The sequence below is a fragment of the Klenkia terrae genome, assembly GCF_900491935.1.
GTDB classification, from domain to species: domain Bacteria; phylum Actinomycetota; class Actinomycetes; order Mycobacteriales; family Geodermatophilaceae; genus Klenkia; species Klenkia terrae.
This window is the reverse complement of the sequence record NZ_UEXK01000004.1, coordinates 454,534-617,378: the sequence shown is the minus strand read 5'-3', so window position 1 is coordinate 617,378 and position 162,845 is coordinate 454,534. Positions and strand designations below refer to the sequence as shown.

Sequence of the window (162,845 nt, the reverse complement as noted above, 5' to 3'; positions counted from 1 at the left end):
GGCGGTCGCCCTGCTCGCCGGGGTGGCCGTGGCCGCGGCGGCGGGGGCCGTGCGGACGGGGGAGCGGGAGACGTCGCCGCTGGTGGACCTGGCCGACCGCGGCGCGGTGGTGACGGTGAGGCTCGCCGTCGAGGACGACCCGCGGGCGCTGACCGGCGGAGCAGGCCCGGCCCGCGTGCTCGTGGCCGGCACGGTCACCGCGGTCACCGGGGCGCCGCCGCTGCGCCCGGCCCGCGTGCTGGTGTTCGGCACCGCCGAGGACTGGACCGGGGTCTTGCCCGGCACGGAGGTGCTCGTGCGGGTGGAGGTGGGCCCGGCCGAGGGCGGCGACGACGTCGTCGCCGTCCTCTCCGCGCGGGCGCCCCCGGAGCCGGCGGCCTCGGCCGGGACGGCGCAGCAGGTGGCCGGCGAGCTGCGTGGCGGGTTGGCCGCCGCGGCCGCCCGGGTGCTGCCCGCGGACGAGGCAGGCCTGCTGCCCGGCCTGGTGGTCGGGGACACCACGGGGATGCAGCCCGGGGTGACCAGCGACTTCCGCCGGGCCGGCCTCGGCCACCTCACCGCGGTGTCCGGGGCGAACGTGGCGATCGTGCTGGCACTGCTGCTGTGGCCGCTGCGGCGGCGGGCGGTCGACCGGCGCTGGCAGGCTGCGGTCGGGGTGCTCGGGCTGGTCGGGTTCGTGCTGCTGGCCCGGCCGAGCCCCAGCGTGCTGCGGGCCGCCGCGATGGGGGCGGTCACCCTGCTGGCCCTGGCCTCGGGGCGGTCCCGGGTCGCGGTGCCCGCGTTGGCGGCGGCGGTGTGCGTGCTGGTGCTCGTCGACCCCGGCCTGGCCCGCGACGGCGGGTTCGCCCTGTCGGTCGCGGCCACGGCCGGCATCGTGCTGCTGGCACCGGGGTGGTCCCGGGCCTGGCGGCGCCGGGGGATCCCGGCGCTGCTGGCCGACGCCCTCGCGGTCAGCGCGGCCGCCGGACTGGTCACCGCACCCCTGGTGGCCGGGATGTCCGGTCTGGTCAGCGCGGTGTCGTTGCCGGCCAACCTGCTGGCGGCCCCCGCCGTCGCCCCGGCCACCGTGCTCGGGCTGCTCGCCGTGCTGGCCGGTCCGGTCAGCCCCGCCGTCGCCGACCTGCTCGTGTGGCTGGCCGGGTGGCCCACCCGGTGGCTGGTCCTGGTCGCCGACCGGGCGGCCGCCGTGCCCGACGGGGCGACCGGGTGGCCGGCCGGTCCCCTCGGGGCCCTGCTGCTGCTCGGCCTGCTGGTCGCCGGCGGCGCCGTGCTGGTCCGCTGGCCGCGCACCCGGCCGCTGGCGCTGGCCGTCGTGGTCGGGGTCGTCGCCCTGGGTTGGCCCGCCCGCCAGCTGACCACCGGGTGGCCGGTGCCCGGCAGCGTGCTGGTGGCCTGCGACGTCGGCCAGGGCGACGCGCTGGTGCTGCCGACGGCGCCGGGGGAGGCCGTGCTGGTGGACGCCGGGCCGGACCCGGAGCTGGTCGACGACTGCCTGACCCGGCTGGGCGTCGACCGGTTGCCGTTGGTGCTGCTGTCCCACCTGGACGCCGACCACGTCGCCGGGCTGGCCGGCGCCCTGGCCGGGCGGGAGGTGGGGGAGGTCGCCACCGGGCTGCTGGCACCCACCGAGGACCGGATCGGCCCGGTCGCCCGGGAGGTCGCCGCCGCCGGGGCCGCGCTCACCCAGTTGGACGCCGGCACGGTGCGGACCGTGGGGACGGCGAGGATCGAGGTGCTCGCGCCGACGGGCGCCGACGCCCGCCCCGGCGCGGACGCCAACGCGCTGTCCATGGTGGCTCGGGTGGTCCAGCACGGGATCGCCGTGCTGCTGACCGGCGACCTCGGCGCGGACACCGAGGCCCGGCTGCTGGCGCGCGGGCTGGACCTGCGGGTCGACGTGCTCAAGGTGCCCCACCACGGCAGCGGGGACGCCGACCCGGACTTCCTGGCCGCGACCGGCGCCCGCGTCGCGGTGATCTCGGTGGGCGCCGACAACGACTACGGCCACCCGACCGGCCGGTTGCTCGACTGGCTGCCGGACGCCGGGATGGAGGTCCACCGCACCGACCTGGAGGGCGACCTGGCCGTGGTGGAGCAGGCCGGCGACTGGGGGACGGCCGCCCGCGGGGTGGACACCGTGCAGCGGGCCGTGGCCGGTCCCGCGGTGGTGCCCGGGTCCCTGCCCGGGCCCCCGCGCAGCCGACGGCGGTGTCGGACCTGCGTGACACGATGGGCCGGTGCCGCCGACCGCCGCTCCACCGCCTCCGCTGTCCCGGTTGCGCCTGGTCGTCGGCGAGGAGGAGCTGCTGCGGGCCCGCGCGGCGTCGGAGGTGCGGGCCGCGGTCCGCCGGATGGACCCCGACTCCGAGGAGCACGAGCTGGCGGCCCTCGGCCTGCCGGTCGGTCAGCTGGCCGACGTGCTCGCCCCCTCGCTGTTCGGCGGTCACCGGCTCGTCGTCGTGACCGGCGTGCACGAGGCGGCCGGCGCGCTGGTCGACTCCCTGCTCAGCTACGCGAAGGACCCTGACCCCGAGCTGACCCTGGTGCTGGTGCACAGCGGCGGCAAGCGCAACGAGGCGCTGCTCAAGGCGTTCCGGCAGGCCGGGGCGGCGGAGGACGAGTGCCCCAAGCTGGTCTCGGCCGGGGACCGGATGACCTTCGTGCGCAACGAGGTCCGGCGGGTCGGGGGCAAGATCACCCCCGATGCCGCCACCGCGCTGCTCGAGGCGGTCGGCAACGACCTGCGCTCCCTGTCGGCGGCGGCCAGCCAGCTGGTCTCGGACTTCGGCGGCTCGATCGACGCCGACGCGGTCGCGCGGTTCCACCGCGGCCAGGCCGAGGTCACCGGCTTCACCGTCGCCGAGCGGGTGCTCGTCGGGGACAACGCGGGCTCCATCGAGATGCTGCGGTGGGCACTGGACCGGGGCGTGCCGCACGTCCTGCTGGCCGACGCCATCGCCGACGGGGTGCGCACCGCCGCGCGGGTGGCCTCGCTGGGCACGACCAACATCGGTGACCTGGCCCGCCAGCTGAAGATGCCGCCGTGGAAGGTGAAGAAGGCCCAGGCGCAGTCCCGGGGCTGGACCATCCCGGCGCTGCAGCAGGCCATCGGGGTGGCCGCCGAGCTGAACGCCGACGTCAAGGGTGTCGCGGCCAGTGCGGACTACGCGCTGGAGCGGGCGGTGCGCCGGATCGTCGAGCTGCGGACCGCGGCCGGCGGTGGCCGGGGCGGCCGGTCGACGTCCCGCTACTGACCTGCGCCCTGCTGGTCCGTGCGGCCGGCCCGACCCCCGGGACGCGACGAACCCCCGTCCCCGGTGCGGGGAGGGGGGCTCGTCGAGCGGGCGCGGTGCCTCAGAGCGAGGCGGCCTGCTTGGCCAGCGAGGACTTGCGGTTCGCGGCCTGGTTCTTGTGGATGACGCCCTTGCTGGCGGCCTTGTCCAGCAGCTTGCTGGCGGCGCGGAGGGTGGTGTCGGCGGCGTCCTTGTCCCCGGCCGCGGCGGCGGCGTGGAAACGCCGGACCGAGGTCTTCAGGGCGGACTTGACAGCGACGTTGCGCTGACGCGCCTTCTCGTTGGTCTTGATCCGCTTGATCTGGGACTTGATGTTCGCCACGCGTGAGCCTCGGGTCTTCTCGGGGAAAGTCTGCTGTCACGTCCACGGCGCACAGGCGCAGCGTGGACCGGTTCGCCAGGTTACCAGCCCGTCCGACCGCTGCCCAGCGTGGCCGAGGCCACCCCACCGCGGGCCACCCGGCGGGGTCACCAGTGTCCGCCCGCCGCCCGCTGCTGCACCCAGGTCAGCGCCGCGTCGTGGAACCGGCGCTGGAAGCTTCGCAGGGTCGGCATGTGCGGCGGGGGCGGCCGGCGCATGGACACCCCCCACATGCCGGTGAGCCCGGCCAGCACGTCGGTGACGTCCCGGGGGTCGGCCGCCCGGACCGCGGGGAGGTCCCCGACGAGGGCCTGCGGGCGCCCTCCCGGCCCCGCTGCAGGGGCCCGGGGCGAGCTTGCGAGTCCTGGGGGGCAGCGGGGTCCTTCTGCCAGGCCCAGTCGAGCAGGACGGCGCCGCCGTATGGGGTGACCAGCAGGTTGTCCGCGCGCAGGTCGGTGTGCACGAGGGAGTCCCCGACGCAGCCGCCCCGGTCGAGCAGGCGGTCCGGCACGCCGACCAGCCGGTCCAGGTGCTCCCGCTCCCACCCGGTGAGGTCGGCCGGCGGTTCGTCGACCAGCAGGGCCCAGCGGGCCAGGTCGTCGCCGACCACGGCGGCGAAGGGCGGCAGGCCCGGGACCGGGCAGGGCGTGGCGGCAGCGGTGCAGGCCGCCACGTCGTCCAGCACCGCCCGGGCCGCCTCGACGGTCCACGGGGTGGCCGGCGCGGCCCCGGCGACCTCCTCGAGCAGCAGCGCCGTCCAGGCCGACCCGTCCGGGGCGACGTGGTCCACCTGGGCCACCAGCGCCGGGACCGGCAGCGACGCGGGCAGCAGGGCCGCCGTCCGGCCCTCCCGGCGGACCAGCTCGAGGGTGCCGGGGTCGATCGACGTCCCCACGGCCTTGACGAACACCCGGCGCCCGGAGGCGCAGGTGAGCACGGCGGCCGGGCCGGCCGAGAAGCCACCGGTGCGGGGCGACACCGACACGACCGGCGAACCGAGGGCGTCGTCCACGGCGGCCCGCAGACCGGCCGGGAGGTCGGCGTAGGGCAGACGGGGCGAACCGGGGGAGGACACCGGCAGAGCATCGCCGGACACGTCTCGGCAGGCGATCGCATTCTCCGTCGTCCCCGCGTGGGACGATGGGGGCACTGTGACTGCACCCGCCCGCACCGACCCGGCCCGCATCCGGAACTTCTGCATCATCGCCCACATCGACCACGGCAAGTCGACGTTGGCCGATCGGATGCTCGAGGTGACCGGCATCGTCGAGGGGCGCAACATGCGCGCCCAGTACCTCGACCGGATGGACATCGAGCGCGAGCGCGGGATCACCATCAAGAGCCAGAACGTCCGGCTGCCCTGGACGCCGCGCAGCGGTGAGCACGTGGGCACCGAGTACGTGCTGGACATGATCGACACCCCGGGCCACGTGGACTTCACCTACGAGGTGTCCCGCTCGCTGGCCGCCTGCGAGGGTGCGGTGCTGCTGGTCGACGCCGCGCAGGGCATCGAGGCGCAGACGCTGGCCAACCTGTACCTGGCCATCGAGAACGACCTGACGATCATCCCGGTGCTGAACAAGATCGACCTGCCGGCGGCGCAGCCGGAGAAGTTCGCCGCGGAGATCGCGCACATCATCGGCTGCGAGCCCGACGACGTGCTGCGGGTCAGCGGCAAGACCGGCGAGGGCGTGCCCGAGCTGCTGGACATGATCGTGGAGAAGATCCCGGCCCCGACCGGTGACGCCGACGGCCCGGCCCGGGCGCTGATCTTCGACTCGGTCTACGACATCTACCGCGGGGTCATCACCTACGTCCGCGTCGTCGACGGCCGGATCTCCGGCCGCGAGCGGATCAAGATGATGAGCAACAACGTCACCCACGAGCTGCTGGAGATCGGGGTCATCAGCCCCGAGCCCAAGCCGGTGGAGAGCCTCGGCGTCGGCGAGGTCGGCTACTTCATCACCGGGGTGAAGGACGTCCGGCAGTCCCGGGTCGGGGACACCGTCACCCTGCAGCACCACCCGGCCGCGGAGTCCCTCGGCGGCTACCGCGACCCCAACCCGATGGTCTACTCCGGCCTGTACCCGATCGACGGCAGCGAGTACCAGCTGCTGCGCGAGTCGCTGGACAAGCTGCTGCTCAACGACGCGGCGTTGGTCTACGAGCCCGAGACGTCGGCGGCGCTGGGCTTCGGCTTCCGGGTCGGCTTCCTGGGCCTGCTGCACCTGGAGATCGTCCGGGAGCGGCTCGAGCGCGAGAGCGGCCTGAGCCTGATCTCGACCGCGCCGAACGTGGTCTACCGCGTGGTGATGGAGGACGGCAGCGAGCACGTCGTCACCAACCCCAGCGACTGGCCGCACGGCAAGATGGACAAGATCTTCGAGCCGATCGTCAACGCCACGGTCATCGCCCCCAGCGACTACACCGGCACGATCATGGAGCTCTGCCAGGGCCGGCGCGGGTCGCTGTCGGGGATGGACTACCTCTCGGAGTCCCGGGTCGAGCTGCGCTACACGCTGCCGCTGGGCGAGATCATCTTCGACTTCTTCGACGCGCTGAAGTCCCGCACCCGCGGCTACGCGAGCCTGGACTACGCCGAGGCCGGCGAGCAGGAGGCCGACCTGGTGAAGGTGGACATCCTGCTGCAGGGCGAGGCCGTCGACGCGTTCTCCTCGATCGTGCACCGGGACAAGGCCTACGGCTACGGCGTGATGATGGCCGGCAAGCTGCGCGAGCTCATCCCGCGCCAGCAGTTCGAGGTGCCGATCCAGGCCGCCGTCGGCGCCCGGGTGATCGCCCGCGAGACCGTCCGCGCGATCCGCAAGGACGTGCTGGCCAAGTGCTACGGCGGTGACATCTCGCGCAAGCGCAAGCTGCTGGAGAAGCAGAAGGAGGGCAAGAAGCGGATGAAGATGGTCGGCCGCGTCGAGGTCCCCCAGGAGGCCTTCGTGGCCGCGCTCTCCAACGCCGAGCCCACCAAGAAGTGACCGGCCGGGTCGAGGCGGTCTGCGTCTCCGGCGACGACCTGCTGCCGCTGCCGGGCAAGCGGCCCGCGACGTCGGGGATCCGCAAGCGCCCGGTGCCGGGCCGGGTCGCCGTCCTCGCCGAGACGCTGGACGGCGACCGGCAGGTCAACCGCAAGCACCACGGCGGCGAGGGCCAGGCCGTCTACGCCTACGCGCAGGACGACGCCGACTGGTGGGCCGCCGAGCTCGACCGCGAGCTGCCGCCCGGGTCGTTCGGGGAGAACCTGCGGACGACGGGGCTCGACCTCACCGGCGCCGTGCTCGGCGAGCGGTGGGCGGTCGGCACCGCGCTGCTCGAGGTCACCGGCCCGCGCATCCCGTGCGCCAACTTCGCCCGATACTGGGACGTCCCCGACCTGGTCAAGCGGTTCACCGCGCACGGCGCGAGCGGGGCCTACCTGCGCGTGCTGCAGGCCGGCGAGCTCGGTGCCGGGGACGCCGTCGAGGTCGTGCACCGGCCCGACCACGGGGTCACGGCGGGCCTGTTCTTCCGCGCGCTGACCACCCAGCGGTCCAAGCTGGTCGAGATCGAGCCGGCGCTGGACGTCGTCCCGCACAAGGACCGCGAGAAGCTCGCCCGGCGCATCGCCGCGCTCGTCGGCTGAACCGTCGGGCCCCCGCGCTACTGTCCGCGCGGGCCTCACGGGGAGTCCCCGGGGAGGCGACATGAGACTGCGGACGACGGCGGCGCTGCTGCTGACCGCCCTGGTGCTGGCCGGCTGCGGCGGCGGGAGCTCCGACGAGTCCGCCGGCGACCTGCTCGCCCGGGCCAAGACCACCCTCGACGACGCCGCCAGCGTGCACTTCGTGCTGACCAGCGACGGCGCCCCGGCCGGGGGCAACGCCCTGCTCGGCGGCGAGGGCGACATCGCCCGGCCGGCGTCCTTCAGCGGCACGCTGCAGGTGCAGGCCTTCGGCAGCTCCATCGACGCGGAGGTCATCTCGGTCGACGGCACGGTGTACGCCCAGCTGCCGCTGACCACCGGCTACAGCGTGGTCGACCCGGCCACCCTCGGCGTCGGCGACCCCGGCGCGCTGATCGACCCGGACACCGGCATCAGCCAGCTGCTCACCGCCGCGCAGTCGCCCGAGCTCGGCGACGAGTCCCGGGTGGACGGCGAGGTCGTCCGGGAGGTCACCGGCACGCTGCCCGGGGACCTGGTCGCCGACCTGCTCACCAGCGAGGACCCGGCCCAGGACGTCACCGCGGTCTTCTCCGTCGCCACCGACTCCGGCGAGCTGCGCCAGGTGGAGCTGACCGGGCCGTTCTTCAGCGCCGACGACACCGGCAGCTACACGATCGTCCTGTCCGACTTCGGGGCCGATGTCTCCATCACCGCACCGCCCACCAGCTGAGGTCACCGCGCCGGGGCGGCTGACCGTCGTCCTGGCGACGCTGGCCGTCCTGGTCTCGGCGGCCGACACCTATGTCGTCGTCCTGGCGCTGCCCGACATCCTCGCCGGGGTCGGTGTGGGCCTGGACCAGCTGCAGGAGGCCACGCCGATCATCGGCGGGGTCCTGCTCGGCTACACCGCCACGCTGCCCCTGCTGGGCCGGTTGGCCGACCTCCGCGGGCGGCTGCCGGTCCTGGTCGGCTGCCTGCTGCTGTTCGCGCTGGGCTCGCTGCTGACCGCGACCGCGGTGGACCTGGGCCCGGCGGTGCTCGGTCGCGGGCTGCAGGGCATCGGCGCCGGCGGCCTCGTCCCGGCCACCCTGGCGCTGGTCGCCGACCGGTGGCCGCCCGAGCGGCGCGCCGTCCCGCTCGGGGTGGTGGGTGCGGTGCAGGAGGCCGGCGCGGTGCTCGGACCGCTGGCCGGTGCCGCGGTCCTGGCGGTCTCGGACTGGCGGGCCATCTTCTGGCTGAACCTGGCGCTGGGGGTGGGGCTGGCGGTCGCGCTGCGGGTCAGCGGCCCGCGGCGGGCCGGCCGGGACCTCGTCGGCGTGGGCTGCGCCGTGGTCGCGGCCGCGGCGCTGGGGCTGCAGCTGGCCGAGCCCGACGTCCTGGCCACCGACGTCACCTTCGGGCTGGCCTGGGTCCCGGTGGCCGGGCCGGCCTGGACGACGCCGCTGGTGCTGGTGGCGGTGCTGGCGACCGTCGGCGTGCTGATGCGGTCGGCGACCGCGGCGCACCCGCTGCTCCCGCTGCGCGGCCTGCCCGCGCTGGCCCGGGAGGTGGACCTGCTCGGCGCGGTGCTGGTGGTGGTCGCGCTGGGCAGCCTGGTGTGGGCCTTCGCCGCCGCCGACCCGGCCACCCAGGTGGTCGCGCACGGGCCGGTGCTGCTGCCGCTGGCCGCCGTCGCGGCCGCGGTCTTCGTCGTGCACGAGCGCCGGACCGCCGAGCCCCTGCTGCCGCTGCCCGAGCTGCGACCGGTCGGCGCGTGGGGTGCGCTGCTGGTCAACGTGCTGGTCGGGGTGGCGCTGGTCGCCGCCCTGGTCGACGTGCCGCTGTTCGCCCGGGCGACCACGGAGACCGACCAGCTGGGTGCTGCCCTGGTCCTGGTGGAGCTGCTGGTCGCGGTCCCGGTGGGCGCGGTCGCCGGTGGGTGGCTGTGCCGGCGGGTGGCGCCGCGGTGGGTCGCCGGGGTCGGCATGGCGCTGGCCGCGCTGGCCTTCGTCGCGATGACCCGCTGGGACGCCACCGCGCTGGACAGCTGGACGTCGACCGTCGCGCTGGTGGCGGCCGGTCTGGGGTTCGGTCTCGCGGTGGCGCCGGTGAACGTGGTGCTGCTGGCCGTGACGCCGTCCCGGGTGCACGGCAGCGCGAGCTCGCTGGTCGTGGTCGCCCGCACGATCGGCATGCTGGTCGGGCTCTCGCTGCTGACCGCGATCGCGCTGCGCCGGTTCACCGAGGTGGTGCGGGGCATCCCGAGCCCGTTGGTCAGCTGCCCGACCGCACCGGGCGACTGCGCCGTCTACGACCGGGCGGTCGACGCCGCGGTGCTCACCCAGCTGCACACCGTGTTCGCCGGTGCTGCGGGGGCCGCGGGGCTGGCCGCCGTGGCCGCCGTCCTCCTGCTCCGCGACCGGGTCCCCGCTTCCTCCGGACGTTGATCAGGGGGGTGCCGGGAAGTCCGTCCTCCTGCACCAGATCTGCGGCAGGAGGACGAACTCCCGCGCACCCCCCTGATCAACGCTGGGGGAGGGGACGGGTCAGACGGTGAAGACGATCTTTCCGTTGGTGCGGCCCTCGAGCATGCGCTCGAAGCCGTCGCGGGCGTCGGCCAGCGGCAGCTCCACGTCGATCTGCGGACGCAGTCCGGTGGTGGCGCACAGCTGCACCAGCTGCTGCAGCTCGGTGCGGGTGCCCATGGTCGAGCCCTCGACCCGCAGCTGGGTGAAGAACACCCGGTTGAGCTCGGCGGACGGGTCGAAGCCGGTGGTCGCGCCCGAGGTCACGATGACCCCGCCGGGCTTGAGCGACTTGACGCTGTGCGACCAGGTCGCCTTGCCGACGGTCTCCATGACGGCGTCCACCCGCTCGGGCAGTCGCGCGCCGGTCTCGAACGCCTGGTCGGCGCCCAGGGCGAGCGCGGCGGCCCGCTTCTCCTCGGACCGGCCGGTCACCCACATCCGGTAACCCGCGGCCCGGCCCAGGGCGGTGAGCGCGGTGGCGACGCCGCCGGAGGCGCCCTGCACCAGCACGGTCTGCCCCGGCTGGAGCCCGGCCTTGGTGAACAGCATCCGGTAGGCGGTCAGCCACGCGGTGGGCAGGCAGGCGGCCTCGGCGAAGGACAGCTCGGCCGGCTTGGGCAGCACGTTGGCCGCCGGCACCAGCACCTGCTCGGCCAGCGTGCCCTGGTGCAGCTCGGACAGCAGCGAGCGCTTGGGGTCCAGCGTCTCGTCGCCCGACCAGCCCGGCGTCCCGGTGATGACCGCGTGCACCAGGACCTCGTTGCCGTCGGGGTCGGTGCCGGCGGCGTCGCAGCCCAGGGTCATCGGCATCCGCTCGGCCGGCAGCCCGACGCCGCGCAGGCTGAACAGGTCGTGGTGGTTGAGCGAGGCCGCCTTGACGTCGACGACCACCCACCCGTCCCGGGCCTCCGGGGCGGGCCGTTCCCCGACCTCCAGCACGGACAGCGGGTCGTCGGTGGACGGGGAGGAGACGAAGGCAGCCAGCATGCCGGGGACGTTAACGCCGGCTCACCGCGAGCACTACCGGACGACGACGGCGAACTCCCCGGCGGCCACGAACTCGCCGACCACCGGGGCGCCGGGCACCTCGCCGGCCAGCAGCAGCCCGCCCGAGGTCTGCGCGTCGGCCAGCAGCAGCGCGTCGTCCTCGCTGGCCGCGGACAGGTCGGTGTGCGGCCGCACCCAGTCCAGGTTGCGCCGGGTGCCGCCGGAGACGTAGCCGTCGGCGACCGCCTGCCGCGCGCCCGCCAGGTACGGGACGTCGGCCGCGCTGACCACCGCGGTGACGCCGCTGGCCCGGGCCATCTTGTAGAGGTGGCCCAGCAGCCCGAAGCCGGTGACGTCGGTGCCGGCCCGGATGCCCGCGGCGACCGCGGCCACCGACGCCTCCGCGTTCAGCCGGGTCATCGAGTCGATGGCCTCGGGCGAGGGCTCGCCGGTGGCCTTCATCCGGTTGTTCAGCGTGCCCACGCCCAGCGGCTTGGTCAGCGAGATCGCGTCCCCGGCCACGGCGGCGTCGTTGCGGATCAGCCGATCCAGGTCGACCAGCCCGGTCACCGCCATGCCGTAGGTGGGCTCGGGGGAGTCGATGGAGTGCCCGCCGCCGACGTGGCAGCCGGCCGCGTGCGCGACCTCCAGCCCGCCGCGCAGCACCTCGGCCGCGAGCTCGGCGGGCAGCACGTCCCGCGGCCAGCCCAGCAGGTTCACCGCGACCACCGGGGTGCCGCCCATGGCGTAGACGTCGGACAGCGCGTTGGCCGCGGCGATCCGCCCGAAGTCGTAGGCGTCGTCCACGACCGGGGTGAAGAAGTCCGTCGTCAGCACCAGGCCCTGGCCACCGGGCAGGCGGACGACCGCGGCGTCGTCGCCGTCGTCCAGACCGACGACCAGCTCGGTGGCCGGGTCGCGCGGGCCGGTGTGCGTGAGCCCGGCGACGACGGCCTCCAGCTCACCCGGCGGGATCTTGCAGGCGCACCCGCCGCCGTGGGCGTAGGTGGTCAGGCGGACGGCGTCGGACCGGGCAGCAGTCACCGGTCCAGTCAACCGGAACCGGCCGGGTCCGGCAGGATCGGGAGGGCAGCGGACGGCGAGCGGGACGGGCGGCGAGGACGGCATGGCGAGCACCACCGGGCAGGCACCGACGACCACGGAGGTGCCCGGACCGGGCCGCCGGCGGCTGGTGCTGCTGGGCGGGTTGGCCGTCGTCCTGCTGGTCGGCGGGCTCTGGTGGGCCAAGTACGGCCCGTACAGCGGCAAGGTGCCCGCGGTGCTGGGCAGCCACGACCTCGGCGACTCCATCGTCACCGGCGGCGGCGAGGCGGCACCGGCGGTGTCCCTGGCGGCCGGCTGGGACTTCACGGTCGCCTACACGGCGGCGATCTGGAAGGCCCTGGTCGTCGGCCTGGTGCTGGCCGCCGCCGTCCAGGTGCTGCTGCCGGCGACCTGGCTGCGCCGGGTGCTGGGATCGTCGGACGCCGGCACGGCCCGCGGCGGCCTGCGCGGGGACTGGCCTCGGTGCCCACGCTGATGTGCTCGTGCTGCGCGGCCCCGCTGGCCGTCGGCCTGCGCCGGGCGAAGGCCAGCACCAGCGCCGTGCTCGCGTTCTGGCTGGGCAACCCGGCGCTGAACCCGGTGGTGCTGGTCTTCTGCCTGGCCGTGCTGCCCTGGCCGTGGGCGGTGCTGCGGTTCGGCGCCGGCCTGCTGGTCGTGGTGGCCGCGGTCGGCCTCGCCGGGTGGCTGGGCCGCCGCCGTGCGGTCGCGGAGACCGTGCCGGCCGACGTGCCCGAGCCCGAGCCGGACACCCGGCCGGTCCTGGTGCGGTTCGGCGCCGTGCTCGCTGGCCTCGCCGTGCGGTTGCTGCCGGAGTACCTGGCCGTGGTGTTCGTGCTCGGCACCTTCCGCGGGGTGCTCTTCCCGGCCGACGGCGGCAGCGGGTGGGCCGCCGTCGCGGTGCTGCTGCTCCTGCTGGTCGCCGGGCTGGCCCTGCCGGTGCCCACCGGCGGCGAGGTCGCCGTGGTCGCCGCCGCGCTGGCCGCGGGGCTGGGCGCACCGGCCGCGGCCGTGCTGCTGGTGACCCTGCCGGTGCTCAGCCTGCCCTCGCTGCTGATGGTCCGGCACGTCTTCCCCGCGCGGCTGCTGGCCGGCACGACCGGGGTGGTCGCCGTGGTGGCGCTGGCCGGTGCCGGGGCCGCCGCCGTGCTGACCGGGTGAGCCGCCCGTAGGCTCTGCGACGGAGGCGTCAGGGTGTCTGGTGACCCCCGCGGCCTCTAAAGCCGACGTGGCCCGGCAACCGGGTCAGGCGGGTTCGATTCCCGTCCGCCTCCGCCATCCCCCGCCGATGAGTTCCTGCTCGGCGCCGGGTCTCCCCGGGCGTGGACGAACCCCGGGGCAAGGTCGTGGTCAACAGGTCGATGTCGCTGGACGGCTTCGTCGCCGGACCCGGCGACGACATGAGCTGGGTCCACGGGTACTTCCGCGACGACCCGTTCCCCGAGGTGGCCGCCGCGACCGGGGCGATGCTGGTCGGCCGGCGCACGCACGACGTCGCCCGCGCGATGTCCCCCGAGGACACCGCCTACGACGGCGGGCCCGTGTTCGTGCTGACCCACCGCGTGCCCGACGACCCGCAGGCCGGGGTCACCTACCTCACCGACGACCTGCCCGACGCCCTGCAGACCGTGCGCGCCGCCGCCGGCGGGAAGGACGTCGAGGTGCTCGGCGCCGACCTCGCGGCCCAGTGCCTGCGGCAGGGACTGGTCGACGAGGTGCTGGTCTACCTGCTCCCGGTGCTGCTCGGGGACGGCGTGCGCTTCTCGCCCCCGGGTGCCGCCCGCGTCGAGCTGGAGCCCTTCCACGTCTCGCAGGAGGGCCCGGTCACCCTGCTCCGGTTCCGCGTGCGCAGGTAGGTCGCCACCGGCCCTCCTACGCTCGGGGGCGATGACGACCGACCCCCGACGCCTCGTGCCGCGCACCGACGTCCTCCTGGCCGACCCGCGGGTCGCCGCCGGCGCGCAGCGGCTGGGCCGCGACCTGGTGAAGACCGTGGTGCAGGACGTCCAGCGGTCGGTGCGGTCCGGTGACGTGCCGCCCGAGGACGCCGCCGACGCCGTGGTGGCCGCGCTGCCGGTGAGCGCCTCCTCGCTGCGCCGGGTGCTGAACGCGACCGGGGTGCTGGTGCACACCAACCTCGGCCGGGCGCCCTGGTCGCCGGCCGCGGTCGACGCCGTGGTCGCGGCCAGCGGCACCACCGACGTCGAGCTGGACCTGGCCACCGGTCGGCGCGGCCCCCGCGGGGAGGGCGCGATCGAGGCGCTGCTGGCCGCCGTCCCGGCCGCCGAGGCGGCGATCGTGGTGAACAACTGCGCGGCGGCGCTCGCGCTGGTCGCCACCTGCCTGGGCGGCGAGCTGGTGGTCGCCCGCGGTGAGCTCGTCGAGATCGGGGACGGCTTCCGGATCCCGGACCTGCTGGTGTCCACCGGCGCCCGCCTGCGCGAGGTGGGGACGACGAACCGGGTCGCCCTGGCCGACTACACCGACGCGATCGGCCCGGACACCGGGGCCGTGCTGAAGATCCACCCGTCGAACTTCGTGGTGCGCGGGTTCACCCGGTCCGTCGAGGTCGCCGAGCTGGCCGCCGCGGTCGACGTCCCGGTGGTGGCCGACATCGGCTCCGGCCTGCTCGCCCCGCACCCTGCGCTGCCGGACGAGCCCGACCTGCAGTCCACCCTCGCCGCCGGGGCCGACCTGGTGCTGTGCAGCGGGGACAAGCTGCTCGGCGGCCCGCAGGCCGGCCTCGTGCTGGGATCCGCCGCTCTCGTCCAGCGGCTGCGCCGGCACCCGCTCTACCGCGCGCTCCGGGTCGACAAGACGACCCTGGCCGCGCTGGAGGCCACCCTGCGGGGTCCGCAGCCGCCGGTGCAGCGCATGCTCGCCGCGTCGGTCGAGGAGCTGCGGTCCCGCGCGGGCGCCGTCGTCGCCGCGCTCGGCGGCGATGCGCACGTGGTGGACTCCGGGGCCCGGGTCGGCGGCGGGGGAGCGCCGGAGTTCGAGCTGCCCAGCGCCGCGGTGTCCCTGCCGGCACGGCTGGCCGAGCCGCTGCGGCACGGCACGCCCCCGGTGGTCGGGTACGTCGCCGACGGCCGCACGCTGCTGGACCTGCGCAGCCTGGACCCGGCCGACGACGACGCGCTGGTCCAGGCGGTCCGCGCGTGCAGGTGATCGCCACCGCGGGGCACGTCGACCACGGCAAGTCCTCGCTGGTGACCGCCCTGACCGGGATGCAGCCCGACCGGCTGGAGGAGGAGCGCCGCCGCGGGCTCACGATCGACCTGGGGTTCGCCTGGACGACGCTGCCCGGCGGCCGGGTGGTGGCCGTGGTCGACGTCCCCGGGCACGAGAAGTTCGTCGGCACCATGCTCGCCGGCGTCGGCTCGGTGCCCGCCGCGCTGGTCGTGGTCGCAGCCGACGACGGCTGGTCCGCGCAGACCGCCGAGCACGTCGCGGTGCTGGACGCCCTCGGCGTCCGGGACGCGCTGCTGGTGGTCACCAAGTCCGACCTGGCCGACCCCGGGCCGGTGCTCGCCGACGTCACCGAGCGGCTGGCCGAGACCTCGATGGGCGTCGTCCCGGGCGTGGCCGCCAGCTCCCGGACCGGGGACGGCGTGCCCGCGGTCGCCGCAGCGCTCGAGGAGCTGCTGGCCGGGCTGCCCGCCCCGGACACCGCGGCGCCGGTCCGGCTGTGGGTGGACCGGGCCTTCACCATCCGCGGTGCCGGCACCGTGGTCACCGGGACGCTGGCCGCGGGCATCGTGCGCACCGGCGACCGGTTCACCCTGGCCGGCCGGGAGGTCGTCGTCCGCGGCCTGCACTCCCTGGGCGAGCCGGTGGAGCAGGCGGCCGCGACGGCCCGGGTGGCGCTCAACCTGCGCGGCACGGCGGTGGAGGACCTGTCCCGGGGGGACGCGCTGCTCACCCCGGGCGCCTTCCGCAGCACCGCCGAGCTCGACGTCGTCCTGGTGCACCCGGTCGAGGGCAGGCTGCCGGCCGAGCTGGTCGTGCACGTCGGCTCGGCCACGGTGGCCGCCCGGGTCCGGCCGTTGGACGACGCCGCGCTGCGCCTGCGGCTGGCGCACCCGTTGCCGGTGCGGGTCGGCGACCGGCTCATCCTGCGCGACCCGGGGGCCCGGCGGGTGCACGGCGCCGACGTCCGCGACGTCGATCCCCCGCAGCTGCGTCGCCGGGGTGCGGCCCGGGCGCGCGCCGCCGACCTGGACGCCGGGTGGGACGCCGCCGCCGACCTCGCCCGGCGCCGCTTGGTGCTGCTCGAGGAGTTCGCGGCCATGGGGTGGCCGGTCCCGACCGGCGCGACGACGGTCGGCCGCTGGCTGCTGGCACCGGGTCTCGCCGACGAGCTGTCGGCGCGCGTGCCCGCCGTCGTCGCCCGGTACCGGCAGCTGCGGCCGCTGGAGTCGGGCCCGCCGGTCGCCGTGCTGCGCAGCGCGCTGGAGCTGCCCGACGCCGAGCTGGTCGCCGGGCTGGTGCGCGCCCCGCTGACGCTGCGCGACGGCCGGGTGGTGGCCGCCGACAGCGGTCTGCCCGAGCCGGTGCAGCGGGCGGTCACCGGGGTGCTGGCCGCGCTGGCCGCGGACCCGTTCGCCGCGCCGGACACCGAGGCGCTGGCCGCCGCCGGCCTGGGTCCGCGCGAGCTCGCCGCCGCCGTCCGGGACGGTCAGCTGGTCAAGATCGCCGAGGGCGTGGTGCTGGCCCCCGGCGTCGAGGACCGGGCCCGGCGGGCGCTGGCCGGGCTGCCGCAGCCGTTCACGCTGAGCCAGGCGCGGCAGGCCTGGCGCACCTCGCGGCGGGTCGCCGTCCCGCTGGCCGAGTGGCTGGACGCCCGCGGGGTCACCGTCGCGCTGCCCGACCGGACCCGGCGGATGCGGTGAGGGCCGTCGTCCGGACGGCGGTGGACGGCGAGGCGGCCGCGCTGGACGACGCCCTCGGCGCACCGCCCGGGGTCTACGCCGGGCTGCTGGGGATGCAGGCCGAGGGAGCGTGCGTGCTGCTGGTCGCCGAGGTCGGTGGCCGGCCGGTGGGCGCCGGGGTGCTGCGCTGGGCACCCCGGGACGCGGCCGTCCGGGAGCGGTTCGGCGCGCTGCCCGAGATCAGCAACCTGCAGGTGCACCCCGACGAGCAGGGCCGGGGCCACGGCACCGCGCTGGTGGCCGCCGCCTGCGCCCGGGCCGCGGCCGCCGGGCAGGCGAGCGTCGGCATCGGCGTGGACGAGGACAACCCGGACGCCGCCCGGCTGTACCTGCGGCTCGGGTTCGCCGACACCGGGCTGCGCTACGTGGACTCCTACACCTGGGTGGACCACGACGGCGTCCAGCACGACGAGCAGGAGGCCGTGCGGTACCTGGTGCGCACGCCGGGCTGAGTCAGCCGCCCGGGCCGACGACCGTGGTGCGCCAGGCCTCGGCCGCCTCGCCCTCGCGGGCGGGCGGGCCGGAGGCGTCGGCGGTCTCCACCGCGTCCTCCGGCCGCACCGGGTCGGGCAGCTCGCGGAACCGGGCGTGCGGGTCCTCGGTCATGCCGCGATCGTCCCGCGGGGATCAGTCCTGCGGAACCCACGAGGCCGGGCGCTTCTCGCGGAACGCGGCGATGCCCTCCTGGCCCTCCGCGGAGGCGAAGAACCAGGCCGACAGCCCGAGCAGCTCGCCGAACTGGTCGGCCAGCGAACCGGTCGGCGTGGAGCGCAGCAGCCGCTTGGTCTCGGCCAGCGCAGCCGGGGCACCGGCGGCCAGCGCCCGCACCTGGGCGGCCACGGCGGCGTCCACCTCGTCGTCGGCCACGGCGAGGTCGACCAGCCCGGTCTGCGCGGCGGTCGCCGCGTCGAAGACCTCGCCGGTGAGCATCAGCCGGTGCACCGCGTGCGGCAGCATCCGCGGTCGGCAGACCGCCGAGATGATCGCCGGCACGACCCCGATCCGGACCTCGGCGAAGCCGAAGGTGGCCGAGGCGCCCGCGACCACGACGTCGCAGGCCGCCAGCAGCCCGACCCCGCCGGCCCGGGCAGGTCCGCGGACGGCGGCCAGCACCGGCTTGGGGGAGTGCCAGATCGTCTCCAGCAGCTCGGGGAACTCGTTGACGCCCTGGTCCTCGGCGGCGCCCCCGGCGGCCTCGGAGAGATCCATGCCGGAGCAGAACACCCGGCCGGTGTGGTCCAGCACGACCACCCGGACGGCGTCGTCGGCCAGCGCGTCGGCCAGCGCCTGCTTCAGCTGGGACCGCATCGCCCGGGAGAGCGCGTTGCGGTTGGCGGGGGAGTCCAGGGTCAGGGTGGCGACGCCGCGGGACGCCTCGACGTGCAGCACTGTGTCGGTCACGCGACCCATCCTGCCGGGCCGGGGGACACTGGGTGCAGCGATGACCACCACCCTGCCGATCCTCGGCCAGACACCCGCCCTCCCGGCCGACCCGTCGATGCTCGACGACGCAGCACGGGCCACGGTGCCGGGCACCCCGTTCGGGCTCTACGTGCACGTGCCGTTCTGCGCGACCCGCTGCGGCTACTGCGACTTCAACACCTACACCTCCGACGAGCTGGGCCCCGGGGCGAACCGCAGCGAGTACGCCGGGACCGCGATCGCCGAGCTGGAGCTGGCCGCCCGGGTGCTGGGGCCGGAGCTGCCGACCATCAGCACGGTCTTCGTCGGCGGCGGGACGCCGACCCTGCTGCCGGCGGACGACCTGGTCGCCGTCCTCGACCGGGCCCGGCAGCTCTTCCCGGTCGCCGACGACGTCGAGGTGACCACCGAGGCCAACCCGGAGTCGGTGACGCCGGCGTCGCTGGCCACGCTGCGCGCCGGCGGGTTCACCCGGATCAGCCTGGGCATGCAGTCCGCCGCCCCGCACGTGCTCGCCGTCCTGGACCGCCGGCACACGCCTGGCCGGGCCGCCGAGGCCGCCCGGGAGGCGCGGGCGGCCGGCTTCGACCACGTCAACCTGGACCTGATCTACGGCGCGCCGGGGGAGTCCGACGCGGACTGGGACCTGTCGCTGCAGGCCGTGCTGGACGCCCCCGTCGACCACGTCAGCGCCTACGCGCTGATCGTCGAGCAGGGCACGAAGCTCGCCCGCCGGGTGGCCCGCGGCGAGCTGCCGATGCCCGACGACGACGTCCTCGCTGACCGCTACGAGCAGGCCGACCGGGTGCTGCGCGGGGCCGGCCTGGAGTGGTACGAGGTGTCCAACTGGGCCGCCGACCGGGCTGCCCGGTGCCGGCACAACGAGCTGTACTGGGCCAACGCGCACTGGTGGGGGATCGGCCCCGGCGCGCACAGCCACGTCGGCGGGCTGCGCTGGTGGAACGTCAAGCACCCGGCCGCCTACGCCACCCGGCTGGCCGCCGGCGAGCACCCGGCCGCCGACAGCGAGCGGCTCACCCCGGCCGACGTCGCGCTGGAGACGGTGATGCTCGGCCTGCGGCTGCGGGACGGGCTGCCCCTGACCGCGCTGTCCGACGCCGGCCGGGCCCGTGCCGCCGGCGCCGTCGTCCGCGGTCTGCTGGAGCCCGGTCCGCACGACGAGGGACGCGCGGTCCTGGCCGACCGCGGGCGCCTGCTCGCCGACGGCCTGGTCCGCGAGCTCACCGACTGAGGAGCCGCACCAGGGGGACGGCACCTGGACGCGGTGTGGTCCGCAGGACCACGATGCACATCGTGCGCCACCGCTACGACGTGCTCACCCGGATCACCGCCATGGACCCGGTCCGCGACCACCTGGAGATCCACCGGCTGACCGCGACGGTCGAGTTCCCGTGGGACATGAACCAGGCGCTGAGCTTCGCCCTGTTCCGCACCTACGCCGTCCCGAGCATCGGCGGGCTGCTGGCCCGGACCGGGGAGTTCACCGAGCGGGTGCAGAAGCGCTACGACGACACCGCGCTGATCCTGGACGCCGTCCTGGAGCACGGTCCGGACTCGACGCCGGGCAAGGCCGCCATCCGCCGGATGAACGCCATGCACCGCGCCTACGACATCAGCGACGACGACATGCGGTACGTGCTGTGCACCTTCGTCGTCACCCCGATCCGCTGGATGGCCGCCTACGCCTGGCGGCCGATGAGCGGGGTCGAGCAGATCGCGTCTGCCGAGTACTACAAGGCGCTGGGCCGGCGGATGGGCATCCGCGACATCCCGGACACCTGGCAGGAGTTCGCCCGGGTGCACGACGCCTACGAGGCCGAGCACTTCGCCCACAGCGAGGGCGGCCGGGCCGTCGCCGACGCCACCCTCGCGCTGCTGGGCACCTTCCCGCCGCACGACCGGCTGCCGGCGCCGGTCGTCCGGCAGACGTCGTTCGCCCTGATGGACGACGCCCTGCTGGCCGCCTTCCGCTACCCACAGCCGAACCCGGTGCTGGCCGCTGCCACCCGGGCCGGCCTGCGGGCGCGGGGGATCGCGCTGCGGTTCGCCCGCCCGCGCCGCGACCCGTTCCACGCCCGCCAGCTGCCGACCATCCGCAGCTACCCCGACGGCTACGACCTCGGCGCGCTGGGCACCTTCCCGACCGGCTGCCCGGTGCCGCACGCCGGGCGGGTGACCGGCGGCTGAGGCGGCTCGTCGCACGCAGGGGGTCACCGGACAGTCATCGGGTTACCGCACGACGCGACCCGATGACTGCGGGGTGACCCGCTGCGGGACGGGTCAGCCGCGCAGGGCCTCGAGGATCCCCTCGCCGTAGCGCTCCAGCTTGGCCGCGCCCACGCCGCTGATCGTGCCCAGCGCGGCGACGTCGGCCGGGGACTCGGTGGCGATCTGGCGCAGCGTCGCGTCGTGGAACACCACGTAGGCCGGCACGCCCTGCTCCTTGGCCGTCGCCGCCCGCCACGCCCGCAGCCGCTCGAACGCCGGTGCCGCCTCCGGCGCCAGGTCGACGGCGGCCTTGGTGCTGCGGCTGGACCGGGACCGGGCCGAGCGCTCGGCCTCCCGGCGCATGGGCACCGACTGCTCGCGGCGCAGCACCGGACCGCTGGCCTCGTTGAGCGCCAGCGTCCCGTACTCGCCCTGCACCGCCAGCAGGCCCTGCGCCAGCAGCTGCCGGACGACGCCGCGCCACTGCTGCTCGCTGAGGTCGGTGCCGATGCCGAAGGTGCTGAGCTGGTCGTGGCCGTGCTGGGTGACCTTCTCGGTGCGCTTGCCGAGCAGGATGTCGATGGACTGGCCGGCCCCGAAGGACTGGCCGCGCTCGCGCTGCAGCCGGAGCACGGTGGACAGCAGCATCTGCGCCGGGATGGTGCCGTCCCAGGTCTCCGGCGGGGTCAGGCAGGTGTCGCAGTTGCCGCAGGCCTCGCTCTCCTGGCCGAAGTGCGCCAGCAGCCGCACCCGCCGGCAGTCGACGGTCTCGCAGAGGGCGAGCATCGCGTCGAGCTGGCCGGTGAGCACCCGGCGGTGCGCGGCGTCGCCGTCGGAGCCGTCGATCATCTTGCGCTGCTGCACCACGTCAGCCAGGCCGTAGGCCAGCCAGGCGGTGGAGGGGAGTCCGTCGCGGCCGGCCCGGCCGGTCTCCTGGTAGTAGCCCTCGACGGACTTGGGCAGGTCGAGGTGGGCGACGAACCGGACGTCGGGCTTGTCGATGCCCATGCCGAACGCGATCGTCGCCACCATCACCAGGCCGTCCTCGCGGAGGAACCGGGACTGGTTGGCTGCGCGGGTCCGCTGGTCCATCCCCGCGTGGTACGGCAGCGCCGGGATGCCGTTCTTCACCAGGAACGCCGCGGTGGTGTCCACCGAGGCGCGGGACAGGCAGTAGACGATGCCGGCGTCGCCGGGGTGCTCGGTGCGCAGCAGGTCCAGCAGCTGCTTGCGCGGCTCGTCCTTGGGCGCGATCCGGTACTGGATGTTGGGCCGGTCGAAGCCGGCGACGACGTGCAGGGCGTCGTCCAGCTGCAGCCGGGTGCTGATCTCGGCGTGCGTGCGCGGGGTGGCAGTCGCGGTCAGCGCGATCCGGGGGACGTCGGGCCACTTCTCGTGCAGCATCGACAGCGCGAGGTAGTCGGGCCGGAAGTCGTGGCCCCACTGGGCGACGCAGTGCGCCTCGTCGATGGCGAACAGCGCGATGGTGCCGCGCTCCAGCAGCCGGGCGGTGGGGGAGTTGCCGCCGCCCAGGGACTCCGGCGCGACGTAGACCAGGTCCAGCTCGCCGGCGAGGTAGGCCTGCTCGACCAGCCGGCGCTCGTCGCGGTCCTGGCTGGAGTTCAGGAAGCCAGCCCGGACGCCGAGGGCGGTCAGCGCGTCGACCTGGTCCTGCAGGAGCGCGATCAGCGGGGAGACGACGACGCCCACGCCTTCGCGCAGCAGAGCCGGCACCTGGTAGCACAGCGACTTGCCGCCGCCGGTGGGCATGAGCACCAGGGCGTCGCCACCGGCGACGACGTGGTCGACCACCTGCTTCTGCGGGCCGCGGAAGGCGTCGTAGCCGAAGACCCGGCCGAGCACCTCGAGCGCGGGGTCGGTCAGCTCGTCGGTCGGTGCCAGGGTCACGCCCCGAGGGTAGGGCGACCGGTCTGACATCCGTCAGCTGCTCCTGCCGACGTCTCGCACTCCCGCCGGGACCCCCTCGCCGACCAGGGTGGACGCATGCCCGAGACCCCCGCCCTCGACGTCCGCGGACTGACCGTCCGCTACGGCGGCACGACCGCCGTCCACGACCTGACGCTCACCATCGCCCGCGGCGAGACGGTGGCGCTGCTGGGTCCCAACGGCGCCGGCAAGTCCTCCACCGTCAACGCCGCGCTGGGCCTCTTCCGGCCCACCGCCGGGACCGTGGAGCTGCTGGGCCGCGAGCCGCTGGCCGCCGTCCGGTCCGGCGGGGTCGGCGCGATGCTGCAGCACGGCGGGCTGCCCAGCGAGTCCCGGGTGGGCGAGGTGCTGCGGCTGGTCGCCGGCCGCTACGCCGACCCGTGGCCGATGGCCGACCTGGTCACCACCACGGGGATCGAGGGGCTGCTGGACCGGCGCACCGAGCAGCTGTCCGGCGGTCAGCGCCAGCGGGTGCTGCTGGCGCTGGCGCTGGCCGGCGCGCCGCCGCTGCTGGTCCTGGACGAGCCGACGAGCGCGATGGACGTCGAGGGCCGGCACGCCTTCTGGGCGACGATGCGCAGCCTCGCCGACCGGGGCCACACCGTCGTCTTCGCCACGCACCACCTGGCCGAGGCCGACGCGGTCGCCGACCGGGTCGTGGTCGTCGACGGCGGCCGGGTGGTCGCCGACGGCACCGCGGCCCAGGTGAAGTCCGGCATCGCCGGGCGCACCGTCCGCTTCACCTGCACCGACCGCACCGGGCTGGCCGACCTGCCCGGGGTCACCGCCGTCGGCGGCAGCGGGGAGCTCGTGGAGCTCGCCACCACCGACGCCGAGGCCACCCTGCGCGCCCTGCTCGCCGGCCGCGACCGGCTGCCCGACCTGGAAGTCCGCGGCGCGAGCTTGGAGCAGGCCTTCCTCACCCTCACCGGAGGCACCCGATGACCGCCCTGTTCGTCTTCCAGCTCCGCCGGGTGCTGCGCTCCTGGCAGTACCTGTTCTTCACCGTCCTGCTGCCCGCGCTGTTCACCGTCTTCTTCACCAAGATCTTCGGCGGGCAGGCGGCCAGCCCGGGGGAGTACCAGGAGTACGCGCAGGACTACATGGTCTCGATGATGTGCTACGGCGGGCTGGGGGCGGCGCTGGGCGCCACCATCCGGCTGTCGTTCGACCGGGCGTCGGGCTGGTTGCGCCAGCTGCGGGTGCTCCCGCTCCCCGGGCGCACGGTGGTCGCCGTGGACGTCGCGGTCGGCATGGTGCTCGTGCTGCCCAGCCTGGTCGTCGTCGCGTTGGTCGGCCGCTTCGTCAACGACGTCCAGCTGGGCATCGGCACCTGGGCGACGCTGCTCGGCGTCCTGTGGCTGGGGTCGGCGGCGTTCGTGGCGCTGGGCATGCTGCTGGGCCTGGCGCTGGAGGAGAAGGCCGCCGGCGCCGCCATCGGCATCCTCTCGGTGGTGCTCGCGGCCCTGGGCGGGCTGTGGATCCCGGTCTGGATCTTCCCCGACGGGCTGCAGGTGGTGGCCCGGGCGATGCCGTCCTACTGGTACGGCGAGCTCGGCCGCGACGTGGTCACCGGCGGGAGCCCGGCGATGGCCGCGGTCGTGCTGGTCGGCTTCGCCGCGCTGTTCGCGGTGGCCGCGGTCGGGGTGGGCGCGCGGCGCCCGCTGCACGCGGTCGCCGGCTGAGCGGGACACTGACCCCCGTGGAGCCCGTCCCCGTCACGCGACCGCCCCTGTGGCGACGGCTGGCCTGGTCCGCGCCGTGGCTGGTGTTCCAGGTCTTCCCGGTGCTGGACCTGGTGCTCACGCCCCGCCCGCTCGCGGCCCGGCTGGTCATCGCGGCCGCGCTCGTCGTGTTCACGGTGGCCTACCTCGGCGTGCTGGGCCGGTTCGCCGAGGCCCGCGGCGTGCGGCCGGACTTCGTGGTGGTCGTCGTCCTGGCCCTGGTGCTCTCGGCGGCGCTGGGCACCAGCTACGCCGGGTTGTGGATCTACGTGTCGGCCGCGGCGGCCGCCACCCTGTCCGAGAAGCTGGTCTGGCCGGTGGCCGGTGCGGCCACGCTGGCCTGCCTGGTCGTCGTCCTCTCCTGGCAGGACTGGACGTCGCTGTTCCTGCCCGTGCTGTGCCCGCTGACCGCGGCGACGCTGTGGGGCACCCGGCACCTGATCACCGTCAACGCCGAGCTGCGGGAGGCCCGCGAGGAGCTGGCCCGCAACGCCGTCGCCGAGGAGCGGCTGCGCTTCGCCCGGGACCTGCACGACCTGCTGGGCCACTCGCTGTCGCTCATCGCGCTCAAGAGCGAGCTGGCCCGCCGGCTCGCCCCGGTCGACGTGGAGCGGGCGGGGGCGGAGATGGCCGACGTCGAGGCCGCTGCCCGCCGCGCCCTGGCCGAGGTCCGGGAGGCGGTCAGCGGGTACCGGCAGGTCAGCTGCGGCCAGGCGGTGGCCGAGGCCCGGGCCGCGCTGTCCGGCGCCGGCATCGCCTTCCGCGGCCCCGACCGGCTGCCCGTCCTCCCCGGTCCGGTGGACGCCGCGCTGGGCTGGGTGGTCCGCGAGGCGACCACGAACGTGCTGCGGCACAGCCACGCCCGCACGGTGACGGTCACGCTCACCGAGGACGGCGTCTGCGCCGCGCTCACCGTCGTGGACGACGGCCGCGGACCGGCCGAGGACACCGCGCCCGGCTCCGGGCTGACCGGGCTGCGCGAGCGGGTGACCGCCGTCGACGGGTCCCTCACCGGGGGTGCGGCCCCCGGCGGCGGCTACCGGCTGCACGCCGAGGTCCCGCTGGTGCCGGCCGCGGCGGTGGTCGCGTGATCCGGGTGCTGCTCGCCGAGGACCAGCAGCTGGTCCGGGGCGCGCTGCGGGCGCTGCTCGAGCTGGAGGAGGACATCACCGTCGTGGCCGAGGTGGGCCGCGGCGACGAGGTGCTGGCCGCCGCCCGGGAGCACGTGCCGGACGTCGCGCTGATGGACATCGAGATGCCGGGCCAGGACGGGATCGAGGCCGCCCGCGACCTGGCGGCCGAGCTGCCGACCGTGAAGGCCGTCATCCTCACCACGTTCGGCCGGCCGGGGTTCCTGCGCCGGGCGATGGAGGTCGGCGCGGCCGGGTTCCTGGTCAAGGACTCACCGGTCGCCGAGCTGGCCGCCGCGATCCGGTCGGTGATGGCGGGGGAGCGGGTCATCGACCGGGACCTCGCCGCCGCTGCCCTCGCCCTGGGCGCGACCCCGCTCTCGGCCCGGGAGGCCGACGTGCTGCGGGCCGCTGCCGACGGCGCCACCGTGGCCGACATCGCCGGGCGGCTGTTCCTCTCCGAGGGCACGGTGCGCAACTACCTGTCCAACGCCATCGGCAAGACCGGCGCCCGCACCCGCGTCGAGGCCGCCCGGGTCGCCGCCGACAAGGGCTGGCTCTAGCTGTACTCACCCGCGGCGTGGATCAGCTCCGACGAGCACCGTGCATCCTCAGCCGCCGACGTCGGTGGCTGAGGACGCACACGCGTCGTCCCACCTGATCCACGCCGGAGGTGAGCCCCGGCTCAGGTGGTGGGCATCAGAGAGTCGAGGTCCAGGACTCGGACGTGGATGACGTTGCGCTGCTGCAGGGCCGCGCGCAGGGCCCGGTGCAGGCCGTCCTCCAGGAAGAGCTCGTTCTTCCACTGCACGGCGTGCGGGAACAGGTCGCCGTAGAAGGTCGAGTCGTCGGCCAGCAGCGCGTCCAGCTCGAGCTGGCGCTTGGTGGTCACCAGGGTGTCCAGCCGGATCTGGCGGGGCGGGATCATCGCCCAGTCCCGGGTGGAGAAACCGTGGTCGGGGTAGGGACGCCCGTCGCGCACCGCCTTGAAGATCAGTGCCCGACTCCCCTCAGACCGGCCCCGTGACCCGGGACACCCACCGAGTGCCCCACCCTAGTGGGGCCCGGACCGGGGGGCCCGGCGCCTCCCCGACGCGCGGGACGACGTCCCGGTCCGGTCGTATGCTGGGCTGGCACTCGGGAACCCCGAGTGCCAGCGGATCGGCGACGGGAGGTGGCACGTGGCGCACGAGGACCGCCGCCTGCAGGTCCTGCGGGCGATCGTGCAGGACTACGTCTCGACCAACGACCCGGTGGGCTCCAAGGCGCTGGCCGCCCGCTACGACCTCGGCGTCTCCCCGGCCACCATCCGCAACGACATGGCGGTGCTGGAGGAGGAGGGGTACATCACCCAGCCGCACACCAGCGCCGGGCGGGTCCCCACCGACAAGGGCTACCGGTTCTTCGTCGACCGGCTCTCGCAGGTCAAGCCTCTGTCGGCGGCCGAGCGCCGGGCGATCGAGCGGTTCCTGGACGGCGCCCTGGACCTGGACGACGTGCTCACCCGCACCGTCCGGCTGCTGGCCCAGCTGACCCGCAACGTGGCGGTGATCCAGTACCCGACGCTGTCCCGCTCCGCCGTCCGGCACCTGGAGGTCGTGCAGCTGGCCACCAACCGGCTGCTGCTGGTGCTGATCACCGACACCGGGCGCGTCGAGCAGCGGGTGGTGGAGATCCCTGCGGTCACCGACGCCCCGGCCGGCACCGACCCGGTCGCCGAGCTGCGCACGCTGCTCAACGCGGCGTTCGTCGGCGCCAAGCTCGCCGAGGCGGGCGTCAAGGTGGCCGACCTGCTGGACACCGCCCCGGCCCACCTGCGCGGCCTGGTCGCCGCGGTCAGCGCCACGCTGATCGAGACCCTCGCCGAGCCCGGCGAGGACCGCCTGCTGGTCGGCGGCACGGCCAACCTCACCCGCGGTGGGGCCCTGGACTTCCCGGGCACCCTGCGCCCGTTGCTGGAGGCGCTGGAGGAACAGGTCGTCGTCCTCCGGCTCATGGGCGAGGTGGCCCCCAGCACGGTGCTGGTGAGCATCGGCGAGGAGAACGCGCACGAGGGGTTCACCGGCGCGTCGGTGGTCTCCGTGGGCTACGGGTCGGCCGGCGGGACCGCCGACCTCGCGCTCGGGGGACTCGGCGTCGTAGGACCCACCCGGATGGACTACCCCGGGACCATGGCCGCGGTACGAGCCGTGGCCCGCTACGTCGGCCAGTTGCTGGCCGAGAGCTGAGGACTGAGAACACCAGATGGCTACGGACTACTACGGCGTGCTCGGGCTCTCCCAGGGGGCGACCGACAAGGACATCAAGAGCGCGTACCGCCGCAAGGCCCGCGACCTGCACCCCGACGTCAACCCCGACCCCGGGGCCAAGGAGGAGTTCCAGCAGGTCAGCCGGGCCTACGAGGCGCTGACCGACCCGGACAAGCGGCGCATCGTCGACCTGGGCGGTGACCCCTTCGAGACCGGGGGCGGCGGGGGCGGCAACCCCTTCGGCGGGGGCGCCGGCTTCGGCGGCCTGGGCGACATCATGGACGCCTTCTTCGGCGGCGGCGGTGCCACCCGCGGCCCGCGCAGCCGCACCCGGGCCGGCGGCGACGCCCTCATCCGGGTCGACCTGGACCTGGACGAGACGGTCTTCGGGACGACGACCGAGATCACCGTGGACACCGCCGTCCTGTGCACCACCTGCACCGGGGCCGGCACCGCGCCGGGCACCCACCCGACCGGCTGCACGACGTGCGGCGGCCGCGGCGAGGTGCAGAGCGTGCAGCGCTCGTTCCTGGGCCAGGTCGTGGCCTCCCGCCCCTGCCCGACCTGCGGCGGCACCGGCCAGGTCATCCCTGAGCCGTGCCCGCAGTGCGCCGGCGACGGCCGGGTGCGGGCCCGCCGGACCATCCCGGTGAAGATCCCGGCCGGCGTCGAGGACGGCATGCGCATCCGGCTGTCCGGGCACGGCGAGGTCGGCCCCGGCGGCGGCCCGGCCGGCGACCTCTACGTCGAGGTGCGCGAGCGGCCGCACGACGTGTTCACCCGCGACGGCGAGGACCTGCACTGCCGGGTCACCGTGCCGATGGCCGCGGCCGCGCTGGGCACCACGCTCACGCTGCGCACCCTGGACGGCGACGAGCCCCTGGACATCAAGCCCGGCACCCAGTCCGGCTCGGTGCTCACCCTGCGCGCGCACGGTGCTCCCCGGCTGCGGGCGACCGGGCGCGGCAACCTGATGGTGCACGTCGACGTGCAGACGCCCACCCGGCTGGACGCCGAGCAGGAGGAGCTGCTGCGCAAGCTGGCCGCCCTGCGCGGCGAGGACCACCCGGAGGCCAGCCGGGCCCAGCACAACGGGCTCTTCGGGCGGGTCCGCGACGCGTTCAACGGCCGATGAGCCAGCCCGACACCCTGGCCCCGGACGGCGCTCCGCTGTTCCTGGTCGACGAGCTGCCGGAGGGGCCCACGGTGCTGGTCACCGGGCACGAGGCGCGGCACGCCGTCGACGTGCTGCGGCTGACCGCCGGTGAGCGGGTCCGGGTGGCCGACGGCGAGGGCACGGTCGTCGAGGGCGTCGTGGCCGCGGCCGGTCCCGAGGGCCTGCAGGTCGAGGTGCTGGCCCGGCACCTGGTGCCGCCGCCGGCCCCGGAGCTGGTGCTGGTCCAGGCGCTGCCCAAGGGCGACCGCGGCCCGCTGGCCGTGGAGCTGGCCACCGAGCTGGGCGTGGACCGGATCGTGCCGTGGACGGCGGCGCGCTGCGTCACCCGCTGGCGCGAGGACCGGGTGGACAAGGGCCTGGCCAAGTGGCGCGCGGCCGCCCGCGCGGCCAGCAAGCAGGCCCGCCGCCCCCGGGTCCCCGAGATCACCGACCCGATGAGCACCCGCCAGGTCTGCGGCCTGCTCGGCGACACCGACCTGGCCCTGGTGCTGCACGAGCAGGCCCGACGGCCGTTCTCGGCCGTCGAGGTGCCCAGCGAGGGCATCGTGGTGGTCGTCGTCGGACCCGAGGGCGGCATCACCGACGGCGAGGCCGTGGCCTTCCGCGCGGCCGGCGCGGTCGTCGTCCGGCTGGGCGACGAGGTGCTGCGCACCTCGACCGCCGGTCCCGCGGCCCTGGCCGCGATCGCCGCCCGCACCCGCTGGCGGTAGACCGGCGGGCCGGGGGGCGGCGTGGTTGGGTGCCGGGTGTGACCGACTGCCTGTTCTGCCGCATGGTCGCCGGGGAGATCCCGGCCGACGTCGTGCACGAGACCGAGCGCACCCTGGCCTTCCGGGACATCAACCCGCAGGCGCCGACCCACGTGCTGGTGATCCCCAAGGACCACCACGCCACCGCCGGCCTGCTGGTCGGCGCCGACCCGGAGCTGCTGGCCGAGGTCGTCGCCGCCGCGCACGCCGTCGCCGTCGCCGAGGGCCTGGCCACCGACGAGGCGCCGGAGCCGGGCTACCGGCTGGTGTTCAACTCCGGGCCGCAGGCCGGCCAGACGGTGCACCACGTGCACGGCCACGTGCTCGGCGGCCGCGACCTGACCTGGCCGCCCGGGTGACCGCCCCGGTGCGCATCGAGCGGGACGGCGACGTCGCCGTCCTGGTGCTGGACAACCCGCCGCTGAACCTCTTCGACGCCGCGACGTTCGACGCGCTGGAGGCAGCGGTCGCCGAGCTCGGCCGACTGACCGACCCGGCCCTGGCGGACCGGGCCCGGGCGGTGCTGCTGCGGGCCGAGGGCAAGGTCGTCTCCGGCGGCGTCGACGTGCAGCTGTTCGCCGACGCCGCGGCCCGCGACGACGCCACCGACGTCGGCGCCCAGCTGTGGACGCGGCTGCTGCGGGTGGAGCAGGCCCTGGAGGACCTGCCGGTGCCCACGGTCTTCGCCGCCCACGCGCTCACCCTCACCGCGGCGTTCGAGCTGGCGCTGGCCTGTGACCTGCTGCTGGCCTCGGAGAAGGCCTCCTTCGGGCTGGTCGAGATCGTCGTCGGGCTGACGCCGTCCATGGGCGGTCCGCAGCGGCTGGCCGAGCGGGCCGGGTCCGCGCGGGCCAAGGAGCTGGTGTTCACCGGCCAGCGGTACGACGCCGCCACCCTGCAGACCTGGGGCGTGGTCAACCGCGTGCTGCCCGTCGAGGGCTTCGCCGAGGCCGCGCTGGCCCTCGCCCGGCAGCTGGCCACCGGCCCGACCGTCGCGCACGCGGCCACCAAGACCATCGTGGCCACCGCGGTCCGCGACGGGGTCCGGGCCGCCGACGACGTCGTCCCCGCGGTGTCCGGAGCGCTGTTCGGCACCGACGACCTGCGCGGCGCCGTGACCTCGTTCCTGGCCGACGGGCCCGGCAAGGCCACCCACCGGGGGCGCTGACCGGGGAACGCGGGCGCCGGGGAGCGAGCCCCGGCGTAAGCTCGGCCGGGTCCCACTCCCGTCGCAGGAAGGCAGGGTCGAGCGTTCTTGCCCGACACCTCTCCGAGCTCCACCCCGACCGAGGGCACCGCCCCGGTCCGGACGTCGATCACCGTGCCCCAGTCCGTCTCCATGGTCGCCCTGCTGGGCTCCGGCGACGAGCTGCTGCGGCTGGTCGAGACCGAGCTCGCCGCCGACGTCCACGTACGCGGGAACGAGATCTCGCTGACCGGGCTGCCGGGTGACACCGCCTTCGCCGTCCGCGTCTTCGACGAGCTCATCGCGCTGGTCCGCCGGGGCCAGACCCTGCGCCCGGACGAGGTGCAGCGGGTGGTCGGCATGCTGCGCTCCGGCGGCAGCGAGCGCCCCGCCGAGGTGCTCAGCCTGGACATCATCAGCCGCCGGGGCCGCACCATCCGGCCCAAGACGCTGAACCAGAAGCACTACGTCGACGCGATCGACGCCAACACGATCGTGTTCGGCATCGGCCCGGCCGGCACCGGCAAGACCTACCTGGCGATGGCCAAGGCCGTGCAGGCGCTGCAGACCAAGCAGGTCGACCGGATCATCCTGACCCGCCCGGCCGTCGAGGCGGGGGAGCGGCTGGGGTTCCTGCCCGGCACGCTCAGCGAGAAGATCGACCCCTACTTGCGGCCGCTGTACGACGCGCTGCACGACATGGTCGACCCCGAGTCGATCCCGCGGCTCATGCAGAGCGGCACCATCGAGGTGGCCCCGCTGGCCTACATGCGCGGGCGCTCGCTGAACAGCTCCTTCGTGATCCTCGACGAGGCGCAGAACACCACCGCCGAGCAGATGAAGATGTTCCTGACCCGGCTCGGGTTCGGCTCGAAGATGGTCGTCACCGGCGACGTCACCCAGGTCGACCTCCCCGGTGGGGCGCCCTCGGGCCTGCGGGTGGTGCGCAACATCCTCGGCGACGTCGACGACATCCACTTCTCCGAGCTGACCAGCTCCGACGTCGTCCGGCACCGCCTGGTCGGGGACATCGTCGAGGCCTACGAGCGCTACGACGTCGCCACCGCCCCCCGCACCACCGACCCCGTGCGCGGCTCCGGCCCGCGGCGGCAGAAGGGCAGCTGACCCGTGGCCGTCGAGGTCGCCAACGAGTCCGAGATCGCCGTCGACGAGACCTCGCTGACCGGCATCTGCCGGTACGTGCTCGGCGAGATGGGCGTGAGCCCGCTGGCCGAGCTGTCGGTGCTGTGCGTGGACGTCGAGTACATGGCCAGCCTGCACGAGCGGTGGATGGGCGAGAAGGGCCCGACCGACGTGCTGGCCTTCCCGATGGACGAGCTGGACACCAAGCGGCCCGACGACCCCGACCCGGGTCCCGAGCTGCTCGGCGACGTCGTGCTGTGCCCGGCGGTCGCCATCCGCCAGGCCCGCGCCGCCGGCCACACCATGGACGACGAGCTGCTGCTGCTGGTCACCCACGGCGTGCTCCACCTGCTGGGCTACGACCACATGGAGCCCGACGAGGAGAAGGAGATGTTCGGGCTGCAGTCCGACCTCCTGCAGAAGTTCGCCGCCGTCCCGCGGGACCAGGTGACCGGCGAGGAGGCCGCGCCGCGATGAGCTCCACCGCGATCACGCTCCTGGTGATCGCCGTCCTGCTGGTCCCGCTCGCCGGGGTGTTCGCCGCCGTCGACGCCGCGCTGCAGGGCATCTCCCGCGCGCGGGTCGAGGCCCTGCGCCGCGACGACGTCCGCCGGGCCGGCGCGCTGCTGGAGGTCGTCGAGGACCGCGCCCGGCACGTCTCGCTGCTGCTCCTGCTGCGGATCGCCTGCGAGATGACCGCCGCGGTGCTGATCGGCGTGATCCTCTACGCCCAGTTCGACGGCGTCGGGGCCGGCGTGGTCACGGCTGCGGCGGTGACCACGGTGATCAGCTACGTGCTGGTCGGCGTCGGACCGCGGACCCTGGGCCGGCAGCACGCCTACGCGATCGCGCTGGCCGCGGCCGGTCCGACCCGGTTGCTCGGCCGGTTGCTGGGCCCGGTGTCGACGCTGCTGATCCTGCTGGGCAACGCCATCACCCCCGGCCGGGGGTTCCGCGAGGGGCCGTTCTCCACCGAGGTCGAGCTGCGCGAGCTGGTCGACATGGCCGAGGAGCGCGGCGTCGTCGAGTCCGACGAGCGCGACATGATCCAGTCGGTGTTCTCCCTGGGCGACACGATCGCCCGCGAGGTCATGGTGCCCCGGCCCGACGTGGTGTTCGTCGAGTCGACCAAGAGCCTGCGGCAGGCGCTGGCGCTGGCCCTGCGCAGCGGGTTCAGCCGGATCCCGGTGATCGGGGAGAACGCCGACGACATCGTCGGCGTCGTCTACCTCAAGGACCTGGTCCGGCGGACCCAGGGCGACCAGGACGTCAGCCGGATCCGGGTCGAGGACCTCATGCGGCCCGCGGCCTTCGTGCCCGAGTCCAAGCCGGTCGACGCCCTGCTGCGGGACATGCAGGCCCGCCGCATCCACATGGCCGTCGTGGTCGACGAGTACGGCGGCTTCGCCGGCCTGCTGACCATCGAGGACATCCTCGAGGAGATCGTCGGCGAGATCGACGACGAGCACGACGCCGTGCAGCGCCCCCCGGTTGAGGAGCTGCCCGACGGGTCCTACCGGATCACCGCGCGGTTGCCGGTCGAGGACCTGGCCGACCTGTTCCGGGTCGAGCTGCCGCAGGACGACGACGTGGAGACCGTCGGCGGGCTGCTGGCGCGGGCGATCGGCCGGGTGCCGATCGAGGGCTCGGAGACCGTGGTCGGCGAGCTGCACCTGCTGGCCGAGCGGACCGGCGGACGGCGCAACCAGATCGACACCATGCTGGTCCGCCGGGTGGAGGAGCCCGCCGACGCCGAGGAGGCCGAGGTCGAGGAGCCCGCCCCGGCGACCGAGCCCGAGGACGAGGAGCGCGCCGAGCGGCGGGCCCGGCGCAAGCGGGAGAAGAAGGAGGCCGCGGCGGCCGCCGCGGAGCCCGAGGACGTCGACGCCGACGCGGCTGGGAGGCTGTCGTCGTGACCGACCTGCAGCCCGAGGACCAGAAGCTCGTCACCCTCGCCCGCTCGGCCCGCGGCCGCACCGGGGCGCCGGAGGGGGCCGCCGTCCGCGACACCGACGGGCGGACCTACCTGGCCGCCACCGTCGCGCTGCCCTCGCTGCAGCTCTCGGCCCTGCAGGCGGCCGTCGCCGCCGCGGTGTCCTCGGGCGTCGAGGGCCTGGAGGCGGCCGCGGTGGTCAGCGGTGCCGGTGCGGTGGAGCCCGCCGGCCTGGCCGCCGTCCACGACCTCACCGCGGGCGCACCGGTCCACCTGGCCGGCCCCGACGGCACCCTGGTCACCACCGTCTGACCCGCCGGCCGAGGATGGTCCGCCCAGCTGGGGGATGGTCCGCGGCCGGCGCCGGACCTCCCCCCACCCCGGCGGAGCTGCCCCGGGTCAGCGGGCGAGGTCTTTGGTGAGGTGCACGAGCTCGACCGCCGGCGACAGCTGCTCGCGGTGGGTCTCGACGTAGCCGCGCCGCCGGTAGAGCCGGAGGTTGGCCTCGCTGAGGTGCCCGGTGAACAACGTCGCCGTCGCACACCCGGAGGTTCCCTCGGCCGCGGCCAGGAGCCGGCTGCCGATGCCGTGCCCCTGCAGGTCCGGGGCGACGACCAGCCTCCCGATGTGCAGGACGCCGTCGACCTCCCGGCTGCGCACGGCGCCGACCAGGCGCGGGCCGTGCCAGGCGGCCAGGCACGCGGACCCGGCCAGCTCGGCCAACAGCTCCGGCAGCGTCTCAGTCAGCGCCGGCAGCCGCGCGTCGCCGTAGAGCTGCGCCTCGGTGACGTAGGCCGCGCGCTGCAGCGTGAGCAGCTCCCCGGCGCGTTCCCGCGGGAACGCGCCGAGCTCGACCGGGGGGAGGGTCACGCGGTCAGGCCAGCGGTCGGTCCAGGGCGTCGGCGACGGCCTCGGGGTCCCGGACCCAGATGGCGAAGGCCCGGTCGGCCACGCCGTCGGCGGCCAGGTGCCGCACGACGACGCGCGTGCGCCCGGGCCACCAGCCACCGCGCCGCTTGGCCCGCGGCCAGTCCGCCGGGGCACGGCCGACGACGACGTCCTCGACGAGCACCAGCGGGACGACGCCGAACGACGATGTCTGGCGCAGCCCGGCGATGTCGTTGGACACCGCGAAGTCCGAGATGGTGAACCGGCTGGTGGCCAGGACCAGCACGGCGGCGCCCAGGCCGACGGCCAGCGGGACCTCGTCCTGCGCGGCCGGCCAGCCGCTGATCAGCCCCAGCGCCAGCAGCCAGACGACGACGGCGGCCACGGTGGCCAGCGCGATGCCGGGGCTCACCGCCACGTACTGCCAGTACCGCAGCGGCGCCGGGACGACGGTGACCGACCGCTTGGGGCCGCGGCGGGCGAAGAACCCGTAGCTGGTGACCTGGCTGATGTGCCGCTCCCGGTCGCGGGCGGCGCGGACCGCGGGCGGCTCGTCGTTCGGGCGTCGGGTTCGGCGGGCCATGGCGCCATCGTCCCAGCCGTCGTCCCCGCGGTGTCGGTGGGCGGTGGGAGGATGGTCGGCGTGAGCACCCCTGATGCCCCGTACCGCAGCGGCTTCGTCGCGCTGGTCGGGCGCCCCAACGCGGGCAAGACCACGCTCACCAACCGCCTGGTGGGCGACAAGGTCGGCATCGTCAGCAACCGGCCGCAGACCACGCGGCACGCGATCCGCGGCGTCGTGCACCGGCCCGACGGCCAGCTGGTGCTGGTCGACACCCCCGGCCTGCACAAGCCCAAGAGCCTGCTGGGCCAGCGGCTCAACGACGTCGTCCGCGACACCCTGGCCGACGTCGACGTCATCGTGTTCTGCATCCCGGCCGACCAGCCCGTCGGCGCCGGCGACGCGTTCATCGCCCGGCAGCTGAAGAACGTGAGCACCCCGGTGGTGCTGGTGGTCACCAAGACCGACGTGGCGTCGAAGAAGGCGATCACCGCGCAGCTGATCGCGGCCTCCCAGCTGGTCGAGGCCCGCGAGGTGGTGCCGGTGAGCGCCGTGGCCGACGAGCAGGTCGACCTGCTCGCGGAGTTGCTGGTCGGCATGCTGCCCGAGGGCCCGCCGATGTACCCGGAGGACCAGCTCACCGACGACGACCTCGAGCGGCAGATCGCCGAGCTGGTCCGCGAGGCCGCGCTGGAGAAGGTGCGCCAGGAGGTGCCGCACTCGCTGGCCGTCAGCGTCGAGGAGATCATCCGCAAGCCCGACCCCCGCGACCCCGAGGCCGTCTTCACCGAGCTGCACGTCCTGCTGCACTGCGAGCGGGCCAGCCAGAAGCCGATGCTGCTGGGCAAGGGCGGCGCCACCATCAAGGCGATCGGCAGCGAGGCCCGGGTCGGCCTGGAGCACCTGCTCGGCGGCCGGGTGCACCTGTCGCTGCACGTCACGGTGCTGGGGGAGTGGCAGGACGACCCCAAGAAGCTGCAGCGGCTGGGCTACTAGGTGTCGGCGCACACCCCGAAGGCCCTCTACCGCGACGAGGGCGTCGTCCTGCGGGTGCAGAAGCTCGGCGAGGCCGACCGGATCGTCACCGTGCTCACCCGGCGCACCGGCAAGGTGCGCGCGGTGGCCAAGGGCGTGCGCCGGACCAAGAGCAAGTTCGGCGCCCGGCTCGAGCCGTTCAGCCACGTCGACCTGCAGCTCTACACCGGCCGCAACCTCGACATCGTCAGCCAGGCCGAGTCCCTGCACTCCTACGGCCCGGCCATCGTCACCGACTACCGGTGCTACACCGCCGGCACCGCGGTGCTCGAGACCGCCGACCGGCTCACCGCCGAGGAGAAGGAACCGTCGCTGCGGATGTTCCTGCTGGTCATCGGGGCGTTGCGGTCCCTGGCCGAGCAGACCCACCCGCCCGGCCTGGTGCTCGACGCCTTCCTGCTGCGGGCCATGTCGGTGGCCGGCTGGGAGCCCGCGCTCACCGACTGCGCCCGCTGCGCCGAGCCCGGACCGCACCGGCACTTCTCGGTGCCCGGCGGCGGCATGGTCTGCCCGGCCTGCCGGCCCACCGGTTCCACGCTGCCCAGCCCGGTCACCGTGGAGCTGCTGGAGGCCCTGCTCACCGGCGACTGGGCCACCGCCGAGGCCAGCCAGGGCACCAACCGACGCGAGGGGAGCGGGCTCGTGGCCGCACTGCTGCAGTGGCACCTGGAGCGCGGGCTGCGCTCGCTGTCCCTGGTGGACCGCTCGTGAGGCGCGCCGTCCGGCCGCCCACCCCGCACGCCTCCGGCGCCCGGCCCCCGGCCATCCCGGCGGACAAGGTGCCGCACCACGTCGCCGTGGTCATGGACGGCAACGGGCGGTGGGCCAAGCAGCGCGGGCTGCCCCGCACCAAGGGCCACGAGGCCGGCGAGGCCTCGCTGTTCGACTGCGTCGAGGGCGCCATCGAGCTGGGCATCGGCGCGATCAGCGCCTACGCGTTCTCCACCGAGAACTGGAAGCGCAGCCCGGAGGAGGTCCGCTTCCTCATGGGCTTCAACCGCGACGTGATCCGCCGCCGCCGCGACGAGATGCACGAGCTGGGCGTGCGGGTGCGCTGGGCCGGGCGCCGTCCGCGACTGTGGGGCTCGGTGATCAAGGAGCTCGAGGTCGCCGAGGAGCTGACGCAGGACAACGACGTCCTCACCCTGACCATGTGCGTGAACTACGGCGGGCGGGCCGAGATCGCCCACGCCGCCGCGGCGATCGGTCGCGAGGGCGCCGCCGGCCGGCTGAACCCCGGCAAGATCACCGAGAAGACCGTGGCCCGGGTCCTCGACGAGCCCGACATGCCCGACGTCGACCTGTTCCTGCGCAGCTCGGGGGAGAACCGGACCTCGAACTTCCTGCTCTGGCAGTCCGCCTACGCCGAGCTGGTGTTCCAGGACGTGCTGGGGCCGGACTTCGACCGCCGCAACCTCTGGGCCGCCTGCGAGGAGTACGCCTCCCGCCAACGCCGCTTCGGCAGCGCCTGAGCGCTGCCCGTCAGCCGGCGAAGGTGGTCGTGCTGCGGTCCCCCGACCACCAGGTGACCAGGTCGGCGAGCCCCTGGGTGCCGGCGCCGGCCGCCGTGGCGGTGACCAGCACCTGGCCGGCGCTCTCGGTCCAGAACAGGACGGCGTCCCCGCGGGTGGTGGTCAGGCAGCCGACCCGGCCGGCGGTCTGCCGGTCGTCGTCGAGCCAGTAGTAGTAGCCCTGCGTCGACGGGCAGGTCTCCCGCGACGGCAGCGGAGTCAGGCCGTCGGCGTCCACCCGGGCCAGGAACGCGGCGTCGGCCGCCCCGGAGTCGGTGAACCGCGAGACCTGCACCGCGGACGGTCCGGGCTGCACCGGGCTGGCGCCGCAGTCCACCGCGGCGACCTCGCCGAGGGCCGAGGTGGTCGCCGGCGAGCAGCCGTCGATCGCGCTGGGCAGCGCCGCCAGCAGCTCGGCGTCCTCGGCCGACGTGGTGGGGGCCGCACTGGTCGTGGGGGTCGTCGTCGTGTCGGGGTCGTCGTCCTGGCTGACCACCACGCCGACCACCGCGGCGACGGCCACGGCCACCACGCCGGCGGCGGCCCAGGGCAGCCACCGGCGGCGGGCCGGTCGACCGGGGTCGGTCACCGCGCCCGGCGGACCGGACCAGCTCGGCGGGGGGGCGGGGGGCATCGTCCAGCCGGGGCCCGCCATGCCGACGGCCCGCGGCCGCGGCGGGCTCTTATGCACATCTCCCAGCCCCCGCGACCACAGAGGCCCTCGGATGGCGGNAACGAGCCCCCCGCCGAGCCGGTCTGGGTGAGCGAGGGGCCCTCGGAGTCCGCGGCCGACCACGCGATGCCGAAGTCGACCAGGTAGACGAACTCGTCGCCGGGCTCACCGGTGACCAGCACGTTGGAGGGCTTCACATCCCGGTGCACCAGGCCCTCGGCGTGCGCGGCGTCCAGCGCCCGGGCGACCTGGCCGACGACCGCCACGGCCCGGGCCGGCTCCAGCGCGCCGTGCGCGTGCAGCAGGTCCCCGAGGTCGACGCCCTTCACCAGGCGCATGTCCAGGAAGAGCTTGCCGTCGATCTCGCCGTACCGGTGGATCGGGACGACGTGCGGCTCGGACAACCGGGCGGCCGCGTGCGCCTCGCGCCGGAACCGCTCGCGGTAGCCGTCGTCCCCGGCGAGGCCCGAGGACAGCACCTTGAGGGCCACCGTACGCCGGTGCTCGGTGTCGTAGGCCCGGTAGACCTCGCCCATCCCGCCCCGCCCGATGAGCTCCTCGATGCGGTAGGGCCCGAACCGACCTGACTCCACGGGCCTCCTCCGACGCGTGCGGGACCCCAGGCGACCCCCGGCGTCGCGACGATCGTAGAGGGCGCGACGACACGGTCCGGTCTCGTTCCGGCCCAGGTCGCGCCGCAGGGCGTTGACACGGGCACCCGGGGGCAAGACAGTTCCCCGGACGACGTCCGCCCCGACGTACCCGAGGTGCCCTCCGTGAGCCATCCCCTCGCCCCGCCGCCCCCCGCCGCGGGCGACCTCAGCGACCGCCTGGTCGGGACCGACGTGTGGACCGACGGGATGCTCGCCGAGCACGGGATCCCCGTCGTCGACGTGCCGTTCGTGACCTTCGGCGGCGGCATCGGCTCGTTCGTGACCACCGACTACCTGCGGATCTGCGGCGTCCCCACCTCGGCGATCCGGGTGCTCACCCCGCTGGACACGCCGTGGCAGAGCTACGAGTACCTGACGACGGTGTCCCAGGTCCCGCGCGGGGAGCGGCTGCGCTCGGACTCGGCGTCCTGCCCGGACAACATCTGGGGGTTCCCGAGCTACGCCCTGCGCGAGGGGCTCAAGGGCGACCTCAAGCAGCTGTGGAACGTGCTGGTCGAGCCGATCTGGGCCAACTACTACACGCCCAGGGCCGGGCACGCCTTCGTCTCCATGGAGGCGGAGATGCACCGCATCCGGTACCCGGAGATGGTGGTGCGGGGCCAGGTCCGGATGGTGCGCCGACGGGCCGGCGGCGGGTACTTCACCGTCCTCACCCCGCCGCAGGGCGCGACCTCCACCCGGCGGATCGCCTACCGCAGCCAGTGGGTGCACGTGGCCGTCGGCTACCCGGGGCTGAAGTTCCTGGACGACCTGCAGGACTACCGGACCCTCACCAACGACTACGCCAGCGTCGTCAACGCCTACGAGCCGCACGAGCAGGTCTACGAGAAGCTGCGCGCCAAGCCGGGCGTGGTGCTCATCCGCGGCGGCGGCATCGTCGCCTCCCGCGTGCTGCAGCGGCTGATCGACGACCGGGACCGGCTGCGGCTGGACACCCAGATCGTGCACCTGTTCCGCACCTACACCGACAAGCCGCACGGCACCGGGATCCTCAAGCGCCGCAAGGGCGCCGACGGCTGGGCCTACCAGGGCTTCAACTACCCGAAGTCGGTGTGGGGCGGCCAGCTCAAGCAGCAGGTGCGCAAGAGCGAGGGACCCGAGCGGGCCCGGCTCTACAAGGAGATGGGCGGCACCAACACCCCGATCCGGCACAACTGGCAGGAGCAGCTGTCCCGCGGCCGCGCCCAGGGCTGGTACCGGGTGATGGTCGGCCAGATCGACCGGATGACCAAGACCGGCGAGCTGGTCGAGGTGGCCGTGAACAGCGACCAGGGGCCGCAGCTGGGCTCCTTCGACGCGGTCATCGACTGCACCGGGCTGGAGGCCGACATCCGCGAGCACCGGGTGCTGGCCGACCTGCTGGACCACTCCGGTGCCGGCCGCAACCCGGTCGGGCGGCTGGACGTCGAGCGCAGCTTCGAGGTCCGCGGCACCCGCAGCGGCAACGGCCGCATCTACGCCTCGGGCAGCGCCACGCTCGGCGGGTACTTCCCCGGCGTCGACACCTTCCTCGGTCTGCAGATCGCCGCCCAGGAGATCGCCGACGACCTGCACGCGCAGGGCTTCGGCAGCAAGCTCGGCCCCGGCCGCTCCACCAGCCAGTGGTGGAAGTGGGCCCGGGGCAAGCAGATCTGACCCACCGAGAACCCCCTCGAGACCCGGAGAGCCCCTCGTGCTGCCCACCCTCAACGGCCGGATCCAGACCCGGGTCGTCCTGCTGGTCGTCGTCGGGTCCCTGTGGACCCTGCTGGTCACCCCGGTGCTGCCCACCGGGGTCGGGATCGGCGCCTCGTACGCGGCGACGTTCTCGGTGCTGCTGGTGGTCACCGTGCTCGGCGTGCTGTGGGAGCTCGTCTACCACGGCATCCAGCAGTTCCGGTGGGAGAAGGACTGGCCGACCCTGTTCGGCCTGGTCACCATGGTCCCCGAGGGCCTGCTCGTGTGGTTCCTGTTCGCCGGCGGGGCCATCCCGTGGGTGGGTTCGCTGCCCGGCTGGGCGTTCGTGATCCACTTCGTCACGACCTGGATGTGGGTGTTCCTCATCGCCAACGGACCGATGCGGGTGCCGTTCGTGCACTGGCGCTTCAACGGCGGGCGGCTGGTCTGATGCCGTCGTCCCCGCTGCCCCCCATCCCCGGCCGGCCCCCGGCCCCGGACCGGCCGGTGCCCCCGCGGCCGGCGCCGGCGTCCTCCGGCGCGGCCACGGTGCCCGCCTTCGACCAGGTCTCGGTCGCCGTCGTCCCCGGTGCCGACCTGGTCGTCCGGATGCCGGGCCTGCTGCTGGTCGTCGTGCCCGAGACCACGCCGCCGGCGCCCCGGGCGTCGGCCGGGCTGGACGGCTGGGGCCGCAGCCCGGGCGCCCGGCACTCCGGACCGCCGACCGCGCTGGGGACCGGCGGTCCCGACCGCCTGGCCGAGCTCGTCGCGCTGTGCCGCAAGGTCTCGGCCGAGGGCAGCCGCGCGCCGGGCCGCCGCCTGCAGGAGACCCTGGGTGGCTGGCTGGACGGGCAGAGCGCCATGACGTCGCTGGCGGTGGCCGCGGCCACCGAGGACGGCCTGGCCATCACCCTGGTCGGCAGCGCGCTGGCCCAGGTGCCCGAGCTGGGCCTGCGGCTCAGCGCCGACGAGGGCGAGCCGCTCGCCGACGGCACCCCCCGCCTCGAGCGCACCGTGGACTGGCCGCCGGCCGCGCTGCGCCTGTCGGCCGGCACCGACCCCGGCGGCTCGCCGCACCCGCTCGCCGACCTGGAGAGCGGCGCGGTGCCCGGCGGCGCCGCCGTGCTGTCCCCGGTGGCCTCCCCGGGTGGCACCGGGGCGTTCGGACCGGCGTCCACCACCGCCGTCCGGCTGCCGCCCCCGGGTGCTGTCTCGGCGCCGACGGACGCGCCGACGCCACCGGTGGTCTCCAGCGCACCGCCGCCGCGGCCCACCGAGCCCTCGGAGCCCCCGGCCCCGCTGCCGGCCCCGGCGCGCTCGTTCGACCTGCTCGCCCCGGCCGACCCCCTACCGGTCGCGCAGCCGTTGCCGGTGGTCAGCTCCGCCCAGCCGGTCACCCCGCTGGCCGCCGAGGAGACCGACGACCGCGCCAAGGTGCACGGCTTCCTCTGCTCGCGAGGCCACCTCAACGACCCGCGGGTGCACTTCTGCGCGCTGTGCGGCATCCGGATGGCCGAGCGCACCGGCGTGTTCCTCGAGGGCGTGCGGCCCCCGCTGGGCCTGCTGGTGTTCGACAACGGCGCGACGGTCAACCTGGACGCCGACTACCTCCTCGGCCGCGAGCCCGACAGCGACGAGCGGGTGCTGGCCGGGGAGCTGCGTCCGCTGCTCGTGGTCGACACGACCGGTGGGGTCAGCCGGCACCACCTCGAGGTCCGGCTGCACGAGTGGGACGTGCTGGTCATCGACGCCGGGTCGGCCAACGGCACGCTGGTCGCCGCCGCCGGTGCACCCGGGTGGTCCTCGCTGGTGCCGGGTCAGGCCGTCCGGCTCACCCCGGGGACGGCGGTCCGCCTCGGCGGTCGGCAGTTCGCCTTCCAGTCGCCCCACGGCGGCTTCTGACGAAGGACCCCCTCGCCCCCCACGACGCGCTCCGCACGCCGCGGGCCCCTGCGAGGGGGCCGTTCCGGTGCGTCGCAGTCAGGGGGTCTCGAGGTCGGCGACGGTCTCGGACAGGTCGCGGTCGCGGTCGTCGGTGCCGGCGAGCACGGCCAGCACCACGCCGTCCTCGACCGGCTCGGCCGCCCCGACCGGGCCCGGGTGCAGCCCGGTCGGGGCCGCGGTCGGCTCGCGGTGCACGGTCAGCCCGGCCCGCTCCAGCAGCTCGACCCCCCCGTCGGCCTGCCGGCGGGCCCGCCCGCCGCCCGCGCCGACCAGGCGCAGCGGGGCGTCGCGGGCCGCGGCGAGCTGAGCGGCCAGCCGGACCGCCGCGCGGGCGGCGGGGGAGCCGCCGACGTGCAGCCAGACGTCGTCGTCCTCGGTGCCCGTGCCGTGGACCTGGACGACGGAGGCCGCGAGCTCGTCGGCCTCGGTGGGCGCCGCGCCGGCCGGGCCCCACCCGGCCCGCACCAGGACGACGTCGGCCGCGGTCGACCGTGCCTGGTCCCGCACCACCTGCCACGGGTCGTCGCTGAACCGGGCGCTCACCGACGTGGTCAGCCCGCGCGCCTCGGCTGGCCGGCCCAGCCGGCGCAGCTGGTCCCCGGAGGCGGCGATCAGCCCGAGCTCCTGGCCCAGGCCGCTGGCGACCTCCAGGCCGGGGCGGGCGGGCAGCACCCGGCTGAGGACCAGGTGGGCCGGGCGCTCCAGCCCGGCGAGGTCCGCGGCCAGCTGCACCAGCTGGGCGTCGGCCTCCGGGTCGCCGACCACCACGAGCACGGTGAACGCGTCGGGCAGTCCGAGGGCGGCGCGCTCGGCGGCCTCGATGTCGCGCTGGACGGCCCGCGGCGGGTAGGTGATCCGCAGCAGCGGGGCGGTCATCACGGTGGTGACCACGGCCATGACCACCAGCAGCGTGAACATCGTGCCGTCCAGCACGCCCAGGCCGACCCCGATGTTGAGGATCACCAGCTCGGTCAAGCCGCGGGTGTTCATCAGCACGCCCAGCGAGGTGGCCTGGCGGCGCGGCACCCCCTGGGACCGCGCGGCCACCGAGGCGCCGATCCACTTGCCGGCGACGGCGACCAGCAGCACCAGGAGCAGCTCGACCAGGTTGCGCGCCGACAGCCCGCCGATGTCCACGCCCAGCCCGGTGACCACGAAGAACACCGGCAGCAGCAGCAGCACGCTGACCTGCTCGATCCGGTCCAGCACCTCCCGGTTCAGCGCCGCCGCACCGGTGCGGGGCATGGCGACCCCGAACAGGAAGGCGCCGAAGATGAAGTGGATCCCGATCTCCTCGGTGATGAACGCGCTGCCCAGCACGCCGACGAGGACCAGCGCCAGCATGTCCGGGGTCAGCCGGCCGTGGTGCTCGTAGCGCTCCACCAGCCGGCGCAGCAGCGGGCGCAGCACCAGGAAGACCACCAGCGCGAAGCCGACGGTGAGCAGCAGGATCTGGGCGACGCCGGTGAACGTGCCGCCCACGGTGACCGCGACGACGACGGCCAGCAGCGCCCAGGCGAAGACGTCGTCCACCGCGGCGCAGGCCAGCGCCAGCACGCCGGTGGGGGTGCGGTGCATGCCGCGCTCGCTGAGGATCCGGGCCAGCACCGGGAACGCCGTGATGGACATGGCCACGCCCAGGAACAGCGCGAAGGCGACGAAGCCGACGGCGTCCCCGCCGACGACGTCGTGCCGGGGGTGCAGCACGAACGCCAGGCCGATGCCGAGCCCGAAGGGCAGCAGGATCGAGGCGGCGGAGACGGTGAAGGCGACCCGCTCCCGGCCGCGGATGAACGACAGGTCGACCTCGAGGCCGACGATGAACATGAAGAGCACCAGCCCGAGCTGGGCCAGGACGTTCAGGTACGGCCGGACGTCGGTGGGGAACAGCAGCTGGTCCAGGTCGCCGGGCAGCGCCCCCAGCAGGCTCGGGCCCAGGGCGATGCCGGCGATGATCTCGCCGACCACCGCCGGCTGGCCCAGCCGGACGGCCAGCCGGCCGACCAGGCGGGCCACCACGACGATGACGGCCAGGCCCACGAAGACGTAGGCGACGATCTCGGCCGGAGTGTGCTCCACGGACGGCTCCCGGGCTGGTCGCTGGTCGGGCGGAACGGCTCGGTCCGCCACCGCGTTCGCCGGAGCCTAGCGACGGCGGGACGGACGTGGGAGCCTTTCGCCCGCCGCCCGTGGGGGACGGCGGAGGACCTCGTCGCGAGGAGTCGGCAGTGGACGTCTCGACCCGGACCAGCACGCCCAGCCACGTGGCCGACTACCCGGTGGTGCGACTGCTGGGCGAGGGCAACAACGGTCGCTACTACCTGGCCCGGCCCCCGGCGCGGCTGGGGCTGCCCGACGAGTACGTCACGGTGAAGGTGTTCACCGGCACGCACAGCGAGCAGGCCTACGAGCGCGGGGTGCGGGAGCTGCGGGCCTTCGCCCAGGTCTCCTCGCCCTACCTGGTGCGGGTGTACGACGCGGTGCTCGAGGACAGCTTCCTTTACGCGATGGAGTGGTGCCCGCTGGGCTCGCTGGCCACCCCGGCACGACCGCTGGCCCGCCCCGAGGTGCTGCGCGCGGTGGCCGACGCCGGCCTGGCGCTGCACGCGCTGCACGAGGCCGGGCTGACCCACGGCGACGTCACGCCGGCCAACGTCCTGGTCACCGAGACCGGCGGCAAGCTGTCCGACCTCGGGCTGTCCCGGGTGCTCGCGCCGGGGGTGACCATGACCGGCATGGCCGGCGCGGCGTCGGTGGAGTACGTCGACCCGGCGATCCTGCAGGGCCAGCGGCCCTCGCGGGGCAGCGAGGTGTTCGCCCTGGGCGCCACCCTGCACCGGGCGCTGACCGGCGTGGGCCTGTACGGCGAGCTCCCGGCCAACGAGCCGCTGCTGGCGATCCGGCGGGTGCTGGCGGCCGAACCGGTGCTCGGTCCGGGCATGAGCGCCGAGGAGGCGGCCGTGGTGCAGGCCTGCCTGGCGCCGCTGGGCCAGCGGCCGGGCACCACCGCCGAGGTCAGCGAGCTGGTGCGCCGGATGGTCGGCTGACGGGCCCCGGACTCACGGTGCCTCGAAGGTGCTCTTCGGGGTGAGCCACCAGTCCCACAGCTCGTCGAGGTCGTCGGCGCCGGACACGTAGGCCGCGCCCTCGGCGAGGGCGTCGTCCTGGGTCCAGAGGATGACGCCGGTGCCGTCCTCCAGCAGGAACGCAGCCACGGCGCCGGCTCGCTCGCCACCGATCGTGTAGTAGGTCCACCCGTACGTCCCCGGCAGGTCGTCGAAGGACACCTGCGTCAGGCCCTGGCCGGCGACGTCGTTGGCGAAGATGTCCTGCAGGGTCGACACGTCGGGGTAGCCGTAGAACCCGGAGGCCTCCGGGCCACCGTCGGACTGCGCCGACCCGCACTCCAGGAAGGAGTCCGCACCGTCCCCGGGGAGCTCCTCCTCGGTGCACCCGGACGCGTCGAAGTCGGGCGGGACGCGTTCGCGGAGGGAGTCGTAGGGCGTGGTCTCCTCGGCCGGCTCCGAGGTCGGCGGTGTCTGGGTCACGGTGGTCGTGGACGGCGGCGGGTCGGTGACCGTGACGTCCTCGCCGTCCGAACCGCGGGTGACGACGACGGCGACCACCACCATCACCGCGATGACGACGGTGGTGACCAGGGCGATCCAGAGCACGGCGGAGGACTTCTTCGGCGGCGGCGGGGGGACCTGCTGCCCGCCCCACGTGCCGCCGTTGGTCGGCGGCCCGAAGCCGCCGGCGGTGCCCTGCCGCGGCGGGTAGGTGGCCACCGGTGTCGCCGTCCAGGCGCCCGGCCCCGGCCCGAACCCGCCGCCGGTGCCCGGTCCCACCGGGGGCGCGAACCCGCCGCCGGTGCCCTGCCGCACCGGGGCGAACCCGCCGCCGGTGCCCGGACCGCTCGGGGCGAACCCGCCACCGGTGCCCGGACCGACCGGGCCGAAGCCGCCACCGGTCCCGGGGCCGGTCGGGCCGAACCCGCCACCGGTGCCGCCACCGCCGGAGGGGTCGGTGAAGCCGACGGTCTGCGGCACGCTGCGCAGGTCCTGGATCGTGGTGGGCGGCGCCTGCGGCACGACCACCTCGGGGCGGGGGCGGCCGCCCAGCGCGGTGCGGGCCGCGGCGGCGAGCTCGCCGGCGCTGGCGTACCGGGCGTCGGGGTCCTTGGCCAGGCCGCGGGCGACGACGGCGTCCAGCGCGGTCGGGATCCCGGGCGCCAGCGAGGACGGCGGGTCCACCTCGGTGTTGACGTGGGCGAACATCTGGGCGCCCAGCCCGTCCCGCGGGAAGGGCCGGCGACCGGTCAGGCACTCGAAGAGCACGCAGGCCAGCGCGTACACGTCGACCCGCAGGTCGATCTCGCGCTCCAGGAACCGCTCGGGCGCCATGTAGTCGAACGAGCCCAGCGCCGCGCCGGTCTGGGTCAGCGAGGGGCCCTGGGAGTCGGTGGTGGACCGGGCGATGCCGAAGTCGACGAGGTAGGCGAACTCCGCGTCGCCGCTGCCGGTGAGCAGCACGTTGGAGGGCTTGACGTCGCGATGCACCAGGCCGTCGGCGTGCGCGGCGTCCAGCGCCTGGGCGACCTGGCTGACCACCGACACTGTCCGCTCGGGGCTGAAGCGGCCGTCGCGGGCGAGCACCTGGGCCACGTCGTCGCCGCGGACCAGGCGCATGTCCAGGAACAGCCGGCCGTCGATCTCGCCGTACCGGTGGATCGGGACGACGTGCGGCTCGTTGAGCCGGGCGGCCAGGTGGGCCTCCCGGCGGAAGCGCTCGCGGTAGCCGCGGTCGGCGGCGAGGTGCTCGGAGAGGACCTTGAGGGCGACGGTGCGCTCGTGCTCGGTGTCGTAGGCCCGGTAGACCTCGCCCATGCCGCCGCGCCCGATCAGCGCCTCGATGCGGTAGCTCCCGAACTGCTCGGACTCCACCGCGCGCCCCCCTCAGCCATCCGACCCAGCACCCGGCGGGGGCCCTTGCCCACCGCGCTCGGAGTCTAGGGACCGGGGAGCGTGCGGCCAACGGCTGTGACCACGCCGTGATCAGCCGTCGGCGGCGGCCGTGCGGCAGGAGGCGCAGGTGCCGAAGATCTCCAGGGTGTGGCTGACGTCGGCGAACCCGTGCTCGGCGGCGACCCGGTCGGTCCAGCTCTCCACGACCGGCCCGGCGACCTCCACGGTCCGCCCGCAGCCCCGGCAGACCAGGTGGTGGTGGTGCTGGGTGCTGCAGCGGCGGTACAGCGCCTCGCCGGAGTCGGTCCGGATGGAGTCCAGCTCGCCGTCCTCGGCCAGGGCCTGGACGGCGCGGGACACCGTGGACAGCCCCACGGAGTCGCCGTCGGCGCGCAGCCGGGCGTGCACCTCCTGGGCGCTGTGGAACCCCTCGAGGTCGTCGAAGACCGCGGCGACGGCGGTGCGCTGGCGCGTGGTGCGGGCCATCAGGCGATCGAGACCGGGGCAGCGGCGGAGGTCTGGGTGTGCGCAGCGTGCCCGAGGGCGTCGTGGCCGACGTGGTCGTCCGCCAGGCGGTGGTGCACCTCGCGGTGCCGGCGGTCGCCGGCCACGAGGCGGGTACCGCGCAGCACCCGCAGGTGCTGGGAGGCCAGCGGCTGGGTGACGCCGAGGGCCTCGACCAGCTGGTGCACGCACGACGTGCCGTGCTCGTCCAGCAGGGCCACGATCGACAGGCGCAGCGGCGCGGCCAGCGCGGACAGCAGCTCGCTGGCCGCGGCGACGTCCTCGGGGAGCCGGCGGGTGAGCTCGAGCGGGGCGGCCGGCATGGCACCATCATCCGTGCATGTGAGAACCATTGTCAAACATGGAGGGGTGCCCGTGTTCGCGGTGACCAGGTTCCGGACCGAGGACCCCGCAGCGCTGCTGGCCGACGGTGCAGCGCTGCTGGCTGCCCTCCGGGCTAGGCCGGGCTTCGTCGCCGGGGAGTTCGGCACCGCGGCCGACGACCCCGGGCTGTGCGCGCTGCTGACCACCTGGGACGGCGTGGGCGCCTACCGCCGGGCACTGTCCGCGGCCGAGGTGAAGATCACCGGCGCCCCGGTCTGGGTGCACGCGGTCGACGAGCCCGGGGTGTACCTGTCGGAGTGAGCTGGTTGTCGCCGTCTAGCGTTGGAGGGCAACCGCCGACCGCCAGCCGGATGGAGATCCTCCGTGAGCACCGCCCCGCACGACCCCGCCCGCCTGGACAAGGTGGTCAACCTCTGCAAGCGCCGGGGGTTCGTCTTCCCCGCCGGGGAGATCTACGGCGGTACCCGCTCCGCCTGGGACTACGGGCCGCTGGGCACCGAGCTCAAGGAGAACATCAAGAAGCAGTGGTGGCGCACGGTCGTGCAGAGCCGGGACGACATCGTCGGCCTGGACTCCTCGGTCATCCTGCCCCGCCAGACCTGGGTCGCCTCCGGCCACGTCGGGGTCTTCACCGACCCGCTGACGGAGTGCCAGAACTGCCACAAGCGGTTCCGCGCCGACCACCTCGAGGAGGCATTCGAGGCCAAGAAGGGCCGCGCGCCCGAGGGCCTGTCGGAGATCACCTGCCCCAACTGCGGGGTCACCGGCTCGTGGACCGAGCCGCGCGACTTCAACATGATGCTCACGACCTACCTCGGCCCGGTCGAGGACGAGTCCGGGCTGCACTACCTGCGCCCGGAGACCGCGCAGGGCATCTTCGTGAACTTCGCCAACGTGATGGGTGCCGCCCGCAAGAAGCCGCCGTTCGGCATCGGCCAGATCGGCAAGAGCTTCCGCAACGAGATCACGCCGGGCAACTTCATCTTCCGCACGCGGGAGTTCGAGCAGATGGAGATGGAGTTCTTCGTCAAGCCCGGCGAGGACGAGCAGTGGCACGAGTACTGGATCGCCCAGCGCAAGGACTGGTACACCGACCTGGGGATCGACCCGGACAACCTGCGGCTGTTCGAGCACCCGGCCGAGAAGCTGTCGCACTACTCCAAGCGCACCGTCGACATCGAGTACCGGTTCGGCTTCCAGGGCTCGGAGTGGGGCGAGCTCGAGGGCATCGCCAACCGCACCGACTTCGACCTGAAGACGCACTCCGAGCACTCGGGCACCGACCTGTCCTACTTCGACCAGACGACGAACGAGCGCTGGACGCCCTACGTCATCGAGCCCGCAGCCGGCCTGACCCGCTCGCTGATGGCCTTCCTGGTCGAGGCCTACCGCGAGGACGAGGCCCCCAACGCCAAGGGCGGCGTCGACACCCGCACGCTGCTGGCCCTGGACCCGCGGCTGGCGCCGGTCAAGGCCGCCGTCCTGCCGCTGTCGCGCAACGCCGACCTCTCGCCCAAGGCGCGCGACCTGGCCGCGGCGCTGCGGAAGAACTGGAACGTCGAGTTCGACGACGCCGGCGCCATCGGCCGCCGGTACCGCCGCCAGGACGAGATCGGGACGCCGTTCTGCCTCACCGTCGACTTCGACACCCTCGAGGACGACGCGGTGACCGTGCGGGAGCGCGACACCATGACCCAGGAGCGCGTCGGACTGGACCAGGTCGTCGGCTACCTCGCCCAGCGCCTCCCCGGCTGCTGACCGAGGGGCGGTGACCATCCCCGGCCGACCCCCACGCGGGTGCGGATGACAGGTGTCACGGTGGGGTCGTGATGGTCGGCCGATGTCCAGCGGCAGCCCGCTGACCAGGCAGTGGGCGTGACGCAGACCAGCGCGGTGCCGGGTGCACCGACCACCTCCGCGGGGGCGCCCCCGGCCGTCCGGCTCGCCGGGCTGACCAAGCGGTCCGGCAGCGTGACCGCCGTCGACGGGCTGGACCTCACCGTCCGGGCCGGCGAGGTCATGGCCTTCCTCGGCCCGAACGGGGCCGGCGAGACCACCACCATCGACGTGCTGCTGGGCCTGTCCCGCCCCGACTCCGGTCAGGTCCAGGTCTACGGCCTACCCCCGCGGACCGCCGTCGCGCACGGCCTGGTCGCCGCGGTCATGCAGACCGGCGGCCCCGGCCCGGCAGCTCGCCGACGCGGTCCGCCGGGTGCACGGCGGGCTGCGGGTGGTCGACCCGGTGCTGGCCGCCGAGACCCTCACCGCCGGGACCACGCCGCTGTCGGCGAGGGAGACCGAGGCGCTGCGTGCTGCTCGGGACGGCGGCACGGTGGCCGACCTGGCCGGCGACCTGCACCTGGCCCCCGGCGCGGTGCGCAACCACCTGTCCGCGGCGATCGGCGAGACCGGCGCGCGCACCCGGGCCGAGGCGGTCCGGCTGGCGGAGGACAACGGCTGGCTGCCCTCCTGAGCGGCCCGCCTACCCTGGAGGGGTGACCGCCGTCCTCGACGCCCGCCCCGCCGGCGCGCCCGCGCCGCTGCGGCTGGGCCCGCTGACCGTGGACCCCGCCGTCGTCCTCGCCCCGATGGCCGGCATCACCGGCCCGGCCTTCCGCACCCTGTGCCGGGAGTTCGGCGCCGGGCTCTACGTCTGCGAGATGATCACCACCCGGGCGCTGGTGGAGCGCAACGAGAAGACGCTGCGGATGGTGCGCGCGACCACCGAGGAGCACGACGCCTTCTCCGTGCAGCTCTACGGCGTCGACCCGGCCACCGTGGGCCGCGCGGTCGAGCTGCTGGTCGACGAGTGCGTCGCCGGCACCCGGCCTGCGCACATCGACCTGAACTTCGGCTGCCCGGTGCCCAAGGTGACCCGCAAGGGCGGGGGAGCGGCCCTGCCCTGGCGCCGCCGGCTGTTCGGCGACGTGGTCTCCGCGGCCGTGCGCGCAGCCGGCGACGTGCCGGTGACGGTGAAGACCCGGGTCGGCATCGACCCGCAGCACCACACCTACCTCGAGGCCGGCGCCATCGCCCAGGGCGCCGGCGCCGCCGCGATCACCCTGCACGGGCGCACCGCCGACCAGCTCTACAGCGGCACCGCCGACTGGACGCACATCGCCCGGCTGGTCGAGGCCGTGGACATCCCGGTGCTGGGCAACGGCGACGTCTGGGAGGCCGACGACGCCCTCCGGATGGTGGCCGAGACCGGCTGCGCCGGCGTCGTCGTCGGCCGGGGCTGCCTCGGGCGGCCGTGGCTGTTCGGCGACCTGGCCGCCGCCTTCGCCGGGTCGACGCAGCGCGCGCTGCCGACCTTCCGCGAGGTGGCCGCCGTGATGCACCGGCACGCCACCCTGCTGGCCGCCGAGCACGGCGAGACCCACGGCTGCTCGGACTTCCGCAAGCACGTCGCCTGGTACACCAAGGGCTTCTCGGTCGGCTCGGACACCCGGCGGGCGCTGGCCATGGTCAGCTCGTTGGACGAGCTCGCCGAGCTGCTGGCCGGCGTCGAGGACCAGCCGTACCCGGTCGCCGTCCTGGGCGCTCCCCGCGGCCGGACGACGCCGCCCCGCCCGGTCGCGCTGCCCGCGGGCTGGCTCGACGACCGCGACGACCCGCGCCCCCCGGTCGGCGCCGAGCTGCTGGTCGGTGGCGGATGAGCACCGAGGGCCCCTTCCTCTACGACGACGATCCCCAGCCGCTGCACGCCGGGCCGGGCCGCCCGCGTCGCGGTCTGCTGCTCGCGCTGGGGGCCGGCACCGCGGCCGTCGCGGTCGGCGCAGTGGTCCTGTTGCCGATGGTCACCGGGAGCACCCAGGAGCAGGTGACCGAGGTGGCCGACGTGTTCGCCCGGGCACTGGCCGCCGAGGACGCCCAGACCGCCTGGGGCCTGCTGTGCGAGGACGAGCAGGCCCGCCTGCGGGCCGACCAGGTCGCGGGGGACTACCTGCGACCGGGTACACCGTCGGTCGGCGACCCCGTCGAGGGCGACCTTGACGGCCAGCGAGCCGAGGTGGTCCCGGTCGCCTGGGACGACGGCGGCTCGGTGACCACCGTGCAGCTGGTCGTGATCGCCCAAGGTGGCGCGAAGGTCTGCGGCATCGCCTGATCGGTGGGCGCACAGCACTTCCGGTGACCGGCCGGGGCTGGCAGCATGGCGCCCCCCCGCCCGCCGCAGAGAGGACCGCCGTGGTCCAGCCCCCACCGCCCGGCCCTGGTCAGCAGCTCGGCTCGGGGCCCCCGGCCGCCCCGACCCAGGTCGTGTTCCCCGGCCAGATCGGGGCTCCGCAGCAGCAGTACGTGCCCACGCCGGCGCAGGCCGCATCGCAGGGCGGGACGGCGCGCGCCGTCGGCTTCCCGGGTTACCGGTCCCCGGCGCCGTCGCCGAAGAGCCAGACGTCGGCGGTGGTCGGCTCCGCGGTGGTGACGGTGACGGTGCTCTTCGCCGTCCTGGGGTTCGTGCTGGTGTCCGGCCGCGCCCCCAGCACGCCGTCCGCGGCGGCGCTGGCCTACATCGACGCGGCGGTGGACGGGGACTCGGGGCGGGTGCACGACCTGCTGTGCGAGCGGGTGCAGGCCCAGGTGCCCGAGTCCGCCGTGGAGACCGACCTCATGGGTGGCAACCAGGTGCCGGACTCCGTGCAGGCCGAGGTGGTCAGCACGACCGACACGGTGGCCCCCGACGGGCGGCCCGCGGTGGACGTCGTGCTGGCGCTGACGGTGTTCGGGCAGACCGCCCAGCAGGACGTCGTCCTGGTCGAGGAGGACGGCTACCGCGTGTGCGGGGGCTCGCTCGGCTTCGGCTGAGCCTCGCCCACCAGCTCACTGCACCTCCGCTGACAAGGTCACGTGGTACCCATGACGGCATGGTCGGAGGCTTCGTGGGACGCGCGGTCGGGGCGGCCGTGCTCGCCGTCGCCCTGGTGGTGGTGTCGACCGCGATCGCCATCTGGTGGACCGCCCGGCAGGACGCCGAGCCCCGGTCCGACGCGATCGTGGTGCTGGGCTCGGCGCAGTACAACGGCGTCCCCAGCTCCATCTTCGAGGCCCGGTTGGAGCACGCGCTGGCCCTCTGGGAGGACGGCGTCGCCCCCGTCGTGGTCACCGTCGGCGGCAAGAAGGACGGCGACGAGTTCACCGAGGCCGAGGCCGGCCGCGACTACCTGCTCGACGCCGGCGTCCCGGCCGAGGACCTGGTCGCGGTGACCGACGGGGTGGACACCCTGGAGAGCATGCGGCTGGTCGCCGCCGAGTTCGACGCACAGGGCTGGTCCACCGCGGTCCTGGTCACCGACCCGTGGCACGCCATGCGGGCCGAGCGGATGGCCGAGGACTCCGGCATCGACGCGGCCAGCTCGCCGACCCGGCAGGGCCCGGCGGTGCAGACCCGCAGCACCCAGTTCCGCTACATCCTCCGCGAGACCGCCGCCTACCTGCTCTACCGGGCGACCGGCGAGAGCGTGGCCGGCGCCCCGGGCATCGGATGACCCGCTGGACGCTGCCGGCGCCCGGCGAGGCCGGGATGGACGCCGGGGTGCGCGCGGTGGTCGCCGGCGGCGAGCCCGACAAGGTGGCCAGCGGCGGGCTCGTCGTCGCCACCCTCCAGCTCGGGTTCTGGCGCGAGCGGGCCCGAGCCGTGGTCGACGGCGCCGAGTGGGTGTTCGGCAAGGAGAGCGGGGACCTGGGCGCGCGGCTGTCGGTCGACCCGGAGGGCACCACCCGGATGCGGGCGGTGCGCACCTCGTTCTGGACCTCCCGGCACGACGTGGACCTGGAGGGCGTGCTGGTCCAGGTGCAGGGCGGCGCCCGCAACCGGGTCTGGACGTCGGACGGCGCGACCCTGGGCACCAGCGGCCGGGTCGGCTTCTGGAGCCCGGTGCCCACCCTGGAGCTGCGCGACGACGTCCCGCTGCGGCACGTGGTCTTCCTGCTCTGGCTGGAGCACACCTTCACCCGGCGGAACCAGGCCGCGGCGGCCGCGTGACGCCGTCGGCGGCCGCTGGGATGATGGGACGGCGCCGGGCAGCCGGGTCGGCGCGGGAGAGGGGATCCGTGCACGGGAGAGTTCGTCATGGCCGGTGAGCGGCGCGGCCGCATCCGGGCCGCCGACATCGCCACGGTGCGCGAGCGGGCCACGATCGACGAGGTCGTCGGCGAGCACCTGCAGCTCAAGCGCGCCGGGGGCGGGTCGCTGAAGGGGCTGTGCCCCTTCCACGACGAGAAGTCGCCGTCCTTCCACGTCACCCCCGCCCGGCAGCTGTTCTACTGCTTCGGCTGCGGCGCGGGCGGCGACGTCATCAAGTTCGTGCAGGACATCGACCACCTGTCCTTCAGCGAGGCCGTCGAGCTGCTGGCCGGCAAGGTCGGCATCCAGCTGCAGTACGAGGACGACGGCGGCCGGCCCACCGGCGCCCCGGACCGCGCCGCGGCCGGCCAGCGCGCCCGGCTGGTGGCGGCCAACACAGCCGCCGCGGAGTTCTACCGGCAGCAGCTGGCCACCCCCGACGCCGCGATCGCCCGCACCTTCCTCGCCGAGCGCGGCTTCACCCGGGAGATGGCCGCCGAGTTCGACTGCGGCTTCGCCCCGGCCGGCTGGGACGTGCTGACCCGGCACCTGCGCGGGGCGGGCTTCAGCCAGGCCGAGCTCGAGCTGGCCGGGCTGAGCAAGCAGTCCTCGCGCGGGACCTCGATCGACCGGTTCCACCGCCGGCTGCTGTGGCCGATCCGGGACATCACCGGCGACGTCATCGGCTTCGGCGCCCGCAAGCTGGCCGACGACGACCCGGGCCCGAAGTACCTGAACACCCCCGAGACCCCGCTCTACAAGAAGTCCACCGTGCTCTACGGCGTGGAGCGGGCCAAGCGGGACATCGCCCGCCAGCACCGGGCCGTCGTCGTCGAGGGCTACACCGACGTGATGGCGTGCCACATCGCCGGGGTGACCACCGCGGTCGCCTCCTGCGGGACGGCGTTCGGCGCCGAGCACATCAACGTGCTGCGCCGGCTGCTGATGGACCAGGACGAGTTCCGCGGCGAGGTCGTCTACTGCTTCGACGGCGACAAGGCCGGCCAGGCGGCGGCGATGAAGACCTTCGCCGAGGACCAGCGGTTCGTCGGGCAGACCTTCGTCGCCGTCGAGCCCGACGGCCGGGACCCCTGCGAGCTGCGCCAGGCGCACGGCGACGCCGCCGTCCGCGACCTGGTCGCCCGGCGGGTCCCGCTGATCGCCTTCGTGCTCAAGACGACGTTGGCCGGCTACGACCTGGACACCGTCGAGGGTCGGGTGCACGCGCTGGACAAGGCCGCGCCGATGGTGGCCGGCATCAAGGACCACGCGCTGCGCCCGGCGTACGCCCGCCAGCTGGCCGGCATGCTGGGCAACACCGACGAGGCCGAGGTGCTGGCCCGGGTGCGCGCGCTGACCGGTGAGGGCGCGACCAACGGCCGGCCCGCGCCGCGGGCGAAGGCACCCGCGCGCACGGCGGACGACGCCGCGGCGTTCATCGAGCGCGAGGCGGTGAAGACGGCGCTGCAGGCGCCGGAGCTCGCCGGCCCGGCCTTCGACGGCATCGCTCCGGATTCCTGGACGCACCCGGACTACGCGGCGGTCGCGGCGGCGATCGCCGCCGCCGGGGGAGCCGCCGGGGCGACCGTGGGCGGGGCCGCCTGGCTGGACCAGGTGGGTGCCGCGGCGGAGTCCGACGAGGCCCGCCGCCTGCTGCCGGCCCTGGCGGTGGAGCCGCTGAAGTCGCCGTCCGACGAGCCGGACAGCGGGTACGTGCACGCGGTGCTGACCCGCCTGCAGGAGATGGCGACGGTGCGCCGGGTGACCGCGCTCAAGGGCCGGCTGCAGCGGATGAACCCGGTCGAGGCGCCCGAGGAGTACACGAAGGTCTTCGGCCAGCTGGTCGCCCTGGAGCAGGAGGCCCGGTCGCTGCGCGAGCGGGCCATCGGCGGGCTCAGCGCGTGAACCCGTTCCGCCGGCTCGTGCAGCGCTTCGGCCGCCCGCCCGGCCCGGTCGCGCAGGCCGCCGGGTCCGAGGACGTGCTGGCCTGGGGCGCGCGCCGGGACGGCGGCTGGCTGGCCGCCACCTCGGCCGGGCTGCGGACCGTCCCCGACGGCGCCGACGCCCCCGAGGGCGAACTGCTGCCTTGGCACCTGGTCGGGCACGCCCGCTGGGCGGCGACCGAGACCGGCGGCTCGTTCGCGGTGACCCCTCTGCTCGAGGTCGAACCCGGCGTGCAGGCGCGGGGGGCGGTCACCCGGCACGTGCTGGACGACGCCGGCGAGCTGCCGGCGGTGGTGCGGCGGCGGGTGGACCAGACGGTGGTGGCCAGCAAGCGCCACCCGCTGCCGGCCGGGGGAGGGGTGCTGCTGGTGGCCCGCCGCGTGCCCGGTCAGTCCGCCCGGGAGTGGACCGTGGTGTTCGACGACGACGCCGACCGGGACGACCCGGCCGCCCGGGACGTGGCCCGCCAGCGGTTGGCCGAGGCCGTCGAGGGCGAGGACACGACCCGCTGACTCAGCGGTCGCGCAGGTCGGACTTCGCGGCGGCGACGGCGTTGTCGGCCTGGGCGCGCAGCGTGCCGGCCAGCGACTGCAGGCGCGGGTCGTCCTTGGCGTGGTCGTAGGCGCGGCGGATCTGCTCGTATCGGTCACGGCCGGCGCGGGCGCCGAGCACGTAGCCGGCACCGAAGCCGGCGAGGAAGGACAACTTGGCCACGGGGACCTCCTGGTGGGTGGCTGGGGATGATCGACGCTACCGGCCGACACACCCGGGGGTGCCCCCAGGGGACGGGCCGCTCGTGGGGTAATCTCGGCAACCGCACGACGCGGTCCCCCGTAGCTCAATTGGCAGAGCATTCGACTGTTAATCGAACGGTTTCTGGTTCGAGTCCAGACGGGGGAGCCATGACCTGCAGGTATAGGTCCAGCGCCTGACACCAGGCATCATCTACTCATCGAAAACGATGAGGAGATGGTGCCTGGTGGGCCGACCACCACTGCCGGTGGGCACGTTCGGCACGATCGGGTTCTTCCCGACGGCCGGCGGTGAGGTCCAGGCCCGCGCCCGGTTCCGCGACTTCGACGGCCGCACCCGGCTGGTGTCCAAGACCGGTCGCAGCAAGGCCGCCGCCGAGCGGGCACTGAAGACCGAGCTGACCACCCGCCGCGGTCCGCACGGCACCGGCTTGCTCACCGCCAGCAGCAGGGTCACCGCCCTGGTCGACGCGTGGCTGGCCACCGACCACGGCTGGTCCACCGGCACCGAGCGCACCTACCGGTCGATCATCCGGACCTCGGTGCTGCCGGCCCTGGGGGAGCTCTGCCTGCGCGAGGTCACCCCCGGCCGGGTGGCGCGGGCGATCACCGCGATCGCCGGCACCAGCGGCCCGGGTGCGGCCAAGACCGCCCGAGCCTGCCTGTCGGGCATGTTCGCCCTGGCCATCGTCGACGGCGCCGTCACCGCCAACCCGGTCCGGGACGCCGGCGTCCGGGTCACCCGCACTGCCAAGAAGGCCCCGCGAGCCCTGACGCCCGAGGACACCGCACGGCTGGTCGAGCTGTTCGCGACCAGCGAGCGGGCGCAGGCCCTGGACCTGCCCGACGTCGTGGACTGGATGCTGGCCACCGGTGCCCGGATCGGCGAGGCGTTGGCCGTGCGCGCCGGGAAGGTGCAGGGGAAGACCCTGCTGGACCTGGACACCGGCACCTGGGAGGTCGCCGGCACCGTCGTGCGGGTGCCCAAGCAGGGGCTGGTCGTGCAGCCGCGGACCAAGACCGCCGCCGGCTGGCGGGTGGTGGCCCTCCCGGCCTTCGCGCAGGACATGGCCCGCCGCCGGCTGTCGGGCTCCCGTCACCCCGACAGTGGACTGGTGTTCCCCTCCCCGGTTGCCGGCACGGTCCGCGACCCCAGCAACGTCTCCGGGGACCTCCGGGTGCTGCTGGACTCCTTCGACTGCGCCACCTGCGGGGGGACCGGACTGCTACCTCCGGCGACGACGGGCGCGCGACCGGTGCGGTGCGAGGAGGGCCCTTGGTCGAGGGTCACCTCCCACACCTTCCGCAAGACGGTGGCCACGAGGCTCGAGGAAGCGGGGTTCACCCCGCGGCAGGTCGCCGACCAGCTGGGCCACGCCAACCCCTCGATGACCCTGGACGTCTACTTCGACCGGCACGTCGTCAGCGCCGAGGCCGCCACCGTGCTGGGCAGGTGAACGGCCCCGGAGCCGACGCCGGTCAGGAGACGGTCAGGGCGGCCGACCGCTTGGCCTCCCACCACCGGTCGCACTCCACCTCCTCGTAGAGCACCCGCCGGCCCACCTTCACCCCGGCCGGTCCGATCCCGGCATGACGCCAGTACCGAACCGTTGCCGGGCTCGTGCGGAACCGGGCAGCGACGTCCTCGGTGGTCAGCAGTCGACTGGTCATGGCTCTCCTCCTCAGCGCGTTGGACAGCTGTCCAGGCGTTGGTCGCCTCCTGGTGACTGACGGGCGCGCCCGGGGTGACATGAGCGGACATCGACGGCCTGGCTCGGGGTGACGTGCGCCGGCTCCTGGCAGATGGGTGCAGCCACGGCACCGGTCAACCACGGGGTGACGTCGTCCGGCGCTCCAGAATGGGGAAGACCGGCGCCGGTGGATGCCCCACCGAGCTGTTGCCCCGACACCGGCGGCCCTCACGTCGCGGACCGCAAGGGCGATGCCGGCCACGGGGCGTGCCGTCGAACAGTCCGCTGTCGTACCCGCTCGGGCGGCCCGCGGAATTGGCCGTGCTGCCCCTTGGTGGCCCCGGGTGACACTGCTCCGGACCGAGCCGGTGCCTCCGCACCTCGAGCGCTGCCGGAAGAGCGCTGAACACCACGTCGGTGCACGGGCGACGGGATCCCGGGGCGATGGGTCCCGAGCACCATCCGCACGTCCTCCCTGCCCGCGCACCGACGGTCCGGCGGCACAAAACCGGACGATCGATGATCCGGCGATCGGGTAGGCCCCGGATGGGTCCCGGGCGCTCCCTGGCTCGTCGGCGGCGCGGGAGTTCGCGGCGGCGGCGGCGCTCGGGCGGACATGCGGGCTGACCACGTCTCCGGCGGGTGCAGCGCGGCCGGGCACACCTGTCACAACGAGTGCGGGCACCCGGGATGAGCTCCTATGTGTCAACCGCGGCGAGGTGCTGCGCTGCTGGGTGTCTTAGGCCGCTGTGGTGGCGGGCGTTGACTGCTCGGCGAGGTCGGCGTGCATGGTGGTGTAGATCAGGTCGGAGAGTCGGCGCTTGAGGCAGCGGAGGGCTTCGCGGCCGGTCTTTCCTTCGGCGCGTTTGCGCTGGTAGTAGGCCCGTCCTTCGGTATCGGCGCGGATCTGGGTGATGGCCATCGTGTAGAGCACCCGGTTCAGGGTGCGGTTGCCGGCTCGGTTAAGTCGGTGGCGGCTGGTGCGCCCGGAGGAGGCGGGGATGGGTGCGGTGCCGTTGGCGGCGGCGAAGGCGTGCCGGGATCGGTAGCGGCGGATGTCGGCGACCTCGCCGAGGATCGTGGCCGCGCCGACCGGGCCCACTCCGTAGAGGTCGGTGAGTCCGGTGTCGATGGTGTCCATCGTGGTGGTGATCAGGGCGGTGAGTTCCTTGATCTGGGCGGTCAGCTCGGTGAGGCGGCTCAGCCGCCGCAGGGTGAGCTGAGCGCGGATCCGGGTGTCACTCCGCAGCAGGTCGGTGGCGGCGGTGAGGAACGTCGGTGCGGTCAGTCGCGGCACGGTCACCTGGTAGCCGGGGAGCAGGCCGTGCAGTTCGGCGTGGGTGCGGTTGGCCAGGGCGGTGCGTTCGGCGACGAGTTGGTTGCGGTAGTCGGCCAGTGCACGGAGGTCGGCGGCTTGCCCGACGGCCAGGCGCACCGGTGGCAGGTCGGTCTCCCGGGCGGTGATCCGGGCGATGGCCAGGCAGTCCACCGGGTCGGTCTTGCCCTGCCCGGGCCGGCTGGACCGCTCCCTGGAAGTCAGCGAGGGCGGCACCTCCACGACCTGCATGCCGCCGGCCATCGCGAGCCGGATCGCGGCGCCGCGGCCGTAGTTGCCCGATCCCTCGATCCCGACCCGGTCGACTGAATGTTCGGCGAGCAGGGCTTCGAGTTCGTCGAACCCGGCCTCGGTGTTGGCCAGGTCGGTCACGACCAGCGGCCGCCCGACCGGGTCGATGACGGCCACGGCCAGGGTGTCCTTGTGGGTGTCGATGCCGGCGAGCACAGCGGCTCCTTCGCGGGAGGTGGCTCGCGAGGACGGTGTCGGGGCGCAGCGCATGCATCTGCGGGCCGCGGGTGCCCATGCTCCTATCAGGCGTCGACCGCCCCGAACACCGAGGACGTCACCGGCGGGCAGTCATTGCGGAAGCCATGCCCAACCGCAGCAGGCAGCAAGAGGTAGAGCCTCACCGGTGACGCCCGCGAGCGCCCCGCCGGGGTGACGGGGCACCTCATTACCGCAGATGCAAGAGGTGTGTCGGTCGAGGTCTGTTCGGGATGGGCGGGTCAGCAAACGGCGGGTTCGGTTCGAGCTTGGGCGTGAGTTGGCCCTGCCGTTTTCCACAGGTGGGGCCTTGGGCGTCGGCTTCCACAGGTGATGGCTAGGACCGCCTGAGGGCACCTCGGCGAACGAGAATTGATCTTGATCGATCCGGTCCTACCAACCCGCAGGAGCCCGCCATGACCACCACGCAACGCCCCCACGTCACCCGACCACCAGCGCCTCAGAGCTCCGCGAGGTCGACCCGCGCACGCTGCTGGTCGACCTGAACGTCCGGCACACCACCACCGCCGACACCGACCTGGTCGCCAGCGTGACCGAGCACGGCGTACTCGTGCCGATCGTCGCCGTGCGCACCGCACACGGAGAGGTGCGGGTGCGGATGGGGCACCGGCGCACCCTGGCCGCGATCGAAGCCGGCCGAGCAACGGTGCCCGTCGTCGTGGTCGCCGACGAGACCAGCGACGACGCCGGCACCGTGCACCGCCTGGTCACCCAGTGGGCGGAGAACGAGCACCGCGCCGGCTTGTCCAACGCCGAGCGGGTCGATGTCATCGGCCAGCTGTCGGCGTTCGGGACCAGCCCGACCCAGATCGCCCGCCGCACCCGGGCGAGCAGGGCCGATGTCACCGCCGCCCTGGCCGTCACCGCCTCGGAGCTGGCCCGCAAGGCCACCGTCCGCTACGACTTTCTCGACCTTGCCCAGGCCGCCACGGTGGCTGAGTTCGACACCGACCCCGACGCCGTCCAAGCCCTGGTGGTCGCTGCCCGCGATGGCCGGTTCGATCACGTCGCCCAGCGGCTGCGCGACGAGCGGACCGCGGCCGCCGACCGCGCCGCGGCAGCCGACCAGCTGCGCGAAGCCGGCGTGCGGGTCATCGACCCTCCCACCACCGACACCCTGTCGCTGCCGGTGCACCGGCTGGTCAACGCCGACGGTGCGCGTCCGACCGTCGAGGACCACCGTGAGTGCCCCGGTCACGCCGCCTACGTCGCCGACCGGCACGGGTGGGTCACCCCTGACGGCGAGCCCGGCAGCGACGGCGACGAGGAGGACACCAGGGGAGTCGGGGAGCGCCAGTGGCGGGTGAGCGCGGTGCCGGTGTTCGTCCGCACCGACCCGGCAGCCCACGGCCACCGCGACTCCTGGGGCACCAGCGGCGGCGGCACCGCCGACCGCGTCCCGGTGGACCAGATGACCGACGCCCAGCGCGAGGCGGCTCGTGACGAGCGCCGTGACGTCGTGGAGTCCAACAAGGCGTGGGGGAGTGCGGAGACCGTCCGCCGCGAGTGGCTACGGGGGCTTGCCTGCCGCAAGAGCGCCCCCAAGGGCACCGCCACCTTCGTTGCGGTCGCCCTGGCCCGGGACGGCGACCTGCTGGCCGAGGTCGGCGGCAACCACCTGGCCGCCGACCTCCTCGGCGTGCCCTCCGGCGCCTACGGCCGATCGGTCGAGCTGGCCGCAGTGGTGGACAAGGCCACTGATGCCCGGGCGCTGCTGATGACCCTGGTGATGGTGCTGGCCGCCTACGAGGGGCGCACCGACCGCAACGACTGGCGCAGCCGGCGCGCCTCGACCGGCCGCTACCTCACCCACCTGCAGGGCCTGGGCTATGCCCTGGCCGACGTCGAGCGCCGCGCGTGCTGTCTGGACCCCCAGCCCAGCACCGACTGACCCTGACCGATCGGCAAGCACGGCGGGGGCGCGCCCCGGCGGGTGCGGCCCCACCGCAGGTCAGCAACGGGCAGACCGGGTGCGGGCGGCCGTCAGTAGGGGCGAGCGCACCCGGCGCTGGTCATCGAACCGGCCGCGGGTGCGCCCGGCGTGGCTGGCGTCCAAGGTGGTCCGGAGTCACCTGACCCGTCAGCCTCCCGGGGCTGCCCGACCGCGGGGAGAGCAGCCCTCATCACCCCAACCGGCTGGCACTCTCGACCTGACCGGCACCAGCCACCAAGGAGCACCTCGTGCTGTTCAGCCCTCGCCCCATCGACCTGGACCGGGTCGACCTGGAATCCGCCCTGTTGCGCGCCGCTGTCGGTGACTTCTTCTCCGAGGCAGCCGTCCTACTGCTGGCCAACGCCGGCCACTGGCTGCCCAGCCTCGCTGCCGCCGACCTGATCACCATCGAGACCGATGACGACGACACCGCGCCCCCCACCGGGGAGGTCCCCGGCATTGCCTGGGCCGCCATCACCTGGAGCGAGCTCGACGACGCCCTCGCCGCCGGTCGGATCGAGGGCAGCAGCGGCCAGCTGCGCATCCTGCGCGCGGCCGCCTCCATCGCCGACGGCCACCCCATCGACCTCGGCGACACCGCCGCCGGCCTGGACCGCCGCCACCTGCAACTCCTGCTGGCCGCCATCTCCCACGCCGGCGGCAGCCACGACCACCGCGACACCGACCCCAACGGCCTCGTTTCCGACCCTCTTCCGCCGCTGGTGCCCTGGCCGGCCCGGGACTGACCGCCGTCGTTCGACCGCCCCGGGCCCAGCTGCGCCCCCTGCCGCTGTTGGCCGTCACTGCGCCGACTGGACCGTGTCCAGCACGTAGCTGCGGGCCAAGCGCGTGGACCTCGTCGGCACTCCCTCCGCCCGAGGTCGGTCGTCGCGCGAGATCGGCGAGCTGTGAGCCGGTCGCGGACCGCTGCCCGCCGGGATGGACGAGCACCGAGTGACCCGGCGCCCCGCTGGCACCACCTTCACGGACACCCGAGGATGACCGCCCCAGCAGCACCGCTGAGCGATCGCTGGCCAGGCGACCCCGGACCGATACCCGGTAGGTCCACCCACGGATGCTGGCTCACAACTCAGTCAGAGACCCGTGTCCGGATCAGCGGGCCGAGGCGTTGGGGCCTCCAGGGGGTGGCGCCTTCAGAGGGATGCGCCCGGGGCGGGGGGCAAGTCCGGCCTCATCCCCGGCGGAGGACGGTGCGGATGCCCATCCACAGCGCACAGCGCCAGCAGACGGCAACACCAGGCGTTGCCCCCAGGTAGTGAACTCGCGCGCGAGGTCGCTCGCGGCCGCAGCAACCGCAGGTGACGAGCTCTGGCTGGGTGTCAGGAGCTGAAGACGTCACCTCAGCACTGCCAGCAGCTGCTCGACGGTGGGAGATCCGGCCAGCCCGGCGTCTGTGCGGTAGACCCGGCAGGACAGGCCGATGGGTGCGTCGGGGTCGGCGAACGGATCGACGCCGTTGATCAGCATCGTCGGCGAGCCCCGGAAGCCGACCGCCTCGGCTTCCTCGGGAGTGGAGACCAGCCGGCGGTCCACCGCCGTAGCGCCGAGGCCGGCCAGCTCGAGGGCCTCCAGCAACTGCCGGTCAGCGACCTGCCAGTTGGGGCATCCGTCGAAGTACTGCAGCGTGATGTTCACATCGACCTCCTGGACCAGTGGTGCGGGTCGACCCGCGTGGTGGGCCCAGGATGGCCGACACGTGTGCCCTCGGATCCCCAGGCGGTGCAGAAGGTTCGGTGCACCGCCTGAGGGCGAGTGGTTCCTAGACGGCCGGGGCGAGACGGGTGGAGCGGCGGAGCCGGGCTACGACCGGGGCGCCGGTGAGCAGGCCGGCGAGGATGCCGATCTGCATGAGGAACCAGAACTGGACGTCGGTGGCTGGGGGCATGAGGTCGTTGAAGTGCAGCAGGAGCATCCAGCCGCCCATGCCGATGTCGAAGGCGGCCACGGTGAGGGCTGCTCGAGCCAGCGCCGTGGCAGTGGAAGCACCGGTGGCGGTGCGCTCGTGGACGGTGAGCAGCGCTGTGGCGAGCACGGCGATGACCAGGATCATGACCCAGAGGTCGATGCCGGCGATGGTGAGTCCGGAGGCGATGACCAGCGGGACGCCGACCATGTGGGCCAGGGCGGAGGCAGTTCCGCCGGGCAGGCTGTCGACGATCACCGGTCGAATGTGGGTCGGCTGGGCGTCGGTGTGGGAAGAGCGACCGTAGCGGCGGTAGAGCACGAGGGCGGCCGGGCCGAGGAACAGGGCGGCACCGACCCAGGGGATCTCGGGGGGTGCCGGTCGGTGGCGGTGCCCGAGAGCCCAGATGTCGGCTGCGATGACCGCGAGGCTCAGCAGGGCCAGGGCGGCGAAGGTCCAGGCCACGGGCGTCAGCCACTCCGGCAAGCCGGCGCCCATCGTGGTGTTCATGTCCATGTCTGTCGTCATCCTTGGTTCGGGTGGTGCGAGGAGAGTTCAGGGAAGGTGCACCCGGGGCCCCGGCGGTGGCGCAGGCGTAGGTACCCGCGATCGAGGTCAGCGGCTGCAGGTGGGACGGCGGGTGCGAAGGCACGCTCCGACTCGAGGTGCGTCGCGACGGGAGCGCGTTGCGACGTCTTCGCGCACGCTGTGTGCGACCGGCTCCTCCGGGCCCAATTGGGGCCGGGGAGGGCGCGACCGGCATCGGCCGGTCACGACGAAAAGCAGGGCGAGCCCTACCCGCGTGCTGTGACGGGCCATCGAGTCAGGTGGTTCGGCCTACACCCTCAGCACACACAAGCGACTCAGCTCAGGAACCGGTGCGCACGCCACAGCGCGGCCGACTGCGATCTGCACGCAGCGCGTGGACCGGGCGCAGATGGTCAGGAGCCGCCGCCGGGCCATGCGCGCGGCCAGGGCAGCCAGCCCCGCGCCGACCCCGCCGACCAGCACCGCCAGGCACACCATCAGGGCGTGCGCGGTGACACCGTGGCCGTCGCGCTGATCGGTTCCGGCGTCGGCGTCCATGCCCGGCATCGCGGCATCAGCGGCGACGGCCTCGACCATCGACCCGATGGTCGAACCGGTGTCGGCGGCGATGATGCTCGAGGCGGACGGCGAGGCGCCGGTCATGTCGCAGTCGGCGGTGTAGCAGCTCAAGCCCTACATGGCGAAGACCGCGCCCAGCAGCAGGAGGGTCCACAGCAGGCGAGCTCGCACGACACCTCCACCATGTGACTGAGCTTCCGGACAGGGTAGGCACAACGGGCGCCGGCCCCGGTTGCACCTGGGGGTTGTGCCCCCGGGCAGCGAAGACGCCGACGGGCTAGTCGTCCTCCACGCTCGACGACGGCAATTCGCAGTGGTGAGGACTTCTCACCGCAGGGGGGTGCGGGGGCCCTCAGGGCCCGGGGTCGGCCGTGACTCAGTCGCGTGGGACTGGGGATCAGGATCGGCAGCCAGGAGGCTGACGCCGGCCACGGTGATGGCGCCCAGGGTGATGAACACGTCCGCGAGGTTGAAGGTGGCGAACCAGCCCGTGTACAGGTAGTCAGTGACCCGGCCATCGCCGGCGCGGTCGATGAGGTTGCCCAGCGCACCAGCCAGCACGGCAGTCAGCCCGACCAGCAGCACGGCAGGCGAGCTGGGTCGTCCAGCAGTGCGCCAGGCATAGCCGGCCACAGCCAGGGTGATGGCGGCGGTGACCGCGACGAGCACCCAGGTGGGGAGGCCGTTGCCCATGCTGAACGCGGCCCCGGTGTTGTATCCCAGCCGCAGGTCCACCGGGCCCAGGTCGATGGTCTGACCATCTGCGAGGTAGCGCTCGACCGCGGCCTTGGCGGCCAGGTCGACACCGAGCAGCGTGCCGGCCGCGGCCACCACGGCCAGCCGTCGCCTGGGAGTCGAGTTCACAGGCCGAATGCTCCGCCCTCGACGAGGATCACGATCCCCAGCCCGATCAGCACCAGGGGGAACAGCACGCGCTCCGAGCGTTCCAGCGCCCTCGCCACGGGCTTGCGGGTGGCGATGAACCGGGCTGCCAGGACCAGCAGTCCGACCAGCAGCAGGAAGACGATCGAGTAGGCGATGATCCCGGCGGTGCCGACGGTGAGGAAGACGGGGACGTAGACGCCGATGTTGTCCCCGCCGTTGGCGAAGGTGACCGCCGCGACGGCCAACACCCCCACGGTCCGGTCGTCGTCATCGTCGTCGTCATCCCCGCCCCGGAACGCCGCCCACAGCCCCAGGGCCAGCGGGATGAGCCCGAAGTAGGGGATGGCCTCGGTGGGCAGGAAACTGGAGGCACCGGCGGCCACGAGCACGGACACCGCGAGGATCGCCCCGAAACCGAGGTACTGCCCGGCGGTGATCCTGGCGGTGAGGTGGCGGGTGCCTGCTCCCCGGGCGAAGAACAGCGACAGCACGATGATGTCGTCGATGTTGGTGACCAGGAACAACCCGAGGGCCTGCGCCGCCGAGATCAGCACACTCATGACCCCACGCCGACGCCCACACGCTGCTCGTCGATGACCGGAGCCGTCTGGGCGGGACGGCCTCGACGGGCCGGACGGGTCCGGCCGGCCCGGACCCCGTTGGCGATCACGAAGACCTCCGCCACCTCGTGGGTGACGATCACCGCTGCGAGGGACAGGACCCCCAGTGCGGCCAGCGGGATCAGCACGACGAGGATCGCTGCGGACAGGGCCAGGCTCTGCAGCATGATCCGGCGGGCTCGCCGGGCATGGGCCAGGGTGGCGGGCAGTTGGTGCAGGTTCTCACCCATCAGGGCGACGTCGGCGGTCTCGATCGCGACGTCAGCACCCATGGCCCCCATGGCGATCCCGACATCGGCGGTGGCCAGCGCGGGGGCGTCGTTGATGCCGTCCCCGACCATCGCCACCCCACCCCGGTGACCGGCGCGCATGGTGTCGATCAAGGTGGCCTTGTCCTCGGGGCGCAGTTCGGCGTGCACCTCGGTGATGCCGGCGGCGCGGGCCAGGTGCGCTGCGGTGCGGGCGTTGTCGCCGGTCAACATCGCCGTGCGCACCCCCATCGACGTCAGGCGGGTGATGACCTCGGCCGCCTCGGGGCGCAGCTCGTCCCGGATGCCCAGCGCACCCAGCAGCTGCCCGTCGTGCTCGACCAGGACGACGGTGGCGCCGGCGTCCTGGTGGACGCCGACCTGCTCCTGGAGCGGCCCCGGGTCGATGAAGCCGGGCTTGCCCAACCTGGCTGGCCGCCCGTCGACCAGACCGGTGAGGCCCTGGCCGACCAGCGCCTGCACGTCGATGGCCTCCGGGGCCGGAGTCCGGCCCTGCTGGGCTGACCAGGTGGCCAGGACGGCGGCGGCGAGAGGGTGTTCGCTGCGGGCCTCCAGCGCCGCGGCGACACGGAGAACCTGGGCGTCGTCGTGGCCGTCGGTGGTCAGCACGGCGACGACGGCGGGGGAGTTGCGGGTCAGGGTGCCGGTCTTGTCCAGCGCGATGGTGCGCACCGACCCCAGGGACTCCAGGGCCGCACCGCCCTTGACCAGCACGCCCTGACGGGTGGCTGCGCCGATGGCGGCGACCACGGTGACCGGTACGGCGATCGCGAACGCGCACGGGGACGCAGCGACCAACACGACCAGGGCGCGCTCCACCCAGACCCCGGGGTCGCCCAGCACCGAACCCAGGACAGCGATCGCGGCGGCCACGATGAACACCGCGGGCACCAGCGGTGCGGCGATGCGCGCGGCCAGGCGCTGGGCTGCGCCCTTGCGGTCCTGGGCCTCCTCCACGATGTGCACCACGCGTGCCAGGGAGTTGTCGGCGACGGTGGCGGTGACGGTGACCTGCAGGACCCCACCGCCGTTGACCGAGGCGGCGAACACCTCGGTACCGGGCTGCACCTCCACCGGCACCGACTCCCCGGTCACCGCCGAGGTGTCCAAGGTCGACCGGCCCTCGGTCACGGTGCCGTCGGTGGCCAACCGTTCCCCGGGCCGGACGACCAGCACATCCCCGACCCGCAGGTCGACCGGATCCACCTCGGACTCCGCGACCCCGGTGGGCCCCGGGCGCAGGACGGTGGCGCGGGTGGGCACCAGGTCCAGCAGGGACCGCAGTCCCCGCCGGGTGCGGTCCACGGCGTAGTCCTCGAGTGCCTCGGCCAGGGAGAACAAGAATGCCAGCATCGCGGCCTCGCGTACCTCGCCCAGCGCGATCGCCCCGACCATCGCCACCGTCATCAAGGTGCCCACGCCCAGCCGGCGGCGGCGCAGGGCACGCAGCGTGCCGGGTACGAAGGTGGCCCCGCCGGCGGCGACGGCGCCCAGCGCCAACACCCACGACACCACGGTGGACCCGCCGGTCCAGTCGGTGATCATCGACGCCGCCCACAGCACGCCGGCGGCAGCGGCCAGCTGCACCGACCGGGCGCGCCACAGCGGCTGGGCGGGCTCCTCGGGTGAGCTGGCCGGGGAGGAGCACGTCGGGTCCCCGCAGCCGTCCCCGACGCCGACCACGGCCCGACCGGTGTCAGGTGTGGGGGAGCAGCACCCGCAGTCGGCACCGCAGCCGGCCTCCACCGGCAGCACCGTCGACGAGGGAGCGGCGGAACCACAGACCGTGTCGGCCGCGCCAGGTCGCGCGGACCCGCCTGTCGGCTGCTCGCCGGGGCCACCGCAGCACGGATCAGACACCGGACACCTGCCCGCGCGCCGTGGACGATGCGAACCCGGCGGCCGACGAGCTCGCCGGCGACCCATCGCCGCCGCCCAGCCCGGCCAGGGCGAGCAACTGGCGCCCGGTGTCGGTCAGCCGGTACATCGTCAACTTGCCGTCCTTGCGGGAGGCGGCCAGCCCTGCGGTGCGCAGCACCCGCACGTGGTGGGACACCAGGTTCTGGCTGGCCCCGGCGATCCAGGCCAGATCGCACACGCACAACTCCCCGCCGACCTGCAGCGCTGCGGCGATCCGCAGGCGCTGGGGGTCGGACAGGGCCTTGAAGCGCAGCGCCGGGCCCTCGGTCTGCTCCGCACCAGGGAGCCCGGCCCGCACGGCTTCGGCGTGGGGGAGGTCGATGCACAGCAGATCGCAGTGGTCCGCGGTCATCGGCAGATCCTCTCGACGGGTCCGAGGAGGACGGACCGGATGCACGGCACGCTACAACAGAACAACGTCTGTTGGAACGTGGGTGTTGATCGGGGATTTCCTAACCTGCATAGTAGAGCCCGGGCCGTGGCACACGGCCGTTCCCGATGGAGGAGTCACCCTGCGGTCCAACACGAAGATCTCGGTCCTGCTGGTAGCCGTCTTCGCAGCCGTCGTCACCGGTGCACTGCTCATCTTCGGCAGCGGACCAGACACATCGTCCGCCGACGCCGACAGTCGCGTCGTCCGCGCGGACAGCCACCGGCTGGACACCGCCACCAGCGGCGACGTCACCCTGGTGGAGTTCCTGGACTTCGAGTGCGAGTCCTGCCTGGCGGCCTACCCGGTGGTGGAGCAGCTGCGTGCGGACTACGCCGGTCAGGTCACCTTCGTCGCCCGGTACTTCCCGGTCGAGGGGCACTTCAACGCCCAGAACGCAGCCGTCGCCGTGGAAGCCGCAGCGCAGCAGGGCCAGTTCGAGGCCATGTACCAGCGGATGTACGAGACCCAGCCGCAGTGGGGTGAGCAGCAGACCTCGCGAGCCCCGTTGTTCCGCGAGTTCGCCAGCGACCTGGGTCTGGACATGGACGCCTACGACGACGCCGTCGCCGACCCCGCCACGCTCGACCGCGTCCTGGCTGACCGGGACGACGGTCTGGCGCTCGGCGTGCAGGGCACACCCACGTTCTTCCTCGACGGGGAGCAGCTGACCGTCGCCTCGGCCCAGGAGCTGATCGACGCCGTCGCCGCCGCCGTCGACGAGTGATCCGGTGACGACCTCGACCGGCACCCCGGACGCCCGCCCAGCGCCGGCCCGCGACCAGCCCGACAGGCCCCCACTGCACACCTCCGGGGGAGACCGGCGGCTGGGGGCCGGCCTCGTCGTCGGTGGTGCGCTGGGCCTGCTGGCGGCGTTCGTGCTGGCCGTGGAGAAGTTCCGCCTGCTCACCGAGGCCAGCTACGTGCCCACCTGCAGCATCAACCCGGTGCTGTCCTGCGGGTCGGTGATGGGCAGTCCACAAGCCGACGCGTTCGGATTCCCCAATCCACTGCTGGGGCTCGTCGGCTTCACGACCGTCCTCGTGGCCGGCGCCGCCCTGGCCGGCGGCGCACGCCTGCCGAGCTGGTTCTGGGCCGGCCTGCAGGTCGGGGTGAGCGCCGGCGTGGTGTTCGTGCACTGGCTGGTCCAAGCCAGCCTGTACCGCATCGGGGCGCTGTGCCCCTACTGCATGGTCGTGTGGGTCGTGGTCATCGCACTGTTCACCGCGGTCACCGCGCGCAACCTCACCGCCACCGCCCATCGCCTACCCCCAGCCGCCCGACCGGTGATCGCCGTCCTGCACCGGCGTCAGACCGTCGTGGTCACCGTGTGGCTGCTCGGCATCGCCACGCTCATCGCGGTGCGGTTCTGGACCTTCTGGAGGACCACCCTTGGCTGAGTCCCGAGCCACCCGTCGGACGGTCTTGAAGACCGGGCTGGCAGCGGTCGCTGCGCTGGCGGTTGCCGGCTGCTCCACCGACGGGGGGATCCCCAGCTCCGGGGGAGGGGGCGGCGACTTCGACTTCACCGCGGCCACCCCCGCCGGGGAGCTGATCCCCGCCGAGTCCCGGCAGACCGCGCCCGCCTTCGCCGGCGAACTCCTCGACGGCAGCGATTTCGCGTCGAGCTCGCTGGCCGAGCAGATCGTCGTGGTCAACTTCTGGGGCTCCTGGTGCGCTCCCTGCCGGGTGGAGTCCCCCGAGTTCCAGGCCGTCTCGACCGATGTCGCCGACGCCGGGGTGTCCTTCCTGGGTGTCGCCGTCCGCGACCAACGCCAGCTCGCCCAGGCCTTCACCGACGACTTCGCGATCACCTACCCGTCGCTGTTCGACCCCTCCGGGGAGATCGCGCTGACCTTCCGCGGATTCCCCGCCAACGTCGTCCCCACCACGATCCTCATCGATCGGGACAACCGCGTGGCCGGCGTCTACGTGAGCGCGGTCGCCGAGGAAGACCTCCGCGCGATCCTGCAGGAGCTGCTGGCCGAGGACCCCTCGGGCACGCCCACGACGAGTCCGCCCGATGACTGACCTCGGCGACCTCTTCGCCGGACTGATCACCGACGGGTCCCTGGTCATCGCCATCGCCGTGGCCGCACTGGTCGGCCTGATCAGCTTCGCCTCCCCGTGCGTGCTGCCACTGGTCCCGGGCTACCTGGGCTACGTCGCCGGCCTCAGCGGCACCCAGACCGCCGCGGCCGCCTCCCAGGCCGATGCGCCCTCGGTGACCACCTCGGTGCCGGTCGCGGCGGCGGGGCCGGCCGGGCGGGCACGGGCTCCCGGCGCACCCCCGGTCCACCGACCACCGCCGCAGGTGGCCACCGGTCGAGGCCGCGTGCTCGCCGGTGCAGTGCTGTTCGTGGCCGGCTTCACGGTCGTGTTCATGTCCTTCGGGGCCGCCTTCGGCGGGCTGGGGCGCCTGCTGCTCGAGTGGGCGCCGGTCATCACCCGGGTGATGGGCGCGGTCACCGTCGTCATGGGACTGGCGTTCCTGGGTGGGCTGAGCTGGCTGCAACGTGAACGCCGCGTGCACCGCCGGCCGCCGGCCGGGTTGGCCGGCGCGCCACTGCTGGGCATGGTCTTCGGCCTGGGGTGGACCCCCTGCCTGGGCCCCACCCTGTCCGCGGTCAACGCGCTGGCCTACAGCGAAGCCTCCGCCACCCGCGGTGCGATCCTCGCACTGGCCTACTGCCTCGGGTTGGGTGTGCCGTTCCTGTTCATCGCCACCGGGGCCCGCCGGGCGCTGACGCTGTCCCGGTTCGCCCGCGCGCACGCCCGCACCGTCAGCCGGGTCGGAGGCATGGTGCTCATCACCCTGGGCCTCCTGATGGTCACCGGCACCTGGGACGCGCTCATGATCTGGGCCCGCGCGTGGTTGGCCACGACGGGACTGGGCACCTCGGTCGTCTGATGGACCTCCGGCCCCTCGCTGCCGGGACCCCGTGGGACCAACCGCACAGACGACGCCCCCGGCGGGCTCGGGGGGCCGGGAGCACCCGGGACCTGGCTGCCCTGCCGGTGGTCCGCCGGGTATGCCCGTCGGGCCGCCGTGCCCGCGGTCCAGGGTGCACCCCGTCGGCGACGGTCAGGTCTGCACCGGCACCGAGCGCTGGTGGCCCAGCACGAGACCCACCAGCCACCCGGTCGTCGCCCCGACCCCACCTGCGCACCGACCCCATCACGACACCGCCCGCGACGGTCCACTACGGCCCACTACGGCCCACTACGGCCGTAGCTCCCGCCGCCGGCGGCGGCCGGGGATCCCCTCAGACACCGCCGTAGGAGTGCAAACCGGTGGAGACGAGGTTCACGAACAGCAGGTTGAACACCAGGGAGCCGAACCCGACCAGGTTGATCCACGCCGCAGGAGCTCCACGCCACCCCGCAGTGCTGCGGGCGTGCAGGTAGGCCGCGTAGGCCACCCAGGAGATGAACGCCCACGTCTCCTTCGGGTCCCATCCCCAGAACCGACCCCAGGCGCTCTCCGCCCAGATCGCGCCGGCGACCACCGCGAACGTCCAGATGGGGAAGGCGAACACCGCGGCGCGGTGCGCCACGCGATCCAACGCCACCGCCGACGGCAGCCGATCCCACAGCCCCGGGGTCGACCGCGGGCGGCTCTCCTGTCGACGCTGCACCAGGAACAGCGCACTGGCCGTCGCACTGACCAGGAAGACGCCGAAGGACAAGATCGCTGCCGAGACGTGGACGATCAGCCAGTCCGACCGCAGGGCGGCGATCAGCGGGCCGGCCTCGGCATACAGGAAGAACCCGATGAGCACGAGGCTGACCACCACCGGCCCGATGACGAACAGACCGATGTGCCGCATCACCGGCACCCGCAGCGCCGTCACGAGGTAGGCCAGCACACCGATCAGCACCGCCGCGGTCCCGAACTCGTACATGTTGCCCCACGGCGCCCGGCCGGTGCCGAACCCGCGGAGCGCCAGCACCCCGAACTGCAGGACCGCGCCCAGGCCGCTCAGCGCCAGACCCAGGGTGCTCCAGGCCCATCGCCGGCGGGTCGAGGCCGGCTCGTCCCGCGGGTCACCGACCCCGGCCACGCCAGCGGGGCCGCTGCCAGGTGCCGGTGGGGTGGCGGTGAGCGCCGTCGCGGTCAGCGAGCGCGCGGCGACCGCCGCCGCCGTGGGGGCGCCTGCGTGCCCGCTGGTCACCGCCACGGCGACCGCGGCACTCCGCCGACCGAAGGCCAGCTCGGCTGCGAAGGCCAGCGCGGCCAACGCATAGGCCGCGACGGCGGTGGTGAACAGCTGATCGGACAGCTCGGCCAGGGCTTCGGTGGTCACAGGGTGGTCATCTCCTCGGGAGGGTGGGATCCGGTGGTCATCGCAGAACCAGGGGTGGTGGGGACACCGACAGGTGCTCCCCTGCGTCGGCGCACCGCCGACCAGATCGCCGCGCCGATCCCCAGGGCGCTCGGCACGTACTCCGGCGCCGGACCGAGGCGGGCAGCGGTGGCGGTGCCGCCATCCAGCGCGACCTCGCCGTCGGACGCCCGGGGAGCGAACAGCTCCGACCGGGCCTCGACCGACCCGTGGGCGGCGCCGACCGCGGACAGCCCCGTCCGTGGCGCACCGACGACAGCGGCGCCGGTCCACCCACCACCGAGGACCACAGGTCCGTGGACCGTCGACATACCCCGGCACCTCCGTCCTATGGCGTGTCGAGCTCCAGCTGCGCGTCCCGGGGCCTCGCCGGCCCTAGTCTCCTAACCTACATCGTAGATGGACGTGGGGAGTGGCGGGATGACGATCGGTGACGCCAGTGCGCCCGCACGGCCCAGCGCCGAGGGTGGGAGCTCCCGTGGGGTTGGTCGGGCAACGGGGACCGGTCGCCGCCGCGGGACCGGTCTGCGGCCGCCGGCCGGCCACCGGGCAGCAGGACTGCTCGTCGCCGTCGTCGCCGGGGCGGTGGTCGCCAACCTGACCCTGGGCGCCGGCGCGGGGGGGCGCCCAGCCCAGGTCCAGGACGTCAGTGCTGCCGCCGGCGCCCTCGCCCACGTCGACGAGGAAGCGCCTGCCGACGCCAGGGTGCAGATCAGCGAATCCGAAGCAGCCGCTCGGCTGCAGGCCGTCGCGGCGTCCCGGGCAGCCCGAGCCGAGGCGGCCAACCAGGCCGTCCTGCCGGTGCAGGGGCGACTGACCAGCGGCTACGGGCCGCGGTGGGGAACCAGGCACTACGGACTGGACTTCGCTGCCCCCATGCTCACCCAGGAGGTCGCCGCCGCGGACGGTGTCGTGCTGCGCGCGGGTCCGGCCAGCGGATTCGGTCTGGCGGTCTACATCCAGCACGACAACGGAGATGTGACCGTCTACGGGCACATGGACTCCATCCAGGTGCAGGCCGGCGACGTCGTCGAGGCCGGAGATCCCATCGCCCTGGTGGGCAACCGCGGCCAGTCCACCGGCCCGCACCTGCACTTCGAGGTGCACGAAGGGGGTATGAACGGACCCCGACTCGACCCCGCCTCGTGGCTGGCCGAGCGCGGAGTCGACCTACCTGCCTGACGGGCCGGCTGTCCGGGGGCTCATCCAGCGACCGTCATCACGCCGACCTGGCCCAGGGCCGCGTGGAAGGAGCACTCGTACCCGTACTCGCCCGGGTCGGTGACCGTGAACTCCATGGTCGCCTCGTCACCGGGCGCCACGATCGGGATCTGCTCGGTGATGGTCCGAGGACCTTGCCCGGGGCTGAACACGAAGTTGTGCGTGAGCTGGGCGGCCTGGCTGACCAGGGTCAGACGCACCGGTCCGGGGGACACCGTGAAGGCATCGGGCAGGAACACGTAGTCGTCCCCGACGGTCACCACCACGTCCTGCGTGCCGTCGGGGGCGGTGCTCACGGCCGCGGACCGGGTCGTCCGGCCACCGGCCTGGGAGCCCGCCGAGCGGTCCGCGCCACCAGAGCACGCCCCCAGTGCCGGGGTCAACGCACCCAGCGCCACCGCAGCCAACCAGGACCGTCGGGTCAGCACCGTGCGGCTCACCACCAACCCCTCTCCACCGGTCTCCCTGCTACTAGCCACAGTAGGACAGGGTGCAGTTGATGGTTCAGCTGACCCCGCTGCACAGGTGTGTGATGGCTGCGGCTGCCGCCGGAGCCACGGCCACGGCCACCGGTGTGCTCAGCACCAGGACCAGCGCGCTGATCACCAGACCCAGACGGCTGCTCCGCAACGGCCGGCCCGGGCTGAGCATCCGGCCCACCCGGGTGACCGTCACCCCCGGCGTCGAGCAATCGGCCATGGCCAGGGCAGGGGCCGGTGCCCGCATCTCCGCGAGCCGCACGATGGCCGAGGCGACGACGACCCGGGGGACCGTCCGTGCAGCGCTGTCGTCGGCGGCCAGCTCCACCAACCGCGCAGTCTGGGTCGCCGCGGTCGCGAACAGGCCCACCCAGGGGAAGGCGCGGGACAGTGACCCGGCCACCGACACCGCCAGGTGGTGGTGTGCACGGAGGTGGGCGCGCTCGTGGGCCAGCACGCCGTCGAGCTCCTCCGGGCTCAACGCCGCGATGGCACCGGCGGTCACCAGGACACGGGACGAGCGACCGGGGATGCAGAACGCCGCAGCCGTCGGGGAGTCCACGACGTGCATGTCCAACGTCGGGTGCGCAGTGCTCACCTTGGCCACCGAGCGGCGTACCCGGTCCCGCTCGCGGTGGGTGCCGCAGGCGTCCTGGGCGAACCGGGTGGCTGTCCACACCACGACCGTGCCGACCAGCACGACGCCGAGCATCGATTCCAGGGCGTCGCCGTGGAACCCGTAGGCCTGCTGCAGGCTCAGGGCGCATGCCTGCACCAGAGCCGCCAGGCCGGCCACCCAGGCCGTCGCCGGGATCAGCAGGGTCAGCCCGATCAACACGGGCACGGCCACCGCCGACAGGCACAGCGCCTGCCACATGGCGATGCCCAGGCGCGGTGAGTTGTCCATCCAGGCGGTGCCCCGGAGGCGCGGGCCGAGGGCCAGCAGGGTCACGCCCAGCGCGACCAGGATCCAGGTCGCGGTCACGGGGCCGACCGTTGCGCAGCCTGCACGGCCTGCTGGAGCTGGCTGACCTCGTCGGGGCCCAGATCGGCCACGAAGTGCATCAGCACCGCCTGCGGATCGCCGGCGTGCTGCAGGACGTCCTGGAGCAGGGCCGCCGAGTGCTGGGCCCGCGAGCGCACCGGGGCGTAGCTCCAGGCGCGTCCGTCCATCTCGCGGACGACCTCGCCCTTGCGGTGCAGGTTGTCCAACACGGTCATCACGGTCGTGTAGGCGAGCGGCTTGGGTGTCTGCAGTCGGCGCAGCACATCACGCACGGTGGCCGGCTGGGCGCCGTCCCAGAGCACCTGCATGACCGCGGCTTCCAGGTCGCCGAAGGGTCTGACCACCGTCGTCCTCCTCGGCTCGATGTCGTCCGCGGCAGCGGGCTGCGGGGTCTGGTGGGTCCAGTGGTCCCCACAGTGTGCCGGGACGGTGCCGACGGTGGGTCGCCCCGGCACCCGCTCGTCGTGCCATCATCTACTACGTGCCGTAGCAGTCAGAGGGGCGGTCCCCGGACCGCCGGCCCGTACGTCCGAGGAAGAGGTCCGGTGACCATCGCCCCCGCTCCGATCGTGAGCCGTCCCAGTCCGGTGCACGTGGCCGAGAAGGGTTCGCGGCTGTCGATGCTGCTGCGGACCACTGATCACAAGACGATCGGCTTGATGTACCTGGCTGTGTCGTTCACGTGGTTCATGGTCGGTGGCCTGATGGCCATGTTGATGCGTGGTGAGCTGGCCCGGCCGGGGTTGCAGTACTTGTCCAACGAGCAGTACAACCAGTTGTTCACCATGCACGGCACGGTGATGTTGTTGTTCTTCGCGACGCCGTTGTTCTTCGCGTTCGCGAACTTGATCCTGCCGTTGCAGCTGGGTGCCCCGGATGTGGCGTTCCCGCGGTTGAACGCGTTCTCGTTCTGGTTGTTCCTGTTCGGCGGGTTGATCATGATCTCGGGGTTCGCCACCCCTGGTGGTGCTGCGGACTTCGGGTGGTATGCCTATTCGCCGTTGTCGGATGTGACGAACTCACCCGGTGCCGGGGCTGATCTGTGGATCGCCGGGCTGGCCGTCAGTGGTCTGGGCACGATCTTGGGTGCGGTCAACTTCATCACCACGATCGTGTGTCTGCGGGCGCCGGGGATGACGATGTTCCGGATGTCGATCTTCGGGTGGTCCTCGCTGGTCACCAGCATCTTGATCTTGTTGGCGTTCCCGATCCTGACTGCGGCGTTGTTGGCGTTGCTGGCCGACCGGCACCTGGGTGCGTTGGTGTTCTCCGCGGCCAACGGTGGGCCGATGCTGTGGCAGCACCTGTTCTGGTTCTTCGGCCATCCCGAGGTCTACATCATCGCGTTGCCGTTCTTCGGGATCATCTCCGAGATCATCCCGGTGTTCGCCCGCAAGCCGTTGTTCGGCTACAAGGGCATGGTGTTCGCGATCATCGGGATCGGGGCGTTGTCGTTGACGGTGTGGGCGCACCACATGTACGCCACCGGGGCGGTGCTGCTGCCGTTCTTCAGCTTCTTGACCTACCTGATCGCCGTGCCGACCGGGATCAAGTTCTTCAACTGGATCGGCACCATGTGGCGCGGGCAGTTGACGTTCGAGACCCCGATGCTGTTTGCGATGGGGTTCCTGGTCACCTTCTTGCTGGGTGGGTTGACCGGGGTGCTGCTGGCGTCCCCGCCGCTGGACTGGCAGCTCAACGATTCCTACTTCGTGGTCGCCCACTTCCACTACGTGGTGTTCGGGACGGTGGTGTTCGCCGCCTACGGCGGCATCTACTTCTGGTTCCCCAAGATGTGCGGGCGGATGATGGATGAGCGGTTGGGCAAGGTGCACTTCTGGTTGACGTTCATCGGGTTCCACACCACGTTCTTGGTCCAGCACTGGCTGGGCAACCAGGGCATGCCCCGCCGCTACGCCGACTACCTGCCCACCGACGGGTTCACCACGCTGAACACGATCTCCACGATCGGGTCCTTCATCCTCGGGGCCTCCACCATCCCGTTCCTGTACAACGTGGTGAAGTCCTGGAAGTACGGCCAACTCGCCCTGCGCGATGACCCCTGGGGCCACGGCAACTCCCTGGAGTGGGCCACGTCGTCCCCCCCGCCGCGGCACAACTTCACCGAGATCCCCCGCATCCGCTCCGAACGCCCCGCCTTCGAGCTGCACTACCCCCACCTGCGGGACCGCCTGGACCGCGAGGCCCACGCCGGCGGGAAGCACGGCACCTACGCCAGCGAAGTCCTCGAGGGCACCGGCAAGCGCGCCGGCCCCAACGACCCCGACCCCACCTGAGCAGCTGGGAACCACACCGGCACCACCGACGACCACCATGGTGGAAGACGCACAGCTCGGCGCGCTCCCAGCCGTGCGCAGTCACCCACTCAGGAGTTCCTCCGTGTACCCGAGCCCCACCGCCCCACATGCCCGTCGTCACCGGCAGAGGTCCCGCCGCACGCCGATGGGCAGCCCACTGCGGCACCGCGTGCTGGTGATCGCCGCAGCAGCGGTCGCAGCAGTGCTCACCGGCGGTCCCGCCCAGGCGCACAGCGACCTGGAATCGGCCACCCCGGCCGTCGACAGCACGGTCACCCAGCTGCCCGACACCCTCGAGCTCACGTTCTCCGACGGAGTGCAGCCCGGGTTCGCCCAGATCGCCGTCCTGGATGCCGCCGGTGCCGACGTCGTCACCGCCGACCCCACCGTGGACGGTGATGTCGTCTCCCAACCGGTGGCGATGACCGCGGCCGGCGACTACGGGGTCTCCTACCGGATCGTGTCCGCCGACGGGCACACGATCCAGGGCACCTACGGGTTCACCTACGCACCCGCAGCGGCGCCCAGCAGCGAGAGCAGCGCGACCACCTCCGAGGGCCCGGCAGCCCCCACGAGTGCCGCACCGTCCGGCGGGGTCGAGGGAACGGACACCGAGTCGGCGGTGGAGACCGCAGCTGCTCAGGACGACGGCGGGATCTCCGGTGGCGTGGTGGCCGGGCTCGTCGCGCTGATCGCCCTGCTGGGGATCGGCGGCCCCGTCCTCCTCCGCCGTCGCCAGGCGTGACACCAGCACCCCACGAGCCCAGCCCGACCGCACCGGTAACCGGCGGTCCCGCCCGCCCGGCAGCCGACGCCGGACCGGACCCGTCGCCGGTCGCACCGAGGAGGTCCCACACGCCCACCGGGGCCGACCGACCGGGATCCGCCGCCGTCACCGGCCCCGCAGCGACTGCCGTGCTCCTGGCCGCGGCTGCGGTGCTGGGCGTCGGTGTCACCCTGCTGCTCCTGGCGTCGTCCGGGTCGCTCTCGTCGGTCGCGCTGCCCGGTCTGCCGACTGCCTCGGCCGCCGTGACGTGGGCCATCCCCGCCGTCAAGGTCATCGCCGACCTGGCCGCGGTGGCGACCGTCGGTTGCCTGCTCGCTGCAGCCTTGCTGGCCCCCGGCCATCGGCGGATGAGCGTGGCCGGTCACCGATGGACCCGGATGTCGGCGTGGCCGGCCGCACTGTGGGCGGTGAGCGCGGCTGCCTCGGCCCCGGTGCAGCTCGCAGACTTCCTGGGTACCGACCTGCAGGTCGTCAGCGGCCGAGGACTGTGGTCCTTCCTGACCACCATCCCCCAGGGACAAGCCCAGGCACTCGTCGCGGTCCTCACCGCGGCGGTGGCGATCGGGGCCCGCAGAGTGCTGACCACCGGCGGGAGCCTGGCGCTGCTGCTGCTGGCGTTGCTGGCCGGCCTCCCGCCGGTGTTCACCGGACACGCGGCCGGATCAGGCAGTCACCAAGCCGCGGTCTCCGGCCTTGCCCTGCACGTCATCGGGGTCCTGGCCTGGGCCGGGGGGGTCCTCGCCCTCCTGTTGATCCGCCGAGTGCCCGCAGGCACCCTGCAGGCCGCGGCCACCCGGTTCAGCGCGGCCGCGCCGTTCCTGGTCGCCCTGATCGCGGTCAGCGGGGTCCTCACCGCCTCGACCCGGCTGTCGGGCCCGTCCGATCTCACCGGGACCGACTACGGCCGCCAAGTCCTGGCCAAGACCGTGGCACTGATCGTGCTCGGGGTCATCGGGTGGGAACACCGACGTCGCACCCTCCCGGCGCTGGCGGACGGCAAGCCAACAGCGTTCCGGCGGCTGGCCGCAGGTGAAGTGCTCGGCTTCGCGACCACGATCGGGGTCGCGGTCTCCCTGTCGCGCACCCCCACCCCGCGGCCCACCGACCAGCCAGGGCAGGAAGAAGGCAGCAGCTTCGACACCCTCGGTTTCGCCCTCCCCCCGGACCCAGGTCGCGGACGGTGGTGGCCCCAGCTGTGGGAGCCCTACCCCGACCCGCTGTTCCCGCTCCTGGTCGCAGCCGCCGTCGTGACCTACCTGTGGGCGGTCCGGCACCGCATCCGTCACGGTGCGCCCTGGCCGGTGCGGCGCACCGTCAGCTTCCTCGCCGCCGCCGCGGTGCTGCTGCTGGCCACCACCAGCGGGCTGGCCCGCTACGCGCAGGTCTGGATGCCCGCGCACGTGGCGCAGTACTCCCTGCTGGCCCTGCTCGGGCCGGCCCTGCTGGTCCTGGCCGGACCGGGGAGGTTGCTCACCGAGCATCTCGGCGCCCCAGCGCACACCTCGACGCCCCGGGGCGATGACCACCGCGGCCCTGCTGAATGGGTGGAGGCGCTCACCGGCAGCCAGGTCGCCCAGGCCCTCCGCCGGCCTGGCCCGGCCCTGGTGGTGTTCGCCGTCGTGGTCTACCTGGGAGCGGCCGGGCCGGTCCTGGAGCTGACGCTGCGGTCCCACGGCGCCCACGTGGTATCGGTCCTGATCACCACCGCCGCGGGAGTCGTCCTCGTTCGATCCTGGCTCGACTCCGGACTGCGCCGTGCGGTTCGGGTGCGCGGCGTCCTGACCTGGGCCGTCGTCCACATGGCGGCCTCGACCGCCTTGCTGCTGTGGCCCGGTGTCCTCGCACCGTCCTGGTGGGCCGAGATCGACCCCGCGTGGCGAGGCCCAGAGCTCGGCGATCAACGGGCAGCTGCCGTCCTGGCCCTCCTCGGTGGACTGGGCGCTGCACTCGCCGCGATCGCCCTGGCGCGGCGGGCGGGAGCGCCCCGGCCCCCGGCGGCCCCGGGTGCCCGACCGGCCGCCGACCGGCTGGAGCGTGCCGACGGAGACCAGTTGCCCTGACCCCGGCCGCGGCCCGCGCCCGGTCTTCTCCCGACGGGCGAGATCGCACCGTGACGTCTACTAGATGAGGTAGTAGCTTGTATGGGGTCTGCGTGGGCCGCGCACCCTTCCTGGGTCCCCGGGCAGACCCGCCGAACCACCGGCCACGCGGCCGGCGGACCGGGGACCCACGAGTTCCTGGGGTGAATCTGCGCTCGCAGTAGGGCTCCTTCCGGCCCGAACCCGTCAGCTAACTCGGTAGGCGGGATGGAAGAACGGAGCCCGCCCCACTGTGGCGACCCTGCGCGACAACCCACTGCGGTACCGGTTGAACCCCCTCGGCACCGGCGCCCGTCTGCTGAGCACGAGACGGTCCCCGATGACCGCAGCGACCATCGGGACGGTGTTCGCGCTGACCCTTGTGGCCGGTCCGGGCCATGCGTCAGCGGCGCCACCGGACCCCTCGGGCAGTACCTCCCAGTCCTCGTCGGCCGTCCCTGCCCCGCCAGAGGAGGAGACCGCCCTCGAGGAGGCAGCACGACTGCAGAGCCTGGTCGATGCAGCTCAGGCCGAGGTGGACCAGGCGACCGTCGAAGCCGAAGCCACCGTCGAGCTCACCCGCCTGGCGACCCTCGAGCTGGACGCGGCCAACGCCGCGCCCACCGCCGCTGCTGCCGCGGTCCAGGCCGCCCAGGCCCGGACCGGTCAAGCCCAGACCGAGGTGGCCGCGGCCGGCCGCGCCGCCTTCATGGGCTCGGGGGACCTGGCGCAGGCCGGCCTGCTCCTGCAGGCCGATGACCCCGACGACCTGCTGTCCCGCGCCACCACCCTCGCGGTGCTGGCCGACCACCGCGCCGAGGACCTCGACGCACTCGAGCAGGTGCAGGACCAACAGGAAGCCGCTGACCTCACCGCCCGGCAGGCGGTGCAGCGACAGCAGGACGCGCTGGCTGCAGCGCAGGCGGCCGATGCCCAAGCCGCCGCCCAGCTGGACTCTGCCCAGCAGAGCTACACCCGGGCCGCCGGCGAGCTCGACACGCTGCAGCAGCAACTCCAGGCCGCGCAGATCGACGCCCTGACCGAGCAGGGCATCGATGACCCCGCGGCCGTCGTGGCCGCGCAGCAGGCCGCCGTCGCAGGCTCCGGCGGCGATCTGGTCGCCGGCCGCGTGACGTCCTGCTACGGGCCCCGCGGGGGCACCAACCACAACGGCATCGACATCGCCGCACCGATCGGCACACCCATCTACGCCCCGGACGGGGGCGTCGTCCTGGACGCCGGCCCCGCCAACGGTTTCGGCCTGGCGGTCTACATCCAGCATCCCGACGGCACCATCACCGTCTACGGGCACATCAACCAGTTCTTCGTCACCGCAGGCGAAGCCGTCCAGGCCGGAGACCTGATCGCCGAGGTCGGCAACCGCGGGCAGTCCACCGGCCCGCACCTGCACATCGAGACCCACGTGGGTGGCCTGTACGCCACCAGGACCGACCCGTCGCCCTGGCTCGCCCAGCGCGGGATCACGCTGGGTGGCCGCTGTGGATGACCGGGCGTCGAACGGCTGACGCCGGCTGCCGTGCTCGGACTCACGGTGGCCACCCCGACGGCTCGAGGGTCCACGCCCCTGGCCGGCCTGGCCAGCGTGCTGCCGGCCGTGGTCTCGACCTGGTCGACCCGCGGCCGCCCACGGCGCTGCACATGTGAGGTGGACGTCATGGGACACGACCACAGCCACGCACCAGCCCCTCGGGGCCACGCGGTCTCGCCCGGCCACCGGCGCCGCCTGGTGATGGTGCTGGCCACCACCGTCACGGTCTCACGCGCTGTCCGCCCAGTCGTCGTGGAGGAAGCAGTGCTGGCCGACAGCCACGGAGGACGAGTGCTCGACGCCTGGGGTGGGCGTCTGGGGGAGCACGTCGACACGGAGCACTGCACCTCCCGGCTCGAGTCCTCGGTGCACCGCGCCCACGAGGCCCCCGTCCACGACCGAGGACGACGACGACAACCCGGCCCGATCGGTCCTACCCGGGGGCCGGGGCGAGCTGGTCGATCCAGTGGTCAGTGACGATCGGCGATCCGCCGGGCTCCTCCGGTCGCCCGACGCCCACGCCGGGTCAGGTCCCCGGTCTCTCGCGCACCGCATGCGGCACCAGTGCCGGGACCAGGCGCACCAGGACCACCATGCCGATCAGCTCGACCAGGGTCTGGGTGACGACGACGACCGGCGCCAGCGCCAGTTCTGGTGGCAGAGCCAGAGCCAGCGGCAAGACGACCAGGGAGTTGCGGGTCGCTCCGCTGAACACCACTGCGCGCCGGGACGCCACGTCCAGGCCGAACGACGTGCCCACGAACCACCCCAGCGCGGTCGCGAGGAGGAGATACCCCGCGTAGAGCGGCAGCAGGATGACCAGTTGCGCCGCCTGGGACCGGACGGCGGCGGCCTGGGAGGCGACCACGACGAACAAGGTCGCCATCATCAGCGGCACCATCGCACCCAGCACCCCGGCCTGCAGCCGACGACCGCCCCGGTAGCGGGCAGCCAACGCCTGGGTGCCGGCCGCGGCGGCCAGCGGGATCACGATCAGGACGACGAACGCCTCGACGAACGGGCCGACGTCGACCGCCGCGACCCCGTCGCGGCCGAGGATGAGCCACAGGTAGACCGGCAGCAGCAGTACCTGGGTGACCATCAGCAGCGGGGCGGCGGCCAGCAGCCGGTCCGAGGCTCCGCCGGCCAGCCCGCTGAACACGATGACGTAGTCGATGCACGGGGTCAGCAGCACCAACAACACCCCGAACAGCAGCGCTGGCTCCCCGGCGACGAACCGGGACAGCCCGAACGCCACCGCCGGCACGAACACGAAGTTGACCACCAGCACCGCCAGCAGGAACCGCACGTCGCGCAGTGCCGCCCCGACCGAGGCGAACGGCACCCCGAGGAACGTCGCGTACAGCAGCAAGCCGAGCACCGGGTAGATGGCCACCTCCAGGAGCGAGGTGCCCGGCACGACCACCCCGACGGCCCCGCCGGCGGCGATCGCGGCCAGGTAGAGGCCGATCTGCCGGCGCTCCAGCCACGCCACCGCACCTCCATCGGCCATCAGCGCAGCCGGCCGAGAACGGAACCGGCAGAGAGTCGACGGGGGGCGGGGGCAAGGGTGAGCACGTCGTGCGACGGTAGAGGTTCGAGTCGCTGGAAGGTCAAGCCCGCCGGGGCGCCTACCGTCCAGGTCGTGAGGATCTCCGAGGTCGCCCGCCGCAGCGGCGTTCCGGCAACAGCGCTGCGGTACTACGAGACCCTCGGCCTGATCACCGCCGCCCGGGCGGCCAACGGCTACCGCGACTTCGACGACGGTGTGCTGACCCGGCTGGACCTCATCGAGGCCAGCAAGGAACTGGGCCTGCCCCTGCACGCCATCGCCGGGCACCTGGACACGCTGCAGACCCGGTCGTGCACCCAGGTCCGTGACGACCTGCGGCCACTGCTGGCCGATCGGCTACGCCAACTGCAGGCCAAACAGGACCGGCTCGACCGACTCGCCCGACGGCTGGCCGCCGCCGACGACGCGCTCGCCCGCTGCCCGGATTCTCAGGCGCACTGCCAGTCCGAGTGTGCGCTCCGCCAGAGCCCGGACGCCGTGCAGAGCTGACCGCACGGCAGTGAGCCACCACCTGGCGCCAGGTCATGAGCGTCCGGGGGTGGTCGGCACGGTACCGGTGGGGAGCGCCGCGAGCAGAGCTTCGGTGTCCCGGGGCAGCGGCCCCTCGGGGAGCAGCCCGAGCTGATGCAGCCGGGCACCGACGGAGAGCGCCCACGGTCGGTCCAAGCGGGCCCGGGCGAGCAGGGCGTCGTCGCCGAGGACGAGCTCGGGCTCGCCCTGCACCACCCGGCCGTCCACGACCACCGCGACCTCGTCGGCCCACCCCAGCGCCAGGTCGACGTCGTGCGTGCTCATCACCACCGTCGAGCCCCGGCGCTGCAGGCGGTCGAGGGCGGCGAGGGCCTCGGTCACCGCGGAGGGGTCCAACCCGGCGGTGGGCTCGTCGAGCAGCAGCACCCGTGGGCGCATCGCCACCGCACCGGCGATGGCCACCCGCTTGCGCTCCCCGTAGGACAGTTGGTGGGTGGGCCGGGCAGCCAGCCCCGTGACGGCGAGCAGCTCGAGGGCCTCGACGACCCGCGCACGGACCTCGTCCTCGGCCAGGTCCATGTTCAGCGGGCCGAAGGAGACGTCCTGCGCGACCGAGGCGCTGAAGAGCTGGTCGTCGGGGTCCTGCAGCACCAGCTGGACCTGCTGGCGGTGTGCCTGCAGTCCTCGGCGGGTGTGCTCCAGGGCTGCGTCGTCCAGGCTGATCCGGCCCGAGGCCGGGACGAGGGCGCCGGACAGGCAGCGCAGCAGGGTGGTCTTGCCCGAGCCGTTGGCACCCAGCACCGCCAGCCGTCGCCCCTCCGGCACGGCCAGCGACGCCCGGTCCAGCACCCTGCTGCCCCGGGAGTAGCCGACCACCACGTCGGTCGCCGCCAGCCGTCCGCCGCTCACGACAGGACCACGGTGAGCCCGCACAGGACGGTCAGCCCGAGCACGGTGCCGGCCAGGAACGACCGGGAGGACGGCAGCACCTCGGGCAGCACGCGCAGGTCGGTGGTCATGCCGCGGCCGGCCAGGCCTCCCTGCAGCCGGCGAGCCCGGTCCCAGGAGCGGGTGAGCACGGCGGCGGCCAGGAGGCCGGAGGACCGGTAGCTGCGCCGGGCCGTGGAGTACCCGAGTCGGGACGTCTGCGCCTCGCGGATCGTGCGCATGCTGATCAGGAGGACGAACAGCAGTCGGTAGATCATCGACGCCACCTCCACGACCGCGGCGGGCACCCGGGCCCGGCGCAGCGCCGGCAGCAGGTCCGACACGGGGGTGGTGGTGGCCAGCAGCATGACCGCGGCGCCGCCGGCCAGCGCATGCCCGACCAGCGCGCCTCCGGTCGCCGCTGCATCCGGCGCCCAGCCGATGCCGTCGGTGGACACCTGCACGACCGCGGTGACGGCGCCGACGGCGACGAAGGCCAGCGGCAGGCGCACCGCCCGCCCGAACACCCGGGCCGGGACCCGCGCCGGGCCCAGGGCCAGGCCGACAGCTGTGAGCCCGACCAGCAGGGAGCCCGGCCAGACCGGGAGCACCAGGGCGCACAGCACCAACCCCAGGGTCAGCAGCAGCTTGTCGCCGACCGCCCGGGGCCGCCAGGTGCTGGCCCAGGCTGCGTCGTCGACGGCCAGGCCGGTCACGGGGTGGTGTCGGCGGGCCCGCTGGTCGGTGCCTCGGCCGTCGCTCGGGACCGCCGCCCGCGCAACCGGCCCAGCACATACCCCAGCACGCCGCCGCCGAGCGCGGCCTGCAGGGCGAACAGCCCGGACTCGACCTCGCTGGAACCGGGGGAGAAGACGGAGTCGAACCACGGCTCGTAGCCCGGGTTGCTGGCCTGGATCTCCGCGGTGGCCACGCTGTCGGTCCCGGCGTAGTCGCTGGGGGCGCCCAACACCAGCGGCAGGGCGAACAGCGCCACGACGGACGCGACCAGGGCGAGGGTGACCCACGTACGCCGGGTCATCGGGTCGCCTCGTCGGTGGGCTGCGGCCGCAGGACACCCAGCCGCTCCAGCTCCGGGCGGGCGTTGACGGTCAGCACACGGAACAGCAGCACGCCCAGGAACCCCTCGGCGACGGCCAGCGGCACCTGGGTGACGGCGAAGACCCCGAGGAACTTCACCGCGGCACCGAGGAAGCCGCTCTCGGCGTCGGGGAAGGCCAGTGCGAGCTGCAGCGAGGTCGTCACGTAGGTCGACAGGTCCGCGATCATCATGCCCGCGAACACCCCGACCAGCAGGTTGCCCGAGGCGCGGCGGGCCAGCCGATAGGTGCCGTACCCCGCCCACGGTCCGACGACGGCCATGGAGAAGGCGTTGGCCCCCAGGGTGGTGAGTCCGCCGTGGGCCAGCAGGAGGGCCTGGAACAGCAGCACCACCGTGCCCAGCAGGGCCATCACCGGTGGCCGGAAGAGGATCGCGCCCACCCCGGTGCCGGTGGGGTGCGACGACGAGCCCGTCACCGAGGGCAGCTTGATCGCGCTGAGCACGAACGTGAAGGCACCCGCGGCGCCCAGCAGCAGCGTGGACTCCGGGTTCTCCCTCACCTCCTTGACAACGGCGCGTGCCCCGTGGACGACGAAGGGCGCCGCGGCGATGGTCCAGCCGATCGCGTGGGCCGGGGGCAGGAAGCCCTCAGCGATGTGCACGGAGCACCACAGCCGGGGCGAGCAGGGCAGGAGTCAGCACGGGGTCGGTCCTCTCCCGGGTGTCCACGCCCGGAATCGCAGGGACGACGGCTGGAGTCTCCTGGCTCCCGGATCGGCACCCGTCCCCGACCTTCCCGGCCCAGGGCCAGTGGTCGAGCGTGGGGACGGACTCCCCGGACACAGTGGCGGGACCGCGCCGGGATCGCACCGGGCTTCCTCCACTGCCGTCGTGGTCACCACAGCACACCACACCCGCCACCACCCGGACAGGGCCCGGGTGCTGCTCGAACGGTTGTGCAGATACGTGCTCAGCAGGTTGGTCAGGCCCCGTCGGGCCACGGAGCGAGCGGGTCAGCTGCTCGAGGGATGAGGCTGCATGTCGGGCTCGGTGGCACCCCGGCCGTCCACACCGACTTCACCTGAGGTCGCAACCCTTGAGATCGGACTCGCCGAGCCCGGTGCACTGCTCAGCACCGGACCTGCCCCGGGGGTCAGCGGCAGCAGGCGTCGGCGCCTTCGGGTGTGAGGGCGGCGAGGGTGGCGAGGGTCTTGACGGGGCCGGCGAGGGCTTCGCAGCACAGGGCGTAGACGTTGCTGCGGCCGCGGGGGGTGACGGTGACCAGGCCTTCCTCGCGGAGGGGGGCGAGGTGGTGGCTGACGAGGGTCTGGCCCATGCCGCTGGCGTCGGTGAGTTCGCGGACGGTGGCCGGCCCTTCGGCGAGCAGGAGGACCAGGTGCAGTCGGTTGGGGTCGCCCAGGGCCTTGAGCTGGGGGGCGAGCAGGCGTGCGCGGTCGGCGGGTGAGGTGAGCTCGTCGACACCGAGCAGGCGCACGTCCAGGTCCTGGGTCACGCACCGAGTATTGCACCTGTTGTTGTCAACAGCATCCGCTGTTACGTTTGGTTCATGAGCGCATCCGCCACCGCAGAGCTCCCCGTCGTCGTCATCGGTGCCGGCCCGGTCGGGCTGGCCGCCGCCGCGCACCTGCTCGAGCGCGGCCTGGAGCCGCTGGTGCTGGAAGCCGGTGACCGGCCGGGAGCGGCGGTGGCGCGGTGGGGGCACGTGCGGTTGTTCTCCCCGTGGGAGTACGACGTCGATGCCGCCGCGGCCCGGCTGCTGGAGCGCACCGGGTGGGAGTCCCCGGCCGCAGACGAGCTGCCGACCGGCGCCGAGCTGGTCGCCGACTACCTGGCCCCGCTGGCGGCAACGCTGGAGCTCGCGCCGCGGATCCGCACAGCGACCCGGGTGGTGGCGGTGACCCGGGTCGGGGTGGACAAGACCCGCGGCCTGGGCCGGGAGGGCCGGCTCTACCTGGTCCGCACCGTGCACGAGGGGGCCGTGGTCGACCTGACCGCGCGGGCGGTCATCGACACGTCGGGCACCTGGGGGCAGCGAAACCCGCTGGGTGCCTCCGGGCTGCCGGCGGTGGGGGAGTCGGCGGCGGAGCGGTGGTTGGTCGGGCCGCTGCCCGACGTGCTGGGCCGGGACCGGGCCCGGTTCGCCGGTCGGCACACCCTGGTCGTGGGGATGGGGCACTCGGCGGCGAACACGCTGCTGGCGCTGGCCCGGCTGCAGGCGCAGGAGCCGGGGACGCAGATCAGCTGGGCGATCCGGGGCCGGTCGCCGGCCCGGTTGTACGGGGGTGGGGACTCCGATGGCCTGCCCGCCCGGGGCCTGCTCGGCTCGGACCTGAAGGCGGCCGTGGCGACCGGTGCGATCACGCTGCACCGCGAGGTCACGATCGCCGACCTGACGCCTGCCGGGGACCAGGTCATCGTCGCCGGCACCGGCCGCGACCAGGCACCGCTGGAGCTGACCGTGGACGCGGTGGCTGCCGCGACCGGGTTCCGGCCGGACCTGGGGATGCTGCGGGAGGTCCGGCTGGACCTGGATGCCGGGCTGGAGTCCCCGTCGCGGTTGGCGCCGTTGATAGATCCGGACTTGCACTCCTGCGGCACGGTGCCCCCGCACGGGTACCGGGAGCTGACCCATCCCGACGACGGGTTCTTCCTGGCGGGCATGAAGTCCTACGGCCGGGCCCCGACGTTCTTGCTGGCCACCGGGTATGAGCAGGTCCGCTCCATCGCCGCTGCGCTGGCCGGGGACACCGCGGCCGCCGATGACGTGCAGCTGCACCTGCCCTCGACCGGGGTGTGCTCGACGGACCTGGGGGAGCGGGTCGACGCCGAGCTCGGCTTCGCCACCGGCACCGAGCACGGCCGCTCCGGCGAGGAGCTCGCCGTCGACGTGCCTGCCGCGTCCTGTTGCGGCAGCGCGCCGGCGGAGCCGCAGGCCGAGCCGGCGGGCGCGCGCCGCTGACCGGCCCCGCACCGACCGACGGCGGCCACCAGGAGAACCCCGTCCTGGTGGCCGTTGGCGGTGTTGTGCGTGACCGAGGTCGTCAGCTGGGGCGTCCTGTACTTCGCCTTCCCGGTCGCGCTGGCCTCGATCACCGCCGACACCGGCTGGTCGACCACCGCCACCACGGCGGCCTTCTCCGCCGGGCTGGTGGTGTCCGCCGTCGCTGGGGTACCGGTCGGCCGCTGGCTGGACCGGATCGGGCCCCGGCCGGTGATGACCGCCGGGTCGGTCCTCGCCGTCGCGGCCACGGTCGGCATCGCCACCGCCCCCACCCTGCTGTGGTTCGCCGCGGCGTGGCTGGTCGCCGGGGTCGCGATGGCCGCGGTGTTCTACCAAGCCGCCTTCGCCGCGCTGACCCGCTGGTACGGCCCAACCCGGATGCGGGCGCTGACCGTGTTGACCTTGGCGGCGGGGCTGGCCAGCACCGTGTTCGCCCCGCTGACCAGCGTGCTGCTCGCGCACCTGGACTGGCGCGCCACCTACCTGGTGCTCGCCGTCGTGCTGGCGGTGGTGACGATCCCGCTGCACGCCCTTGCCCTCCCCCCGCCCTGGCACCCGGCCATCGATCAGCCCGGCGCCGAGCGGGCCGACGTGCGCGCGGTGGTCACCAGCCGCCCGTTCCTGCTCTTGGCGACCGCGTTGCCCCTGCCGGCGTTCGGCCTGTCCGCGGCCAGCCTGACCCTGATCCCGCCGCTGACCGCCCGCGGCCTGGGTGCCGGGCTGGCCGCGGTCACCTTGGGCCTGCTGGGCGCCGGAGAACTGTTGGGCCGGGTCGGCTGGGCGCCGCTGACCGCCCGCACCACCCCGGCCACCCGCACGGTGCTGGTCGTGGCCGGCTCCGTGCTCGCGGTCGCCCTGCTGGCCACCGTGTCGGGGCCGGCGTGGTTGCTGGTGGTCCTGGCGGTGCTGGCTGGTGCGGTGCGCGGGGCGGGCACGTTGCTGCAGGCCACCGTGGTCGCCGACCGGTGGGGGACTGAGCGGTACGGGTCGTTGGCCGGCTGGTTCGCCGCCCCGATCACCGCCGCCTCCGCACTGGCCCCCTTCGGCGGGACGCTGATCGCCACTTGGGTGGGCGGCTACCCGGCGGCGTTCGCCGTCCTGGCCGGGGTCATCGCTGCCGGCGGGATCGCGGCCTGGGCAGGGACACCCCGCCAGTCCGCCGCTGCCGGGTCCCTCAGCGGGGCAGGCGACCGGCCAGATCCGTGACGCGGGCGGCGATGTCGTCGCGGACCAGGCGCATCCGCTCCATGCCCTCGATGCCGCGGGCCGACGGTTCGTCGGTCTCCCACGTCTCGAACACCGTGCCCGGCGCTGCGGCGACCAGGTCGGCGTCGATGCGGGCCTCACTGCCCAGGGTGACCACGACGTCGGCGGCGGCCAGCAGGTCAGCGGTGACCGGTTTCGGGGCGCCGCCGGAGATGTCGACGCCGACCTCTGCCAGCGATGCCACCGACTGCGCGTTCAGCTTGCTGCCCGGGTCGGTGCCCGCCGAATCCACCGCGATGTCGGGGGCGGCGGCGCGCATCAGGCCGGCGGCCATCTGGGACTTGCCGCCGTTGCGGGCGCACACGAACAGCACGGCGGTCATGCCGGCGCCGTGGCGGCCGGGGTGACCCCGAGGTCGGCGAGCAGCCCGCGGATCCGGGCCTCGATGTCGTCGCGGATCGGCCGGACAGCCTCCACGCCCTGCCCGGCCGGGTCCTCGAGCTCCCAGTCCAGGTAGCGCTTGCCGGGGAACACCGGGCAGGCGTCCCCGCAGCCCATGGTGATGACGACGTCGGAGGCCTGCACCGCCTCGGTGGTCAGCACCTCGGGGGTGGCGGTGGAGATGTCGATGCCGACCTCGGCCATCGCCGCGACCGCGGAGGGGTTGACCTCGTCCCCGGGCAGCGACCCGGCGGAGCGGACCTCCACGGCGTCACCGGCCAGGTGGGTGAGCCAGCCGGCGGCCATCTGGGAGCGGCCGGCGTTGTGCACGCAGACGAACAGCACGCTGGGGATCTCGGACACGGGTCGGCCTCTCAGCTCGGTACGGGGGCGGGTGCGAGGTCAGCGAGGAGGGCTTGCGCGCGGAAGTCGATGTCCGCGCGGATCGACCGGACCTCACCCACGCTGAGGCCGGCGGGGTCGCGGACGGCCCAGTCGGCGTAGCGCTTGCCCGGGTACACCGGGCAGGAGTCCCCGCAGCCCATCGTGACGACCACGTCGGCGGCGCGGACGACGTCGTCGGTGAGCGGCTTGGGGTACTCGGTGGCCAGGTTCAGGCCGATCTCGGCCATCGCGGCGAGGACGGCCGGGTCGATCTCGTCCCCGGGCTGGGACCCCGCCGAGCGCACGTGCACCCGCCCGGCTGCGTGGTGGGCCAGAAGGGCTGCGGCCATCTGGGAGCGGCCGGCGTTCTGCACGCACACGAAGAGCACCTCGGGCACTGTCTTGACCACCGCGCCCTTGGCCTGGGCCAGGGCGGTGAGCCGGTCGGTGGCGAACCGGCCGGTCAGGGCGGTGAGGTGTGTCTGCACCCGGGAGGTGCGGGCGAGCGCGGTGTAGGACTCGAAGACGTAGCGGTCGACGGTCTCCCGGGCGAAGACGCCGGTGAACCGGTCGGCCAGCTGGTCGGCGATGCGGTGCAGCGCGGCCTCCGGGGCCAACAGACCGCTGAGTGGCTGGCTCATGACGTGGCGCTCCTGGTGGAGGACAGCGAGGCGGATGCCGGGACCGTGGGGTCGCCGGGGAAGTACTTGCGCGCCGCCCACAGCGACACGTAGACCAGCGCAACCAGCACCGGCACCTCGATCAGCGGGCCCACGACCCCGGCCAGGGCCTGGCCGGAGGTGACGCCGAAGGTGCCGATCGCCACGGCGATGGCGAGTTCGAAGTTGTTGCCGGCGGCGGTGAAGGCCAGGGTCGCGGTCTTGGCGTAGCCCAGCCGCAGCCGCATGCCGAGCAGGAACGATCCGCCGAACATCAGCGCGAAGTAGGCCAGCAGCGGGACGGCGATGCGGACGACGTCCCAGGGCTTCGAGGTGATCGCGTCGCCTTGCAGGGCGAAGAGCATCACGATGGTGAACAGCAGGCCGTAGAGCGCGACGGGGCCGATCTTCGGTAGGAAGCGGCCCTCGTACCAGTCGCGGCCCTTCGTGCGCTCCCCGATGGTGCGGGTCAGGAACCCGGCGACCAGGGGGATGCCGAGGAACACCAGCACCGAGACCACGATGGCCCAGACGCTGAACTCCGCCGACGTCGTCGACAGGCCCAGCCAGCCGGGCAGCACCTGCAGGTAGAACCAGCCCAGGGCGGCGAAGGCGAGGATCTGGAAGACGGAGTTGATGGCGACCAGGACGGCGGCGGCTTCGCGGTCGCCGCAGGACAGGTCGTTCCAGATCAGCACCATGGCGATGCAGCGGGCCAGCCCGACGATGATCAGCCCGGTCCGGTACTCGGGCAGGTCGGGCAGCAGCAGCCAGGCCAGGGCGAACATCAGTGCCGGCCCCAGGATCCAGTTCAGGCCCAGGGAGGCCAGTAGGAGCTTGCGGTCCCCGGTGACCCGGTCCAGCTGGTTGTAGCGGACCTTCGCCAGAACCGGGTACATCATCAGCAGCAGCCCGATCGCGATCGGCAGGCTGACGTCGCCGACCTTCACCGCCTCCAGCGCGGTGTCCAGCCCGGGCACGGAGCGGCCCAGCAGCAGGCCCAGGGCCATCGCGGCGACGATCCAGACCGGCAGGAACCGGTCCAGGGTCGACAGCCGGGCCATCACCGGGGTGTCCAGGTCGGTGCCCGGGCGGGCGGTCTCGGTGACGGGGTCACTCATGCTGCAGGGCCTCCACACGACGAGCATCGACGTCTGTCGATGCAGAGGTCACTCTGCAGCAGGCATCGACAGGCGTCAATCAGTGCGCGACGATGGGCAGGTGAACAGCAGCCGAACGACCCCGCCGGCGCGCGCCGAGCTCCCCGTGCTGCCCGACGCGAGCTGCTCGGCCGGCCCGCTCACCGGCGGCATGGGCGCTGCCGAGGCCACCGAGCTCGCTCGGGTCCTCAAGGCCTTGGCCGACCCAGCCCGGTTGCGGCTGCTGTCCTTGATCGCCGACAGCCCCACGGCCGCGGCCTGCGCCTGCGACCTGACAGAGCCCCTGGGGTTGTCCCAGCCCACGGTGTCCCACCACCTCAAGGTGCTCGTCGACGCCGGCTTCCTGGACCGGGACAAGCGCGGGGTGTGGGCCTGGTACTCCCTGGTCCCGGGAGCCCTGCAGCGTGCGGTGGCCGGCGTGCCCGGCGTCGCGGAGCTGAGCCCGGCTTGAGCTCCCGCGAGCTACTGGGCCTCGCCGACGTCGTCTGCGTGCCCATGACCGAGGAGGACTGGCCGCAGGTCGAGGCCATCTACCGGGCCGGCATCGACACCGGCCACGCCACCTTCGAGACCGCCCCACCCACCTGGGAGGCCTTCGACGCCAGCAGGTCAGCCGACCACCGACTGATCGCCCTGCAGGGCGGGGAACCACGCGACGGCGCCGTCCTCGGCTGGGCCGCGGTGTCCCCGGTCTCGACGTGTGAGGTGTACGCCGGGGTCGTCGAGCACTCGGTCTACGTCGCCCCACACGCTCGAGGCAGAGGCATCGGCCGGCTCCTGCTCGATGAGCTGATCGCCAGCACCGAGGCGGCCGGGATCTGGACCATCCAGTCCTCCGTCTTCCCGGAGAACACGACCAGCCTGGCGATCCACCAGCGGGCCGGCTTCCGCACCGTCGGGGTCCGCGAGCGCATGGCACGCATGACCTACGGCCCGGTCGCCGGCCAATGGAGAGACACCGTCCTCATCGAGCGGCGCACAACCATCCTGTGACTGCATCGCTCACGATCCGCACGCCGAGGCCTGCCGCGGGGCGTTCCGCGAGCTCTGGACCGTGGGTGCTGGAGGACGGGTCCCGTCCGCAGGCGCTGACAGGCATCGTTCACTCATCTAGAACGTGCTCATGCAGATGCATGCTGTCGATCGCGACCAACGCGCATGAGCAGGTCATGGTACGGAGTCATCATCAGTCGCGCATGATCAACGCATCCAAGACCAGGTCGAACGGTTTCTGGTTCGAGTCCGGACGGGGGAGCCAGCACGACGGCCCCCGACCTGCCCGGGTCGGGGACCGTCGTCGTCCCGGGCGGACTGCTGGCCCGCGGTCAGACCGGATCAGCCGGGAGATCGCCCAGCAGCACGACGGCGCGCGCCGTGTCACGGACGGTGAGGCCCTGCTGGGCGGCGGTCTGCCGCAGGAGCTCCTCGGCCTGCTGCCCGGAGACCCCGCGCCGGGCCTGCAACCGCCCGACGGCCAGGGCCAGGAACGGGCCGGCGTCGGTGGGCTGCCCGTCGGCCCGGTGGGCGGCCGAGGTGGGCTCGGCGGCGGCGCGCCGCCAGGAGCCGGTGGTGAGCAGGGACGTCGCGCCGGTCAGCGGGCCGGTGCGGCGGGACGGGCCGGGGGTGGTCATGGCGTCGTCTCCTCGACGGAGGTCCGAGCGGCCGGCTGCACCCACCTCCATCCATGCAGTTCCGGCCGGTCCGCGCAACCCCGGGGAGCCGCGGTCAGCGCGCCGGCAGCCTGGCCTCGGCCGCTGCCCAGGCCACCTCGGACCCCGTTCGGGGCTCGTACCGGACGACGTCCTGGGTGCTGCGGACCAGCGCCCGCAGCTCGGCCAGGCCACCGGAGACCGACCCCAGCGCACGGGCCTGGACCAGCACGTTGCCCAGCGCCGCGGCCTCCACCGGCCCGGCGAGGACGGGCAGCCCGCAGGCTTCGGCGGTGAGCTGCATCAGCAGCGTGTTGCGCGCCCCGCCGCCCACCACGTGCACCACCTCGACGTCGGTGCCCGACAGCTCGGCCGCCGTCCGCACTGCGCGCCGGTAGGCCAGCGCCAGGCTGTCCAGGATGCAACGCACCGTCTGGGCCTGGCTCTGCGGCGGGGTCTGGCCGGTCTCCGCGCACAGCGCGGCGATCCGGGCCGGCATGTCGCCCGGCGGCAGGAACCGCGGGTCGTCGCAGTCGACGACGGCGGTGAACGCCGGCACCCGGGCCGCCGCGGACAGCAGGTCGCCGAGGTCGGCGGGCAGCCCGGCGTCGGCCCAGGTCCGCAGGGACTCCGACAGCAGCCACAGGCCCATGACGTTGCGGAGGTAGCGGACCGTGCCGTCCACCCCGAGCTCGTTGGTGAACCCGGCCGCGCGGCTGGGCCCGGTGAGCACCGGGGCCGGCAGCTCGACACCGACCAGCGACCAGGTGCCGCAGGAGACGTAGGCGAACCGGTCGGTCGCCGCCGGCACGCCGACGACGGCCGAGGCGGTGTCGTGCGAGCCCACCGCGGTCAGCGGTACCGGGCCGGTGAGCCCGGTCTGCGCCAGCACCTCGGGGGTGAGGACGCCGAGCGGGTCGCCGGGGGAGACCAGCGGCGGCAGCAGTTCGCGCGGCAGGCCCAGGGCGTCCAGCAGCGGCCAGGACCACTGCCGGGTGGTGGCGTCCAGCAGCCCGGTCGTCGAGGCGTTGGTGACCTCGGCGGACACCGCGCCGGTGAGCCAGTGGGCCAGCAGGTCGGGCACCAGCAGCGCGGTGCGGGCGGCGGTCAGCTGGGCCGTGCCGCGCCGGGCGGCGAGCTGGAAGACCGTGGTGAAGGGCAGGTGCTGCAGCCCGTTGACCTGGTAGAGGCGGTCGGCGTCGGCGACGGCGTGCACCTGGTCGACCCCCAGGGCGTGCCCGGCGTCGCGGTGGTGCAGCGGGTTGCCCAGCAGGGCGCCGTCGGCGTCCAGCAGGCCGACGTCGACCGCCCAGCTGTCGATGCCGACGCCGTCCACCGGGCCGCCGCGCCCGGCGGCCCGGAGGCCGTCGAGCACGCCGGTGAACAACGCGAGCACGTCCCAGTGCAGCTGGTCGCCCAGCTGCACCGGGCGGTTCGCGAAGCGGTTGACCTCGGTCAGCTCCAGCCGGCCCGGTCCCACCTCGCCGACCATCACCCGCCCGCTGGAGGCGCCGAGGTCGACCGCGGTCAGCCTCACCGCAGGAAGGCGGCGGCCACGCCGGAGTCCACCGGCACGTGCAGCCCGGTGGTGCGGGTCAGCTCGCCGCCGGTCAGCGCGAAGACCGCGTCCGCGACGTGCTCGGGCAGCACCTCGCGCTTGAGCAGCGTGCGCTGGGCGTAGTAGGCACCCAGCTCCTCCTCGGGGACGCCGTAGACCGCGGCCCGCTTGGCACCCCAGCCGCCGGCGAAGATGCCCGACCCGCGGACGACGCCGTCGGGGTTGATCCCGTTGACCCGGATGCCGTGCTCGCCGAGCTCGGCGGCCAGCAGCCGGACCTGGTGCGCCTGGTCGGCCTTGACCGCGGAGTAGGCGATGTTGTTCGGCCCGGCGAAGACCGAGTTCTTGGAGGAGATGTAGACGACGTCCCCGCCGAGGCCCTGCTCCACCATGACCCGGGCGGCCTCGCGGGAGACCAGGAAGCTGCCCTTGGCCATCACGTCGTGCTGCAGGTCCCAGTCCCGCTCGGTGGTCTCCAGCAGCGGCTTGGAGATCGACAGGCCGGCGTTGTTGACCACCAGGTCCACCCCGCCGAAGGCCATTGCCGCGGCGGCGAACGCGGCGGCCACGGCTTCGCCGTCGGACACGTCCGCGGCCACCCCGACCGCGACGTCGGTGGAGCCGATCCCGGCGGCGGCCTCCTGCGCCTTCGCCAGGTCCAGGTCTGCGACGACGACGCAGGCGCCCTCGGCGGCCAGCCGCTGCGCGATGGCCTTGCCGATGCCCGACGCGGCGCCGGTGATCAGCGCGACCCGGGAGGCCAGCGGCTTGGGCTTCGGCATCCGGGCGAGCTTGGCCTCCTCGAGGGACCAGTACTCGATCCGGAACTTCTCGACCTCGTCGATGGGGGCGTAGGTCGACACCGACTCAGCGCCGCGCATCACGTTGATCGCGTTGACGTAGAACTCGCCGGCCACCCGGGCGGTCTGCTTGGTGGCCCCGAAGCTGAACATGCCCACGCCGGGCACCAGCACGACCGCCGGGTCGGCCCCGCGCATCGGCGGGCTGTCCGGGGAGGCGTTGCGCTCGTAGTAGGCGGCGTAGTCGGCGCGGTAGGCCTCGTGCAGCTCGCGCAGCCGGGCGGTGACCTGCTCCAGCGGCGCGGTGGGCGGCAGGTCCAGCACCATCGGGCGGACCTTGGTGCGCAGGAAGTGGTCCGGGCAGGAGGTGCCCAGGGCGGCCAGCCGGGGGTGCTCGGCGGACGCGAGGAAGTCCAGGACGACGTCGGCGTCGGTGAGGTGGCCGACCTGCGGCTTGTCGGTCGAGGCCAGCCCGCGCAGCAGCGGGAACAGCGCGGCGGCCCGGGCCCGGCGCTCGGTCTCGGGCAGCGGCTCGAGCTCGGGGATGCGCGCCCCGAACGGGTCCGGCCGGCCGTGCTCGGCCAGGAACGCCTCGGCGGTGCGGATGATCTCCAGGCTGTTGGCCTCGCACTGCGCGGAGGTGTCGGCCCAGGCGGTGATGCCGTGCCCGCCGAGCACCGCGCCGATGGCCTGCGGGTTGGCCTCGGCGAGCGCGGCGATGTCCAGACCCAGCTGGAAGCCCGGACGGCGCCACGGCACCCACACCACGCGGTCGCCGAAGCAGCGGCGGGTCAGCTCCTCGCCGTCCGCGGCGGTGGCCAGCGCGATGCCGGAGTCGGGGTGCAGGTGGTCCACGTGTGCGGCGCGCACCAGACCGTGCATGGCGGTGTCGATGGACGGCGCCGCCCCGCCCCGGCCGTGCAGGCAGTAGTCGAACGCGGCGACCATCTCGTCCTCGCGCTCGACGCCGGGGTAGACGTCGACCAGCGCCCGGAGGCGATCCAGCCGCAGGACGGCGAGGCCGGGCTCGGTGAGGGTGCCCAGGTCGCCGCCGGAGCCCTTGACCCACAGCAGCTCGACGGGCTGCCCGGTGACCGGGTCGGTGTCGGTGCCGACGGCGGAGGTGTTGCCGCCGGCGTAGTTGGTGGTGCGGGGGTCGGCGCCCAGCGCGTTGGAGCGCTGCAGCAGCTCGCTGACCACGGGGTTCGTCACGTCGTCGTCCTCAGGTAGGTGGGGGGGGTGGGGGCTGGACCGGCTGGGGTTCAGGCGCCCCAGGAGGCCTGCGTGCCGCCGACCCGGTCGGCGGCGAGCCGGTCCTGGTGACCGGAGGCGGCGTAGGCGGCGTTGGGGTCGGGGTGCAGGCCGGCGGACTCGCGGAGCTCGGCGAGCAGCGGGCGGACGTCGGTGGCGAAGGCGTCGGTGAGCGCGGCGTGCGCGCCGAGCACGTCACCGGCCTGCTGGGCGGCGTGCAGCGCGTCCCGGTCGACCAGCAGCGCCTTGGCCGTGGCCTCCTGCACGTTGGTGACCGAGCGGATCTGGCCGGGGATCTTGGGCTCGATGTTGTGGCACTGGTCCAACATGAAGTTCACGCCGGCCGTGCCGTCCCCCGCCCGCCCCAGGGCGTCGGCCTCGACGATCTCGTTCATGATGCGGAACAGCTGGAACGGGTCGGCCGCGCCGACGATCAGGTCGTCGTCGCCGTAGTTGCGGCTGTTGAAGTCGAAGGCGCCCAGCCGGCCCACCCGCAGCAGCTGCATGACGATGAACTCGATGTTGGTGCTGGGCGCGTGGTGGCCGGTGTCCAGCACGACCTGCGCCTGGTCGCCGAGGGCCAGGCAGTGCACCAGCGAGGTGCCCCAGTCGGGGATGTCCATCGCGTAGAAGTACGGCTCGTAGATCTTGTACTCGACGAGCAGCCGGTGCTCGGGGTCCAGCAGCGCGTAGATCTGCTGCAGGGAGTCGGCGAGCCGGTCCTGCCGCGCGCGCAGGTCGTCCTGGCCGGCGTAGTTGGTCCCGTCGGGGAGCCAGAGCTTGAGGTCGGTGGAGCCGGTGGCCCGCATGACCTCGACGCACTCGGCGTGGTGGGCGATCGCCCGGTCGCGGACCGCTCGGTCGGCGTGGGTGAGGGAGCCCAGCCGGTACTCGTCGTCCTGGAACAGGTTGGAGTTGATCGCGCCGATGGCCACGCCCTGCTCGGCGGCGAAGGTGCCCAGTGCGGCGTAGTCCTCGACCCGGTCCCACGGGATGTGCAGGGAGACGCGGGGGGCGACGCCGGTGTACCGGTGCACCTGGGCGGCGTCGGCGATCTTCTCCCAGGGGTCGCGGGCGACGCCGGGGGCGCCGAAGACCTTGAACCGGGTGCCGGAGTTGCCGAACGCCCAGGACGGCAGCTCTATGGTCTGGGCGCGCAGCGCGTCGAGGGCGCGGGCACGGCGGTCGGGGCTGGTCACGGGAACTCCTCGGAGGGGACGGGGTGGGGGAGCGGTGGGGTGGACCGTCAGAGCGCGGCGAGCTGCGCGTCGAGGTCGAACACCAGGTCGAGCTGGGGCTTCCTGGTGCCGTCCCCGGTGCCGGGGACGAAGAGCGGGGCCATCGTGGCCTCCCACCGGGCGCTGACCTCGGTGGCGGCGACGGCGGCCTGGGCGGCGGCGAGGTCGGCCACGTCGGCGGTGCCGACGAGCAGGCCGTCCGGGCGCAGGAAGAGCTGGTAGTCCCGCCAGCCGGCGTCGGCCAGCGCGCGCAGCATGTCCGGCCAGACGGCGGCGTGCGCGGCGCGGTAGTCCTCGATGCGGTCGGGGCGGACCTGCAGGGTGAAGCAGATGCGGGGCACGCGGGGGACCTCTCGGGGAGCGGGGCGGGTGGTGCCCGGNGTGCCGGTGATCGCCCGGCGCACGGGGCGGGCGGTCAGGAAGCTGGTCATGGGTTCCCTCTCTGGGCGGCCGGCCGTCGGTGGCCGGTCTGTGGGTGGTGCGGGGTGGTGCGGGGTCGCGCGGGTGGGGACGGGAGGGTCAGCCCGGTGGCCGGGACGCGAGGCGTCCGCGGGCCCAGCCGGTGACCTGGGGGGCGACGACGGCGACGATCAGCAGCACGCCGGTCACGATGTTCAGCACGTCGCTGGGCACGTTGACCAGCTGCAGCGCGTTGCGGACCGAGGCCAGCAGGAGGGCGCCGGCCATGACGCCGAGCAGTCCGCCGGAGCCGCCGAAGATGGACACCCCGCCGAGCAGGATCGCCGCGATGACCTGCAGCTCGACGCCGGTGGCGTTGTCGGCCCGGGCGCTGCCGTAGCGCAGGGTCCAGTAGACCCCGCCGAGGGCGCTGACCACGCCGGCGGCGACGAAGAGCCACAGCTTGGTGCGGCCGACGTCGATGCCGCTGAAGCGGGCGGCGTCCTCGCTGTTGCCCATCGCGTAGAGCGAGCGGCCGATCGGTGTGGCGTGCAGGACGACCGCGGTGACGGCGACCAGCACCAGCAGCGGCAGGACCACGTTCGGGATGCCGGTGCCGCCGATCGAGCTGATCGCCCAGGTGGTCCACGACCGGGGGAAGTCCGCGACCGCCTGGTCGCCGAGGACGACGAACGCCAGACCGCGGTAGAGGGCCAGGGTGCCGATGGTGACCGCCAGCGAGGGCAGCCCGAGCCGGGTGACGAGCAGACCGTTCACCGCGCCCAGGACCGCGCCCAGCACGAGCACGAGCGGGACGATCAGCTCCAGCGGCAGCCCCTGGAACCACAGCCAGCCCATCACCGAGCTGGACAGCCCGACCGTGCTGGCCACCGACAGGTCGATCTCGCCGGTGACCACGATGAGCGTCAGGGGCAGCGCGATCAGGGCGACGACCGCGACGTCCAGCAGGAGGAACCCGGCGTTGCGGCTGGAGGCGAACCCGTCGACGGCGAACCCGGCGACGACCAGGAAGACCACGAGGAACGTGGTGATGACGCTGCCCGAGGGCAGGGTCCGGGGGGCGCGGGACGGGCGGGCCGGTGCGGCCGGACCGGCCGAGGTGTCAACGGCCACGGAGGTTCCTCCCTCGGAGACGTGCGGCGAGCCGGTCGGTGAGCGACTTGTCCAGCGCGATGGCGGCGATGATCAGGGCGCCGACCGCGGCGTCCCGCCAGAACGGGTCCAGCCCGAGCTGGGGGAGCGAGGTGCCGATCGTGGTGAGCAGCAGGGCGCCCAGGGCCGCGCCCCAGGCCGACCCGGTGCCGCCGGCGATGGCCACGCCGCCGACGACGGCGGCGGCGACCACGTTGAGCTCCAGCCCGGTGCCGGCCGTGGTGTCCAGGGTCTGGAACCGGGCGGCGTAGAGCACCCCGGCGAGGCCGGCCAGGGCCCCGTTGACCACGAAGGCCACCAGGACGCGGCGGCCGACCGGGATCCCGGACAGGCGGGCCGCCTCCGGCGCCGAGCCGATCCCGAACAGCTCGCGGCCGCTGCGGTAGGAGCGCAGGTGGATGCCGACGACGACGACCACGGCGATCGCGACCAGGAACAGCACCGGGATGCCCAGCACACGGGCGCCGCCGAAGTCCTTGAACCCGGTGGGCAGGTCGGTCGCGTTGATCTGCAGCCGCCCGCTGGTGCTGCCCCACAGCGAGTCCAGCCCGCGGATCGCGTAGAGCGTGCCGAGGGTGACCACCAGCGAGGGCACCTTGGCCACCGCGACGATCACGCCGTTGAGCAGGCCGCACAGCGCACCGACGGCCATGCCGGCCAGGACGGCCACGACGACCGGGGTGCCCGGCATGTTCGCCAGCAGGGTGCCCGTGGCGTAGGCCGACAGGCCCAGCACCGAGCCGACCGACAGGTCGACGTTGCGGGTGATGATCACCATCGTCTGGCCGGCGGCCAGCACCACGAGGATCGCCGCGGAGAGCATCAGGTCGCGGACGTTCTGCCCGGACAGGAAGCGCGGGTTGGCGATCAGGGTGATCCCGATCAGCAGGACCAGCGCGGCCAGGATGCCGAGTTCCCGGACGACGACCAGCCGCTGCAGGAGGGCGGCGCCGCGGCGTCCGGACCGCTCCGGCGGCGGGGTCCGGGTCGGCGTGGTCGTGGTGGCGGTCATGCCGCACCTGCCTGACCGGTGGCGGCGAGCATGACGGAGTCCTCGTCGGCGCGGGAGCGGGGGATGTCGGCGACGAGGCGGCCCTCGTGCATGACGAGCACGCGGTCGGCCATGCCGAGGACCTCGGGGAGCTCGCTGGAGACCATGACGACGGCCAGGCCCTCGGCGGCGAGGGAGGACATCAGGCGGTGCACCTCGGACTTGGTGCCGACGTCGATGCCCCGGGTCGGCTCGTCCACGATCAGCACCCGGGGCTCCGTCGAGAGCCACTTGGCCAGCACGACCTTCTGCTGGTTGCCGCCGGAGAGCGTGGCGACCGGGTCGCTGAGCCGGGCGGCCTTGACCTGCATCCGCTGCGTCCAGTCGGCCGCGGTGGCCCGCTCGGCGCGGCCGGTCAGCCAGCCGAACCGGGACAGCGCCCAGCGGCGGGTCAGCGTGGCGTTCCGCTCGACGGACAGCTCCATCACCAGGCCCTGCTGGCGACGGTCCTCGGGGACCAGCGCGATGCCGGCGGCCATCGCCGCGGCCGGGCTGCCGCCCTTGAGCCGGGTGCCGGCGACGGTGACCGACCCGGCGTCGTAGGCGTCGACGCCGAAGACGGCCCGCACCACCTCGCTGCGCCCGGCGCCCACCAGCCCGGCGAGGGCGACGATCTCGCCCGCCCGCACCTCGAAGGACACGTCGGTGAAGACGCCGGTGCTGCCCAGCCCCTCGACCTGCAGCACGACCTCGCCCGGGACGACGTCCTGCTTGGGGAACAGCTCGGCGACGTCGCGGCCGACCATCATCCGGATGACCTGGTCCACGGTGAGCTCGGACGTCGGGGACGTGGCGACCCAGGCGCCGTCGCGCATCACGGTGATCGTGTCGCAGAGGTCGAAGACCTCGTCGAAGCGGTGGGAGATGAACAGCACCGCGGCGCCGCCGTCGCGCAGCGCACGGGCGACGGCGAACAGCCGCTCGACCTCGACGCCGGACAGCGCCGCGGTCGGCTCGTCCATCACCAGCACCCGGGCCTCGAAGGAGATGGCCTTGGCGATCTCGACCATCTGCTGGTCGGCGATGGACAGCCCGCGGGCCGGTCGCGCCGGGTCGAGGGCGACACCGAGGCGCTCGAAGAGGGCGGCGCAGTCGGCGTGCAGCCGGGCCTTGTCGATCCGGCGGCCGGCGCCGAGGGGCTGGCGGCCCATGAAGATGTTCTCCGCGACGGACAGGTCGGGGAAGAGGGTCGGCTCCTGGTAGATGACCGCGATGCCGGCTGCCCGGGCAGCGGCCGGACCGTCCAGGGTGACCGGCTCGCCGTCCAGCAGCACCTGGCCCGAGCTGGGGCCGTGCACCCCGGCGAGGATCTTCACCAGCGTGGACTTGCCGGCGCCGTTCTCCCCGACCAGGGCGTGCGCCGAGCCGGCGCGCAGCTCCAGCCGGGCATCGCGCAGCGCGGCGACGGCGCCGAAGGACTTGGTGACGTCGCGCAGGGCGAGCACCGGGGCCGGGCCGTCGGCGGGCCCGGGTGGTGCCGCGGGGGGCGCTCCGGCCACGGGACCTCCTCGTCGAGATGGGATGGACGGCACCGCTGTGAAACGGTTCATCCGGTGTGTGGCGCAGACCATAGGAGGCGGCTGTGACGGGTGTCAAGCGTCACCGCCGTGGTGTCGGATCGGCTCCGCGAGCGGCCTGATCCGAGGTTGACACGTTTCAGATCCGTGCCACCATGGCGTGACCGGCGACACCCGTTGCCCGCCCGGGTCGTCCCCGCCCGTCGTCCCCAGGAGCCCGTGTGCCGGTCAGCATCCGCGACGTCGCCCTCCGGGCCGGCGTGTCGCTGGGCACCGTCAGCAACGTGCTGAACCGGCCCAACCAGGTCGCCGAGGGCACCCGGGAGCGAGTGCTGCAGGCGATCGGCGACCTGGGGTTCGTGCGCAACGAGTCGGCCCGCCAGCTGCGGGCCGGGACCAGTCGCACCCTGGGCCTGGTGGTGCTGGACATCGCCAACCCCTTCTTCACCGACGTGGCCCGGGGCGTAGAGGACGTGGCCAACGACGCCGGCCTCGCCGTGATCCTGTGCAACTCCGACGACCGCCCCGCCAAGGAGTCGGCCTACCTGGACCTGCTCGCCGAGCAGCGCGTGCAGGGGGTGCTCATCACCCCCACCGCGGACCTGTCGCCGAACCTGGAGTCGATGCGCCGTCGCGGCACCCCGGTGGTGCTGGTGGACCGCCGCGCGTCCGGGCCGGGGCAGTGCTCGGTCGCCGTCGACGACGTCCTCGGCGGCAGGCTGGCGGCCGACCACCTCATCGAGCGCGGCCACCGCAGGCTGGCGTTCGTGGGCGGGAGCTCCGGGCTGCCCCAGATCCAGGAGCGGCACGCCGGCGTGGTCGCCGCGGTCCGGGAGCGGTGGGGGGACGAGGAGGCGCTGACGGTCTTCGCGCCGTCCGTGCTCACCGTGGAGACCGGTCGCCAGGCCGCCGCGCAGATCGTCGGCATGCCGGCCGCGCAGCGCCCCACCGCGGTCATCTGCGCCAACGACCTGCTGGCCCTCGGGGTGCTGCAGGAGATGACCCGGCACGGCGTGCGGGTGCCCGAGGAGTGCGCCATCGTCGGCTACGACGACATCGACTTCGCCGCCGCGGCCGCGGTCCCGCTGACCTCCGTCCGCAAGCCGCGCCGGGAGCTCGGCCGCCGGGCCGCGGAGCTGCTGCTCGACGAGTCGGCCGAGGGCCACGTCCACGAGCAGATCGTCTTCGAGCCGGTCCTGGTGGTCCGGGAGTCCTCGATGACCCGCCGGACCTCCTCGCGGGCGGACCGGACCGCGTGAGTGCACCAGCCCTGACCCCCGACCCCGTCCCGACCGACCCGAGGACCTCCCGATGACTCGCACCCGCCGTCAGGCGCCCCGTCCGGCCGAGCTGCTCGAGCTGGTGTCGTTCAAGAAGCCCGACCTCAACGGCAAGCGCCGCCGGCTGGAGTCGGCGCTGACCATCGCCGACCTGCGCACGGTCGCGAAGCGGCGCACCCCGCGGGCCGCCTTCGACTACACCGACGGCGCCGCCGAGGGCGAGCTGTCGCTGGCCCGGGCCCGGCAGGCCTTCGCCGACGTGGAGTTCCACCCCGACGTGCTGCGCCCGGCCGTCGACGTCGACACCTCCGTCGAGGTCCTGGGCGGGCCGAGCGCGCTGCCCTTCGGCATCGCGCCCACCGGGTTCACCCGGCTCATGCAGACCGAGGGCGAGACCGCCGGGGCCGGTGCCGCGGCCGCGGCGGGCATCCCGTTCACGCTGTCCACCCTGGGCACGACGACGATCGAGGACGTGAAGGCGGCCAACCCGCACGGCCGCAACTGGTTCCAGCTCTACGTCATGCGCGACCGGTCGATCTCCTACGGCCTGGTCGAGCGGGCCGCGGCCGCCGGGTTCGACACCCTGCAGTTCACCGTGGACACCCCGATCGCCGGGGCCCGGCTGCGGGACAAGCGCAACGGGTTCTCCATCCCGCCGCAGCTCACCGCGGGCACGGTGCTCAACGCCGCCGTCCGGCCGTGGTGGTGGTGGGACTTCCTGACCACCCCGAAGCTGGAGTTCGCCTCGCTGTCGACCACCGGCGGCACGGTGGGTGACCTGCTGGACATGGCCATGGACCCGACGATCAGCTACGAGGACCTCGACGTCATCCGCGGCATGTGGCCGGGCAAGCTCGTGGTCAAGGGTGTGCAGTCGGTGGCCGACGCCACCAAGCTGCTGGACGCCGGGGTGGACGGCCTCGTCCTGTCCAACCACGGCGGCCGGCAGCTCGACCGCGCCCCGGTGCCCTTCCACCTGCTGCCGGCGGTGCGCAAGGAGGTCGGCGACGACGCCTGCGTCATGGTCGACACCGGGATCATGAACGGTGCCGACGTGGTGGCCGCGATGGCCCTGGGCGCCTCGTTCACCCTGATCGGCCGGGCCTACCTGTACGGCCTCATGGCCGGCGGGCGCGAGGGGGTCGACCGCACGATCGAGATCCTCCGGTCGGAGATCGTGCGCACCATGCGGCTGCTGGGCGTCAGCTCGATCGCCGAGCTCGAGCCCCGGCACGTCACCCAGCTGCACCGCCTGCTGCCCCGGGGCTGATCCCAGGGCGGTGCGGAGTCGGAAACGGCGGCGACGCGGGAGCCGCTGATCGGGCCCCAGACGTAACGGCATCTCGTTCCGGACGTCACCACGGCGACACACCCCGGGACGACCGTTCTCGGCATGACCACGGGGGCCCGGCAGCGGGTGCACGACGCGCACCGGCACCTCGGCGTGCTGCCCGCGTTCCCCTTCTACGGCGGTCCGCCGGTCAACCCGGACACCACGGCCCGAGCCACCATCGCCGAGCTGCAGGCCGACCTGGACGACGAGGGCACCGAGTTCGCCCTGGTCATCCCCAACTACGGGGTGCCCGACCCGACGGCGTCCTTCGCGCTCAACGAGCTGGTGGTCGAGGCCGCGCAGACCGACGAGCGGATCCGGGCCGGGCTGTGGACCAGCCCCCGCCCGCAGGACGCCGTCGCGACGAGCGCGGCCCTCGCGCTGGCCGGTGAGCAGGGCGTCAGCGCGCTCAAGCTGTCCTTCCTGCTCGGCGGGCGGGCCACCGACGAGGCCTGCCGCCCGCAGCTCGACGCGATCTTCGCCGCCGCGCGGGAGCACGACCTGGTCGTCCACGTGCACACCAGCCCGGGCGCGGCCAGCGACCTCGACGAGGTCGGCCTGCTGGTCGACCGGTACGCCGACGACGTCGCCGTCCACCTGGTGCACATGGGCGGCGGCATGAGCGGCCACATCAAGCTGATCGGCCAGAAGTTCTTCGCCTGGGTCGCCGAGGGCAAGCGGGTCTACACCGACACCAGCTGGGCCATCGGCTTCGCGCCGCGCTGGTTCGCCGCCGAGATCGAGCGGCACGGCATCGGCCACGACCGGGTCCTCTTCGCCTCCGACCAGCCCTGGGGCGACTTCGCGGGCGAGCACGCCCGCCTCGCGGCGGCCACCGGGGACGGCGAGCTCGCCGACCTGGTCTTCCGCCGCAACTTCGAGCAGCTCCACCGCCTGACCTGACCCGCACCGCCCAACCCGATCGTCCGCCCACCCCACCACCCCAACGGAGGAACCCTGTGACCACCCCGCTCGCATCGCCCGAGGAGATCAAGGCCAACGCGGAGGCCAGCCTCGCCGAGATCCCGCACCCCTCGCTGCCCAAGGGCAGCAACCTGTACGGCTCGACCAAGATCTTCCCCGACTACCAGGCCGGCGAGGGCGAGAGCTACCTGACCCTGGTGCACGGCATCGCGCACGAGTCGTCGGTCAGCTTCGTGGCCTGCCTGCAGGCGCTGCGCGCCCTGCGCAAGGGCTACGAGTCGGTCCTGTACTTCTACGGCCCGGCCGCGATGAACGCCATGGCCACCCGCGGCTTCCCGACCACCGGGGACTCCGCGTTCCCGGGCGAGCAGAACATCAACTCGCAGATCGAGAAGTTCATCGAGGAGGGCGGCACGGTCTACGTCTGCCGCTTCGGGCTCTCCCTGCACGGTCTCCGCGAGGAGGACCTGATCGCCGGCTGCATCCCCTGCCACCCGCTCGACGTGCAGGACGCGCTGATCCACTACGCCCGCAAGGGCGCGATCATCAACAGCACCTACAACCTCTGAGTCGCCGGCCGTGACCCGGACACCGATGCGACCGAGCACCCGCGTGGACGTCGCGATCCTCGGCGTCCGGGTCGACGCCCCGGTCCGGAGACGGGCCGGGGCGGGCCCCAGCGACGACGGCCACGTGCTGCTGGGCGGCATGGGGACGGCGCTGCCGCTGAACGCCGACAGCCCGTACTCGATCAGCGGCGGCCGCCTGCTGCTGGACGGCGCCGACCTCGGGCTGGACGCCGAGGCGATCGAGCGCCCCCGCTTCTACGACCTGGCCACCGCCGACGGCGTCCCCTACGAGAAGCTCGCCCGGCTGCACGGCAAGGACGTGCTGGCCACCACCGTCGTGCAGACCTGCATCCGGTACGACGAGGCGGACCGCTGCCGGTTCTGCGCCATCGAGGCCAGCCTGGCCGCCGGGTCGACCACCGCGGTCAAGAGCCCGGCGCAGCTCGCCGAGGTGGCCGAGGCCGCCGTCCGGCTCGACGGCGTGCGGCAGATGGTGATGACCACCGGCACCACCAACGGCCGGGACCGCGGCGCCCGGCACCTGGCCCGCTGCGTCCGGGCGGTCACCGCTGCCGTGCCGGGGTTGCCGATCCAGGTGCAGTGCGAGCCGCCGGCTCCGCAGGACCTGGACGCGATCCAGGAGCTCAAGGACGCCGGGGCCACCGCGATCGGCATCCACGTCGAGTCCCTGGACGACGACGTGCGGGCCCGCTGGATGCCCGGCAAGGCCACCGTGCCGATGAGCCAGTACGACGCCGCCTGGGCCGAGGCGGTGCGGGTGTTCGGCCGCAACAAGGTGTCGACCTACCTGCTGGTCGGGCTGGGGGAGGACGCCGACGAGCTGGTCGCCGGCGCGCTGGACCTCGCCGGTCGCGGCGTCTACCCCTTCGTCGTCCCGTACCGGCCGCTCGCCGGGACGCTGGCGATGGCCGACGGCGTCGGCGCCCCGGACCCCGCGGTGCTCGAGGACGTCACCACCCGGGTCGCCGCCGGGCTGCGCGCCCTGGGCATGCGCGGTGCCGACCAGGGCGCCGGCTGCGCGGCGTGCGGTGCGTGCAGCGCACTCCAGGCGGCCGGCGCATGACCGAGCAGATGGCCTGGGACCGCAACGTGCTGCTGGTCGACCACCGGCTGCCCGTGGCCCGGCCCGGCTGGCAGCTCGAGGAGGCCGACCCGGCCGGCGTCCGCGCCCACCGGCAGCTCCGGCAGCAGGCGTTCGTCGAGGACCAGGGCCTGTTCGCAGGCTCCGACCTCGACGACGCCGACGACGACGCGGCCACCGTCGTCCTGGTCGCCCGGGGGGTGGCCGGGGAGGTGCTCGGCGGTGTGCGGCTCGCCCCGGTCGGGGTCGACGTCGGCTGGTGGACCGGGTCCCGGCTGGTCGTCGCGCCCGGCAGCCCGCCCGGCATCGGCCCCGCCCTGGTGGCCGCCGCCTGCGCGCGGGCCGAGCAGGCCGGCGCACTGCGCTTCGACGCCGTCGTGCAGGACCGCTACGCCGCGATGTTCACCCGGCTGGGCTGGGCGGCCACCGGGGCCGCGGACATCGCAGGCCGGCCGCACACCGCGATGACCTGGCCGATCGGCCGCCTCGCCGCCCTCGCGCAGGCCACCAAGTCCCCGCTGGGCGGGCTGCTCGCCGGCCTGCACCTGGGCGGCCCCGGCTTCGTCGGGGACGACGGCGCCCCGGTGCCGGGCACCGACGTGGTCGCCGCCTGCGACGCGATCCTGCCCTCGATGGTCGAGCGCGACCCCGGCTGGGCCGGCTGGTGCGGGGTGCTGGTCAACGTCAACGACCTGTCCGCGATGGGTGCCGCCCCGCTGGGCCTGCTGGACTCCATCGGCGCCCGGGATGCCTCGTTCGCCGCCCGGGTCGTCGCCGGCCTGCGCGCCGGGTCGCAGGCCTGGGGCGTGCCGGTGCTCGGCGGGCACACCCAGCTCGGCGTGCCCGCGGCGCTGAGCGTCACCGCGCTGGGCCGCACCGACCGGCCGGTGCCGGCCTCGGGCGGCCGGCCGGGCCAGCACGTCCGGCTGACCGCCGACCTGGGCGGGGACTGGCGGCCCGGCGCGACCGGCCGGCAGTGGGACTCCACCACCGGCCGGACGACGGCCGAGCTGCAGCTGATGGGCTCGGTCGTCGCCCGCACCGCGCCGGCCGCGGCCAAGGACGTCTCGATGGCCGGCCTGGTCGGCACGCTGGGCATGCTCGCCGAGGCCAGCGGCTGCGGCGCCGTCCTGGACGTCGCGGCGGTGCCCCGGCCGACGTCGGCGACCGTCGGGGACTGGTTCACCTGCTTCCCCGGCTCGGCCTTCCTCACCACCGACGGCGCCGACCGCTCCTTCGCACCCGCGGGACCGGCCAGCACGGCCACCTGCGGCGAGCTGGTGCCCGGCTCCGGCGTGCGGCTGCGCTGGCCCGACGGCTCGACCACCCCCGCCCTGGCCGGTCCGGTGACCGGCCTCGGCGCCTCCCGCACACCCGAGGAGAACCCGTGACCACCTTCGCCGCCGTCGCCGCTCCGTTCGGCCGTGACCTCGACGCCTCCTTCGCCCGGATCGAGGGGCTCGTCGCCGACGCCCGGGCCCGCGGCGTCCAACTGCTCGCCCTGCCCGAGGCCACCCTCGGCGGCTACCTGGCCTCCCTCGGCGACCACGGGGTGTCCGAGGTGCTGCCCGAGCACGCGTTGCCCCCGGCCCTGGACGTCGACGGCCCGGAGGTCGCCCGGCTGGCCCGGATCGCCGGCGACATGGTGGTGACCGCCGGGTTCTGCGAGTCCGACGGCGCCCGGCGGTACAACACCGCGGTCGCCGTCACCGGGGACGGTGTGCTCGGCGTGCACCGCAAGGTGCACCAGCCGCTGGGGGAGTCGAACTCCTACGCGGCCGGCGACGGCTTCCGCGCCTTCGAGACGCCGGTCGGCCGGATCGGCATGATGATCTGCTACGACAAGGCCTTCCCGGAGGCGGCCCGCACGCTGGCCGTCGACGGCGCCGAGGTCGTCGTCTGCATGTCGGCCTGGCCGGGCTCGCGGACCGGGGCCGCAGCCGACCTGGCCGAGGACCGGTGGACCCGCCGGTTCGACCTGTTCGACCAGGCCCGCGCGCTGGAGAACCAGATCGTCTGGGTGTCGGCCAACCAGTCGGGCACCTTCGGCGCGCTGCGGTTCGTCTGCAGCGCCAAGGTCGTCGGCCCGGGCGGGGACGTGCTGGCCACCACCGGCGTCGCGCCCGGCACCGCGGTGGCCACCGTAGACGTGGGCGAGGTCCTCGCCGGGGCGCGGCGGTCGATGGGGCACCTGCGGGACCGCCGTCCGGAGACCTACGGGGTCGGGGCGGTCGCGTGACGCTCACCGAGGCGGCGCCCACCCGCACCGGGCTGCCCGCGCACGTGCCGGTCGCCGTCGTCGGCGGCGGGCAGGCCGGGCTGTCGATCTCCTGGCACCTGGTCCAGCGCGGCGTCGAGCACGTCGTGCTGGAGCGGGAGACCGTCGCGCACGAGTGGGTCGACGCCCGCTGGGACACCTTTTGCCTGGTCACCCCGAACTGGCAGTGCCGGCTGCCCGGCTGGCCCTACGCCGGCGACGACCCCGAGGGCTTCATGCTCCGCGACGAGATCGTCGACTACGTCCGGTCCTACGCGGCGTCCTTCGACCCGCCGGTGCACGAGGGCGTCGCGGTCACCCGGCTCGCCCCCGCCGCCGAGGGCGGCTACCTGCTGACCACCAGCGCCGGAGAGCTGCACGCCGACCAGGTGGTGCTCGCCGTCGGCGGCTACCACCTGCCCGTCGTCCCGCCGTACGCCTCCGCGCTGCCCGACGGGATCACCCAGCTGCACTCCCAGGCCTACCGCAACCCCGAGCAGCTGCCCGAGGGCGAGGTGCTCGTGGTCGGCACCGGGCAGTCCGGCGCGCAGATCGCCGAGGACCTGCACCTGGCCGGCCGCCGGGTGCACCTGGCCGTGGGCAGCGCGCCGCGGATCGCCCGCCGGTACCGCGGCCGCGACGTCGTCGCGTGGCTCGACGACCTCGGCCACTACGACCTGCCGGTCGAGCAGCACCGGGACGGCGAGGCCGCGCGGGTCGGCACCAACCACTACGTCACCGGCCGGGACGGCGGCCACGACATCGACCTGCGCACCTTCGCCGTCCAGGGCATGCGGCTCTACGGCACGCTCACCGGGCTGGCCGGCTCCGCGCTGACCTTCGCGCCGAACCTGACCGCCCACCTGGACCGCGCGGACGCCGTCGACGACGGCGCCAAGGACGTGATCGACCGGCACATCGCCGCGGCCGGCATCGACGCGCCGACCGAGGACCGCTACGTCCCGGTGTGGGCGCCGGCGGAGGACCCGAAGGAGCTGGAGCTCGAGGGCTCCGGGATCACCGCCGTGGTGTGGGCGATCGGGTTCCGGGCGGACTGGTCGTGGGTGAAGGTGCCGGTGTTCGACGGCACCGGCTACCCCACCCACCACCGCGGCGTGACCGCGGCGCCGGGGTTGTTCGTGCTGGGCCTGCCGTGGCTGCACACCTGGGGGTCGGGCCGGTTCGCCGGCATCGCCCGGGACGCCGAGTTCGTGGCCGACCGGATCACCGAGCTGAGCGCGGCCGGCACCCGGACCGGGCTGAGCAGCGCGCTGGCGGCGGGCGCGGCGTCGTCGGCCTCCCGGACGGCGTGAGGGTCGCGGCGGTCTCGGCGCACTTCGGCCGGGAGGTCGAGCCCTGCGTGGCCAAGGTGGAGGCGATCACCGCCGACGCCCGGGCGCAGGGGGTGGACCTGCTGGTCTTCCCGGACGCCACGATCGGCGGCTACCTCGGCGGGTTCGACCCGGTGCACGACACCGGCCTGCCCCCGGCCTTCCCCGCCGACGACGCGGTGTTCGACCGGGTCGCCGCGGCGGCCGGGCCGGTGGTGGTCTGCCTGGGCTACCGGGAGTCCGCCGGCGGCCGGTTCCACAACAGCGCCGTCGCCCTCACCGGGGACGGCGTGCTGGGCCGACACCGCAAGGTGCACCAGCCCGCCGGGGAGGTCGCCGCCTACGCGGCCGGGGACGCGTTCACCGCCTTCGACACCCCGGTCGGCCGGCTGGGCATGCTCATCGACTACGACAAGACCTTCCCCGAGGCCGCCCGCACCCTGGCCGGGGACGGCGCCCACCTGCTCGCCTGCCTGTCGGCGTGGCCGGCCTCGCTGACCAACCGGGCGCCGCGGCTGCTGCAGGACCGGCAGTCCCGGCTGTTCGACCTCTACGACTGCGCCCGGGCCGCGGAGAACCAGGTCGTGGTGGTCTCGGCCAACCAGACCGGCACGATGGGCCGGCTGCGGTTCCTGGGCCAGTCCAAGGTGGTCGGCCCCGGTGGTGACGTGCTGGCCCGCACCTGGGCCAAGGCCGGGCTGGCGGTCGCCGAGCTGGACGTGGCCGGCGAGGTCGCCCGGTCCCGCACGGTGCTGTCCCACCTGGCCGAGCGCCGTCCGGAGGCGTACTCGTGAGGGTCGCGCTGCTGACCTACTCCACCAAGCCGCGCGGCGGGGTGGTGCACACCCTGGCGCTGGCCGAGGCGATGGCCCGGGCCGGGCACGACGTGCACGTCTGGTCGCTGGGCCGGGGCGGGGACCAGGCGTTCTTCCGGCCGGTCGACCCGGCGGTGACGCTGCGGCTGGTGCCGTTCCCCGACGTCGCCGGGGAGGACGTCGGCGCCCGCATCCTGCGGTCGATCGCCGTCCTGGGGGCCGCCTTCGCCGACGAGGCCTACGACGTGGTGCACGCCCAGGACTGCATCTCGGCCAACGCGGTGCCCGACTGCGTGCGCACCGTCCACCACCTCGACCGGTTCACCACCCCGGAGCTGGCGGCCTGCCACGAGCGGGCGCTGCGGACCCCGCACGCCCTGGTGTGCGTGTCGGCCGCCGTCGCCGCCGAGGTCGCAGCGGGCTGGGGCCGGACGGCGACCGTCATCCCCAACGGGGTCGAGGCCGACCGGTTCGCCGCGGCGGCCGGCCCGGACGGCGCCGCGGGCCGCCGGCGGTGGCGGGACCGGCTGGGGGACTACGTGCTGGCCGTCGGCGGCATCGAGCCCCGCAAGGGCACCCGGGACCTGGTCGAGGCCATGGCGACGGTGCGCGACGCCCGGCCGGACCTGGCGCTGGTGGTCGCCGGCGGCGAGACGCTGTTCGACTACCGCGCCTACCGGGCCGACGTCGACGCCCGGGCTGCCGAGCTCGGGGTGGCGCCGGTGGTGCTGGGACCGGTGGACCACGCGGAGCTGCCCACCCTGGTGGCCGCGGCGCAGGTGTTCGCCTTCCCCTCGACCCAGGAGGGCTTCGGCCTGGCCGCGATGGAGGCGCTGGCTGCCGGGGTGCCGGTGGTGACCCGGGACCTGCCGGTGCTGCGCGAGGTCTTCGGCGCCACGGCGGCCTTCGCCACCGACCCGGCCGGGTTCTCCGACGCCCTGCTGGCCGCCGCGGCGCAGCCGGACGCCGGCCGCGTCGCCGCGGGACGGGCGCTGGCGGACGGGCACGACTGGGACACCGCGGCCGCTGCCCACCTCGCGCTGTACGGCCGGCTCGCTCGGACCCGGCCCCGAACTTAGGCAAGGGTGCCCTAAGCTGCCGCCGTGTCCACGACCTCACCCACGCGCCGCACGGCGCTCGTCGCCGCCGCCCTGGCCGCCGCCGCGACCCTCGCCTCCTGCTCCTCCGGTCCCGCCGCCGACGCCGCCGACGGCCCGGGCGGGTGGGAGTTCACCGACGACACCGGCACCACGGTGACCCTCGACGAGGCCCCCGAGCGGATCGCCAGCTACAGCGACTACGCGTTGGGCCTGCTGAGCCTGGACGTCGAGCCGGTGGCGGTCTTCGGCCGGGTGGACGTGGCCAGCGACCCGCGCTTCGCGGAGTACCCCGAGGCGGCCGACATCCCGGTGGTCGGCAACGGCTACGGGGAGATCAACCTCGAGGCGCTGGCCGCGACGCAGCCGGACGTCATCGTGGTGGGTCTGTACCCGGAGGACCGCGAGGGCACCCTGGACCTGGACGGCCCGCGCTACGGCCTGGCCGACGTCGAGCAGCAGCAGCAGCTCGAGGCGATCGCGCCGATCATCACCGTCGTGGTGGGCGGCCGGGGGGCCGACGTCATCGACAGCCTGAACTCGGTCGCGCTCGCCCTGGGCGCCGAGCAGTCGGCGGTCGACGCGGCGCAGGCCGAGTTCGACGCGGCCGCGGCCGAGCTGCAGGCCGCCGCGGAGGAGTCCGACCTGGAGGTCACCCAGATGTACGCCGACGCCAGCTCGGGCATCTACCTGGCCAAGCCCGACGACGAGCTGGGGATGGAGCTGTACCGCAGCTACGGCGTCGACTTCACCGACCTGAACCCCGACGACGGCACCTTCTACTGGGACATCTACGGGTGGGAGAACGCCGCACAGACGATGACCGGCGACGTCTTGCTGCTCAGCGTGGAGGGCTTCCAGGCCGCCGACCTCGCCGACCAGCCCACCTTCGCCCCGCACCCCGCGCTGGTGGCCGGGCAGGTGCACAGCTGGACCCAGGCCGCGCTGGACTTCCACTCGCAGGCCGAGAAGATGCGCGAGCTGGCCGGGATCCTGCGGGCGTCGGTCGACGTCTGAGGCCAGGGGCCCCGGGTCACCCCGGGGCCCCTGTGCTCAGACCGCGTTCGCCTGCGCCACCCCGCCCAACCAGGCCAGGCTCGGCTTCGGCGTGCGGACGAAGGTCTGCCGGTCGACCTCGACCAGGCCGAAGGTCGGCGTGTAGCCCGCGAACCACTCGAAGTTGTCCAGCAGAGACCAGTGCACGTACCCGCGGACGTCGACCCCGTCGGTGATCGCCTGCGCCAGGGACCCCAGCGCCTCGCCGGTGAAGGCGATCCGCTGCGCGTCGTCGGTGGTCGCGATCCCGTTCTCGGTGACCACGATCGGGGTGTCCGGCAGCACCTCCGCCACCCGGCGGACCGACGCGCCCAGGGCGCCCGGTCGGTACTCCATGTGCGCCAAGGTCATCAGGTCCGCGTCGCCGGCGACCGGGCCGTCCGGGCCGATCCGGGCGCAGCTGTAGATCTGCATGCCGACGAAGTCGCCCTCGCCGGCCACCTCGAGGAACTGGTCCTCCATGGCCGCGCGGTGGGCGACCATCTCGTCGTCCCCGCCGTCCTCGACGATCCACTCCTGGCCGACCAGCGAGAGGCCGTGGGTCACCCCGGCGCCGCGCAGCACCTGGGCGCTGGCCCGGTGCGCGTCGAGGAAGGCGTCGGCCAGCCGCTGGTCGGGGCGGGGCAGCCCGGAGATCTGCTCGCCGCGGGCGGCCATCGCGCCCAGCACCGGCAGCACCGAGGCGAGGTTGGGCTCGTTGATCGTGATCGTGTACGGGACGTCGGCCAGCACCGGCAGCACGGTCTCGGTGAACCGGGCGAACCGGTCGGCGGCCTTGGGCGAGGTCCAGGCACCGTCCTCGTGGAACCACCGCGGGGTGGTGAAGTGCATCAGCGTGACCAGCGGGGTGAGCCCGCGCTCCAGGCAGCCGTCGACCATCCGCCGGTAGTGGTCGAGCCCGGCCCGGGAGACCTCGCCCTCCTCCGGCTCGATCCGGCTCCACTCCAGGCTGAACCGGTAGGCGCCCAGCCCCGACCCGGCGACCAGGTCCAGGTCCTCGCGCCATCGGTGGTAGCTGTCGCAGGCGTCCCCGCTGACCTCGGCGAAGGGGGAGTGCTCGGCGTGCTCCCAGGCCCAGTAGTGGTTCTGGGTGTTGCCGCCCTCGACCTGGTGGGCGGCGGTGGCGGTGCCCCAGAGGAAGGCGGGCGGGAAGGTGGCGGTCATGCGGTCTCCAGGGTGTGGGCGCCGGTGACGGCGTCGAGCAGGACGGTGGGGTCGGGGACCGAGTCCCCGCGCCAGGCGACGTGCTGGTCGGGGCGGACCAGCACCAGGCCGGCTCCCCACAGGTCGCGCAGCGCAGGCGCGGCGGACAGGTCGGTGACCGACAGCGGCACCCCGCGCCGGGCGGCCTCGGCCACCAGCGGGTCGGGGTCGCCGGCGGTGACGAGCAGGGTGAACCCCTCGCCCAGCTCGTCGTAGACCGAGCGGCCCGGCCGGAGCCAGGCGTGCGGCAGCCGGGCACCGGGGTGCGCGGACGGGGTGAACCCGACGACGTCGTGCGCCGGCGGCACCGACCCGTCGGGGACGACGACCGGGGAGTCGGCGTAGTCGTAGCCCAGCACCAGGCCCAGGCTGTGGAACTCCGGGTCCTTCACCTGCAGGGCGTCGGCCAGCTCGGCGCGGACCGCGTCGCCGTCCGGGCCCGGGGCCTCGGCGTCCCGCCCGGCGAAGCGGGTGGCGGTGAACGCCTCCTGGTCCCCGGCGGCGGCGATGGTCCGCTCGGCGACCGGACGGCGCTCGGGCTCGTAGCTGTCCAGCAGCGACGCCGGGGCCCAGCCCTGCAGCACGGCGGCGAGCTTCCAGCCGATGTTGACCGCGTCGCCGACGCAGGTGTTGAACCCGTGCCCGCCCCACGGCGGGTTCAGGTGCGCGGCGTCGCCGACCAGGAACACCCGCTCGCCGCGGTACCGGTCCACCAGCAGCATCCGGGCCGACCAGGGGTCGGTGACCAGCACCTCGACGTCGCAGTCGGGGTCACCGGCGAAGGCCCGCACCAGGGCGACCGGGTCGACGTCCTCGCGGGACACGTCGACGCCCTGCACGATCGCCCACCAGGTGCCGGCCAGGTCCAACCGGCCCATCAGCCCGCCGCGCTCCCCGCCGACCACCCACCAGTGCACGCCGAGCGCACAGGGCGGGCGCTCGTCGAGGGTGCGCGACCGGAAGGCCAGCGACAGGTTCGGGGCGGTGCCCGAGGACCCGGCGTACCGGGCGCCGATCGCGGCGCGGGAGACCCCGCTGCCGCCGTCGGCGCCGAGCAGGTACTCGGCGTGCACCTCGGTGGTCGTGCCGTCGGCGCCGGTGACGACGGCCCGGACGCCGTCCGGGCCGTCGTGCACCTCGGTGACCCGCGAGCCCAGCAGCAGGGTCACCGACGGCAGGTCGGCCACCGCGTCGCGCAGCAGCTGCTCGACCACCGGCTGCGGCACCTGCTGGCCGGATTCGGCGGCGATGTCCCGGGGCTGCGTCCACAGCCCGAAGGCGTTCGGGAACCGGGTCAGCTCGCGGCCGAACACCGAGGTGCAGAACACGACGTCCTGCGCGTGCTCGACCGGCAGCGGAGCACGTCGGCGGAGCTCGTCGGCCAGGCCCCAGCGCCGCAGGTGCTCCATGGTGCGCACGCTGGTGGTCTTGGCCCGGGCGCGCAGCGGGTCGAGGACCTCGCGGGGCTCCACGACCAGCACCCGGACGCCGCGCCGGCCCAGCTCGATCGCCGCCGCCAGACCGCTGGGGCCACCGCCGGCGACCAGCACCGGGACCTGCCGGGGCGCGGTGGGGCGGGGGCCGGTCACTGGTGGTCCCCGAGGAGGTGCCGGGTCAGGAACGCGGTGGTGCGGGTGAGTGCGGTGGCGGCTGCGTCGGGGGAGCCCAGCCACATGTGGTCGGCGCCGGGCAGGGTGACCAGCTCGACCGGGGTGCCGGCGGCGGTGAGCGCGGCGTGCAGCAGCTCGCTCTGCCGGTGGCCGACCATGCGGTCGGCGTCCCCGTGCAGCAGCAGGAACGGTGGCGCGGCGGGTCCGGCGTGGGTGACCGGGCTGGCCTGCGCGGCGAACTCGGGGACGTCGGCCGGGGCGGCGCCGAGCAGCTGCGCCTCCCGGGTGGTCGCGTCGGTCGGGTCGGCCGGCACGGTGGCCAGGTCGGTCGGCGGGTACCAGGCGACGACGGCGCGGACGGTGCTCGCCGGCCCGGTGACGCCGACGTCGCCGTCCAGGTCCGGGCCGGTCAGGCCGAGCAGCGCGGCCAGGTGACCGCCGGCGGACTCGCCCCACGCGGCGACCCGGTCGGGGTCGACGCCGAGCTCGTCTGCCCGGAACCGCAGCCACCGGACGGCGGCCTTCGCGTCGTGCAGCTGGGCCGGCCAGACCGCCTCGCCGGAGAGCCGGTAGTCCAGCGCCGCGACGGCGATGCCGGCCTGCGCGAGCTGCTCGAACGGGGCGCTGCCGGTGAACTGCGGGCCGGCCGAGTGCCGGCTGCCCAGCCGCCAGCCGCCGCCGTGCAGGAAGACGACCACCGGCGCCGGGCCGGGGTCGGCCGGCAGGTAGAGGTCGAGCTCGAGCGGCCGGGCGCCGGGGAGGGCGGCGTAGGGGACGCCGGCGAGCACCCGGACGCCGTCGGCCGTCGTCCGGGCCGGGGGGAGCGGAGCGCTGTGCGCCGGGGGTGGCAGCGTCACTCCTGGACGTCCCAGCGGTGCTCGGGGAGGAACTTCATGCGGTGCTGCTGGGCCGCGGCCTGCATGCGCGGGAAGTCCGGGATGAACGGCGGCTGGTCGCCGGTGTGGTCGGTCGGGGTGCCCATGTGTTGGAAGAACCGCTCGAAGCCGCCGGACAGCGTGCCCATCATCCGGCTGGCCTCGACCACCTGGTAGGCGTGGGCGTAGCCGGCGGGCACGAAGCCGAAGTCGCCGGGGGCGAGCAGGCGGGTCTGCTGGGCGCCCTCGGTGTCCTCGAAGAACAGCCGGACCTTGCCCTCGAGCACGTAGAACGTCTCGTGGGTGGCGTCGTGGCTGTGGGTGGGGATGACGTCGCCGGCGGGGGAGTCGGCCACGATCACGCCGAACTGGTTCTCGGTCTCGTCGCCGGACAGCAGCACGGTGAACAGGTCGCCGAACAGCTTGGCGTGCTCGCCCTCGCCGCGGCGCAGCACGTAGGGCTCGGGCTTGCCGGGCAGCTGGCCCTGCCACTGCGGACCGTTCGCGGGGTCGATCAGGTACTCGAAGCTCATGGCTGCCTCCAGGCGCGGGGTCGGCGTCGACTCCGTTGAGCATCGGTGACGGCGGTCACCGCGGGGCAGCACCCTGCCATTGAGCGGCACGGCTTCCGAGGGACGTCAGGCCGACGCGCTCCGGGCCTCGACGAGGCGGGTCAGGTTGCCCACGGCGCCGGGCGCGTGCTCCCGGATCCGGGCGAGGACGTCGCGCTGCGCCGGGTCGTCCCGGTCGGCCTCGGCCATCAGCTTCCCGAAGCCGTCGAGCCGGCTGGCGCGGATCCACCGGCGCAGCTCGGCGTCCTGGCCCCAGTGGAACTGGTTCCACATCGTGGCCAGCATCGTCGCCGGGTAGTCGTCCAGGTCGTACGGGAAGGGGACGGTGCCGCACAGCCGGTTCCGGTGCTCGTCGTCGTCGTACCGCGCCTCGACGTAGGCGGTGAGCGCGGCGCTGAACGCGGGCTGCGGGAGCCGGACCAGCTGCAGGACGATCCGGTCGCCCTGGAAGACCGGTTGCACCGGCCGGCGCTCGACGGCCGAGGCCGTGCAGTCGACGAACACCGTGCCGGGGGCGACCGGCACCGTGCCGCCGTCGAGCACCATCGCGTCGGGCTGCAGCTCCCGGACCCGGCCGAGCCGGACGACGTCGTGGATCCCGCGGAGCACCTCGACCTCGCCGGGCGCCACGGTGGCCAGGTGGAACATGCCGGGTGCGCGGTCCCGGTCGACCCGGGTGATCGCGCCGCAGCGCTCCAGCCGGCGGAAGAGGTCCGCGGTGTCCGTCGCGGTCGCGAAGGCCTCCATCTGGTCGGCCTGGCCACCGATCGCCTCGTGGAAGAACTCGGGCCCGGGTTGGGTGGTGACCCGGTTGATCAGCCAGGAGTCCCGCGGCACCACCCAGGTGATCGCGTCCGGGTCGGCGCCGTGCTGGACCAGCCAGACGCAGGTGTCCATCGCGGTCTTGCCGCCGCCGAGCACGACGAACCGCGCCGGGGCGCGGTGCGCGAGGCCCGGGAGCGCGTTCGGCGGGACCAGGTCGACGCCGTCCGCAACGGCGAACCGCGGCCGGTGGGTGGAGGGGACCGACGGGCTGCTGTAGGTGGCGTCGACGACCTTGCGGCGCACCCGGACCTCGGTGGTGGCGCCGGACAGCAGGTTGCGGAAGCGGTGACCGCCGTCCGGGGTGGCCTCGTACTCGCTCAGCGGGTGGTGGTCGACCCGGCCGCTGGGCAGCAGTCGGGTGCGCACGAGCCGGTCGTAGTAGGCGGTGATCTCCGCACCGGAGGCCAGCTCGTACAGGCCCTGGTTCAGCCCGGCGGTGTCCAGCCGCCGGGTACCGAGCTCCAGGGAGTTGACCCCGTAGAACGCCGACGGCTGGTGCAGGGTGACGAAGGGGTAGGCGTCGTTCCAGTGCCCGCCCGGTGCGCCGTGCCGGTCGACGACCGTGATGTGCGCGTCGGTCTCGTCCAGCAGGGTGTCGACGAAGGCCAGCCCGGTGGCTCCGGCGCCGACGACCAGGTAGTCGGTCTCCACGACGGTCACCGCCGGGGCGCCAGGACGCCCATGAGCACGATGTCCTCGTAGCCGCCGCGCACCCAGGCGTGCTCGCGCAGCCGCCCCTCCAGCACGAAGCCCGCCTTCTCGTAGGCGCGCAGGCCGCCGGTGTTGGAGGCGATGGCCTGCAGGTGGATCCGGTGCAGGTTGCGCCGGGTGAACCCGAACTCGACCAGCTGGACCAGCGCGGCCGTGCCGATCCCGCGACCGCGGGCCCCGGGCAGCAGGCTGATCCCGGCCTCGGCGTGCCGGGCGAAGGGGTCGAACCCGAACAGGGCGACCGTGCCCACGGCCCGGCCCTCGACGTCGACCACGAACTCCACGTCGTCGCCCCCGGTGCGGGCCGCATGCCGGGCGTCGAACCGCTCCCGGGTGAGGGGTGCCGGCGCCGAGGGGTTCCGCTCCTCCCAGGTGTCCAGGTCGGCGGCGATCTCGAACAGCACGTCGAGGTCGGCGTCGGTGCGCGCGCGGAGGGTCACGGCAGGCGGTTCGGACACGGCCGCACCGTAGCGCCGATGGGCCGGCCCGTCCCCGGAGTTGTCGACGCGGTCGGCCCCGGGCTCCGGCTAGCGTGCGGGCGGTGACCACGGCTCCAGGAGATCTGCCGCTCGTCATCCGGGCAGGCGCGGGCGAGGCGATCGACGCCGGCGGCATCGCGCACCTGTTCGCGCTCACCGGGGAGCAGACCGGGGGCCGGTTCGGGCTGGAGGAGTTCACGCTGCGGCCGGCCACCCTCGGCGCCCGGCCGCACGTGCACGGTTCGCACGACGAGTACTTCGTGGTCCTGTCCGGGCACCTCACGCTGAGCACCGCCGGGGACGACGTCGTCCTCGCCGCCGGGGACACCGCGGCCGCGCTGCGCGGCACCGCGCACGGCTACCGCAACGACAGCGGCTCCGACCCGGTCCGGGCGCTGTGCATGTACACCCCGGCCGGCTACGAGCAGTACTTCCGCGACGTGCACGCCGCCGTCGCCGCGGGCGAGGAACCCACCGCCGAGCTGCTGGCCGCCCTGCGTTCCCGCTACGACACCACCAGCGGCTGACCCGACCACCCGCAGACTCCCGCCGTGCAGGGATGGCCACGCCCTGCAGGGGCACAACACCCCTGGACGACGGGAGTCTGCCGGGCCGGTCAGGCCGAGTCGCTGCCGCGGTAGCGGAGGTCGGTGAAGGACACCGTGCCGTCGACGGCGAACAGGCCCCACACCCGGCCGGTGAAGGACTTGGCCACCTCGTAGGACCAGTACCGGCCGTCGAACTCCGCCAGCAGCACCGGGTCGGCATCGGCCCAGGCGGCCAGCATCCGCACCACGCCGCCGCCGACCGCCGCGGGCACGAACCCACCCGGCGGCAGCTGCTGCTCGATGCGCAGCTGCACCGGACCGGCCGGGAACGCCGCCGTCCAGGTGCTCTCCAGCCCGGCGAGCACGGCCCGCGCGGTGACCACGGTCCGGTCGCCGTCCGTGGTCGCCTCCAGGCCGAACCAGTGCTGCTCGTCGTGCCGCGCGGCCAGGCCGCCACGCCCGGCGGAGGCGTCCACCACGACGTCGACGGTGCAGCCCAGGTGCCGCTGCGGTCGGCCCACGAAGACCGGTCGCCGGTCCGCCAGCGTCGTGCCCTCGCCGGTCAGCACCAGACCGTCCCCGCCGAGGAGGGACGACGGCGTGCGCCGGACGGCGATCCAGTCGTCCCCGCCGGCGACGTCCTCGTCCGGGGTGCCGGTGGCCTCGGGCAGCGACGCCTGCGGCCAGCCGTCGACCCAGGTCACCGGCACCAGGAAGGTCTCACGGCCCAGCGGGGAGAACGCGTTCGCGAAACCCAGCGGGCGTACCCCGAGCAGCACCATCGCCGTCCCGCCGTCCGGGGTGTCGACCAGGTCGGCGTGGCCGGTGTTCTGCACCGCGTGCTCGGTGCCGACCGCGGTCAGCACCGGGTTGCCGGGTGCGGCCGCCCAGGGTCCCGACGGGGACGGGCCGCGGGCGATGCTCACCCGGTGGCCGCGGTCGGTGCCGCCCTCGGCGACCAGCAGGTACCAGTGCCCGCCGCGGCGGTACAGGTGCGGGCCCTCCGGTGCGAAGGCCCCGGTGCCGGCCCAGATCTCCCGGACCGGGCCCAGCGCCTGCCCGGTCGACAGGTCGACCGGCACCTGGCGGATCGGGTGCGGGAAGCCGGCGAAGGTGATCAGCGCGGTGCCGTCGTCGTCCCAGGCGAGGTCGGGGTCGATGCCCTCGACGGCCGGCACCGGCACCCCGTCGCTCCACGGCCCGGCCGGGTCGGTGGCCGAGAAGACCACGCAGCCGCGGCCGCCCAGCATCACGGTGACCACCACGAAGAACGTGCCGTCACGGTGCCGGATCGTCGGCGCCCACGTGCCGCCCGGCGTCGGGACGTCGTCCAGCCCGAGCTGCTCGGGCCGCACGGCGACGTGCCCGATGAGCTCCCACGACACCAGGTCGGTGCTGCGGTGCACCGGCAGCCCGGGCAGGTACTCGAACGTCGAGGTCACCAGGTAGTAGGTGCCGTCGACCCGCACGATGCTCGGGTCCGGGTGGAAGCCCGGGAGGGCCGGGTTCACGACGCGACCACCTCGCTCATCAGCGCGAGCGCCCGGTCCACCGGCCCGATCGTGGCCGGCAGGTTGAGGAAGCCGTGCAGCATGCCCGGCAGCAGCACCTGCCGGACGTCGACCCCGGCCACCGCGAGCGCCGCGGTGAAGTGCTCGGCGGACACCCGCAGGTCGTCGTACTCCGCGGTCAGCGCGACCACCGGGCACAGCCCGGTCAGGACGGCGCCGGCCGGCATCGCGTACCCGTCGGCCCGGCTCTCGGCCCCGCCGACGTAGTTGCGGGTGATCCCGGCCCGGGCCGCCGGCGGGAAGCGCAGCAGGACGGGCACCTCGGCCATCAGGGCGGTCAGCTCGGCCGACGCAGGCGGCAGGACGGCGTGCGTCGTCGTGTAGGCGAGCACCAGCGCGGCCGGCTGCCACCCCTCGTCGTCGCGCAGCCGCAGGGTCGCCCCGGTGGCCAGGTTGCCGCCGGCGCTGGCGCCGCCGACGGTGATCCGGGCCGGGTCGACGCCCAACGCGGCGGCCTCGTCGCGCACCCAGCGGACGGCGGCCACCACGTCGTCGTGCGGGACCGGGTAGGTGACGCCGTCCACCGCAAGCCGGTAGTCCACGCTCACCACCACCGCACCGGCGCGGGCGCAGACCTCGCGGGCGGTCCGGTCGGCCTCGGGCATGTCCAGGTCACCCGCGCGGAAGGCGCCGCCGTGCATCCACACGAAGCCCGGCCGGCCGGTGCCGTCGGCGGCGGGGGAGTAGACCCGCACCGGGACGTCGCCGTGCGGGCCCGGGGCGACGGTGTCCCGGACGTGCACGTCGGGGGCCGGCGGTGCCTCGCCCAGGGACATGAACGCGTCGAGCCGGGCCCGGGACGCCGGGTCGGCCATCGCCGCCTCGAACGACGTCAGCCCGTCGAGCAGGGCGAACCGCGAGGCCTGGGACGGGTGGACGGGCACGGCAGCTCCTGGGTGGTCGGCCCCGTGACGCACGCCACGGGTGCAGGCCCCGACCTTGGACCACCGGCCGCGCACACCCCAGGCCGGTGCCATCCACCGGCACGGTTTCAGGGCGCGGGGACCAGGCCGATCGAGCGCTGCGCGCCCAGACCGCGGGAGATCGCCCGGGCAGCGGTGCGCACGGCGGGCACCAGCAGCCGCGGCTCGGCGTGCTCCATCGGCACCACCACCGACAGCGCCGCGGCGATCCGGTCGTCGTCGCCGAACACCGGGCAGGCCACGCTCACCAGCGGTTGCGGGGCGCGTCGGCGCAGCGTGTGCGAGCCCTCGCGGCGGATCGCGGCCAGCGTGCGGCGCAGCGCGGCGGGGGAGACGGCGACCTTCTCCGGCTCGTGCACCAGCGGCCGGGCCAGCACCTCCTCCTGGAAGTCGGTGTCGGCGTGGGCCAGCAGCACCAGCCCGACGCCGGTCGAGTGCAGGGGCAGTCGCCCGCCCACCCGGTAGAGCACCGGCATCGCCAGGTGCGAGGACAGCCGCTCGACCAGCAGCCCCTGGTCGCCGTCCCGCACGGCCAGCAGCACGTGCTGGCGGGTGACCTCCTCCAGGTCGCCCATGTAGGGCATCGCCACCTGCTTGAGGCCCTGCGCCCGCGGGGCCAGCGAGGCCACCTCCCACAGCCGCAGGCCGATGGAGAACCGGCCCTCGGCGTCCCGCTCGAGCGCGCCCCAGGCCACCAACCGACCCGCCAGCCGCAGCGCGGAGCTGGTCGGGATGCCGCTGCGCCGGGCCAGCTCACCCAGGGTCAGCGAGCGGCGGCGGGCGTCGAAGGCGCCCAGCAGGGCGAGGGCCCGGTCGACCACGGGATCGCCCTGCGGAGGGCGCTTGCCGCGGACCCGGGGCTCGGGGGTCGGGATCTCGTGTGCCATTGACCGGCATTGTGCCTGACGTCACGTGACCTGCACCTCCATGGTTGCCCGCAGCCGGGTCCCACCCGGTCACCCCGCAGGACGTCGGCGAAGGAGCCCAATCCCGTTATGAATCGTTCCAGGACCACGACCGGGGTGGCGTTCGCCGCCGTGGCCGCGTTCGGCCTCACCGCCTGCGGCGGCGGCAGCGGCGGGGGCAGCAGCAGCCAGAGCGCCGAGGGCACGCTGACCGTGGCGTTCGACGCCGACGCGGCGCCCACCGGCTACGACCCGCTGCTCTACTCGCAGGGCCAGTTCACCTTCTTCAGCTCGATGTACGACGCGCTGTGGGAGACCGACACCGACGGCGTCTCCCAGCCCTCGCTGGCCACCGGCTACACCAACAGCGCGGACAACCTGCAGACCACGATCACCCTGCGTGACGACGTCACCTTCACCGACGGCTCGAGCCTGGACGCCGACCTGGTCAAGGCCAACCTCGAGCGGCGCACCGACGCCGACCTGACGGCCTACGGCGCCTTCGCCGCCGGGGGCGCCAGCGAGATCACCGACGTCGCGGTCACCGACCCGCAGACCGTCGTCATCACCTGGGCCGCCCCGCAGGCCACGCCGGAGAACACGCTGGTCGACACCCAGGGCACCATCGTCGGCCCGGACGGCGTCGCCGATCCCGACACCCTGGAGACCACCCCCGACGGCTCGGGCGCCTACACCCTGGACGCCGATGCCAGCACCCGGGCGAGCTCGTACACGGTGACGAAGAACGCCGACAACTGGGACGCCGACAGCTGGTCCTACGACACCATCGTCTTCACCGTCATCACCGACGCCCAGGCCCTCGCCAACGCGGTCGTCTCCGGCCAGGCCGACGTCGCCACGATCCTCGACCCCTCCACCATCGACCTGGTCGAGTCGCGGCAGAAGACGGTCAGCGTCGGCGGCACGATCGTCGGCTTCCCGGTCACCGACAAGACCGGCGCGATCAACCCGGCGTTCGGCAACGTGGAGGTCCGCCAGGCCCTGATCTACGCCACCGACCGGCAGGCACTGGTCGACGACCTGCACCCCGGTGCCCGCGCCACCTCGCAGCTGTTCCCCGAGGGCACCGCGGGCTTCGACGCCGCCGTCGACACCGAGTACGCCTACGACCCGGACAAGGCCCGCCAGCTGCTGGCCGACGCCGGCTACCCGGACGGCATCGAGGTCAACCTGACCGTGCTGGGCCAGCCCGACGAGGACGCCGTCGCCATCCAGGCCCAGTGGGCCGAGGTCGGCATCACGCTGACCTTCGTCACGGCCACGTCGACCGACCAGGCCTTCGCCGCGGTCTCCACCGACCCGATCCTGTTCGGGCCCTTCGGCATCGGGGCCAACCCGGCCGGCTTCGTCGCCGGGGTCGTCGTCGGCGGGTTCATGAACCTGCAGCAGGCGCAGGACCCGGACATCTCCGCGGCCCTGGGCGCCTCGCTGGGCACCACCGGTGACACCCAGGCGCAGGCGCTCACCCAGCTCAACACCCTGCTGACCGAGCGCGGCTGGTACGTGCCGGTCTACGAGGACTTCACCTACGCCGGCTACAACGCCGACTCGGTGGGCGAGCCCTCCTTCGCCGGGACGAACAACTACCTGGTGCTCTCGGCCATCCAGCCGGCCTGACGCAACCGCCGGTGGCTGGGCTCCCGCGGCCCGGCCACCGGCACCCCACCCCCTCCCGACTGGAGCCCCCGATGCTCGCCTTCGTCGCACGCCGGCTGGCGTTCGCCGTCGTCACGGTGCTCGTCGCCGTGCTGATCAGCTTCCTGCTGGTGCACGCCAGCGACACCACCCCCGGCGCCGTCCGGCTCGGGGCGGGGGCCACCGCGGCCGACATCGCCGCGGAGAACGCCCGGCTGGGGTGGGACGACCCGCTCTGGCAGCAGTTCGGGGACTACCTGGCCCAGCTGGTCCGCCTGGACCTGGGCACCTCCCTGATCGACGGCCGCGACATCGAGGCCGACCTGGCCTCGCGGCTGCCGGTCACAGCGTCGATCGCCGTGCTGGCCACGCTGCTGTCCGGCGTGGTCGGCGTCCTGCTCGGCGTGACCGCCGCGGTCCGCGGCGGCCGGCTGGGCAAGGCCATCTCCACCGGCAGCGGCATCGCCCTCTCCCTGCCGCAGTTCTGGGTCGGCGTCCTGCTGGTCTACGTGCTCTCCCTGCAGGCCGGCCTGCTGCCGGCCACCGGCTACGTCCCCTTCAGCACCGACCCCGGCCGCTGGCTGCAGAGCGTCGCGCTGCCGGTGCTGGCGCTGACCATCGGCGGGGCCGCGATCGTGGCCCGCACCTCGGCCGCCTCGATGCGCGAGGTGCTGGGCGCCGAGCACATCCGCACGCTGCGGGCGACCGGCACCCCCGAGTGGCGGATCCGCTACGTGCACGCCCTGCGCTCGGCCGCCGTCCCGGTGGTCGCGGTCCTGGGCATCCAGTTCATCGCCCTGTTCGGCGGTTCGGTGATCATCGAGAACCTCTTCGCGCTGCCCGGGCTCGGCCAGGCCAGCCAGGCGGCGGCCAGCTCCGGTGACTTCCCCGCGCTGGTCGGGGTGGTCGTCGTCGCCACCGTCGTCGTCGTCCTGGTCAACCTCCTGCTGGACCTGGTGACCGCAGCCCTCGACCCCAAGGTGCGTGCCGCGTGAGCGCTCCCCAGCCCCTGCCCGATGCCGACCTGCTGACCCCGGACGAGCCGGCCACCGAGGTCGCCCCGCCGAGCCGCCGGCGCGGGGTGCCCGCCTTCCTCCGCCGCCCCGGCGGCGCGCTGGGCGCGGCCTGGCTGGTCGTCGTCGTCCTCGCCTCGCTGACCGCACCGCTGTGGGTGCCCTACGACGTCACCGCCCAGGACCTCGGCGACCGGCTCTCGCTGCCCTCGGCCGACCACCTGCTGGGCACCGACCCGCTGGGCCGCGACCTGCTCTCCCGGATCGCCACCGCCGGCTCGCTGCCGCTGCTGTCCTCGGCGCTCATGCTCGTCGTCGCGTTCGGCATCGGCCTGCCGCTCGCGCTCGTCGCCGCCGAGCGCCCGGGCCGCACCGAGCGGCTGATCAGCCGGGCCACCGAGGTGCTGCTCGCGCTGCCGGCCACCGTGCTGCTGCTGGCGGTCATCGGCATCGTCGGCAACGACATCCCGCTGGTCATGGCCGTGTTCGGGGTGCTGCTGTCCGCGGCGGTCTACCGGGTGATGCTGGGTGTCGCGCAGTCGGTCCGGCAGCGGCTCTACGTCGACGCCGCCCGGGTCGACGGCCTGGGCTCGGTCCGGGTGAACGTCCGGCACGTGCTGCCGGCGATGGGCACCGTCATCGCGGTGCAGGCCGCCCAGCTGTTCGGCATCGGCATCCTGGTCGTCGCCGGGCTGGCCTTCCTCGGCTTCGGCCCCGGCGAGCCCGACCCCAGCTGGGGCTTCATGATCAACGACGCCTCCTCGCACCTGTTCGACGGCCCGTGGCTGCTGGTGCCCTCTGGCCTGGTCCTCGCGCTCACCGTCGTCGCGGCCAACGAGCTCGCCGACGCCCTCGCCGCCCGCGGCGGGGCGGGCGCCCGCCGCCGCTCCCGCCGGGCCCGGACGACGACGCCCGCCCCGGCGCCCTCGGCGGTCCCCGCTGCGGATCCCGCGCCGGTGCCCGACGACGCCGTGCTCGCCGTCCGCGACCTGCGGGTCAGCGTCGTCGACGGCCCCGACCTGGTCACCGGGGTCTCGCTGACCGTCCGTCGCGGCACCGTGCTCGGCCTGGTCGGCGAGTCCGGCTGCGGCAAGTCGATGACCGCCCGCTCGCTGCTGGGCCTGCTGCCCGACGGCGTCGAGGTCTCCGGTGGCTCCATCAGCTTCCAGGGCACCGACCTGGTCGGCCTGGCCGAGGGCGAGCTGCGCGGCTACCGCGGCAGCCGGATCGCGCTGATCTCCCAGGAGCCGATGGTCGCCCTGGACCCGGCCTTCTCCGTCGCCACCCAGCTCACCGGGCCGATCCGCCGGCACCGCGGGGTGGGGCGGCGGGAGGCCCGCACCATCGCCGCGCAGCTGCTGCGCAACGTGGGCATCGTGGACGCCGACCGGATCCTGGGCAGCTACCCGCACCAGCTGTCCGGCGGCATGGCGCAGCGGGTCTGCATCGCCCTCGCGCTCACCGGCGAGCCGGACCTGCTGGTCGCCGACGAGCCGACCACCGCGCTCGACGTCACCGTGCAGGCCGAGATCCTCAGCCTGCTCCGCGCCCTGGTGCGCGACACCGGGCTGTCGGTCGTGCTGGTCACCCACGACCTGGGCGTGGTCGCCGACCTCTGCGACGACGTCGCCGTCATGTACGCCGGCGAGGTGGTCGAGGCCGGCGCGACCACCGCGGTGCTCGACGAGCCCCGGCACCCGTACACGATGGCGCTGCTGGGCGCCGACCCGCACGTGCCCGACGGCGAGCCGGTCCCCGAGCGGCTGGCCTCGATCGCCGGCACGGTGCCCTCCCCGGGCACCTGGCCCGTGGGCTGCCGGTTCGCCGGCCGCTGCCTGTTCGCCACCGACGAGTGCCGGACGCCGTTCCCCGCCGTCCCTGCGCACGGCGGCGGACTGGTCCGCTGCGTCCGGGTCGAGGACCTCGCCCTGCACCGGATCAGCTGGACGCCCGAGGAAGCCGGCGCCGAGATCGCCGCCGTCGACGTCGTCCCCACCGAGATCACCGCCGGAGGAGCCCGATGACCGCCGCCGCCCCCGTCCGCGAGGACCAGGCCACCACCACCCCCGCGCTGGAGGTCCGCGACCTCGTCGTCCGGTACGGCTCGGGGCGCAAGGCCCGCGCGGCGACCCCGGCGATCGACGGGGTCAGCTTCACCGTCGCCCCCGGGGAGACCCTCGGGCTGGTGGGGGAGTCCGGCTCGGGCAAGTCCACGATCGGCAAGGCGATCCTGGGTCTGCAGCCGCCGGCCGCGGGCCGGGTGCTGGTGCAGGGCCGGGACATCACCGACCTGCCGCTGCGCAAGCGCCGCGGCCTCGCCGCCGACCTGCGGGTGGTCTTCCAGGACCCGTACTCCTCGCTGAACCCGGCGCGCACGATCGGCCAGACGCTTGTCGAGCCGCTGCCCCGCGGCACCGCCGACGCGATGGCCCGGGCCCGGCAGGCGCTGGAGTCCGTCGGCCTGCCCGGCGACGCCGTGGACCGGTACCCCACCCAGTTCTCCGGCGGCCAGCGGCAGCGGATCGCCATCGCCCGCTCGCTGGTCGTCCGGCCGCAGGTGATCGTGCTCGACGAGCCGGTCTCCGCGCTGGACCTGTCCACCCAGGCCCAGGTGCTCAACCTGCTCGCCGACCTGCGCGACGAGCACGGCCTGGCGTTCCTCTTCGTCGCCCACGACCTCGGCGTCGTCCGGTTCCTGGCCCAGCGCACCGTGGTGCTCTACCGCGGCCAGGTCATGGAGACCGGACCGGTGGACGACGTCACGCTGCACCCCCGGCACCCCTACACCGCGGCGCTGACCTCGGCCGCGCCCGTGCCCAGGCCGGCCGAGCAGGCCGCCCGCCGCGCCGCGCGCGAGGCGCTGGGCATCGGGACGGCGGGGGCCGCCGCGCCGTCGCCGACCGGGGGCCCCTTCGCCTCGCGCTGCCCGCTGGCCACCGAGATCTGCACCGCCGAGCGCCCCGCCCTGCGACCGGTCGGCGCCAGCCTGACCGCCTGCCACCACGCCGAGGAGCTCACCGCGTGAACCTGGACCACCTGCTCGACCAGCTCGACCTGGACACCAAGACCACCCTGCTGTCGGGCTCCGGTGCCTGGACGACGGCCGCCGTCCCGGCGATCGGGCTGCGGGAGATCAGCGTGTCCGACGGCCCGGTCGGCGTCCGCGGCACCAGCCGGGACGACTGGGCGGCCTCGGCGGCCTTCCCGTCCGGCTCGGCCACTGCGGCGAGCTGGGACGTCGACCTGCTGCACCGGCTGGGCGCCGCGCTGGCCGCGGAGGCCGTGCGCAAGGGCGTGGACGTCGTCCTCGGGCCGACGATCAACCTGCACCGCACCCCGCTGGGCGGCCGGCACTTCGAGTGCATGGCCGAGGACCCGCACCTGACCGGCGAGCTGGCCGCGGCGTACGTGCGCGGCCTGCAGGAGAACGGCGTCGGTGCCTGCCCCAAGCACTACGTCGCCAACGACGCCGAGACCGACCGCATGTCGGTGGACAACGTCCTCGACGAGCGCACCCTGCACGAGCTGTACCTGGCACCGTTCGAGACCGTCGTCGCCGAGGCGCAGCCGTGGACGGTGATGGCCGCCTACAACTCGGTGGCCGGGACGCCGATGACCGAGAACGACCTGCTGGCCGAGCCGCTGAAGGGCAGCTGGGGGTTCGACGGCGTGGTGGTCAGCGACTGGGGCGCGGTCTACGACGGCGAGGCCACCGCCGCGGCCGGCACCGACCTCGCGATGCCCGGCCCGGAGCCCCGCTATGCCGGCCTGGCCGAGGCCGTCCGCGCCGGTCGGGTGCCCGAGGCGGCGATCGACGACAAGGTCCGGCGGCTGTTGCTGCTGGCCCAGCGCACCGGCGCGCTCGAGGGGGCGCCCGCGCCGACCCGGCCCACCGCCGGCCGGGTCGAGGACCTCGCCCCGCTGGCCCGGGAGGCCGCGGCCGCCGGCGCGGTGCTGCTGACCAACGACGGCGTGCTGCCGCTGACCGGCCCGGGTCGCATGGCGCTGCTCGGCCCCGGCGCCACGGACATCCGCGCGTTGGGCGGTGGCTCGGCGATCGTGTTCCCGCCGCACCTGGTCACCCCGCTGGCTGGGCTGCGGGCCGCCGGGGCCGACGTGGTCACCGCGCCGGGCTGCCTGTTGGCGGAGGGGCTGCGGCAGGTCCGGCCCGACGAGCTGGTCGGCGAGGCCACCGTGCGCTGGCTGGACGCCGCCGGCGCGGTGGTCGCCGAGCAGGGTGCTGCGACGGCCAACCTGGTCCGCATCTCCGCGGAGTTCCCCGCCGGTGCCGTCGCGCTCGAGCTGGCCTGCACGTTCCGCCCGGACCAGGACGGCGAGTGGCAGCTGGGCGTCTCCGGCGCCGGTGAGCACCGGTTGGTCGTCGACGGGTCCGAGGTGCTGCACCGCGAGCACCTGGACGCCCCGCACGACCCCGCCCTGCTGTTCGGCACGCCCGCGCAGGCGTCCGCCGGCGTCGAGCTGAGCGCCGGTCAGGACGTCGACGTGCTGCTGCACTGGGCGCCCGACCCGCAGGCGTTCATCCTCTTCGGCGGCTTCGCCGTCGCCGGACCGTGGGCGGGCGACGACGCCGAGCTGATCCGCGCCGTCGACCTGGCCCGGGACGCCGAGGTCGCGGTGGTCGTCGTCGGCACCTCGGAGGCGGTCGAGAGCGAGGGCACCGACCGCACCGACCTGCGGCTGCCCGGCCGGCAGGACGAGTTGGTCAGGGCGGTCGCCGCGGTGGCGCGTCGCACCGTGGTGGTGGTCAACGCCGGGGCGCCGGTGGAGCTGCCCTGGCGGGACGAGGTGTCCGCCGTCCTGCAGTTCTGGTTCCCCGGGATGGAGGCCGGTGCGGCCCTGGCCGACCTCCTGCTGGGGGTCGTCGAGCCCGGCGGGCGCCTGCCCACCACCTGGCCGGTCGCGCTGGCCGACGCGCCGGTCACCGAGGTCGTGCCCACCGACGGCCGGCTGGAGTACCGGGAGGGCCTGCACATCGGGTACCGCGGCCACCTCCGCCGGGACCCCGACCCGGCCTGGTGGTTCGGCCACGGCCTGGGCTACACGACCTGGGACTGGGAGCAGCTGTTCGTCGACGGGTGGACCGCGACCGTGCGGCTGCGCAACACCGGTGACCGGGCCGGCAAGCAGGTCGTGCAGGTCTACGCCACCCGTCCGGACTCCGCGGTGGAGCGGCCGGTGCGCTGGCTGGCCGGCTTCGCCGTGGTGCACGCTGGCCCGGGCGAGGTGGTCGACGTCCCCGTCGCCGTCGGGCAGCGGACCCTCCGCCACCGGGAAGCGGGTGCCTGGACGGTCGAGCCCGGCCGCGTCGTGCTGTCCAGCGGCCCGTCGGCCGGCGAGCAGCTCGTGTCCGCCGTCCTGAGGCTGCCGTGACCGCACCGCACACCCTCCGGGTGGAGCACCTGGACGCCGCGCTCGGCATCCAGACCGGGGCGCCCCGGCTGTCCTGGCAGCTGCCCGCCGGTGCGGCGGCGCAGCAGGCCTACCGGGTCATCACCGACAACGGCTGGGACACCGGCTGGGTCGGGTCGGACCGGCAGCTGCTGGTGCCCTACGCCGGGCCGCCGCTGGCGTCGTCCCAGCGGGTCGCGTGGCAGGTGCAGGTGCGCACCGACCTGGGCGAGAGCCCGGTGTCCGAGCCGTCCTGGTTCGAGACCGGGCTGCTCTGGGCCGAGGACTGGTCCGCCCGGTGGGTCGAGCCGGGCACCATGCCGGCGGGGGAGGAGGGCGACCGTCCGGCGGCGCTGCTGCGGGTCGAGCTCGACGTGCCCGCGCCCGTGGTGGCCGCCCGGCTGCACGCCACGGCGCAGGGTCTCTACGAGGCGTTCCTGGACGGTGCCCGGATCGGCGACGCCGAGCTGACCCCGGGCTACACGCAGTACGACGCCCGGCTGCAGGTGCAGACGCACGACGTCGGCCCGCTGGCCCCGGGCCGGCACGCGCTGGCCGTCGTCCTCGCCGACGGCTGGTTCCGCGGACAGGTCGGCATCACCCGGGCCACCGACCAGTGGGGCGACCGGACGGCGCTGCTGGCCCAGCTGCACCTCACCGCCGCCGACGGCAGCACCGTCGTCGTCGGCACCGGTGCGGACTGGCGCAGCTCGGTCGGCCACGTGGTCGCCGCCGACCTGATCGCCGGCGAGCGCTGGGACCTCACCCGCCGGCCCGCCGGCTGGGACGCCCCCGGCTTCGACGACACCGGCTGGGACGCCGTCGCCGTGGTCGACCACGGCTACGCGGGGCTGGTCGACTCCCCGGCCCCGCCGGCCCGCCGGGTCGAGGAGCTGGTGCCCCGCTCGGTCACCCAGCTCGCCTCCGGTGCCCACGTCGTGGACCTGGGCCAGAACATCAACGGCTGGCTGCGGCTGGCCGACCTGGGCCCGGCCGGCACCGAGCTGACGATCACCCACGGCGAGTGGCTGGGCGGCGACGGCGACGTCACCGTGGCCAACCTCGAGCCCGACCTGCCGTTCCTGCCGCACCGGCTGCCCGCCGGCCAGGTCGACGCCGTGGTGTCCGCGGGGGTGCCCGGGGAGGTCTTCGAGCCCCGCCGGACCACCCACGGCTTCCGGTACGCCCGGGTCGAGGGCCACCCCGGACCGCTGACCGCCGACGACGTCCGCGGCGTGGTGGTGCACACCGACCTGCGCCGCACCGGCTGGTTCACCTGCAGCGACCCCCGGCTGCAAGCGCTGCACGACGCCGCGGTGTGGAGCTTCCGGGACAACGCCTGCGACATCCCCACCGACTGCCCGCACCGCGAGCGGCACGGCTGGACCGGCGACTGGCAGCTGTTCGTGCCGACCGCCGCGTTCCTCTACGACGTCGCCGGGTTCAGCACCAAGTGGCTGCGCGACGTCGCCGCCGACCAGTGGCCCGACGGCACCGTCGCCAACGTCAGCCCGTCCCCGCGGCACGAGGGCCGCGAGGGGCCGATCGCCCTCCTCAACGGGTCGGCCGGCTGGGGCGACGCGTGCGTGATCGTGCCGTGGGAGATCCACCGGGCCCACGGCGACACCGACGTCCTGGCCGAGAACTGGCCGACGATGGTCCGCTGGCTGGAGCGGGCCGAGACCATGGCCCGGGAGCAGCGGCACCCCACCCGCACCGGCGAGCCCGCCCCGCACGAGCGGTACCTCTGGGACACCGGCTTCCACTGGGGCGAGTGGCTGGAGCCCGGCGAGGGCCCCGGCCCGATGGACGCCTTCGTCGCCGCGGACAAGGGCGACGTCGCGACGGCGTTCCTCGCCCACTCCGCCGGGCTGATGGCCCGGATCGCCGGGATCATCGGCGAGGACCCGACCCGGTGGACCGCCCTGGCCGACGGCGCCCGGGACTCCTGGCAGCGCGAGTACGTGCGCGGGGGCCGGCTGGTCGTCGACACCCAGGCCACCCACGTGCGCGCGCTGGCCTTCGACCTGGTGCCCGCCGACCTGCGCGCCGCAGTCGCCGACCGGCTGGTCGAGCTGGTCCGCGAGGCCGGCGGGCACCTGGGCACCGGCTTCCTGGCCACCCCGGACCTGCTGCCGGTGCTCGCCGACGCCGGCCACCTGGGCACCGCCTACGAGGTGCTGCTGGCCGACGGCGAACCCGGCTGGATGGCCATGGTCGACGCCGGGTCCACCACCGTCTGGGAGCGCTGGGACGGCGTCCGGCCCGACGGCACCCCGCACGAGTCGCTCAACCACTACTCCAAGGGCGCCGTCGTCTCGTTCCTGCACCGGTACACCGCGGGGATCTCGCTGCTGGAGCCGGCGTACCGACGGTTCCGGGTCGCCCCGCGCCCCGGCGGCGGGCTCACCTCGGCCTCGGCCGCGCACGAGTGCCCCTACGGCCGGGTCGAGTCGGCCTGGTCGCTGGCCGACGGCCGGTTCGAGCTGACCGTCGTCGTCCCGGCCGGGACGTCGGCCGAGGTCGTCCTGCCCGACGGGACGACGGCGACCGCCGGTCCCGGCACCCACACCTACGCCTGCACCCACGCACTGGAGGACGTCCCCCGATGACCGAGCTCACCGCCGACTGGGCCGGCCCGGCCCGGTTCCTGCCGCCGCACCAGCCCACCGTCCGACCCGACGGGAGCCGGCACTGGTCGGGTCTGACCTACGCGGTGGCCTTCGGCTTCCGGCCGCTGCAGCTAGACCTGTGGGCGCCGGCCACCTCCCCGGCGCCGCTGGTGGTGTGGGTGCACGGCGGCGGGTTCATGTTCGGCGACCGCCGGGAACTGCCCGAGACGTTCCGCCCGGACCAGGTGTTCGACGCGTTCCTCGCCGCCGGGATCGCCGTCGCCAGCATCGACTACCGGCACGCGCTGGAGGCGCCCTTCCCCGCGCAGCTGCTGGACGCCAAGGCCGCCGTCCGCTGGTTGCGCCGCTTCGGGCCCGAGCTGGGTCTGGCCACCGAGCGGGTCGGCATCGTCGGGGAGCCCGCCGGGGCGCACATCGCCGCCTCGGTCGGCCTCACCGCCCACCGCCCCGACCTGGAGCCCGCGCCCGGGGTGGTGGGGGAGTCCTCCGCCGTCCAGGCCGTCGTCGACTGGTACGGCCCGGCGGACCTGTCGACCATGCCCCGCCGGCCGCCGCCGCCGCACGTCGCGGCGAAGCTGCCCCCGGAGCTGCTGACCGCACCGGAGGACCACCTCACCCGGGGCCTCACCGGCGACGCGCTGGCCGACGCCAGCCCGGTGACCCACGTGACACCCCAGGCGCCCCCGTTCCTGCTGGTGCACGGCACCGCGGACTGGCTGGTGCCCTACGAGCAGAGCGAGATCCTGCACGCCGCGCTGACCGCCGCCGGGGTGCCGGCGACGTTGGTCCCCGTCGAGGGTGCCCTGCACATCTTCGACGGGCACGACGACATCGACGCCCTCGTGCAGCTCACCGTGGACTTCGTGGCGGAGCAGCTGTCGTGAGCACCGTCGGACCGGTCACCGTCGAGCACCACCGGGAGCCGCTCGGCATCGGCGAGGCCGCCCCCCGGCTGTCCTGGGTGACCTCGACCGACCAGCCGGACTGGGTGCAGACGGCCTACCAGCTGCAGATCGGCGACGTGGTCGGCGACCGCGTCGACGCGCGCGACTCGGTCCTGGTGCCCTGGCCGGTCGAGCCGCTGGCCAGCCGGGAGCGGCGCACCGTGCGGGTCCGCGTCTGGGGCCCGGACGGCGACCCGACGGACTGGTCGCCCGAGGTCGTCGTGGAGACCGGGCTGCTGCAGCCGGCCGACTGGACGGCGACCCTGGTCCAGCCCGTGCTGGGCGACGCGCCGGACCCGGTCGCGCTGCTGCGGCGGGAGTTCGCCCTCGACGCCCCGGTGGTGTCCGCGCGGCTGTACGCCACCGCCCAGGGCGTCCTGGAGGCCGAGGTGAACGGCCAGACGGTCGGCGACGAGGTGCTGGCCCCGGGGTGGACCAGCTACCGGCACCGGCTGCGCTACCTGACCTGGGACGTCACCGACCTGCTGACCGAGGGCACCAACGCGCTGGGGATCGCGCTGGCCGACGGCTGGTTCCGCGGCGCGCTGGGCTTCACCGGCGGGCGGGCGTTCTACGGCGACCGGACCGGCGCCTACGCCCAGCTGGAGGTCGAGCACCCCGACGGCAGCCGCACCGTGGTCACCACCGACGGGACCTGGCGGTCCACCACCGACGGGCCGATCACCTCGACCGGGCTGTACCCGGGGGAGTCGGGCGACCTGCGCCGGGAGCTGCCCGGCTGGTCGGCACGGGGCTTCGACGACACCGCCTGGACGCCGGTCGAGGTCGGCGTGCTGGACCCCGCGACGCTGGTCGCGCCGACCGGCCCCCCGGTCCGCCGCACCGAGGTGGTGCGCGCCGTCGAGGTGAGCACCGCGCCGTCCGGGGCCGTGCTGGTGGACTTCGGCCAGAACCTGGCCGGCCGGATCCGCCTGGCGCTGCCCGACGCCCCGGCCGGCACGACCATCACCCTCCGGCACGCCGAGGTGCTCGAGCACGGCGAGCTCGGCACCCGCCCGTTGCGCGGGGCGCAGGCGACCGACGTCGTCGTGCTGGACGGCGCCGGTCCGCGGTCGTGGGAGCCGCGCTTCACCGTGCACGGCTTCCGGTACGCCGAGGTGACCGGCTGGCCCGGCGAGCTGACCGTGGACGACCTCGAGGCCGTGGTGCTGCACACCGACCTGCGGCGCACCGGCTGGTTCGCCTGCTCTGACGAGCGTGTCACCCGGCTGCACGAGAACGTGCTGTGGGGGATGCGCGGCAACTTCCTGGACCTGCCGACCGACTGCCCGCAGCGCGACGAGCGGCTGGGCTGGACCGGTGACCTGCAGGTCTTCGCACCCACCGCGTCGTTCCTCTACGACACCACCGGCATGCTCGGCGGCTGGCTGGCCGACCTGGCCGTGGAGCAGGCCGAGCTGGACGGCGTCGTCCCGATGTACGTGCCGTTCATCCCGCTGCTGCCCTTCCCGCAGCAGCCCGAGGTCGGCTGGGGCGACGCGGCGGTCGTCGTGCCGTGGGTGCTGTTCCAGCGCACCGGTGACCTCGGCCTGCTCGCGAGGCAGTGGCCGTCGATGGTGGCCTGGGTCGACGCGTTCGCCGGCCGGGCCGGCGCCGACGTCGACTTCCCCGAGGGCGGGTTCTCCTTCGGCGACTGGCTGGACGCCTCCGCTCCGCCGGACAACCCGGCCGCCGCCCGCACGCCGTGGCAGGCCGTCGCCACCGCCTACCTCGCCCGCTCGTCCCGCACCCTGGCGGAGATCGCCGGGCTGCTGGGTGAGGACGGCGCGCGGTTCGCCGAGCTGGGGGAGCGGGCCGCCGCCCGGTTCCGCTCCGAGTACGTCAGCCCCACCGGCCGGGTGGCCTTCCCGTCGCAGACCGCCTACGCGCTGGCGCTGGAGTTCGACCTGCTGGCGCCGGAGCAGCGCGGCCACACCGGGGCACTGCTGGCCCGGCAGGTGCTCGACGACGGGTTCCACATCGCCAGCGGCTTCCTCGGCACGCCGCTGGTCTGCGACGCGCTCACCAACGCCGGCGAGCTGGCCAGCGCCTACGAGCTGCTGCTGCAGGAGGAGTGCCCGAGCTGGCTCTACCCGGTGTCGATGGGGGCGACCACGATCTGGGAGCGCTGGGACTCGATGCTCCCGGATGGCTCGATCAACCCCGGGGACATGACGTCGTTCAACCACTACGCGCTGGGCGCGGTCGCCGACTGGCTGCACCGCACGGTCGCCGGCCTCGCCCCGGCGGCGCCGGGGTACCGGGAGCTGCTGGTCGCCCCGCGTCCCGGCCCGGGCATCAGCTCGGCGTCGGCCGAGCACGACACGCCCTACGGCCGGGCCGCGGTGTCCTGGACGCTGACCGGCGGGACGGCGTTCGCCCTGGAGCTGACCGTGCCGCCGAGCACGACGGCCACGGTGCGGCTGCCCGACGACAGCGCGCCGGTGGTCGTGGGCTCGGGGGCGCACACCTTCGCCTGCACGATCGTCGAGCCGCAGCCGGTCGAGAAGCCCGCGCTGTTCTTCGACCCGGACGCGCACGCGTGAGCCTGCGGACCACCCAGCGCTGCCGCGTCGTGCTGGACAACGACTGGGCGGGGGACCCCGACGGCCTGGTCGCCCTCGCCCACCACCTGCTCAGCCCCGCCAACCGGGTGGACGCCGTCACCAGCTCGCACCTGAGCCCGGTGTTCGGGCCGGCCGAGGGCACGGCCGAGCGCGGCGCCCGGCTGGCCCGGGAGCTCGTCGACCTGGTCGACGGGCCCCGGCCGGTGGTCGCGGCCGGCTGCGACGTCGTCCTGGACGCCGGGGACACCGGCTCGGCCGCCGCGGACCTGGTCGTCGCCCAGGCGCTGCGCGACGACCCGCTGCCGCTGGTGGTGGTCTGCGCCGGCCCGCTCACGAACGTGGCGCAGGCGCTGCGCCAGGAGCCGGAGATCGCGTCCCGGATGACGCTGGTCTGGGTCGGCGGGTCGCTGGACGCCGACGCGTTCGAGTACAACCGCGAGACCGACTCCGGGGCTGCCCGCGAGGTGCTGGCCCGGTCGGACCTGGCCGTCACCCAGGTCCCGCTGGAGGCCTACCGGCGGTGCGAGCACTCGGTCGCCGAGCTGGAGGAGGACCTGGGCCAGGCCGGGCGGGTGGGCGCCTGGCTGTGGCAGCGGTTAGTCGAGCTGCCGATCCCGGACTTCGTGGAGCAGGGCGAGACCTGGCCGCTGGGGGACAGCCCGCCGGTGCTGCTGACCGCGCTGACCGACACCACCAGCGCGTGGACCGAGGTCGCGTCCGACGGCGCGCCCCGACGGGTGGTCACCGACGTCGACGTCCGGCTGCTGGTCGCCGACCTGCTCGCCAAGCTCCGCCGGCACGAGCGGCTGGCCCTCGGCGGCTGAGCGTCGCGGTCCCTGCCGAGCCAGGTCCACCCTGCTGGGGGTGGGTCCGCGGCCGGCGCCGGACCTCCCCCCAGCTGGGCGGACCTGCCTCGGACGGCGCCCGGGGATGAACCGCGGTGCGGTGGGGTGCGCCGCCGCAGACCGCGGCTCACCCCACCGCTGAGCGGCTCACTCCCCGGCGCTGGGTCGACCGGCCGGCATCCCGTCGCGCTCGACGACCACGACCGGCTGGACCTCGGCGGCCGGCGTCGGCTCCTCGGTGACGGCCTCGCCGCGGGCGACCATGCCGGCCTCGGTGGCCAGCGGGATCTCCCGCAGGAAGAACGCCAGCACCAGCGCGACGACCAGGATCGGCACCAGGTACCAGAACACCGGGGCCAGGGCGTCGGCGTAGGCGAACACCACGGCGCTGCGCAGCGGGTCGCCGGCGGCGTCGACCGCGGCGGGGGTGAGCGAGTCCGGGGAGAGGATCCCGGCGGTCACCGCCTGCTCGGCGCTGGCCGACAGCGCCGTGCCCAGCCGCTCGGCCAGCCGGGCGGGGAACAGCGTGCCGAACACGGCCACGCCGAGTGTGGCGCCGACCTCGCGGAAGTAGTTGTTCGTCGACGTGGCCACGCCGAGCTGGGTGGCCGGCACCGCGTTCTGCGCGGCCAGCACCACGTTCTGCATGATCAGCCCGAGCCCGGCGCCCAGGGTGAAGACCATCGCGCCGATGGTCCACAGCGAGGTGTCCCCGGTCAGCTGGGTCATCCACACGATCGCGGCCAGGATGGTGGCCACCCCGGCGACGGTGAACACCTTGTAGCGGCCGGTGCGGGCGATGAACCCGGCGGTGCCCTGGATGGTCACGATGATGCCGGCGGTCATGGGCACCAGCAGCAGCCCGGACACGGTGGCCGACTGGCCGGAGCTCATCTGCAGGTAGGTCGGCAGGAACGCGATCGCGGAGAACATGCCCAGCCCGACGGCCAGCCCGAGGGCGGTGGCCACGGCGAAGGTGGGGTTGGTGAACAGCTGCAGCGGCACGACGGGCTCCACGGCCCGTCGCTCGACCAGCACGAACACGACCACCGCGACGACGAGGCCGGCACCCAGCGCCAGCGTCCACGGCGCCGTCCAGCCCTCGCTGCCGCCCAGGTCGGTGGCCAGCACGAGGCAGGTGGTGACCGCCGACAGCGCGATGATGCCGGCGATGTCCAGCGGCGTGGTGTTCCGCCGCTTGGGCAGGGTGAGGGCGAACCAGCCGATGGCGAAGGCGGCCAGCCCGACCGGCACGTTGACCCAGAAGCACCACTCCCAGCCCAGCGAGGAGTCGGTGAAGAACCCGCCGATCAGCGGCCCGGCCACCGCCGACAGCCCGAACAGGGCGCCGATCGGGGCCATGTACCGGGCGCGCTCCCGGGCCGGGACGATGTCGGCGATGATCGCCTGCGACAGGATCATCAGCCCGCCGCCGCCCAGGCCCTGCACCCCGCGCCAGACCACGAACCAGCCGAAGGACGGCGCCAGCGCGGCACCGACGCTGGCCACGGTGAACAGCCCGATCGCCACCAGGAACAGGGTGCGGCGGCCGAAGAGGTCGCCGAGCTTGCCGTAGACCGGCATCACCAGGGTGGTCGCGAGCAGGTAGGCGGTGGTCACCCACGCCATGTGCGAGACGCCGCCGAGGTCCCCGACGATGGTGGGCATCGAGGTGGACACGATCGTCTGGTCCAGGGCGGCCATGAGCATGCCGGCCACCAGGGCGCTGAAGATGATGTTGATCCGTCGTCGGGTGAGGACGAGCGGGGGTGCTGCGGTGGTCACGGGTCTCCTGCTCAGCGGGGTGGTCAGCGGGGGGCGGGGAGGCCGGCGGCGAGGACGCCCCAGGCCTCGTCCATCAGGTCGGGCAGCGAGGCGGTGAAGTCGGTGGCCAGCCAGCGGTGCAGGGCCGTGCGCATGGCCACCCCGCTCACCCCGGCCAGCAGCAGCGGGTACAGGTCCTGCGGGCCGGTGCCGGACCGGGCGGCGAGGACGGCGGCGACCTCGTGGTCACCCCGCCCGAACGCCGCGGCCAGGTGGGCAAGCAGGACGGGGGAGGCGTCGACGACGCGCATGCGCAGCGGCCACAGCTCGCCGTCCCGGGCCATCACGGCGGCCCGCTCGACGGCGACCGCCCGCAGGGCCTCGACCGGTGTCTCGTCGCCCGGCCGCGCGGCCACCGCGGCGGCCACCGAGCCCGACTCGTCGGGGTCCAGGCCGAGGACGGCGTCGTCCTTGGTCGGGAAGTAGTTGAAGAACGTCCGGGGCGAGACGTCGGCGGCGGTGGCGATCTCGTCGACCGACACCGCGTCCAGCCCGCGCTCGGCGACCAGCTCGAGGGCGGCGACGTGGAGCGCGCGACGGGTGGCGGCCTTCTTGCGGTCGCGCAGCCCCGAGGTCACCCGAGGAGGGTGGCACAAAAAATGCGGGGACTGCAAGATTGCAGTCCCCGCATCTTCAGCGTGTCACGGTGCCGAGGTGCCGACCAGCTCCCGCTCGTCGTCCCGGGGGTCGGCCTTCTCCAGCGCCGCGCCCTCGACGTCGAGCACCGGCAGCCACCGCAGCCAGCGCGGCAGCCACCACGCCCGCTCGCCCAGCAGCGCCAGCGCGGCGGGCACCAGCACCATCCGGACGACGAAGGCGTCGAACAGCACGCCGATCGCCAGCGCGAACCCGATCGACTTGATGGTCGCGTCGCCGGCCGGCACGAACCCGGCGAAGACGCTGAACATGATCAGCGCCGCGGCGAAGACCACCGGCGCCGCCGAGCGGAACCCGCTGCGGATCGCCGCCGTGGGTGCCGCCCCGTGGGCGTGCGCCTCGTGCATGCGGGAGACCAGGAAGACCTGGTAGTCCATCGCCAGCCCGAACAGGATCCCGATGACCAGGATCGGCGTCAGGCTGATCAGCGGACCCGCACTCTCCAGGTTGACCAGGTCGCCCAGCCAGCCCCACTGGAAGACCGCCACGGTGGCGCCCAGCGCGGCCCCGATGGTGAGCAGGAAGCCCAGCACGCCGACCAGCGGCACCAGCAGCGACCGGAACACCAGCACGAGCAGGACCAGCGCCAGCCCGACGACCAGGGCCAGGTACACCGGCAGCGCGCTGTTCAGCGAGGACGCGACGTCCACGCTGACCGCCGTCTGCCCGGTGACCGAGGCCGTGACGCCGTCCAGGTCCGACAGCTCGGCCCGCAGGTCCTCGACCAGCTGCTCGGTCGCTGCGCTCGTCGGGCCCGAGTCCGGGACGACGGTCAGCAGGGCGGCGTCGCCGTCGGCGTTCGGGATGGCCGGGGTGACGGTGACGACGTCGTCCAGCCCCTGGATGCCGGGGGTGGCCGCCGTCGCGGTCTCGGCCGCGCCGGTGCCCTCGAAGAGCACGGTGATCGGGCCGTTGATGCCGGCGCCGAAGCCGTCGGCCAGCAGCTGCTGGGCCCGGTCCTGGGTGCTGTCGGCCGGCGGGGTCTGGATGAGCGTGGTCCGCATCGAGGCGACCGGGATCGAGATGACGCCCAGGGCGACGACCGCGGCCAGCAGGGCGACGATCCGGTGCTTGGTCACCGCGACGGCCCAGCGGCCGAACAGTCCGGTGGCCGGTGCGGCGTCGTCGACCGAGGCCGCCGGCGGCAGGTCCCGCTGCTTCTTGGGCAGCGCCCGGCGGCCCAGGAAGGACAGCACGGCCGGCACCAGGGTCAGCGCGACGAGGACGGCGACCACGATGGTCGCGCCGGCCGCGATGCCCATCTGGGTGAGGAACGGGATGCCGGCGACGAACAACCCGACCAGGGCGATCACGACGGTCAGGCCGGCGGTGACCACCGCGGAGCCCGCCGTCCCGACCGCGGTGGCGATCGCCGTGGGCACGTCGACGCCGCGCCGCAGCTCCTGCCGGTGGCGGTTGATGATGAACAGCGCGTAGTCGATGCCGACGGCCAGGCCGAGCATCGCGGCCAGGATGGACGTCGTGGAGGACAGCTCCAGGAACCCGGTGGCGATGGTGATGCCCAGGACGCCGATGCCCACGCCGACCGCGGCGGTGAGCAGGTTCATCCCGGCCACGACGAGCGTGCCGTAGGTCAGCGCGAGCACCAGGACGGCGACGACCACGCCGGCGATCTCGCCGATGCCGCCGATCTCGGGTGCGGCCTCCAGGGCCTGCCCGGCGACCTCGACGGTCAGCCCGGAGTCGCGGGCGTCGGTGACCGCGGCGAGCAGGGCGTCCTGCTCGGCCGGGGTGACCTCGCCGGGGCCGACGTCGTAGGTGACGGTGCTGTACCCGGTGGTGAGCTCCTGGTTGACCGTGGGCGCGGCCTGGTCCAGCGGGTTGCTGGCCGAGACCACGCCGGGCAGCCCGCCGAGGTCGGCGACCAGCGTGCCCAGCGCGGTGGCCTGGTCGGGGTCGGCGAGGGTGGTGCCGGCGGGGGCGCGCACGACGACCTGGGCGCTGGCCCCGGCGTCGGTCGCGCCGAACTCCTCGGAGATCCGGTCGAGGGCGACGGTCGACTCCTGGCCCGGGATGGAGAACGACGACGTCGTCTCCCCGGCCAGCGTCGCGGCGCCGACGCCGCCGGCGACCAGGACGGCCAGCCAGACGAGGACGACGGTCAACCTGCGGCGGTGCGCGAGGGCACCCAGCCGGGCGAGCAGTGCAGCCATGGGGGTCAGGCCTCCGGGTCGGTGGAGCGGGCGGGGGTGACGTCGGCGTCCGGGCGGCGGTGGCCGAGCGCGTCGAGGCAGGTGGCGACCACGAGGGACCGCCAGGTCGTGGTGGACCCGAGCTCGGTGGCGGCGAGAGACAGGACGGCGAGGGCACCCAGGGCGCCCAGCACGCGGACGGTGCGCGTCGGGTCGTCGGGCACCTCGCCGGGCGCCAGGCCGAAGGCGCGCACCGCGGCGTCGCCGGCGGACACGGCGCACTCGGGGGTGGGCTCCTCGGCGGCGGGGGACAGCAGCAGCGCGACCAGGCCGGGGTGGGCGAAGGCGATGTCGACCAGCACCTCGACCGTGGCCCGGTCCCGGTCGACGCCGGCGGGGAACCGGCCGCTGACCGCCAGGACCTGGTCGGCGAGCTGGTCGGCCTGGGTGGTGACGGCCGCGTGCAGGGCGTCCTTGCTCGGGAAGTGGTGCAGCAGCCCGGCCTTGGACAGGCCCACCGCGTCGGCGATCTCCTGGACGGAGGTCTTGGCGAACCCGCGGCGGGCGAAGAGCGCGGCCGCCCGGTCGAGGATGTCGTCGTCCCCGTGGTGGGTGCGCGTCGACCTGGTCACCGGGAGCACGCTACGCGGGGACCGACCGATCTGGTCGGTTTACCGACCAGGATGGTCGGTGAGGTCGCTCACCCCAGGGTGGTCTCGAAGGCGTAGAGCCGGTCGACCACCGGGAGGGCGCGCAGCTCCTCGACCGCCGTGGGCCGCAGGCCGTCGAACAACGGCGTCCACCCGGCCGACAGGTACAGCTCGCGCGCCTCGGGCTGCAGCGGGCCGGTGGTCAGGAACGCCCGGGTGTAGCCGGCCGAGGCCGCGTGCTGCTGCAGCTCGGCGAGCACCCGGCGCGCCAGTCCGCGCCGGCGGTGGTCCCGCGAGGTCCACATCCGCTTCACCTCGGCGGTGCCCGGGTCCTCGTGCGCCCGGTAGGCGCCGCCGGCGACCGCGGCGCCGTCGTCGAGCAGCAGGAGGAAGACGCCGGTCGGCGGGGTGAACTCGGCCGCGGGGTAGCGGTCCATCTCCTCGGTGGCGCTGCCGAAGAGGTCGCCGTAGCGGGCGTCTTACTCGCGCAGCAGATCTTTCAGCATCGGGACGGCCCGCGGGTCCTCGGGGTGGACCAGCTCGGTGACGATCCGGTCGCGCGCGGTGTGGTCTGCCACGTGTCGCAACGGTAGGCGGGCGTCCCGGCCGTCGTTCCGCTGGCAGCCCCATGTGATCGGGGGCACACTGGAGCCGTGGACAGCTACGCCGTCGGATACGCCCGCCCGGACCGGTGGTCGCGCTCGCGGCCCGAGGACACCGTCTCCTCCTCGTGGCACGCCGTCGAGGCGCACCGCCCGCCGTCGGAGCTCGACGGGGAGGTGGAGCTGGCCGTCTGCGGCGCCATCGTGCAGGTGTGGGGCGCCCACCGCTGGGACCGCGTGGGTGCGCGGGAGACCGCCTGCACCGAGTGCAAGCGGTCCACCGCGCAGCAGCTCAGCCGCTCGGCCTAGCCCTCCCGGCGAGGGCGCCGACCGGTGATCGCGGAGAGACCGGTGACCTCGCGGCCGACGATGAGCGCCTGCACGTGGTCGGTGCCCTCGAAGGTGTAGATCGCCTCGATGTCGGCGTGGTGCCGGGCGATGTGGTGCTCGAGCAGGATGCCGTCGCCGCCGAACAGGTCGCGGGCGTCGGCGATGATCGTGCGGGCCTTCTTGCAGCAGTTCATCTTGGCCAGCGACGCCATGGCCGCGGTCATCCGGCCCTCGTCGGCCAGCGTCGACAGCCGCCAGCACATCAGCTGCATGGTGGTGATCTCGGCCAGCATCCGGGCGAGCTTCTCCTGCACCAGCTGGTAGCCCGCGATCGGCTGGCCGAACTGCTCGCGCTGCAGGGTGTGCGCCAGGGCCAGCTCGTAGGCCGACTGCGCGACGCCCAGCGCCCGCCAGGCGACGGTGTACCGGGTGCGGTCGAGCACCTGGGACACGTCCTTGAAGTTGTGGCAGTTCTCCAGCTTGTTCTCCGGCCCGACCCGGACGTTCTCCAGCGTGATCTCGGCCTGCCACACCGCCCGCAGCGCCGTCTTGCCGGTCATCACCGTGGCGGTGAAGCCCGGCGTGCCCTTCTCCACGACGTACCCGCCGACGTTCCCGTCCTCGTCGCGGGCCCAGATCAGCACGATGTCGGCGATCGACCCGTTGCCGATCCACTTCTTGGCCCCGTTGAGCACGAAGCCGTCGCCGTCGCGGGTGGCCGTCGTCCCCAGCGCGACGGCGTCCGAGCCGTGGTCGGGCTCGGTGAGCCCGAAGGCACCGATGGTCTCCATCCGGGCCATGCCCGGCAGCCAGCGCTCCTTCTGCTCCTCGCTGCCCAGCAGGTCGATCGACTGCATGGCCAGGAAGCTGTGCACGCCGTGGAAGGTGCCCATCGAGCCGTCGGCGCGGGCCCACTCGGCGGCCACCAGCCCGGCGGCGACGGCGCTCATGCCGGCCGAGCCGTGGCCCTTCACCGTGCCGCCGGCGATGCCGAGGTCGGCGAGCTTGGGCACCAGGTGGGCGGGGAACTCGGCCCGCTCCCAGTAGTCGTTGATGATCGGGGTGACCTCGGCCGCGCAGAACGCGCGCACCCGGTCCCGGATCTCCAGGTCGCCGGGGTCGATGAGGTCGTCGACGGCGTAGAAGTCGGTGGCGGGGGCGAGGGTGTCGGCGTCGGTGCTCACGACCTCGGACGCTAGGCCGGTGTCCGGCATGCTGCTCGTCGTGCGCATCGTGATCGCCCCGGACAAGTTCAAGGGCACGCTGGACGCCGACGGGGTGGCCGACGCGATGGCGGCCGGCGTCGCCCGGGTGCACCCGGAGGCGGAGGTGCTGCTGCGCCCGGTCGCCGACGGCGGCGACGGCACGGTCGCCGCCGCGCTGCGGGCGGGCTGGACCCCGCTGGCCGTCCGCGTCAGCGGTCCGGACGGCGCACCCCGGCAGGCGGTCCTCGCCCTGCACGACGGCACCGCACTGGTCGAGCTGGCCACCGCGGCCGGCCTGCACCTGGCGCCGCCGGCCCCGCTGACCGCGACCACCCGGGGGGTCGGCGACCTGCTGCTCGCCGCGCTCGAGGCGGGTGCGCGCCGGCTGGTGGTGGGCATCGGCGGCAGCGCGACCACCGACGCCGGGGCCGGGATGCTGACCGCGCTCGGCGTCCGGTTCCTGGCCGCCGACGGCACCGACCTGCCCCCCGGCGGCGCGGCGCTGGCTCGCCTGGACCGGGTCGACGCGTCCGGTCTGGACCCGCGGCTGGCCGGGGTCGAGGTGGTGGTCGCGACCGACGTGGACAACCCGCTGACCGGCCCGGCCGGTGCGGCCGCGGTGTTCGGCCCGCAGAAGGGGGCGACGGCGGTCGACGTCGCGTTGCTGGACCGGGCGCTGGCCCGCTTCGCCGCGGTGGTCCGCCGCGACCTCGGGGTCGAGGTGGACGCCGTGCCCGGCGCCGGCGGAGCAGGGGGGACGGCGGCCGGCGCGCTGGCGCTGCTGGGCGCCCGGATCACCTCCGGGGCGGACCTGGTCTGCGACCTGGTCGGCCTGGACGCCGCGCTGGCCGGCGCCGATCTGTGCCTCACCGGCGAGGGCGCGCTGGACGAGCAGACGCTGTCGGGCAAGGCCCCTGCCGTCGTCGCCCGCCGGGCCGCGGCCGCCGGGGTGCCGTGCCTCGGTCTGGCCGGCGTCGTCCGGCTGGCCCCGGCGCAGCTGTCCGCCGCCGGGTTCACCGCGGCCCACGGCCTGGTCGACCTCGAGCCCGACGTCGCGGTCTGCCTCGCCGAGCCCGCCCGGCTGCTCGCCGACCTGGCCGAGCGGGCGGTCAGCTGACCGGCTGGCGCAGGATCGTGCGCTGCTTCTCCGGAGCGGTGCGGCGGGGGTCGGTCAGGTAGACCTCGTGGTGCCGGCCGGTCGGGCTCAGCCCGGCCCCGGGCAGCACCTCGTGGTGCAGGCGGTGCAGCACCGGGCCCTCGTCGTCGAAGGGGCCGACGTGCAGCGTCTGCAGGCACCGGCCCTCGGACAGCACCTCGACCCGGACGTCGTCCAGCCGCGGCGGGGCCTTCGCCCGGGTGCCCTCGACCGCGGCGGCCACCTCGTCGGGGCCCAGCCAACCGGGGACCAGGAGCAGCAGCGTCCACTCCCAGGCCGCCTTGTCCCGGCGGCGGGTGAAGGTGTCCATGTCCTGCGCCCACCACAGCCCCTCCAGCGGCGGGACGACGTAGTCCCGCCCGGCGGCCTTGCTGGCGAACTTCAGCGCGAACGCCACCGGGTACAGCGACTGCACCGCGTCGCCGAACACCTGGGTGTTGGGGTCCCCGTGCCCGTCGACGGCCAGGTAGGCGCGGTCCGGGACGGTGAGCGTTCGGAACTCCCCGCGGTGCGCCCGGTAGACGTCGTCGTCCTTGAGGTCGACCTTCGCCTCCGTCACACGGAGAGCAGACCGCGGACGTAGGCGGCCTGGCCGGCGTGCTGCAGGTCGTCGGTGACCACGCTGACCAGCCGGACGCCGAGGGTGACCGGCGGGTCCCAGCCCTCGTCGACCACCCGGTCCAGGTCGGCGTCGGACAGCGTGGCCAGGTACTCCTTGGTCTTGGCACTGACCGCGTGGTGGTAACCGACCAGCAGCTCGGCGTCGGCCCGGACCTTCGCGGCGTCCTCGGTGGACATGCCGTAGCCGTGCGCCTCGTCGGGGAACGGCAGGTCGAACCGGCGGGCCCAGCCGTCGGCGGTGTACACCTGCTCGCGCCCGGCCACCTCGGCGACGTGGTCGTCCTGCACCCGGGTCAGGTGCCAGACCAGCCAGGCGATCGAGTTCGTCCCGGGCGCGGGGGACTGCGCCAGCTGGTCGGTGGTGAGCCCGTCCACGGCGGCGTCGACCACCCCGGCGATGTTGTCGAAGGCAGCGGTCAGGACCTCGTCGGTGCGCATGCGCGCGGGCCTACCCGGGACCGGGCGGTGGTCACACGTGCGCGCCGATCGCGGCGTGCACCGAGCGCACCGCGCTGGCCCCCTCGCCGACGGCGGCTGCCACCCGCTTCATCGACCCGTGCCGCACGTCGCCGGCGGCGAACACGCCCGGGACGCTGGTCTCGAAGGGCAGCGGCTCCCGGCCCAGCGCCGTCCATGTGGGGTCCGGGCCCGCCGGCAGGTCGACGTCGGTCAGCACGAAGCCGTCCCCGTCGACGGCCACCCCGCCCAGCCAGTCGGTGGCCGGCTCCGCGCCGATGAAGCAGAAGAGCCCGACGCACGCCTGCTCGCGGGAGGGGCCGCCGTCCCGGGGGGTGAGGGTGACCGACTCCAGGCTGTCCCCGCCGCCCAGCGCGGTGACCTGCGTGCCGGTGGCCACGGTGATCCGCGGGTGCGCGAGCACCCGGTCCACCAGGTAGGCCGACATGCCCGCGGTCAGGTCGGGCCCGCGGACGGCGAGGGTGACCGGCGCACCCCGGGAGGCCAGGAACAGCGCGGCCTGCCCGGCGCTGTTGGCGCCGCCGACGACGGTCAGCGGCGCGTGGCTGCAGGCCCGGGCCTCCAGCTCGGTGGCCGCGTAGTAGATGCCGGCGCCCTCGAAGTCGGCCCAGCGGTCCAGCGGCAGCCCGCGGTAGCGCGCACCGGTGGCCAGCACGACCGAGCGGGCGAGCACCTCGGTGCCGTCGCGGAGCACCAGCCGCAGCTGGGTGCCGCCGGTGTCCAGCTCGACGACCTCGCACGGGCTGGACAGCTGGGCGCCGAACTTGAGCGCCTGCAGGGCGGCCCGCTGGGTCAGCTCGACCCCGGACAGCCCGGACGGGAAGCCGAGGTAGTTCTCGATCCGAGAGCTGGCCGCGGCCTGCCCGCCGGTGCCCACGGCGTCCAGCAGCACCGTCCGCAGGCCCTCCGAGGCGCCGTAGACGGCCGCGGCCAGCCCGGCCGGGCCCGAACCGACGACGGCCAGGTCGACCGGGTCGCCGGACAGCGCCCGGTAGGACAGGCCCAGGACGTCGGCGAGCTCACCGGGGGTCGCCCGGCGCAGCCCCCGCCCGCCGACGACGACGGCGGGCAGGTCGCCGGCGGCCAGCGGGGTGGCGGCCATCAGCGCCTGGCCGGCGACCGTCTCGGCGTCGAACCACAGGTGCGCGATCCGCTGCCGCGCCGCGTAGGTGCGCAGCGCGTGCGACCCGGCCGACAGCTGCGACCCGATGATCTCCACCGCGCGGGCGGCGACGCCGGTGCGCAGCGCCTTGCGGCGGGCCATCAGGGTGCGCAGCAGGACGTCGGCGAGGTCGGCGTCCTCGGCCATCAGCCGGCGGAACCGGGCCGGCGGCACCCGGTGCACCCGGCCGGCCTCCACCACCCGGGCGGTCACGTAGACGACCTGGCCGGTGAGCAGGTTGAGCTCGCCGAGGAAGCTGCCCGCCCCGTACTCGGCGATCGGGGACTCCGGCTGGTCGCCGGTCGCCGGGCTGGTGATCTCCACCCGGCCGGACTCCAGGACGACCAGGTCGTAGCCGGTGTCGCCGGGGGCGAAGACCACGTCGCCGGGGACGACCTCGCCCGGGTCGCCGTAGGCGGTGAGCCGGCGGAGCTGGTCCGTGGAGAGCTGCGGTGCGGTGGGGGTGCCGGTCGTCGTCACGGGGGTGTCTCCCTGGGGGCGGGGCCGGGCGGGACCTCAGCTGATCACGTGCCCGGCCCCCGGCGCCAGGGCCGTCTCAGCCGGCGAACAGGTGGCCGCCCTCGACGAGGAGCCAGGCCAGCCCGGCGAGGGCCGCGACGGTCACCAGCAGGAGCAGCACGGTGGGCACCACCACCCAGCGGCGCTTGAACCGGAACCGCGGCCGCTCCGGTTCCGGGGCGCGGGCCGCCCCGGTGGTGGACAGCTGCTCGGACAGCGCGCGCAGCTTGACCTTGGCGTCGTGCGCCCGGCGGCGGAGGTCCGCGGCGTCGAAGCGCTGCNGAGTGGGGCGGGTGGGGCTCGAACCCACGACCCAGGGATTATGAGTCCCATGCTCTGACCGGCTGAGCTACCGCCCCGTGCGTGCGGACAGCCTGCCACGGCCGGGCCCTGCACCGGTCAGTTGCCCTCGGGCCGCTCCACCCGGTCCGCGGGCGCCGCCTCGTCGGCGACGTCGGCGTCCTTCTCGGGGGTCTGGCCGCGGGTCTTGAGCAGCGACGCCACGGTGACCACGAGCAGGACGCCGAGGATGACGGCCAGGGACAGCCAGGTGGGGATCTCGGGGACGGACTCGATGGGCTGGCCATCGTTGAAGAAGGGCAGGGAGTTGTCGTGGACCGCTTCCAGGATCAGCTTGACGCCGATGAACCCCAAGATGATGGCCAGCCCGTAGGACAGGTAGACCAGCCGCTTGAGCAGTCCGCCGAGCAGGAAGTAGAGCTGGCGCAAGCCCATGAGGGCGAAGACGTTGGCGGTGAAGACGATGAAGGCCTCGCGGGTGAGGCCGAAGATGGCCGGGATCGAGTCCAGGGCGAAGAGCAGATCGGTCGTGCCCAGCGCGAGGAACACCACGATCATCGGGGTGAACAGCTTCTTGCTCTTGCCGCCGCGGGCCTTGTTCATCGCGTCGGGGTCGGGGACGCGCAGCTTGTTGCCGTGGAACTCCGCGGTCATCGGCAGGACCTTCTTCAGCCGCCGGATGAGGGCGTTCTCCTCGTAGTCGTCCTCGTCTTCCCCGCGCACCAGATTGATAGCCGTGTAGACCAGGAACGCGCCGAACAGGTAGAAGACCCAGGTAAACCGTTCGATGAGCTCAGCGCCGGCGAGGATGAAGATCCCGCGCAGCACCAGGGCGATGATGATCCCGACCATCAGCACTTCTTGCTGCAGCTTCCGGGGCACCCTGAAGCGAGCCATGATGATCACGAAGACGAACAGGTTGTCCACCGACAGCGAGTACTCGGTGAGCCAGCCGGCGTAGAACTGGGTGGCGTAGTCCCCGTTGGTCACCGACAGCAGCACCACCCCGAACAATAGGGCCAGGGAGACGTAGAACGTCACCCACAGACTGGCCTCGCGCACCGAGGGTTCGTGAGGGCGACGGGCCACGATGGCCAGGTCGGCCAGCAGGAGCACCGTGAGACCGACGAACGTACTGATCTCGAACCAGACGGGGAGTTCCACGTCGGGGCACGATACGTACGGCACGGCCCGTCCGCAGGTAAGTCACGAACCAGGGCGAGCCGGTGTCGGAACGGCGTGTTCCTCTCCTAGTCTGCGGTCGTGCAGGCGATGGAGCTAAGCAAGGGCGCAAACGGTCCGCTGCCTACCGGGACCCCCGGTGTGCGGTGCGTCGTCGCTTGGGGACACGCCGAGGTCGAGGTCGACGCCTCGGCCCTACTGCTGGACTCGTCGGGACGGGTCCGGGACGACTCAGACATGGTGTTCTACAACCAGCCGACATCCAGCGACGGCGCTGTGCGGCACCTCGGCGGGTCGCTCACCGACGACGGTGGGCAGGAGGGCCTCGCGGTCGACTTGGAGGATCTGGCCGGGGAGGTCGCCACCGTCGCAGTAGCGGTCAGCGTGGCCTCTGGCACCTTCGCCGACGTCCCCGGTCTCGCCCTGCTCGTCCTCGACCAGGAGGGCGCCCCGCTGGTCTTGCACCGCGTCACCGGTGCCGACGCCGAGACGGCGATGGTGCTCGGCGAGCTGTACCGCCGCGACGGGTCATGGCGGGTCCGGGCCGTCAGCCAGGGCTGGGCCAGCGGTCTCGCTGGCTTGGCCACGGATCTCGGCGTCACCGTTGCCGATGAACCGGCCGAGGTGATCTCGCCTCCGACGCCGGCCGCGCCTGCTCCGGACACCGTCGAGGGCGCCGAGGACGACGAGGGCGCCGAGGACGACGTGGCCGTAGTGGAGCTCGAGCCCACCGCTTCCGGGCCGACCGCTGTGGTCGTAGAAGAGCCCGAGCCTTTGGTGGTTCCCGCCCCACGGCCGGACGACCCCCAGCCGGTGCCCCAGCCGGTCGCCGTCGGCGTGCGGACTCGCAAGCAGCCGCCGGTCCGCGCCACTCCGCCGGCGCTCAAGCTGGCCGGCGCCGACACCTGGAGCGCGGCACGGTTGTTCTCCATCTCGGGCGTCGGCAACGCTGGGGAGCAGGAGAAGCGGGCCACCTCCGCGCTGCTGGCCACGATGATGGCAGTGCGGCCGTTCGGGCGCGGAATCACCTCCCGGTTCGGGGCGCCCGCCGGGTTGCTCGAGACCTACCTCGAGGTCCCGTTCCACCGCGGCGAGTCCGTCGTCGTCCCCGACGGCGTCCTCCGGGTGCAACGCGGCGCACGCCTGTGGACCGCATTGATGGAGACCAAGACCGGCAGTGGGCAGCTGCGCCGCGAACAGGTCGAGAACTACCTCGACGTCGCCCGGCACGAGGGCTACGACGCGGTGATCACGCTGTCCAACGAGATCGCGCCCGGGGTGAACGAGCACCCGGTCGAGGTCGACCGCCGGAAGCTGGCCAAGGTCGCGCTGCACCATCTGTCCTGGGCCGAGGTGGTCCACGAGGCTCAGATGGTGCTGACCCACCGCGGGGTGGGCGATCCGGTGCAGGCCTGGCTGCTGCACGAATTCCTGCGCTACCTGCAGCACCCCCGCTCCGGCGCTGCGGGCTTCGAGGACATGGGGGCCTCCTGGGTCCCGGTCCGCGAAGCCGTGGCCGCCGGCACGCTGCGTCCGGGCGATCGCAAGGTTCCGGCTGCCGTCGACGCCTGGATCCGGCTGGTCCGCCAGCTGTGCCTGCGGCTCACCGCTGAGCTCGGTGTCGACGTCGCCCACGTGCTGCCCCGGAGGCTGGCCACCGATCCCGCCGCACGGACGACGGCCGGGGTCGAGACCCTCGCCGCGACCGGCCGCCTGACGGCCACCCTGCGGGTACCCGGCGCCGTAGGTCCGCTGGAGGTGGTCGCCGACCTGCGCACCGGTCAGGTGCTCACCTCCACCCGGGTGCCTGCACCCCAGGAGGGCACCAACCACAGGCGCACCGGCTGGCTGGTCAAGCAGCTCGCCGACGCCCCCGCCGACCTGCTCGTCGAGGCGGCCTTCGACGGCACGAGCCCGCCCACCTGTGAGCAGCTGCAGCTGGTGCGGGCGGACCCGTCGTGCCTGGCACCGGCCGGACGTGTTCCGCTGCAGTCCTTCCAGCTGAGCCGCAGCGTGGCGATGGGCACCAAGCGGTCCGGCGTGCGCGGGGCGTTCATCCCCAGCGTGGTTGGTGCAGTGGAGGGGTTCTACGGCGAGGTGGTCCAGCCGATCCGGCCATGGGTGGCCCGGGCGCCTCGCCTGCCCGATGACCCCGGCGACGACGGTGGACGGGACGATGGAGCTGCTGGGCCTGGTGCGCCTGGGGACCAGACGTGAGCCCCCGTGATCATGCTGCCGGGTGTACCGAGGCTGCATAGGATCGGTCGAACGGCGCCGGAGGCCGGCGCCGCGGGGGTCCCAGTACAACCGGGGTCCCTCACCCACCTGCGAGGAGACGGAGACATCGCGTGGTAGTCAGCTTGAACAAGGGTGGCAACGTCTCGTTGACCAAGGAGGCCCCTGGCCTGCGCGCGGTCACCGTCGGCCTGGGCTGGGACGCTCGCACGACCGACGGCAAGCCCTTCGACCTAGACGCATCGGCCATCGGCTGCCGCGCCGACGGCAAGGTCGCCTCCGACGAGCACTTCGTGTTCTTCAACAACCTGCGCAGCCCCGACGGGGCGATCGAGCACACCGGCGACAACGTGACCGGTGAGGGCGCCGGCGACGACGAGCAGATCAAGGTCGACCTGGCCGGCGCGCCCGCCGACCTGGACCGCGTCGTCTTCCCCGTGTCGATCTATGAGGCCGACAGTCGCGGCCAGAGCTTCGGCCAGGTCCGCAACGCCTTCATCCGCGTGGTCAACCAGGCCGACAACGCTGAGATCGCGCGCTACGACCTCTCCGAGGACGCATCCACCGAGACCGCGATGGTGTTCGGCGAGCTGTACCGCAATGGCGCCGACTGGAAGTTCCGGGCCGTCGGCCAGGGCTACTCGACCGGTCTGGGCGGCATCGCCGCCGACTTCGGCGTGAACGTCTGACCTGAACCACGACGAGGGGAGCGGATCATGAGCGTGAGCCTGAGCAAGGGCGGGAACGTCTCGTTGACCAAGGAGGCGCCCGGTCTGACCGCTGCCCTCGTCGGTCTGGGCTGGGACGCCCGGACGACGTCGGGGAACGCCTTCGACCTGGACGCGTCGGCGCTGCTGGTCGACGCCGGGGGCAAGGTGCTGAGCGATGCGCACTTCGTCTTCTTCAACAACCTGACCTCGCCGGACGGTTCGGTGACCCACACCGGTGACAACCTCACCGGCGAGGGCGACGGCGACGACGAAGCGCTGACCGTGGACCTGCCCACCGTCCCGGCGGCCGCGGACAAGATCGTGTTCGCGGTGTCGATCTACGAGGCCGAGAACCGGGGACAATCGTTCGGTCAGGTGCGCAACGCCTTCATCCGGGTGGTGAACCAGGCCGACGGCGTGGAGATCGCCCGCTACGACCTCTCCGAGGACGCCTCGACCGAGACCGCGATGATCTTCGGCGAGATCTACCGGCACTCGGGTGACTGGAAGTTCCGCGCCGTGGGCCAGGGCTACACCTCCGGGCTCGCCGGCATCGCCCGTGACTTCGGCGTGGACGTCGGCTGATCCCGTGCCCATCGATTACACGAAGCGCCCGGCCGTCCCCCCCTCCGACGGCCCGTCGTGGCCTCCGCCCGCCNAACCGTGGGCGCGGACTTGGTTAGCGTGACCTTGCGCGGGGGTCCCGCCGGGCCCCCGCCGGGACCCCCGCGCAAGGTCACGCTAACCAAGTCCGCGCCCACGGTTTCCCTGACCAAGAAGGCGTCGGCCGGCGGGGTGCTACGGGTGAACCTCAACTGGACGGCGCGCCCGCCCGGTCAGCAGGGCGGGTTCTTCGCCCGCCGCGAGCCCGACATCGACCTCGACCTGGGTTGCCTGTTCGAGTTCACCGACGGCACCAAGGGCGTCGTCCAGGCGCTCGGCAACTCCTTCCGCGCGGGTCTGCCCGGCGCGCCGTCCCCGGCGATCTGGCTGGACGGCGACGACCGCTCGGGCGCGAACTCCGGCGGGGAGAACCTGTTCGTCGACCTGCAGTACGCCGCGCACATCAGCCGGGTGCTGGTCTTCGCCTACATCTACGAGGGGGTGCCGAACTGGGCCGCGGCCCGGGCGCTGGTGACCCTGACCCCGCCCGACGGCCCGCAGATCGAGGTGGCCCTCGACGAGCCGCGCGCCGGTGCCACCACCTGCGCCGTGGCCCTGCTCGCACCCTCGGCGGGGGACCTCGCGGTCCGCCGCGAGGTCCGCTACGTCGACGGAGCACAACCCCAGCTCGACGCCGCCTACGGGTGGGGCATCCGGTGGAGCTCGGCCCGCAAGTAGCCCGGGGATGCACAAGGCATCCCGACCGTTGACGACGCACCGCCCCCCGACACGAGGAGTCCCCGCATGAGCGTCAACTTGAGCAAGGGCCAGAAGGTCTCGCTGGCTAAGCGCGACGGCGGCCAGCTGACCCGGGTCCGCATGGGCCTGGGCTGGGACGCGATCAAGAAGAAGGGCTTCTTCGGCAGCCGGGACCAGTCCATCGACCTCGACGCCTCGGTGCTGATGTTCGACGCCGCCGGCCAGCTGGTCGACCAGGTGTGGTTCCAGCAGCTGCGGAGCAAGGACGGCTCGGTGCAGCACACCGGCGACAACCGCACCGGCGCCGGGGACGGCGACGACGAGTCGGTGAAGGTGGACCTGACCAAGCTCCCGGCCGCGGTCACCACGCTGGTCTGCACGGTGAACTCCTTCACCGGGCAGGACTTCTCCCAGATCGCCAACGCCTTCTGCCGGCTGATCGACGAGACCACCGAGACCGAAATCGCTCGCTACGAGCTCAGCGGCTCGGGTCGGCACAACGCCCAGATCATGGCCAAGGTCTCCCGCGACGGCGCCGGTTGGTCAATGACCGCGCTCGGTGTCCCGGCCTCGGGCCGCACCTTCCGCGACCTGCTCCCGGCCATCGCCGGCTCCCTGTAGTCCCACACCACACCACCGCACCCAGGAGACAGCCACCATGTCCGAGCTGGACCTCGGTTCCTCGTCCACGCCCACCGCCGCTGGGCCGAGCGCACCCGCCGGGGGCGCGCTGGTGCTCCAGCCCCCGGCCCCCGTGGTGCTGGTGGCGCCCGAGCAGGCCGCCGGTGCGGTGACGCTGGAGACGGCCAAGCAGGTGGAGCTGCGCAGCAAGGCCACCGCGTTCGTCACCGACCTGGTCTCCCTGGACACCAAGTCACCGGCCTTCGCACAGAAGGTCGGCTCCATCACGGCGATGGGCGACAAGGAGATGCGGTCTTCGGCGGCGGTCTCCAACCGCATGCTCGACCGACCGGCGGCAGCCATGGGGGCCAAGGGGAAGGACGCCGACGCGCAGACGCGGGTCTCCAACACCCTCATCGACCTGCGCCGCACGGTCACCGACCTGGACCCCAAGCGCTCGGACCTCACCGGGGTCAAGAAGGTGCTGAAGTGGCTGCCCGGCGGGGACAAGATCGACCGCTACTTCGACAAGTACAAGTCCGCCCAGTCGCACCTCAACGCGATCATCAAGGCGCTGGACTCCGGTCAGGACGAGCTGCGCAAGGACAACGCGGCCATCGAGACCGAGAAGGCCAACATGTGGACGACCATGGCCAAGCTGCGGGAGTACAACGAGCTGGCCACGGCCCTCGACGAAGCGCTGGAGGGCAAGGTCGCCGAGCTGGAGGCCGCCGGGCGCACCGACGACGCCAACACCGTCCGCTCCGACGCGCTGTTCCCGGTTCGTCAGCGGCGACAGGACATCACCACCCAGATGGCGGTCGCGGTGCAGGGCTACATGGCCCTGGACCTCATCCGGCGCAACAACCTGGAGTTGATCCGCGGCGTCGACCGGGCGCAGACCACCACCGTGGCGGCCTTGCGCACCGCGGTGATCGTGTCCCAGGCGCTGAGCCGCCAGAAGCTCGTCCTCGACCAGATCAACGCGCTGAACACGGTGACCTCGGACCTCATCCAGTCCACGTCGGAGCAGCTGCGCATCCAGGGCGCGGCCATCAACGAGCAGGCGGCCTCCTCGACCATCGACGTCGCCAAGCTGCAGGCCGCCTTCGACAACGTGTTCGCCACCATGGATGCCGTCGACACCTTCCGGGCCCAGGCCGTGACCTCCATGGCCGACACGGTCCGGGCGCTGGAGGGACAGCTCGAGCGGGCGCAGCCCTACCTGGCCCGGGTCCGCGCGAACGAGGCCATCGAGGGTTGAGCCGGTCGTGAGCACCGGGGAGAGACACCGTGGCCTGGTTCCGGCGTAGCGAGGAACTGGAGGTCGCCCCGGTCGAGGCGGACCGGGAGGACACACCGGCCGCACTGGACGCCGAGATCGCCGGCGTCGTCCGCCTGGTCAACGCCGCGGCCGGCGACCTCCCGGTGGCCTCGGTGGTGGCGGCCCGGCGGATCACCGACCTGCTGTCGGAGGTGGTCCGCACTTCCGACGTCCGCCCGCTCGACGTCTACGCGGCCATCTCCGTGCGTGCCACCGCCACCGACTACCTGCCCACCACGGTGCGCGGCTTCGTGGCGCTGGACCCCGATCTGGTCGACGTCCCGGCGACCTCGGGTGTGACCCCGGCCCAGTCGCTCGCCGCCCAGCTGGAGGCGCTCGAGGGGGCCGCCGAAAAGGTGCTGCAGGCCGCGCGGCGGCAGGACGTCGATGCGCTGATGACCCAGGGCAGCTTCCTGCGCACCAAGTTCTCCGGCTCCGACCTCGACCTGTGAACCGAGCCCTGTGACCCGACCAGCACCACCTGAGAGGCGAGCACCGTGGCACGCATGACCCGCGGGGCCAACGTGGCCCTGACCCGGGAGATCCCCGGCCTGACCAGCCTGGTTGTCGGGGTGGCCTGGGACGCCGGCAGCGAGCGGGTGCTCGCGGAGAACCTGGTCCTCGCGCTGCTGCTCTGTGGCCCCGACAGCCGGGTGCTGTCCGACCGCCACATGGTGTTCTTCAACCAGCTGACGTCCCCCGAGGAGTCCGTGGCCGCCCGCGACGAGGCGCTGGACGGCGACCAGGAGCAGATCGAGGTCGACCTGCGCAGGGTGCCCGCCGAGGTGTCCCGGCTGGTCGCCGTGGTCTACGTCAATGAGGGCACCGCGCAGCGGCGCACCCTGGGCCAGCTGCGCGCGGTTTCGGTGGTGGTCCGGGACGCCAGCACCCACCGCGAGCTGGTCCGCTCGGAGGACCTCGCCCCGGTGTTGCAGGCTGAGACCGCCCTGGTGCTGGGCGAGGTCTATCGACACGGGGGCGACTGGAAGTTCAAGGTCGTCGGCGAGGGCTACCGCAACGGGATCAGCGGCATCGCCGGCGACTACGGGTTGCCGTTGTGATCCTGGCCCCGGGCGACGCCCCGGCACGCCCGGACCTCGACTGGCTCCGGCACCGCAGCCGCCGCGGGTCGCCGGCCGAGCCAGTGCCCGCCGACGCCGCGCCGGGCGGGTTGGTCGACTCCCTGGCCGGCCGGACCCCCCGCCGGCAGCCCGACCAGGCACCCACCCCGCAGCCTGTGGCGCCTTCGCAGGTGCCGGTGGGCTTGGACCTCGACCTCGACCTCGACCTCGACCTGGACCTGGACCTCGACCTCGGGACGTCGGGCGGGGACCTGCTCGACCTCTCGGCGCCGGCGCCCCGGCCGGTCCCCGCTCCGGCCCCGTCCTCCAGTGACCTCGACCTGTCCGACCCGCGGCCGGCCACCCCGCCGGCCGCCCCGCCGTCCGCGGCGTCGGACCTGGACCTGTTCCCCGAGGCCCCGGCGCCCCCCACCGCTCCGCCGGCGCGCTCGCCCGCACCTGCCCCGCGACCCGAGCGCGCCGGCGGAGCGGTGG

Annotated in this window: 158 protein-coding genes, 3 tRNA genes, 3 pseudogenes and 2 riboswitches; of the genes and pseudogenes, 96 read left to right on the top strand and 68 right to left on the bottom strand. The window is 74.2% G+C overall.

Going from position 1 to position 162,845, the window contains the following annotated elements; genetic code table 11:
* Positions 1–505: 505 nt before the first annotated feature.
* Positions 506–1,831: pseudogene (locus tag LFA75_RS24045) on the top strand (ComEC/Rec2 family competence protein); the annotation flags it as partial.
* A gap of 406 nt (positions 1,832–2,237) precedes the next feature.
* Positions 2,238–3,254, top strand: coding sequence for a DNA polymerase III subunit delta (holA, locus tag LFA75_RS03245; RefSeq protein WP_404820926.1), 1,017 nt, complete (start codon positions 2,238–2,240; stop codon positions 3,252–3,254).
* Positions 3,255–3,354: 100 nt separating this feature from the next.
* Here holA and rpsT read toward each other — a convergent pair whose 3' ends face one another.
* Positions 3,355–3,615 carry a 30S ribosomal protein S20 gene (gene rpsT, locus LFA75_RS03240; RefSeq protein WP_225232328.1) on the bottom strand — a complete coding sequence of 87 codons (261 nt, stop codon included), beginning with the start codon at positions 3,613–3,615 and terminating at the stop codon, positions 3,355–3,357.
* Between the two features lie 184 nt (positions 3,616–3,799).
* Positions 3,800–4,729, bottom strand: a complete 930-nt coding sequence (locus LFA75_RS03235; protein ID WP_225232327.1) for a phosphotransferase — start codon at positions 4,727–4,729, stop codon at positions 3,800–3,802.
* 76 nt (positions 4,730–4,805) lie between these two features.
* On the opposite strand from LFA75_RS03235, the gene lepA reads away from it, so the two are divergent.
* From lepA to LFA75_RS03215, 4 genes are all read left to right on the top strand, one after another.
* Positions 4,806–6,644 carry a translation elongation factor 4 gene (gene lepA / locus LFA75_RS03230; RefSeq protein WP_225232326.1) on the top strand — a complete coding sequence of 613 codons (1,839 nt, stop codon included), beginning with the start codon at positions 4,806–4,808 and terminating at the stop codon, positions 6,642–6,644.
* Positions 6,641–7,288, top strand: a complete 648-nt coding sequence (locus LFA75_RS03225; RefSeq protein WP_225232325.1) for an MOSC domain-containing protein — start codon at positions 6,641–6,643, stop codon at positions 7,286–7,288. The genes lepA and LFA75_RS03225 overlap by 4 nt, the downstream gene beginning before the upstream one ends.
* 61 nt (positions 7,289–7,349) lie before the next feature.
* Positions 7,350–8,039: an LppX_LprAFG lipoprotein gene (locus LFA75_RS03220; RefSeq protein ID WP_225232324.1), complete on the top strand. Its 690-nt coding sequence runs from the start codon at positions 7,350–7,352 to the stop codon at positions 8,037–8,039.
* Entirely contained in the window at positions 8,008–9,735 is a 1,728-nt protein-coding gene (locus LFA75_RS03215; RefSeq protein ID WP_225232323.1) for an MFS transporter, read from the top strand. Before LFA75_RS03220 ends, LFA75_RS03215 begins: the two co-directional genes overlap by 32 nt.
* 99 nt (positions 9,736–9,834) lie before the next feature.
* Here the strand turns inward: LFA75_RS03215 and LFA75_RS03210 are convergent, their stop codons facing one another.
* Together LFA75_RS03210 and selD are read right to left on the bottom strand one after the other, a co-directional pair.
* Positions 9,835–10,803, bottom strand: coding sequence for a zinc-binding dehydrogenase (locus LFA75_RS03210; protein ID WP_225232322.1), 969 nt, complete (start codon positions 10,801–10,803; stop codon positions 9,835–9,837).
* 33 nt (positions 10,804–10,836) lie between these two features.
* A complete protein-coding gene (gene selD / locus LFA75_RS03205) occupies positions 10,837–11,847 on the bottom strand; it encodes a selenide, water dikinase SelD (RefSeq protein ID WP_225232321.1) in 1,011 nt (336 codons plus the stop codon).
* A gap of 82 nt (positions 11,848–11,929) precedes the next feature.
* On the opposite strand from selD, the gene LFA75_RS03200 reads away from it, so the two are divergent.
* The 7 genes from LFA75_RS03200 (at position 11,930) to LFA75_RS03170 (ending at position 17,248) form a co-directional block, all read left to right on the top strand.
* The gene (locus LFA75_RS03200) at positions 11,930–12,343 is read left to right on the top strand and encodes a hypothetical protein (protein ID WP_225232320.1); all 414 of its coding nucleotides are present in this window, start codon (positions 11,930–11,932) and stop codon (positions 12,341–12,343) included.
* Positions 12,331–13,026, top strand: a complete 696-nt coding sequence (locus LFA75_RS03195) for a hypothetical protein (protein WP_225232319.1) — start codon at positions 12,331–12,333, stop codon at positions 13,024–13,026. Before LFA75_RS03200 ends, LFA75_RS03195 begins: the two co-directional genes overlap by 13 nt.
* A gap of 21 nt (positions 13,027–13,047) precedes the next feature.
* A tRNA-OTHER gene (locus LFA75_RS03190) sits at positions 13,048–13,143 on the top strand.
* A gap of 44 nt (positions 13,144–13,187) precedes the next feature.
* Positions 13,188–13,721 carry a dihydrofolate reductase family protein gene (locus LFA75_RS03185; protein WP_225232318.1) on the top strand — a complete coding sequence of 178 codons (534 nt, stop codon included), beginning with the start codon at positions 13,188–13,190 and terminating at the stop codon, positions 13,719–13,721.
* 31 nt (positions 13,722–13,752) lie between these two features.
* Positions 13,753–15,033 carry an L-seryl-tRNA(Sec) selenium transferase gene (gene selA, locus LFA75_RS03180; protein WP_225232317.1) on the top strand — a complete coding sequence of 427 codons (1,281 nt, stop codon included), beginning with the start codon at positions 13,753–13,755 and terminating at the stop codon, positions 15,031–15,033.
* A complete protein-coding gene (gene selB / locus LFA75_RS03175; protein ID WP_225232316.1) occupies positions 15,024–16,757 on the top strand; it encodes a selenocysteine-specific translation elongation factor in 1,734 nt (577 codons plus the stop codon). Before selA ends, selB begins: the two co-directional genes overlap by 10 nt.
* Entirely contained in the window at positions 16,754–17,248 is a 495-nt protein-coding gene (locus LFA75_RS03170; protein WP_225232315.1) for a GNAT family N-acetyltransferase, read from the top strand. Before selB ends, LFA75_RS03170 begins: the two co-directional genes overlap by 4 nt.
* 1 nt (position 17,249) lies before the next feature.
* On the opposite strand, the gene LFA75_RS03165 is transcribed toward LFA75_RS03170, so the two are convergent.
* Together LFA75_RS03165 and LFA75_RS03160 are read right to left on the bottom strand one after the other, a co-directional pair.
* Positions 17,250–17,402 (bottom strand): hypothetical protein, encoded by a 153-nt coding sequence (locus tag LFA75_RS03165; protein WP_225232314.1) that lies wholly within the window; start codon positions 17,400–17,402, stop codon positions 17,250–17,252.
* Between the two features lie 21 nt (positions 17,403–17,423).
* Positions 17,424–18,197 (bottom strand): enoyl-CoA hydratase-related protein, encoded by a 774-nt coding sequence (locus tag LFA75_RS03160; protein ID WP_225232313.1) that lies wholly within the window; start codon positions 18,195–18,197, stop codon positions 17,424–17,426.
* A gap of 40 nt (positions 18,198–18,237) precedes the next feature.
* On the opposite strand from LFA75_RS03160, the gene hemW reads away from it, so the two are divergent.
* Positions 18,238–19,470 (top strand): radical SAM family heme chaperone HemW, encoded by a 1,233-nt coding sequence (hemW, locus tag LFA75_RS03155; protein WP_225232312.1) that lies wholly within the window; start codon positions 18,238–18,240, stop codon positions 19,468–19,470.
* 62 nt (positions 19,471–19,532) lie between these two features.
* Positions 19,533–20,426, top strand: coding sequence for an oxygenase MpaB family protein (locus LFA75_RS03150; protein ID WP_225232311.1), 894 nt, complete (start codon positions 19,533–19,535; stop codon positions 20,424–20,426).
* A gap of 93 nt (positions 20,427–20,519) precedes the next feature.
* On the opposite strand, the gene recQ is transcribed toward LFA75_RS03150, so the two are convergent.
* Positions 20,520–22,355, bottom strand: a complete 1,836-nt coding sequence (gene recQ / locus LFA75_RS03145) for a DNA helicase RecQ (RefSeq protein WP_225232310.1) — start codon at positions 22,353–22,355, stop codon at positions 20,520–20,522.
* A 96-nt stretch (positions 22,356–22,451) separates the two neighbouring features.
* On the opposite strand from recQ, the gene LFA75_RS03140 reads away from it, so the two are divergent.
* From LFA75_RS03140 to LFA75_RS03125, 4 genes are read left to right on the top strand one after another with little or no spacing between them, the layout of a single operon-like run.
* On the top strand, positions 22,452–23,339 hold the full coding sequence (locus LFA75_RS03140) for an ATP-binding cassette domain-containing protein (protein WP_225232309.1): 888 nt from the start codon (positions 22,452–22,454) through the stop codon (positions 23,337–23,339).
* On the top strand, positions 23,336–24,079 hold the full coding sequence (locus LFA75_RS03135) for an ABC transporter permease (RefSeq protein ID WP_225232308.1): 744 nt from the start codon (positions 23,336–23,338) through the stop codon (positions 24,077–24,079). The genes LFA75_RS03140 and LFA75_RS03135 overlap by 4 nt, the downstream gene beginning before the upstream one ends.
* A gap of 17 nt (positions 24,080–24,096) precedes the next feature.
* Positions 24,097–25,209 carry a sensor histidine kinase gene (locus LFA75_RS03130; protein WP_225232307.1) on the top strand — a complete coding sequence of 371 codons (1,113 nt, stop codon included), beginning with the start codon at positions 24,097–24,099 and terminating at the stop codon, positions 25,207–25,209.
* A complete protein-coding gene (locus tag LFA75_RS03125; RefSeq protein WP_225232306.1) occupies positions 25,206–25,811 on the top strand; it encodes a response regulator transcription factor in 606 nt (201 codons plus the stop codon). The genes LFA75_RS03130 and LFA75_RS03125 overlap by 4 nt, the downstream gene beginning before the upstream one ends.
* Positions 25,812–25,933: 122 nt before the next feature.
* Here LFA75_RS03125 and LFA75_RS03120 read toward each other — a convergent pair whose 3' ends face one another.
* Positions 25,934–26,242 (bottom strand): type II toxin-antitoxin system VapB family antitoxin, encoded by a 309-nt coding sequence (locus LFA75_RS03120; protein ID WP_455428472.1) that lies wholly within the window; start codon positions 26,240–26,242, stop codon positions 25,934–25,936.
* Between the two features lie 187 nt (positions 26,243–26,429).
* Between LFA75_RS03120 and hrcA the strand changes: the two genes are divergently transcribed.
* The 9 genes from hrcA (at position 26,430) to LFA75_RS03075 (ending at position 33,997) form a co-directional block, all read left to right on the top strand.
* Entirely contained in the window at positions 26,430–27,476 is a 1,047-nt protein-coding gene (gene hrcA / locus LFA75_RS03115) for a heat-inducible transcriptional repressor HrcA (protein ID WP_225232305.1), read from the top strand.
* 16 nt (positions 27,477–27,492) lie between these two features.
* A complete protein-coding gene (dnaJ, locus tag LFA75_RS03110) occupies positions 27,493–28,632 on the top strand; it encodes a molecular chaperone DnaJ (RefSeq protein WP_225232304.1) in 1,140 nt (379 codons plus the stop codon).
* On the top strand, positions 28,629–29,384 hold the full coding sequence (locus LFA75_RS03105; protein WP_225232303.1) for a 16S rRNA (uracil(1498)-N(3))-methyltransferase: 756 nt from the start codon (positions 28,629–28,631) through the stop codon (positions 29,382–29,384). The genes dnaJ and LFA75_RS03105 overlap by 4 nt, the downstream gene beginning before the upstream one ends.
* 38 nt (positions 29,385–29,422) lie before the next feature.
* Complete coding sequence (locus tag LFA75_RS03100; protein WP_225232302.1) at positions 29,423–29,782, top strand: HIT domain-containing protein; 360 nt, start codon at positions 29,423–29,425, stop codon at positions 29,780–29,782.
* Complete coding sequence (locus LFA75_RS03095) at positions 29,779–30,591, top strand: enoyl-CoA hydratase/isomerase family protein (RefSeq protein ID WP_225232301.1); 813 nt, start codon at positions 29,779–29,781, stop codon at positions 30,589–30,591. The genes LFA75_RS03100 and LFA75_RS03095 overlap by 4 nt, the downstream gene beginning before the upstream one ends.
* Before the next feature lie 87 nt (positions 30,592–30,678).
* A complete protein-coding gene (locus LFA75_RS03090) occupies positions 30,679–31,734 on the top strand; it encodes a PhoH family protein (protein WP_225232300.1) in 1,056 nt (351 codons plus the stop codon).
* A gap of 3 nt (positions 31,735–31,737) precedes the next feature.
* On the top strand, positions 31,738–32,229 hold the full coding sequence (gene ybeY / locus LFA75_RS03085; RefSeq protein ID WP_225232299.1) for an rRNA maturation RNase YbeY: 492 nt from the start codon (positions 31,738–31,740) through the stop codon (positions 32,227–32,229).
* Positions 32,226–33,668 (top strand): hemolysin family protein, encoded by a 1,443-nt coding sequence (locus LFA75_RS03080; protein WP_225232298.1) that lies wholly within the window; start codon positions 32,226–32,228, stop codon positions 33,666–33,668. Before ybeY ends, LFA75_RS03080 begins: the two co-directional genes overlap by 4 nt.
* Positions 33,665–33,997 (top strand): cytidine deaminase, encoded by a 333-nt coding sequence (locus LFA75_RS03075; RefSeq protein ID WP_225232297.1) that lies wholly within the window; start codon positions 33,665–33,667, stop codon positions 33,995–33,997. Before LFA75_RS03080 ends, LFA75_RS03075 begins: the two co-directional genes overlap by 4 nt.
* Before the next feature lie 87 nt (positions 33,998–34,084).
* On the opposite strand, the gene LFA75_RS03070 is transcribed toward LFA75_RS03075, so the two are convergent.
* Positions 34,085–34,555, bottom strand: a complete 471-nt coding sequence (locus LFA75_RS03070; RefSeq protein ID WP_225232296.1) for a GNAT family N-acetyltransferase — start codon at positions 34,553–34,555, stop codon at positions 34,085–34,087.
* A gap of 4 nt (positions 34,556–34,559) precedes the next feature.
* On the bottom strand, positions 34,560–35,156 hold the full coding sequence (locus LFA75_RS03065) for a hypothetical protein (RefSeq protein ID WP_225232295.1): 597 nt from the start codon (positions 35,154–35,156) through the stop codon (positions 34,560–34,562).
* A gap of 60 nt (positions 35,157–35,216) precedes the next feature.
* On the opposite strand from LFA75_RS03065, the gene era reads away from it, so the two are divergent.
* From era to LFA75_RS03050, 3 genes are read left to right on the top strand one after another with little or no spacing between them, the layout of a single operon-like run.
* The gene (era, locus tag LFA75_RS03060; protein ID WP_225232294.1) at positions 35,217–36,131 is read left to right on the top strand and encodes a GTPase Era; all 915 of its coding nucleotides are present in this window, start codon (positions 35,217–35,219) and stop codon (positions 36,129–36,131) included.
* A complete protein-coding gene (gene recO, locus LFA75_RS03055; protein ID WP_225232293.1) occupies positions 36,132–36,881 on the top strand; it encodes a DNA repair protein RecO in 750 nt (249 codons plus the stop codon).
* Complete coding sequence (locus LFA75_RS03050) at positions 36,878–37,642, top strand: isoprenyl transferase (protein ID WP_225232292.1); 765 nt, start codon at positions 36,878–36,880, stop codon at positions 37,640–37,642. The genes recO and LFA75_RS03050 overlap by 4 nt, the downstream gene beginning before the upstream one ends.
* A 10-nt stretch (positions 37,643–37,652) precedes the next feature.
* Here LFA75_RS03050 and LFA75_RS03045 read toward each other — a convergent pair whose 3' ends face one another.
* Both LFA75_RS03045 and LFA75_RS03040 read right to left on the bottom strand, forming a co-directional pair.
* Positions 37,653–38,270 (bottom strand): hypothetical protein, encoded by a 618-nt coding sequence (locus LFA75_RS03045; RefSeq protein ID WP_225232291.1) that lies wholly within the window; start codon positions 38,268–38,270, stop codon positions 37,653–37,655.
* Positions 38,267–39,139 (bottom strand): serine/threonine-protein kinase, encoded by an 873-nt coding sequence (locus tag LFA75_RS03040; RefSeq protein WP_455428448.1) that lies wholly within the window; start codon positions 39,137–39,139, stop codon positions 38,267–38,269. The genes LFA75_RS03045 and LFA75_RS03040 overlap by 4 nt, the downstream gene beginning before the upstream one ends.
* Here LFA75_RS03040 and LFA75_RS03035 point away from each other — a divergent pair.
* Genes LFA75_RS03035 through LFA75_RS03025 form a run of 3 tightly spaced genes read left to right on the top strand, consistent with a single transcriptional unit; the run spans position 39,131 to position 42,586 of the window.
* Complete coding sequence (locus LFA75_RS03035; protein WP_225232289.1) at positions 39,131–40,663, top strand: FAD/NAD(P)-binding protein; 1,533 nt, start codon at positions 39,131–39,133, stop codon at positions 40,661–40,663. The genes LFA75_RS03040 and LFA75_RS03035 overlap by 9 nt on opposite strands.
* 37 nt (positions 40,664–40,700) lie before the next feature.
* Positions 40,701–41,135: a hypothetical protein gene (locus tag LFA75_RS03030; RefSeq protein ID WP_225232288.1), complete on the top strand. Its 435-nt coding sequence runs from the start codon at positions 40,701–40,703 to the stop codon at positions 41,133–41,135.
* Positions 41,135–42,586, top strand: a complete 1,452-nt coding sequence (locus LFA75_RS03025; RefSeq protein WP_225232287.1) for an FHA domain-containing protein — start codon at positions 41,135–41,137, stop codon at positions 42,584–42,586. The genes LFA75_RS03030 and LFA75_RS03025 overlap by 1 nt, the downstream gene beginning before the upstream one ends.
* Positions 42,587–42,664: 78 nt before the next feature.
* Here the strand turns inward: LFA75_RS03025 and LFA75_RS03020 are convergent, their stop codons facing one another.
* The gene (locus LFA75_RS03020; RefSeq protein ID WP_225232286.1) at positions 42,665–44,707 is read right to left on the bottom strand and encodes a cation:proton antiporter; all 2,043 of its coding nucleotides are present in this window, start codon (positions 44,705–44,707) and stop codon (positions 42,665–42,667) included.
* Between the two features lie 149 nt (positions 44,708–44,856).
* Here LFA75_RS03020 and LFA75_RS03015 point away from each other — a divergent pair, with 149 nt between their 5' ends.
* Positions 44,857–45,675, top strand: a complete 819-nt coding sequence (locus LFA75_RS03015; protein ID WP_225232285.1) for a serine/threonine-protein kinase — start codon at positions 44,857–44,859, stop codon at positions 45,673–45,675.
* A gap of 12 nt (positions 45,676–45,687) precedes the next feature.
* On the opposite strand, the gene LFA75_RS23750 is transcribed toward LFA75_RS03015, so the two are convergent.
* The 3 genes from LFA75_RS23750 to LFA75_RS03000 form a co-directional block, all read right to left on the bottom strand.
* A complete protein-coding gene (locus LFA75_RS23750; RefSeq protein ID WP_263639346.1) occupies positions 45,688–47,571 on the bottom strand; it encodes a serine/threonine-protein kinase in 1,884 nt (627 codons plus the stop codon).
* Between the two features lie 111 nt (positions 47,572–47,682).
* Positions 47,683–48,078 carry a Fur family transcriptional regulator gene (locus LFA75_RS03005; RefSeq protein ID WP_225232284.1) on the bottom strand — a complete coding sequence of 132 codons (396 nt, stop codon included), beginning with the start codon at positions 48,076–48,078 and terminating at the stop codon, positions 47,683–47,685.
* Entirely contained in the window at positions 48,078–48,419 is a 342-nt protein-coding gene (locus tag LFA75_RS03000; protein ID WP_225232283.1) for an ArsR/SmtB family transcription factor, read from the bottom strand. Before LFA75_RS03000 ends, LFA75_RS03005 begins: the two co-directional genes overlap by 1 nt.
* A 61-nt stretch (positions 48,420–48,480) precedes the next feature.
* Between LFA75_RS03000 and LFA75_RS02995 the strand changes: the two genes are divergently transcribed.
* The 11 genes and pseudogenes from LFA75_RS02995 (at position 48,481) to LFA75_RS02945 (ending at position 56,961) form a co-directional block, all read left to right on the top strand.
* Complete coding sequence (locus LFA75_RS02995) at positions 48,481–48,741, top strand: antibiotic biosynthesis monooxygenase (protein ID WP_225232282.1); 261 nt, start codon at positions 48,481–48,483, stop codon at positions 48,739–48,741.
* Between the two features lie 63 nt (positions 48,742–48,804).
* Complete coding sequence (locus LFA75_RS02990) at positions 48,805–50,199, top strand: glycine--tRNA ligase (RefSeq protein ID WP_225232281.1); 1,395 nt, start codon at positions 48,805–48,807, stop codon at positions 50,197–50,199.
* A gap of 111 nt (positions 50,200–50,310) precedes the next feature.
* Positions 50,311–50,559, top strand: a pseudogene (locus LFA75_RS02985) (ATP-binding cassette domain-containing protein); the annotation flags it as partial.
* A gap of 94 nt (positions 50,560–50,653) precedes the next feature.
* Positions 50,654–50,914 (top strand): response regulator transcription factor, encoded by a 261-nt coding sequence (locus LFA75_RS02980; protein WP_225232280.1) that lies wholly within the window; start codon positions 50,654–50,656, stop codon positions 50,912–50,914.
* A gap of 22 nt (positions 50,915–50,936) precedes the next feature.
* Positions 50,937–52,100: a tRNA dihydrouridine synthase DusB gene (gene dusB / locus LFA75_RS02975; RefSeq protein WP_225232279.1), complete on the top strand. Its 1,164-nt coding sequence runs from the start codon at positions 50,937–50,939 to the stop codon at positions 52,098–52,100.
* Positions 52,097–52,549 carry a hypothetical protein gene (locus tag LFA75_RS02970; RefSeq protein ID WP_225232278.1) on the top strand — a complete coding sequence of 151 codons (453 nt, stop codon included), beginning with the start codon at positions 52,097–52,099 and terminating at the stop codon, positions 52,547–52,549. The genes dusB and LFA75_RS02970 overlap by 4 nt, the downstream gene beginning before the upstream one ends.
* 80 nt (positions 52,550–52,629) lie before the next feature.
* Positions 52,630–53,247: a hypothetical protein gene (locus tag LFA75_RS02965; RefSeq protein WP_225232277.1), complete on the top strand. Its 618-nt coding sequence runs from the start codon at positions 52,630–52,632 to the stop codon at positions 53,245–53,247.
* A gap of 59 nt (positions 53,248–53,306) precedes the next feature.
* Positions 53,307–53,927, top strand: coding sequence for a YdcF family protein (locus LFA75_RS02960; RefSeq protein ID WP_225232276.1), 621 nt, complete (start codon positions 53,307–53,309; stop codon positions 53,925–53,927).
* Positions 53,924–54,424: a hypothetical protein gene (locus LFA75_RS02955; protein WP_225232275.1), complete on the top strand. Its 501-nt coding sequence runs from the start codon at positions 53,924–53,926 to the stop codon at positions 54,422–54,424. The genes LFA75_RS02960 and LFA75_RS02955 overlap by 4 nt, the downstream gene beginning before the upstream one ends.
* Before the next feature lie 87 nt (positions 54,425–54,511).
* On the top strand, positions 54,512–56,410 hold the full coding sequence (dnaG, locus tag LFA75_RS02950; protein ID WP_225232274.1) for a DNA primase: 1,899 nt from the start codon (positions 54,512–54,514) through the stop codon (positions 56,408–56,410).
* A complete protein-coding gene (locus LFA75_RS02945) occupies positions 56,407–56,961 on the top strand; it encodes a hypothetical protein (RefSeq protein ID WP_225232273.1) in 555 nt (184 codons plus the stop codon). The genes dnaG and LFA75_RS02945 overlap by 4 nt, the downstream gene beginning before the upstream one ends.
* Before the next feature lies 1 nt (position 56,962).
* On the opposite strand, the gene LFA75_RS02940 is transcribed toward LFA75_RS02945, so the two are convergent.
* Positions 56,963–57,163 (bottom strand): hypothetical protein, encoded by a 201-nt coding sequence (locus LFA75_RS02940; protein ID WP_225232272.1) that lies wholly within the window; start codon positions 57,161–57,163, stop codon positions 56,963–56,965.
* Between the two features lie 113 nt (positions 57,164–57,276).
* Between LFA75_RS02940 and LFA75_RS02935 the strand changes: the two genes are divergently transcribed.
* Both LFA75_RS02935 and LFA75_RS02930 read left to right on the top strand, forming a co-directional pair.
* Positions 57,277–57,352 (top strand) — tRNA-Asn (locus tag LFA75_RS02935).
* Between the two features lie 76 nt (positions 57,353–57,428).
* On the top strand, positions 57,429–58,658 hold the full coding sequence (locus tag LFA75_RS02930; RefSeq protein WP_225232271.1) for a site-specific integrase: 1,230 nt from the start codon (positions 57,429–57,431) through the stop codon (positions 58,656–58,658).
* A 22-nt stretch (positions 58,659–58,680) separates the two neighbouring features.
* On the opposite strand, the gene LFA75_RS02925 is transcribed toward LFA75_RS02930, so the two are convergent.
* Both LFA75_RS02925 and LFA75_RS02920 read right to left on the bottom strand, forming a co-directional pair.
* The gene (locus LFA75_RS02925) at positions 58,681–58,872 is read right to left on the bottom strand and encodes a helix-turn-helix transcriptional regulator (RefSeq protein ID WP_225232270.1); all 192 of its coding nucleotides are present in this window, start codon (positions 58,870–58,872) and stop codon (positions 58,681–58,683) included.
* A gap of 759 nt (positions 58,873–59,631) precedes the next feature.
* Positions 59,632–60,675, bottom strand: a complete 1,044-nt coding sequence (locus LFA75_RS02920) for an IS110 family RNA-guided transposase (protein WP_225232269.1) — start codon at positions 60,673–60,675, stop codon at positions 59,632–59,634.
* Positions 60,676–61,099: 424 nt separating this feature from the next.
* Between LFA75_RS02920 and LFA75_RS02915 the strand changes: the two genes are divergently transcribed.
* Both LFA75_RS02915 and LFA75_RS02910 read left to right on the top strand, forming a co-directional pair.
* Positions 61,100–62,626 (top strand): ParB/RepB/Spo0J family partition protein, encoded by a 1,527-nt coding sequence (locus tag LFA75_RS02915; RefSeq protein WP_318250065.1) that lies wholly within the window; start codon positions 61,100–61,102, stop codon positions 62,624–62,626.
* A gap of 290 nt (positions 62,627–62,916) precedes the next feature.
* The gene (locus LFA75_RS02910; protein WP_225232268.1) at positions 62,917–63,414 is read left to right on the top strand and encodes a hypothetical protein; all 498 of its coding nucleotides are present in this window, start codon (positions 62,917–62,919) and stop codon (positions 63,412–63,414) included.
* Between the two features lie 610 nt (positions 63,415–64,024).
* On the opposite strand, the gene LFA75_RS02905 is transcribed toward LFA75_RS02910, so the two are convergent.
* From LFA75_RS02905 to LFA75_RS02875, 7 genes are all read right to left on the bottom strand, one after another.
* Positions 64,025–64,324: a thioredoxin family protein gene (locus LFA75_RS02905; RefSeq protein WP_225232267.1), complete on the bottom strand. Its 300-nt coding sequence runs from the start codon at positions 64,322–64,324 to the stop codon at positions 64,025–64,027.
* A 124-nt stretch (positions 64,325–64,448) separates the two neighbouring features.
* On the bottom strand, positions 64,449–65,120 hold the full coding sequence (locus tag LFA75_RS02900) for a DUF4396 domain-containing protein (protein WP_225232266.1): 672 nt from the start codon (positions 65,118–65,120) through the stop codon (positions 64,449–64,451).
* A gap of 309 nt (positions 65,121–65,429) precedes the next feature.
* Complete coding sequence (locus LFA75_RS02895) at positions 65,430–65,810, bottom strand: hypothetical protein (protein WP_225232265.1); 381 nt, start codon at positions 65,808–65,810, stop codon at positions 65,430–65,432.
* Positions 65,811–66,026: 216 nt separating this feature from the next.
* The gene (locus LFA75_RS02890) at positions 66,027–66,530 is read right to left on the bottom strand and encodes a signal peptidase II (protein WP_225232264.1); all 504 of its coding nucleotides are present in this window, start codon (positions 66,528–66,530) and stop codon (positions 66,027–66,029) included.
* A gap of 29 nt (positions 66,531–66,559) precedes the next feature.
* A complete protein-coding gene (locus LFA75_RS02885) occupies positions 66,560–67,144 on the bottom strand; it encodes a cadmium resistance transporter (protein WP_225232263.1) in 585 nt (194 codons plus the stop codon).
* Entirely contained in the window at positions 67,141–69,156 is a 2,016-nt protein-coding gene (locus LFA75_RS02880; protein WP_225232262.1) for a heavy metal translocating P-type ATPase, read from the bottom strand. Before LFA75_RS02880 ends, LFA75_RS02885 begins: the two co-directional genes overlap by 4 nt.
* 169 nt (positions 69,157–69,325) lie before the next feature.
* Positions 69,326–69,745: an ArsR/SmtB family transcription factor gene (locus tag LFA75_RS02875; RefSeq protein ID WP_225232261.1), complete on the bottom strand. Its 420-nt coding sequence runs from the start codon at positions 69,743–69,745 to the stop codon at positions 69,326–69,328.
* Between the two features lie 82 nt (positions 69,746–69,827).
* Between LFA75_RS02875 and LFA75_RS02870 the strand changes: the two genes are divergently transcribed.
* Genes LFA75_RS02870 through LFA75_RS02855 form a run of 4 tightly spaced genes read left to right on the top strand, consistent with a single transcriptional unit; the run spans position 69,828 to position 72,734 of the window.
* Positions 69,828–70,550, top strand: a complete 723-nt coding sequence (locus tag LFA75_RS02870) for a DsbA family protein (protein WP_225232260.1) — start codon at positions 69,828–69,830, stop codon at positions 70,548–70,550.
* Between the two features lie 4 nt (positions 70,551–70,554).
* Positions 70,555–71,223 carry a vitamin K epoxide reductase family protein gene (locus LFA75_RS02865; RefSeq protein ID WP_225232259.1) on the top strand — a complete coding sequence of 223 codons (669 nt, stop codon included), beginning with the start codon at positions 70,555–70,557 and terminating at the stop codon, positions 71,221–71,223.
* The gene (locus tag LFA75_RS02860; protein WP_225232258.1) at positions 71,216–71,854 is read left to right on the top strand and encodes a TlpA family protein disulfide reductase; all 639 of its coding nucleotides are present in this window, start codon (positions 71,216–71,218) and stop codon (positions 71,852–71,854) included. Before LFA75_RS02865 ends, LFA75_RS02860 begins: the two co-directional genes overlap by 8 nt.
* Positions 71,847–72,734, top strand: coding sequence for a cytochrome c biogenesis CcdA family protein (locus LFA75_RS02855; protein WP_225232257.1), 888 nt, complete (start codon positions 71,847–71,849; stop codon positions 72,732–72,734). The genes LFA75_RS02860 and LFA75_RS02855 overlap by 8 nt, the downstream gene beginning before the upstream one ends.
* 355 nt (positions 72,735–73,089) lie before the next feature.
* Here the strand turns inward: LFA75_RS02855 and ccsB are convergent, their stop codons facing one another.
* Positions 73,090–74,130, bottom strand: coding sequence for a c-type cytochrome biogenesis protein CcsB (gene ccsB, locus LFA75_RS02850; protein WP_225232256.1), 1,041 nt, complete (start codon positions 74,128–74,130; stop codon positions 73,090–73,092).
* Between the two features lie 624 nt (positions 74,131–74,754).
* Here ccsB and LFA75_RS02845 point away from each other — a divergent pair.
* Entirely contained in the window at positions 74,755–75,351 is a 597-nt protein-coding gene (locus LFA75_RS02845; RefSeq protein ID WP_225232255.1) for a M23 family metallopeptidase, read from the top strand.
* A 20-nt stretch (positions 75,352–75,371) separates the two neighbouring features.
* Here the strand turns inward: LFA75_RS02845 and LFA75_RS02840 are convergent, their stop codons facing one another.
* From LFA75_RS02840 to LFA75_RS02830, 3 genes are all read right to left on the bottom strand, one after another.
* Positions 75,372–75,830: a plastocyanin/azurin family copper-binding protein gene (locus tag LFA75_RS02840; protein ID WP_225232254.1), complete on the bottom strand. Its 459-nt coding sequence runs from the start codon at positions 75,828–75,830 to the stop codon at positions 75,372–75,374.
* A 64-nt stretch (positions 75,831–75,894) separates the two neighbouring features.
* Complete coding sequence (locus LFA75_RS02835; protein ID WP_225232253.1) at positions 75,895–76,854, bottom strand: M56 family metallopeptidase; 960 nt, start codon at positions 76,852–76,854, stop codon at positions 75,895–75,897.
* Positions 76,851–77,219 carry a BlaI/MecI/CopY family transcriptional regulator gene (locus tag LFA75_RS02830; RefSeq protein ID WP_225232252.1) on the bottom strand — a complete coding sequence of 123 codons (369 nt, stop codon included), beginning with the start codon at positions 77,217–77,219 and terminating at the stop codon, positions 76,851–76,853. Before LFA75_RS02830 ends, LFA75_RS02835 begins: the two co-directional genes overlap by 4 nt.
* A 225-nt stretch (positions 77,220–77,444) precedes the next feature.
* Here LFA75_RS02830 and ctaD point away from each other — a divergent pair, with 225 nt between their 5' ends.
* The 4 genes from ctaD (at position 77,445) to LFA75_RS02810 (ending at position 83,565) form a co-directional block, all read left to right on the top strand.
* Positions 77,445–79,172, top strand: coding sequence for an aa3-type cytochrome oxidase subunit I (ctaD, locus tag LFA75_RS02825; RefSeq protein ID WP_263639345.1), 1,728 nt, complete (start codon positions 77,445–77,447; stop codon positions 79,170–79,172).
* Between the two features lie 166 nt (positions 79,173–79,338).
* Positions 79,339–79,938, top strand: coding sequence for a copper resistance CopC family protein (locus tag LFA75_RS02820; RefSeq protein ID WP_225232250.1), 600 nt, complete (start codon positions 79,339–79,341; stop codon positions 79,936–79,938).
* 170 nt (positions 79,939–80,108) lie between these two features.
* The gene (locus LFA75_RS02815; protein ID WP_225232249.1) at positions 80,109–82,040 is read left to right on the top strand and encodes a cytochrome c oxidase assembly protein; all 1,932 of its coding nucleotides are present in this window, start codon (positions 80,109–80,111) and stop codon (positions 82,038–82,040) included.
* Positions 82,041–82,159: 119 nt separating this feature from the next.
* Positions 82,160–82,298: riboswitch (cyclic di-AMP (ydaO/yuaA leader) on the top strand.
* A gap of 100 nt (positions 82,299–82,398) precedes the next feature.
* Positions 82,399–83,565, top strand: a complete 1,167-nt coding sequence (locus LFA75_RS02810; protein WP_225232248.1) for a peptidoglycan DD-metalloendopeptidase family protein — start codon at positions 82,399–82,401, stop codon at positions 83,563–83,565.
* A 568-nt stretch (positions 83,566–84,133) separates the two neighbouring features.
* On the opposite strand, the gene LFA75_RS02805 is transcribed toward LFA75_RS02810, so the two are convergent.
* On the bottom strand, positions 84,134–85,102 hold the full coding sequence (locus LFA75_RS02805) for an arsenic resistance protein (protein WP_225232247.1): 969 nt from the start codon (positions 85,100–85,102) through the stop codon (positions 84,134–84,136).
* A gap of 150 nt (positions 85,103–85,252) precedes the next feature.
* Here LFA75_RS02805 and LFA75_RS02800 point away from each other — a divergent pair, with 150 nt between their 5' ends.
* Positions 85,253–85,669 (top strand): MerR family transcriptional regulator, encoded by a 417-nt coding sequence (locus tag LFA75_RS02800; protein ID WP_225232246.1) that lies wholly within the window; start codon positions 85,253–85,255, stop codon positions 85,667–85,669.
* Between the two features lie 33 nt (positions 85,670–85,702).
* On the opposite strand, the gene LFA75_RS02795 is transcribed toward LFA75_RS02800, so the two are convergent.
* The 5 genes from LFA75_RS02795 to LFA75_RS02775 all read right to left on the bottom strand — a co-directional run bounded on the left by LFA75_RS02795 (position 85,703) and on the right by LFA75_RS02775 (position 89,151).
* Positions 85,703–86,560 (bottom strand): energy-coupling factor ABC transporter ATP-binding protein, encoded by an 858-nt coding sequence (locus tag LFA75_RS02795; protein ID WP_225232245.1) that lies wholly within the window; start codon positions 86,558–86,560, stop codon positions 85,703–85,705.
* Positions 86,557–87,294 (bottom strand): cobalt ECF transporter T component CbiQ, encoded by a 738-nt coding sequence (gene cbiQ / locus LFA75_RS02790; RefSeq protein ID WP_225232244.1) that lies wholly within the window; start codon positions 87,292–87,294, stop codon positions 86,557–86,559. Before cbiQ ends, LFA75_RS02795 begins: the two co-directional genes overlap by 4 nt.
* Positions 87,291–87,617 carry an energy-coupling factor ABC transporter substrate-binding protein gene (locus LFA75_RS02785; protein WP_225232243.1) on the bottom strand — a complete coding sequence of 109 codons (327 nt, stop codon included), beginning with the start codon at positions 87,615–87,617 and terminating at the stop codon, positions 87,291–87,293. The genes cbiQ and LFA75_RS02785 overlap by 4 nt, the downstream gene beginning before the upstream one ends.
* Positions 87,614–88,300, bottom strand: a complete 687-nt coding sequence (locus tag LFA75_RS02780; RefSeq protein WP_225232242.1) for an energy-coupling factor ABC transporter permease — start codon at positions 88,298–88,300, stop codon at positions 87,614–87,616. The genes LFA75_RS02785 and LFA75_RS02780 overlap by 4 nt, the downstream gene beginning before the upstream one ends.
* A gap of 71 nt (positions 88,301–88,371) precedes the next feature.
* Positions 88,372–88,544: riboswitch (cobalamin riboswitch) on the bottom strand.
* 247 nt (positions 88,545–88,791) lie between these two features.
* The gene (locus LFA75_RS02775; RefSeq protein WP_225232241.1) at positions 88,792–89,151 is read right to left on the bottom strand and encodes an ArsR/SmtB family transcription factor; all 360 of its coding nucleotides are present in this window, start codon (positions 89,149–89,151) and stop codon (positions 88,792–88,794) included.
* Between the two features lie 54 nt (positions 89,152–89,205).
* Here LFA75_RS02775 and LFA75_RS02770 point away from each other — a divergent pair, with 54 nt between their 5' ends.
* Positions 89,206–90,618, top strand: coding sequence for an FAD-dependent oxidoreductase (locus LFA75_RS02770; RefSeq protein WP_225232240.1), 1,413 nt, complete (start codon positions 89,206–89,208; stop codon positions 90,616–90,618).
* Between the two features lie 69 nt (positions 90,619–90,687).
* On the top strand, positions 90,688–91,866 hold the full coding sequence (locus LFA75_RS02765; RefSeq protein WP_225232239.1) for an MFS transporter: 1,179 nt from the start codon (positions 90,688–90,690) through the stop codon (positions 91,864–91,866).
* Here LFA75_RS02765 and LFA75_RS02760 read toward each other — a convergent pair.
* The 4 genes from LFA75_RS02760 to arsB are packed head-to-tail and all read right to left on the bottom strand — an operon-like array spanning position 91,835 to position 94,471.
* The gene (locus tag LFA75_RS02760) at positions 91,835–92,248 is read right to left on the bottom strand and encodes an arsenate-mycothiol transferase ArsC (RefSeq protein ID WP_225232238.1); all 414 of its coding nucleotides are present in this window, start codon (positions 92,246–92,248) and stop codon (positions 91,835–91,837) included. The two genes, LFA75_RS02765 and LFA75_RS02760, sit on opposite strands and share 32 nt — an antisense overlap.
* Positions 92,245–92,670, bottom strand: a complete 426-nt coding sequence (locus LFA75_RS02755; RefSeq protein ID WP_225232237.1) for an arsenate reductase ArsC — start codon at positions 92,668–92,670, stop codon at positions 92,245–92,247. The genes LFA75_RS02760 and LFA75_RS02755 overlap by 4 nt, the downstream gene beginning before the upstream one ends.
* Positions 92,671–92,681: 11 nt before the next feature.
* Positions 92,682–93,332 carry an arsenate reductase/protein-tyrosine-phosphatase family protein gene (locus LFA75_RS02750; protein ID WP_225232236.1) on the bottom strand — a complete coding sequence of 217 codons (651 nt, stop codon included), beginning with the start codon at positions 93,330–93,332 and terminating at the stop codon, positions 92,682–92,684.
* Positions 93,329–94,471, bottom strand: coding sequence for an ACR3 family arsenite efflux transporter (arsB, locus tag LFA75_RS02745; RefSeq protein WP_318249958.1), 1,143 nt, complete (start codon positions 94,469–94,471; stop codon positions 93,329–93,331). The genes LFA75_RS02750 and arsB overlap by 4 nt, the downstream gene beginning before the upstream one ends.
* 100 nt (positions 94,472–94,571) lie before the next feature.
* Here arsB and LFA75_RS02740 point away from each other — a divergent pair, with 100 nt between their 5' ends.
* Positions 94,572–94,961 carry an ArsR/SmtB family transcription factor gene (locus LFA75_RS02740; protein ID WP_225232235.1) on the top strand — a complete coding sequence of 130 codons (390 nt, stop codon included), beginning with the start codon at positions 94,572–94,574 and terminating at the stop codon, positions 94,959–94,961.
* Positions 94,958–95,503, top strand: a complete 546-nt coding sequence (locus LFA75_RS02735; RefSeq protein ID WP_225232234.1) for a GNAT family N-acetyltransferase — start codon at positions 94,958–94,960, stop codon at positions 95,501–95,503. The genes LFA75_RS02740 and LFA75_RS02735 overlap by 4 nt, the downstream gene beginning before the upstream one ends.
* A gap of 332 nt (positions 95,504–95,835) precedes the next feature.
* Here LFA75_RS02735 and LFA75_RS02730 read toward each other — a convergent pair whose 3' ends face one another.
* From LFA75_RS02730 to LFA75_RS02695, 8 genes are all read right to left on the bottom strand, one after another.
* A complete protein-coding gene (locus LFA75_RS02730; protein WP_225232233.1) occupies positions 95,836–96,141 on the bottom strand; it encodes an ANTAR domain-containing protein in 306 nt (101 codons plus the stop codon).
* Between the two features lie 94 nt (positions 96,142–96,235).
* Positions 96,236–97,696, bottom strand: coding sequence for a rhamnulokinase (locus LFA75_RS02725; protein WP_225232232.1), 1,461 nt, complete (start codon positions 97,694–97,696; stop codon positions 96,236–96,238).
* On the bottom strand, positions 97,693–99,729 hold the full coding sequence (locus tag LFA75_RS02720) for a bifunctional aldolase/short-chain dehydrogenase (protein WP_225232231.1): 2,037 nt from the start codon (positions 99,727–99,729) through the stop codon (positions 97,693–97,695). Before LFA75_RS02720 ends, LFA75_RS02725 begins: the two co-directional genes overlap by 4 nt.
* A 50-nt stretch (positions 99,730–99,779) precedes the next feature.
* Positions 99,780–100,967, bottom strand: a complete 1,188-nt coding sequence (gene rhaI, locus LFA75_RS02715; protein WP_225232230.1) for an L-rhamnose isomerase — start codon at positions 100,965–100,967, stop codon at positions 99,780–99,782.
* A 47-nt stretch (positions 100,968–101,014) separates the two neighbouring features.
* Complete coding sequence (locus LFA75_RS02710) at positions 101,015–101,437, bottom strand: L-rhamnose mutarotase (protein WP_225232229.1); 423 nt, start codon at positions 101,435–101,437, stop codon at positions 101,015–101,017.
* Between the two features lie 88 nt (positions 101,438–101,525).
* Positions 101,526–102,539 (bottom strand): ABC transporter permease, encoded by a 1,014-nt coding sequence (locus tag LFA75_RS02705; protein WP_225232228.1) that lies wholly within the window; start codon positions 102,537–102,539, stop codon positions 101,526–101,528.
* Positions 102,529–103,590, bottom strand: a complete 1,062-nt coding sequence (locus tag LFA75_RS02700; RefSeq protein WP_225232227.1) for an ABC transporter permease — start codon at positions 103,588–103,590, stop codon at positions 102,529–102,531. The genes LFA75_RS02705 and LFA75_RS02700 overlap by 11 nt, the downstream gene beginning before the upstream one ends.
* Positions 103,587–105,128: a sugar ABC transporter ATP-binding protein gene (locus tag LFA75_RS02695; protein ID WP_225232226.1), complete on the bottom strand. Its 1,542-nt coding sequence runs from the start codon at positions 105,126–105,128 to the stop codon at positions 103,587–103,589. The genes LFA75_RS02700 and LFA75_RS02695 overlap by 4 nt, the downstream gene beginning before the upstream one ends.
* Before the next feature lie 239 nt (positions 105,129–105,367).
* Here LFA75_RS02695 and LFA75_RS02690 point away from each other — a divergent pair, with 239 nt between their 5' ends.
* From LFA75_RS02690 to LFA75_RS02640, 11 genes are all read left to right on the top strand, one after another.
* Complete coding sequence (locus LFA75_RS02690) at positions 105,368–106,405, top strand: LacI family DNA-binding transcriptional regulator (protein ID WP_225232225.1); 1,038 nt, start codon at positions 105,368–105,370, stop codon at positions 106,403–106,405.
* A 52-nt stretch (positions 106,406–106,457) separates the two neighbouring features.
* Entirely contained in the window at positions 106,458–107,696 is a 1,239-nt protein-coding gene (locus LFA75_RS02685; protein ID WP_225232224.1) for an alpha-hydroxy acid oxidase, read from the top strand.
* Positions 107,697–107,819: 123 nt separating this feature from the next.
* Positions 107,820–108,662 carry an amidohydrolase family protein gene (locus LFA75_RS02680; RefSeq protein WP_225232223.1) on the top strand — a complete coding sequence of 281 codons (843 nt, stop codon included), beginning with the start codon at positions 107,820–107,822 and terminating at the stop codon, positions 108,660–108,662.
* Positions 108,663–108,718: 56 nt separating this feature from the next.
* Positions 108,719–109,252, top strand: coding sequence for an MSMEG_0572/Sll0783 family nitrogen starvation response protein (locus LFA75_RS02675; RefSeq protein ID WP_225232222.1), 534 nt, complete (start codon positions 108,719–108,721; stop codon positions 109,250–109,252).
* A 43-nt stretch (positions 109,253–109,295) separates the two neighbouring features.
* Positions 109,296–110,336: an MSMEG_0568 family radical SAM protein gene (locus LFA75_RS02670; RefSeq protein ID WP_225232221.1), complete on the top strand. Its 1,041-nt coding sequence runs from the start codon at positions 109,296–109,298 to the stop codon at positions 110,334–110,336.
* Entirely contained in the window at positions 110,333–111,745 is a 1,413-nt protein-coding gene (locus tag LFA75_RS02665; protein ID WP_225232220.1) for an MSMEG_0567/sll0787 family protein, read from the top strand. The genes LFA75_RS02670 and LFA75_RS02665 overlap by 4 nt, the downstream gene beginning before the upstream one ends.
* Positions 111,742–112,593, top strand: coding sequence for a carbon-nitrogen hydrolase family protein (locus LFA75_RS02660; protein ID WP_225232219.1), 852 nt, complete (start codon positions 111,742–111,744; stop codon positions 112,591–112,593). The genes LFA75_RS02665 and LFA75_RS02660 overlap by 4 nt, the downstream gene beginning before the upstream one ends.
* Positions 112,590–113,924, top strand: coding sequence for an MSMEG_0569 family flavin-dependent oxidoreductase (locus LFA75_RS02655; RefSeq protein ID WP_225232218.1), 1,335 nt, complete (start codon positions 112,590–112,592; stop codon positions 113,922–113,924). Before LFA75_RS02660 ends, LFA75_RS02655 begins: the two co-directional genes overlap by 4 nt.
* Complete coding sequence (locus LFA75_RS02650) at positions 113,921–114,736, top strand: carbon-nitrogen hydrolase family protein (protein WP_225232217.1); 816 nt, start codon at positions 113,921–113,923, stop codon at positions 114,734–114,736. Before LFA75_RS02655 ends, LFA75_RS02650 begins: the two co-directional genes overlap by 4 nt.
* On the top strand, positions 114,733–115,836 hold the full coding sequence (locus LFA75_RS02645; protein WP_225232216.1) for an MSMEG_0565 family glycosyltransferase: 1,104 nt from the start codon (positions 114,733–114,735) through the stop codon (positions 115,834–115,836). Before LFA75_RS02650 ends, LFA75_RS02645 begins: the two co-directional genes overlap by 4 nt.
* Positions 115,837–115,860: 24 nt before the next feature.
* On the top strand, positions 115,861–116,871 hold the full coding sequence (locus LFA75_RS02640; protein ID WP_225232215.1) for an ABC transporter substrate-binding protein: 1,011 nt from the start codon (positions 115,861–115,863) through the stop codon (positions 116,869–116,871).
* Positions 116,872–116,907: 36 nt separating this feature from the next.
* Here the strand turns inward: LFA75_RS02640 and LFA75_RS02635 are convergent, their stop codons facing one another.
* From LFA75_RS02635 to LFA75_RS02610, 6 genes are all read right to left on the bottom strand, one after another.
* Positions 116,908–118,074 carry a glycoside hydrolase family 1 protein gene (locus tag LFA75_RS02635; protein WP_225232214.1) on the bottom strand — a complete coding sequence of 389 codons (1,167 nt, stop codon included), beginning with the start codon at positions 118,072–118,074 and terminating at the stop codon, positions 116,908–116,910.
* On the bottom strand, positions 118,071–119,702 hold the full coding sequence (locus tag LFA75_RS02630; protein WP_225232213.1) for an FAD-dependent monooxygenase: 1,632 nt from the start codon (positions 119,700–119,702) through the stop codon (positions 118,071–118,073). Before LFA75_RS02630 ends, LFA75_RS02635 begins: the two co-directional genes overlap by 4 nt.
* Positions 119,699–120,580 carry an alpha/beta hydrolase gene (locus LFA75_RS02625; RefSeq protein WP_225232212.1) on the bottom strand — a complete coding sequence of 294 codons (882 nt, stop codon included), beginning with the start codon at positions 120,578–120,580 and terminating at the stop codon, positions 119,699–119,701. The genes LFA75_RS02630 and LFA75_RS02625 overlap by 4 nt, the downstream gene beginning before the upstream one ends.
* Positions 120,577–121,131: a quercetin 2,3-dioxygenase gene (locus LFA75_RS02620; RefSeq protein ID WP_225232211.1), complete on the bottom strand. Its 555-nt coding sequence runs from the start codon at positions 121,129–121,131 to the stop codon at positions 120,577–120,579. Before LFA75_RS02620 ends, LFA75_RS02625 begins: the two co-directional genes overlap by 4 nt.
* 105 nt (positions 121,132–121,236) lie before the next feature.
* The gene (locus LFA75_RS02615) at positions 121,237–122,646 is read right to left on the bottom strand and encodes an NAD(P)-binding protein (RefSeq protein ID WP_225232210.1); all 1,410 of its coding nucleotides are present in this window, start codon (positions 122,644–122,646) and stop codon (positions 121,237–121,239) included.
* A 5-nt stretch (positions 122,647–122,651) separates the two neighbouring features.
* A complete protein-coding gene (locus LFA75_RS02610; protein WP_225232209.1) occupies positions 122,652–123,164 on the bottom strand; it encodes a GNAT family N-acetyltransferase in 513 nt (170 codons plus the stop codon).
* Positions 123,165–123,247: 83 nt separating this feature from the next.
* Here LFA75_RS02610 and LFA75_RS02605 point away from each other — a divergent pair, with 83 nt between their 5' ends.
* Positions 123,248–123,712, top strand: a complete 465-nt coding sequence (locus LFA75_RS02605; protein WP_225232208.1) for a cupin domain-containing protein — start codon at positions 123,248–123,250, stop codon at positions 123,710–123,712.
* An 89-nt stretch (positions 123,713–123,801) separates the two neighbouring features.
* Here the strand turns inward: LFA75_RS02605 and LFA75_RS02600 are convergent, their stop codons facing one another.
* From LFA75_RS02600 to LFA75_RS02590, 3 genes are all read right to left on the bottom strand, one after another.
* Positions 123,802–125,244, bottom strand: coding sequence for a glycoside hydrolase family 43 protein (locus LFA75_RS02600; RefSeq protein ID WP_225232207.1), 1,443 nt, complete (start codon positions 125,242–125,244; stop codon positions 123,802–123,804).
* A complete protein-coding gene (locus tag LFA75_RS02595; RefSeq protein ID WP_225232206.1) occupies positions 125,241–126,188 on the bottom strand; it encodes an alpha/beta hydrolase in 948 nt (315 codons plus the stop codon). The genes LFA75_RS02600 and LFA75_RS02595 overlap by 4 nt, the downstream gene beginning before the upstream one ends.
* Positions 126,189–126,295: 107 nt before the next feature.
* Positions 126,296–127,114, bottom strand: a complete 819-nt coding sequence (locus LFA75_RS02590) for an IclR family transcriptional regulator (RefSeq protein WP_225232205.1) — start codon at positions 127,112–127,114, stop codon at positions 126,296–126,298.
* Between the two features lie 108 nt (positions 127,115–127,222).
* Between LFA75_RS02590 and LFA75_RS02585 the strand changes: the two genes are divergently transcribed.
* The 9 genes from LFA75_RS02585 to LFA75_RS02545 all read left to right on the top strand — a co-directional run bounded on the left by LFA75_RS02585 (position 127,223) and on the right by LFA75_RS02545 (position 142,178).
* A complete protein-coding gene (locus tag LFA75_RS02585; RefSeq protein WP_225232204.1) occupies positions 127,223–128,770 on the top strand; it encodes an ABC transporter substrate-binding protein in 1,548 nt (515 codons plus the stop codon).
* A 71-nt stretch (positions 128,771–128,841) separates the two neighbouring features.
* On the top strand, positions 128,842–129,783 hold the full coding sequence (locus tag LFA75_RS02580) for an ABC transporter permease (protein ID WP_225232203.1): 942 nt from the start codon (positions 128,842–128,844) through the stop codon (positions 129,781–129,783).
* Positions 129,780–131,825, top strand: a complete 2,046-nt coding sequence (locus LFA75_RS02575) for a dipeptide/oligopeptide/nickel ABC transporter permease/ATP-binding protein (protein WP_225232202.1) — start codon at positions 129,780–129,782, stop codon at positions 131,823–131,825. The genes LFA75_RS02580 and LFA75_RS02575 overlap by 4 nt, the downstream gene beginning before the upstream one ends.
* Positions 131,822–132,826 (top strand): oligopeptide/dipeptide ABC transporter ATP-binding protein, encoded by a 1,005-nt coding sequence (locus tag LFA75_RS02570; protein ID WP_225232201.1) that lies wholly within the window; start codon positions 131,822–131,824, stop codon positions 132,824–132,826. The genes LFA75_RS02575 and LFA75_RS02570 overlap by 4 nt, the downstream gene beginning before the upstream one ends.
* The gene (locus tag LFA75_RS02565) at positions 132,823–135,192 is read left to right on the top strand and encodes a glycoside hydrolase family 3 C-terminal domain-containing protein (RefSeq protein ID WP_225232200.1); all 2,370 of its coding nucleotides are present in this window, start codon (positions 132,823–132,825) and stop codon (positions 135,190–135,192) included. Before LFA75_RS02570 ends, LFA75_RS02565 begins: the two co-directional genes overlap by 4 nt.
* A complete protein-coding gene (locus tag LFA75_RS02560) occupies positions 135,189–137,822 on the top strand; it encodes a family 78 glycoside hydrolase catalytic domain (protein ID WP_225232199.1) in 2,634 nt (877 codons plus the stop codon). The genes LFA75_RS02565 and LFA75_RS02560 overlap by 4 nt, the downstream gene beginning before the upstream one ends.
* Complete coding sequence (locus LFA75_RS02555; RefSeq protein WP_225232198.1) at positions 137,819–138,727, top strand: alpha/beta hydrolase; 909 nt, start codon at positions 137,819–137,821, stop codon at positions 138,725–138,727. The genes LFA75_RS02560 and LFA75_RS02555 overlap by 4 nt, the downstream gene beginning before the upstream one ends.
* Positions 138,724–141,333, top strand: coding sequence for a glycoside hydrolase family 78 protein (locus LFA75_RS02550; RefSeq protein WP_225232197.1), 2,610 nt, complete (start codon positions 138,724–138,726; stop codon positions 141,331–141,333). The genes LFA75_RS02555 and LFA75_RS02550 overlap by 4 nt, the downstream gene beginning before the upstream one ends.
* Complete coding sequence (locus LFA75_RS02545; RefSeq protein ID WP_225232196.1) at positions 141,330–142,178, top strand: nucleoside hydrolase; 849 nt, start codon at positions 141,330–141,332, stop codon at positions 142,176–142,178. The genes LFA75_RS02550 and LFA75_RS02545 overlap by 4 nt, the downstream gene beginning before the upstream one ends.
* Before the next feature lie 168 nt (positions 142,179–142,346).
* Here LFA75_RS02545 and LFA75_RS02540 read toward each other — a convergent pair whose 3' ends face one another.
* The 5 genes from LFA75_RS02540 to LFA75_RS02520 form a co-directional block, all read right to left on the bottom strand.
* Positions 142,347–143,984 (bottom strand): MDR family MFS transporter, encoded by a 1,638-nt coding sequence (locus LFA75_RS02540; RefSeq protein WP_225232195.1) that lies wholly within the window; start codon positions 143,982–143,984, stop codon positions 142,347–142,349.
* A 23-nt stretch (positions 143,985–144,007) separates the two neighbouring features.
* Positions 144,008–144,601: an acyl-CoA-like ligand-binding transcription factor gene (locus tag LFA75_RS02535; protein WP_225232194.1), complete on the bottom strand. Its 594-nt coding sequence runs from the start codon at positions 144,599–144,601 to the stop codon at positions 144,008–144,010.
* Positions 144,602–144,664: 63 nt separating this feature from the next.
* A complete protein-coding gene (locus tag LFA75_RS02530; RefSeq protein ID WP_225232193.1) occupies positions 144,665–146,854 on the bottom strand; it encodes an MMPL family transporter in 2,190 nt (729 codons plus the stop codon).
* A gap of 5 nt (positions 146,855–146,859) precedes the next feature.
* Positions 146,860–147,465, bottom strand: a complete 606-nt coding sequence (locus tag LFA75_RS02525) for a TetR/AcrR family transcriptional regulator (RefSeq protein WP_225232192.1) — start codon at positions 147,463–147,465, stop codon at positions 146,860–146,862.
* Positions 147,466–147,533: 68 nt separating this feature from the next.
* Complete coding sequence (locus tag LFA75_RS02520; protein ID WP_225232191.1) at positions 147,534–147,920, bottom strand: GNAT family N-acetyltransferase; 387 nt, start codon at positions 147,918–147,920, stop codon at positions 147,534–147,536.
* A 216-nt stretch (positions 147,921–148,136) separates the two neighbouring features.
* Here LFA75_RS02520 and LFA75_RS02515 point away from each other — a divergent pair, with 216 nt between their 5' ends.
* Positions 148,137–148,394 (top strand): hypothetical protein, encoded by a 258-nt coding sequence (locus LFA75_RS02515; RefSeq protein WP_225232190.1) that lies wholly within the window; start codon positions 148,137–148,139, stop codon positions 148,392–148,394.
* Here the strand turns inward: LFA75_RS02515 and LFA75_RS02510 are convergent.
* Positions 148,391–149,599 (bottom strand): acyl-CoA dehydrogenase family protein, encoded by a 1,209-nt coding sequence (locus LFA75_RS02510; RefSeq protein WP_225232189.1) that lies wholly within the window; start codon positions 149,597–149,599, stop codon positions 148,391–148,393. The genes LFA75_RS02515 and LFA75_RS02510 overlap by 4 nt on opposite strands.
* A 28-nt stretch (positions 149,600–149,627) precedes the next feature.
* On the opposite strand from LFA75_RS02510, the gene LFA75_RS02505 reads away from it, so the two are divergent.
* Positions 149,628–150,737 carry a glycerate kinase gene (locus LFA75_RS02505; RefSeq protein WP_225235994.1) on the top strand — a complete coding sequence of 370 codons (1,110 nt, stop codon included), beginning with the start codon at positions 149,628–149,630 and terminating at the stop codon, positions 150,735–150,737.
* On the opposite strand, the gene LFA75_RS02500 is transcribed toward LFA75_RS02505, so the two are convergent.
* The 5 genes from LFA75_RS02500 to LFA75_RS02480 all read right to left on the bottom strand — a co-directional run bounded on the left by LFA75_RS02500 (position 150,730) and on the right by LFA75_RS02480 (position 155,019).
* Entirely contained in the window at positions 150,730–151,335 is a 606-nt protein-coding gene (locus LFA75_RS02500) for a GyrI-like domain-containing protein (RefSeq protein ID WP_225232188.1), read from the bottom strand. The two genes, LFA75_RS02505 and LFA75_RS02500, sit on opposite strands and share 8 nt — an antisense overlap.
* The gene (locus LFA75_RS02495; protein WP_225232187.1) at positions 151,332–151,835 is read right to left on the bottom strand and encodes a mycothiol transferase; all 504 of its coding nucleotides are present in this window, start codon (positions 151,833–151,835) and stop codon (positions 151,332–151,334) included. Before LFA75_RS02495 ends, LFA75_RS02500 begins: the two co-directional genes overlap by 4 nt.
* 31 nt (positions 151,836–151,866) lie before the next feature.
* Positions 151,867–153,516, bottom strand: coding sequence for an FAD-dependent oxidoreductase (locus LFA75_RS02490; protein ID WP_225232186.1), 1,650 nt, complete (start codon positions 153,514–153,516; stop codon positions 151,867–151,869).
* Between the two features lie 324 nt (positions 153,517–153,840).
* Positions 153,841–153,914 (bottom strand) — tRNA-Ile (locus tag LFA75_RS02485).
* A gap of 40 nt (positions 153,915–153,954) precedes the next feature.
* Positions 153,955–155,019 carry a TerC family protein gene (locus tag LFA75_RS02480; RefSeq protein ID WP_225232185.1) on the bottom strand — a complete coding sequence of 355 codons (1,065 nt, stop codon included), beginning with the start codon at positions 155,017–155,019 and terminating at the stop codon, positions 153,955–153,957.
* A gap of 108 nt (positions 155,020–155,127) precedes the next feature.
* Between LFA75_RS02480 and LFA75_RS02475 the strand changes: the two genes are divergently transcribed.
* The 9 genes and pseudogenes from LFA75_RS02475 to LFA75_RS02435 form a co-directional block, all read left to right on the top strand.
* Positions 155,128–157,254, top strand: coding sequence for a TerD family protein (locus LFA75_RS02475; protein ID WP_225232184.1), 2,127 nt, complete (start codon positions 155,128–155,130; stop codon positions 157,252–157,254).
* A 131-nt stretch (positions 157,255–157,385) separates the two neighbouring features.
* A complete protein-coding gene (locus LFA75_RS02470; protein WP_225232183.1) occupies positions 157,386–157,961 on the top strand; it encodes a TerD family protein in 576 nt (191 codons plus the stop codon).
* A 27-nt stretch (positions 157,962–157,988) separates the two neighbouring features.
* On the top strand, positions 157,989–158,567 hold the full coding sequence (locus LFA75_RS02465) for a TerD family protein (RefSeq protein ID WP_091249022.1): 579 nt from the start codon (positions 157,989–157,991) through the stop codon (positions 158,565–158,567).
* Positions 158,568–158,786: 219 nt separating this feature from the next.
* Entirely contained in the window at positions 158,787–159,323 is a 537-nt protein-coding gene (locus tag LFA75_RS02460) for a hypothetical protein (protein ID WP_225232182.1), read from the top strand.
* Positions 159,324–159,389: 66 nt separating this feature from the next.
* On the top strand, positions 159,390–159,965 hold the full coding sequence (locus LFA75_RS02455; RefSeq protein WP_225232181.1) for a TerD family protein: 576 nt from the start codon (positions 159,390–159,392) through the stop codon (positions 159,963–159,965).
* 37 nt (positions 159,966–160,002) lie between these two features.
* The gene (locus LFA75_RS02450; protein ID WP_225232180.1) at positions 160,003–161,229 is read left to right on the top strand and encodes a toxic anion resistance protein; all 1,227 of its coding nucleotides are present in this window, start codon (positions 160,003–160,005) and stop codon (positions 161,227–161,229) included.
* A gap of 29 nt (positions 161,230–161,258) precedes the next feature.
* Positions 161,259–161,741 carry a hypothetical protein gene (locus LFA75_RS02445; RefSeq protein ID WP_225232179.1) on the top strand — a complete coding sequence of 161 codons (483 nt, stop codon included), beginning with the start codon at positions 161,259–161,261 and terminating at the stop codon, positions 161,739–161,741.
* Positions 161,742–161,795: 54 nt separating this feature from the next.
* Positions 161,796–162,350 (top strand): TerD family protein, encoded by a 555-nt coding sequence (locus LFA75_RS02440; RefSeq protein WP_225232178.1) that lies wholly within the window; start codon positions 161,796–161,798, stop codon positions 162,348–162,350.
* Positions 162,347–162,845, top strand: a pseudogene (locus tag LFA75_RS02435) (hypothetical protein); the annotation flags it as partial. The gene LFA75_RS02440 and the pseudogene LFA75_RS02435, both read left to right, overlap by 4 nt.

What these genes read in the sequence shown, in the direction of transcription:
- LFA75_RS02475 (WP_225232184.1), top strand. Translation starts at nt 155,128, where the DNA reads ATGGAGCTAAGCAAGGGCGCAAACGGTCCGCTGCCTACCGGGACCCCC.
- LFA75_RS03165 (WP_225232314.1), bottom strand. Translation starts at nt 17,402, where the DNA reads ATGACCGAGGACCCGCACGCCCGGTTCCGCGAGCTGCCCGACCCGGTG.
- LFA75_RS02520 (WP_225232191.1), bottom strand. Translation starts at nt 147,920, where the DNA reads ATGGACCGCTACCCCGCGGCCGAGTTCACCCCGCCGACCGGCGTCTTC.
- LFA75_RS02855 (WP_225232257.1), top strand. Translation starts at nt 71,847, where the DNA reads ATGACTGACCTCGGCGACCTCTTCGCCGGACTGATCACCGACGGGTCC.
- LFA75_RS02495 (WP_225232187.1), bottom strand. Translation starts at nt 151,835, where the DNA reads ATGCGCACCGACGAGGTCCTGACCGCTGCCTTCGACAACATCGCCGGG.
- hemW (WP_225232312.1), top strand. Translation starts at nt 18,238, where the DNA reads ATGACCACCACCCTGCCGATCCTCGGCCAGACACCCGCCCTCCCGGCC.
- LFA75_RS03025 (WP_225232287.1), top strand. Translation starts at nt 41,135, where the DNA reads ATGCCGTCGTCCCCGCTGCCCCCCATCCCCGGCCGGCCCCCGGCCCCG.
- LFA75_RS03065 (WP_225232295.1), bottom strand. Translation starts at nt 35,156, where the DNA reads ATGGCCCGCCGAACCCGACGCCCGAACGACGAGCCGCCCGCGGTCCGC.
- LFA75_RS02465 (WP_091249022.1), top strand. Translation starts at nt 157,989, where the DNA reads ATGAGCGTGAGCCTGAGCAAGGGCGGGAACGTCTCGTTGACCAAGGAG.
- dnaJ (WP_225232304.1), top strand. Translation starts at nt 27,493, where the DNA reads ATGGCTACGGACTACTACGGCGTGCTCGGGCTCTCCCAGGGGGCGACC.
- LFA75_RS02730 (WP_225232233.1), bottom strand. Translation starts at nt 96,141, where the DNA reads ATGACCACCCCCGGCCCGTCCCGCCGCACCGGCCCGCTGACCGGCGCG.
- LFA75_RS02925 (WP_225232270.1), bottom strand. Translation starts at nt 58,872, where the DNA reads ATGACCAGTCGACTGCTGACCACCGAGGACGTCGCTGCCCGGTTCCGC.
- LFA75_RS03210 (WP_225232322.1), bottom strand. Translation starts at nt 10,803, where the DNA reads ATGCTGGCTGCCTTCGTCTCCTCCCCGTCCACCGACGACCCGCTGTCC.
- LFA75_RS03105 (WP_225232303.1), top strand. Translation starts at nt 28,629, where the DNA reads ATGAGCCAGCCCGACACCCTGGCCCCGGACGGCGCTCCGCTGTTCCTG.
- LFA75_RS02450 (WP_225232180.1), top strand. Translation starts at nt 160,003, where the DNA reads ATGTCCGAGCTGGACCTCGGTTCCTCGTCCACGCCCACCGCCGCTGGG.
- LFA75_RS02590 (WP_225232205.1), bottom strand. Translation starts at nt 127,114, where the DNA reads ATGGCACACGAGATCCCGACCCCCGAGCCCCGGGTCCGCGGCAAGCGC.
- LFA75_RS03000 (WP_225232283.1), bottom strand. Translation starts at nt 48,419, where the DNA reads ATGCCGGCCGCCCCGCTCGAGCTCACCCGCCGGCTCCCCGAGGACGTC.
- selA (WP_225232317.1), top strand. Translation starts at nt 13,753, where the DNA reads ATGACGACCGACCCCCGACGCCTCGTGCCGCGCACCGACGTCCTCCTG.
- LFA75_RS02620 (WP_225232211.1), bottom strand. Translation starts at nt 121,131, where the DNA reads ATGAGCTTCGAGTACCTGATCGACCCCGCGAACGGTCCGCAGTGGCAG.
- LFA75_RS02665 (WP_225232220.1), top strand. Translation starts at nt 110,333, where the DNA reads ATGACCGAGCAGATGGCCTGGGACCGCAACGTGCTGCTGGTCGACCAC.
- LFA75_RS03080 (WP_225232298.1), top strand. Translation starts at nt 32,226, where the DNA reads ATGAGCTCCACCGCGATCACGCTCCTGGTGATCGCCGTCCTGCTGGTC.
- LFA75_RS03135 (WP_225232308.1), top strand. Translation starts at nt 23,336, where the DNA reads ATGACCGCCCTGTTCGTCTTCCAGCTCCGCCGGGTGCTGCGCTCCTGG.
- LFA75_RS02685 (WP_225232224.1), top strand. Translation starts at nt 106,458, where the DNA reads ATGACTCGCACCCGCCGTCAGGCGCCCCGTCCGGCCGAGCTGCTCGAG.
- LFA75_RS02680 (WP_225232223.1), top strand. Translation starts at nt 107,820, where the DNA reads ATGACCACGGGGGCCCGGCAGCGGGTGCACGACGCGCACCGGCACCTC.
- LFA75_RS02455 (WP_225232181.1), top strand. Translation starts at nt 159,390, where the DNA reads ATGAGCGTCAACTTGAGCAAGGGCCAGAAGGTCTCGCTGGCTAAGCGC.
- dnaG (WP_225232274.1), top strand. Translation starts at nt 54,512, where the DNA reads ATGGCCGGTGAGCGGCGCGGCCGCATCCGGGCCGCCGACATCGCCACG.
- LFA75_RS02820 (WP_225232250.1), top strand. Translation starts at nt 79,339, where the DNA reads ATGGGCAGCCCACTGCGGCACCGCGTGCTGGTGATCGCCGCAGCAGCG.
- LFA75_RS02955 (WP_225232275.1), top strand. Translation starts at nt 53,924, where the DNA reads ATGACCCGCTGGACGCTGCCGGCGCCCGGCGAGGCCGGGATGGACGCC.
- LFA75_RS02505 (WP_225235994.1), top strand. Translation starts at nt 149,628, where the DNA reads ATGCTGCTCGTCGTGCGCATCGTGATCGCCCCGGACAAGTTCAAGGGC.
- LFA75_RS02555 (WP_225232198.1), top strand. Translation starts at nt 137,819, where the DNA reads ATGACCGAGCTCACCGCCGACTGGGCCGGCCCGGCCCGGTTCCTGCCG.
- LFA75_RS02760 (WP_225232238.1), bottom strand. Translation starts at nt 92,248, where the DNA reads ATGACCGCCGTGCTGTTCGTGTGCGCCCGCAACGGCGGCAAGTCCCAG.
- LFA75_RS02810 (WP_225232248.1), top strand. Translation starts at nt 82,399, where the DNA reads ATGACCGCAGCGACCATCGGGACGGTGTTCGCGCTGACCCTTGTGGCC.
- LFA75_RS03005 (WP_225232284.1), bottom strand. Translation starts at nt 48,078, where the DNA reads ATGGCCCGCACCACGCGCCAGCGCACCGCCGTCGCCGCGGTCTTCGAC.
- LFA75_RS02440 (WP_225232178.1), top strand. Translation starts at nt 161,796, where the DNA reads ATGACCCGCGGGGCCAACGTGGCCCTGACCCGGGAGATCCCCGGCCTG.
- LFA75_RS02635 (WP_225232214.1), bottom strand. Translation starts at nt 118,074, where the DNA reads ATGACCGCCACCTTCCCGCCCGCCTTCCTCTGGGGCACCGCCACCGCC.
- LFA75_RS02900 (WP_225232266.1), bottom strand. Translation starts at nt 65,120, where the DNA reads ATGACGACAGACATGGACATGAACACCACGATGGGCGCCGGCTTGCCG.
- LFA75_RS02570 (WP_225232201.1), top strand. Translation starts at nt 131,822, where the DNA reads ATGACCGCCGCCGCCCCCGTCCGCGAGGACCAGGCCACCACCACCCCC.
- LFA75_RS02885 (WP_225232263.1), bottom strand. Translation starts at nt 67,144, where the DNA reads ATGAGTGTGCTGATCTCGGCGGCGCAGGCCCTCGGGTTGTTCCTGGTC.
- LFA75_RS02585 (WP_225232204.1), top strand. Translation starts at nt 127,223, where the DNA reads ATGAATCGTTCCAGGACCACGACCGGGGTGGCGTTCGCCGCCGTGGCC.
- arsB (WP_318249958.1), bottom strand. Translation starts at nt 94,471, where the DNA reads ATGAGTGACCCCGTCACCGAGACCGCCCGCCCGGGCACCGACCTGGAC.
- LFA75_RS02700 (WP_225232227.1), bottom strand. Translation starts at nt 103,590, where the DNA reads ATGACCGCCACCACGACCACGCCGACCCGGACCCCGCCGCCGGAGCGG.
- LFA75_RS02770 (WP_225232240.1), top strand. Translation starts at nt 89,206, where the DNA reads ATGAGCGCATCCGCCACCGCAGAGCTCCCCGTCGTCGTCATCGGTGCC.
- LFA75_RS02580 (WP_225232203.1), top strand. Translation starts at nt 128,842, where the DNA reads ATGCTCGCCTTCGTCGCACGCCGGCTGGCGTTCGCCGTCGTCACGGTG.
- LFA75_RS02970 (WP_225232278.1), top strand. Translation starts at nt 52,097, where the DNA reads ATGAGCACCGAGGGCCCCTTCCTCTACGACGACGATCCCCAGCCGCTG.
- LFA75_RS02750 (WP_225232236.1), bottom strand. Translation starts at nt 93,332, where the DNA reads ATGAGCCAGCCACTCAGCGGTCTGTTGGCCCCGGAGGCCGCGCTGCAC.
- LFA75_RS03140 (WP_225232309.1), top strand. Translation starts at nt 22,452, where the DNA reads ATGCCCGAGACCCCCGCCCTCGACGTCCGCGGACTGACCGTCCGCTAC.
- LFA75_RS02785 (WP_225232243.1), bottom strand. Translation starts at nt 87,617, where the DNA reads ATGACCCGGCGTACGTGGGTCACCCTCGCCCTGGTCGCGTCCGTCGTG.
- LFA75_RS02530 (WP_225232193.1), bottom strand. Translation starts at nt 146,854, where the DNA reads ATGGCTGCACTGCTCGCCCGGCTGGGTGCCCTCGCGCACCGCCGCAGG.
- LFA75_RS03215 (WP_225232323.1), top strand. Translation starts at nt 8,008, where the DNA reads ATGTCTCCATCACCGCACCGCCCACCAGCTGAGGTCACCGCGCCGGGG.
- LFA75_RS02960 (WP_225232276.1), top strand. Translation starts at nt 53,307, where the DNA reads ATGGTCGGAGGCTTCGTGGGACGCGCGGTCGGGGCGGCCGTGCTCGCC.
- LFA75_RS02875 (WP_225232261.1), bottom strand. Translation starts at nt 69,745, where the DNA reads ATGACCGCGGACCACTGCGATCTGCTGTGCATCGACCTCCCCCACGCC.
- LFA75_RS03220 (WP_225232324.1), top strand. Translation starts at nt 7,350, where the DNA reads ATGAGACTGCGGACGACGGCGGCGCTGCTGCTGACCGCCCTGGTGCTG.
- LFA75_RS03200 (WP_225232320.1), top strand. Translation starts at nt 11,930, where the DNA reads ATGGCGAGCACCACCGGGCAGGCACCGACGACCACGGAGGTGCCCGGA.